Annotated in this window: 205 protein-coding genes and 1 pseudogene (2 of these 206 only partly in view); 123 read left to right on the top strand and 83 right to left on the bottom strand. The window is 65.7% G+C overall.

What is annotated here, in order from left to right:
* A protein-coding gene (locus V6V88_RS05745) for an arylsulfatase (protein WP_223574514.1) crosses the window boundary here: on the bottom strand, positions 1–806 show its 5' portion. Its footprint begins 526 nt before the window's first position; only the first 806 of its 1,332 coding nucleotides appear in the window; the start codon lies at positions 804–806; its stop codon lies beyond the left edge, outside the window.
* Positions 807–907: 101 nt separating this feature from the next.
* Between V6V88_RS05745 and V6V88_RS05750 the strand changes: the two genes are divergently transcribed.
* The gene (locus V6V88_RS05750) at positions 908–1,810 is read left to right on the top strand and encodes a LysR family transcriptional regulator (RefSeq protein ID WP_338618315.1); all 903 of its coding nucleotides are present in this window, start codon (positions 908–910) and stop codon (positions 1,808–1,810) included.
* 77 nt (positions 1,811–1,887) lie between these two features.
* Complete coding sequence (locus V6V88_RS05755; protein ID WP_062840484.1) at positions 1,888–2,241, top strand: hypothetical protein; 354 nt, start codon at positions 1,888–1,890, stop codon at positions 2,239–2,241.
* A 35-nt stretch (positions 2,242–2,276) separates the two neighbouring features.
* Here V6V88_RS05755 and V6V88_RS05760 read toward each other — a convergent pair whose 3' ends face one another.
* Entirely contained in the window at positions 2,277–2,711 is a 435-nt protein-coding gene (locus V6V88_RS05760; protein WP_062840485.1) for a hypothetical protein, read from the bottom strand.
* A 358-nt stretch (positions 2,712–3,069) separates the two neighbouring features.
* Here V6V88_RS05760 and V6V88_RS05765 point away from each other — a divergent pair, with 358 nt between their 5' ends.
* Together V6V88_RS05765 and V6V88_RS05770 are read left to right on the top strand one after the other, a co-directional pair.
* Positions 3,070–3,273: a cold-shock protein gene (locus tag V6V88_RS05765; RefSeq protein WP_108005367.1), complete on the top strand. Its 204-nt coding sequence runs from the start codon at positions 3,070–3,072 to the stop codon at positions 3,271–3,273.
* 41 nt (positions 3,274–3,314) lie between these two features.
* Positions 3,315–3,572, top strand: a complete 258-nt coding sequence (locus V6V88_RS05770; RefSeq protein WP_062840487.1) for a hypothetical protein — start codon at positions 3,315–3,317, stop codon at positions 3,570–3,572.
* A gap of 25 nt (positions 3,573–3,597) precedes the next feature.
* Here the strand turns inward: V6V88_RS05770 and norR are convergent, their stop codons facing one another.
* Positions 3,598–5,127: a nitric oxide reductase transcriptional regulator NorR gene (gene norR, locus V6V88_RS05775; protein WP_338618322.1), complete on the bottom strand. Its 1,530-nt coding sequence runs from the start codon at positions 5,125–5,127 to the stop codon at positions 3,598–3,600.
* Between the two features lie 151 nt (positions 5,128–5,278).
* On the opposite strand from norR, the gene ytfE reads away from it, so the two are divergent.
* From ytfE to V6V88_RS05790, 3 genes are all read left to right on the top strand, one after another.
* Positions 5,279–5,950 carry an iron-sulfur cluster repair protein YtfE gene (gene ytfE, locus V6V88_RS05780; protein WP_056321654.1) on the top strand — a complete coding sequence of 224 codons (672 nt, stop codon included), beginning with the start codon at positions 5,279–5,281 and terminating at the stop codon, positions 5,948–5,950.
* Positions 5,951–6,013: 63 nt separating this feature from the next.
* A complete protein-coding gene (locus V6V88_RS05785; protein ID WP_223574518.1) occupies positions 6,014–6,424 on the top strand; it encodes a hemerythrin domain-containing protein in 411 nt (136 codons plus the stop codon).
* A gap of 159 nt (positions 6,425–6,583) precedes the next feature.
* Positions 6,584–7,501 carry a DUF808 domain-containing protein gene (locus tag V6V88_RS05790; RefSeq protein ID WP_280001869.1) on the top strand — a complete coding sequence of 306 codons (918 nt, stop codon included), beginning with the start codon at positions 6,584–6,586 and terminating at the stop codon, positions 7,499–7,501.
* A 47-nt stretch (positions 7,502–7,548) separates the two neighbouring features.
* On the opposite strand, the gene V6V88_RS05795 is transcribed toward V6V88_RS05790, so the two are convergent.
* The 3 genes from V6V88_RS05795 to V6V88_RS05805 are packed head-to-tail and all read right to left on the bottom strand — an operon-like array spanning position 7,549 to position 13,279.
* The gene (locus tag V6V88_RS05795; RefSeq protein WP_223574522.1) at positions 7,549–9,009 is read right to left on the bottom strand and encodes an efflux transporter outer membrane subunit; all 1,461 of its coding nucleotides are present in this window, start codon (positions 9,007–9,009) and stop codon (positions 7,549–7,551) included.
* A 2-nt stretch (positions 9,010–9,011) separates the two neighbouring features.
* Positions 9,012–12,197: an efflux RND transporter permease subunit gene (locus tag V6V88_RS05800; protein ID WP_223574524.1), complete on the bottom strand. Its 3,186-nt coding sequence runs from the start codon at positions 12,195–12,197 to the stop codon at positions 9,012–9,014.
* Positions 12,194–13,279: an efflux RND transporter periplasmic adaptor subunit gene (locus tag V6V88_RS05805; RefSeq protein WP_223574526.1), complete on the bottom strand. Its 1,086-nt coding sequence runs from the start codon at positions 13,277–13,279 to the stop codon at positions 12,194–12,196. Before V6V88_RS05805 ends, V6V88_RS05800 begins: the two co-directional genes overlap by 4 nt.
* A gap of 239 nt (positions 13,280–13,518) precedes the next feature.
* Here V6V88_RS05805 and V6V88_RS05810 point away from each other — a divergent pair, with 239 nt between their 5' ends.
* The 12 genes from V6V88_RS05810 (at position 13,519) to V6V88_RS05865 (ending at position 30,243) form a co-directional block, all read left to right on the top strand.
* Positions 13,519–14,142, top strand: coding sequence for a TetR/AcrR family transcriptional regulator (locus V6V88_RS05810; RefSeq protein WP_062840493.1), 624 nt, complete (start codon positions 13,519–13,521; stop codon positions 14,140–14,142).
* A 162-nt stretch (positions 14,143–14,304) separates the two neighbouring features.
* Entirely contained in the window at positions 14,305–16,275 is a 1,971-nt protein-coding gene (betT, locus tag V6V88_RS05815) for a choline BCCT transporter BetT (protein WP_062840494.1), read from the top strand.
* A gap of 172 nt (positions 16,276–16,447) precedes the next feature.
* Positions 16,448–17,575: an efflux RND transporter periplasmic adaptor subunit gene (locus V6V88_RS05820; protein WP_223574528.1), complete on the top strand. Its 1,128-nt coding sequence runs from the start codon at positions 16,448–16,450 to the stop codon at positions 17,573–17,575.
* 15 nt (positions 17,576–17,590) lie between these two features.
* Entirely contained in the window at positions 17,591–20,692 is a 3,102-nt protein-coding gene (locus tag V6V88_RS05825) for a MexW/MexI family multidrug efflux RND transporter permease subunit (RefSeq protein WP_338618337.1), read from the top strand.
* Between the two features lie 10 nt (positions 20,693–20,702).
* On the top strand, positions 20,703–22,154 hold the full coding sequence (locus V6V88_RS05830; RefSeq protein ID WP_338618340.1) for a TolC family protein: 1,452 nt from the start codon (positions 20,703–20,705) through the stop codon (positions 22,152–22,154).
* Between the two features lie 30 nt (positions 22,155–22,184).
* Positions 22,185–22,844 carry a metalloregulator ArsR/SmtB family transcription factor gene (locus V6V88_RS05835; RefSeq protein ID WP_062840498.1) on the top strand — a complete coding sequence of 220 codons (660 nt, stop codon included), beginning with the start codon at positions 22,185–22,187 and terminating at the stop codon, positions 22,842–22,844.
* Positions 22,841–23,740 (top strand): LysR family transcriptional regulator, encoded by a 900-nt coding sequence (locus V6V88_RS05840; protein WP_062840499.1) that lies wholly within the window; start codon positions 22,841–22,843, stop codon positions 23,738–23,740. Before V6V88_RS05835 ends, V6V88_RS05840 begins: the two co-directional genes overlap by 4 nt.
* 219 nt (positions 23,741–23,959) lie before the next feature.
* Positions 23,960–25,456, top strand: coding sequence for an ABC transporter substrate-binding protein (locus tag V6V88_RS05845; protein WP_223574537.1), 1,497 nt, complete (start codon positions 23,960–23,962; stop codon positions 25,454–25,456).
* Positions 25,457–25,774: 318 nt separating this feature from the next.
* Positions 25,775–27,574, top strand: coding sequence for a gamma-glutamyltransferase family protein (locus tag V6V88_RS05850; protein ID WP_062840501.1), 1,800 nt, complete (start codon positions 25,775–25,777; stop codon positions 27,572–27,574).
* Positions 27,575–27,664: 90 nt separating this feature from the next.
* The gene (locus tag V6V88_RS05855; protein WP_062840502.1) at positions 27,665–28,639 is read left to right on the top strand and encodes a diacylglycerol kinase family protein; all 975 of its coding nucleotides are present in this window, start codon (positions 27,665–27,667) and stop codon (positions 28,637–28,639) included.
* Positions 28,636–29,427: a metallophosphoesterase gene (locus tag V6V88_RS05860; RefSeq protein WP_062840503.1), complete on the top strand. Its 792-nt coding sequence runs from the start codon at positions 28,636–28,638 to the stop codon at positions 29,425–29,427. The genes V6V88_RS05855 and V6V88_RS05860 overlap by 4 nt, the downstream gene beginning before the upstream one ends.
* 48 nt (positions 29,428–29,475) lie before the next feature.
* Positions 29,476–30,243 (top strand): phosphatase PAP2 family protein, encoded by a 768-nt coding sequence (locus tag V6V88_RS05865; RefSeq protein WP_062840504.1) that lies wholly within the window; start codon positions 29,476–29,478, stop codon positions 30,241–30,243.
* Here V6V88_RS05865 and V6V88_RS05870 read toward each other — a convergent pair.
* The 3 genes from V6V88_RS05870 to V6V88_RS05880 are packed head-to-tail and all read right to left on the bottom strand — an operon-like array spanning position 30,214 to position 31,699.
* Complete coding sequence (locus V6V88_RS05870; protein ID WP_338618350.1) at positions 30,214–30,648, bottom strand: NAD(P)-binding domain-containing protein; 435 nt, start codon at positions 30,646–30,648, stop codon at positions 30,214–30,216. The two genes, V6V88_RS05865 and V6V88_RS05870, sit on opposite strands and share 30 nt — an antisense overlap.
* On the bottom strand, positions 30,645–31,088 hold the full coding sequence (locus tag V6V88_RS05875) for a PaaI family thioesterase (RefSeq protein ID WP_056321704.1): 444 nt from the start codon (positions 31,086–31,088) through the stop codon (positions 30,645–30,647). The genes V6V88_RS05870 and V6V88_RS05875 overlap by 4 nt, the downstream gene beginning before the upstream one ends.
* The gene (locus V6V88_RS05880; RefSeq protein WP_062840507.1) at positions 31,085–31,699 is read right to left on the bottom strand and encodes a TetR/AcrR family transcriptional regulator; all 615 of its coding nucleotides are present in this window, start codon (positions 31,697–31,699) and stop codon (positions 31,085–31,087) included. The genes V6V88_RS05875 and V6V88_RS05880 overlap by 4 nt, the downstream gene beginning before the upstream one ends.
* A gap of 457 nt (positions 31,700–32,156) precedes the next feature.
* Between V6V88_RS05880 and V6V88_RS05885 the strand changes: the two genes are divergently transcribed.
* The 17 genes from V6V88_RS05885 to V6V88_RS05965 all read left to right on the top strand — a co-directional run bounded on the left by V6V88_RS05885 (position 32,157) and on the right by V6V88_RS05965 (position 51,162).
* A complete protein-coding gene (locus V6V88_RS05885; protein ID WP_062840508.1) occupies positions 32,157–33,284 on the top strand; it encodes a porin in 1,128 nt (375 codons plus the stop codon).
* Between the two features lie 294 nt (positions 33,285–33,578).
* Positions 33,579–33,938, top strand: coding sequence for an NADH-quinone oxidoreductase subunit A (locus V6V88_RS05890; RefSeq protein ID WP_006217959.1), 360 nt, complete (start codon positions 33,579–33,581; stop codon positions 33,936–33,938).
* Between the two features lie 39 nt (positions 33,939–33,977).
* Entirely contained in the window at positions 33,978–34,454 is a 477-nt protein-coding gene (locus tag V6V88_RS05895) for an NADH-quinone oxidoreductase subunit B (protein WP_006217960.1), read from the top strand.
* 79 nt (positions 34,455–34,533) lie between these two features.
* On the top strand, positions 34,534–35,160 hold the full coding sequence (locus tag V6V88_RS05900) for an NADH-quinone oxidoreductase subunit C (RefSeq protein ID WP_062840509.1): 627 nt from the start codon (positions 34,534–34,536) through the stop codon (positions 35,158–35,160).
* Between the two features lie 3 nt (positions 35,161–35,163).
* Positions 35,164–36,420: an NADH-quinone oxidoreductase subunit D gene (locus V6V88_RS05905; protein ID WP_062840510.1), complete on the top strand. Its 1,257-nt coding sequence runs from the start codon at positions 35,164–35,166 to the stop codon at positions 36,418–36,420.
* A gap of 51 nt (positions 36,421–36,471) precedes the next feature.
* Positions 36,472–36,966, top strand: a complete 495-nt coding sequence (gene nuoE / locus V6V88_RS05910) for an NADH-quinone oxidoreductase subunit NuoE (protein ID WP_056321718.1) — start codon at positions 36,472–36,474, stop codon at positions 36,964–36,966.
* Positions 36,963–38,330: an NADH-quinone oxidoreductase subunit NuoF gene (gene nuoF / locus V6V88_RS05915; RefSeq protein ID WP_056321720.1), complete on the top strand. Its 1,368-nt coding sequence runs from the start codon at positions 36,963–36,965 to the stop codon at positions 38,328–38,330. The genes nuoE and nuoF overlap by 4 nt, the downstream gene beginning before the upstream one ends.
* Before the next feature lie 15 nt (positions 38,331–38,345).
* Positions 38,346–40,673 (top strand): NADH-quinone oxidoreductase subunit NuoG, encoded by a 2,328-nt coding sequence (gene nuoG, locus V6V88_RS05920; protein WP_338618364.1) that lies wholly within the window; start codon positions 38,346–38,348, stop codon positions 40,671–40,673.
* On the top strand, positions 40,673–41,746 hold the full coding sequence (nuoH, locus tag V6V88_RS05925; RefSeq protein WP_056321725.1) for an NADH-quinone oxidoreductase subunit NuoH: 1,074 nt from the start codon (positions 40,673–40,675) through the stop codon (positions 41,744–41,746). Before nuoG ends, nuoH begins: the two co-directional genes overlap by 1 nt.
* Before the next feature lie 20 nt (positions 41,747–41,766).
* Positions 41,767–42,255 carry an NADH-quinone oxidoreductase subunit NuoI gene (nuoI, locus tag V6V88_RS05930; protein ID WP_008161196.1) on the top strand — a complete coding sequence of 163 codons (489 nt, stop codon included), beginning with the start codon at positions 41,767–41,769 and terminating at the stop codon, positions 42,253–42,255.
* 17 nt (positions 42,256–42,272) lie between these two features.
* Positions 42,273–42,923: an NADH-quinone oxidoreductase subunit J gene (locus tag V6V88_RS05935; RefSeq protein WP_062840512.1), complete on the top strand. Its 651-nt coding sequence runs from the start codon at positions 42,273–42,275 to the stop codon at positions 42,921–42,923.
* Positions 42,920–43,228 carry an NADH-quinone oxidoreductase subunit NuoK gene (gene nuoK, locus V6V88_RS05940; protein ID WP_006217969.1) on the top strand — a complete coding sequence of 103 codons (309 nt, stop codon included), beginning with the start codon at positions 42,920–42,922 and terminating at the stop codon, positions 43,226–43,228. Before V6V88_RS05935 ends, nuoK begins: the two co-directional genes overlap by 4 nt.
* Before the next feature lie 17 nt (positions 43,229–43,245).
* Positions 43,246–45,285, top strand: coding sequence for an NADH-quinone oxidoreductase subunit L (gene nuoL, locus V6V88_RS05945; RefSeq protein ID WP_338618372.1), 2,040 nt, complete (start codon positions 43,246–43,248; stop codon positions 45,283–45,285).
* A complete protein-coding gene (locus V6V88_RS05950; protein WP_280001848.1) occupies positions 45,282–46,784 on the top strand; it encodes an NADH-quinone oxidoreductase subunit M in 1,503 nt (500 codons plus the stop codon). The genes nuoL and V6V88_RS05950 overlap by 4 nt, the downstream gene beginning before the upstream one ends.
* Before the next feature lie 9 nt (positions 46,785–46,793).
* Positions 46,794–48,278, top strand: coding sequence for an NADH-quinone oxidoreductase subunit NuoN (nuoN, locus tag V6V88_RS05955; RefSeq protein WP_056321736.1), 1,485 nt, complete (start codon positions 46,794–46,796; stop codon positions 48,276–48,278).
* Positions 48,279–48,295: 17 nt separating this feature from the next.
* Positions 48,296–48,625 (top strand): DUF2818 family protein, encoded by a 330-nt coding sequence (locus V6V88_RS05960; protein ID WP_062840515.1) that lies wholly within the window; start codon positions 48,296–48,298, stop codon positions 48,623–48,625.
* Positions 48,626–48,900: 275 nt separating this feature from the next.
* A complete protein-coding gene (locus V6V88_RS05965; RefSeq protein ID WP_223574547.1) occupies positions 48,901–51,162 on the top strand; it encodes a TonB-dependent siderophore receptor in 2,262 nt (753 codons plus the stop codon).
* A gap of 291 nt (positions 51,163–51,453) precedes the next feature.
* Here the strand turns inward: V6V88_RS05965 and serB are convergent, their stop codons facing one another.
* Both serB and mfd read right to left on the bottom strand, forming a co-directional pair.
* Positions 51,454–52,311, bottom strand: coding sequence for a phosphoserine phosphatase SerB (gene serB / locus V6V88_RS05970; protein ID WP_062840517.1), 858 nt, complete (start codon positions 52,309–52,311; stop codon positions 51,454–51,456).
* Positions 52,312–52,335: 24 nt separating this feature from the next.
* Positions 52,336–55,818 carry a transcription-repair coupling factor gene (gene mfd / locus V6V88_RS05975; protein ID WP_338618379.1) on the bottom strand — a complete coding sequence of 1,161 codons (3,483 nt, stop codon included), beginning with the start codon at positions 55,816–55,818 and terminating at the stop codon, positions 52,336–52,338.
* A 29-nt stretch (positions 55,819–55,847) separates the two neighbouring features.
* Between mfd and ispD the strand changes: the two genes are divergently transcribed.
* The 3 genes from ispD (at position 55,848) to V6V88_RS05990 (ending at position 59,285) form a co-directional block, all read left to right on the top strand.
* Positions 55,848–56,531 carry a 2-C-methyl-D-erythritol 4-phosphate cytidylyltransferase gene (gene ispD / locus V6V88_RS05980; protein ID WP_223574551.1) on the top strand — a complete coding sequence of 228 codons (684 nt, stop codon included), beginning with the start codon at positions 55,848–55,850 and terminating at the stop codon, positions 56,529–56,531.
* Positions 56,528–57,019 (top strand): 2-C-methyl-D-erythritol 2,4-cyclodiphosphate synthase, encoded by a 492-nt coding sequence (ispF, locus tag V6V88_RS05985; RefSeq protein ID WP_056321752.1) that lies wholly within the window; start codon positions 56,528–56,530, stop codon positions 57,017–57,019. The genes ispD and ispF overlap by 4 nt, the downstream gene beginning before the upstream one ends.
* A gap of 205 nt (positions 57,020–57,224) precedes the next feature.
* The gene (locus tag V6V88_RS05990) at positions 57,225–59,285 is read left to right on the top strand and encodes a DUF4344 domain-containing metallopeptidase (protein ID WP_338618384.1); all 2,061 of its coding nucleotides are present in this window, start codon (positions 57,225–57,227) and stop codon (positions 59,283–59,285) included.
* Between the two features lie 76 nt (positions 59,286–59,361).
* Here the strand turns inward: V6V88_RS05990 and V6V88_RS05995 are convergent, their stop codons facing one another.
* The 4 genes from V6V88_RS05995 to ompR all read right to left on the bottom strand — a co-directional run bounded on the left by V6V88_RS05995 (position 59,362) and on the right by ompR (position 62,729).
* Complete coding sequence (locus tag V6V88_RS05995; RefSeq protein WP_042796792.1) at positions 59,362–59,880, bottom strand: carboxymuconolactone decarboxylase family protein; 519 nt, start codon at positions 59,878–59,880, stop codon at positions 59,362–59,364.
* Positions 59,881–59,954: 74 nt separating this feature from the next.
* The gene (locus V6V88_RS06000) at positions 59,955–60,503 is read right to left on the bottom strand and encodes a peroxiredoxin (protein WP_006217982.1); all 549 of its coding nucleotides are present in this window, start codon (positions 60,501–60,503) and stop codon (positions 59,955–59,957) included.
* Between the two features lie 59 nt (positions 60,504–60,562).
* A complete protein-coding gene (locus V6V88_RS06005; RefSeq protein ID WP_108005088.1) occupies positions 60,563–61,990 on the bottom strand; it encodes an ATP-binding protein in 1,428 nt (475 codons plus the stop codon).
* A gap of 4 nt (positions 61,991–61,994) precedes the next feature.
* Positions 61,995–62,729 (bottom strand): two-component system response regulator OmpR, encoded by a 735-nt coding sequence (gene ompR, locus V6V88_RS06010; protein ID WP_003813882.1) that lies wholly within the window; start codon positions 62,727–62,729, stop codon positions 61,995–61,997.
* A 131-nt stretch (positions 62,730–62,860) separates the two neighbouring features.
* Here ompR and tsaB point away from each other — a divergent pair, with 131 nt between their 5' ends.
* Complete coding sequence (tsaB, locus tag V6V88_RS06015; RefSeq protein WP_338618395.1) at positions 62,861–64,117, top strand: tRNA (adenosine(37)-N6)-threonylcarbamoyltransferase complex dimerization subunit type 1 TsaB; 1,257 nt, start codon at positions 62,861–62,863, stop codon at positions 64,115–64,117.
* Positions 64,114–65,139, top strand: coding sequence for a uracil-DNA glycosylase family protein (locus V6V88_RS06020; RefSeq protein ID WP_338618398.1), 1,026 nt, complete (start codon positions 64,114–64,116; stop codon positions 65,137–65,139). The genes tsaB and V6V88_RS06020 overlap by 4 nt, the downstream gene beginning before the upstream one ends.
* A gap of 77 nt (positions 65,140–65,216) precedes the next feature.
* Here the strand turns inward: V6V88_RS06020 and lplT are convergent, their stop codons facing one another.
* The gene (gene lplT / locus V6V88_RS06025; RefSeq protein ID WP_062840523.1) at positions 65,217–66,530 is read right to left on the bottom strand and encodes a lysophospholipid transporter LplT; all 1,314 of its coding nucleotides are present in this window, start codon (positions 66,528–66,530) and stop codon (positions 65,217–65,219) included.
* Between the two features lie 264 nt (positions 66,531–66,794).
* Here lplT and smc point away from each other — a divergent pair, with 264 nt between their 5' ends.
* From smc to ligA, 3 genes are read left to right on the top strand one after another with little or no spacing between them, the layout of a single operon-like run.
* The gene (gene smc, locus V6V88_RS06030; RefSeq protein WP_223574562.1) at positions 66,795–70,328 is read left to right on the top strand and encodes a chromosome segregation protein SMC; all 3,534 of its coding nucleotides are present in this window, start codon (positions 66,795–66,797) and stop codon (positions 70,326–70,328) included.
* A gap of 46 nt (positions 70,329–70,374) precedes the next feature.
* Positions 70,375–71,442 carry a cell division protein ZipA C-terminal FtsZ-binding domain-containing protein gene (locus V6V88_RS06035; protein WP_062840525.1) on the top strand — a complete coding sequence of 356 codons (1,068 nt, stop codon included), beginning with the start codon at positions 70,375–70,377 and terminating at the stop codon, positions 71,440–71,442.
* On the top strand, positions 71,442–73,541 hold the full coding sequence (gene ligA, locus V6V88_RS06040) for an NAD-dependent DNA ligase LigA (RefSeq protein ID WP_338618405.1): 2,100 nt from the start codon (positions 71,442–71,444) through the stop codon (positions 73,539–73,541). Before V6V88_RS06035 ends, ligA begins: the two co-directional genes overlap by 1 nt.
* Before the next feature lie 326 nt (positions 73,542–73,867).
* Here ligA and V6V88_RS06045 read toward each other — a convergent pair whose 3' ends face one another.
* The 4 genes from V6V88_RS06045 to msrB are packed head-to-tail and all read right to left on the bottom strand — an operon-like array spanning position 73,868 to position 75,921.
* Positions 73,868–74,644, bottom strand: a complete 777-nt coding sequence (locus V6V88_RS06045) for a peptidylprolyl isomerase (RefSeq protein ID WP_056321777.1) — start codon at positions 74,642–74,644, stop codon at positions 73,868–73,870.
* Between the two features lie 17 nt (positions 74,645–74,661).
* A complete protein-coding gene (locus V6V88_RS06050) occupies positions 74,662–74,931 on the bottom strand; it encodes a BolA family protein (RefSeq protein WP_338618406.1) in 270 nt (89 codons plus the stop codon).
* Positions 74,932–74,938: 7 nt separating this feature from the next.
* Positions 74,939–75,523: a septation protein A gene (locus V6V88_RS06055; protein WP_338618408.1), complete on the bottom strand. Its 585-nt coding sequence runs from the start codon at positions 75,521–75,523 to the stop codon at positions 74,939–74,941.
* Positions 75,523–75,921: a peptide-methionine (R)-S-oxide reductase MsrB gene (msrB, locus tag V6V88_RS06060; RefSeq protein ID WP_056321785.1), complete on the bottom strand. Its 399-nt coding sequence runs from the start codon at positions 75,919–75,921 to the stop codon at positions 75,523–75,525. The genes V6V88_RS06055 and msrB overlap by 1 nt, the downstream gene beginning before the upstream one ends.
* Positions 75,922–75,973: 52 nt before the next feature.
* Between msrB and V6V88_RS06065 the strand changes: the two genes are divergently transcribed.
* The 7 genes from V6V88_RS06065 (at position 75,974) to V6V88_RS06095 (ending at position 83,067) form a co-directional block, all read left to right on the top strand.
* Positions 75,974–76,651: an ABC transporter ATP-binding protein gene (locus tag V6V88_RS06065; protein ID WP_253855870.1), complete on the top strand. Its 678-nt coding sequence runs from the start codon at positions 75,974–75,976 to the stop codon at positions 76,649–76,651.
* On the top strand, positions 76,648–77,244 hold the full coding sequence (locus V6V88_RS06070) for an energy-coupling factor transporter transmembrane protein EcfT (RefSeq protein ID WP_223574566.1): 597 nt from the start codon (positions 76,648–76,650) through the stop codon (positions 77,242–77,244). The genes V6V88_RS06065 and V6V88_RS06070 overlap by 4 nt, the downstream gene beginning before the upstream one ends.
* 37 nt (positions 77,245–77,281) lie before the next feature.
* Positions 77,282–77,839: a biotin transporter BioY gene (locus V6V88_RS06075; protein ID WP_062840531.1), complete on the top strand. Its 558-nt coding sequence runs from the start codon at positions 77,282–77,284 to the stop codon at positions 77,837–77,839.
* Between the two features lie 251 nt (positions 77,840–78,090).
* Positions 78,091–79,254 (top strand): ABC transporter substrate-binding protein, encoded by a 1,164-nt coding sequence (locus V6V88_RS06080; protein WP_056321798.1) that lies wholly within the window; start codon positions 78,091–78,093, stop codon positions 79,252–79,254.
* Positions 79,255–79,429: 175 nt separating this feature from the next.
* Complete coding sequence (locus tag V6V88_RS06085) at positions 79,430–80,467, top strand: branched-chain amino acid ABC transporter permease (protein ID WP_056321800.1); 1,038 nt, start codon at positions 79,430–79,432, stop codon at positions 80,465–80,467.
* A gap of 3 nt (positions 80,468–80,470) precedes the next feature.
* Positions 80,471–82,306, top strand: a complete 1,836-nt coding sequence (locus V6V88_RS06090) for a branched-chain amino acid ABC transporter ATP-binding protein/permease (RefSeq protein WP_175209983.1) — start codon at positions 80,471–80,473, stop codon at positions 82,304–82,306.
* Positions 82,306–83,067: an ABC transporter ATP-binding protein gene (locus V6V88_RS06095; RefSeq protein WP_056321805.1), complete on the top strand. Its 762-nt coding sequence runs from the start codon at positions 82,306–82,308 to the stop codon at positions 83,065–83,067. Before V6V88_RS06090 ends, V6V88_RS06095 begins: the two co-directional genes overlap by 1 nt.
* Positions 83,068–83,176: 109 nt before the next feature.
* On the opposite strand, the gene V6V88_RS06100 is transcribed toward V6V88_RS06095, so the two are convergent.
* The 13 genes from V6V88_RS06100 to fdxA form a co-directional block, all read right to left on the bottom strand.
* Entirely contained in the window at positions 83,177–85,318 is a 2,142-nt protein-coding gene (locus tag V6V88_RS06100; RefSeq protein ID WP_338618416.1) for a phospholipase C, phosphocholine-specific, read from the bottom strand.
* A 97-nt stretch (positions 85,319–85,415) separates the two neighbouring features.
* A complete protein-coding gene (locus V6V88_RS06105) occupies positions 85,416–86,258 on the bottom strand; it encodes a branched-chain amino acid aminotransferase (protein ID WP_062840534.1) in 843 nt (280 codons plus the stop codon).
* 88 nt (positions 86,259–86,346) lie between these two features.
* Positions 86,347–87,369, bottom strand: coding sequence for an ABC transporter substrate-binding protein (locus V6V88_RS06110; protein WP_338618418.1), 1,023 nt, complete (start codon positions 87,367–87,369; stop codon positions 86,347–86,349).
* 112 nt (positions 87,370–87,481) lie between these two features.
* Positions 87,482–88,465 carry a branched-chain amino acid ABC transporter permease gene (locus V6V88_RS06115; protein ID WP_056321818.1) on the bottom strand — a complete coding sequence of 328 codons (984 nt, stop codon included), beginning with the start codon at positions 88,463–88,465 and terminating at the stop codon, positions 87,482–87,484.
* Positions 88,462–89,349, bottom strand: coding sequence for a branched-chain amino acid ABC transporter permease (locus tag V6V88_RS06120; protein ID WP_056321820.1), 888 nt, complete (start codon positions 89,347–89,349; stop codon positions 88,462–88,464). Before V6V88_RS06120 ends, V6V88_RS06115 begins: the two co-directional genes overlap by 4 nt.
* Before the next feature lie 99 nt (positions 89,350–89,448).
* The gene (locus V6V88_RS06125; protein WP_062840537.1) at positions 89,449–90,663 is read right to left on the bottom strand and encodes an ABC transporter substrate-binding protein; all 1,215 of its coding nucleotides are present in this window, start codon (positions 90,661–90,663) and stop codon (positions 89,449–89,451) included.
* A 64-nt stretch (positions 90,664–90,727) separates the two neighbouring features.
* On the bottom strand, positions 90,728–91,438 hold the full coding sequence (locus V6V88_RS06130) for an ABC transporter ATP-binding protein (protein WP_062840538.1): 711 nt from the start codon (positions 91,436–91,438) through the stop codon (positions 90,728–90,730).
* On the bottom strand, positions 91,435–92,208 hold the full coding sequence (locus V6V88_RS06135) for an ABC transporter ATP-binding protein (protein WP_062840539.1): 774 nt from the start codon (positions 92,206–92,208) through the stop codon (positions 91,435–91,437). The genes V6V88_RS06130 and V6V88_RS06135 overlap by 4 nt, the downstream gene beginning before the upstream one ends.
* A 350-nt stretch (positions 92,209–92,558) precedes the next feature.
* Positions 92,559–93,194: an endonuclease III gene (gene nth / locus V6V88_RS06140; RefSeq protein WP_062840540.1), complete on the bottom strand. Its 636-nt coding sequence runs from the start codon at positions 93,192–93,194 to the stop codon at positions 92,559–92,561.
* Positions 93,191–93,835 (bottom strand): electron transport complex subunit RsxB, encoded by a 645-nt coding sequence (gene rsxB / locus V6V88_RS06145; RefSeq protein ID WP_280001826.1) that lies wholly within the window; start codon positions 93,833–93,835, stop codon positions 93,191–93,193. The genes nth and rsxB overlap by 4 nt, the downstream gene beginning before the upstream one ends.
* 111 nt (positions 93,836–93,946) lie before the next feature.
* Complete coding sequence (gene phaZ / locus V6V88_RS06150) at positions 93,947–95,173, bottom strand: polyhydroxyalkanoate depolymerase (protein WP_062840542.1); 1,227 nt, start codon at positions 95,171–95,173, stop codon at positions 93,947–93,949.
* A 212-nt stretch (positions 95,174–95,385) separates the two neighbouring features.
* Positions 95,386–96,186: a ferredoxin--NADP reductase gene (locus tag V6V88_RS06155; RefSeq protein ID WP_062840543.1), complete on the bottom strand. Its 801-nt coding sequence runs from the start codon at positions 96,184–96,186 to the stop codon at positions 95,386–95,388.
* 51 nt (positions 96,187–96,237) lie between these two features.
* The gene (gene fdxA, locus V6V88_RS06160; RefSeq protein WP_006389264.1) at positions 96,238–96,561 is read right to left on the bottom strand and encodes a ferredoxin FdxA; all 324 of its coding nucleotides are present in this window, start codon (positions 96,559–96,561) and stop codon (positions 96,238–96,240) included.
* Positions 96,562–96,718: 157 nt separating this feature from the next.
* Between fdxA and pncB the strand changes: the two genes are divergently transcribed.
* Together pncB and V6V88_RS06170 are read left to right on the top strand one after the other, a co-directional pair.
* Positions 96,719–97,894: a nicotinate phosphoribosyltransferase gene (gene pncB / locus V6V88_RS06165; RefSeq protein ID WP_056321839.1), complete on the top strand. Its 1,176-nt coding sequence runs from the start codon at positions 96,719–96,721 to the stop codon at positions 97,892–97,894.
* Between the two features lie 72 nt (positions 97,895–97,966).
* Positions 97,967–98,317 carry a RidA family protein gene (locus V6V88_RS06170; protein ID WP_056321843.1) on the top strand — a complete coding sequence of 117 codons (351 nt, stop codon included), beginning with the start codon at positions 97,967–97,969 and terminating at the stop codon, positions 98,315–98,317.
* Between the two features lie 235 nt (positions 98,318–98,552).
* On the opposite strand, the gene V6V88_RS06175 is transcribed toward V6V88_RS06170, so the two are convergent.
* Both V6V88_RS06175 and V6V88_RS06180 read right to left on the bottom strand, forming a co-directional pair.
* Positions 98,553–99,062, bottom strand: a complete 510-nt coding sequence (locus V6V88_RS06175; protein WP_338618428.1) for an NAD(P)H-dependent oxidoreductase — start codon at positions 99,060–99,062, stop codon at positions 98,553–98,555.
* Positions 99,059–99,892: a M90 family metallopeptidase gene (locus tag V6V88_RS06180; protein ID WP_175235152.1), complete on the bottom strand. Its 834-nt coding sequence runs from the start codon at positions 99,890–99,892 to the stop codon at positions 99,059–99,061. The genes V6V88_RS06175 and V6V88_RS06180 overlap by 4 nt, the downstream gene beginning before the upstream one ends.
* A gap of 107 nt (positions 99,893–99,999) precedes the next feature.
* Here V6V88_RS06180 and V6V88_RS06185 point away from each other — a divergent pair, with 107 nt between their 5' ends.
* Positions 100,000–102,279, top strand: a complete 2,280-nt coding sequence (locus V6V88_RS06185) for a bifunctional (p)ppGpp synthetase/guanosine-3',5'-bis(diphosphate) 3'-pyrophosphohydrolase (RefSeq protein WP_338618430.1) — start codon at positions 100,000–100,002, stop codon at positions 102,277–102,279.
* Positions 102,280–102,355: 76 nt separating this feature from the next.
* Here V6V88_RS06185 and V6V88_RS06190 read toward each other — a convergent pair whose 3' ends face one another.
* Positions 102,356–103,669 (bottom strand): MFS transporter, encoded by a 1,314-nt coding sequence (locus V6V88_RS06190; protein WP_056321854.1) that lies wholly within the window; start codon positions 103,667–103,669, stop codon positions 102,356–102,358.
* Between the two features lie 143 nt (positions 103,670–103,812).
* On the opposite strand from V6V88_RS06190, the gene argE reads away from it, so the two are divergent.
* The 7 genes from argE to V6V88_RS06225 all read left to right on the top strand — a co-directional run bounded on the left by argE (position 103,813) and on the right by V6V88_RS06225 (position 111,844).
* On the top strand, positions 103,813–104,964 hold the full coding sequence (gene argE, locus V6V88_RS06195; RefSeq protein WP_062840548.1) for an acetylornithine deacetylase: 1,152 nt from the start codon (positions 103,813–103,815) through the stop codon (positions 104,962–104,964).
* A 120-nt stretch (positions 104,965–105,084) separates the two neighbouring features.
* Positions 105,085–106,284: a tryptophan synthase subunit beta gene (gene trpB / locus V6V88_RS06200; RefSeq protein WP_056322725.1), complete on the top strand. Its 1,200-nt coding sequence runs from the start codon at positions 105,085–105,087 to the stop codon at positions 106,282–106,284.
* Between the two features lie 2 nt (positions 106,285–106,286).
* Positions 106,287–107,150 (top strand): tryptophan synthase subunit alpha, encoded by an 864-nt coding sequence (gene trpA, locus V6V88_RS06205; RefSeq protein WP_056321859.1) that lies wholly within the window; start codon positions 106,287–106,289, stop codon positions 107,148–107,150.
* 37 nt (positions 107,151–107,187) lie between these two features.
* On the top strand, positions 107,188–108,063 hold the full coding sequence (accD, locus tag V6V88_RS06210; protein ID WP_056321862.1) for an acetyl-CoA carboxylase, carboxyltransferase subunit beta: 876 nt from the start codon (positions 107,188–107,190) through the stop codon (positions 108,061–108,063).
* A 285-nt stretch (positions 108,064–108,348) separates the two neighbouring features.
* Entirely contained in the window at positions 108,349–108,897 is a 549-nt protein-coding gene (locus V6V88_RS06215) for an acyloxyacyl hydrolase (protein WP_056321866.1), read from the top strand.
* A gap of 304 nt (positions 108,898–109,201) precedes the next feature.
* On the top strand, positions 109,202–110,209 hold the full coding sequence (locus V6V88_RS06220) for a tripartite tricarboxylate transporter substrate binding protein (RefSeq protein ID WP_338618439.1): 1,008 nt from the start codon (positions 109,202–109,204) through the stop codon (positions 110,207–110,209).
* 87 nt (positions 110,210–110,296) lie between these two features.
* Positions 110,297–111,844 carry an altronate dehydratase family protein gene (locus tag V6V88_RS06225; protein ID WP_223574578.1) on the top strand — a complete coding sequence of 516 codons (1,548 nt, stop codon included), beginning with the start codon at positions 110,297–110,299 and terminating at the stop codon, positions 111,842–111,844.
* Between the two features lie 83 nt (positions 111,845–111,927).
* Here the strand turns inward: V6V88_RS06225 and V6V88_RS06230 are convergent, their stop codons facing one another.
* Positions 111,928–112,863: a dihydrodipicolinate synthase family protein gene (locus tag V6V88_RS06230; RefSeq protein ID WP_280001815.1), complete on the bottom strand. Its 936-nt coding sequence runs from the start codon at positions 112,861–112,863 to the stop codon at positions 111,928–111,930.
* Between the two features lie 159 nt (positions 112,864–113,022).
* Here V6V88_RS06230 and V6V88_RS06235 point away from each other — a divergent pair, with 159 nt between their 5' ends.
* Positions 113,023–113,919, top strand: coding sequence for a LysR family transcriptional regulator (locus tag V6V88_RS06235; protein ID WP_056322728.1), 897 nt, complete (start codon positions 113,023–113,025; stop codon positions 113,917–113,919).
* A 99-nt stretch (positions 113,920–114,018) separates the two neighbouring features.
* Here V6V88_RS06235 and V6V88_RS06240 read toward each other — a convergent pair whose 3' ends face one another.
* A complete protein-coding gene (locus V6V88_RS06240) occupies positions 114,019–117,114 on the bottom strand; it encodes an Rne/Rng family ribonuclease (protein ID WP_223574579.1) in 3,096 nt (1,031 codons plus the stop codon).
* A 509-nt stretch (positions 117,115–117,623) separates the two neighbouring features.
* Here V6V88_RS06240 and V6V88_RS06245 point away from each other — a divergent pair.
* From V6V88_RS06245 to msrQ, 4 genes are all read left to right on the top strand, one after another.
* Complete coding sequence (locus V6V88_RS06245) at positions 117,624–118,601, top strand: RluA family pseudouridine synthase (RefSeq protein WP_108005066.1); 978 nt, start codon at positions 117,624–117,626, stop codon at positions 118,599–118,601.
* A gap of 1 nt (position 118,602) precedes the next feature.
* Positions 118,603–119,265 (top strand): HAD family hydrolase, encoded by a 663-nt coding sequence (locus V6V88_RS06250; RefSeq protein WP_062840554.1) that lies wholly within the window; start codon positions 118,603–118,605, stop codon positions 119,263–119,265.
* Between the two features lie 184 nt (positions 119,266–119,449).
* Positions 119,450–120,412, top strand: coding sequence for a protein-methionine-sulfoxide reductase catalytic subunit MsrP (msrP, locus tag V6V88_RS06255; RefSeq protein WP_062840555.1), 963 nt, complete (start codon positions 119,450–119,452; stop codon positions 120,410–120,412).
* A 10-nt stretch (positions 120,413–120,422) separates the two neighbouring features.
* Positions 120,423–121,070 (top strand): protein-methionine-sulfoxide reductase heme-binding subunit MsrQ, encoded by a 648-nt coding sequence (gene msrQ, locus V6V88_RS06260; protein WP_338618446.1) that lies wholly within the window; start codon positions 120,423–120,425, stop codon positions 121,068–121,070.
* A 13-nt stretch (positions 121,071–121,083) separates the two neighbouring features.
* On the opposite strand, the gene V6V88_RS06265 is transcribed toward msrQ, so the two are convergent.
* Genes V6V88_RS06265 through V6V88_RS06275 form a run of 3 tightly spaced genes read right to left on the bottom strand, consistent with a single transcriptional unit; the run spans position 121,084 to position 123,181 of the window.
* Complete coding sequence (locus V6V88_RS06265; protein ID WP_152383696.1) at positions 121,084–121,869, bottom strand: N-acetylmuramoyl-L-alanine amidase; 786 nt, start codon at positions 121,867–121,869, stop codon at positions 121,084–121,086.
* 2 nt (positions 121,870–121,871) lie between these two features.
* Positions 121,872–122,582, bottom strand: coding sequence for an SAM-dependent methyltransferase (locus V6V88_RS06270; RefSeq protein WP_280001809.1), 711 nt, complete (start codon positions 122,580–122,582; stop codon positions 121,872–121,874).
* Entirely contained in the window at positions 122,579–123,181 is a 603-nt protein-coding gene (locus tag V6V88_RS06275; RefSeq protein ID WP_338618452.1) for a Maf-like protein, read from the bottom strand. Before V6V88_RS06275 ends, V6V88_RS06270 begins: the two co-directional genes overlap by 4 nt.
* Positions 123,182–123,253: 72 nt before the next feature.
* Between V6V88_RS06275 and V6V88_RS06280 the strand changes: the two genes are divergently transcribed.
* The 19 genes from V6V88_RS06280 to V6V88_RS06370 all read left to right on the top strand — a co-directional run bounded on the left by V6V88_RS06280 (position 123,254) and on the right by V6V88_RS06370 (position 140,345).
* Positions 123,254–123,991, top strand: a complete 738-nt coding sequence (locus tag V6V88_RS06280) for a DUF177 domain-containing protein (RefSeq protein ID WP_081101007.1) — start codon at positions 123,254–123,256, stop codon at positions 123,989–123,991.
* 52 nt (positions 123,992–124,043) lie between these two features.
* Positions 124,044–124,226: a 50S ribosomal protein L32 gene (rpmF, locus tag V6V88_RS06285; protein WP_006218037.1), complete on the top strand. Its 183-nt coding sequence runs from the start codon at positions 124,044–124,046 to the stop codon at positions 124,224–124,226.
* A 59-nt stretch (positions 124,227–124,285) separates the two neighbouring features.
* Positions 124,286–125,353 carry a phosphate acyltransferase PlsX gene (gene plsX, locus V6V88_RS06290; RefSeq protein WP_056321895.1) on the top strand — a complete coding sequence of 356 codons (1,068 nt, stop codon included), beginning with the start codon at positions 124,286–124,288 and terminating at the stop codon, positions 125,351–125,353.
* A complete protein-coding gene (locus V6V88_RS06295) occupies positions 125,353–126,339 on the top strand; it encodes a beta-ketoacyl-ACP synthase III (protein WP_056321898.1) in 987 nt (328 codons plus the stop codon). Before plsX ends, V6V88_RS06295 begins: the two co-directional genes overlap by 1 nt.
* A gap of 96 nt (positions 126,340–126,435) precedes the next feature.
* On the top strand, positions 126,436–127,371 hold the full coding sequence (gene fabD / locus V6V88_RS06300; RefSeq protein ID WP_280001804.1) for an ACP S-malonyltransferase: 936 nt from the start codon (positions 126,436–126,438) through the stop codon (positions 127,369–127,371).
* 3 nt (positions 127,372–127,374) lie between these two features.
* Positions 127,375–128,127, top strand: coding sequence for a 3-oxoacyl-ACP reductase FabG (fabG, locus tag V6V88_RS06305; protein WP_056321905.1), 753 nt, complete (start codon positions 127,375–127,377; stop codon positions 128,125–128,127).
* A 191-nt stretch (positions 128,128–128,318) separates the two neighbouring features.
* Complete coding sequence (acpP, locus tag V6V88_RS06310) at positions 128,319–128,558, top strand: acyl carrier protein (RefSeq protein WP_003813816.1); 240 nt, start codon at positions 128,319–128,321, stop codon at positions 128,556–128,558.
* A gap of 183 nt (positions 128,559–128,741) precedes the next feature.
* Positions 128,742–129,971, top strand: a complete 1,230-nt coding sequence (gene fabF, locus V6V88_RS06315) for a beta-ketoacyl-ACP synthase II (protein ID WP_056321908.1) — start codon at positions 128,742–128,744, stop codon at positions 129,969–129,971.
* 1 nt (position 129,972) lies between these two features.
* Positions 129,973–130,467, top strand: coding sequence for a protein YgfX (locus V6V88_RS06320; protein ID WP_152383699.1), 495 nt, complete (start codon positions 129,973–129,975; stop codon positions 130,465–130,467).
* A complete protein-coding gene (rpoE, locus tag V6V88_RS06325; protein WP_008161984.1) occupies positions 130,464–131,063 on the top strand; it encodes an RNA polymerase sigma factor RpoE in 600 nt (199 codons plus the stop codon). The genes V6V88_RS06320 and rpoE overlap by 4 nt, the downstream gene beginning before the upstream one ends.
* A gap of 12 nt (positions 131,064–131,075) precedes the next feature.
* Entirely contained in the window at positions 131,076–131,588 is a 513-nt protein-coding gene (locus V6V88_RS06330; RefSeq protein ID WP_056321916.1) for a sigma-E factor negative regulatory protein, read from the top strand.
* Entirely contained in the window at positions 131,588–132,676 is a 1,089-nt protein-coding gene (locus V6V88_RS06335) for a MucB/RseB C-terminal domain-containing protein (protein WP_338618462.1), read from the top strand. The genes V6V88_RS06330 and V6V88_RS06335 overlap by 1 nt, the downstream gene beginning before the upstream one ends.
* A gap of 38 nt (positions 132,677–132,714) precedes the next feature.
* On the top strand, positions 132,715–134,196 hold the full coding sequence (locus V6V88_RS06340; protein WP_056321921.1) for a DegQ family serine endoprotease: 1,482 nt from the start codon (positions 132,715–132,717) through the stop codon (positions 134,194–134,196).
* 290 nt (positions 134,197–134,486) lie between these two features.
* On the top strand, positions 134,487–136,280 hold the full coding sequence (gene lepA, locus V6V88_RS06345) for a translation elongation factor 4 (protein WP_062840561.1): 1,794 nt from the start codon (positions 134,487–134,489) through the stop codon (positions 136,278–136,280).
* A gap of 22 nt (positions 136,281–136,302) precedes the next feature.
* Positions 136,303–137,190: a signal peptidase I gene (gene lepB / locus V6V88_RS06350; RefSeq protein WP_056321926.1), complete on the top strand. Its 888-nt coding sequence runs from the start codon at positions 136,303–136,305 to the stop codon at positions 137,188–137,190.
* A gap of 2 nt (positions 137,191–137,192) precedes the next feature.
* Positions 137,193–137,954 (top strand): ribonuclease III, encoded by a 762-nt coding sequence (gene rnc, locus V6V88_RS06355; RefSeq protein WP_056321930.1) that lies wholly within the window; start codon positions 137,193–137,195, stop codon positions 137,952–137,954.
* Complete coding sequence (gene era, locus V6V88_RS06360; RefSeq protein ID WP_056321933.1) at positions 137,951–138,841, top strand: GTPase Era; 891 nt, start codon at positions 137,951–137,953, stop codon at positions 138,839–138,841. Before rnc ends, era begins: the two co-directional genes overlap by 4 nt.
* A complete protein-coding gene (gene recO / locus V6V88_RS06365; RefSeq protein WP_056321935.1) occupies positions 138,834–139,421 on the top strand; it encodes a DNA repair protein RecO in 588 nt (195 codons plus the stop codon). Before era ends, recO begins: the two co-directional genes overlap by 8 nt.
* Before the next feature lie 15 nt (positions 139,422–139,436).
* Positions 139,437–140,345 carry a LysR family transcriptional regulator gene (locus tag V6V88_RS06370; protein WP_223574594.1) on the top strand — a complete coding sequence of 303 codons (909 nt, stop codon included), beginning with the start codon at positions 139,437–139,439 and terminating at the stop codon, positions 140,343–140,345.
* A gap of 9 nt (positions 140,346–140,354) precedes the next feature.
* On the opposite strand, the gene V6V88_RS06375 is transcribed toward V6V88_RS06370, so the two are convergent.
* The 9 genes from V6V88_RS06375 to V6V88_RS06415 form a co-directional block, all read right to left on the bottom strand.
* Positions 140,355–141,455, bottom strand: a complete 1,101-nt coding sequence (locus V6V88_RS06375) for a pyridoxal-phosphate dependent enzyme (protein WP_338618470.1) — start codon at positions 141,453–141,455, stop codon at positions 140,355–140,357.
* Positions 141,456–141,458: 3 nt separating this feature from the next.
* The gene (locus tag V6V88_RS06380) at positions 141,459–142,439 is read right to left on the bottom strand and encodes a succinylglutamate desuccinylase/aspartoacylase family protein (RefSeq protein ID WP_338618473.1); all 981 of its coding nucleotides are present in this window, start codon (positions 142,437–142,439) and stop codon (positions 141,459–141,461) included.
* Positions 142,440–142,482: 43 nt separating this feature from the next.
* Positions 142,483–143,439, bottom strand: a complete 957-nt coding sequence (locus tag V6V88_RS06385) for a tripartite tricarboxylate transporter substrate binding protein (protein ID WP_056321948.1) — start codon at positions 143,437–143,439, stop codon at positions 142,483–142,485.
* A 90-nt stretch (positions 143,440–143,529) separates the two neighbouring features.
* A complete protein-coding gene (locus V6V88_RS06390) occupies positions 143,530–144,819 on the bottom strand; it encodes an MFS transporter (protein ID WP_338618477.1) in 1,290 nt (429 codons plus the stop codon).
* Between the two features lie 4 nt (positions 144,820–144,823).
* A complete protein-coding gene (locus tag V6V88_RS06395) occupies positions 144,824–145,741 on the bottom strand; it encodes an aldo/keto reductase (RefSeq protein ID WP_338618479.1) in 918 nt (305 codons plus the stop codon).
* 99 nt (positions 145,742–145,840) lie between these two features.
* A complete protein-coding gene (locus V6V88_RS06400) occupies positions 145,841–146,551 on the bottom strand; it encodes a Bax inhibitor-1/YccA family protein (RefSeq protein ID WP_056321955.1) in 711 nt (236 codons plus the stop codon).
* 85 nt (positions 146,552–146,636) lie between these two features.
* Positions 146,637–147,050, bottom strand: coding sequence for a hypothetical protein (locus tag V6V88_RS06405; RefSeq protein ID WP_338618482.1), 414 nt, complete (start codon positions 147,048–147,050; stop codon positions 146,637–146,639).
* Between the two features lie 55 nt (positions 147,051–147,105).
* Complete coding sequence (locus V6V88_RS06410) at positions 147,106–147,567, bottom strand: DNA polymerase III subunit chi (RefSeq protein ID WP_056321960.1); 462 nt, start codon at positions 147,565–147,567, stop codon at positions 147,106–147,108.
* A gap of 22 nt (positions 147,568–147,589) precedes the next feature.
* The gene (locus V6V88_RS06415) at positions 147,590–149,098 is read right to left on the bottom strand and encodes a leucyl aminopeptidase (protein WP_128827676.1); all 1,509 of its coding nucleotides are present in this window, start codon (positions 149,096–149,098) and stop codon (positions 147,590–147,592) included.
* Between the two features lie 57 nt (positions 149,099–149,155).
* Here V6V88_RS06415 and lptF point away from each other — a divergent pair, with 57 nt between their 5' ends.
* Positions 149,156–150,259 carry an LPS export ABC transporter permease LptF gene (gene lptF, locus V6V88_RS06420; RefSeq protein WP_056321967.1) on the top strand — a complete coding sequence of 368 codons (1,104 nt, stop codon included), beginning with the start codon at positions 149,156–149,158 and terminating at the stop codon, positions 150,257–150,259.
* 27 nt (positions 150,260–150,286) lie between these two features.
* Here lptF and V6V88_RS06425 read toward each other — a convergent pair whose 3' ends face one another.
* Positions 150,287–151,207 (bottom strand): LysR family transcriptional regulator, encoded by a 921-nt coding sequence (locus V6V88_RS06425; RefSeq protein ID WP_280001795.1) that lies wholly within the window; start codon positions 151,205–151,207, stop codon positions 150,287–150,289.
* Between the two features lie 214 nt (positions 151,208–151,421).
* On the opposite strand from V6V88_RS06425, the gene V6V88_RS06430 reads away from it, so the two are divergent.
* The 4 genes from V6V88_RS06430 to V6V88_RS06445 all read left to right on the top strand — a co-directional run bounded on the left by V6V88_RS06430 (position 151,422) and on the right by V6V88_RS06445 (position 155,799).
* Entirely contained in the window at positions 151,422–152,639 is a 1,218-nt protein-coding gene (locus tag V6V88_RS06430; RefSeq protein WP_056321973.1) for an ABC transporter substrate-binding protein, read from the top strand.
* A 93-nt stretch (positions 152,640–152,732) separates the two neighbouring features.
* Positions 152,733–154,226, top strand: coding sequence for a CoA-acylating methylmalonate-semialdehyde dehydrogenase (locus tag V6V88_RS06435; protein ID WP_056321975.1), 1,494 nt, complete (start codon positions 152,733–152,735; stop codon positions 154,224–154,226).
* Positions 154,227–154,320: 94 nt separating this feature from the next.
* Entirely contained in the window at positions 154,321–155,265 is a 945-nt protein-coding gene (locus V6V88_RS06440; RefSeq protein WP_056321979.1) for a CysB family HTH-type transcriptional regulator, read from the top strand.
* 210 nt (positions 155,266–155,475) lie between these two features.
* Positions 155,476–155,799, top strand: a complete 324-nt coding sequence (locus V6V88_RS06445) for a DUF2325 domain-containing protein (RefSeq protein WP_035212827.1) — start codon at positions 155,476–155,478, stop codon at positions 155,797–155,799.
* Positions 155,800–155,993: 194 nt separating this feature from the next.
* Here the strand turns inward: V6V88_RS06445 and V6V88_RS06450 are convergent, their stop codons facing one another.
* On the bottom strand, positions 155,994–156,653 hold the full coding sequence (locus V6V88_RS06450) for a C40 family peptidase (protein WP_223574608.1): 660 nt from the start codon (positions 156,651–156,653) through the stop codon (positions 155,994–155,996).
* 250 nt (positions 156,654–156,903) lie between these two features.
* Here V6V88_RS06450 and V6V88_RS06455 point away from each other — a divergent pair, with 250 nt between their 5' ends.
* The 6 genes from V6V88_RS06455 to ltaE all read left to right on the top strand — a co-directional run bounded on the left by V6V88_RS06455 (position 156,904) and on the right by ltaE (position 164,946).
* Positions 156,904–158,832: a propionate--CoA ligase gene (locus V6V88_RS06455; RefSeq protein ID WP_263293077.1), complete on the top strand. Its 1,929-nt coding sequence runs from the start codon at positions 156,904–156,906 to the stop codon at positions 158,830–158,832.
* Positions 158,829–159,236 carry a heme-binding protein gene (locus V6V88_RS06460; protein WP_056321988.1) on the top strand — a complete coding sequence of 136 codons (408 nt, stop codon included), beginning with the start codon at positions 158,829–158,831 and terminating at the stop codon, positions 159,234–159,236. Before V6V88_RS06455 ends, V6V88_RS06460 begins: the two co-directional genes overlap by 4 nt.
* The gene (locus V6V88_RS06465) at positions 159,233–160,573 is read left to right on the top strand and encodes an MFS transporter (protein WP_062840571.1); all 1,341 of its coding nucleotides are present in this window, start codon (positions 159,233–159,235) and stop codon (positions 160,571–160,573) included. The genes V6V88_RS06460 and V6V88_RS06465 overlap by 4 nt, the downstream gene beginning before the upstream one ends.
* A gap of 327 nt (positions 160,574–160,900) precedes the next feature.
* Positions 160,901–162,880, top strand: a complete 1,980-nt coding sequence (gene acs / locus V6V88_RS06470) for an acetate--CoA ligase (RefSeq protein ID WP_056321994.1) — start codon at positions 160,901–160,903, stop codon at positions 162,878–162,880.
* Positions 162,881–163,046: 166 nt separating this feature from the next.
* Positions 163,047–163,895 carry a DMT family transporter gene (locus tag V6V88_RS06475; protein ID WP_062840604.1) on the top strand — a complete coding sequence of 283 codons (849 nt, stop codon included), beginning with the start codon at positions 163,047–163,049 and terminating at the stop codon, positions 163,893–163,895.
* Between the two features lie 40 nt (positions 163,896–163,935).
* The gene (gene ltaE, locus V6V88_RS06480) at positions 163,936–164,946 is read left to right on the top strand and encodes a low-specificity L-threonine aldolase (protein ID WP_062840572.1); all 1,011 of its coding nucleotides are present in this window, start codon (positions 163,936–163,938) and stop codon (positions 164,944–164,946) included.
* A gap of 81 nt (positions 164,947–165,027) precedes the next feature.
* Here ltaE and V6V88_RS06485 read toward each other — a convergent pair whose 3' ends face one another.
* The 4 genes from V6V88_RS06485 to V6V88_RS06500 form a co-directional block, all read right to left on the bottom strand.
* Positions 165,028–165,372, bottom strand: coding sequence for an antibiotic biosynthesis monooxygenase (locus V6V88_RS06485; RefSeq protein ID WP_056322000.1), 345 nt, complete (start codon positions 165,370–165,372; stop codon positions 165,028–165,030).
* Complete coding sequence (locus V6V88_RS06490; RefSeq protein ID WP_338618495.1) at positions 165,369–166,529, bottom strand: cytochrome; 1,161 nt, start codon at positions 166,527–166,529, stop codon at positions 165,369–165,371. The genes V6V88_RS06485 and V6V88_RS06490 overlap by 4 nt, the downstream gene beginning before the upstream one ends.
* A gap of 72 nt (positions 166,530–166,601) precedes the next feature.
* Complete coding sequence (locus tag V6V88_RS06495; RefSeq protein ID WP_223574614.1) at positions 166,602–167,453, bottom strand: NAD-dependent epimerase/dehydratase family protein; 852 nt, start codon at positions 167,451–167,453, stop codon at positions 166,602–166,604.
* A gap of 74 nt (positions 167,454–167,527) precedes the next feature.
* Positions 167,528–169,174, bottom strand: coding sequence for an electron transfer flavoprotein-ubiquinone oxidoreductase (locus V6V88_RS06500; protein WP_056322006.1), 1,647 nt, complete (start codon positions 169,172–169,174; stop codon positions 167,528–167,530).
* A 113-nt stretch (positions 169,175–169,287) separates the two neighbouring features.
* Between V6V88_RS06500 and V6V88_RS06505 the strand changes: the two genes are divergently transcribed.
* From V6V88_RS06505 to V6V88_RS06525, 5 genes are all read left to right on the top strand, one after another.
* Positions 169,288–169,737, top strand: a complete 450-nt coding sequence (locus tag V6V88_RS06505) for an acyl-CoA thioesterase (protein ID WP_175122923.1) — start codon at positions 169,288–169,290, stop codon at positions 169,735–169,737.
* Positions 169,738–170,022: 285 nt separating this feature from the next.
* Positions 170,023–170,721, top strand: a complete 699-nt coding sequence (locus V6V88_RS06510) for a CoA transferase subunit A (protein WP_056322011.1) — start codon at positions 170,023–170,025, stop codon at positions 170,719–170,721.
* 12 nt (positions 170,722–170,733) lie between these two features.
* A complete protein-coding gene (locus V6V88_RS06515; RefSeq protein WP_056322014.1) occupies positions 170,734–171,387 on the top strand; it encodes a CoA transferase subunit B in 654 nt (217 codons plus the stop codon).
* Positions 171,388–171,600: 213 nt separating this feature from the next.
* Positions 171,601–171,933 (top strand): polymorphic toxin type 44 domain-containing protein, encoded by a 333-nt coding sequence (locus tag V6V88_RS06520; RefSeq protein WP_155721873.1) that lies wholly within the window; start codon positions 171,601–171,603, stop codon positions 171,931–171,933.
* The gene (locus tag V6V88_RS06525; RefSeq protein ID WP_223574616.1) at positions 171,909–172,316 is read left to right on the top strand and encodes a hypothetical protein; all 408 of its coding nucleotides are present in this window, start codon (positions 171,909–171,911) and stop codon (positions 172,314–172,316) included. The genes V6V88_RS06520 and V6V88_RS06525 overlap by 25 nt, the downstream gene beginning before the upstream one ends.
* Positions 172,317–172,344: 28 nt before the next feature.
* On the opposite strand, the gene V6V88_RS06530 is transcribed toward V6V88_RS06525, so the two are convergent.
* Positions 172,345–172,806 (bottom strand): GNAT family N-acetyltransferase, encoded by a 462-nt coding sequence (locus tag V6V88_RS06530; RefSeq protein ID WP_338618502.1) that lies wholly within the window; start codon positions 172,804–172,806, stop codon positions 172,345–172,347.
* 191 nt (positions 172,807–172,997) lie between these two features.
* Between V6V88_RS06530 and V6V88_RS06535 the strand changes: the two genes are divergently transcribed.
* The 9 genes from V6V88_RS06535 to V6V88_RS06575 all read left to right on the top strand — a co-directional run bounded on the left by V6V88_RS06535 (position 172,998) and on the right by V6V88_RS06575 (position 184,190).
* Positions 172,998–173,873 (top strand): MurR/RpiR family transcriptional regulator, encoded by an 876-nt coding sequence (locus V6V88_RS06535; RefSeq protein ID WP_062840578.1) that lies wholly within the window; start codon positions 172,998–173,000, stop codon positions 173,871–173,873.
* Positions 173,870–174,850 carry an isoaspartyl peptidase/L-asparaginase gene (locus tag V6V88_RS06540; RefSeq protein ID WP_056322021.1) on the top strand — a complete coding sequence of 327 codons (981 nt, stop codon included), beginning with the start codon at positions 173,870–173,872 and terminating at the stop codon, positions 174,848–174,850. The genes V6V88_RS06535 and V6V88_RS06540 overlap by 4 nt, the downstream gene beginning before the upstream one ends.
* A 46-nt stretch (positions 174,851–174,896) precedes the next feature.
* Positions 174,897–176,783 carry a dipeptide ABC transporter ATP-binding protein gene (locus tag V6V88_RS06545; RefSeq protein ID WP_223574620.1) on the top strand — a complete coding sequence of 629 codons (1,887 nt, stop codon included), beginning with the start codon at positions 174,897–174,899 and terminating at the stop codon, positions 176,781–176,783.
* 37 nt (positions 176,784–176,820) lie between these two features.
* Positions 176,821–178,374 carry a glutathione ABC transporter substrate-binding protein GsiB gene (gene gsiB, locus V6V88_RS06550; protein WP_062840581.1) on the top strand — a complete coding sequence of 518 codons (1,554 nt, stop codon included), beginning with the start codon at positions 176,821–176,823 and terminating at the stop codon, positions 178,372–178,374.
* An 89-nt stretch (positions 178,375–178,463) separates the two neighbouring features.
* Positions 178,464–179,384, top strand: coding sequence for a glutathione ABC transporter permease GsiC (gsiC, locus tag V6V88_RS06555; protein WP_056322028.1), 921 nt, complete (start codon positions 178,464–178,466; stop codon positions 179,382–179,384).
* Positions 179,385–179,391: 7 nt separating this feature from the next.
* A complete protein-coding gene (gsiD, locus tag V6V88_RS06560) occupies positions 179,392–180,291 on the top strand; it encodes a glutathione ABC transporter permease GsiD (protein WP_056322031.1) in 900 nt (299 codons plus the stop codon).
* A 145-nt stretch (positions 180,292–180,436) separates the two neighbouring features.
* Positions 180,437–181,531: a P1 family peptidase gene (locus tag V6V88_RS06565; RefSeq protein WP_223574622.1), complete on the top strand. Its 1,095-nt coding sequence runs from the start codon at positions 180,437–180,439 to the stop codon at positions 181,529–181,531.
* A 20-nt stretch (positions 181,532–181,551) separates the two neighbouring features.
* Complete coding sequence (locus V6V88_RS06570) at positions 181,552–182,385, top strand: M55 family metallopeptidase (protein ID WP_179691170.1); 834 nt, start codon at positions 181,552–181,554, stop codon at positions 182,383–182,385.
* A gap of 14 nt (positions 182,386–182,399) precedes the next feature.
* The gene (locus V6V88_RS06575; RefSeq protein WP_223574624.1) at positions 182,400–184,190 is read left to right on the top strand and encodes an aminopeptidase P family protein; all 1,791 of its coding nucleotides are present in this window, start codon (positions 182,400–182,402) and stop codon (positions 184,188–184,190) included.
* Positions 184,191–184,267: 77 nt separating this feature from the next.
* Here the strand turns inward: V6V88_RS06575 and V6V88_RS06580 are convergent.
* Positions 184,268–185,496 (bottom strand): IS3 family transposase gene (locus V6V88_RS06580; protein WP_338618505.1). Its coding sequence is split into 2 segments (ribosomal slippage): positions 184,268–185,146 and positions 185,149–185,496, totalling 1,227 coding nucleotides; the frame shifts between segments, so codons are not numbered across the junction.
* A 118-nt stretch (positions 185,497–185,614) separates the two neighbouring features.
* A complete protein-coding gene (locus V6V88_RS06585) occupies positions 185,615–186,613 on the bottom strand; it encodes a hypothetical protein (protein ID WP_223574626.1) in 999 nt (332 codons plus the stop codon).
* 222 nt (positions 186,614–186,835) lie between these two features.
* Between V6V88_RS06585 and V6V88_RS06590 the strand changes: the two genes are divergently transcribed.
* The 4 genes from V6V88_RS06590 (at position 186,836) to ftsB (ending at position 190,801) form a co-directional block, all read left to right on the top strand.
* A complete protein-coding gene (locus V6V88_RS06590; RefSeq protein ID WP_056322044.1) occupies positions 186,836–188,488 on the top strand; it encodes a CTP synthase in 1,653 nt (550 codons plus the stop codon).
* A gap of 203 nt (positions 188,489–188,691) precedes the next feature.
* Positions 188,692–188,976, top strand: a complete 285-nt coding sequence (locus tag V6V88_RS06595) for a DUF1330 domain-containing protein (protein WP_056322046.1) — start codon at positions 188,692–188,694, stop codon at positions 188,974–188,976.
* A 4-nt stretch (positions 188,977–188,980) separates the two neighbouring features.
* Positions 188,981–190,267, top strand: coding sequence for a phosphopyruvate hydratase (eno, locus tag V6V88_RS06600; RefSeq protein ID WP_056322049.1), 1,287 nt, complete (start codon positions 188,981–188,983; stop codon positions 190,265–190,267).
* 66 nt (positions 190,268–190,333) lie between these two features.
* Positions 190,334–190,801: a cell division protein FtsB gene (gene ftsB, locus V6V88_RS06605; RefSeq protein WP_062838542.1), complete on the top strand. Its 468-nt coding sequence runs from the start codon at positions 190,334–190,336 to the stop codon at positions 190,799–190,801.
* A 40-nt stretch (positions 190,802–190,841) separates the two neighbouring features.
* On the opposite strand, the gene V6V88_RS06610 is transcribed toward ftsB, so the two are convergent.
* The 14 genes from V6V88_RS06610 to V6V88_RS06675 all read right to left on the bottom strand — a co-directional run bounded on the left by V6V88_RS06610 (position 190,842) and on the right by V6V88_RS06675 (position 205,619).
* Positions 190,842–191,594, bottom strand: coding sequence for a pilus assembly protein (locus V6V88_RS06610; protein ID WP_223574628.1), 753 nt, complete (start codon positions 191,592–191,594; stop codon positions 190,842–190,844).
* A gap of 91 nt (positions 191,595–191,685) precedes the next feature.
* Positions 191,686–192,618 carry an Hsp33 family molecular chaperone HslO gene (hslO, locus tag V6V88_RS06615; RefSeq protein WP_056322057.1) on the bottom strand — a complete coding sequence of 311 codons (933 nt, stop codon included), beginning with the start codon at positions 192,616–192,618 and terminating at the stop codon, positions 191,686–191,688.
* Positions 192,619–192,714: 96 nt separating this feature from the next.
* Positions 192,715–193,236, bottom strand: a complete 522-nt coding sequence (locus V6V88_RS06620) for a gamma carbonic anhydrase family protein (RefSeq protein WP_062838544.1) — start codon at positions 193,234–193,236, stop codon at positions 192,715–192,717.
* A 1-nt stretch (position 193,237) separates the two neighbouring features.
* Positions 193,238–194,953, bottom strand: coding sequence for an AMP-binding protein (locus tag V6V88_RS06625; RefSeq protein ID WP_226848437.1), 1,716 nt, complete (start codon positions 194,951–194,953; stop codon positions 193,238–193,240).
* 125 nt (positions 194,954–195,078) lie between these two features.
* Positions 195,079–195,951 (bottom strand): UDP-2,3-diacylglucosamine diphosphatase, encoded by an 873-nt coding sequence (locus tag V6V88_RS06630; RefSeq protein ID WP_128827694.1) that lies wholly within the window; start codon positions 195,949–195,951, stop codon positions 195,079–195,081.
* Positions 195,952–196,054: 103 nt separating this feature from the next.
* Complete coding sequence (locus tag V6V88_RS06635; RefSeq protein ID WP_223574632.1) at positions 196,055–196,960, bottom strand: DUF2167 domain-containing protein; 906 nt, start codon at positions 196,958–196,960, stop codon at positions 196,055–196,057.
* A 148-nt stretch (positions 196,961–197,108) separates the two neighbouring features.
* Positions 197,109–197,630, bottom strand: a complete 522-nt coding sequence (locus V6V88_RS06640; protein WP_056322067.1) for an RDD family protein — start codon at positions 197,628–197,630, stop codon at positions 197,109–197,111.
* Positions 197,631–197,964: 334 nt separating this feature from the next.
* Entirely contained in the window at positions 197,965–198,153 is a 189-nt protein-coding gene (locus V6V88_RS06645; protein ID WP_008161862.1) for a hypothetical protein, read from the bottom strand.
* 200 nt (positions 198,154–198,353) lie between these two features.
* A complete protein-coding gene (locus tag V6V88_RS06650) occupies positions 198,354–199,721 on the bottom strand; it encodes a class I SAM-dependent RNA methyltransferase (protein WP_338619552.1) in 1,368 nt (455 codons plus the stop codon).
* 441 nt (positions 199,722–200,162) lie between these two features.
* On the bottom strand, positions 200,163–200,591 hold the full coding sequence (locus V6V88_RS06655) for a CopD family protein (protein ID WP_172802131.1): 429 nt from the start codon (positions 200,589–200,591) through the stop codon (positions 200,163–200,165).
* A gap of 127 nt (positions 200,592–200,718) precedes the next feature.
* A complete protein-coding gene (locus V6V88_RS06660) occupies positions 200,719–202,170 on the bottom strand; it encodes a bifunctional 2-methylcitrate dehydratase/aconitate hydratase (protein WP_338618516.1) in 1,452 nt (483 codons plus the stop codon).
* A gap of 73 nt (positions 202,171–202,243) precedes the next feature.
* Positions 202,244–203,437 (bottom strand): 2-methylcitrate synthase, encoded by a 1,194-nt coding sequence (gene prpC / locus V6V88_RS06665; RefSeq protein WP_056322074.1) that lies wholly within the window; start codon positions 203,435–203,437, stop codon positions 202,244–202,246.
* A 90-nt stretch (positions 203,438–203,527) separates the two neighbouring features.
* Entirely contained in the window at positions 203,528–204,418 is an 891-nt protein-coding gene (gene prpB, locus V6V88_RS06670; RefSeq protein WP_056322077.1) for a methylisocitrate lyase, read from the bottom strand.
* Between the two features lie 211 nt (positions 204,419–204,629).
* Positions 204,630–205,619 carry a malate dehydrogenase gene (locus tag V6V88_RS06675; protein WP_056322080.1) on the bottom strand — a complete coding sequence of 330 codons (990 nt, stop codon included), beginning with the start codon at positions 205,617–205,619 and terminating at the stop codon, positions 204,630–204,632.
* Positions 205,620–205,976: 357 nt separating this feature from the next.
* Here V6V88_RS06675 and V6V88_RS06680 point away from each other — a divergent pair, with 357 nt between their 5' ends.
* The 7 genes from V6V88_RS06680 (at position 205,977) to V6V88_RS06710 (ending at position 211,806) form a co-directional block, all read left to right on the top strand.
* Complete coding sequence (locus V6V88_RS06680) at positions 205,977–206,756, top strand: GntR family transcriptional regulator (RefSeq protein ID WP_056322083.1); 780 nt, start codon at positions 205,977–205,979, stop codon at positions 206,754–206,756.
* 120 nt (positions 206,757–206,876) lie between these two features.
* The gene (sdhC, locus tag V6V88_RS06685) at positions 206,877–207,290 is read left to right on the top strand and encodes a succinate dehydrogenase, cytochrome b556 subunit (RefSeq protein ID WP_056322086.1); all 414 of its coding nucleotides are present in this window, start codon (positions 206,877–206,879) and stop codon (positions 207,288–207,290) included.
* Entirely contained in the window at positions 207,291–207,674 is a 384-nt protein-coding gene (gene sdhD / locus V6V88_RS06690; protein WP_056567857.1) for a succinate dehydrogenase, hydrophobic membrane anchor protein, read from the top strand.
* A 3-nt stretch (positions 207,675–207,677) separates the two neighbouring features.
* The gene (sdhA, locus tag V6V88_RS06695) at positions 207,678–209,456 is read left to right on the top strand and encodes a succinate dehydrogenase flavoprotein subunit (protein ID WP_056322092.1); all 1,779 of its coding nucleotides are present in this window, start codon (positions 207,678–207,680) and stop codon (positions 209,454–209,456) included.
* 18 nt (positions 209,457–209,474) lie between these two features.
* Entirely contained in the window at positions 209,475–210,191 is a 717-nt protein-coding gene (locus V6V88_RS06700) for a succinate dehydrogenase iron-sulfur subunit (RefSeq protein WP_056322095.1), read from the top strand.
* A 24-nt stretch (positions 210,192–210,215) separates the two neighbouring features.
* On the top strand, positions 210,216–210,476 hold the full coding sequence (locus V6V88_RS06705) for a succinate dehydrogenase assembly factor 2 (RefSeq protein ID WP_056322097.1): 261 nt from the start codon (positions 210,216–210,218) through the stop codon (positions 210,474–210,476).
* 19 nt (positions 210,477–210,495) lie between these two features.
* Positions 210,496–211,806 carry a citrate synthase gene (locus tag V6V88_RS06710; RefSeq protein ID WP_056322100.1) on the top strand — a complete coding sequence of 437 codons (1,311 nt, stop codon included), beginning with the start codon at positions 210,496–210,498 and terminating at the stop codon, positions 211,804–211,806.
* Positions 211,807–211,901: 95 nt separating this feature from the next.
* Here the strand turns inward: V6V88_RS06710 and V6V88_RS06715 are convergent, their stop codons facing one another.
* The 4 genes from V6V88_RS06715 to V6V88_RS06730 form a co-directional block, all read right to left on the bottom strand.
* On the bottom strand, positions 211,902–212,927 hold the full coding sequence (locus tag V6V88_RS06715) for a fimbrial protein (protein ID WP_338618526.1): 1,026 nt from the start codon (positions 212,925–212,927) through the stop codon (positions 211,902–211,904).
* 14 nt (positions 212,928–212,941) lie between these two features.
* The gene (locus V6V88_RS06720) at positions 212,942–215,512 is read right to left on the bottom strand and encodes a fimbria/pilus outer membrane usher protein (protein WP_338618529.1); all 2,571 of its coding nucleotides are present in this window, start codon (positions 215,510–215,512) and stop codon (positions 212,942–212,944) included.
* A 138-nt stretch (positions 215,513–215,650) separates the two neighbouring features.
* The gene (locus V6V88_RS06725; protein WP_056322109.1) at positions 215,651–216,388 is read right to left on the bottom strand and encodes a fimbria/pilus periplasmic chaperone; all 738 of its coding nucleotides are present in this window, start codon (positions 216,386–216,388) and stop codon (positions 215,651–215,653) included.
* 79 nt (positions 216,389–216,467) lie between these two features.
* The gene (locus V6V88_RS06730) at positions 216,468–217,007 is read right to left on the bottom strand and encodes a fimbrial protein (RefSeq protein WP_056322111.1); all 540 of its coding nucleotides are present in this window, start codon (positions 217,005–217,007) and stop codon (positions 216,468–216,470) included.
* 170 nt (positions 217,008–217,177) lie between these two features.
* Between V6V88_RS06730 and V6V88_RS06735 the strand changes: the two genes are divergently transcribed.
* On the top strand, positions 217,178–218,290 hold the full coding sequence (locus V6V88_RS06735) for a hypothetical protein (protein WP_338618533.1): 1,113 nt from the start codon (positions 217,178–217,180) through the stop codon (positions 218,288–218,290).
* Positions 218,291–218,299: 9 nt separating this feature from the next.
* On the opposite strand, the gene V6V88_RS06740 is transcribed toward V6V88_RS06735, so the two are convergent.
* The 3 genes from V6V88_RS06740 to mdeB all read right to left on the bottom strand — a co-directional run bounded on the left by V6V88_RS06740 (position 218,300) and on the right by mdeB (position 224,055).
* Positions 218,300–218,752 (bottom strand): DUF2214 family protein, encoded by a 453-nt coding sequence (locus V6V88_RS06740; protein WP_128827706.1) that lies wholly within the window; start codon positions 218,750–218,752, stop codon positions 218,300–218,302.
* 100 nt (positions 218,753–218,852) lie between these two features.
* On the bottom strand, positions 218,853–221,153 hold the full coding sequence (locus V6V88_RS06745; RefSeq protein WP_338618535.1) for an NADP-dependent malic enzyme: 2,301 nt from the start codon (positions 221,151–221,153) through the stop codon (positions 218,853–218,855).
* Between the two features lie 214 nt (positions 221,154–221,367).
* Positions 221,368–224,055 (bottom strand): alpha-ketoglutarate dehydrogenase, encoded by a 2,688-nt coding sequence (mdeB, locus tag V6V88_RS06750; RefSeq protein ID WP_223574649.1) that lies wholly within the window; start codon positions 224,053–224,055, stop codon positions 221,368–221,370.
* Positions 224,056–224,267: 212 nt separating this feature from the next.
* On the opposite strand from mdeB, the gene V6V88_RS06755 reads away from it, so the two are divergent.
* The gene (locus V6V88_RS06755; RefSeq protein WP_338618539.1) at positions 224,268–226,319 is read left to right on the top strand and encodes an oligopeptide transporter, OPT family; all 2,052 of its coding nucleotides are present in this window, start codon (positions 224,268–224,270) and stop codon (positions 226,317–226,319) included.
* A gap of 222 nt (positions 226,320–226,541) precedes the next feature.
* Here V6V88_RS06755 and V6V88_RS06760 read toward each other — a convergent pair whose 3' ends face one another.
* The 3 genes and pseudogenes from V6V88_RS06760 to puuE form a co-directional block, all read right to left on the bottom strand.
* Positions 226,542–227,783 carry a M20/M25/M40 family metallo-hydrolase gene (locus V6V88_RS06760; RefSeq protein WP_338618541.1) on the bottom strand — a complete coding sequence of 414 codons (1,242 nt, stop codon included), beginning with the start codon at positions 227,781–227,783 and terminating at the stop codon, positions 226,542–226,544.
* Between the two features lie 4 nt (positions 227,784–227,787).
* Positions 227,788–229,032: pseudogene (locus V6V88_RS06765) on the bottom strand (hydantoinase/carbamoylase family amidase); the annotation flags it as partial.
* 77 nt (positions 229,033–229,109) lie between these two features.
* Positions 229,110–229,796, bottom strand: partial view of an allantoinase PuuE gene (gene puuE / locus V6V88_RS06770; protein WP_338618544.1) — the 3' portion only. It continues 258 nt past the right edge of the window; the window shows 687 of its 945 coding nt (coding positions 259–945); the start codon falls outside the window, past its right edge; its stop codon occupies positions 229,110–229,112.

The raw sequence follows: 229,796 nt of genomic DNA on the forward strand, positions 1-229,796 counted from the left end.
TTGCGGTATTCAGGGCCGTTGTCGCTGCAGAAGATGAACACGGTGTTCTCGCGCAGGTTCAGCGCGTCCACGGCCTGCACGATCTGGCCGACGCGGTGGTCCATTTCGACCATCGAGTCCGCAAAGTCGCCCGCGCCCGTGCGTCCGGCAAAGTCGGGGTGCGGCAGAGTTGGAAAGTGCAGATGCACCAGCGGCAGATACAGGAAGAACGGGCGCGCCGCCTCGGCGTGCTTGCGCATGAAACCGATGGACCGGTCCACCAGTTCGGCGTCGATGCCGCGCCGCGTATCCAGATCGTAGACCTTGACGTTCTCCGACGGCCCGCCGGCTTCGCCTTGCATGATGTGCGGAATGTCCGCCACCGAGGGATCGAAGCCGATCGACGACGTGAACTGGCTTTCGTCGGTGGTGCGAGGGATGCCGTACCACTCGTCAAAGCCGCGGTCGCTGGGATAGCGGCCGGGGATGTCGCCCAGATGCCATTTGCCGAAATGCGCGGTGGCGTAGCCCTGGCCCGACAGTTGTTGCGCCAGCGTGATCTCGTCGCGCGTAAGCCCTTGCGGCAGGCCGGGCGGCACGGATTGCAGGCAGCCCGTGCGGATGGGGTGACGGCCGCTCATCAGCGCCGAGCGCGTGGGCACGCAGTCGCTTTCCACGTTGAAGTTCTGCAGCAGCAGGCCCTCGGCGGCCAGCCGGTCGATGTTCGGGGTGGGTGCGCCGCGCAGGGCGCCGCCGCCGTAGCAGCCAAGTTCGCCCCATCCCAGATTGTCGGCCACGATCAAGACGATGTTCGGCTTGTGTTCCATTGTGCTCTCGCCTCGGTAAATGCTCGGGTTGATCCCAGGATTCTAGGAGGGCAGGGTGGCCGTTATATTCCCGAAAGTACGCAAATGAATGAACTTTGGTTATGAATCTGTCGCTGCGGGATATCGAGTACTTCCTGGCCGCCGTCGAGTACGGCAACCTGGAACGCGCCGCGGCGTCGTTTGGCGTCAGCCAGCCGGCGCTGTCGAAGTCGCTGCAGCGGCTGGAGGCCGATACGGGTCTTGCGTTGCTGGACCGCAGTGGCCGGGGGCTGCGCCTGACGTCGGCCGGACTGGTGTTCCTGGAACATGCCAGGCGGCTCTGGGCCGAATACCTGGACGCCATGCGTCACGCGGCGGAACTGCGCGTGGGGCAGGCGGGATTGCTGCGCGTGGGGGTAACGGGCGCCACCGTCGACAGCGTGGCGATGCCCGCGATGCGGCACCTGCTGCCGCGCCGGCCGGCGCTGCGGGTGCAGTTGACGCAGGGGTTATCCGATGACCTGAACGAGCAGGTCGCCAGCGGAAAGCTGGACCTGGCGGTGACGCCCATTTATGCGGACGTGCCGTCGACCCTGCACCATGAACCGATCATGGAAGACCGCCTTTGCGTGGCGGCCAGCCGCCATCATCCGCTGGCCACGCGCCGCAAGTTGGCGTTGCGCGATCTGGCGGACCTGCGGTGGATTCTTCCCAAGCCTTCCTCGATTGCCCGCAAGGCCCTGGATTCGCGGTACGCGGAAAGCAACCTGCCGTTGCCCGCCGCGGCGCTGGAAGTCGAGCACTTTTCCAAGGGCACGCTGGCGTTGCTGGCGCAGACGGACCTGCTGGCGCTGCTGCCGCAAAGCGCGCTGGAGGCTGAGGCGGACGTCGTCGCGCTGCCTGTGGCGCTGGGCCGGCCGCTGCCGCGCGCCATTGCGCTGATTTCGCGGCAGGGGACCGCCTGGTCGCCGTTGATGCACGAGTTCCGGCGCGCCATCCTGGATTGCGCAGCGGGCTTGGGCTGAGCACGGCGGCTGGGGCGCAATGGCGGGTTTCGGCTATGCCACAATGGTCCGCTTTCAATTCATCAGGAGCGGGGCACATGGCTGGAACGTCATTGCGGGTTGCGGCGGGCGTGGGATTGCTGTCGCTGGCGGCGCTTGCCGCGTGCGGCAAGAAAGAGGCCTATCCGCCCGAGGTCCAGCGCGAGACCTATAGCTCGTGCGTCGCGGGCTTCAAGTCCCGGGTCCAGGCCTCGCCGGAAGTCGACGCGAAGGCCGCCAGTTATTGCAATTGCATGGTCGACGGTTTGCAGAAATCCGTGCCGTATGAAGAATTCAAGCAGCTGGACCAGCTGCTGGCGACCAAAAGCGCAACGCCGGACAGCGAAAGGCTGAGCAAGAACGTGACCGAGGTGGTCAATGCCTGCTTGAAGCGCGAGATGCCCAAGGGCTGATGGCTGCTGCCGCGTGCGGGCGCGCGGCAAATGCGCTAGCGCGCGAATTTCATCGACACATCCGTGTGCGTGCCCCGGTCCAGATCTGCGCCCAGCGGCCTGTCCCATGCGGGCAGGACCTGCAGTTCCTGGCTGACTTCCCCGGCCTCGATGCGCCGCGCAATGTCGTCAAGCAACTGCGTGCGCGTGGCGAACCCCCTGCCTTGCAGGTCCCGGGCAAAGAGCCGGTACCGGAGATTGGGTTCGGCGCCTTTCATCACGCCCAGATCCAGGATTTGGCCTTGTTCGTTGCGCAATAGCAGATGACCAGGGCGGGCGTAGATGCGGTAGATCCGCCAGGGCGATGAAATCGCGGCGTGGCGCGGATCGCGTTCCGATACGGCAGGGCCACGGGACGGGGGCGGCGCTGGGGGAAGGCGCTTCACGCACGCTTTGGCGAATCGGGCGATGGACCTGCCGATCAGGCTCACGTGGCGTCAGCGGTCAACGCGGTGACTTGGCCTGGGCGCGGGATGGGCGGGACGTTCTGGCGATGGTTGATCACGGCTTGCTCCTCATGGCGATACGGCGAGGCAACGCGCGTTTCAAGCACCACGCGGCCAGCATACGCGCTTTTCGCGGCCGTCCCCTGGATTGAGTTGATTGGTTACGCAATAAGCACAAAGCGCGTTGACTTCCCCCGGCCGGGCACCCATAGTGGTCCAGAAGCTTTTCGAGCATCGTGATTTTCGTCCGGTCTTGCACCCTTTGCGGGGCGCCTCATTGTTCGCGATCCTTTCCTTGACAGGCCTCGCTACGCGGCCTGTCCGCATTTAAAGGAAAGCGTCAATGGAAACCGGAATTGTGAAGTGGTTCAACGATGCCAAGGGATTTGGCTTCATCATGCCCGAGAACGGCGGCAAGGATTTGTTTGCCCACTTCTCGCAGATCGTCAGCGACGGACACAAAGTGCTCCTGGAAAACCAGCGGGTCAGCTATGTGACCGCGCAAGGCGCCAAGGGCCCTCACGCGACGCAGATCCGCGCGCTGTGAGTGGCGGGCCGCAAGGCCTGCCGCCAAACATTGGAGGTCCCATGTATCAGAACAATATGGTCTACAAGGGCTATCGGCTTACCGCCAGCGTCTCCCGGGTTTCCGTCGGGAGCGCGCATCGGCCGGCCTTCACCGCCACCGTGGCAGTGGAACTGGCGGGTGATCAGGACCGGCTTGGCGAGCCCCATGCCGTGCCGCTTTTCGTTGCCGGCGGGTTTGTTGCCACGCCCGGAATGGCGGTCGACGCCGCGATCACCCACGGTCGTCTGGTGGTCGATTCGCACGCCCGGATTGCTTGATTTGCGCCGAACGCGGCGCCACGCTTCAGCCCTTTAACCCCAGCCGCCGCGCCAGCTTGTGCAGGTTGCTCGGGTCCACATCCAGCGCGCGCGCGGCGACGGCCCAATTGCCGTCGTGGGCGTCCAGCGCCCGGCGGATGACCTGCCGCTGACAGGCGTCCACTGCGTCGCGTAGCGACTGCGCCGGCGCATCCGGAACAGGTGTGTCATCCGCGTCGTCTTCCAGCGCGCCGGGCATATCGCCGTCGGACAGGTCCAGCAGCTTGGCGCCCAGCGTGACGATTTCGTTGCGGCTGGCGCCGTGGCTGACCGCCTTGATGGCCGCCCGGCTGATGACGTGTTCAAGTTCGCGCACGTTGCCGGGCCAGCGGTAGCGGCGCATCATTTCCTCGGCCTCCGGCGACAGCCGCAGGCTGCGCAGCCCGAGGCGCGCGCGGTTCAGTTCCAGGTAGCGGCCGGCCAGCAGCAGGATGTCGTTGCCGCGATCGCGCAGGGGCGGGATGGGAATCGGATAGACCGACAGCCGGTGGTAGAGGTCGGCGCGGAAATCACCCGCGCGCACCAGGTCGCGCAGGCTGCGGTTGGTGGCCGCCACGATGCGCACGTCCACCGTCCGCGGACGGTCGTCGCCCAGGCGCTGGATCTCGCCGTTCTGCAGGGTGCGCAGCAGCTTGGCCTGCACCAGCAGCGGCAGTTCGCCAACTTCATCCAGAAACAGCGTGCCGCCGTTGGCAGCTTCAAAGCGGCCGGGCCGGTCGGCCACCGCGCCGGAAAACGCGCCCTTTGCGTGGCCGAACAATTCGCTTTCGGCCAGGGACTCGGGCAGCGCGGCGCAGTTCACGTGCACCAGCGGCCGGTCGCGGCGGCGCGACAGCCCGTGCACCCGGCGCGCAAACAATTCCTTGCCCACGCCCGTCTCGCCCAGCAGCAGAATCGGCAATTCCGAATCGGCGACGACTTCGATCTCGTGCAGCAGGCGGGCAATGGACTCGCTCTGGCCCAGGATCTCGCTGGCGGCGGGTGCGGCGCTGTCCGCCGGCGCCTGCCCGCGCGCCACGCGCAGGGCGCGGATCTCGGCCTCCAGGCGGGTGGTGCGCAGCGCGGCTTCGAGCAGCACGATGTAGTCGCGCAGATCGGCCTGCGCCTCCATGTCGAACGTGCCGACCTCCAGCGCGTCCAGCGTCAGCACACCCCAGGTCTTGCCTTCGATGTGCAGGCTGGTGCCCATGCAGTCGTGCACGGGCAGCGGTTCGCCGGCCATGCCGTTGATGAGTCCGTCGTAGGGATCGGGCAGGGTGCTGTCGTGGTGAAAGCAGGTGACGCCGCGCCGCGCCAGGATGGCCGCCAGCCGCGGATGCTGCTGCACGGCGAAGCGGCGGCCCAGGGCGTCCTGCGTCAGGCCGTCCACCGCGATGGGACGCAGGTGATCTTCTTCGAGCTGCAGCAGCGCGACGGCGCCGCAGCGGAAATGCGTTCGAAGGCTGGAGACCAGACGCTGTAGACGAATGGCGGGTGGCAGGTCCGCGACGAGGTCGGCAAGCAGGAGACTTTGCATGGGTGAATTCTACCGTTGCAAGGTGAATAGAACCCTACCGCTATAGGGTGATATCTACCCTTTAAAACGCAGGTGATTGATAAATCGCAAGTTTTTCCTGGCACGGTTTTCGCAAGTAGAGAGGCACCGTCATGATCTATGGAGAGACGCGATGAGCATGGTTGAGCAATCCCTGGGCCAATTGGCCCGCAGCATTCCCGGCGCCACCCAGGTGTTTCACGAATTCGAACTGGACTTCTGCTGTGGCGGCAAGAAAAGCCTGGCCGAGGCGGCAGCCCAGCGTTCGCTGGATCCCGCGCAGATCGAGGCGCGCCTGGTCGCCCTGGCGCAGAACCCCTCGCAGGAAACGGACTGGGGGCTCGCTTCACCGGCCGAGCTGGTCGATCACATCCTGGCGCGGTACCACGAGGTCCACCGCCAGCAACTGCCGGAACTCATCCGCCTGGCCCTGAAGGTGGAACAGGTCCACGCCGACAGCCCGGACTGCCCGGCGGGCCTGGCCGATCACCTGCGCGCCATGCAGCAGGAACTGGAAAGCCACATGCAGAAAGAGGAACAGGTGCTGTTCCCGATGCTGGCGCGCGGCCACGGCGCCATGGCCACCATGCCGATCATGGTCATGCGCACGGAACACGACGACCACGGCGTGGCGCTCGAACGCCTGATGGCGCTGACCAACAACGTGACCCTGCCGCGTGCGGCCTGCAATACCTGGCGCGCGCTTTACCTGGGCATTCGCCAGTTCAAGGAAGACCTGATGGCGCACATCCACCTGGAAAACAACATCCTCTTCGAGAACGCAGGAGCGCGCGCGCCGGCCTGACGGCGCGTGCGGCAAGGAAGGGCGGGGCCTGCCGGCCCCGCGGCATCAGCAGGGAAGGTCCGTATGAACATCGACAAATTCAAGCAGCAGCACGTGGATATCCTTGAAGGCATCGCGTCGCTGCGCAAGCTGGCCCTTGCCGGCGTGGCGCGCAACGCGGCCGAGATCGCCCAGGGCATCGTCACCATGAGCGCCACCATCAAACTGCATCTGGCAGTCGAGGACCGCGCGCTGTATCCCGCAGTGGCGCGCAGCGCGGACGCCGACCTGGCGCGAAAGGGACGCGAATTCCAGGAAGAGATGGACGCCATCGCCGCCGCCTACGAAGGCTTTGCCAAGCGTTGGAACAATGCCCGCAGCCTTGAACTGGACGAGCGGGGTTTTCGCGACGACGCCAACACCGTGCTGCGCCGGGTGTACGAGCGCATGCAGCGCGAAAACCGCGATCTCTATCCCCGCATCGAGGCGATGTAGCGCCAGACCCGCCAGACGCTTCAGACGCGGCGGTGCGCACGGCGCACAACCCGCCCCGATCCGGACACAAACGGAATGAAAACCGACAGCTCGGTTGCATGAATCCGCCGGCCGCCGCCTGTACACTCGGAGCACCTTATTGGGCGCCTGGGGATCTTGATGGCCGGAAGCAGCTTTTTCGCGTTGTTCGACGATATCGCCACCATCCTGGATGACGTTTCCGTCATGACGAAGGTGGCCGCCAAGAAGACGGCGGGTGTGCTGGGCGACGACCTGGCGCTCAACGCCCAGCAGGTCAGCGGCGTGCCCGTCAACCGCGAGCTTCCCGTCGTCTGGGCGGTGGCCAAGGGCTCCTTCATCAACAAGCTGATCCTGGTGCCCGCGGCGCTGCTCATCAGCGCCTTCGCGCCCTGGGCGATCACGCCGCTCCTGATGCTGGGCGGCGCCTTTCTTTGCTACGAAGGCGTCGAGAAGCTGGCGCACAAGTTCCTGGCGCATGGCGAATCCCCGGAAGGGCATCACGCCGCGCTCTCCGAGGCGCTGCAGAACCGGTCGGTCGACATGGTCGCGTTCGAGAAGACCAAGATCAAAGGCGCGGTGCGCACCGACTTCATCCTGTCGGCGGAAATCATCGTCATCAGCCTGGGCGCGGTGGCGGGCGCCGACTTCACACGGCAGGTCGCGGTGCTGTCCATCATTGCCATTGCGATGACGGTGGGCGTCTACGGCCTGGTCGCGGGCATCGTCAAGCTCGATGACCTGGGCTTGCACCTGAGCCAGAATTCGTCGCGCGCGGTGGCCTGGCTGGGCGAGCGGATCGTGGGCGCGGCGCCTTACCTGATGAAGACCCTGTCCGTGGTCGGCACGGCCGCCATGTTCATGGTCGGCGGCGCCATCCTGACCCACGGCATTCCCCCCGTGCACGCGGCCATCGAACATGCCGCCGCCGCGGTGGGCGGGGGCGGCGTCGTGCACGCGCTGGTGTCCACGTTGCTCAATGCCCTGTTCGGCATCGTCGCCGGCGCGGTCGTGCTGGGCGCGGTGAGTCTGGTCAAGCGCCTGTTCAAGAAAGGCTGATGCGCCAGCTGGTCCCGGCGCGCCACAAAGACCGGCGCGCGGGATCGCTACCTTTGCGGTGCGGCGGCGACCGGCGACCCCATTGCCTGGAACAGCGCCGCCGTTTCCGTCATGCGGCTGTTGGCGTATTCCAGTTCGCGCAGGCGCGCAGCGACGTAATGCTGCTCGGCGGCGTATTGGGTGTAAGGCGCCAGCGCGCCCAACTTCACCCGGCTGGCCGTGTTCCGATAGGACTGTTCGGCCGCGCGCCGCGAGGCTTCCGCCGACGCCAGCGCCTGTCCGCCCGCATCCAGGCGCGAGAGCGTGTCGGCCACATCACGAAACGCGGTCAGCACGGTCTGCTTGTATTGCAGGACGGCGGCCTCGTACCGTTCTTTCGCGGCGCTGCGTTCGGCCAGCAATTGCCCGCCATGGAAGATCGGCTGCGTCAGCGACGCGCCAATGGCCCAGATCGAACCGCCCCCTGACAAGGCGTCGGCCCAAGAGAACCCGCCCTTGCCCATGGACGCCGACAGCGACAGGCTGGGAAACATCTGCGCGGTGGCCAGGCCCACGTCGGCCGCGGCGGCCTCAAGCGCCGCTTCGGCGACCCGGATGTCCGGCCGCGAGGCCAGCAGTTCCGACGGCACCACCACGGGCACCGCCTCGGGCACGGCCAGCGTGTCGAAGGCCAGGTCGGCGGGCGCCTGGTCCGGACTGCGGCCCAGCAGCACGGCCAGCGCGTGACGCGTGGCATGCCACTGCGCGCGCAGCCCGGGCAAGGACGCCTCCAGCGTGGCGGCGTCCTGGTCGGCGGCCAGCGCATCGTTCTGCGAGGCAGAGCCGTATTCATAGCGGCGTTGCGTGTCATGCGCCACCTGCCGCAGCAGCACCGCCTGCTTTTCCGTCAGCGCCACGCGTTCGGCCAGCGCGGCCGAGGTGATCGCACCGGTGACGATGTTGGCCGCGAGCGAGCGCCGGGCAGCTTCAAGCTGATAGGCCTGCTGCGCGACCTGCGCCGCCAGCGAGGTGTTGGCAAAGCGCGCCGCGCCAAAGAGGTCCAGGTTGTAGCTGGCCTGCACCTGTCCCGTGAAGACGTTAAAGAGCGCCGTGGGTTCGGGCAGTTCGGGCATCGTCAGCGCGCGGTTGCGCGTGGCGCTGGCGCCCGCGTCCACCGAAGGCAGCAACGAGGAATTGACCTGCCCGCGCAATTGCTCGCGCGCGCCGGCCAGGTTGCGTTCGGCGGCGGCCAGGTCGGGGCTGTTGGCCAGGCCTTCCTCGACGAGTGCGTTCAGCGCCTCGGAGCCGTAGCGCTTCCACCACTGCGGCACGGGGTGCGCGCCGCGCTCGAAGCGTTGCGCCACGCCCTGGGCGGTGGCGCCCGCGGGGGGCGCGGCCTCGACGCCATATTGCGCGGGTTGCGCCATGGCGGGCGGCTTGCTGTCCGGCGCGAAGGCGCAGCCGCCCAGTGCCAGCATCAGCGGCAGCGCCGCAAACCGGACGCGTTGGAAAGTGAAGGGGATGCGCATGGTCAGGCTCCTCGTTCCACCGTGTCGCCCGCGTTGGCGCCGGGCGGCACGCCTTCCGGCTCGTCGCGTTCATCGTGCTTCACGCGGAACCACGCCGCGTACAGGGCGGGCAGGAAGAACAGCGTCAACACCGTGGCGATGGTGATGCCGCCCATCAGGGCTGTCGCCATCGGGCCGAAGAAGTTGCTGCGCAGCAGCGGGATCAGCGCCAGCACGGCGGCGGCAGCGGTCAGCGTAATCGGCCGGAAACGCCGCACCGTGGCGCCGACAATGGCGTCCACGCGCTTGTGGCCCGCGCGGATGTCCTGCTCGATCTGGTCCACCAGGATGACCGAGTTGCGCATGATGATGCCGAACATGGCGATCACGCCCAGCATTGCGACAAAGCCGAAAGGCTTGCCAAACAGCAGCAGCGCGGCCACGACGCCGATCAGTCCCAGCGGCGCAGTCAGCACCACCATCAGCACCCGGGAAAAGCTCTGCAGCTGCACCATCAGCAGCGTCAGCACGGCCACCGCCATCAAGGGCATCTGCGCGTTGATGGACGTCTGGCCCTTGGCGCTTTCCTCCACGGGGCCGCCGACTTCGATGCGAAAGCCCACGGGCAGCTCGGCGCGCAGGGCGTCCAGCTTCTTGTCGATGGCGTGCGTGACGTCGATGCCTTGCGCATCGCCCGTCACGTCGGCCTGGACAGTGATCGTGGGCTGGCGGTCGCGCTCCCAGATGACGCCGTACTCGAGGTCGTAGCGGACCTGGCCGATACTGCCCAGCGGCACGGGACCGTTCGCCGTGGGCATGGACAGCGTGGCAAGGCGGGCCGGGTCGACCCGTTCTTCGCGCGGGGCGCGCAGGGTGACGTTGATGAGCTTGTCGCGCTCGCGGTACTGCGTCACGGTGTAGCCCGAGAGCGTCATCGCCAGGAAGCTGGAGATGTCGCTGGAAGTGATGCCCAGTTCACGCGCCTTCTGCTGGTTGACCTCGAACCGCACCGATCTTTCCGAAGGCTCGTCCCAGTCGAACTGCACGTTGGCCGAGCGCTTGTCGGCGCGCACCTCGGCCGCCACCTTTTCGGCCACCGCCCGCACCTCGGGGATCTTGTCGCCACTGACGCGGAACTGCACCTGATAGCCGACCGGCGGCCCGTTTTCAAGGCGCGACAGGCGGCTGCGGATCGCGGGGAAGTCGCTGCGCAGCATCGGCGCCATCCACTGCGCGAGCTTTTCGCGGTCTTCCACCGAATGCGTGGTGATGACGAGCTGGGCGAAGTTGGGCGTGGCAAGCTGCTGGTCCAGCGGCAGGTAGAAGCGCGGCGCGCCGGTACCCACGAAGCTGACCGAGTGCGCGATCTCCGGCCGGCCCTCCAGCGCCTTTTCCAGACGCTCGACCTGGCGCAGCGTCGCGGCAAAGGACGCGCCTTCCTGCAGGCGCACGTCCACCAGCAGTTCGCTGCGGTCGGAGCTGGGAAAGAACTGCTGCGGCACGAATCTGAAGCCCGCCATCGCCACGGCAAACACCAGCACGGTGCCCGCCAGCACCAGATAGCGCCGGTCCACGCACCACGCCACCCAGCCGCGCAGGCGCTGGTAGAAGCGGGTGTTGTAGATGTCGTGCTCGTGGTCGTGCGGCAGATGCGCCTCGCGCTTGCGCTCGGGCAGGAGGCGGTAGCCCAGCAGCGGAATCAGCACCACGGCCGCGAACCACGAGGTGATGAGCGCAATGGCCGACACCTGGAAGATCGAGCGCGTGTATTCGCCGGTGCTGGACTTGGCCAGCGCGATGGGCAGAAATCCCGCCACGGTGACCAGGGTGCCGGTCAGCATGGGAAAGGCCGTGCTGGTGTAGGCGAACGCGGCGGCGTGTGTCCGGTTCCAGCCCTGTTCCAGCTTCACCGCCATCATCTCGACCGCGATGATGGCGTCGTCCACCAAGAGGCCCAGCGCCAGCACCAGCGTGCCCAGCGACACCTTGTGCAGGCCGATGCCGAACATCTCCATGAACAGCGCCGTGATGGCCAGCACCACAGGGATGGAGATCACCACCACCATGCCCGTGCGCAACCCCAGGGACACCAGGCTCACCGCCAGCACGATCGCCACGGCTTCGGCCACGGAACGCAGGAATTCGTCGACGGACTCCGACACCGCCGTCGGCATGCTGGACACTTCCGTCAGCGCGAGGCCCGCGGGCAGCTCGGCCTGCAGTTCCTTGAATTTGGCGTCCAGCGATTTGCCCAGGCGCACCACGTCGTGGCCCGGCTGCATGGTGATCCCGATGCCCAGCACGGTTTCGCCCTGGAACCGCACCTGCTGCGCCGGGGGATCGTCGTAGCCGCGGTGCAGGGTGGCGATGTCGCCCAGCCGGACGGACTTGCCGTTCACGCGGATCAGCGTGTCCGCCAGGGCGCGGCTGTTCGGGAACTGGCCCGTGGGCCGCACGAAGATGCGGTCGTCCGCCGTGGTCAGCGTGCCCGCGCCCTGCACGGCGTTCTGGCTGTTGATCGCCTCGGCGATTTCCTGCGGCGACACGCCCAGCCGGGTGAGCTGCGTGTTCGGGATCTCGAGGTAGATGTGTTCGGGCTGATCCCCGAAATAGTCCACCTTGGCCACGCCCGGCACGCGCAAAAGCACGGTGCGCAGCTTGTCGGCATAGTCGCGCAGCTGCGCGGGCGAAAAGCCGTCGCCTTGCAGCGTGTAGATGTTGGTGTAGACATCGCCGAACTCGTCATTGAAGAACGGGCCCTGCACGCCTTGCGGCAGCGTGGCCCGCATGTCGCCCACCTTCTTGCGCACCTGATACCACTGCTCGGCCACGGTGCTGGCCGGCGCCGAATCCTTCATCGTGTAGAAGATCAGGGATTCGCCGGGCCGCGAGTAGCTGCGCAGGAAGTCGGTGTTGGCGGTCTCCTGGAGTTTCTTGGCGATGCGGTCGGTGACCTGCTCCTGGACCTGCTGCGCCGTGGCGCCCGGCCACAGGGTCTGGATGACCATGACGCGGAAGGTGAAGGGCGGGTCTTCGGACTGCGCCAGCCGCGAGTACGACAGCACGCCGAACAGCGTGACGAGCGTGATGATGAAGATCACCAGCGGCTGATGCCGCAGCGCCCAGGCCGACAGGTTGAACCGGCCTTCCTCGTGGCGATGGGCGTCTTGGTCAGCCTGCTGGCCGGGATCCTGGCCGGGGGCGCTCATGACGCGAAATCCTCGGGATGCAGCGGCGGCACCGGGCGTACCTTTTCGCCGGCCGACACGGTGTGCACGCCTTGCCACACCACGCGCTCGCCCGCCGCCAACCCGTGCGACAGCGTGACGGTGCGCGCGTCGTAGCGCAGCACCTGCACGCGGCGAAGTTCCAGCGTGTCGGCCTCGGGCTTGACGATCCACACCGCCGGCTCGCGGCCGTCATGGAACAGGGCCGTCGCCGGCACGGTATAGGTGGTCCGTCCGTTGGCCTGGCGGTTATCGAAACTGATGTTGGCCGTCATGCCCAGCCGGACCTCGGGCGAGGGCGATTCCAATGTGAGCTTGGCGCGGTAGGTGCGGCTTTGCGGATCGGCGGCCGGCGCGATCTCGCGCAGCACGGCCGTGAACGTCTGGCCGGGCAAGGGCCCCAGCGTGACGGTGGCGCGCTGGCCGATTTCCAGGCCCGCCAGCACGCTTTCGGGCACGTCGCACAGCGCGTCGATGTCGCCCGCCCAGGCCAACTGATAGACGGGGGTGCCGGCGGCGACGTTCTGTCCCGTGTCCGCCTGTTCGGCAGTGATGACGCCCGCGTGATCGGCGTGCAGCGTCGTGTAGTTGAGCTGGTCGGCCGCCAGCGCCGCCTCCTGCGCGGCCTGATCCCGCTGCGCAAGGGCCGAGGCATAGGCATTACGGGTCTGCTCGAGCTGGGTGGCGGCGATCAGATTCTCGCGCGCCTGGGCGCGATCGCGATCCAGTTGCTTGCGGGCGTAGTCCAGCTGGTGCTGGGCCGCCGACAGCGCCGCGCGCGCGGCGGCAGCGTTCTTGGTGGCGTCGGCCGGGTCCAGCTTGGCCAGGACCTGGCCGGGGGACACGGAGTCGCCCAGCCGCACCTTGCGTTCCACGATCTTGCCGCCCACGCGGAACGACAGCGGCGTGCTGTAGCGCGCCTGCACTTCACCAGGAAGCGTCCAGGCCGGCAGGGCTTCGTCTGCCTGCGCGGGCATGGCGACGACGGGGCGCGGCGCCGGGGCAGGGGCTTGGTCACGGCCGCAGCCGGCCATGGCGGCGGCCATTGCGATGACAGCGGACATAGCCAACAGGCGCGTGCGGCGGCGGGGCGAAACGGCGGGAACGATCCGTGCTGCAGCAGCAACGGCATGGCGCGCGATGGGATGCGCGCCCGGGCCAAAACAATTCACGAAACACCTCGCTGCGCGGAAATGGGGCAGGAAAGGGACGAGTCAGACTCGATACGGACTGAATTCTAATACAGTCTTGTATTTGAATACAAAGATGAATCTGAAATGCGCGCCGGTGCTAAACTCGCGCCATGTCCAAAGTCCGCCTGACCCGAGAGCAAAGCCGAGATCAGACGCGCCAGCGCCTGCTTGACGCCGCGCAGTCGATTTTTCTGTCGAAGGGTTTCGTGGCCGCCAGCGTCGAAGACATTGCCGAGCAGGCGGGCTACACGCGCGGCGCGTTCTATTCCAATTTCAGCAGCAAGTCCGAGCTGTTCCTGCAACTGCTCAAGCGCGACCACGAAAACGTCATGGCCGACATGCGCGCCATTTTCGAAGGCGGCGAGAGCCGGTCGCAGATGGAAGCGCGCGTGCTCGACTACTACAGCGCGCACTTTCGCGAAAACGACTGCTTCCTGCTGTGGATGGAAGGCAAGCTGCAGGCGGCGCGCGATCCGGACTTCCGTGTGGGCTTTGTCGCCTGTCTGCGCGAATTGCGCGCAGCCACCACCGAATACATCCGCCAGTTCTCGGCCCAGGTCGGCACGCCGCTGCCGCTGCCGGCCGAGCAGCTGGCGGTGGGCCTTCTGGCCCTGTCCGACGGCATGCAGTTCAGCGTTGCCTTCGACCCCCAGGCCGTCACGCCCGAGATGACCGAGGCCGTGCTTGCCGGGTTCTTTCGCCGCGTGGTGTTCGGCGACGCGAAGCCGGACTGACGCCGCCAGGCCTTATCCGACCGATTCCGAGATCACGAAATCTCAGTAAGGATCGCGAGTTGTCAGGCATGTTTATGTCGTGATAGTAATAGCGACGGCGCGCGGTTTGACTGAGGGGGCTCGCGCTGCACGTGTTCAACCTCGGGCGTAAGGAGCTGCCGCATGACTTCGGAAACCCGAACTTCAACGATCAATCGCCCCGTGTTTTTTCCGGCGGCGGTTTTTACTTTGCTGCTCGTGGGCTTTGCCATATTGGCGCCCCAGACCGCGCAGAATTTGTTCGACGCCGTTCAGCGCTGGATTCTCGGCAACGTCAGCTGGTTCTATATCCTGGTGGTCGCCATCATCCTGCTGGCCGTGGTGTTCCTGGCGCTGAGCCGATACGGCGATATCAAGCTGGGGCCCGACCACAGCGAACCCGACTACCGCAACTTCACCTGGTTCGCCATGCTCTTTTCCGCGGGCATGGGCATCGGACTGATGTTCTTCGGCGTGGCCGAACCCGTGATGCACTTCATGTCGCCGCCGGTCGGCGAGGGCGCCACGGTCATTGCCGCGCGCGAAGCGATGAAGATCACGTTCTTTCATTGGGGCCTGCATGCGTGGTCGATCTACGCGATCGTGGCGTTGATACTGGCCTTTTTCAGTTATCGGCACGGGTTGCCCCTGACATTGCGGTCCGCCCTTTATCCCCTGATCGGCAACCGAATCCACGGACCGATTGGGCACGCCGTGGATGTGTTCGCCATTCTTGGCACCGTGCTGGGTGTCGCGACTTCCCTTGGACTGGGTGTTGCCCAGATCAACAGCGGGCTGAACCACCTGTTCGGCATTCCCGTCGGCGTAACTTCGCAGATCATCCTGATTGTTGTGACCTGCGGGCTTGCAACCCTGTCCGTGGCAAGTGGCCTGGACAAGGGAATCCGGATCCTGTCGGAAACCAACCTGATCCTGGCCGTGGTGCTTCTGCTATTCGTCCTGGTCGTGGGGCCCACCGTATTTCTGCTTCAGGCATTCGTGCAGAACACCGGCGCCTATCTGTCCGATATCGTCAACAAGACATTCAATCTGTACGCCTACGAGCCCACCGACTGGATTGGCGGCTGGACCTTGTTCTACTGGGGGTGGTGGATCGCCTGGTCGCCCTTCGTTGGCCTGTTCATCGCCCGCATTTCGCGCGGCCGCACCATTCGCGAATTCGTGGCGGGCGTGCTGCTGGTGCCTGCCGGCTTCACCCTCTTCTGGATGACGGTGTTTGGCGACACGGCGATTCACATGATTCTCGTCGACAAGGTGCAGGAACTTGCGCAGGTGGTAGAGGCAGACTCCTCGCTCGCCCTGTTTGCCTTTCTCGAGCAATTACCGGGAAGCGGCCTGCTGTCGATCGTGGCGATCGTGATGGTCGCGGTGTTTTTCGTGACATCCGCGGACTCGGGCGCGCTGGTGGTGGATCTGTTGGCGTCCGGCGGGCAGGACCGTTCGCCCGTCTGGCAGCGGATCTTCTGGTCGTTGCTGATGGGCGCGGTCGCCATCGCGTTGCTGCTGGCCGATGGCCTGACCGCGTTGCAGACGGCCACCATCGCCAGCGCGCTGCCGTTCTCGATCATCCTGCTGCTGTCGCTCTGGGGTTTGTTCAAGGCGCTCAAGCTGGACGCCACCAAGCGCGGCATCCGTTACCAGTCCCTGACGCTGTCGCGGCCGGCGCGCGGCGGCCAATCCTGGGAGCGGCGTCTTCGCAACATGGTCATGATGCCGCGCCGCGCCCATGTGCTGCGCTTCATCGCGGACGTGGTGCGGCCTGCGCTGGAAGACGTGGCCGACGAATTGCGCAAGCAAGGCTATGCCGTGCAGGTGCGCGAAGATGAGAACGAGGGCGGCGTAATCCTCGAGGTCTCGCATGGCGAACACCTGGATTTTTCCTACGCCGTGCAGCCCCAGGCCTTCGTGCGTCCCAGCCTGACCCCCGACGAGGCCGCCGACGAAGACGAGCGCAAATACTTCCGCGCCGAAGTGCACTTGCGCGAGGGCGGGCAGGACTACGACATCATGGGCTGGAGCCGCGACGCCGTCATCGGCGACATCCTCGACCAATACGAGCGGCACCGCCATTACCTGCACATGGTTCGCGGTTAGTCGGCGCGCCGCCAGGCCCATGTTCATTCCCCTTTAGCCACGCTGTCCGCGTGGCTTTTTTTTGGCCAATAGGCCGGCGCTATCCCCTTCATTGCTTTCGCTGCTTTGACGAAATCCCGCGATTCGTGGATTATCCAAGCAAATTCTTGTTTAAATCAAAAGCGAGCGAATCATGAAGGCGAGAAGCAGGGCAGGGGCGGTCGTCGCCCTGGCAATGGCGGCGGCGTTGGCCGGCGGGGCGGTGTACTGGAAATCGAAGGCGGCCGCGCAAGGCGGCGGGTGGGCGATGCCGCCGGCCAAGGTTGCGGTGGCGCCCGCCGTGCAGGCGGATTTTCCGGTGGTGCTTGCCGGCATCGGGTCGTTGGAAGCCACCCGCCAGGTGCTGGTGGCGGCGGAAGTCGATGGGCGCGTGGCGCAGATCCTGTTCACCCCGGGCGAGGCGGTCAAGGCCGGGCAGTTGCTGGTGCAGTTGAACGACGCGCCCGAGCAGGGCGAACTGGCGCGGCTGCAAGCCCAGGCGCGTAATGCGCGTGCCCTGCTGGATCGCACGCGCCGGCTGGTGCCGCTGCAGGCCGCCACGCGTGAACAGCTCGACCAGGCCGTGGCCGACCATGAACAGGCGGCCGCCGACGTGCGGCGCGTGCAGGCGCTGATCGACCAGAAGCGCATCAGGGCGCCGTTCGACGGGGTGCTTGGCGTGCGCCGCGTGAACCTGGGCCAGTTTGCACGCGCGGGCGATCCGCTGGTGTCGCTGACGGATGCGTCCTCGTTGTACGCCAACCTGACGCTGCCCGAGCAGGCGCTGGGTGTGCTGCGGGTGGGCCAGCCGGTGTCGGTGACGGTGGACGCGCACGCGGGCCGCGAGTTCCCGGGCAAGGTCACCACCGTGGAGCCGCAGGTCGACCCGGGCACCCGCACGGTCCGCGTGCAGGCCCTGTTGGCCAATCCCGACGGCGCGTTGTCGGCGGGGATGTACGCGCAGGGCCGGATCGGACTGCCCGACCGCCCGGATGTCATCACCGTGCCGGAGACGGCCGTCAGCTACAGCGCCTACGGCGATTCGGTCTACGTCGTGACGCCGCCAGACGCTGCTGCCGCGGCGCCGACCGTCAGGCAGGCCTATGTGAAAACCGGCGAGCGCCTGCGCGGCCGGGTCGTGGTGACCGAGGGGCTGAAGGCGGGCGACCGGGTCGTGACGTCGGGCCAGCTGCGCCTGCATAACGGCGCCGCCGTCGAGATCCTGCCGGACGACACCGTGGCGCTGGCCGCGCCGGGATACGCCGTGGCGCAGGCCCGGTAAGGTGCGGAGGCCAACATGAAGTTCACCGATCTGTTCGTGCGCCGTCCCGTGCTGGCGCTGGTGGTCAGCACCCTCATCCTGCTGCTGGGCATCAAGGCCCTGAGCGGATTGCCCGTCAGGCAATATCCGCTGACCGAAAGCACCACCATCACCATCACGACGCAATATCCGGGCGCCTCGCCCGATCTGATGCAGGGTTTCGTCACGCAGCCCATCGCGCAGTCCGTGGCCACCGTCGAGGGCATCGACTACCTGTCGTCGTCGTCGACCCAGGGCCGCAGCGTGATCACGGTGCGGATGAAGCTGAACGCCGACTCCAACAAGGCCATGACAGAGGTGATGGCCAAGGTCAACGAGGTCAAGTACCGCCTGCCGCAGGACGTCTATGACCCGGTCCTGGTCAAGTCCGCGGGCGAGGCGACGGCCGTTGCCTACGTGGGCTTTTCCAGCACGAACCTGTCGCTGGCCGCGCTGACGGACTACCTGTCGCGGGTGGTGCAGCCGCAGCTCTCGTCCATCGATGGGGTGGCAAGCGTCGAGCTATACGGCGGGCAGAAGCTGGCGATGCGGGTATGGCTGGACCCGGACCGCATGGCGGCGCGCGGCATCTCGGCTGGCGAGCTGGCCGACGCGCTGCGCCAGAACAACGTGCAGGCGGCGCCCGGTCAGGCCAAGGGGCTGTACGTGGTATCCAACATCCAGGTCAACACCGACCTCGTCAATGTGGCCGAGTTCCGGGACCTGGTGGTCAAGCACGAAGGCGGCGCCGTCGTCCGGCTGGGCGACGTGGCGACCGTGGAACTGGGCGCGGCGTCCACCGATTCGAGCGGCCTGATGGACGGCGAGCCGGCCGTGTACTTCGGCCTGAACGCCACGCCGGTCGGCAATCCGCTGGTCATCGTCAAGCGCCTGAACGAGTTGCTGCCCAACATCAAGCAGAACCTGCCGCCGGGCACCAGCGTGCAGGTGCCGTTCGAACTGGCCCGCTTCATCAGCGCCTCGATCGACGGCGTGACGCAGACGCTGCTCGAAGCCATCGTCATCGTGGTGGCAGTGATCTTCCTGTGCCTGGGCTCGCTGCGGGCGGTGCTGATTCCGGTCGTCACCATTCCGCTGTCCATGCTGGGCGGCGCGGCCATCATGGCCCTCTTTGGCTTCAGCGTGAACCTGCTGACCTTGCTGGCGATGGTGCTGGCCATCGGCCTGGTGGTGGACGACGCCATCGTCGTGGTCGAGAACGTGCACCGCCACATCGAGGAGGGCAAGTCGCCCGTGCGGGCGGCGCTGATCGGCGCGCGGGAGGTCGCCGGTCCGGTGATCGCCATGACCATCACGCTCGCGGCCGTCTATGCGCCGATCGGGCTGATGGGCGGCCTGACCGGTTCGCTCTTCAAGGAATTCGCCTTCACGCTGGCCGGGTCGGTGGTGGTCTCCGGCGTGATCGCGCTGACGCTGTCGCCGGTGATGAGCTCGTTTCTCTTGAATGGCCGGGTCGCCGATGGCTGGATGGCGCGCAAGGCCGAGCACTTCTTCGGCCGCCTGGGCGAGGCCTACGGCCGCGTGCTCGACGTGTCGCTGCATCACCGCTGGGTCACCGGCGTGCTGGCGGTGGCCGTGCTGGCCAGCCTGCCGTTCCTGTACAACGCCGCGCAGCAGGAGCTGGCCCCCGTCGAGGACCAGTCCACGGTGCTCACCGCCATCAAGTCGCCGCAGCAGGCCAACATCGATTACGTCGAAAAGTTCGGCAAGAAGTGGGACGACGTCATGAAGACGCTGCCCGAGCAGAAGGGGCGCTGGCTGATCAACGGGTCCGACGGCGTCTCCAACAGCATCGGGGGCGTGGACTTCGTGGACTGGCAGGACCGCACGCGCTCGGCCGACGAGATCCAGGCCGACATGCAGTCGATGGCGAACCAGGTCGAAGGCAGCAACATCTTTGCGTTCCAGCTGCCGTCGCTGCCCGGCTCCACGGGCGGGCTGCCGGTGCAGATGGTGCTGATGAGCGCGTCGGACTATGCCGTGGTCTTTGACGCCATGGAAAGCCTGAAGAAGGCGGCCAGGGAAAGCGGCCTGTTCATGGTGGTGGACAGCGACCTGGACTACAACAACCCCGTCGTGCAGTTGAAGGTGGATCGCAGCAAGGCCAACAGCCTGGGCGTCACCATGAAGGCCATCGGCGACACGCTGGCGGTGCTGGTGGGCGAGAACTACGTAAACCGCTTCGGCATGGACGGGCGTTCCTATGACGTCATTCCGCAAAGCCTGCGCGAGCAGCGCATCTCGCCGCAGGCGCTGGCGCAGTACCACGTCAAGAGCGCCTCGGGGGCGCAGGTGCCGCTGTCCAACCTGGTATCGGTGTCGATGGGCGTGGAGCCCAACAAGCTCACGCAATTCAACCAGCTGAACGCCGCCACGTTCCAGGCGATTCCCATGCCGGGCGTCACGATGGGCGATGCCGTGCAGTTCCTCACGCGCGAGGCGCAGTCGCTGCCGGCGGGCTTCAGCTACGACTGGCAGTCCGATGCGCGGCAGTTCACGCAGGAAGGGTCGGCGCTGATGATCACCTTCATCTTCGCCATCATCGTCATCTACCTGGTGCTGGCCGCCCAGTACGAGAGCCTGCGCGATCCCTTCATCATCCTGGTGAGCGTGCCCATGTCGATCTGCGGCGCCCTGATTCCGCTGGCGCTGGGCATGGCCACGGTCAACATCTATACGCAGATCGGCCTGGTGACGCTGATCGGGCTCATCAGCAAGCACGGGATCCTCATGGTGGAGTTCGCCAACGAGATGCAGGTCAGCCATGGGCTGGACCGGCGCGCGGCGATGGAAGCGGCCGCGCGCATCCGCCTGCGTCCCATCCTGATGACCACGGCGGCGATGGTGATGGGGCTGATTCCGCTGCTGTTCGCCACCGGCGCCGGCGCGCACAGCCGTTACAGCCTGGGACTGGTCATCGTGGTCGGGCTGCTGGTCGGCACGCTCTTCACGCTGTTCGTGCTGCCCACCGTCTACACCGTGTTTGCCCGGGACCACCGCGCCGCCAACGATACGCCGCGCGCCCGCGAACTGGCGCAGGCCGACGCCGAGGACGCGCGCGCCGCCGTCCAGCACTGAGGAATCGATCATGGATAAACCGCATTTCTTTCCCCGCCTTTTCCGTGGCGCCGCCGTGCTGCTGGCCGCTTTGGCCGCCGCGGGCTGCGCCGTCGGACCCGACTACCGCCGGCCCAGCCCGGCGCCCGTGGTGCTGACCAGCCCCGAGCAGGCGCTGTTTTCCACCGATCAGGTCCAGCGCGACTGGTGGAAGCAACTGCAGGACCCGCAACTGGATCGCCTGATCGACATGGCGCTCGCCCGCAACCTGGACATCCGCATCGCCCAGGCCCGCCTTGCCGAATCGCGCGCGGTGCTCGACGAAAAGGAACTGGACAAGCTGCCGGCCGTAACGCTGGGCGGCGGCTACGAGCGCAGCCTGTCGCAGGCCAATCCCGGCGTCGCAGGCCAGCGCAATCTGGCCGAAAGCTACCGGGCGGGCTTTGACGCTGCCTGGGAATTGGATCTTTTTGGCAGGCTGCGCCGCGCGGCCGAGGGCGCGGCGGCCCGTAGCGAAGCGCAGGCTGCCGACCTCGCGCAGGCGCGCATCGTGGTCGCGGCCGAAGTGGCGCGCAATTATTTCGAACTGCGCGGCGCCGAGCAGCGGCTGGCCGTGGCGCGCGCCAACCTGGCCAGCCAGGAGGACAGCCTGCGCGTGACCCAGGCGCTGGTCTTGGCCGGCCGTGGCGACGAAGGAGACCTTGCCAGCGCGCGGGCCGAACTCGACACCGTGCGGGCCAGCGTTCCGGTCCAGGAGACCGCGCGCCGGCTGGCGCGCTACCGGATCGCGGTGCTGGCGGCGCTGCGTCCGGCGGAGCTGGGTGCGCTGGACGCCGCCCAGCCGCTTGCGCCGCTGACCGCGCGCCTGCCCATCGGCGACGTTGGCGCGTTGCTGTCGCGGCGCCCGGACGTGCTGGCCGCCGAACGCAACCTGGCTGCCGCCAGCGCAGACGTGGGCGTGGCCACGGCCGAGCTGTACCCGCGCATCGATCTGGGCGGCTTCCTGGGATTCGTCGCGCTGCGCGGCGCGGACTTCGGCTCGGCCGCCAGCCGCGGGTTCGGCGTCGCGGCCAGCGCCAACTGGCCCGCGTTCCATCTGCCGTCGGCCCTTGCCCGCAAGCGCGGGGCCGAGGCGCGCCTGGAGGGCGAGGAGGCGCGCTACGAGCAGGCGGTCCTGCGCGCGGTCGAGGAAGTGGAGTCGGCGCTGGCCGAATACGGGCAGACGCAGCAGCGCCTGGGCAGCCTGGCGCAGGCCGCGGCCCACAGCGGGCGGGCCGCCGAACTGGCCCGGCTGCGCTACCGCGAGGGCAGCACGCCTTATTTGACCGTGCTGGATGCGCAGCGTACGCTTTTGCGCGCCCAGGACGCCGTGGCCGTGGCGGAAGCCGAGTCCTATACGCGCCTCGTGGCGCTCTATAAGGCGCTGGGCGGCGGCTGGCAGGCTGACGAGGCCGGCCAGACGCGGCTGGCCGTGGCACCATAGGAACCTTCACCCGGAGCATCGATACCCCTCATGTCTGACAGCCTGTCCCAACCGGCCGCCGCGCTGCCGCACCAGCCTGCGGACCGCGTCCTCATGACCCTGAAGACCCGCGGGCCGCAATCCATCGCGGTCATTGCGCGGGCCATGGACGTGACGGCCGAGGCGGTGCGCCAGCAGATGACGCGCCTGCACGCCGACGGGCTGGTCGACGCCGAGAGCCGCAGCACGGGCCGCGGCCGGCCCACCCAGATCTGGTTCTTGACCGCCGCCGGCCACGGGCGTTTCCCGGACACGCACGCCGAGATGACGGTGCAGATGATCGCGGCGGTGCGCCAGGTGTTTGGCGACGAGGGCATCGACAAGCTGGTGCAGGTGCGCGAGAACGCCATGCTCAACGTCTACCAGCAGGCCATGCAGGACGCGCCGGACCTGAAGGCGCGGCTCGAACGGCTGGTCGACGTGCGCAGCGCAGAGGGCTACATGGCGGAACTGCGCGAGGACGAAGCCGGATTCGTCTTTATCGAGAACCATTGCCCCATCTGTTCGGCCGCCAAGGCCTGTATGGGCTTTTGCCGCAGCGAGCTGGAACTGTTTCGCAAGGTGCTGGGCGAGGGCGTGCAGGTCGACCGCGAAGAACATATCCTGGCCGGCGCGCGGCGCTGCGCCTATCGCGTCAGCAAGCGGCCATGACGCTCAAGCAGCTCGAAGCCTTCTATTGGGCCGCCACCTGCGCCAGTTTCGCCGTGGCGGCCGAGCGGCTTCACCTGTCGGTGTCCTCGCTTTCCAAACGCATCACGGAACTGGAGGAAGCGCTGGGCCAGCCGCTCTTTGACCGCAGCGGCCACAAGGCCGTGCTGACCGACGCTGGCCAGCGCTTGGTGCCGCAGGCGCGCGGCTTGCTCGCCGCCGCGGACCAGATCCGCGCTTCCATGACCGAGACGCCCGGCCTGCGCGGCCGCTGCCGTTTCGGCGTGGGCGAACTCACCGCGCTGACCTGGCTGCCGCAGCTGATACGCGCCGTGCGCGCCGCCTATCCTGAGCTGGTGCTGGAGCCCTACGTCGACATCGGCCAGGTGCTGGAGCAACGCGTCGCGGACGGGGAACTGGATTTCGCCGTGATCGCCGGGCGGTCGTCCCGCGCCGGCATTGCGTCCTTGCCCATCGGCGAGGCGCGCTTTTCCTGGGTCGCCGCGCCCGCGGCGCTGCAGCCCGGCGAAACCGGCATGTCCATGGCCCTCTTGGCCCGGCTGCCGCTCGTGACCCTGCCCGAGGGCGCGGGCACCACGCGCATCATCGACGACTGGCTGGGCGGGCGCCAAGCCGCGGGCGAGCGCCTGTGCTGCAACAACTGGGGCGCCATCGTGGGATTGCTGATCGAAGGCACCGGGGTGGGGCTGCTGCCCAGGCATTGGGCCGAAAAGCTCCAGGCCGAAGGCAGCCTGCGCGTCCTGCACGGCGATCCCGAACTGGCCGCGTTGCCTTACGCGTTCCAGTACCGGCGCGACGACGCCCGGCCGCTGGTCGCCCTGCTGCGCGACACGGTTGCCGCTTCGGCCGATTTCTCGGCGCCGTGCCGTCTGCCCTGAGGCATTCGTCCGCAAGGCGGCCGCCACGGGCGTATAGTGGGCGGCGCGCCCCGCGCCGGTCTATACAATCGCCGCGCGCCTGGCGCAGAATCCAGCAACAACGTGCGCACGAGGGGGATGGGCCCGGCGATGCGGCACGACCCGGGGTCTGTTCCTCCCTGCCAGGCGGTGCGCCCGCGCACGAGGCACGGTCCCCCGCGGAATCGACGGAGATCTTTCATGCGTAAACTTTGCCTCGCCATGGCCATGGCGGGAATGCTGGCCACCGGATTGGCGCACGCCCAGTCCACCTTGCGTATCGGGCTGCAGGACGACCCGGACGTGCTGGATCCGGCGCGCGCCCGCACCTTTGTCGGCCGCATCGTGTTCGCCTCGTTGTGCGACCGGCTGGTCGACATCACGCCCGACCTGAAGTTCGTGCCCCAGCTTGCGCAATCGTGGTCCGTCGGCCCCGACAACAAGACGCTGACCTTCAAGCTGCGCACGGATGCCGTCTTCCATGACGGCACTCCCATCAATGCCGCCGCGGTCAAGGCCAACCTCGACCGCGCCCGCACGCTGCCCGACAGCAACCGCAAGAGCGAACTGGCCACGGTGGCCAGCGTGGACGCCCCGGACGACCAGACCGTGGTGCTGAACCTGTCGGAACCGGACGCCTCGCTGCTGTCGCAGCTGTCCGACCGCGCCGGCATGATGATTTCGCCCGCCAGTTTCGACAAGGATCCCGGCGGCAAGCCCGTGTGCTCGGGCCCCTACCAGTTCAAGGAGCGCGTGCAGAACGACCGCATCGTGCTCGAGAAATTCCCCAAGTACTGGGACGCGGCCAACTACCATTTCGACCGCCTCGTCTTCACGCCGATTCCGGACAACACCGTGCGCCTGAACAACCTGCGCGCCGGCGACCTGGACATCATCGAGCGCGTGGCGCCGAGCGACGCCAAGGCCGTCAAGGACGACCCCAGCCTGCGTCTGGCCCCGGTTACCGGCCTGGGTTTCCAGTCCATCTCCGTCAACCTTGCCAACGGCGCGCGCGCCGATCATCCGCTGGCCAAGGACAAGCGCGTGCGCCAGGCGCTGGATCTGGCCATCGACCGCGACGTGCTGAACCAGGTGATCGGCGAAGGCATGTTCCAGCCTGCCCACCAGCCGTTCCCGCCCGCCAGCTTTGCCTACAACAAGTCCTTCGACCGCCCGGGCCGCGATCCCAAGAAGGCGCAGGCCCTGCTCAAGGAAGCCGGCTACGACCGCGTGAAGGTCGAGATCACCTTCGGCAACAACACCACCATGCAGCAGGTCTTCGAACTGGTGCAGGCCATGGGGGCCGAAGCGGGCTTTGACATCACCCTGCGCCCTGTCGAATTCGCCTCGCTGCAGTCCTCGCTCGCGCGCGGCGACTTCCAGGTAGGCCAGAGCGGCTGGTCGGGCCGGGTCGATCCCAGCGGCAACATCCACCAATACCTGAGCTGCAAGGGCAACCTGAACGACGGCAAGTTCTGCGACGCCGCCGTCGACAAACTGCTCAACGACGCCCGCGCCGAGGCCGACACCGCCAAGCGCCGCGCCCTGTACGACCAGGTGCTGGCCGCGATGCAGGACCAGCGTCCCATCATCTACCTGTTCTACCTGCCGTGGACGTTCGGCGTGCAGGCCAAGGTGCAAGGCTTCGTTCCCTATCCGGACGGCTTGATCCGCTTGAAAGGTGTAGAGAAAAAGTAGGCCCCCCCTAGGGGTAGGACCACCCCCTAACCGCTGACGCGGGCCCCCTCAAGGGGGCGACACCAGCGGACCGGAAGGTAAGGCCCACCCCCAGCCCGCTGACGCGGGCCCCCCCTCAAGGGGGCGACAACAGCGGACCGGCGGAGCCGGATCCGCGGTGTCCCGGATGGCGTCAGTTGCTGGCGGCGGGTCTCTCCTTCCCAGGTGTCTGACACCCGAACGCAATGACCGCTGTACATCTCGATGCCCCACGGGTGTCTGACACCGGCCAATAGCCGTGCACGGGCGTCAGACACCCCTCCCACTTCAGGACCCACCATGTTTACGACTCGCCCGGAAATCCTCGGCACCTTCGGTGTCGTGACGTCCACCCATTGGCTGGCCAGCGCGGCTGGCATGTCGCTGCTGGAGCGCGGCGGCAATGCGTTCGATGCCTGCGTCGCCTCGGCGTTCGTGCTGCAGGTGGTCGAGCCTCATCTGGTCGGCCCTGCCGGCGAAGTGCCCGCGGTGTTCTATTCCGCCCGCACCGGCAAGGTCGAGGTGCTGTGCGGGCAGGGCACCACGCCCGCCGCCGCCACGCTCGAACGCTACCGCGCCGAAGGGCTGAAGCTCATCCCCGGCAACGGCCTGCTCGCGACCGTGATTCCGGGCGCGTTCGACGCCTGGATGCTGCTGCTGCGCGACCACGGCACGATGCGGGTGCGCGACGTGCTTGAGCCCGCCATCTATTACGCCGAGCACGGCCATGCGCTGATGCCGCGCATCTCAAACACCATCGCTGGCCTGAAAGACTTCTTCGAGACGCACTGGCCGACGACCGCCCAAGTCTACGTGCCGGGCGGGCAGGTGCCGCAGGCCCGCAAGCTGTTTCGCAATCCGGCGCTGGCCCGCACCTGGACCCGCGTCCTCAAAGCCGCCGAAGGCGCCGGCGCCGACCGCGACCGCCAGATCGAGGCCGCGCGCGATGCGTTCTACCGCGGCTTCATCGCCGAGGAGATCGACCGCTTCGCCCGCAACACCGACGTCATGGACGAAAGCGGCACGACCCACCGCGGCGTCATCACCGCCGACGACTTGGCCGGCTGGTCCGCCAGCTATGACAAGCCGGTGACTTACGACTATCACGGCCACACGGTCGCCAAGGCGGGCGCCTGGAGCCAGGGGCCGGTCTTTCTGCAGACCCTCGCCATCCTGAAGGACATGGACCTGGCGGGCGTCGGTCCCACCAGCGCCGAGTTCATCCATCGCGTCACCGAGGCCATGAAGCTCGCCTTTGCCGACCGCGAAGCGTATTACGGCGACCCCGCGTTCATCGACGTGCCGCTGGCCCATCTGCTGTCCGACGCGTACAACGCCGAACGCCGCCAGCTGATCGGGGAGGGCGCGTCTCGCGACCTGCTGCCCGGCCAGGTGCCCGGCTTCGAGGCGCAGGTGGCGCGGGTCATGGACACCCTGGAACGGCTGTCGCCGGTCACCGCGCCCGGCAGCGCCACGAACGAACCGACGCTTGCCGACATGCGCGCCTCGGCCAAGCGCGGCGACACCACGCACGTGGACGTGATCGACCGCTGGGGCAACATGATCTCGGCCACGCCGTCGGGCGGCTGGTTCCAGTCCTCGCCGGTCATCCCCGAACTGGGCTTCGGCCTGAACACCCGCGCCCAGATGTTCTGGCTGGAAGAAGGTTTGCCCGGCACGCTGGCGCCGGGCAAGCGCCCGCGCACCACGCTGACCCCGTCGCTGGCGCTGCGCGACGGCAAACCCTACCTGGCGTTCGGCACGCCGGGCGGCGATCAGCAGGAGCAATGGCAGCTCCTGTTCTTCCTGCGTCACGTGCATCACGGCCTGAACCTGCAGGAAGCCATCGACCTGCCCATGTCGCACACCATGCACTTTCCCACCTCGTTCTATCCCCGTGACCGCAAGCCGGGCCATCTCGCGCTGGAGGCCAGCTTCGGTGCCGAGGTCATCGAGGCCCTGCGCCAGCGCGGGCACCAGATCGAGGAAGTGCCCGAATGGTCGGTCGGCCGGCTGACCGCGGCCTCGCGCGATCCGGATGGACTGCTGCATGCGGCCGCGACGCCGCGCCTGATGCAGGCGTACGCCATCGGGCGTTGATCGGTTGCACGCACGCTTGCTTACAAAGCGTGCGTGCCCTCGCTTCGCCGCGTCTTGCGGCGCTTTGCCCGCTTAGGGTATGTTTGTCGCATGACGCCATCCGAGCAGAGCCCGGCAACAGCGGCTCGACCCCTCACGGGAACAGAACCCTTATTCATCGTCCTCAATAAAGGATCGGGGCGCGGCGACGCGCAGGTCCTGCAGGACACCATCCGGCACATCCTCGACGAGGCCGGGCGGCGCTACGAACTCATGCCGGTCGACGATCCGTCGCGGCTGTCGGACGTGGCGCGCCAGGCGGTCAAGCGCGCGCAGGACGAACAGGGCGTCGTCATCGCTGCGGGCGGCGACGGTACGCTCAATGCCGTGGCGGGCGCGGTGCTGGGACAAGGCGTGCCCTTCGGCATCCTGCCGCAAGGCACCTTCAACTACTTCGGCCGCACCTACGGCATTTCGCAAGAGACAGACGTTGCGCTGCGCGGCTTCCTGCAAGGCTCCATCCGGCCGGTGCAGGTCGGCCTGCTGAACGGCCGCCTGTTCCTCGTGAACGCCAGCCTTGGTTTGTATCCGCAACTGCTGGAAGACCGCGAAGCCTACAAACAGCGCTACGGCCGCCGGCGCTGGGTCGCGCTGTGGTCGGGCCTGGTCACGCTGTGGCGCCAACCGCGCCAGCTTGGCCTGCAGCTGGAATTCGAAGGCAAGTCGCGCAGCTTGACGTCGCCGACGCTGGTGGTGGGCAACAACAAACTGCAGCTTGAACATATCGGCATCGAAAACGACGGGCTCGATCGGAACCAACTGGTCGCCATGGCGGCGCGGCCCGTCGGCACGCTGGCGCTCTATGGCCTGCTGGTGCGGGGCCTGCTAAGCCGGCTGGGCGACGCTGAGAACGTGATCAATTTCGCGTTCGATAAGCTCACGGTGGGGGTGCGAGGGCGCCGCCGGGTCAAGGTGGCGATGGACGGCGAAATCTCCTGGATGGACACGCCGCTCGAATTCAAGGTGGCGAGCGATCGCCTGCCCCTCGTGGTACCGGCGGATCCCGAGTTGCTGGACCGCTCATGACGCGGATCCTGCATCTGTCCGACACCCATTTCGGCACCGAGCGCAAGGCGGTCATCGAAGCCGTGCTGGACCTGGCGCGGCAACTGTCGCCCGATCTCGTGGTCCTCAGCGGCGACATCACCCAGCGCGCGCGCCGCAGCCAGTTCGCCGCCGCACGCCGTTTCATCGAGCGCCTGGCGCTGCCCGTGCTGGCGGTGCCCGGCAACCACGATATCCCGCTGTTCAACGTGTTTCTGCGGGTGCTCAATCCGTACGGCAACTACAAGCGCGCGCTCGGACCAATCCTCGAACCCGTGTTCGAAAACGACGGCGTCCTGGCAATCGGTGTGAACACCACGCGGCCAAGGCGCCACAAGGACGGCGAGATCTCCGATGCCCAGATCACCCGCGTCGCCCAGCGGCTGCGCCAGGCACGGCCGGGGCAGTTGCGGATCGTCGTTGCGCACCATCCGGTGCGCGCCAAGGTCGAATCCGACCTGTCCAACCTGCTGATCGGCCGCGAGCGCGCGCTCGCGGCGTGGGCGCAGGCGGGCGTCGACCTGGTGCTGGGCGGTCACATACACTTGCCCTACGTGCTGCCGCTGACCGCGCCGACCGGGCCGGCCGGCTGGATCGTCCAGGCCGGAACCACCTGTTCGCACCGCGTCCGGGGCACCGTGCCCAATTCGCTGGGCGTGATCACCCGCACCGAAGAGGACGGCCAGCAGGTCTGCCACGTCGAGCGCTGGGACTACGCGGCCGGCGCAAACGCGTTCGCACCCGTCGACAAGACGCTGGTCTCGCTGTAGTAGTGCGCGCGCTCGTTCGCGCGATTTTCTCTTTTTGTTGGTTCAAACATGACCGATGTCTACGCGGCATGGGCCGCGGCCCATGCCTTCTTGTTGTTTATCGCGCTGCCGCTGCTGGCCGGCGGCGCGGCGCTGCTGTTCATGCGGTGCCATGGCCGGTTGTCCCGCAATGGCCGCGCCGCGCTGTTTTGCGGTCTGGCAGGCGTGTCGTTCGTTCTGTTTCTCACGTTGGCCCTGGCTGTCGAGAGCCGTGGCGCCGTGGTGCAGTTCGACGGCGCGCTGGCCGATGCGCTCAGCATGTCCATGTCCACGTCGATGCTGTGGCTGCTGTCCTGGATCACGTATCTGGGCGACCGCAACCTGCTCACGGTCGTCGCCGTGCTGATGACGATCGCGCTGTTATGGCGCGGACTGTGGCAGCTTGCGCTCTTTTGCGCTATCGCGACCGGCCTGAACGGCGCGCTCAACTGGCTGTTCAAGCACACCTTCGAACGCGTGCGCCCCGATCACGACCACGGCTATGCCATGGCGACCGGCTGGAGTTTTCCCAGCGGCCACGCGTCCGCCGCCATGGCCGTGTACGGCACGGCGTGCTACCTGATGTGGCGGTTTTCCCCGCCCGCGTGGCGCCTGCCCTGCGTGGCGTTCATGGCCGCGCTCATCATGGCCATCGGCCTTAGCCGAATCCTCTTGCAGGTGCATTTCGCGAGCGACGTCGTGGCCGGGTTTGCCGTCAGCCTCGGTTGGCTGGTTCTCTGCGTGGCGGCCGTCGAGCGGTTGCACGTGTCAGGCCGGTGGGTTCAGCGCGTCCAGTAAGCGAGCCTCCACGCCAGCCGAATCGCACGTTTGCAGCGGCGCGCAGGCATAACGTCCGCCCGCGCTGGCAATGGCGCGGTCCAGCTGCCGCATCCGGTCGGCCGGCGGCGGATCCAGGTCGATGATCAGCTTGCCGGCAATGGGCGCCGTGACCTGCCCGTCGCTGAAGCGTTCGAGCGTGCGGTCGATCTCGCGCTCGCGGGGCAGGGCCAGCACGATGGTGTCGGATTCCGCCAGGGCTTCGCGCGCCGACGTCGCCAGCGTCGCGTTGCCGCGGAAAGCCTCGCAGCGGTCCGCCTCGATGTCATAAAGCGTCAGCGCAATGTCGGGATCGGCGGCCAGCAGCCGCCGCGCAGCCAGCGTGCCGATCCTGCCCATGCCGACGATGCTGACGCGCGAACTCATGGCTTGGGCACCGACCACGTGCTCACGATATGGGCGACCGGCTCGTCCGAGCCTTCTCCCGTCAGCACGACCTCTCCCGCGCTTAGCCGGCCCACCTTCAGCAGGCGCGCATGGGCATGGATGGCGCCCGCCGGGCTCTTGCGCAGGAAATTGATGGTAAGGCTGGCCGTGACTGCATGCGCCTGGCCAGTGGCGCCGACCACCGCCGCATACATGGCCAGGTCGGCAAGCCCCATCAGCATCGGTCCGGCCACGATGCCGCCTAGCCGCTGGTGCGTGTCCCGGGCGGGCAGCACGGCGTGCGCCGTGCCGTGGCCGATGTGCAGCACATCGATGCCCAGCAGCATCGAGAACGGGTGCTGGTCGGCCAGCAGCACGTGAAAGTCGGCAAGGCTGATCAGCGGCGCATGGCCGTTGGCGGCTAGGGCGGTTGCGGTCATCGTTGTTCCAGGGCGAGGCAATAGTTGTCCAGCAGCGCGTCGGCCTGCTGGCCCAGGGATTTGAGACGGCGCGTGTGCAGCAGCAGCAACAGCCCCATCAGGTAGGTGAACACATTCATCTGCTCGGCCTGCACGGCCTCGCCGCGCCAGCCTTTCGTGCGCGACAACGCCTGGCCGATGAGATCGATGGATTGCCGCAACCGGGAGTTGAGCTTCTCGTCCATGTCGCGGCCCAATCCGCGCGGTCCCAGTCCCTGGAACAGGTACAGCCCCAGGGAAAAATCCGTGCGCCGCTCGGCGTAATAACCGAAGAACGCGCGGATCACGCCGCGCGCGGCCGATTCCGGCGCTTCAGCCTTTTCGGCCTGCTCCAGATGCGCGTGCAGCCGCTGCAGCGATTCGTCCAGCAGTTCGCCATAAAGCGCTTCCTTGCCCGCAAACCACGGGTAGATGGCGCCTGTCGTGCAGCCGGCTTCCTTAGCAATCGCCCGGATCGTCGTTTTTTCAAGACCGTCGCGCTCGAAGACGCGCTGCGCGGCATCCAGGATGATCTGCCGGCGCAGCGCGCTGAGTCGTTCGTTTCTGTCGGCGCGAGGGGAGGGTATGGACATGGGGCTGGGGCGTCTGTTCGATGCCACCGATCATATCGACGATTTTTATTAATAACAATGTTATCCGGCCGGGACTTGGCTACGATGATCAGCAGGGCCGGCGTCATCGCGGCCGCCTCCGTTTTTCGCCGGATGGCCGCCGGATCCGTGAAGAAAGTTGCGCGACAAATGGGTTTTGCAATTGCCCGGAAAATTGGGGGCAGGGCCGAAAGTCGCATGGTTGCGCGCTCGGGCTTTTCGGTAAGGGAAAGCCCTAGCGTTGCCGGGCAGGCATCAGCGGGATGTTGCAACTTCCCAACAAGCCTGTCGCAAACCTGCACTTTTCTGATGCCGACCATAGCCAGCCCCCCCGATTTTTGATGCAATAGCGTCAACTTCCCTTCGCGGAGTTAGGGGGGCGGCAGGCTGGTTTGCTGGATTGCTGCTCTTGTCACTCAAATCAACGGAGATTTCTTAAATGAAAAAGACTCTGCTCGCTGCCGCCCTGCTCGCCGGTTTCGCCGGTGTCGCCCAGGCAGAAACGTCTGTCACCCTGTACGGCATCATCGACACGGGCCTCGGCTACAACAAGATCAGCGGCGGTACTGATGCCCAAAACGGCAGCCGTTTTGGCATGATCAACGGCGTCCAGAACGGTTCGCGCTGGGGTCTGCGTGGTTCGGAAGATCTGGGTGACGGCCTGCGCGCTGTTTTCCAACTGGAATCGGGCTTCAACTCGGGTAACGGCAGCTCCGCCCAAGGTGGTCGTCTGTTCGGCCGTCAAGCCACCGTCGGTCTGGCCAGCGACAGCTGGGGTCAACTGGACTTCGGTCGTCAAACCAACATCGCGTCGAAGTACTTCGGCTCGATCGATCCGTTCGGCGCTGGCTTCGGTCAAGCCAACATCGGCGTTAGCATGAGCGCTGCTAACACGCAACGCTACGACAACATGGTCATGTATCAGACCCCGTCGTTCAGCGGCTTCCAGTTCGGCGTTGGCTACTCGTTCAGCGCTGACGACACCAAGGGTTCGGAAACCGGCTTCAAGACCGCCGACAACACCCGCGCCATCACGACCGGTCTGCGCTACGTCAACGGCCCGCTGAACGTCGCTCTGTCGTACGACCAGCTGAACGCCTCGAACCGTCTGCCGACCGAATCGACCGACGCCACCCCGCGTATGTACGCCATCGGCGGTTCGTACGACTTTGAAGTCGTGAAGCTGGCTCTGGCCTACGCTCGCACGACCGACGGTTGGTTCGCCGGCCAAGGCACCGCCACCAGCACCATCGGTGGTGGCTCGAGCTCCGTGAACTTCGGCAACAACCTGTTTGCTGACGGCTTCAAGGCTAACTCGTACCTGGTTGGTCTGTCGGCCCCGATCGGCGGCGCTTCGAAGGTCTTCGGTTCGTGGCAGCGTGTTGATCCGTCGAACGACAAGCTGACGGGTGATGATTCCAACATGAACATCTACTCGCTGGGCTACACCTACGACCTGTCCAAGCGCACCAACCTGTACGCTTACGGTTCGTACGCCACGAACTACGCGTTCCTGAACGACCTGAAGTCGACCGCTGTCGGCGTCGGTGTCCGTCACCGCTTCTAATCCAACGCAGGGCGCAAGCCCTGCCTGGATTTAAAGCAAAGTCGAACGGGCCTCGGCCCGTTCGCATAAACCACCCTTTTGGGGGTGGTTTTTTTTCGTCTGCTGACTGAATTCGTGCATACTACGGCTTCGTGCTCATCAAGCCGTGTATCCTGCGAAGTGCGCCGACGAAAGCTGCGATTGTTCCATTTGAGGAATGCAGTCTTTCGCCTGCTATTCAAGCTACAGAGTTCAGCCGGAAGTAACCGCGCGAATGCTACAATCCTAAGGTTTGCGCATTTGACGGACGCCTGAATGAACCTGCAACAGTATTTTCCCGTCCTGCTGTTTATCGTAGTGGCCACCCTTATCGGGTTCGCGCTTCTAACGGCCGGCTCCCTCCTTGGTCCGCGGCGTCCTTACGCTGAGAAGCTCTCGCCTTACGAGTGCGGCTTCGAAGCGTTTGAAGATGCTCGCATGAAGTTTGACGTGCGCTACTACCTGGTGGCGATCCTGTTCATTCTTTTCGACCTGGAAATCGCGTTCCTGTTTCCGTGGGCCATCGCCCAGGGCACCGTCGGACTCGTCGGTTTCTGGACGGTCATGGTTTTCCTCGCCGTGTTGACCGTCGGCTTCATCTACGAATGGAAAAAGGGCGCGCTGGATTGGGAGTGACCTCCGGGTTCATTTCACAGCACGCTATCAGAGACGAATATGGCTATAGACGGCATTCTCAAGCAAGGGTTCATCACCACCAGCGCCGACAAGTTCCTGAACTGGGCGAAGACCGGTTCGATGTGGCCCATGACCTTTGGTCTGGCCTGTTGCGCGGTTGAGATGATGCATGCGGGCGCGGCCCGCTACGACCTGGACCAGTTCGGCATCATCTTCCGGCCCAGTCCTCGCCAGTCCGATCTCATGATCGTGGCCGGCACCTTGTGCAACAAGATGGCGCCGGCGCTGCGCAAGGTCTACGACCAGATGCCCGAGCCGCGCTGGGTGGTTTCCATGGGCTCCTGTGCCAATGGCGGCGGCTACTACCACTACTCGTATTCGGTGGTCCGTGGCTGCGATCGCATCGTACCGGTAGACGTCTACGTGCCGGGCTGCCCGCCCACGGCCGAGGCGCTGGTCTACGGCTTGCTGCAAATGCAGAACAAGATCCGTCTGACCAACACGATTGCGCGCTGATGCTTCGTCCGGTTCGTCGGCAGGCCTTGCCGCCGCGAACCTTGCGAAACCAGCGTATCGGTTCACCTAAGCGTACAAGATGATGACCAGGCTCGAATCCCTGAAAAACAATTTGCAGACCACCCTCGGCGCGGACATCGCGCTGACCGAGGCGCTGGGCGAGCTGACGCTCGAAGTGCCCGCGGAGCAGTGGTTCTCCGTCTGCAACAAGCTGCGCACCGAAGCCGGCCTGCGCTTTGAAACCTGTATCGACCTCTGCGGCGTCGACTACCTGACCTGGGGCAACGGCACGCGTCAGCTGCCCGAGGAAACGAACGCCCGCATCCACCGCTCGCGCTACGCTGTCGTGGCGCACCTGCTCTCGATCGAGAACAACTGGCGGCTGCGCGTGCGCACCTGGGCGCCCGACGACGAGTTTCCCATGGTTGCCTCGCTGATCGAGTGCTGGCCCGCGGTCGGCTGGTTCGAGCGCGAAGCCTTCGACCTGTACGGCATTGTCTTCGAAGGCCACCCGGACCTGCGCCGCATCCTGACCGACTACGGCTTCATCGGCCATCCCTTCCGCAAGGACTTCCCGCTGTCGGGCACCGTCGAAATGCGCTACGACCCCGAACAACGGCGCGTCATTTACCAGCCGGTCACGATCGATCCGCGCGAGATCACCCCGCGCGTGGTGCGCGAAGACACCTACGGCATGGGGCGTTGAATCATGGCAGACATCAAGAACTACACCCTGAACTTCGGTCCTCAACACCCGGCCGCGCACGGCGTGCTGCGCCTGGTGCTCGAGCTTGACGGCGAAGTCATCCAGCGCGCCGACCCGCATATCGGCCTGCTGCATCGCGCCACCGAAAAGCTGGCCGAACACAAGACCTACATCCAGGCGCTGCCCTACATGGACCGCCTGGATTACGTGTCCATGATGTGCAACGAGCACGCCTACGTCATGGCCATCGAAAAGCTGCTGGGCGTCGAAGCCCCGCTGCGCGCGCAGTACATCCGCGTGATGTTCGATGAAATCACCCGCCTCTTGAACCACCTGATGTCGCTGGGTTCGCACGCGCTCGACGTGGGCGCCATGGCGGTGTTCCTGTATGCCTTCCGTGAACGCGAAGACCTGATGGACTGCTACGAAGCGGTGTCGGGCGCGCGCATGCACGCGGCCTACTACCGTCCGGGCGGCGTCTACCGCGACCTGCCGGATTCCATGCCGCAGTACGGCGACTCCAGCAAGTACCGTGGCGACAAGGAAATCCGCGCCATGAACGACGCGCGTTCGGGCTCGCTGCTGGATTTCATCGAAGACTTCACCAACCGTTTCCCGGCCTGCGTCGACGAGTACGAAACGCTGCTCACCGACAACCGTATCTGGAAGCAGCGTCTGGTCGGCATCGGCGTGGTCGATCCCGATCGCGCCAAGGCGCTGGGCTTCACTGGCCCGATGCTGCGTGGTTCGGGCGTCGCATGGGACCTGCGCAAGACGCAGCCCTACGAAGTCTACGACCTGCTTGATTTCGACATCCCCGTGGGTGTCAACGGCGATTGCTACGACCGCTATCTGGTCCGCGTCGCCGAGATGCGCCAGAGCAACCGCATCATCCGCCAGTGCGTGGAATGGCTGCGCAACAATCCCGGCCCGGTCATGATCGAGAATCACAAGATCGCCCCGCCGTCGCGCACCGCCATGAAGACCAACATGGAAGAGCTGATCCATCACTTCAAGCTCTTCACCGAAGGTTTCCATGTGCCCCCGGGGGAGGCATACGCCTCGGTCGAGCATCCGAAGGGCGAATTCGGCATCTATCTGGTGTCCGACGGCGCCAACAAGCCCTACCGCCTGAAGATTCGGGCGCCCGGCTTTGTCCACCTGCAATCGCTGGATGAAATGTCGCGCGGCCACATGATCGCCGACGCCGTCACCATCATTGGCACGCAGGACATCGTTTTCGGCGAGATCGATCGCTGATCATCCGCCCCAGACAGTCACGAGCACGCCCGCATAACCCGGATTCAAACTATGCTGCTTTCCGAACAGGCCTACCAGAAAATCGACCGTGAACTGGCCAAGTTCCCGGCCGACCAGCGGCAGTCCGCCATCATGGCCTCGCTTGCCATCGCGCAAGAAGAGAAGGGCTGGTTGGCTACCGAAGTCATCGAAGACGTGGCCAACTACATTGGCGTTCCGCCCATCGCGGTCCAGGAAGTCGCCACGTTCTACAACATGTTCGACGTCAAGCCCGTCGGCAAGAACAAGATCGCCGTCTGCACGAACCTGCCCTGTGCCTTGCGCGATGGCGACCGTGCCGGCGAATACCTCAAGCGCAAGCTGGGCGTCGACTACCGCCAGACCACCGAAGACGGCCAGTTCACCCTGGTCGAAGGCGAGTGCATGGGCGCCTGCGGCGACTCTCCCGTGCTGATCGTGAACAACAAGCATATGTGCGTGCGCATGACCGACGAGAAGCTGGACGCGCTGGTCGCGGCCCTCAAGCAGCAAGGAGAGTCGGCATGAATGCGCCTGACCTGTACAAGCAGTTCGCGCAGGGGCTGGACCCCAACCCCCTGAACGACCTGTCCAACTCGATGTGCCTGCACGGCCGGCACATGCAGCCCCAGATCATGGCCGACGTCGACGGCGCCAACTGGCGCCTGGCCGACTACGTCAAGCGCGGCGGCTACGAAGCCCTGAAAAAGATCCTCACCACCGGCATGAAGCCGGAAGACGTGATCGCCGAGGTCAAGGCGTCGGGTCTGCGCGGCCGTGGCGGCGCGGGCTTCCCGACCGGTCTGAAGTGGAGCTTCATGCCGCGCGCCTTCCCCGGCCAGAAGTACCTCGTCTGCAACTCCGACGAAGGCGAACCGGGCACGTTCAAGGATCGCGACATCCTGCGCTTCAATCCGCACATCGTGATTGAAGGCATGGCGATCGCGGCCTACGCCATGGGCATCAGCGTCGGCTACAACTACATCCACGGCGAAATCTTCGAAGTCTACGAGCGCTTCGAAGAAGCCCTGGAAGAAGCGCGCGCCGCCGGTTTCCTGGGCGATCGCCTGTTCGGTTCCGACTTCAGCTTCCAGCTGCACGCGTTCCACGGTTACGGCGCCTACATCTGCGGCGAAGAAACCGCGCTGCTGGAGTCGCTGGAAGGCAAGAAGGGCCAGCCGCGCTTCAAGCCGCCGTTCCCGGCCAGCTTCGGCCTGTACGGCAAGCCCACCACGATCAACAACACGGAAACGTTTGCGGCGGTACCGTGGATCATCCGCAACGGCGGCCAGGCCTACCTGGAAGTCGGCAAGCCGAACAACGGCGGCACCAAGCTGTTCTCGATCACCGGCGACGTCGAACGTCCCGGCAACTACGAGATCCCGCTGGGCACCCCGTTCTCGACCCTGCTGGAACTGGCAGGCGGCATGCGCGGCGGCAAGAAGCTGAAGGCGGTCATTCCCGGCGGCTCGAGCGCCCCGGTCCTGCCCGCCGACATCATGATGGAATGCACGATGGACTATGACTCCATCGCCAAGGCCGGCTCGATGCTCGGCTCCGGCGCGGTGATCGTCATGGACGAGACGCGTTGCATGGTCAAGTCGCTGCTGCGTCTGTCGTACTTCTATTTCGAAGAAAGCTGCGGCCAGTGCACGCCGTGCCGCGAAGGCACCGGCTGGCTGTACCGCATGGTGCACCGCATCGAGAACGGTCAAGGCCGTCCGGAAGATCTGGAGCTGCTGGACAACGTGGCCGCCAACATCATGGGCCGCACCATCTGCGCCCTCGGTGACGCCGCCGCCATGCCCGTACGTGGCTTCCTCAAGCATTTTCGCGACGAATTCGCGCACCACATCGAGCACAAGTCTTGTGTGGTCCCGCAATATCTGTAGGTCTCAGGAACAGCAATGGTTGAACTAACCGTCGACGGCAACAAGGTCGAAGTGCCCGAAGGCAGCATGGTCATGCATGCCGCCCAGAAAGTCGGGCTTTACGTGCCGCATTTCTGCTACCACAAGAAACTGTCCATCGCGGCCAACTGCCGGATGTGCCTGGTTGAAGTGGAAAAAGCGCCCAAGGCGCTGCCCGCCTGCGCCACGCCCGTGACCAACGGCATGGTCGTCCACACCTGCTCGGAGAAGGCTCGCGCCGCTCAGAAGTCGGTGATGGAATTCTTGCTCATCAATCACCCCCTCGACTGCCCGATCTGCGATCAGGGCGGCGAATGCCAGCTGCAGGATCTGGCCGTGGGCTACGGCGGTTCTTCCTCGCGTTACCAGGAAGAAAAGCGCGTCGTCTTCCACAAGGACCTCGGCCCGCTGGTGTCGGCCGAGGAAATGTCCCGCTGCATCCACTGCACCCGCTGCGTGCGCTTCGGCCAGGAAATCGCCGGCGTCATGGAACTGGGCATGCTGGGCCGTGGCGAACACTCCGAGATCACGACCTTCGTCGGCCGTTCGATCGAGTCCGAATTGTCGGGCAACATGATCGACATCTGTCCGGTGGGCGCGCTGACCTCCAAGCCCTTCCGCTACAGCGCCCGCACCTGGGAACTGGCTCGCCGCCGTTCGGTCAGCCCGCACGACAGCCTGGGCGCCAACCTGGTCGTTCAGGTCAAGGGCGACCGCGTGATGCGCGTGGTGCCGTTCGAGGACGAAGCCGTCAACGAATGCTGGATCAGCGATCGCGACCGCTTCTCGTACGAAGGCCTGAACAGCGAAGACCGCCTGTCCGCCCCGATGATCAAGGGCACCGACGGCAAGTGGCAGGAAGCCTCCTGGGCCGATGCCCTGCAGGCCGTGGCCCAAGGCCTGTCGCGCGTGCGTGACAGCTTCGGCGCCGGCCAGATCGGCGCCCTGGCGTCCGAATACGCCACGACCGAGGAATACGCGCTGCTGGGCCGCCTGGTCCGCGCGCTGGGTTCCGAGAACATCGACTTCCGCCTGCGTCAGACCGACCCGGCCTTCGACGCCGCGCTGACCGGCGCGCCGTGGCTGGGCATGCCCATCGCCGAACTCGACAACCTGGACCGCGTCCTGGTCGTCGGCTCGTTCCTGCGCAAGGACCACCCTCTGATGGCCCAGCGTCTGCGCCAGGCGGCCAAGCGCGGCACGCAGATCCTGATGGTCGACAGCGCCGCCGACGATCCCCTGATGCCCGTGACCGCGCGCATCACCGTGGCCCCGTCGGAACTGGCGCGCGCGCTGGCCGAAGTGGCCGTCGCGCTGGCCCAGGCCAAGGAACAGACCGTGCCGGCCGAGTTCGCCTCGGTCACGCCGGGCGAAAACGCCAAGCTGATCGCCGCCAGCCTTGCCTCGGGCGCCAACACGGCCGTCCTGATGGGCAACCTGGCCGTCGCCAGCGCTCAGGCCACCACCCTGGCCGCCAACGGCCGCGCCGTGGCTGACCTGTCGGGCGGCAAGTTCGGCTTCCTGACCTCGGGCGGCAACACCGTCGGCGGCTATCTCGCCGGCGCCATCCCGGGCAAGGGCGGCAAGACCGCCGCAGCCATGCTCGCCGAACCGCTCAAGGCCTACATCGTCCTGCACGCCGAGCCGCTGCTCGACGCCGACAACGGCCAGCAAGCCATCGCCGCGCTGCGCGGCGCGCAGTTCGCCGTCGCGCTCACGCCTTACCGTTCGGCCGCTGCCGAATGGGCGGACGTGATGCTGCCGGTGTCGCCGTTCACGGAAACCTCGGGCACGTTCGTCAATGCCCAAGGTCTGGCCCAGAGCTTCAAGGGCACGGTCACGCCGTTCGGCCAGACCCGTCCGGGCTGGAAGGTGCTGCGCGTGCTGGGCAACGTCCTGCATCTGGCCGGCTTCGACGACGAGACCTCCGAGTCCGTGCGCGATGCCGTGCTGGCCAGCGGCGTCGAAGGCCGCCTGTCCAACGACGTCAAGGCCCCGCTGGGTCTGGGCCAGGCCCTCACCGGCCTGGAACGCGTCGCCGATGTGCCGATCTACCGCACCGACGCCATGGTGCGCCGCTCGGAACCGCTGCAGGCCTCGCCGGCTTCGAAGAAGCCCGCCGCCGCCATGAACGGCCGTACCCTCACCAGCCTCGGCCTGACGGCCGGCGTCAAGGTGCGCGTCTCGGCCGGGCAGGGCGCCGTCGAACTGGAAACCGTGCAGGATGATGCCGTGGCCGATCGTGCCGTGCGCATTTCCGCCGCCTTCGAAATTACCGCTGCCCTGGGTGGCGCATTTGGTCAAATCAGCGTGGAGCGTGCCTGATGGAATGGCTCAATGTTCTTGAAAGCCACGGTCAGGCATTGCTGGGCCCGACGGTCTGGATGGTCCTCTGGACCCTCATCAAGATCGTGGTCATCGCCGTGCCCATCATCCTGTGCGTGGCGTACCTGACGTACTGGGAGCGCAAGATGATCGGCGCCATGCACGTGCGCATGGGTCCGAACCGCGTCGGCTTCAAGGGGCTGCTGCAGCCTTTCGCAGACGTCTTCAAGCTGCTCACCAAGGAAGTCGTCGTTCCCAGCCAGGCCAACAAGGTGCTGTTCGTCGTGGCCCCCGTGGTCACGCTGATGCCCGCGCTGGCTGCCTGGGCGGTCGTGCCCTTCGGTCCCGACGTCGTGCTGGCCAACGTCAATGCCGGCCTGCTGTACATCATGGCCATCACGTCCATCGGTGTGTACGGCGTGATCGTCGCTGGCTGGGCGTCCAACTCCAAGTACGCGTTCCTGGGCGCGTTGCGCGCCTCGGCCCAGATGCTGTCGTATGAACTGGCCATCGGCTTCGTGCTTGTGACGGTGCTGCTGGTGTCGGGCAGCCTGAACATGTCCGAGATCGTCAACGTGCAGAACCGCGGCTGGTTTGCCGACAAGGGCCTGACGTTCATGTCCTGGAACTGGCTGCCGCTGTTGCCGCTGTTCGTGATCTACGTGATCTCGGCCGTCGCAGAAACCAACCGTCACCCGTTCGACGTGGTGGAAGGCGAATCCGAAATCGTGGCCGGCCACATGGTCGAGTACTCGGGCATGGCCTTCGCGCTGTTCTTCCTGGGCGAATACGCCAACATGATCCTGCTGTCCTGCATGGCGTCGATCATGTTCCTGGGCGGCTGGGCTTCCCCGATCGATATCGCGCCGCTGACCTGGATTCCGGGTTGGATCTGGCTGGGTCTCAAGACGTTCGTCGTGGTCTCGTTGTTCGTGTGGTTCCGGGCCTCGTTCCCGCGCTACCGCTACGACCAGATCATGCGTTTGGGTTGGAAAATCTTCATCCCGCTGACCGGCGTCTGGCTGGTCGTGGTGGCGATCTGGATGCAGACGCCCTGGAACATTTGGCGCTAAGCGCCAAGCAGAGGCAGGATATGGAAGCGATCAAGGATTTCTTCGGCAGCCTGATGCTGACCGAGTTGCTCAAGGGCATGCGCCTGACAGGCAAGTATTTCTTCAAGCGCAAGGTCACCTTGCGCTACCCCCAGGAAAAGACCCCTGCGTCGCCGCGTTTCCGCGGCCTGCACGCGCTGCGCCGCTACCCCAACGGGGAAGAGCGCTGCATCGCGTGCAAGCTGTGCGAAGCCGTGTGCCCGGCGCTGGCGATCACGATCGAGTCGGATCAGCGCGACGACGGCACCCGCCGCACGACGCGCTACGACATCGACCTGACCAAGTGCATCTTCTGCGGCTTCTGTGAGGAAAGCTGCCCCGTGGACTCCATCGTGGAAACGCACATCCACGAATACCACGGCGAAAAGCGCGGCGACCTGTATTTCACCAAAGACATGCTGCTCGCCGTGGGCGACCGCTACGAAGCCGACATCGCCCGCCGCCGGGCCGAAGACGCGCCTTACCGCTGAAGCCCAGGGTCTGATCCATGACTTTTACCACTGTCCTTTTCTACATACTGGCCGCCGTGCTGGTGATCGCGGCCTTCCGCGTGATCACCGCGCGCAGCGCGGTCACCGCCGTTCTGCACCTGATCCTGGCGTTTGCCAACGCGGCCATGCTCTGGATGCTGCTGGGCGCCGAGTTCCTCGCGCTGCTGCTGGTGCTGGTGTACGTGGGCGCCGTGATGGTGCTCTTCCTCTTTGTCGTGATGATGCTCGACATCCGCATGGACACCCTGCGCCAGGGCATGAAGACCTACCTGCCGCTCGGCCTGGTCATCGGTCTGGTGCTGGTGCTGGAAGTGTCCTTTGTGCTGGGCACCATCTGGTACGGCTCCGGTCCGCAGGCGCAGCTGCCCAGCGACTACAACAACGCCCGCGCGCTGGGCGAGGCGATGTACACGCAGTACGTCTACGCCGTTGAAGTGGGCGCCGCGCTGCTGCTGGTCGGCATGGTTGCCGCAATCGCGCTGACCCTGCGCCGCCGCCGCGACGTGAAGTACAACGACCCGGTCGCCGCTGTCCGCGTGCGTGCGAAGGACCGCTTCCGCATGGTGAGCATGCCCGCCCAGAGCGAGCGCGCCCAGGCCAAGCGTGACGCGTCGAACGGTGCCGCGCCCCAAGGAGAAAAACAATGACGCTGACGCTGGCCCACTATCTGATCCTTGGCGCAATCCTGTTCGCCATCGGGATCTTCGGCATCTTCCTGAACCGCCGCAACCTGATCATTCTCCTGATGTCCATCGAGCTCGTGCTCCTGGCCGTCAACATGAACTTCGTGGCGTTCTCCAGCTGGTTCGGCGACACCGCCGGCCAGGTGTTCGTGTTCTTCATCCTGACCGTGGCCGCCGCCGAAGCGGCGATCGGCCTGGCCATCCTGGTGCTGCTGTTCCGCAACCTGAACACGATCAACGTTGACGAACTCGATCGCCTGAAGGGCTGACGGGGTATTGGAAGAAAATGTCTAGCTCACCCAATCTCTACCTGCTCATCGCGCTGGCGCCGCTGGCTGGAGCAATTCTCGCGGGCCTTTTCGGCACCGGGTTCCTTGGCCGCCCCATCGGCCGCCGCGCCTCTCACATCATCACCATCCTGGGCGTGCTCATCTCCGCCATCGGTTCGGTGGTGGTGCTGGGGGACGTGCTGAACGGCCTGCGCTTTGACGGCGCGGTCTACACCTGGAGCCTGATCGGCCAGACCAAGCTGGAAATCGGCTTCCTGATCGATCCGCTGTCGGCCATGATGATGGTCGTGGTGACCTCCGTGTCCCTGATGGTGCACATCTACACCATCGGCTACATGGCTGACGATCCCGGCTACCAGCGCTTCTTCTCGTACATCTCGCTGTTCACGTTCTCCATGCTGATGCTGGTGATGTCGAACAACATGGTGCAGCTGTTCTTCGGCTGGGAAGCGGTGGGCCTGGTGTCCTACCTGCTGATCGGTTTCTGGTACACGCGCCCCACGGCGATCTTCGCCAACATGAAGGCGTTCCTGATCAACCGCGTCGGCGACTTCGGTTTCGTGCTGGGCATTGGCCTTCTGTTCGCCTACGCCGGCACCATGAACTACGGTGAAGTCTTCGCGCAGGCCGACAAGCTGGCCGGCATGACGCTGCCCGGTTCTGACTGGATGCTGCTGACGGTGGCGTGTATTTGCCTGTTCATCGGCGCCATGGGTAAATCGGCCCAGGTTCCGCTGCACGCCTGGCTGCCTGACTCGATGGAAGGCCCGACCCCGATCTCCGCGCTGATCCACGCCGCCACCATGGTGACGGCCGGCATCTTCATGGTCGCGCGTTTCTCGCCGCTGTTCGAACTGTCGGACACCGCGCTGTCGTTCATCATCGTGATCGGCGCCATCGGCGCGCTGTTCCTGGGCATCCTGGGCATCATCCAGAACGACATCAAGCGCGTCGTCGCGTACTCCACGCTGTCGCAGCTGGGCTACATGACCGTTGCCCTGGGCGCGTCGGCCTACTCGGTCGCGATCTTCCACCTGATGACGCACGCGTTCTTCAAGGCGCTGCTGTTCCTGGGCGCGGGTTCGGTCATCATCGGCATGCACCACGACCAGGACATCCGCAACATGGGCGGCCTGCGCAAGTACATGCCCATCACCTGGATCACCTTCCTGCTGGGCACGCTGGCGCTCGTCGGCACGCCGTTCTTCTCGGGTTTCTACTCGAAGGAAAACATCATCGAAGCCGCCGGCCAGGCCAACGTCTGGGGCGCGAGCTTTGCCTACTATGCCGTGCTGATCGGCGTGTTCGTCACGTCGCTGTACTCGTTCCGCGTGTACTTCCTGGTCTTCCATGGCAAGGAACGCTTCGACACCAGCGATCACGGCCACGGCCATGACGCGCACGGTCACGACGATCACGGCCACGACGACCACGGCCACGGCCACCACGGCGGCAAGCCGCACGAGTCGCCCTGGGTCGTCACGCTGCCGCTGATCCTGCTGGCCATCCCGTCGGTGTTCGTCGGCGCCTGGGCGGTCGACCCGATGGTGTTCGGCAAGTTCTTCGACGGCGTCATCAAGGTGCTGCCGCAGCAGCATCCCGCCATGCACGTGCTGAGCGAGGAATGGCACGGCTGGGTCGCCTACGGCCTGCATGCCTTCCAGACCCTGCCGTTCTGGCTGGTCGTCGCGGGCTTCGTCATCTCGTGGTACTGCTACCTGATCAACCCCAAGGTGCCGGCCGCCATCAAGGCCAACCTGTCGGGTGTGAACAAGATCCTCGAGAACAAGTACTACGTCGACTGGTTCAACGAGCAGGTCATCGCGCGCGGTCTGCGCTGCCTGGGCCGCGGCCTGTGGCAGACCGGTGATCGCGGCATCATCGATGGCATCCTGATCAACGGCAGCGCCCGTGTCGTGGGCTGGGTGGCAGCCATCAGCCGCCACCTGCAGTCCGGCTTCATCTATCACTACGCGTTCGCAATGATCATCGGCGTCATGGCGCTGGTGACTTTCTTTGTGCTGATTCCCCAATGATGGCAAGCGAGATGGCATCCAACACTTTTCCCTGGCTCACGCTTGCGATCTTTGTCCCGATCGTATTCGGCCTGCTGGTGCTGGCGGTGGGCCGTGACGACCGTCCCGGCCTGACGCGCGGCCTGTCGCTCGTCGGCTCGATCGCCGGCTTCCTGGTCACGATTCCGCTCTACACCGGGTTCGATTCCTCCACGGCCGCCATGCAGTTCGTGGAGAAGGCCTCCTGGATCGAGGCCTTCAACGTCAATTACCACCTGGGCATCGACGGCATTTCGATGTGGTTCGTGCTCCTGACCGCGTTCATCACCATCATCGTGGTGCTGGCCGGCTGGGAAGTCATCACGAGCCGCGTCGCGCAATACATGGCCGCCTTCCTGATCCTGTCGGGTCTGATGGTGGGCGTGTTCTGCGCGCTGGACGGCATGCTGTTCTACGTGTTCTTCGAAGCCACGCTGATCCCGATGTACATCATCATCGGCGTCTGGGGCGGCGGGAACCGCGTTTATGCGGCGTTCAAGTTCTTCCTGTACACCCTGATGGGTTCTCTGCTGACGCTGATCGCGTTCGTCTATCTCTGGAATGTCTCGGGCGGTTCGTTCGACATCCTGACCTGGCAGCAGACCAAGCTGGGCTACACCCCGCAGATCCTGATCTTCGTGGCGCTGCTCGCGGCTTTCGCAGTCAAGGTGCCGATGTGGCCGGTTCACACGTGGTTGCCAGACGCCCACGTGGAAGCGCCCACGGGCGGCTCCATCGTGCTGGCCGCGATCATGCTGAAGCTGGGCGCCTACGGTTTCCTGCGCTTCTCGCTGCCGATCGCGCCTGATGCCTCGCACAGCCTGGCCGGCCTGATGATCACGCTTTCGCTGATTGCCGTGATCTACATCGGCCTGGTCGCGATCGTGCAGGACGACATGAAGAAGCTGGTGGCCTATTCGTCGGTCGCTCACATGGGCTTTGTCACGCTGGGCTTTTTCATCTTCAACACGGCCGGCGTCGAAGGCGCCATTGTGCAGATGATCTCGCACGGCTTCGTGTCGGGCGCCATGTTCATGTGTATTGGCGTGCTCTATGACCGCATGCACTCGCGCCGCATCGCCGACTACGGCGGCGTGGTCAACGTGATGCCGCGCTTTGCCACGTTCTTCATCCTGTTCTCGATGGCCAACAGCGGCCTGCCGGCCACCAGCGGCTTCGTCGGCGAATTCATGGTGATCATGGGCGCGGTCGAGCACAACTTCTGGATCGGCCTGCTGGCAGCCACTGCCCTGATCCTGGGCGCGGCGTATTCGCTGTGGATGGTCAAGCGCGTCGTCCTGGGCGATGTCGCCAACGACCACGTGCGCGAGCTGACCGATATCAACCGCCGCGAATTCGTGATTCTTGGCGTGATGGCGATCGCCGTGTTGTACATGGGGATCTATCCCAAGCCCTTTACCGACGTCATGCACGTGTCGGTCGAGGCCCTGCTGCAACACGTTGCCGTCTCGAAACTGTAAGACAAGACAATGATGCAATCCCAAATCGATTTCGCCTTGGCGACACCGGAAATCCTTCTGCTGATTTTCGGCCTGGCTATCCTGCTCATCGACGCGGTCAGCAATCACCCCGAGCGCAAGCCGACGTTTCTGCTGACCATGCTTGCCCTGGGCGTGCTGACCGTCGTGTCGGCTGTGCAGTGGAAGAACGGCGTGGCTGGCTCGACGTTCAACGGCCTGTACGTCACGGACGAGCTGTCGCACCTGCTGAAGATCGCTTCGTACCTTGCCGTCGGCGTCACGCTGATCTACGGCCGCGTGTATGCGCAGGTTCGCGACATGGTGCGCGGCGGCGAACTCTACGTGCTGACGCTGTTTGCCCTGCTGGGCCAGATGGTCATGATCTCCTCCGGGAACCTGATCTCCATCTACCTGGGCCTGGAGCTGATGTCGCTGGCGCTGTACGCGCTGATCGCCCTGCGCCGCGACAACGTCGTGGCCACTGAAGCCGCCATGAAGTACTTCGTGCTGGGCGCGCTGGCCTCGGGCTTCCTGCTGTACGGCATGTCCATGATCTACGGCGCGACGGGTCACCTTGACCTGACCGAAGTGTCCAACGTCATCGCCGCCGGCAAGGCCGAGAAGATGGCGCTGGTGTTCGGCATCGTGTTCCTGGTGTCGGGCCTTGCGTTCAAGCTGGGCGCCGTTCCGTTCCACATGTGGGTGCCGGACGTCTACCAGGGTTCGCCCACCGCCGTCACGCTGATCCTGGGCGGCGCGCCCAAGCTGGCCGCTTTTGCGATCACGCTGCGCCTGCTGGTCGACGGCCTGCACGGCCTGGCCACGGACTGGCAGCCGATGCTGATGATCCTGGCGGTGCTCTCGCTGGCCATCGGCAACCTGACCGCCATTGCCCAGACCAACTTCAAGCGCATGCTGGCTTACTCGACCATCTCGCACATGGGCTTCGTGCTCCTGGGCCTGATGTCGGGGTCGGTGGCCGGCAAGCCGGAACTGTCGTCGGCCGCCTACGGCGCCTCGCTGTTCTACATGCTGACCTATGTGCTGACCACGCTCGCCAGCTTCGGCATCGTGCTGCTGCTGTCGCGCCAGGGCTTTGAGTGCGAGCACATCGACGACCTGAAGGGCCTGAACCGCCGCAGCCCGTGGCATGCCGCCATCGTGCTGCTCCTGATGTTCTCGCTGGCCGGCATCCCGCCGCTGGTGGGCTTCTACGCCAAGCTGGCCGTGCTGCAGGCGCTGGTTTCCGCCGGCCACGTGACGCTGGCTGTGGTCGCGGTGCTGTTCTCGCTGATCGGCGCGTTCTACTACCTGCGCGTGGTCAAGGTCGTCTACTTCGACGAACCGGCGGCCGACGCCGCCCCGATGGTGGCCACGGCCGGCCAGCGCGGCGTGCTGTCGATCAACGGCGCCTTGATCCTGGTGCTGGGTCTGTTGCCGGGTGGCCTGATGGCCCTGTGCGTGCAGGCCATCCGCTCGTCGCTGAGCCTCTGAGGAACGGATAACAGCCCATGAACCAGACGCTGGCGGTGTGGCTGTTGATCGCGCTGGCGCTTGTCAGCGCGAATCTTCCCTTCCTGACCGAGCGCGTCTTCGCCGTGCTGCCCTGGAAGCAGGGTGGGGCGGTGGCGGTCAAGCCGTTCTGGTTGCGGTTGGTCGAGGTGCTGGTGTTCTACGCCATCGTCGGCGCGCTGGGCTTTACGTTCGAGTCCACGCTGGGCAACCGCTTCGCCCAGACCTGGGAGTTCTACGCCATCACGCTCAGCCTGTATCTGGTGCTGGCCTACCCCGGGTTCGTGTACCGGTACCTCTTCAAGCGGCATCCTCGCCTTCGGGTCTGAGTCCTGCCCAGCACAAAATAGCGCCCCGATGTCGGGGCGTTTTTTTTGTCCTGCGCATGCCGGCATGGGCTTGTGACGCTTCCGGATTCCACGGTGGATCTGCCCCCGATTCGAATCTCCGCCCGCTTCGCATTTGCGGCAGATCAACTCTGTTGTTTTTTCATCTTTTAGATCATCAGCAGCCTGTCATTCAGGTTTCATTCAGCGCCTCAGTTCAGAATCGCAAACGACAAAAAAACAAGAATCGTTGCTATTTACATTCTGGAGAAGCTGGATTGAAGCCCCAAGATTCGTATTCGCTGAATACGCTCGCCACGTCGCTGGCTGCTGCGATTGCCGCCCCCGCGTTGTTCGTCAGTCCCTATGCCGCAGCGCAGTCCGCTGACAGCGGTGTGACGCAGTTGTCGCCCGTCCGCGTGGAGGGCGAAAGCTCGTCGTACCAGACGTCGACCGCGCAGTCTCCCAAGATGACGGCGCCGTTGCTGGACACGCCGCGCACGGTGCAGGTTGTGCCGCAGCAGGTGATCCAGGATCAGGCAGCATCCACGCTGCAGGACGTGCTGCGCAACTCGCCGGGGATCACCTTCGGCGCGGGTGAGGGCGGCCGTCCGGGCGGTGACCTGCCCATCATTCGCGGCCAGAATTCGGCCGGCAGCATCTTCCTGGACGGCATCCGCGACAGCAGCACGCAGGTGCGCGATACCTTCAATCTGGAGCAGGTCGAGATCATCAAGGGACCGGATTCGGTGTACTCCGGCCGCGGCGGCGCGGGCGGCAGCATCAACATGGTCAGCAAGACGCCAAAGGCCACGGACTTCACCGAAGCCACGGCGCAGATCGGCACGGACAACAACTACCGCGCCACGATCGACAGCAATTGGCGGTTGGGCGAGAAGGCGGCTTTCCGTCTGAACGTGATGGGCAACAAGGGCGACACGCCGGGCCGCGATGACGCAGTGGACTTCGAGCGCTGGGGCGTGGCGCCGTCGCTGATGCTGGGCGTGGGCACGCCGACGCGCATCACGCTGAGCTACTACCACTATCAGGACGACAGCATGCCCGATTACTCCATTCCGTATGACCCGAAGTCGGGTCAGCCGGTGACGGAGACCATGGGCGTGAGCCGCAAGTCGTTCTATGGCCTGACCGGCCGCGATTTCATGAAGACCCGGGATGATGTTGCCACCGTGGACTTCCAGCACGACTTCTCGGACAAGCTGCAACTGCGCAACGTAACGCGCTATGGCCGCGGCACGACGGATTTCGCGGCGACCAATCCCGACGACAGCAAGGGCAACATCCCGAACGGGCTGGTGTATCGCGCGCTCAAGTCGGGCTACTACGTCACCAAGACGTTCGCCAACCAGACGGACCTGACGGGCGAATTCGAGACCGGCAGCCTGAAGCACTCGTTCGACCTGGGCTTCGAGTACAGCAACATCAAGCAGGACAAGGACAGCTACACCCAGACGATCGCCCGGAGCCCGATGAACTGCAAGGTCAGCGCCACAGACCTGTCGAACCCGGCGCTGTGCACCTCGCTGTGGGATCCGAATCCCCACGACGACTACACCGGCAAGCTGACCCGCAACAACAATCCTGCCGTCTACAACACGGACACGCTGGCCCTCTACGGCTTCGACACCATCAAGTTCAACGAACAGTGGCAAGCCAGCCTGGGCGCACGCTGGGACAACTACCGCACCAGCGGCAGCAACATCGCGCGCGGCCGGAACGATCCGTCCAGCACCCCCGCGTTCTACAGCACGAGCCGTGAGGACAATCTCTTTAACTACCAGGTCGGCCTGGCGTACAAACCCGTGCCCAACGGCACGATCTACGCGACCTACGGCACCTCGTCGACGCCGTCCGCCATTGCTGGCGGAGCGATCAGCGATGCGACCTCGCTGTCGACGTCTTCGCTGGAACCGGAAAAGAGCCGCACGGTGGAGCTGGGCACGAAGTGGCAGGTGTTCGATGACAAGCTGACGCTGTCGGCCGCGGCGTTCCAGGACATCCGCAAGAACACCAGCGTGGCGGTGTCGGCGACCGAAGTGGCGCAAGTGGGCGAAGCCAAGGTGCGCGGCATCGAGCTGGGATTCTCGGGCGCCATCACGCCGAAGTGGAATGTGTTCGGCGGCTACACCTTCATGGACAGCGAAATGACCAAGGGCGCCTACAACAGCGGCGCCGTCGGCCAGGACCTGCCCAACACGCCGCGCAACGCCTTCAGCCTGTGGACGACCTACAAGGTCCTGCCCAAGCTGACGGTCGGCGGCGGCGCGTACTACGTCGACAAGGTGTACGGCAACTCGGACGCCACGAAGAATGCCGACGGCACGCCCAAGGCGCGCTGGGTGCCGTCGTACTGGCGCTTCGACGCGATGGCCGGCTATGAATTCAACGAGCACTTCTCGGCGCAGTTGAACGTGCTGAACATCTTCGACGAAACGTACTACACCAAAGCCTACGCTGCGCACTACGCGGCGCTGGGCACGGGCCGGGCGGCGCTGCTGTCCCTGCGCGTGCGGTACTGATGGCGGGGCGCCGCGTCAGCGGCGCCTGCCTGCATGAAAAAAAGCCACCTCGTTGCTGAGGTGGCTTTTGCGTTTGGGAGGTGGCTGGCTTCCGTTGCAGCGCGGTGTGAGCACGGTGTCTGACACCCGTTGGGACGCTGCCGCAGGCTGACGGCCATCTCCCCAGGGTGTCAGACACCTTTGAGGCAATGCGTTGCGGCACGGTGTCTGACACCCGTTGGGACGCTGCCGCAGGCTGACGGCTATCTCCCCAGGGTGTCAGACACCTTTGAGGAGACCTTTGAGGCAGGATCAGCTCTCGAACCAGTTCAGCACGCCGTCCAATCCGGAGACGTTCAGCGCGTAGCGCGTCTGCTGACGCACCAGCGGCTTGGCGTGGTATGCCACCGGAAAGCCGGCGTTGGCCAGCATCTTCAGGTCGTTGGCGCCGTCGCCCATTGCGATAATCTGATCCGTCGAGGCGCCGTGCGTGCGCGCAAAATCGCGCAGGTGGGCGGCCTTGGCGTCGGCGTCCAGGATGTCGCCAAGCACGCGTCCGGTTAGCACGCCGTCTTCGATTTCCAGCGTGTTGGCGTGGGCGCTGTCCAGGTTCAGGCGCGCGCGCAGGCGCTCCGTGAAGAAGGTGAAACCGCCCGACACCAGCAGCACCTTGATGCCGGCGGCCTGGGCTGTGGAGATCAGGCGTTCGGCGCCCGGGTTCAAGCGCAGCTTTTCCTCGTAGACCTGGTCCAGCGCGCCAGCCGGCGCGCCTTTCAGCAGCGCGACCCGTCGGCGCAGGCTTTCGGCAAAATCCTTGATCTCGCCGCGCATGGCGGCCTCGGTGATCTCCGACACCTTGTCTTTCACGCCGACCACGCCCGCGATCTCGTCGATGCATTCGATGTTGATCAGGGTCGAGTCCATGTCCATGGCCAGGACCTTGCAGTGGGCAAGCTTCAGTCCGGCAGGCACGAAGGCGGCGTCCACGCCGCGCGCCTCGGCGAAGGCGCAAACCACCGCGCGCGTCTCGTCGTCGTGCTGCACGTCGAGCAGGCGCGCCGCGGTGTTGCTGATGCGCGCCACGCCCTGGGCCTGGGCCAGCGCGGCAAGCTGCTCCGCATGTTCGATGGCGAGGCCGGGGGATTGAACGACGAGATTGTGGGTAGTCATGGCGGATGGGAAGGAGAGTCGGGGTTACTTGAGCGCACGCAGGACGGCGCGCACGGCGTCGGCCCTGGCGGGAATGAGGGGGGCCTTGATCTCGGCGCGCAATTTGTCCTGTCCGGCCAGCTTGATGTGACGCTGCCGCTGGACGAGGTCGATGATGCGGGCCGGATCGACCGAGGTCTTGGGGCCGAACTGAATCAGGGCCTGCGCTTCGCTGGCGTCGATCTTGACGATGCCCAGCGGCTGGGCCGCAAGCCGCAGGCGGTGCGTGGCCAGCAGGGTCTGGGCCGCTTCCGGCAGCTTGCCGAATCGGTCGATCAGTTCTTCCTGGATGTGGATCAGGTCGTCTTCGTCGGCGGCGTGCGCCAGCCGCTTGTAGATGGCCAGGCGCGCATGCACGTCGGCGCAATAATCGGACGGCAGCAGCGCCGGGGCGTGCAGGTTGACCTCGCACGCCAGGTTGAAGGGCGCGTCCAGATCGGGTTCTTCGCCGGCGCGCAGCGCGCGCACGGCCTCGTTGAGCATCTCGTTGTACATCGAGAAGCCCACTTCCTGGATGTTGCCCGATTGCGAGTCGCCCAGCACTTCACCGGTGCCCCGGATTTCGAGGTCGTGCATCGCCAGGTAAAAGCCCGAGCCGAGCTCTTCCATGGCCTGGATGGCTTCCAGCCGCTTCTTGGCGTTGCTGGTGATGGCGTCTTCGCCGGGCGTCAGCAGGTAGGCGTAGGCCTGATGGTGCGAGCGCCCGACGCGTCCGCGCAACTGGTGAAGCTGCGCCAGGCCGAAGCGGTCGGCGCGATGGATCACGATGGTGTTGGCGCTGGGCACGTCGATGCCGGTTTCGATGATGGTGGTGCACAGCAGCACGTTGTAGCGCTGCTGGTAGAAGCCCTTCATGACCTGTTCGAGTTCGCGCTCGGGCATCTGGCCGTGCGCGACGGCGATCCGGGCCTCGGGCACCAGCTCTTCCAGGCGCGCCCGGCGGTTGTGGATGGTCTCGACCTCGTTGTGCAGGAAGTAGCACTGGCCGCCGCGCTTGAGTTCGCGCAGCAGGGCCTCGCGCAGCGTGCTGCCGTCTTCGCGCCGCACGAAGGTCTTGATGGCCAGGCGCTTCTGCGGCGCCGTGGCAATGACGGAGAAGTCGCGGATGCCTTCCAGCGACATGCCGAGCGTGCGGGGAATGGGCGTGGCGGTGAGCGTCAGGACGTCGACCTCGGCCCGCAGCGACTTGAGCGCTTCCTTCTGGCGCACGCCGAAACGGTGTTCCTCGTCGATGATGACCAGACCCAGCCGCTTGAACTTCACATCTTTCGACAGAATCTTGTGCGTGCCGATGACGATGTCGACCCGGCCGTCGTTGATGCCTTCGATAGCGGCCGAGACTTCCTTGGCCGAGCGGAAGCGCGACAGTTCCACGACGCGTACGGGCCAGTCGGCGAACCGGTCCGTGAAGGTCTGGGCGTGTTGCTCGGCGAGCAGGGTGGTGGGGCACAAGAGCGCCACCTGCTTGCCATTGGCGACGGCCAGGAAGGCGGCGCGCAGCGCGACTTCCGTCTTGCCGAAGCCGACGTCGCCGCAGACCAGGCGGTCCATCGGGCGGCCCGAGGTCATGTCGCTGATGACAGCCTGGATCGCCGCGGACTGGTCGGCCGTCTCTTCAAAGCCGAAGCCCTCGGCGAAGGCCTCGTAGTCGTTCAGCGGCAGGTTGAACGCAAAGCCTTCGCGCGCGGCGCGCTGCGCATACAGCGCCAGCAGTTCCGCAGCGGTGTCGCGCACCTGCTTGGCCGCCTTGCGGCGGGCCTTGTCCCATTGCCCCGAGCCCAGCTGGTGCAGCGGCGCGGCTTCCGGATCCGCGCCGCTGTAGCGGGCGATTACGTGCAGCTGCGACACCGGCACGTACAGCGTGCTGCCGTTGGCGTACTCAAGATGAAGAAACTCCATCTCGCCTTCGCCCATGTCCATGTTGACCAGGCCGTGGTAGCGCCCGATGCCGTGCTGGGCGTGGACGACGGGATCGCCCTCGCGCAGCTCGGACAGGTCGCGCACCATGGCTTCGACGTTGCTGGCGCGCTCCTGGTCGCGCTTGCCGCGGCGTCCCGGCGTTGCCAATCCGGGGTAGAGGTCGTTTTCGGTCAGGAAGGCGAGGTTCGCGTCCGGCAGCTGGAAGCCCACGCCCAGCGGTGAGGCGACGATGCCGAAATGCGCGTCCGACGCCAGGAAGGCCTCGATGGTCTCGGGCTGCGCGTCAGGCGTGACGCCGAACTCGTGCAGCATCTGCACCAAGGTTTCGCGGCGCCCCGCGGAATCGGCGCACAGCAGCACGCGGGTCTGGCCCGCCTGCACCAGCGTGCGCAGCTTGGCGATGGGATCTTCCGCGCGGCGCGCCACGCTGACATCGGGCGCGGCCCGGAAGTCGGGGTGCGGCTGGCCGGCAGTCAGCGACAGGCGGCGAAAGGCCTTCAGCCGGCCATACAGCGATTCGTTGTCCAGGAACAGGGCCGAGGGCGGCAACACGGGACGCTCGCGATCGCTCTTCAAGAAGCCGTAGCGGCTGGCCGTGTCCTGGTTGAAGCGCTGGATCGCGTCGTCGATGTCGCCGACCGTGACCATGACCGTGCCTTCGGTCACGTAGTCGAACAGCGTGGCGGTCTCTTCGAAGAACAGCGGCAGGTAGTACTCGACGCCGGCAAAGGGGATGCCGTTGCCGATGTCCTTGTAGGGCAGGGCGCGCGAGGGATCGCCTTCGAAAATTTCCCGAAAGCGCGCGCGGAACCGGTTGCGCGCGTCCTCGTCCATCGGGAATTCGCGGCCTGGCAGCAGCTGGACCTCGCGCACGGGGTACAGGCTGCGCTGGGTGTCCACGTCGAAACTGCGGATGGTCTCGATTTCGTCGTCGAACAGGTCCAGGCGGTACGGCACCACCGAGCCCATCGGGAACAGGTCGATCAGGCCGCCGCGCAGGCAGAATTCGCCGGGCGCGGTCACCTGGGTGACGTGGTTGTAATTGGCCAGCGTGAGCTGCGCGCGCAGCGCCGCTTCGTTCAGCCGGTCCTTCTGCTTGAACGAGAACGTGTAGGCGGCCAGGAACGAGGGCGGCGCCAGCCGGTACAGCGCCGTGGTGATGGGCACCGTCAGCACGTCCACCGTCTTCATCATCAGCGAATGCAGCGTGTGCAGGCGCTCCGAAATCAAGTCCTGGTGCGGCGAGAACGCGTCGTAGGGCAGGGTTTCCCAGTCGGGCAGCTGCCGCACGCGCAGACCGGGCGCGAACAGCTGGATTTCTTCGGCCAGGCGCTGCGCTTCCAGGGGCTCGGCCGTCAGGATGACCAGCGGGCCGCCGGCCTGGCGGGCCAGATCCGCCAGCAGCCAGGCGTCGCCGGAACCCGGCGGCCTGGGCTGCGCGTAGCGCGTGCCGGGCTTCAGCGCGGACAGGGTGGGAACCGTGGCGGGGACGGGGGGGGCGGCCGTGGCGGAGGAGGAAGGGGCGGGCATCAGGCTGGAAGCGGACATCAAGCGAACGATTATAAAATCTCCGCACCATGTCTGACGCAATCATCGCAATCGTGCCCGCCGCCGGTGTCGGCGCCCGCGCCAGCCGGCCCGGACACGAGGCCGTTCCGAAGCAATACCGTCCATTGGCCGGACAGCCCATGCTGCGCCATGCGGTCAGCGCGTTGCTGGCCGACGCGCGCGTGTCCGAGGTGCGGGTGGCGGTCAGCCCGGGCGACGGCTGGGTCGATGCCGCGCTTGCTGGCCTGCCGCGCACCGTCTGGCGTGCCTGCGGCGGCGCGACGCGCGCCGATACGGTCGCCGGCGCGCTTGCCGACAGCGAGGTCGCCGACGACACCTGGGTGCTGGTGCACGATGCGGCTCGCCCCGGCTTGCCTGCCGAAGCGCTGGCGCGGTTGATCGATGCCTGCCTGGCCGATCCGGTGGGCGGTTTGCTGGCCCTGCCGGTGGCCGATACGGTCAAGGGCGGGCACCAGCGGGTCGAGCGCACACTGGACCGCAATGGCCTGTGGCTGGCGCAGACCCCGCAGATGTTCCGGGCTGGCGTGCTGCGCGATGCGCTGACCGCGGCCTCCGTGAATGGCGTCATCGTCACCGACGAGGCCTCGGCCATCGAGGCCGCCGGCTACGCGCCGTTGCTGGTCACGGGGTCGATGCGAAATTTCAAGGTGACATGGCCGGACGATTTTGAACTGATGGAAAAATGGCTATGAGCATTCCTTTTCGCGTTGGTCAGGGCTTTGACGTGCACGCGCTGGTCGAAGGCCGGCCGCTGATCATCGGCGGGGTCACGATTCCCCATACGCACGGCCTTTTGGGGCATTCCGATGCGGACGTGCTGCTGCACGCCATCACCGACGCGCTGCTGGGCGCGGCGGGGCTGGGCGACATCGGCCGGCACTTTCCCGACACCGATCCGGCCTTCAAGGGGGCCGACAGCCGCGTCCTGCTGCGCGAAGCCATGGCGCGCGTGCGCCAGGCGGGCTGGGCGCCGGTCAATATCGACGCCACGCTGCATGCGCAGGCGCCCAAGATCGGCCCGCACGCGCCGGCCATGGTGAAGAATATTGCCGCCGATACCGGTCTGGCAGAGACCGAGGTCAACATCAAGGCCAAGACCAACGAAGGGTTGGGCTACCTGGGCCGCAAGGAAGGCATCGCGGCGACGGTGGTCGCGCTGCTGGCGCGCGTGGATTCCTGACGCGCTACCGGTTCCGTGGCGCTAACGCCACGCGTGCCCCCAAATCGAAAGCCGTCCGTGCCGCCAGCCCGGGCGGCTTTTACGTTGGAATACATCTTTAACAAATGAATAAGCGGACCGGTTTGATCTGACATACGCTGCGCGACTTGAAATCTGACTAATCAGGGACATTCAGATGCGATTCCGTGGCGCGGGGCTATTTTTCATGCTGGCCGCTTTTGCTACCACCGCGTACGCGGCGTATGAGAAGCAGCTCGGCCCACTGGCAGGCACCGTCAAACAGCAGCTTTTGCAGGGCTGGCACGTCGGCGAGCAGGACGGCTGGTTCACGTTGCGCAATAGCGACGTGCCTGGCGGCGAGCAGACGTTCTACATCAATCCGGGGCCCGCGCCCGAGACGGGTCGCATCACCGATGTCAACGTGATGGTCAACTCGAAGAGCCCCAAGGCGTCCATCGGCATCGCGCTGAACAACAACGCGCGCAAGAGCCTGTGCCTCCTGGAGATCCGGGCGGACCGCAACACGATGCTGTTCTGTCTGGAGGGCCAGACGCGCCGCGACATCGCTTCCGTGCCCAACGTGGCCAAGCTGGACGGCACCGACCGCATCAGAGTGGTGGAAGTGCCCGGCGCCGCGCGTTTCCTGGTCAATGGCCAGAAGATTGCCGACATCGAGAACGAGCCCGCGCTGGGCAGCGAGATCGGCATCATGGCGTACGACGAAGGCACGTTCGGCATTGCCGACTTCATGATCGTGTCGGACGTGGCTGCAAAGCCCGCCGGGTCCGGCGCGCAAGGCGGCGCGGGTGCGCCGCGCGTGCCGTCGGCGGCGCCGCCTCCCGCGCCCGCCAACAACACGCCCGCCACCCGCACGCCCGCCAACAACGCCCCCGGCTTGCCGGGCGAGGGTCCCTATCCGCGCTTTGGCGGCGATACGTTGCGCATTGTCGGGGTCTACGTCGGGATCATGCGCAGCATCTTCCTGCACGAGTTTGGCCACGCGCTGATCGGCGAGCTGGAGTTGCCGGCGACGGGCGCCGAGGAAGACGCGGTCGACATGTACTCGGCGTTGCAGATCGTCGAGCCCACCATGTATCCGACCAAGGACGAGGACCTGAACACGATGGCCCGCGAGGCTGCGACGTATGCCGCGCTGCAGTGGTACTACAGCGGCAAGCTGGCGGAAAAGCGCGGCGCCTCGGCTAATTCGGCCTGGCAGGACGAGCACACGGGCGACTTGAAGCGCTTTCGCAACATGCTGTGCATCATGTACGGCGGCAATCCCGCGGTGTTCGAACCGGTGGCCAAGCACGTTGGCTTCGAGGACCGGACCAAAGCGCGGTGCACGGACGAATTCAACAAGCAGAACCGCGCGTGGCGCCGGCTGCTGGCGCCGCACACGCGGGTCGGCACCTGGACGCCCGACGGCCTGCAGCCGGCCAACGCGCCCGGCGCGCCGGTCAACGTGGTGTTCGAGCCATCCAAGCGCAAGATCGGCAACCTGTTCGCGAACAACCTGTCCGAGGCCATCACCAACAACATCAAGCTGCTCGGCCAGACCTACGTGCTGCCGCGGCCGGTCAACGTGGTGTTCAAGGATTGCGGCCAGTTGAACGCCTGGTACAACCCGCGCGAGGGTTCTATCACGATGTGCTACGACCTGATCGAGAACATCGCGGTGATGGTTTCGGATATTGAGATGGGCACGGTGGGCGGCGAGGTCGTCGCCAAGGATGGCGGCGCACCGCAGGCGCCGCGGCAACCGCCCGCGGCGGGGCAGGGCATGCCGGCGCTGCCCGCCGGCGCCTTCGACGAGCTGAAGGACTACGGCGTGCCGCCGACGAACCTGCTGTTCTCGTCGCCGTATCGGGGGCCAACGCCCAACAAGCACACGCGCGCCGACATCATCACGACGCCGGAGCTGGTGCGGTTGATCAACAACGATAAGAACATTCTCATCATCGACACCAGCGGGCTACGGGAGACGCTGCCCATCGCCTATCCGCTGTCCGACGCCGGGTCGGACGGCAGCGTCGCGGACCACCTGCAAGGCGCGCTGGACGCCTGGCTGAAGAAGAACACCGGAGACCGGCGCGACACGCCCATCGTGTTCATGGGCGCGGGCATGAACGACCGATCCTCCTACAACGCGGCGCTGCGCGCGGGGACGCTGGGTTGGCGCGCCTACTGGTATCGGGGCGGCATGGAGGCGTGGACCGCCAACGGCCTGCCGACCGCGCCGGTCAAGCCCGCCGCCGGCAAATAGCGCGGTACACGTCAACCAAAAGGAAAAGCCCGCCTGCATCAAGCAGGCGGGCTTTTTTTTGCGAGCATCGGGTCGCTTACTTGCCTTGGGCGGCCAGCGCCAGCGCGGCGGCGTTGACGACGGCGGCAATCCGGCCGGCGTCGCGCAGCTGTTCGGTCGACAGGCCGTCGTTCTTCAGGTTCTCATAGTGCGAAGCCACGCAGAAATGGCACTTGCCGATGATGGAAGCCACCAGGGCGAAGAGTTCGAAGCGCTTCTTTTCCACGCCGCCGTGGGTGGCGTAGGCGTTCATGCGCAACTGGGCCGGCAGGCTCTTCAACTGGGCGTCGCCGGTCATCTCCACGTAGGGATACCAGGTGTTGTTCATGCCCATGAGGGCGGAGGCGGTCAGCGCGGCATTGGCGTCGCCTTCCGACAGGCCGCTCTTGAAGGCCTCGACCAGCACCGGGCTGCGCGCGGCGTACGCGGCGGACAGGGCGGCGCCCACGGCGTCTTCGGGAGCCAGCGTCGAGCGGGCAATCACGGCGTCCAGATTCAGGCGGATGTCCTTGGCCCAATCCGGCAGCTGTTCCTTAATGGTCGTAAGAAATTCCATAGTTTTTACCTATAATCTAGCGCAATTAATGCCCGGCGCAGGGCCTGCGGACAGGCCCCGGACCGGGCTGGAAATTACAGCGTGGCGCCGCCAACCGTACGGTTGCACGGGCACAGTTCGTCGGTTTGCAGACCGTCGAGCAGACGCAGCACTTCTTCCGGGTTACGGCCGACGTTCAGGTTGTTCACCGAAACGTGCTGGATCGTGTTGTCCGGGTCGACGATGAACGTGGCGCGCAGGGCAACGCCAGCACCCTTTTCACGCACGCCCAGCTGGTCGATCAGGGCGCCGGTGGTGTCGCCGAATTGGTAGTGACCCAGCTTGTTCAGGTCCGGGTGCTCACGGCGCCAGGCCAGCTTGACGAATTCGTTGTCGGTCGAACCGCCCAGCAGGACGGCGTCGCGGTCTTCGAAATCCTTGGCCAGCTTGTTGAAGCCGACGATTTCGGTCGGGCACACAAACGTGAAGTCTTTCGGGTAGAAGTAGATCACCTTCCACTTGCCGGGGAACGAGCTTTCGGTGATGTCTTCGAACGCCGACACGCCGTTTTCTTCGTGCTGGTTGAAGCCGGGCTTGACGCCGGTGACCTTGAAGGGTTCGAGTTTGTCGCCAACAGTTTTCATGTTTACTCCCGTAGTTGTTGGGTGGAGATAAGGCAGCGCCTCAAACCCCAAATTTTACGCTATGGATTATCGTTGTCTAATTGATAATTCCTAAACTTGGCTTTGGGCAGCTCTATCCGCGCGGTGAGTCCGCCGCCCTCGCGCGGCAGCATGCGCAGCGACCCGCCGACGTGCTTGAGCAGGCGTTCGACGATGGCCAGACCCAGGCCCGCGCCGCTGACGCCGGTGCGGGCGGCCTCGCCGCGCGAGAACGGGCGAAGCAGGCGGTCCACGTCTTCGGGCGCGATGCCGGGGCCGCGGTCGGACACTTCGATGACGATCATGCTGCCTTCGGCCTGCAGCGTCATGTTCAGATGCGCCATCCCATCGTCGGGCGAGCGGCCATAGCGGCGCGCATTTTCGATCAGGTTGCTGACGATGCGCTTCAAGTCCAGCGCGGTGATGCGGGCGCGCAGGCCGGGTTCGAGCGAAGCTTCCAGTTCGCCGCCGAGCGAGGCGGTATGGCTGCGCTCGCGTTCATACAGTTCGGCAAGCACGGCGGAAATGTCGGTGGCCAGTTGCGGCAGCGTGCCCGCCGGGCGCGCGTATTCCATGAGCTGGCCAATGCTGTGGTCGATCTGGCCGAGGTCTTCGTCGATGGCCTGCCGCGCGTCCTCGGACACGCCGCTCAGTTCGATTTCCAGCCGCATGCGCGCAAGCGGGGTGCGCAGATCGTGCGAGATCCCGGCCAGCATGAGTTCGCGATCGGCCTCGGCCTGCCGCAAATCCTTGGCCATGCGATTGAACGACGCGTTCAGGTCGCGGATCTCGAGCGGGCCCTGCTCGGGCAGCGGCGCGGGTGTTTCACCACGCGACAGCACCTGGGCGGCACGCGCCAGACGGGAGAGCGGCCGGTTGACGAATCCCACACTGACCGCGGCGCCGACAAGGGACAGCAAAAGCGCGGTGGCGCCCCATCCCAGCCATTCGATTCCGCCAGTCAGGCCGATCTGCTCACGCTCGAACACCAGCCAGTACAGATCCTTTTCGATCTGGAAGCTGACCCAGAAGCCGGGCACCTGGTTCACGCCCCAGGCGATCTGCGTTTCCGGTCCGAAGCGCGTGCGGATGTGCTGGGCCACGCGCTGCCAGTAGTCGTCGTCGGGGAGGGCTTCGGCGAAGTCGGTGACCTCGCGCGGATAGACCTGAATGCCTTCGTTGGTGGCCAGGTCGAGGAGGAGCTTGCTGCGTTCGCCGTTATGGGAATAGATCAGCGCGGTGCGCGTGATATTGACGGCCGTGATCACCCGCTGCGCCATTTGATTGGCGCGCGGTCCCAGCTCCATGCTGAAAAACACTTGAAGCCACGCGCCCAGGCTGACGAGCATCAGCGCGGCGAGCAAAAGGAACGTGCGGCCGAACAAGCCCAGCCGCAAACGTGATGTCAGGTTCCTGAATGTTCTGCGCAGGCGCGGCACGACGCTGCGCTCCTGCCCGGGGCGGGCCAGCCGATCAGCTACCACCGTCTGGGACGAACACGTATCCTAGACCCCAAACGGTCTGGATGAATACGGGCTTGGACGGGTTTGGCTCGATCAGTTTGCGCAGACGCGAGATCTGGACGTCCAGGCTGCGATCGAAGGCTTCGTATTCGCGGCCGCGAGCCAGTTCCATGAGCTTGTCGCGCGACAGGGGAATCTTCGGATGGCGCGCAAAGACCTTGAGCACCGAGAATTCACCCGTGGTGATGGGCACCTGCTCGCCGTTGCGCGTGAGCGTGCGGGTGGACAGATTCAGCACGTAGGGGCCGAAGGCGATGGATTCGTTTTCCTGGCTGGGGGCGCCGGGATGTTCTTCGGTGCCGCGGCGGCGCAGAATCGCATTGATGCGGGCCAGCAGTTCGCGGGGGTTGAAGGGTTTGGACAGGTAGTCGTCCGCGCCCATCTCCAGGCCGACGATGCGGTCGATTTCTTCCGCCTTGGCCGTCAGCATGATGATGGGGGTGTTGTCGTGACCACCGCGCAGCCGGCGACAGATGGACAGGCCATCCTCCCCGGGCAGCATCAGGTCCAGCACGAGCAGGTCGAAGTGCTCACGTTGCCAGAGTTTGCCCATCTCTTTGGCGTCTTCGGCGACGAAAACGTTGAAACCCTGTTCGGACAAGTACCGGCGCAGCAGATCGCGCAAGCGCGGATCGTCGTCAACGACGAGGATTTTTCGGGTGGGGGTGGTGTTTTGCGTATTCATGGCCGGAAATGTAACAGTGACAAGAACCGGGGGCTAGAGGGCGTTCACAAGATATTACACATTGCGATCCCTGGTTGAAATCCCCCTTACACCCGGGGGTAACAGCGCCTTATTTCGTACAATCTGCATCTATGGAACTAAACCTGCTGGCACTGGAAACTTCGTCGTCACGATGTGGCGTGGCCCTTTTGCGGGCGGTCGACGGCCGCCTGGAGATCAGCGTCCGCGAGCACGAAGGTTCCCAGGAACACGCCGAGCGCCTACTGCCTATGGCCGATGCGCTGCTTGCCGAGGCCGGCATTGCCGCAACGGGGCTGCACGCCGTGGCGTTCGGGCAGGGGCCTGGCGGCTTCACCGGCCTGCGCGTGGCCTGCGGCGTCGCCCAGGGAATGGCGCTGGGGCTGGGCATCCCGGTGTTGCCTATTGTTTCGCACCAGGCTGTGGCCGCGGACGTCGATGGCACCCCTGGCGAGGCCGTGGTCGTGGCGCTGGACGCCCGCATGAACGAGGTCTATCTCGCAGTCTACCGCCGCAGCGCTGCGGCGGGTGATGAATCCGTCTGGGAAACCCTGCAGGCGCCTATGCTGATCGCCGCCGCCGAGGTCGTGCCCTGGACGGCGCATCATTTGCCGATCTGGTCGGCGCGGGCCGGGCAGCCGATCGCGCCGCTGCTGGCAGGCGATGCCTGGGACGCATACGCCGCCGACATGGCGGCGCCCGCCGAATGGCGCCGTGCCGTCGATGCCCAGCGGCCGCAGGCAGCCAGCGTGGCGCGCCTTGCCCGCCAGGGCTGGCTGCGGGGCGAAACCCTGGCGCCCGAGCTGGCCGCGCCCCTGTATGTGCGGGACAAGGTCGCGTTCACCACTGCCGAGCGCCTGCGTGGCGAGGGCGGCAATCCGAAAGCTCAGCCATCGCTAGCCACGCCGGTGCCGCAGCCCATGACGCAGGCGGACCTGGAGGAAGTCGTGGCGCTGGAGGCGCAAGTTCAGGCGTTCCCCTGGACGCGCGGCAATTTCGCTGACGCCCTGGCGTCGGGCTACGGCGCCTGGACGTTGCGGCGCGAGGGCAAGCTGGCCGGATTCTGCGTGCTGATGTATGCGCCCGACGTGGCGCACCTGCTGGTGATTGCGGTGGCGCGGGACCTGCACCGCCAGGGGCTGGGCGGCGCGCTGCTCGATTGGTGCGAACAGCGGGCGCGCGAACGGGGGCTGGAAGGGCTGTTGCTGGAAGTGCGGCCGTCCAACGCCTCGGCCATCAGTTTCTATACAGGCCACGGCTACCTGCAGATCGGCATGCGCCGTGGTTATTACCCGGCGGACAAGGGCGGCCGTGAGGATGCCATCGTCATGCAAAAGCGCTTTGGCCAAGCCGACGGAGCCCCGGCATGAACTCGATCGACGCCGCGGCGCGCCCCGCGCCGCCCCGCATCAACCCGTTGCAGCGCATCTGGCTGCGCGAGCTTGGCATGGAGCGGCTGTGGCTGCGTACGCCGCCTGCCGCGCCGGCCATCAAGACGCCCGTCGGGCCCTCTTTCGGCGCATCGGCGCCGGCCCCCGTGGCAACGCCCTCGGCCCTGTCCGGCGGCGCGCCCGCTGCCGCACCCCAATCCGCCATCGTCGCGCCGGCCCCCGCCGAATCGCCCTCTGCGGTTCCAACGATTGCGCCGCCCGCGCAGGCTGCCCAGGTTTCCGCGCCCGCCGCCACGCCGGCAGAGCCGCCATCCGGGCGCGCATCATCGGCCATTCCGGCCTCGATCCTGAACCGCACCGGCCCGCCGCCGCGGCCGGCGCCGAAGGTCGAAGTCCAGGAAGAAGCGCCGCCGCCCATTCCGGTGGCCGAGGCCGTCAAGGACGCCAATCTTGAACAGTTGGCCGCGCAGGTCGTGGCGTGTTCGGCCTGCGGCCTGTGCCAGGGCCGCCGCCATGCGGTGGTCGGCCAGGGCGCTCAGCCGACCCGTTGGCTGGTAGTGGGCGAAGCCCCCGGCGAACAGGAAGACCGCCAGGGCCAGCCCTTCGTGGGCCGGTCGGGCCAGTTGCTGGACGCCATGCTGGCGGCGGTGGGCATGAGCCGCGAGCGGGACGTCTTCATCACCAATGTCATCAAGTGCCGTCCCCCGGGCAACCGCAATCCCAAGCCCGAGGAAATCGCCGCCTGCAGCCCGTATCTGATGCGGCAGATCGCGTTGCTCAAACCCGAGCGCATCCTGGTGCTGGGGCGGTTTGCCGCGCAGACGCTGCTGGGCACGGACGCCACCATCGGCAGCCTGCGGGGCCGCGTCCATCACTTGAAGACAGACGAGGACGTGCAGATTCCGGTCGTCGTGAGCTACCACCCGGCCTATCTGCTGCGCAGCCCGTCGGAAAAGGCGCGTGCCTGGCAGGACCTGAAGCTGGCCGCCCGCGAACTGTAGCGGGACCGGCGGCAAATGAAAAAACCGGGCGAGAGCCCGGTTTTTTGCTGGAAGATCAAGTGGTTGGCGCGCGCGGCCTAGTGGGTGGTATCCAGTGCGCGGCCGTGGCCTTCCTGTCCGATCTGGTCGTGCAGGTCGGGGTTGGCCTGCATGTTGCGCTTGCTCCAGCGCATGAAGACCACCATCAGCACGGCCACGACAGAGCCGAAGATCACGATGATCACGTTGATCGGCAGTTCCAGCCACAGCAGCAGCGTGTACATGGCCACCATGAGCAGGATGTTGAGCTGTTCGTTGAAGTTCTGCACGGCGATCGAATGGCCCGCCGACAGCAGCACGTGGCCGCGGTGCTGGAGCAGGGCGTTCATGGGCACCACGAAGAAACCGGCCAGGCCGCCCGTCAGCAGCAGCAGCAGATAGACGCTCCAGGGCTGGTAGACCAGCGGCATCAGCAGCACGACCAGACCCATGGCGGCGCCCACCGGCAGCACGGCGAGCGCGCGGCGCAGCGGGATGCGGCCGGCCAGGATCGACCCGACCACCGTGCCCAGCGCGGCCACGCCCATCAGCATCGAGGCCTTGTCGAGCTGGTAGCCCAGGTGGCTGCGGCCCCATTCGATGACGATGAGCTGCAACGTGGCGCCAGCGCCCCAGAACAGGGTGGTGACGGCCAGCGAGATCTGCCCCAGCTTGTCCTTCCACAGCACGCAGACGTAGCCCCAGAACGTGCGCACGAGGCGCACGGGGTTCTTCTGCTGCGGCGGATAACGCACGTGGGTGCGGGGAATCATCAGGTTGCACAGCGCCGCCAGCAGGTAGACGAAGGCGATGACGAGGATGGCGGCCTCGGCCGGCGTGTGGACCAGCTTGCCGATGAAGGAGTGGCTGAGCAGGGCGGTGGAAACGGACGAGGAGATCAGCAGGCCGCCCAGCACGGTGCCCAGGATGATGGAGAAGACCGTCAGGCCCTCGATCCAGCTGTTGCCCTTGACCAGCATGGTGGGCGGCAGCATTTCCGTCACGATGCCGTACTTGGCGGGGGAATAGGCGGCGGCGCCGATGCCCACGACGCCGTAGGCGGCGCAGACCAGCCAGGTCTGGTATTGGGGGGCGACGCCGATGCTGGCGTACGAGAACATCAGCAGACAGCCGGCCACCTTCAGGGCATTGGTGGAGAACATCACGCGGCCCTTGGGGTAGGAGTCCGCAATGGCGCCCACGAACGCGGCCAGCACGACATAGGCCAGCGCGAACGACCATTTCATCATCGGGGCCAGCCAGTCTGGACCGTGCAGCTCCTGTATCAGCGCGATCGCTGCGATGAACAGCGCGTTGTCCGCCAATGACGAGAAGGCCTGCGCCGCCATGACCAGATAGAAACCACGTTTCAAGAATGTCCCCGATCTTCGGCCAGAGGCTGGCCAGTCCGCGTGAAAATTATGTGTCGTGCCAAAAAGTGTCAGGGAGTATAGCCGGACCCTTGCCCCGAGCCATTGCGCGTTTGCCCGCGGGTTGCCCGGCGCCAAGGTCAGGGTGGAGACCGCCTGCGGTATCATACGACCCATATGAGAGCCGGCCCTTCTTGGGCCGGTTTGCAATCTGTGCGGCAGGTCCGTTAACGCCTTTCGTTCAACCCACCCCGTCGTCATCGTACTGTGCGCCTTACTCAGCTCAAACTCGCCGGCTTCAAGTCCTTCGTCGACCCCACCGTCATCCCCGTGCCCAGCCAGCTGGTCGGCGTGGTCGGACCCAATGGCTGCGGCAAGTCGAACATCATCGACGCCGTGCGCTGGGTGCTGGGCGAAGCCAAGGCATCGGAACTGCGTGGCGAGTCCATGCAGGACGTCATCTTCAATGGCTCGGGCAACCGCAAGCCCGCCGCCCGGGCTTCGGTCGAAATGGTGTTCGACAACAGCGAGGGGCGCGCTGCCGGCCAATGGAGCAGCTACGCCGAAATCGCGGTGCGCCGTGTGCTGACCCGGGACGGCACCAGCAGCTATTTCGTCAACAACCAGCAGGTCCGCCGCCGCGACATCCACGACATCTTCCTGGGCACGGGCCTGGGCGCCCGTGGCTACGCGATCATCGGCCAGGGCATGATCAACCGCCTGATCGAAGCCCGCCCCGAGGAACTGCGGGTCTTCCTGGAAGAAGCGGCCGGCGTGTCGCGCTACAAGGAGCGCCGCCGCGAGACCGAAAACCGCCTGTCCGACACGCGCGAGAACCTGACCCGCGTCGAAGACATCCTGCGTGAATTGAACAGCCAGCTCGAAAAGCTGGAAGCCCAGGCCGAAGTGGCCACCCGCTACCGCGAGCTCCAGGCCGACGGCGAAAAGAAGCAGCATTCGCTGTGGCTGCTGAAGGAAACCGGGGCCCGCGAGGAACGCGCCAAGAAGGCGCAGGAAATGGCGCAGGCCCAGAACGAACTGGAAGCCGCCATTGCCGGGCTGCGTGCGGGCGAGGCCGCGCTGGAATCCCGTCGCCAGGCCCACTACGCCGCCAGCGATGCCGTCCATACCGCGCAGGGCGCCCTGTACGAGGCCAATGCCCAGGTCAGCCGCCTGGAAGCCGAGATCCGCCACGTCGTCGATTCCCGCAACCGCCTGCAGGCCCGCCGCGATCAGCTTCAGCAGCAGATCGCCGAATGGACCAGCCAGCGCGAGCACTGCACCGAACAGATCGCCCAGGCCGAAGACGACCTGGCCGCGGCCGCTGCCCGCACCGAAGAGGCGCGCGCCACCGCGGAAGACGCGCAGGCGGGCCTGCCCTCGGTTGAGCAGCGCGTGCGCGAAGCCGCCGCCGGCCGCGACGAGATGCGGGCGGCCCTGGCCCGTGTGGAGCAGAACCTTGCGCTGGTCGCGCAGACCCAGCGCGACGCCGACCGCCAGATGCAGACCCTGGACCAGCGGCGCGAGCGCCTGCAACAGGAACTGCGCGAACTGCACAGCCCCGACCCCGAGCGCCTGGAACAACTGGCCGGCGACCGCGCCGCGGGCGAAGACCAGCTCGAAGCCGCCCAGGAAGAACTGGCCGTCCTGGAAGGCCGCGTGCCTGAGGCCGACGCCGAGCGCAGCCGCGCCCAGGCCGCCGCCCAGACCGAAGCCCAGAACCTGGCCCGCCTGGAAGCCCGCCTGTCCGCGCTGGTCAAGCTGCAGGACGACGTGCAGAAGCAGGGCGCGCTCGAACCCTGGCTGGCCAAGCACGAACTCGCCGGACTGTCGCGCCTGTGGCAGAAGCTGCACGTCGAACCGGGCTGGGAAACCGCCCTGGAATCGGCGCTGCGCGAACGCATGGCTTCCATGGAAGTGCGCAATCTGGATTGGGCGCGCGCCTTTGCCGACGATGCGCCGCCCGCCCGGCTGGCGTTCTATCAACTGCCCGCCGCCGCGCCCACGCCGCCGGCGCCGGCCGGCTTCACGCCGCTGGCCAGCCTGCTGCGCATCACCGATCCCGACCTGCGCACGCTGCTGAACGAATGGCTGGCCGGGGTCTATACGGCCAATGACCTGACCCAGGCCCTGGCCCTGCGCGCCACCTTGCCCGCTGGCGCTGCCTGCGTGGTGAAGGCCGGTCACCTGATCGACGCGCACAGCGTGCGCTTCTACGCGCCCGATTCCGAACAGGCTGGCCTCCTGGCACGCCAGCAGGAAATCGATAACCTGCAGCGCGAGATCAAGGCCCAGCAACTGATCGCCGACCAGGCCCGCGCCGCGGTTGCCCGGGCCGAAGCCGCCTGGCAGCAGGTGTCCCAGGCCATCTCGCCGGCGCGCACGCGTGTGGCCGAAGTCACGCGCCGCGTGCACGACATTCAGCTGGAACATTCGCGGCTGCAGCAGCAGGCCGAACAGTCCGGCGAACGCGCCTCGCGCCTGCGTCAGGACCTGGAAGAAATCAAGGCGCACGAAGAAGACCTGCGCGCCACGCGCGAAGAGGCCGAGGCCCGCTTCGAAGCGTTGGACGAAGAACTCGCCGAGCACCAGTCCAAGTTCGCCGATGCCGAGATGGACGGCGAGACGCTGGCGGCGCAAGCCGAGGCGGCCCGCACCCGTCTGCGCGAATTGGAACGCGCTGCCCAGGAAGCCGAATTCGCCGAACGCGGCATCCAGGTCCGCATCACCGACCTGCAGCGCAACCAGCAACTGGCCGCAGACCAGAGCCAGCGCGGCGCGGTCGAGCTGGAACAGTTGATGGGCGATCTGGCGGAGCTTGACGCGTCCGCGTCGCAGGCCGGCTTGCAGGATGCCCTGGAAATGCGCGCCGAGCGCGAGGAAGCGCTGTCGCGCGCCCGCCAGGAACTCGAAAACCTGGCAGCGCTGCTGCGCGGCGCCGACGAGGACCGCCAGCAACAGGAGCAGACGCTGGAACCGCGCCGCGCGCGCATCATGGAACTGCAACTGCAGGAGCAGGCCGCGCGTCTGGCTGAAGAACAGTTCACGGAACAGCTCAACGCGCGCGAAGTCGACCGCGAGGAGCTGGCCCAGTTCCTGGCCAACCAACCCGACGAATGGCGCCGCGCCAGCTGGCTGCAACAGGAAGTCGGCCGCATCTCGCGCCAGATCGAAGCGCTGGGCTCGGTCAACCTGGCCGCGCTCGACGAGCTGAACACCTCGCGCGAACGCAAGGGCTTCCTGGATTCCCAGCACCAGGACCTGATGACCGCCATCGAGACCCTCGAAGACGCCATCCGCAAGATCGACCGCGAGACGCGCGAACTGCTGCAAGAGACGTTCAACATCGTCAACGGCCACTTCGGCGATCTCTTCCCCAAGCTCTTCGGCGGGGGCGAGGCCAAGCTCAGCATGACCGGCGAAGAAATTCTCGACGCGGGCGTGCAGGTGATGGCGCAGCCGCCGGGCAAGCGCAACAGCACGATCCATCTGCTGTCGGGCGGCGAAAAGGCGCTGACCGCGACGGCGCTGGTGTTCGCATTGTTCAAGCTGAACCCCGCGCCGTTCTGCCTGCTCGACGAGGTGGACGCGCCGCTGGACGACGCCAACACCGAACGCTATGCGAATCTGGTCGCCAACATGAGCGAGCAGACGCAGTTCCTCTTCATCTCGCACAACAAGATCGCGATGCAAATGGCAAAGCAATTGATCGGTGTAACCATGCAAGAGCAGGGGGTTTCGCGTATCGTTGCGGTAGACATAGATTCGGCCGTCCAGATGATGGCCTCCGAAGCGGCATAAACCCCATATTTAGAAAGGCGCCGCCTAGCAGGCGCGGGATTTACACATGAGTGATTTGCAGATCGGGCTTATAGCCCTGGGCGTCTTGCTGATACTGCTGGTGTTGGGATTCAACTGGTGGCAGGACCGGCGCGTGCGCCGCAAGATGCAGAGCCATTTCCCTACCTCCGAACAGGATCCGTTGCTGGGCGCGGGGGCGGCGGGCGCCGCCACGGCCAATGTGGCCCGGCGCGAGCCCGGCATGGGCGGTGAGCCCGCGCGCGCGCAGCCCGGCCAACCGGCCCCCGTCGATCCCGGCAGCGATGCCGACGACGCGGAAGAACCCGATCCCGCGTGCGAAGTGGTCATTGAGATCAACTTTGCCGACGCGGTGCGCGGTGCGGATCTGCTGCCTTACATGCAAAGCCTGCGCAGCGTTGGCCGCAAGCCCATGCGCGTGTTCGCCGAAACCGACCAACGCCGCCACCGCGCGCGCGTCCATCCCGGCGAATCCTATGCCTCCATGCAGCTGGCCGTGCTGCTGGCCAATCGCAGCGGTCCCCTGACCGCCATCGAATGGTCGCAAGCCTGGGCGCGTGCCCAGGACATGGCCGAGCGCTTCGACGCCACGATCGAAGGCCCCGACCAGCAGGCCGTACTGGAGCAGGGCGCCCGACTGGACGACACCTGCGCCGCACTGGATACCCAGGTTGGCCTGACGCTGCTGTTGGGCTCGGCCCAACCGGCAGCCGAAGTCCTGGCCGTGGCGCGCGACGTCGGTTTCGTCGCCGACGGCAACCGCCTTGCGTGGCCCAACGAAAACGGCGTGGCCCGCTTCACGCTGGCCCGCGCAGACGGCGCGGCTTTCGACGCGGGCATGGGCGGGATCGAACGCCTGTACCTGCTGCTGGACGTGCCGTGCAGCCCGGCCGACCCCCGCGCCTTTGGCCGCATGGTCGATGTGGGCCGCGACCTGGCGTCGCGCCTGCGCGCCGAGCTGGTCGACGATCAGGGCAAGCCCCTGGCCGATGGCTCTGAAGCCGTCATCGACGAGCGCCTGCAGGTTCTCTTCGGCCAACTCGAACAAGCGGGTCTGCCCGCCGGCAGCGAGCGCGCCCAGCGGGTGTTTGCCTGATGGCAAGCAGGTCCGGCGAGAACCCGGCGCAAGCCGCGGCGCGCCTGCGCGCCGAAATCGAACAGCACAACGTCCGCTACTACGTCTACGACGAGCCTTCCGTCTCGGATGCCGAGTACGACGGGCTGATGCGCGAATTGCAGGCCCTGGAGGCCGAGCATCCCGAACTGGTGACGCCGGAATCGCCCACGCAGCGCGTGGGCGCGGCACCGGTCTCCGCGTTTGGCAGCGTGCGCCACATGGTGCCGATGCTGTCGCTGAACAATGCGTTTTCCGAGGAAGAGGTCGCCGCTTTCGACCGCCGCGTCACCGAGACGCTGCGCGGCGCCGGCATGCTGGGACCGGCGCAGCAGCCAGACTACTTCTGTGAACTGAAGCTCGACGGCCTGGCGATCAGCCTGCGCTACGAGGACGGCCGCCTGGTGCAGGCCGCCACCCGCGGCGACGGCCAGACTGGCGAGGACGTCACGTCCAACATCCGCACGATCAAGGCGATTCCCCTGCAGTTGAAGGGCGCGGCCCCGAAGGTGCTGGAGGTGCGTGGCGAGGTGCTGATGAACCGCGCCGACTTCGAAAAGCTGAACGCCGCGCAGGCCAAGCGCGACGAAAAGGTCTTCGTCAACCCGCGCAATGCGGCGGCAGGCAGCCTGCGCCAGCTCGATCCGCGCATCACGGCCAAGCGGCCGCTGCGTTTCTTTGCCTACGGCTGGGGCGAGGTCCAGGGCTTGCCCGGCTCGCAGAGCGGCTTGTTTGACGAAGCCTCCGCGGGCGCGGCGCAGGCGTCCCAACTGCCCGAGAAATCCCACGGCGCCATGCTGGAGTGGTTGTCCTCGCTGGGGCTGCCGGTCAATGTGGTGCACAACCACCGCGCAAGCGGCGCGCAAGGCCTGATGGACTTCTACGCCAAGGTGGGCGCCTTGCGCGCCACCCTGCCGTACGACATCGACGGCGTGGTCTACAAGGTCGATTCGCTGCCCGCGCAGAAGGTGCTGGGCTTCGTGGCGCGCGCGCCGCGCTTTGCGCTGGCGCACAAGTTCGCGGCCGAAGAAGCCACCACGACGCTGGTGGACATCGAAGTGCAGGTGGGCCGCACCGGCGCCATCACCCCGGTCGCGCGGCTCAAGCCCGTGTTCGTGGGCGGCGTCACCGTCACCAACGCCACGCTGCACAACGAAGACGAGATCCGCCGCAAGGACGTGCGCATTGGCGACACCGTCATCGTGCGGCGCGCGGGCGACGTGATTCCCGAAGTGCTGGGCCCGGTGCTGGAAAAGCGGCCCGCCGACGCACGGGAATTCGTCATGCCCACGCAATGCCCGGTTTGCGAATCGGCCATCGAGCGCCTGGAAGGCGAGACCATCGCGCGCTGCACCGGGGGCCTTTTCTGTGGCGCCCAGCGCAAGCAGACACTGTGGCACGCGGCCAGCCGCAAGGCGTTGGACATCGAAGGCCTGGGCGAAAAGCTGGTGGACCAACTGGTGGACAGCGGCCGCGTCAAGACACTGGCAGACCTGTACAGCCTGCGTCCGCTGGAACTCGTGGGCCTGGACCGCATGGGCCAGAAGTCCGCGGACAACCTGGTGGCCGCCATCGAGAAGGCGCGCTCGCCCAACCTGTCCCGGCTGCTCTTCGCGCTGGGCATCCGCCACGTGGGCGAAACCACGGCGCGGGACGTCGCGCGGCATTTCGGCAGCATCGACGCCATCATGGACGCGGACGAAGACGCCTTGTCGTCGGTGCCGGACGTGGGGCCCGTGGTGGCCGCGTCGATCCGGCATTTCTTTGCCGAGCAGCACAACCGCGACGTCATCGAGCAACTGAAGTCGCAGGGCGTGAACCCGGTGGCCGAAGCCGCGCCGCAAGACACCACGCTGGCCGGCAAGACCTTCGTGCTGACCGGCACGCTGCCCAACTGGACGCGCGAAGAGGCCTCGATGCACATCCAGGCTGCGGGCGGCAAGGTCAGCGGCTCGGTGTCCAAGAAGACGGCCTATCTGGTCGCGGGCGAAGATTCCGGCAGCAAGCTGACCAAGGCCCAGGAACTGGGCGTGCCGGTGCTGGATGAGGACGGACTGAAGGCGCTGCTGGGCGTTTCCTAGCCTGGACGCTGCCGCGCGCTAACGAAGAAGGGCTGCACGCCACCGGCGTGCAGCCCTTTTTGTTGCTTGCTGGGGGGGCGGTGTCAGACACCCCGCAGAGATGGTCTTCAGCTTGAGGCAGCGTCTCAGGGGGGTGTCTGACACCTGGGTCGCAGGGGGGGGCTGACACCTGGGTCGAGATGGTCTTGGGACGGTGTCAGACACCCTGCGGAGATGATCGGCAACTTGCGGCGGCGTCTCATAGGGTGTCTGACACCTGAGCACATTGCCGAGCGCAAAAAAAACTGCCCGCGATCGGCGGGCAGCTTTTTTGAGCAGCGCAGACCTTACTGGATCTTGGCCTTTTCGCGCAGTTGCTTCTGGTAGTCGGCCAGGGTTTGCTGGCGCAGCATTTCTTCCAGCTGCGGGCGGACCTGATCCATCGGCGGGAATTCGACCGGACGGGTGTCGTCAACCATGATGATGTGCCAGCCGAACTGGGTCTGGACCGGCTTGTCGACCAGTTGGCCCTTCTTCAGCTGCGTCACGGCTTGCGCGAACGGCTGCACGTAGTTGGTCGGGGGCGCCCAACCCAGATCGCCACCCTTTTCGGCGCTGCCCGGGTCCTTCGAGTTCTTCTTGGCCAGGTCGTCGAACTTGCCCTTGTTTTTCTGCAACTGGGCCAGCAGGTCGTTCGCCTTCTTCTCGTCTTCGACGAGGATGTGGCGGACCTTGTATTCCATTTTGCCGGCCTGTTCCTTCTTGATCTTCTCGTATTCGGCGGTGACCTGGGCGTCGGTGACCGGGTGCTTGGCCAGGTAGTCGGCCATCAGCGCGCGGACCAGGATGCCTTGGCGGGCCAGTTCGATTTCGGTCTGGACGTCGGCCTGCTTGGCGATGCCGCTGGATTCGGCGGCTTGCACGAAGATCTGGCGGTTGATCATTTCCTGCTTGACCTGTTCGCGCAGTTGGGGCGAATCGGTGGCGCCTTGGCCGACCAGGAGCTTGACGAATTGATCCAGGCTCTTTTGCGGGATGGCCTTGCCGTTGACGGTTGCCACGTTTTGCGCAAAAGCCGGCACGGCGATGACGCAGGCCGCAGCCAGCATGACGATGCGTTTCATGAATATCCTTTTACTTTCTATTTGGGAGCCTGGGCGTCAAGCGCAAGCGCATGAATCGGATAGGGGATCAAATCTTGCAAATGATGATACACCAGCCGGTGCCGCGCAACGGCGGAGAGCCCCGTAAAGCAAGGCGCTACGATGATGACGCGGTAATGGCCGGCGCCGTTTTTACTGCCTTCGTGGCCGGCATGCAAATGGGAGTCGTCCAGGATGTCCAGGCTGACGGGTTCCAGCGCGGCAAGGCGCTCCCGGATCAGGGCGATACTGTCGGTAGTTTCTGGCATGGGAAGCTCAGGGCTTGCCGGGCGGCGTGGCGCCCGGGTTGGCCGGCGTGTTTTCCTCGGTCTGGATATGCTTGCCCAGCCACAGGGACTGGCCAATCACGAAGACGATCATCAGTCCCATGAGGCCGAAGGCCTTGAAACTGACCCATTGGGATTCGGTGAAGTGACCCGAGAACGCGACATACAGATTGAGCGCGCCGGCAATCAGGAAGAAGGCGGCCCAGATCATGTTCAGCTTGTCCCACGCCACATCCGGCAGCTGGATCTGCTTTTCCATCAGGCGGCGGATCAGGTTGCGCTTGAACAACAGGCGGGCAAAGACCAGCGCGCCGCCGAACATCCAGTACAGCACCGTGGGCTTCCATTTGATGAAGACGTCGCTGTGTAGCCAGATGGTGGCGCCGCCGAACACCAGGATGACCGTCAGGTTGATCCAGTGCATGGCTTCGGTGGGGCGCCCGGTGGCCTTGAGCCAGACGATCTGCGCCACCGCGGCCGCCATGGCGACGCCGGTGGCGGTGAAGATGTCCGTATACCTGTAGGCGATGAAGAACAGGAGCAGCGGAAAGAGGTCGAACAGGAACTTCTTCATCAGTCTTCTAGGGGCTCAAACGTCATCGACAGGGAATTGATGCAGTAGCGCAGGCCTGTGGGTTCGGGACCGTCGGGAAAGACGTGGCCGAGGTGGGCGTCGCAGACGTTGCACAGCACTTCGGTGCGAACCATGCCGTGGCTGATGTCGCGCTCTTCGCGCACCAATTCGGGGTCCAGCGCCTGAAAGTAGCTGGGCCAGCCGCAGCCGGCGTCGAATTTGGTGTCGGATGCGAACAGCGCGGTGCCACAGCCGACGCAGCGGTAGATGCCAGGGGTGAAAGTATCCCAGTAGCGCCCGGTGAATGCGCGTTCGGTACCCTTTTGGCGGGTGACCACGTATTCTTCGGGGGAAAGCTGGGCGCGCCATTCGGCGTCGGTTTTGCGTACTTTTTCCATATGAGCTCTTGGAGTCGCGATGCCCGAAATGGTTCGGGCATAATCCCGCCCCATGTTAATCGAGTTTGACCAGGCGGTAGTGTCGACGCCCCAGGCGGAAGTGTTGCGCGGGGTGAGTCTCACCCTGGCCGAACGCCGCGTCGGCATCGTCGGTCCCAACGGCGCCGGCAAGAGCACGCTGGCGCGCCTGGTCAATGGCCTGGTGGCGCCCACGTCGGGCAGCGTGCGCGTTGACGGGCTGGATACGCGGCGGGAGCTGAAGGCCGTGCGCGCCCGCGTTGGCTTTGTCTTCCAGAACCCGGAAAACCAGATCGTCTTTCCCATCGTGCGCGAAGACCTGGCGTTCGGCCTGAAGCGTCTGGCGCCTGACCGCCACGAGCGCGAGGCTCGCATCGACAGCCAATTGAACCGGCTGGGCGTGGGCCATCTGGCCGACCGCAGCAGCCACACGCTGTCCGGCGGCGAACGCCAACTGGTGGCGCTGGCCGCCGTCTTGGTCATGGAGCCTGCGCTCATCGTCTTTGACGAACCCACCACGCAGCTCGACCTGCGCAACCGCAACCGGGTGCGCGCCGCCATCGACGGGCTGCCCCACGACGCCATCGTCGTGACCCATGACCTGGAGCTGCTTGAGGATTTCGACCGCGTGCTGGTCGTGCGTGACGGCGCGATCGCCGCCGACGACACGCCTGCCGCCGCGCTGCGCTGGTACCGGGAGCACTGCGCATGATGGAGCCGCTGTACGTCACGGGCGACACGCCGCTGCACCGGCTGCCGGCATGGGTGAAGCTGCTGGCGTTGATGGCGGCGGGCGCGGGCCTGTTCCTGCTGCGCGATCCGCTCTGGCTGGCGTTTGCCTTCGGCGTCTCGGTGGCGATGGTCTGGTCCACGGGCGTCGCGGCTGCAACCGTGTGGCGCCAGGTGCGCGGGCTGCTCTGGGTACTGCTGGCCGTGGCGCTGTTCACCGGCTGGTTCCAGGGGCCGATCGAGGCCCTGGCCGTCGTGCTGCGTGTGGCGGCAATGGTCGGCCTGGCCCTTGCCGTGACCCTGTCCACCCGCACGTCCGACCTGATCGCCGTCTGTGAGCGCGCCTTGCGGCCGCTGGAGCGCACAGGGCTTGTCGATGCCGAGAAGGTGGCGCTGGCCCTTGCGCTGGCGCTGCGCTTCGTGCCGGAAATCTGGCGCAATTTCCAGGAGATCCGCGAGGCGCAGGCCGCGCGCGGTCTGGGCGCAAACCCGGTCGCGCTGATCGTGCCGCTGATCGTGTTGACCTTGAAGCGGGCGCAGGAAGTGTCCGAAGCGATCGACGCGCGCAGCTTCTGACCGCACGCGCCCAACATTCATACCCGAGGGGAACCCCATGAAATCGAACAATACGGTGCTGGTCGCGTTGTTTGCGGCGCTGATCGTCGTCCTGAGCCTGATGCCGCCCATTCCCATGCCCGGCATTCCCGTGCCCATCACCTTGCAGACGCTTGGCGCGATGCTGGCCGGCGCCATGCTCGGCCCCGTGCGCGGCGCGCTGGCGTGCCTGCTGTATCTGGCGCTGGCGGCGGTCGGCCTGCCCGTGCTGCCGGGCGGCCGCGGCGGACTGGGCGCGTTCTTCGGACCGACGGGCGGATTCCTGGTCGGGATGGTGGCCGGCGCATTCGTCACGGGCTGGCTGGCGCGCCGCCTGGCCGCGCGCGCATCGGGCACGTGGATGGGGTTGGCGGGCTACGTGGCCGCCTGCGTCGTCGGCGGCATTGCGGTGGTGTACGCGTTTGGCGTGCCGTGGCTGGCGGCGGTGGCGAAGATGGACATGGCCAAGGCCGCCGGTGCGGTCGCGGTGTTCCTGCCGGGCGATCTGGTCAAGGCCGTGGTGGCTGCCTGGGTTGCGTCGCGCGTCGAGCGGGTGTGGCCGATGCTGGGCCGTTGAGCCCCTTGAAAACCCCAGTCGCCCCAAGGGAATCCCCCAACATGACGCCTGCGACCCTTTCAAGTACAAGTTCGCCATTAACAAATGCATTTGCCAAATCACGATTTCCGTAGCACATCAGGGAATTACCGTAGTTGCGCTACGTCATCTGATACTGTTTTAACCATATAATATTTTTTTCTGTATAACTTTAAACAGGCTCGCTTCGCCTCGTTCGAGGCACATAAGAGCCAACCACAGGAGACAAAAACATGCGCAAGCACTTCGGCTTGTCCGCGGCCGCCGCCGCTGTAGCCCTGACTCTGCCGCTTCTGGCGAGCGCACAGGTCAAGGTTGGCGTCACGGTTGCCAGCACCGGCCCCGCCGCCTCGCTGGGCATCCCCGAGCGCAACACCGTGGCCCTGCTGCCCAAGGAAGTCGCCGGCCAGAAGATCGAATGGATCGTGCTGGACGATGCCACCGACACCACGCAGGCCGTCAAGAACTCGCGCAAGCTGGCTTCCGACGACAAGGTCGACGTGCTGATCGGCACGTCCATCACCCCGGGCTCGCTCGCGATGGTCGATGTGGCCGCCGAAGCCAAGGTGCCGATGATCAGCGTGGCCGCCAGCGCCAAGATCGTCGAGCCCGTGGACGACAAGCGCCGCTGGGTCTTCAAAACCCCGCAGAACGACGCGCTGATGGCCGGCGCCCTGGCTGACGCCATGGCCAAGTCCAAGGTCAAGACGCTGGGCTTCATCGGCTTTGCCGACGCTTACGGCGACGGCTGGCTGGACGTGATGCAGAAGGCCGCCAAGGCCAAGGGCATCGAGATCGTCGCCATCGAAAAATACGGCCGCACCGACACCAGCGTGACGGGCCAGGTGCTCAAGCTGGTCGGCGCCAAGCCCGATGCCATCCTGATCGCCGGCGCCGGCACCCCGTCGGCGCTGCCGCAAAAGGAATTGAAGGCCCGCAACTACGGCGGCACCATCTACCAGACCCACGGCGCCGCCAACAACGACGTGCTGCGCGTCTGCGGCAAGGACTGCGACGGCATGTACCTGCCGGCCGGCCCGCTGCTGGTCGCCGCGCAACTGCCTGACAGCAACCCGGTCAAGAAGTCGGCCCTGGCCTACGTGGAAACCTACGAAAAGGCCAACGGCGCCGGTTCGACCAACACGTTCGGCGGCCACATGTGGGATGCCGGCCAACTGGTCGTCGCCGCGCTGCCCGTGGCGCTCAAGACGGGCGCCAAGCCCGGCACGCCCGAATTCCGTGCCGCGATGCGCGATGCGCTGGAAGGCGTGAAGGACCTGGCCGTGTCGCAAGGCGTGTTCAACATGTCGCCCACGGACCACGCCGGCTTTGACGAGCGCTCGCGCGTCATGGTCAAGGTGGAAAACGGCAAGTGGGTCTACCAGCCCGGCCTGTAATGCCCCAGGATCGCCCGAGCGCGGGCTGCCCATAGCGGGCGCCCGAGGCGCGGGGGCGGCACACCGCCCGCCGCGCCGCGCCCGGCAGGACTTCGCACCGGCCTTTCCGGCCGGTGTGTCGTATCAGTGTTCCGGGTGGGGCCGGAACACCAAGAAACCACAAGGTAGTTGTTAGATGGATTCATCAATTGCGCTGATCCTGCTGCAAGACGGTGTCGTCAACGGCGCCATCTATGCCCTCCTGGGCATGGCTCTGGTACTGGTTTTCGCCGTCACGCGCGTCATTTTCATTCCCCAGGGCGAGTTCGTGGCGTTTGGCGCCCTGACCCTGGCCATGCTGGTCGACGGCAAGGTGCCGGGCACTGCCTACCTGCTGCCGTTGCTGGGCCTGGTGTGCCTGGCGCTCGAGCTGATGCGCGCCGTGCGCACGCGTAGCGCCGCCGGCCTGCCCAAGACCATTGCGACCTGCGTCGTGCTGCCGCTGGCGCTGTTCTGGCTGACCCGTAGCTATACCGGTCCGGAGAACTCGCTGTGGCTGAACATGCTGCTGACGCTGTTGCTGGTGATTCCGATGGGCCCGATGGTCTACCGCATCGTCTATCAGCCGCTCGCCGAAGCCACCGTGCTGGTGCTGCTGATCGTTTCCGTTGCCGTGCACTTCGCGCTGATGGGCCTGGCGCTCGTGTTCTTTGGCGCCGAAGGCTGGCGCACGCCCGCATTCGTGAGTGGGCAGGTCGACCTGGGCTTCATGACGTGGTCCGCGCAGAGCCTGTTCGTCGTCGCCACGTGCGCGCTGCTCATCCTGGCCTTGTGGATCTTCTTTGGCAAGACGTTGTACGGCCGCGCGCTGCGCGCCACCGCCGTCAACCGCCGCGGCGCGCGCCTGGTCGGCATCAGCACCAACATGTCGGGTTCGCTGACGTTCACGCTGGCCGTGGGCATCGGCGCCATGTCCGGCATGCTGATCGCGCCCATCACCACGGTGTATTACGACACGGGCTTCTTGATCGGCCTGAAGGGCTTCGTCGGCGCCATCATTGGCGGTCTGGCCAGCTATCCCATTGCGGCGGCCGGCTCGCTGCTCGTCGGCGTGCTTGAATCCTTCTCGTCGTTCTGGGCCAGCGCATACAAGGAAGTGATCGTCTTCACCCTGATCATCCCGGTTCTGGTCTGGCGTTCGTTCAGCACCCATCACGCGGACGAAGAGGAATAAGCCATGAACCGCATTCTGCTTGCCGTTTTTCTCGTCGTCCTGGCGGGCCTGCCGATGGTGTCGGCCACGCCCGAATTCTGGGTGACGCAACTGAACTACATCGGTCTGGCCAGCCTGGTCGTGCTGGGCCTGGTGCTGCTGACCGGCGTCGGCGGCCTGACGTCCTTCGGCCAGGCCGCGTTCGTGGGGCTGGGCGCCTACACGACGGCCTACCTGACGACGCAATACGACGTGTCGCCCTGGCTGGCGCTGCCCGCGGGCCTCATCCTGACCGCCGTCGTGGCTTACTTGCTGGGCGCGATCACGCTGCGCCTGTCGGGTCACTACCTGCCACTGGGCACCATCGCCTGGGGCCTGTCGCTGTATTACCTGTTCGGCAACATCGACTGGCTGGGCAAGCATGACGGCATTGCCGGCATCGAGCCCATCAGCATCTTCGGCATGTCGCTGGCCAGCGGCCGTCACATCTACTACCTGATCTGGGTCTGCGTCCTCTTGGCGCTGTGGGCCACGCGCAACCTGCTCAACTCGCGTCCGGGCCGCGCCATCCGCGCGTTGAAGAGCGGGGCGGGCATGGCCGAGTCCATGGGCGTGAACACCGCCGCATACAAGATCGTGATCTTCGTCTGGGCGGCGCTTTTGGCTTGCCTGTCGGGCTGGCTCTATGCGCACATGCAGCGCGCGGTCAGCCCCAGCCCCTTCGGCCTGAACTACGGCATCGAATACCTGTTCATGGCGGTGGTCGGCGGCGCGGGCTACGTCTGGGGCGCCCTCTTGGGTTCCAGCGTCATCCTGGTGCTGAAGGACCAGTTGCAGAACCTCCTGCCCAAGCTGCTGGACACCAACGCCAACTTCGAGATGATCGTCTTCGGCGTGCTGCTGATCCTGATGCTGCAGTACGCGCGCAACGGCCTGTGGCCGATCCTGTCGGGCTGGTGGGGCAGCATCACCGGCGCCGATGGTTCGCGCCGCAACCTGGCGCCGCCCGCGGCGGCCCCGGCCCTGCCGACGCGCGAGCGCCCGCAGCCCGGCCAGGTCGTGCTGGAAGTCGACGCCATCCGCAAGGAATTTGGCGGTCTGGTGGCCGTGAACGACATCACCTTCAAGGTGCGTTCTGGCGAGATCATGGGGCTCATCGGTCCGAACGGCGCCGGCAAAAGCACCACCTTCAACCTCATCAGCGGCGTGTTGCCGGTGACGCGCGGCCAGGTCACGTTCATGGGCCAGCGCATCGACAGCCGTTCGGCGCGCGAGATCGCCAAGATGGGCGTGGGCCGCACGTTCCAGCACGTGCAACTGCTGCCCGGCATGACCGTGCTGGAAAACGTGGCGCTGGGCGCGCACCTGCGCTCGGACGTGGGCGTGCTGTCGGGCGCGCTGCATTCGGACCGTGCGCGTGAAGCGCAGCTGCTGCACGAGGCGGCCGAGCAGCTCAAGCGCGTGGGCCTGGGTGAATATCTGTACGAACAGGCCGGAAACCTGGCCCTGGGCCAGCAGCGCATCCTGGAAATTGCCCGTGCGCTGGCCTGCGACCCCTTGCTGCTGCTGCTCGATGAGCCGGCCGCCGGCCTGCGCTACAAGGAAAAGCAGGACCTGGCGCGCGTGCTGGAACAGCTGCGCGCGGAAGGCATGAGCATTCTGCTCGTCGAACATGACATGGATTTTGTGATGCGCCTGACCAACCACCTCGTGGTGATGGATTTCGGCACGAAGCTGGCCGAAGGCGTGCCGGCCGACGTGCAAAAGAACCCGGCGGTGCTGGAGGCCTACCTGGGCGGCATCGACGACGACCTGCCCGAAGCCGACCAGGCCAAGGCCGTGCCCGCGGGAGGCGTGTGATGAGCGCAACCAATTCCCCCGTCCTGGAAGTCAGCAACCTGTCGGCCCGCTACGGCAAGGTCGGCGCGCTGGCAGGCGCCTCGCTCAGCGTGCCGGCCGGCAGCATCGTCACGGTGATCGGCGCCAACGGCGCCGGCAAGTCCACGATGCTCAACGCCATCATGGGCTCGCTGCCGCAGACCGGCCACGCCGCCGGCGCCGTGCATTACGCCGGCGCGGACGTGTCGGGCTGGATGGTCGAGCGTCGCGTGGCGGCCGGCATGTCGCTGGTGCCCGAGCGCCGTGAACTCTTCGGCACCATGTCCGTGGAAGACAACCTGCTGCTCGGCGGCTTTCGCCGTTATCGCGCCCGCGAAAGCGGCTGGCGCGACACGCTGAACGAAGTCTTCGACCTGTTTCCGCGGTTGCGCGAGCGCCGCGCCCAGCAGGCCGGCACCTTGTCGGGCGGCGAACGCCAGATGCTGGCCGTGGGCCGCGCGCTAATGGCCAAGCCGACACTCCTGATGCTGGACGAACCCAGCCTGGGCCTTGCGCCGCGCATCGTGCGCGAGATCTTCCACATCATTGCGCGCCTGCGCGAGACCGGCGTGGCGATCCTGCTGGTCGAGCAGAACGCCCGCGCGGCGCTGCAGGTGGCCGACTACGGCTACGTGCTGGAAACGGGCGAGGTCATCCTGCACGGCCCGGCGCGCGAGCTGGCAGGTGACCCCAAGGTCATCGAAAGCTACCTGGGGCTGGGCAAGGGCGCCGAAGCGGCCTGACGCCACGCGCCAGACCAGAACGCCGGCTGCCGCGAGGGGCCGGCGTTTTGCGTTGTGCCGCAGTGCGCCGACGCATGGCAGGGCCACGCCGTTCCTTCAGCGCGCGGCGTCAAGGCACGGGCGTCCATCGCACGATCAATTCCTCTCCCATCGCGGGATCCGATGTCGAGTCGGCGCCGGTTTCGATGCGCCCCGCAAAGCGGCGCAGAAAGGACGGATCCTGCCTGTCGCGCACGCTGATGTCGTACCAGCCGCCGCTGCGTGACATTTCCCAGGCAAGCTCGCGGGATTCGCCGGCAGCCAGCTCGGCTTCGGTGTCGCCGGGGTATCCATAGGCATTGGCGTCGATGCGGTAGACGCGCGGCCGGGTGTCCGGATTATGCAACGACACGCGCAGCCGCGCGCCCGCGCCGTCGCAAGCCGCCACGACCGCCAGCGACGGCTGCCCGATACGCCCGGCGCAGTGCCGGTGAAAGCCATTGGGGCCCAGCACCCACAGGTCATAGCGCCCGTCTGTTGCGGCGGGCCATGTGCCGTCGAGCGTCTTGCCGGCCTCCACGGTGTACCGGCGCGGCCCGCGCTCCAGGTCCAGCCGGTCGTAGACGTGAAACACCGCGCCCGCCGTGCCCACGTTTTCGAACCGCAGGGTGACGCCATCGTCCTGGACGCGGGCGTGAGCCTGCAGCGCATAGGGAAGCGTGCGTGACGGGCGTGTGCCGGCGTGTTGGCGGGCGGGCGCGGGGTCGAGCGGGGCGGGCGGCTTGACCGTGCCGTCCAGCGCGGCCGCGCGGGCCGCGCGTTCGGCCGTGGCGGGCAGGCCCCGCAGTTGGTTGCCGTCGTCGGGCGCCGCGAAATCGAACACGCTGGTCAGATCGCCGCAGACCGCCAGCCGCCATGGCGAGATGTTCGGCTCGGCCACGCCGAAGCGCCGCTCGATGAAACGCAGCACCGACGTGTGATCGAACACCTGCGAATTGACCCAGCCGCCCTTGGTCCACGGCGACAACACATACATGGGTACGCGCGGCCCCAGCCCATAGGCGCCATGCAGATGCGCCGGCGTGTCGTCCTTTTCAACGCCGGATAGATGTTCGTGATATTCGCCCGCGGTGTCGGCCGTGGAGGCGCCGGCCAGCTCGCCGGAGGGAAGACGCGATGGCGGCGCCGGGGGCGGCATGTGGTCGAAAAAGCCGTCGTTCTCGTCGAACATCAGCAGCAGCACCGTCTTGCTCCACACGGCGGGATTCGCGGTCAGCGCGTCGAGCACGCGCGCCGTGTAGTCGGCGCCCTGCGCGGGGCTGGACGGGCTGGGATGTTCGGAGCCTGCCTTGGTCGCGCAAATCCAGGACACCTGGGGCAGCGTGCCGTCCAGCACATCCTGGCGCAGCAGGTCCAGGTCGCGCGTGACCAGCGCCTTGTGCTTGAGCGCCGCCAGCGCACCCGGCAGTTCCTGGTACGCATCGCGATAGGCCTTGAAGCCCGCCGTGGGATTGAGCGAATAGTTGTCCGCCATGTTCTGGTAAATGCGCCAGCTCACGCCCGCCCGTTCCAGCCGTTCGGGATAGGTCGTCCAGGTGTAGGCCCCGGCCGGGTCGCCGCCGGTGAGCTTGTTGTAGACATTGCCCATCGCCGGGCCATTGCCGCGCGCCAGGCCGTCATTGGTGCCGGTCCACAGGAACAGGCGGTTGGTGTTGGTGCCGCCGGTGAACGAGCAATGGTAGGCGTCGCAGACGGTGAAGGCGCGGGCCATGGCGTACTGGAAGGGCAGGTCGCTTTCCGTGTAGTAGGCCATCGAATGGTTCTTCTTGGCGGCGGGCCAGTTGCCCATGCGGCCGGCGTCCCAGGCGTCCTGCGCGTTGGACCAGGTGTGCGGCGTGCTCGCCACGCGCATGGCCTCGTAGGCTTCGCGCGTATCCAGCCGGTACGGCAGGACGGTGCGCGGCGCGCCTTCATCCGGCTTGTCGTTGTACTGGGCCCAGACAGTGCGATGCCGGGCATCGGGGCTGTCCGGCACCGGGATGGGAAAACGGTCGCCAAAGCCGCGCACGCCCGCCAGACCGCCGAAATAGTGATCGAACGAACGGTTTTCCTGCATGAAGATCACGATGTGCTCGACATCGCGGATCGTGCCGGTGCGGCGGTTGGCCGGAATGGCCAGCGCGCGACGGATCGCGGGGGGAAACAGCGACAGGGCGGCGGCGGCGCCGGTCAGGGTGGCGCCGTGGCGCAGGAATGTGCGTCTGCTTTGCATGATCGGGCCTCACGGTCGGAAGCCCACAGCGTACGCCGCCTTGCTGTTATTTGCCTGACGGCCCGCGCGGGGTGCGCGCGGGCCTCCGGCTGCGTGGTCAGCGGCGCGTGCTTTCCGCGTACTCCATGTACAGCTGATGCGCACGGCGCGCGATCGGGCCGTATTCCAGCGCACGGTCCTCGACGCGGTTTACGTGCACCACCTTGCCGTAGTTGCCCGACGAAAACACTTCGTCGGCAGCTTCGACGTCGGCGCGCGTCAGGCTGCGTTCCTGGACCTCGATGCCATCGGCCTTCAGCAGCGCCAGCACGCGGCGGCGCGTGATGCCGTTCAGGAACGTGCCGTTGTCCACCGGGGTGGATACGACGCCGTCCTTGGCCAGCCACAGGTTGCTGGTGGCGAACTCGGCCAGATTGCCCGCGCCGTCCAGCATGATGGCGTTGTCGAAGCCCTTTTCGGCGGCTTCGCGGATGGCGCGCTGGCCGTTGGGGTACAGGCACGAGGCCTTGGCGTCGGTGGGCGCCATGTTGGGCCACGAGCGCGCGAAGCTGGAGAAGCAGGCGGAAAAGCCCTGGTCGCCCGGCATCGGCACCTTGAACACATGCAGCACGAACTGGGTCTTGTCGGCGTCCGGCAGCAGGAAGCCGTCGGCGCAGAAGAACATGGGCTTGATGTAGAGCTCCGAGCCTTCGGGGAAGCGCGCCACGGCCTGCAGGCACAGGTCCTGGATTTCTTCCCAGGTCATCTGCGGCTTCATCAGCATCTTTTCGGCCGAGCGCACGACGCGCTGGCAGTGCAGGTCCAGGTCGGGCGTCAGGCCGCGGAATGCGCGCGCGCCGTCAAAGACCATGCTGGCCATCCAGAAGGCGTGGTCGGCCGGGCCGAGCAGTTTGGGGTTTTCAGTGGTCCAGTGACCGTTGTGCCAGAACAAGGCATCCATGATTGTCATCCTTTGCTTGAATCGGGTTGGCGATCGGGCGCGAAGCGGGTCCAGAACGCCGAATCGCCAGAATACATGAGCCGGACTGCTATTCCTTGGCCAGCGCCGCCTGCACGCGATCAGCAACGTCCGCGGGCATCCATTGCCGCCAGACGGACGCGTACTGCTTGAGGAAATAGCGCGCGGCGTCCTCCGGCTCCTTGCCCTCGTTTTCCAGCCATCCCAGCGTCGCGTCGATGGCTTCGTCGGGCACCGTCAGCTTGGACAGGAACTCGGTCACGCGCGGCGCCTGCTTGGCAAAATCGGCGTTCACGCCGGTGACGACCGGATTGGGCTTGAACTGCGTGGGCACGGGATCCGCGCACTTGGGATCGGTCATGCAGGTGTAGGCCGCCTGGTCGAACGCGGGCAGTTCCAGCTTGACCAGGTCCAGCGCGCCAACCAGCGACGTGGGCGTCCAGTAGTAGAAGACGATGTCGCGTTTGCGCTTGTAGGCCGACACGATGGCGGCCTTCTGCGCGGCGCCGGAGCCGGGCGCGAACAGCGAATAGTCCTTGTCCAGTTTCAGCGCGCGCAGCAGGTTGTCGTTCAGCGTGCCGCAGGCCCAGCCGGCCGGGCATCCGTAGATGCGGCCGCGGCCCGGGTCTTCGGGGTCGGCGAACACCTCCTTGAAGCGCGCCAGGTCGGCGGCGGATTTGAGCTCCGGGTGCCGCTCGACGGTGTAGCGCGGCACGTACCAGCCTTCACCGGCGTCATAGACGTGGCCCACGCCCAGCACCTTGCCGCTGGCAAGCGCCTTCTTCCAGGCGCCTTCGATCTGGCCGGGCCAGACCTCGGGCGTGACATCGACGTCGCCGCGTTGCAGCGCGGCCAGCATGGGCAGGGTTTCGCCGATTTCAACAGACGTCTTGCAGCCGTAGCCGTGTTCCAGCACGAAGCGCTCGATGCCGGCCAGGACAAGATTGGACTCCCAGTTCAGTCCGCTGAAACGGACGGGCCGGTCGACTTCGCAAACGGGGGCGGCGGGCGCGGCCTGGGCCGCGGCGGGGGACAGCAGGGCGGCGGCCAGCGCGAGCGCGCCGAGGCCGGGAACGAGATGCGTGATGCGCATGGTCGGCACCTGTGTAGTAGGGTGCCTGCCATTGTACGGGGCGCTGCCGCGCGCCCCAATGCAACGGGGCCGCTGTGCGCGGCCCCGGGGGTCAATCAACCGATCAGTCGGATCACGCGCGGGCGGCGCGCCGGCGGTTGAAGAGCGCGCCCAGTTCGCCCACGATGCCGCGCCGGAACGCCAGCACGCAGACCACGAAGATCAGGCCGCTCACGATGGTGACGGACTCGCCCAGGCGCAGGAACCATTCGACGCCGGTCAGGTTGGCCATCATCTGGCCGAAGTCGCCCACCTTGTTCTCCAGCAGCACCACGATGAACGCGCCCAGCACCGGACCGGTCAGCGTGCCCAGGCCGCCGATCAGCGTCATCAGGATCACCAGCCCGGACATCTGCCAGGTGGCGTCCGACAGCGTGGCCGACACGAACACCAGCGTCTTGGTGGCGCCCGCGAGGCCCGCCAGGGCGGCCGACAGCACGAAGGCCACCAGCTTGAAGCGGTCGACGTCGTAACCCAGCGAGATGGCTCGCGGCTCGTTTTCACGCAGCGCCTGCAGCACCTGCCCGAAGGGCGAGTTCACCGTGCGCCAGATGATGAAGTAGCCGATGATGAAGATGGCCATCACCAGGTAGTACAGGTTGATGTCCTTGGACAGGTCGACCAGCCCGAACAGCGTGCCGCGCGGCACGCTTTGCAGGCCGTCCTCGCCACCCGTGAACTTGGCCTGCAGGAAGAAGAAGAACACCATCTGCGACAGCGCCAGCGTGATCATGGCGAAGTAGATGCCGCTGCGGCGGATGGCCAGCGCGCCCATGGCCAGGCCCAGCAGCGCCGCCACGGCCACGCCGAACAGCAGGCCCAGCTCGGTGGGCAGGCCCCAGACCTTCATGCTGTGCCCGGCCGCATAGGCCGCGCTGCCCAAAAAGGCGGCGTGGCCGAAGGACAAGAGCCCCGTGAAGCCAAGCAGCAGGTTGAAGGCGCACGCGAAGAGGGCGTAGCACATGACCTTCATGGCGAAGATCGGATACACGCCTGCGAAGGGAAGCAAGGCCACCACGATGGCCAAGACCGCATAGCCCAGGAATTGACGATTCATTTTTCTTTTCCGAACAGCCCGGCCGGGCGGATCAACAGAACAATGGCCATGATGATGAAGACGACCGTGCTGGACGCTTCGGGCCAGAACACCTTGGTCAGGCCTTCGATCACGCCCAGGCCCAACCCGGTGACGATGGCGCCAAGAATGGAGCCCATGCCGCCGATCACGACCACCGCGAACACGACGATGATGAGGTTCGATCCCATCAGCGGCGAGATCTGCAGCACCGGCGCGGCCAGCACCCCGGCAAAGCCCGCCAGCGCCACGCCGAACCCATAAGTCAGCGTGATCATGCGGGGCACATTCACGCCGAAGGATTCCACAAGGCGCGGATTCTCGGTGCCGGCGCGCAGCAGGGCGCCCAGGCGGGTGCGTTCAATGACGTACCACGTGGCAAAGCAGACGATGATCGATGCCGCCACGACCCAGCCACGGTAGTTCGGCAGGATCATGAAACCCAGGTTGGTTGCGCCGCGCAGGGCTTCGGGCGTGGGATAGGGCTGGCCCGACACGCCGTAGAAGCTGCGGAACAGCCCTTCGATCAGCAGCGTCAGCCCGAAGGTGAGCAGCAGCCCGTACAGGTGGTCGAGCTTGTAAAGGTGTTTGAGCAGCAGCTTTTCGATGATGATGCCGAACAGGCCCACGATCAGCGGCGCCAGGATCAGCATGATCCAGTAATTCAGGCCAAAGTACGACAGCCCCATCCATGCGACGAAGGCGCCCAGCATGTACAGAGCGCCGTGGGCGAAGTTGATGACGTTGAGCAGCCCGAAGATGACGGCGAGTCCGAGCGACAGCATTGCATAGAAGGAACCGTTGACCAGGCCCAGTAACAGCTGGCCGAACAAGGCCTGTATGGGGATGCCGAAAATGTCAGTCATCGTGTGAAAGTCCTGCGCGGTACGGAAGGAAGCGAGCTAGTCAGGAAGGATGCGGCCGGGCTGTCGGCCCGGGCCGCATCCGGGATCACATGCGCCGGTTTATTTCTTGACCAGCTTGCAGGTGGACTCGGACAACTTGGTGTAGACCTCGTCGCCAGGCAGCGTCGCCACCACCTTGTAGTAGTCCCACGGGCCCTTGGATTCGGCCGGGGTCTTCACTTGCATCAGGTACATGTCGTGGACCATGCGGCCGTCCTCGCGCACGACGCCGCCCTGGGCGAAGAAGTCGTTCACCTTGTTCGACTTCATCCACTTCATCACGTCGTCGCCGTTATCCGAGCCGGTGGCCTTGACGGCGTTCAGGTAGAACATCGCCGACGAGTAATCGCCCGCCTGCAGCATGGACGGCTTGCGGCCGACCTTGGACTCGAACTTCTTGGACCAGGCGCGCGAGGCGTCGGATTGATCCCAGTACCAGCCATCGGTCAGGTACATGCCCTTGGTGGCGTCCAGGCCGAGCGAGTGCACGTCGTTGATGAACACCAGCAGGCCGGCCAGCTTCATGCTCTTGGTGACGCCGAATTCGTTGGCGGCCTTGACCGTGTTGATGGTGTCGCCGCCGGCGTTGGCCATGCCCAGGATCTGCGCCTTGGAGGCTTGCGCCTGCAGCAGGAACGACGAGAAGTCCGAAGCGCCCAGCGGTGCGCGCACCTGGCCCTTCACTTCGCCGCCCGCGGCCTTGACGACCGCCATCGTGTCACGTTCCAGCGCGTGGCCGAACGCGTAGTCCGCAGTCAGGAAGAACCAGCTCTTGCCGCCGTCCTTCACCACCGCCGAGCCGGTGCCGCGCGCCAGCGCCACGGTGTCGTAGGCGTAGTGCACGGTGTACGGCGAACATTGGGCGTTGGTCAGGTCGGACGAACCGGCGCCCACCGCGATGAAGGGCTTCTTCTTTTCAGCGGCCACCGCCGCCATGGCCAGGCTGGTGGCCGAGTTGGTGCCGGCGATGATGACGTCGACCTTCTGCTGGTCGAACCATTCGCGGGCGCGGGCCGAAGCGACGTCGGCCTTGTTCTGGTGGTCGGCGGAGACGATTTCGATCTTCTTGCCGTTGACCGTGCCGCCGAAGTCCTCGACCGCCATGCGCACGGCTTCCAGGCCGGCCTTGCCGTCGATGTCGGAGTAAACGCCCGACATGTCGGTGATGAATCCGATGCGGATGACATCGTCGGAGATACCTTGAGCGTGGGCGGTTGCCCCCGCGAATCCCAGGCCCGCCATGGCCAGTGCAGCAGTGATGGTGTGCAGCTTCATGGGATGACTCCTCTTCCCTACGGTGTGGTGTTTGCCGGGGTTCCGGCGGATGACACAGGTTGCTTTAGACGCCCAACAGTTCGTTGAGCGTGTCCTGTTTTTCTGAAAGTTCGGCAGCTTCGAAGTGCTCGACGATCTGGCCGTGCTCCATGACGTAGAAGCGGTCGGCCAGCGGCGCGGCGAAGCGGAAATTCTGTTCCACCATGACGATGGTGTAACCCCGCTGCTTGAGCGCCGTGATCATGCGGGCCAACGCCTGCACGATGACGGGCGCGAGGCCTTCGGAGATTTCGTCGAGCAGCAGCAGGTTTGCGCCGGTGCGCAGGATGCGCGCCACGGCCAGCATCTGCTGTTCGCCGCCCGACAGGCGCGTGCCCGGGGAATTGCGGCGTTCCTGCAGATTGGGGAACATGTCGTAGATCTCGGCCAGCGACATGCCGCCGCCAAGCGAGCCCACGACCGGCGGAAGCAGCAGGTTCTCTTCGCAAGACAGGCTGGCGAAGATGCCGCGTTCCTCGGGGCAATAGCCCACGCCCAAATGGGCAATCTTGTAAGTGGGCAGGTCGATGGCCTCGGTGCCATGGATGCGGACCGAGCCCTTGCGCGAACCGGTCAGGCCCAGGATGGCGCGCAGCGTCGTGGTGCGGCCGGCGCCATTGCGGCCCAGCAGCGTGACGACCTCGCCTTGTCCAACGCGCATGTCCACGCCGTGCAGGATATGCGATTCCCCGTACCAGGCGTTCAAGCCCGAGATTTCGAGTGCGGGGGTGCTCATGCGTGCGCTCCTTGAAGTTCGCCGTCGGTCGTGCCCATGTAAGCCTGCATCACGGCCGGATGGCGGGAGACTTCGGCGTAGGAACCTTCGGCCAGCACCGATCCGCGCGCCAGCACGGTGATGGTGTTGGCGATGGAGGACACGACGTTCATGTTGTGTTCCACCATGAGGATGGTGCGCCCGGCGCTTACGCGCTTGATCAATTGCGTGACGCGGTCCACGTCTTCGTGGCCCATGCCCTGGGTGGGTTCGTCCAGCAGCATCAGCTCGGGCTCCATCGCCAGCGTGGTGGCAATCTCGAGCGCGCGCTTGCGGCCGTACGGCAGGTTGACTGTGGTTTCATCGGCAAAGTCGCCCAGGTCCACCTGTTCAAGCAGCGCGCGCGCCGGCTCGTTCAAGGAGGCGAGCCGCTTGTCGCTTTGCCAGAAGTGATAGGACAGGCCGGTCTTGCGCTGCAGGCCGATCCGCACGTTCTCGAGCACGGTCAGGTGCGGGAACACCGCCGATATCTGGAACGACCGGATGATCCCGCGCCGCGCGATCTGCGCGGGCCGCTCGCCGGTGATGTCGATGCCATTGAACCTGATGCTGCCCGACGTGGGAGCGAGGAATTTCGTCAGCAGGTTGAAGCATGTGGTCTTGCCCGCGCCGTTAGGCCCGATCAAGGCATGAATCTCGCCCCGCTTGATACGCAAATCGACCCCGTTGACCGCGACAAAGCCGCGGAACTCTTTGGTGAGGCCTTTTGTCTCCAGGATTGTGTCATCCATGTTCGCTGCACCAGCGTTGTATTTATATGGTCTCCGCCCGGCGTCATTGCGTCGGGCCCCCGCAGGGTTGGAAAACTGTTTGCGTGCTCAGTTTTCTTATGAGTTGCCGGCGAGTATGCGGACGTCGCAATCAAAATTCCATGAGGGTTTGTCATAGGTTTTGCACTGCGGAAAGGCCAATTGTCGGCATGCCGACAATGCAGTGTGATTATGGGGAGAATGGGCTCCCGATATGCAAATGCATTGCAGCAATTACGCGTTGATCGTCATCAAGATGTCACGCGGCAAAAGGCGAGGGAAAACCCGGTTTTCCGCTCGCATAATCGCAGGTGAATACCAGCGCGCAGGTTTCAGGCAGGCGTTTTCTGCTTGAATTCGCAGAGGTCGGAAATGCCGCATTGCGGGCACTTCGGCTTGCGCGCCACGCAAACGTAGCGGCCGTGCAGGATAAGCCAGTGATGCGCGTCCAGCAGATATTCACTGGGCACGAACTTCATGAGTTTTTGCTCGACTTCCAGCACGTTTTTTCCGGGCGCGATGCCGGTGCGATTCGAGACGCGGAATATATGCGTGTCCACCGCCATGGCTGCCTGTCCGAACGCGGTGTTGAGCACCACGTTGGCCGTCTTGCGGCCGACGCCGGGCAGGGCCTCCAGGGCCTCGCGCGTTTGCGGCACCTGGCCGCCGTGCTGCTCGATCAGGATCTTGCAGGTGGCGATCGCGTTCTTGGCCTTGGTGCGAAACAGGCCGATGGTCTTGATGTAGTCGGCAAGCCCTTCCTCGCCCAGCGCCAAGAGGGCCTCGGGCGTGCCGTACTGCGGGAAGAACTTGCGCGTGGCGATGTTGACCGACTTGTCCGTCGCCTGTGCCGACAACAGCACGGCAATCAGCAGCTGGAACGGCGTGGCGTATTCCAGTTCGGTGGTGGGGGTGGGGTTGGCCGCCTTCAGGCGGGCGAAGATCTCTCGACGTTTGGCGGCGTTCATGACTGCGTGGGATTGCGGCGGGCCCGGGCGCGGGCCAGCGCGGATTCGATGGCGGAGCGCTTGCGGTCTTCCTTTTGCGCATCCTCGGCGGCGGGCGCCACGGGCGCGGGCGCTTCGGGCACGTCCGGTGCCATCAGGCGCGCGTTGTCGGCAGCCAGGCGCTCGGCGCGCGCCTGATGACGGCGATGACGCTCGCGGCTGACGGCGGCGTCCTCGCTGGTCCATGCACGCCCGGCCGGCACCATCTCGATGCAGTCGACGGGACAGGGCGCCACGCACAGGTCGCAGCCGGTGCACCAATCTTCCAGCACGGTGTGCATGTGCTTGTTGGCGCCGACGATGGCGTCGACCGGACAGGCCTGGATGCACAGCGTACAGCCGATGCAATGCGATTCGTCGATGCGCGCGACGAGCAGCGGGCCGGGTTCCCCGCGTGACAGATCGAGCGGCAGCAGGGGCGTGCCGAGCAGCGCGGACAAGGCGGCGACGCCGTCCTCGCCGCCGGGCGGACAGCGGTTGATCGGCGCGGCGCCCTCGGCGATGGCCTCGGCATAGGGCCGGCAGCCGTCGTAACCGCATTTGGTGCATTGCGTCTGAGGCAGCAAGGCATCAACGCGGTCGGCTAATGAGCGACAGGACATGTAAAGCCAGTAATGAAAAGGGGCCGCTTGGGCCCCGGGGATACGGATCAGGCTGCAGGCGGCGCCGGGCTTACGCCCGTGCCCCGCCGGATGGACGGCGCGGCGCCGTCCTCAGGCCGATTGCCGGATGAACTCGGCAATTTTAGGACAGATCATTTCGCGCCACCGGCGGCCCGAGAAGATGCCGTAGTGGCCGCAGTTCGGCGCGGTGTAGTGCGCCTTGCGATCGGCCGGAATGTTCTTGCACAGCGTGATGGCCGCGCGCGTCTGGCCCTGGCCGGAAATGTCGTCCAGTTCGCCTTCGATGGTGAACAGGGCCACGTCCTTGATGTCGGCCGGGCGCACCAGCTTGCCGTCCACTTCCCAGGTGCCGCCGGGCAGCGCGAACTCCTGGAACACCATACGGATCGTGTCCAGGTAGAACTCGGCCGGCATGTCCAGCACGGCGTTGTATTCGTCGTAGAAACGGCGGTGCGCTTCGGCATCGCTGTCGTCGCCACGCAGCAGATCCAGGTAGAAGTCGTAATGCGACTTCATGTGGCGGTCCGGATTCATGGCCATGAATCCCGCATGTTGCAGGAAGCCCGGATAGACCCGGCGGCCGGCCCCCGGATAGCGGGGCGGAACGGGGTGGATCACCTGGTTCTCGAACCAGGCGTAGGGCTTGGTCGTGGCCAGCCGGTTGACCTGCGTGGGCGACTGGCGCGGGTCGATGGGACCGCCCATCATCACCATGCTGCGCGGCTGGCAGGGATCGTTGGCAGAGGCCATCAGGGACACGGCGGCCAGCACCGGCACCGTGGGCTGGCACACGGAAATCACGTGCACGTCCGGGCCCAGGTGGCGGATGAAGTCCTGCACGTAGCGCACGTAGTCGTTCAGATGGAACGGCCCGGCCGACAGCGGCACCATGCGCGCGTCGACCCAGTCGGTCACATAGAGATCGTGGTTGGGCAGCAGGGCGCGCACGGTATCGCGCAGCAGGGTGGCGTGGTGCCCGGAAAGCGGGGCCACCAGCAGCACCTTGGGATCGTTCTTGCCAGCCAGGCGCACGTCGCGCTGGAAGTGCACCAGTCGGCAGAACGGCTTGTCCATGGCCACGGCTTCGATCACGCGCACGGACTTGCCGCCGATCTGGGTGGTGGGAAGATTCCAGGCGGGCTTCTGGTATTCCTTGCCGATACGGGTCATCAGCTCATACCCGGCGGCCATCTGGCGCGAAATCGGGGTATAGGCGAGCGGGCTGTAGGGGCTGGAGAACAGCTGAGAACCGGCGTCCGTGAATGCAGCGAACGGAGTCAGGAAGGCGCGCTGCATTTCGTGCAATTGGTACAGCATTTCGGGGAAGTCCTTCTGGGTCGAGCGTGTGCCCCGATTATTGCTCCGAGGCGTAACGATATTTCCAATCAGACTGAAGAATGTCAGGCAAAGTGCCTGATTTTGTTGCTAAAAAGCGACCCGTCATGTGTTTCGCACCAGTTTAGGGCCGCGTTCGTGCCTTGCGGTGATGCCAAAAGGTGGATTTATGCACTACGCCATGCAGTGCGGGATCACCAGTAGTTTTCTACTGCCAGGTTGCCAGGAATGCCGCGGCGTCCCGGCTTGAATCCCCGATCACCCAGCAATTTTCGTGCCTCCGCCAGCATGGCGGGGTTGCCGCAGAGCATGACCTTGGCGGTCTCGGGATCCAGCGGCTGGCCGGCCAGCTGCTCCAGGCGGCCATCGGCGATCAGCGTGGTGATGCGCGCTTGCGGCATGCCGGGCATGGCTTCGCGCGTGGCGATGGGCAGGTAGACGAGCTTGCCGGGGTCGGCGGCAAACATCTCGGCCAGGGCCGGATCGCGGCGCCAGGAGTCGATTTCGTCGCGATAGGCCAGTTCGGCCGCGGTGCGCACGCCGTGCACCAGGACGATGCGGCGGTAAGCGCGCCAGACGGCCGGGTCGCGCAGGATGGACAGGTAGGCCGACAAACCGGTGCCCGAGGCCAGCAGCCACAGGTCGCCGCCGGGCGCAAAGCGCTCCAACGTCAGAAAGCCGTAGGGGGCCTTTTCGACGTAAAGCGCATCGCCGGGCTGCAGACGCGCCATGCGCGGACTGAAGAGACCGTCCGGGACAACGATGGAATAGAACTCCAGCCAGGGCTCATGCGGGGCCGAGACCATGGAATAGGCGCGCCAGATCGTGGGCGCGCCGTCAGGGTCTTCAGTGCCGGGCAGACCCACCCGGGCGAACTGGCCTGGCACGAACGTGAAGGCCTCGTCCCGCGTCACGCGCACGGAGAACAGTTTGTCCGGCACCCAGGTGTGGACGCTGGTGATGGTCTGGCGCGTGTATTTCGAGTCGTCGGTCATCGGGACATCGCACGGAAAGCGCCGGTCCGGCGTGCGGCCGGCGCCCGTGGATTACTTTTCCAGGTATTGCAGCTTGTCCTGCTTGCCGTTCCATTCGTCGGCGTCGGGCAGGGGCTTCTTGGCGCGGCTGATGCTGGCGAATTCCGGGGAGAGTTCGGCGTTCAGCGCGATGAAATTGAGTTGGTCCTGCGGCACGTCTTCTTCGGCGTAGATCGCGTTGGCCGGGCATTCGGGGATGCAGACTGCGCAATCGATGCATTCGTCGGGGTCGATCACGAGGAAGTTCGGACCCTCACGAAAACAGTCCACCGGGCACACGTCGACGCAATCGGTGTACTTGCACTTGATACAGTTTTCGGTGACTACGTGGGTCATTCAGGAACTCCGGGGATCGGCGGCAGATGTGTCTTAATGGGCGGATTTTACCCAATGCCGCGCCGATGTGCCGGCAATACCCGTATTGACAGCGTGGCCCATCGTGTCGAAGGCCCGCTGCTTCATGCTATGGTGTCGCGAAACGAAACGCGCAATCATGATTATTACTTCGCTGCTCGACACCGACCTGTATAAATTCAGCATGATGCAAGTGGTGCTGCATCACTTCCCGGCTGCCCAGGTCGAGTACCGGTACAAATGCCGGACGCAAGGCGTGGATTTGCGCCCCTATCTGGACGAAATCCGCGACGAAGTGCATCAGCTATGTCAGTTGCGCTTCACGGAAGACGAGCTTAAATATCTCGGCAGCTTGCGCTTTATCAAAAGCGACTTCGTTGATTTCCTGGGTTTGTTCCACATGCCGGAGCGCTGCATTCACATCAGCGAAGGCGAAGGCCCCGGCGAAATCAGCATCGAGGTCAAGGGGCCGTGGCTGCACACGATCCTGTTCGAGATTCCCGTGCTGGCCATCGTCAACGAGGTCTATTTCCGAAACACCCGCAAGCATCCGGACTGGGAAGAGGGCCGCAAACGCCTGCAGTCCAAGATGCATCTGGTGCTGGACGATCCCGCGCTGGCGGATTTCCGCGTGGCCGAATACGGCACGCGGCGCCGCTTCTCCAAGGCCTGGCACGAAGAAATCGTCTCCACCATGAAAGCCGAGATGGGCCCGCATTTCGCGGGCACCAGCAACGTGCTGCTTGCCAAGGAGCACGACGTGCTGCCGCTGGGCACCATGGGCCACGAATATCTGCAGGCCTGCCAGGCCCTCGGTCCGCGGCTGCGCGATTCGCAGGTGTTCGCGCTGGAGGTCTGGGCCAAGGAGTACCGCGGCGACCTCGGCATCGCGCTGTCGGACGTCTACGGCATGGATGCGTTCCTGCGCGACTTCGACATGTATTTCTGCAAGCTCTTTGACGGCGCGCGCCACGATTCCGGTGATCCCTTCATCTGGGGCGAGCGCCTGCTCGAGCACTACCGCAAGAACCGCGTCGATCCGCGCGCCAAGACGCTGGTGTTCTCGGATGCGCTGACCTTCCCGCGCGCCATCGAGCTGGCGCGCCAGTTCTCGGGCCGCTGCAAGGTGTCGTTCGGCATCGGCACCAATCTCACCAACGACCTGGGCCACGAGCCGCTGCAGATCGTCATGAAGATGGTCCGCTGCAATGGCCAGCCGGTGGCCAAGGTGTCGGATGCGCCCGAAAAGACGATGTGCGACGATCCCGCCTACCTGGCCTATCTGCGCCAGGTTTTCCAGTTGCCGCCTGCCTGACGACGCCCGGGCGTCGCGCGCGGGCAGCCTTACCCAGTTCCAACCAAACCACTCGACTCTAGGGGAATTCTCATGAGCAGCATCAAGCGCTTTCACGTGACCAAGCGCCTGTCGGACATGGCCGTATACAACGGCGTTGCCTACCTGGCGGGCCAGGTGCCGGACGATGCCACACTGGACATCACGGGCCAGACCGAGCAAGTGCTCGCCACGATCGACCGTCTGCTGGCCGAAGCCGGCACCGACAAGACCAAGATCCTGATGGCCCAGATCTACGTGGCCAACATGAAGGAATTCGACGGCATGAACAAGGCCTGGGACGCATGGGTTGCCGACGGCAACTCGCCCCCCCGCGCCACCGTCGAGGCCCGCCTTGCCAACCCCGACTACAAGGTCGAGATCGTGGTGACGGCCGCCCTGTGAGGCACGCAGTCTGAATGCCGGCCTCGTCCGGCACCCGGAAAAGCCCTCTGGCCAACGCCGAGGGCTTTTTCATTGCGTGGATGTCAGCTACCCACGCCGCGTTACGCGCCCATCAACATGATTCCCGCCATCAAACCGCCCAGTTCCTCGCTACACGGTGTCTGACACCCTCAGAGACGCCGCTACAAGCTGAAGTTCATCGCCCCAGGGTGTCAGACACCACCACCCCGCCGCGTTACGCACCCATCAGCATGATTCCCGCCATCAAACCGCCCAGTTCCGCGCAACGCGCCAGATCCGCCGGCGGCACGGTCTTGGGCGCCAGGATCTGCGCGGCGGTCTGGGCGCCCAGGTTCACGATGACGGCGGGCGCGACCGGGGTCAGCCGCCAGCCGGTGCAGATGCGTTCGACCTGCCGGGCGGCGCCCGCGCCGTCGCTGCCCGCGCTGATCATGGCCGCGTAGGGCAGTCCCTGCAGGCGGTCCAGCACCGCGTAGTAGTTGCGATCAAAGAACTCCTTCATCTCGCCGCTCAAGCTGGCGAGGTTTTCGGGGGCGCAGAAAAGGAACCCGTGGCTGGCCAGCAAAGCGTCGTCGCCGGCATCCTGCGCGCGCATCAACATAACGCGCAGATCGTCCGGCTGCTCCAGCGCGGCCGCGGCTTCGGCGGCCCCGCGCGCGGCGGCGCGCGCCATCTGCTGTGCCGCGCCCGTGCGCGAATGCCATACGATCAGCAATTCCTTCATGCGTACCGCTCCGCCGGATCCTGCCGGTAATACGCCCGCAGCATCGCATACCACTCGGGCAGGGCCTGCTGCATGGGGTGGGGATCCACGAAGAAGTGCTCCGAACTGACGGCAAAGAACTCGCCTTCGTCCGTGGCCGCGTAGGGATCCATCGGCAGCTGCCCGTACCAGGCGTCCGCTTCCTCGCTCTCGGGGTCCACGTCGCGCGGGATCGCCGCCTCCACGGCGTCGACCGCCGCAATGAAGCGGTCCAGGCTGTCGTCCAGCACCTGGCGCCACGCGCGCGGCTGGATCTCGGGGTGCGCCGACAACGACGGCATGCCGTCCGCAAAGCCCGAGCGCAGATCCAGCTTGTGGGCAAATTCGTGGATGACCACGTTAAAGCCGCCTTCGGACAACTGCGTGTCCTCCCAGGACAGGACCAGCGGCCCGCCTTCCCAGGCTTCGCCCGCGGCGTCCTCGATGTACTCGTGGACCACGCCATCCTCGTCCTGACGCGAGCGCGGAATGCGGAAGCTGGCGGGATACACGATGATCTCGTCCCAGCCTTCGTACAGCTCGGGCGTGAGGTTCAGGATGGGCAGGCAGGCCTGCGCGGCGATGGACAGCCGCATGAAGTCCGAGACCTCCAGTCCCTGCGCGCCGTTGATGGTCTTGCTGGCGAGCAGCCACGCGGCGCGCGACTGCAGCTGGGCGGCTTCGTCCTGCGTCAGCACGGCCAGAAACGGATAGGTGTCCAGCACCTGCCGCCACAGTTCGGGCGGGATGCGGGCCTGCATTTCGGCGACCTCGGACGGGCGGGCGCCGCGCCCCTTCAGCCAGCGCAACATAAGCTTTGGTTCCTTCCATATGCCGGGATGCGGCAGGGTGTTCAGGGTGATTGAACCCTAGTGTAGAGTGTCGGGATATTCAACCAGATACCTGTGCTACGCCCGTCATGTCCGCCCCGCCTGTTCCCGATGCGCCTTCGCCATTCGACGCTTCCTGGCGGCAGGAAGCCGGGGCGGGCCTGGATGCCGATGGCCTGACGTTGCTGGACCGGGCCGTCGCCTGGGCCGAGCCGCGTTTCCACGGCCAGAACGCCCTCACGGGCGAGCCCCTGGCCGGCCACGGCGCCGGCGTGGTCCGTATCCTGGCCGCCATGCACACCGACGCGGCCACGCGCACCGCCGCGCTCCTGGCCGCGCTGCCCACCGACCTGATGGCCCCCGCGCCGTCCCTGCGAAACGACCCCATCGCCGCTGCCTTTGGCACGGAGGTCGCGCGGCTGGTGCAGGGCGCCTACGCCCTGCTGCGCCTGGGCGTGGTCGCCCGCCAGGCCAGCGACGCCGCCGCGGTAAGCGGCTCGCAAAAGGAAATGCAGCGCAAGATGCTGCTGGCCATGGCCGCCGACCTGCGCATCGTGCTGATGCGGCTGGCATCGCGGCTGCGCACGTTGCGCTGGCACGCCGAAACCAAGGCCCCGTGCTCGCCCGACTTTGCCCGCGAGACCCTGGACCTGTACGCGCCGCTGGCCAACCGGCTGGGCATCTGGCAGATCAAATGGGAAATGGAAGACCTGTCCTTCCGGTTTCTTGAGCCCGAAAAGTACAAGCACATCGCCCGCCTGCTGGAAGAAAAACGGGTCGAGCGCGAGGCCTTCATCGCCGGCGCCATCGCCCGCCTGCAACAAGCCCTGGCCAAAAGCGGCATCCAGGCCGAGGTCAGCGGCCGGCCCAAGCACATCTACAGCATCTGGAACAAGATGCGCGTCAAGCGCCTGGACTTCTCGCAGATGTACGACCTGCGGGCGCTGCGCGTCATCGTCGACGACGTGCGCGCGTGCTACACGGCGCTGGGCATGGTGCACGAGATGTGGACGCCGCTGTCCGAGGAATTCGACGACTACATCTCGCGGCCCAAGCCCAACGGCTACCGGTCCCTGCACACGGTGGTCACCGATGACGATGGCCGCCCCTTCGAAGTGCAGATCCGCACGCGCGAGATGCATCAGTTCGCCGAATACGGGATGGCCGCGCACTGGCGCTACAAGGAAGCGGGCGCCAAGGGCGGCCAGGTGGCCGCCTCCAGCGAATACGACCGGCAGCTTGCCTGGATGCGCCAGTTACTGGCCTGGAACAGCGAAGTCGAGGGCGGCGCGGACACGCCGCCTGAGCCGGCCAAGCCCGGCTCGGGCAGGGCCGCCGCGGGCAAGAGCCGCGGCGCGGTGGCGGCGCCCGCGCACACCGACGAGCGCATCTATGTGCTGACGCCCCAGGCGCGCGTGATCGAGCTGCCCGCCGGCGCCACGCCGGTGGATTTTGCCTACCACCTGCATACCGACCTGGGTCACCGTTGCCGGGGCGCGCGCGTCGATGGACAGATGGTGCCGCTGCAGACGCATCTGTCCACCGGGCAGACCGTGGAGATCATCTCCGCCAAGTCCGGCGGCCCGTCGCGCGACTGGCTCAATCCGCAGCTGGGCTTTCTGGCCAGCCCCCGCGCACGCGCCAAGGTGCGCATGTGGTTCAACGCCATTGAACTGCAGCAGCGCATCACGCAGGGCCAGGCGCTCGTCGAAAAGGAACTGCAGCGTCTGGGCAAGACGGCCATCAACCTGGAGCAGCTGGCCCAGAACCTGGGCTTTGCCCGCGCCGACGACCTGTACGTTGCCGCGGCCAAGGAAGAATTCAGCCTGCGCCAGATCGATGCGGTGTTCCAGCAGCCGGCGCCGGCGGCCGAGCCCACGCCGGCCGCGCTGCGGCACGCCAGCGCGGGCAGCGCCGAGAAAAGCGGCAAGAGCGGCGTGCTGGTGGTCGGGGTGGGGTCGCTGTTGACGCAGCTTGCCCGCTGCTGCCGCCCCGCGCCGCCGGACGCGATCTCCGGATTCGTGACGCGCGGGCGTGGCGTGTCTATTCACCGCCGCGACTGCCACAGCTACCTGGCGCTGGCCGCGCGTGAGCCCGAACGCGTCATCGAGGTGGCGTGGGGCGAAACCGCCGATACCTTCTATCCGGTCGACATCAGCGTGCGCGCGCACGACCGGTCGGGCCTCTTGCGCGACCTGTCCGAAGTGTTTGCGCGCCTGCGCCTGAACGTGGTGGGCGTGAACACGCAGAGCAAGCAGTCGCTGGCTCACATGGTGTTCACGGTGGAAGTGCGCGGCGGCGAATCGCTGTCGCGCGCGCTCGATGCGCTGGCCGAAGTGCCAGGCGTGTCGTCGGCAACGCGCCGCTAGAGGGGTGTCCGGCAGCGGCGCCGCTGCCGGAGATTGCCCCACGCGCTGAACAACGCGGGGCGGGGCGGTTCAGGCCTCAGTGCTCCAGGTCTTCATGCGCGCGATCACGCATGTAGAACGCGGCAACCAGGCCCAGGGCCACACCAAACATCACGTAGTAGGCGGGCGCCATGGGCGAGCCGGTGGTCTTGATGAGCCAGGTCACGATGAACTGCGCGAACCCGCCAAAGATCATCACGGCCACGTTATAGGCCAGCGACAGGCCCACCGAACGCACGCGCGCCGGGAACAGCTCGGCCATCACCGTGCTGAACACGCCAAAGAACGCCGACACGAAAATGCAGACCACGACCTGCACGGTCAGCAGGCGGCCGATCGACGGCGCATCCGACAGCCAGAAGTACAGCGGGTACAGCACGATCAGGTAGCCGATCAGCGAGCCGATCACGAGCGGACGGCGGCCGATGCGGTCGGACCAGGCGCCCATGAACGGGGTCAGCACCACCATCAGCGCCGCGCCCGCCATCTGCACCAGGAAGGTCTGGTTCAGCGGCAGCATCAGCACCTTGGTCGAATAGGTGACCAGATACGTGAAGGTGATGTAGATGGACACCGTGGCCGTCACCACCAGGCCCACGCCGATCAGCGTCTCGCGCGTGTGGGTGCGCAGCATCTGACCCAGCGACAGGCGCTTTACCTCGCCGCGCTCGGCGGCCTGGCGGTCGGCTTCCTTCATTTGCTTGAAGGCGTCCGTTTCGTCGACGTTGCGGCGGATATAGATGGCGATCGGCACGATCACCAGGCCAAAGGCGAACGGCAGGCGCCATGCCCAGTCGGCGATCTGCTGCTCGGTGAAGAACTCGGTGATCAGCGTGCCGCAGGCCGCGCCAATCAGCAGCGCCAGCATCTGGCCCGCCATCTGCCACGAGCCGTAGAACCCGCGCTTGCCGTTGGGCGCCATTTCGATCAGCAGCGCCGTCGACGTGCCGAACTCACCGCCGGCCGAGAAGCCTTGCAGCAAGCGAGCGATGAGGATGAAGATCGGCGCCAGGATGCCGGCCGCGTGGTAGGTGGGCGCCACCGTGATCAGCGCGATGGACACGGCCATCAGCGAGGTCACCAGCACCATGGCGGCCTTGCGGCCCTTGCGGTCGCCGTACAGGCCCAGGATGATGCCGCCCACCGGGCGCATGAAGAACCCGACGCCGAAGATGGCGGTGGTCATGAGGATGGCGTTCAGTTCGCTGCCGGGGACGCTGGGGTCTGTGGGAAAGAACAATTTGGCGATGATCGGCGTCATGAACGCGAACACCAGGAAGTCATACCATTCGAGGGCGTTGCCGATTACCGCTGCCACGATGTTGCGTGTGGGGACTGCTTTGTGCTGCACGGGATCTCCTTGGGGGCTTTGTAAAATCCGGCCGACATTCTAGGCCGTGCCGCCCCGGCCGTCCTGGCAATCGTCCGCAAGGGGCCCGAGACGCGGCCGCTGCCTGGCTTTACACTGCGTCTTTTCCCCACGAGAGTAGTGACATGAACGCGCGCACCTGGCTGGAAACGCTGGTTGGCTTTGACACCACCAGCCGCAATTCCAATCTTGCCCTGATCGAAACCGTCCGTGACTGGCTCAAGGGCCAGGGCGTCGAGGCATGGCTGGCGCACAACCCCGAGCGCACCAAGGCCAACCTCTTTGCCACGCTGCCGGCGCAAGACGGCAACCAGCAGGGCGGCATCGTCCTGTCGGGCCACACCGACGTGGTGCCCGTGGACGGCCAGGACTGGAGCACGGACCCGTTCAAACTTGTCGAAAAAGACGGTCTGCTCTATGGCCGCGGCAGCTGCGACATGAAGGGCTTCATTGCCGGATCCCTCGCCCTGGTGCCCGAATTCATGGCCATGCCGCGCAAGAAACCCATCCACCTGGCATTCTCCTACGACGAGGAAGTCGGCTGCGCGGGCGCGCCGTACATGCTGGCCGACCTGCACGAACGCGGCATCCGCCCCGAGGGCTGCGTCGTGGGCGAACCCACCGGCATGCAGGTCGTGGTGGCCCACAAGGGGATCAATCTCTTCCGTTGCAAGGTCCACGGCAAGGCGGCGCATTCCTCGCTCACGCCGCGCGGCTGCAACGCCATCGAATACGCCGCCCGCCTGATCTGCCGCATCCGCGACCTCGCGGACAGCTTCAAGGCCAACGGCCCCTACGATCAGTTCTACGACGTGCCGTTCTCCACGATGACCACCAACCAGATCCGGGGCGGCATCGCGGTCAACACCATTCCCGAACTGTGCGAATTCACCTACGAATTCCGCAATCTGCCGGGCATGCGCCCCGACGACATCCAGGCCGAAGTCGAAAAATACGTGCGCGAAGAGTTGCTGCCGAAGATGAAGGCCGAATTCGACGGCGCCAGCATCGAAATCGAGACCGGCGCCGCCGCGCCCGCCCTGGAAGCCTCGGAAGAAGCCGCCATCACCCAGCTCGTGCGCGCCCTGACCGAAGACCGCGCCACGCGCAAGGTGGCCTACGGCACCGAGGCGGGGCTTTTCCAGGGGATCGGCATTCCCACGGTGGTCTGCGGCCCCGGCCACATCGAACAGGCCCACAAGCCCAACGAATACGTGGCGCTGGACCAGCTTGCCGCCTGTGAAACCTTCCTGCGCCGCATGGGGCAGTCGCTCTGACGAGCGGACCTCCTGGGGGCGGGCGGCACGCCGGTGCCGTCCGCGTCAGGTAAAATGACGGGTTGCAAACCGGATTTGCGGCCGGCAGTGGCCTGCCGCGATGCCGGGGGAGATGCTTTGGTGAAACCTTACGACTTTCCGGATGCCAAGGGCCATTTCGGGCCTTATGGCGGTGTTTTCGTGGCGGAAACGCTGATGCACGCGCTCGATGAACTGCGCGCGTCCTATGACCGTTATCGGGTCGATCCCGCCTTCCTGGAAGAGTTCAACTACGAACTCAAGCATTTCGTGGGCCGGCCCAGCCCCGTCTACCACGCCCGGCGCTGGTCCGAGCTGGTCGGCGGCGCCCAGATCTGGTTCAAGCGCGAAGACCTGAACCACACCGGCGCGCACAAGATCAACAACTGCATCGGCCAGGCCCTGCTGGCCAAGCGCATGGGCAAGCCGCGCGTCATCGCCGAAACCGGCGCGGGCCAGCACGGCGTGGCCACGGCCACCGTCGCGGCCCGCTACGGCATGGAATGCGTGGTGTACATGGGCAGCGAAGACGTGCGCCGCCAGGCCTCCAACGTCTACCGCATGAAGCTCTTGGGCGCGACCGTGGTGCCCGTGACTTCCGGTTCGCGCACCCTGAAGGACGCGCTGAACGAAGCCATGCGCGACTGGGTCACCAACATCGAAAACACGTTCTACATCATCGGCACGGTGGCGGGTCCCGACCCCTATCCCCGCATGGTGCGCGATTTCCAGACCGTCATCGGCAACGAATGCCTGACGCAGATGCCCGAGGCCATCGGCCGCCAGCCCGACTACGTCGTGGCGTCGGTGGGCGGCGGCTCCAACGCCATGGGCATCTTTCATCCCTACATCCCCCACGAAGAAGTGCGCCTGATCGGCGTCGAAGCGGCGGGCGAGGGCATGGACAGCGGCAAGCACGCTGCATCGCTGGCCGCGGGCCAGGTGGGCGTGCTGCACGGCAACCGCACCTACGTCATGCAGAACGCGGACGGCCAGGTCCAGGAAACGCATTCCGTCTCCGCCGGCCTGGACTATCCGGGCGTCGGCCCGGAACACGCCTGGCTGAAGGATTCGGGCCGCGCCGAATACGTCGGCATCACCGACGAGGAAGCCCTGAAGGCTTTTCACGATTGCTGCCGCATCGAAGGCATCATGCCCGCGCTGGAGTCCTCGCACGCCATCGCGCAAGCCGTCAAGATGGCCGCCACGCTGCCGCGCGACGCCGTGATCCTGGTCAATCTGTCGGGCCGCGGCGACAAGGACATGCACACCGTCGCCGAACGCGCCGGCATCGAGCTCTGAACATGACAACCCGCACCGATCGCATTGCCGCGGCTTTCGCGCGCACCGCAGAGTCCGGCCGCGCCGCAGCCCTGATTCCCTACATCGCCGCCGGCGATCCTTCCCCCGGCGCCACCGTGCCGCTGATGCACGCGCTGGTGGATGCCGGCGCCGACGTCATCGAACTGGGCGTGCCGTTCTCGGATCCCATGGCCGATGGCCCCGTCATCCAACGCGCCGCCGACCGCGCCATCGCGCAGGGCGTGGGCCTGGCCCGCGTGCTCGAACTGGTGGCAGATTTCCGCCAGCGCGACACCGCGACGCCGGTGGTGCTGATGGGCTACGCCAATCCCATCGAACGCATGGGGCAGGCAGAATTCGCCAGCCGCGCCGCGCAGGCCGGCGTGGACGGCGTGCTGGTCGTGGACTATCCGCCCGAGGAAGTCATCGAGTTCGCCGCCACCCTGGGTGAGCACGGCATTGCGCCCATCTTCCTTTTGGCGCCCACGTCCACAGAAGAACGCATCAAGGCCGTCGCCACGGTGGCGCGCGGCTACGTGTATTACGTGTCGCTCAAGGGTGTGACGGGCGCGGGTTCGCTGAACACCGACGACGTCGCCGACCGCGTGGCCCTGATTCGCCGCCACGTGCGCGACATTCCGGTCGGCGTGGGATTCGGCATCCGCGATGCCGAAAGCGCCCAGCGCGTGGCCCGATCGGCCGACGCCGTGGTCATTGGCAGCAAACTGATTGAAACCATGGAGCAGGCGGTCGCCAACGCACCGGCTGCCCAGCAAACCGACGCCGCAGTCGCCGCCGCCAGCGGCTGGCTGCGCACCATCCGGCAGGCGCTGGATCAAGTAAAACGAGAGAACGCGTCGGCCTGAGCGGCCGGGTCGCGATCTCAAACGGGATGAATACTCAATGAGCTGGATCGATAAACTCCTGCCGCCTCGCATCAACAAAACCAGCGACAGCGGCGCCCGCCGCGTTCCCGAAGGCCTTTGGGTGAAATGCCCGTCGTGCGAATCGGTGCTGTATAGCGAAGACCTGGCAGCCAACCTTCACGTCTGCCCCAAGTGCGACCACCACATGCGGATCGGGGCTCGCGCCCGGATCGATTCGCTGCTCGACATGGAAGGCCGCGTTGAAATCGGCCAGACCACGCGTTCGGTCGACACCCTGAAGTTCAAGGACACGCGCAAGTATCCCGAGCGCCTGCAAGAGGCCGTCAAGGCCACGGGCGAATCCGACGCGCTGGTGGTCATGAGCGGCTCGATCCGCGGCGTGCCCGCCACGCTGGCCTGCTTTGAATTCGAATTCATGGGCGGCTCGATGGGCTCGGTAGTGGGCGAGCGCTTTGCGCGCGGCGCGCAGGCAGCCCTGGACAACAAGACGCCGTTCATCTGCGTGGCCGCTTCGGGCGGCGCGCGCATGCAGGAAAGCCTGCTGTCGCTCATGCAGATGGCCAAGACGAACGCCATGCTGACCCGTCTGTCGGCCGCCGGCCTGCCGTTCATCAGCGTCCTGACCGATCCCACGATGGGCGGTGTGTCGGCCAGCTTTGCGTTCATGGGTGACGTCGTCATTGCCGAACCCAAGGCCCTGATCGGCTTTGCCGGCCCGCGCGTGATCGAACAGACCGTGCGGGAAAAGCTGCCGGAAGGCTTCCAGCGCGCGGAATTCCTGCTGCAAAAGGGCGCCATCGACATGGTCGTGGATCGCCGCCAGCTTCGCGAAGAAATCGCCCGCCTGCTGGCGCTGCTGACCAATCAGCCGGCGGACGTGGTTACTGCCTGACAATGCTGCCGGCGCCGGGCTGCCGCATGACGGCAGTGCCGGCTTCGGAAAATGCCGCCAGCAGCTTCGTGCTTCGGGCGGCATTTTTGTTTTTGCGCGCAGCTTCAAAGCCCGGGCACGCCACTTGCTAAGGCGCCTAGCGCAAAATCTCAAGCTTGAATTACGCGTGGTCCGGAACAGTCTTTTTCATGTCCGTTTGTTGCCATATTGCGACATGCGTAAGGCGGGTTGGTCCGGATTTTGCTAATGTTCCCCGTTAGTCCAGAAATAGATGGAGTTAATCCCATGCAGTCGACGAAGAAGAAAATGCTGACGCGCCTTGCCGGCCTGGCCCTGGCAGGCGTTGCCACCTTTGCCAGCGCCCAGTCGTCCGAGGGCACGCAGGGCGGCGTCAGCCTGCACTACGGCATTGGCGATCACTACAAGCGCCTGACCCTGAACTACGAAACTGCCTCGCTCTGGACCTATCAATTCGGCGGCAACTGGGGCCGGCTGGACCTGACGCCGGAATTCGGCGCCTCCTATTGGCAGGCTGACGGTTCGCGTTCGCCCGGCCATGTGTGGCAGTTCAGCGCCATCCCGATGTTCCGCTGGTGGACCGGCGAACGCTTCTACATCGAAGCGGGTATCGGCGCCACGCTGTTCTCCAGCACGCGCTTCGCCGACGAAAACATCAGCACGGCCTTCCAATTCGGCGACCACGTCGGCGTTGGCTTCCTGCTCACGCCGAACAACCGCATCGGCGTGCGCTATTCGCACTTCTCGAATGCCAGCATCAAGCGCCCGAACCCGGGCCTGGACGTGGTGCAACTCACCTACACGTACCAGTTCTGATCGCATCGTGACGTCCTGAGCGTTCCCGCCTGCCGGAACGTCCCGGGCGCAGATCTTGAAAACCACCCGTTCTCGGGTGGTTTTTTTTGTGCGTCGCCTGGGCCGCCGGTCATCCTGGGGCCACCGCTAAAACCACAAAAAAATTATCGTTTGACTGCGTGTTCACGTACTTGTTGGTGTTGAGTGCAATGGCCAGAATGCCCTGGCAACACCCAAAACCACAACGAGCCGTCGTGGGAGGCTTCGATCCGCCGCTGCATGCGTGATGGGGGGCAGGCCCGGCAGGCGGCACACGGAGACGCAGATGAAATACCCCTGTATGAAGGCGCGCCGCTTGGCGCGCATTGCCGGCGCCGCCGGTCTTGTCCTGTCGCTGGCGGCCGCCCCGGTCGCCGTGCTGGCCGACGAATTTCCCACCAAGCCCCTGCGCATGGTCGTCGGCTTCGCGCCGGGTGGCGGCGCCGATATCGTGGCGCGGCTGGTAGGCGCCAAGATGGCCGACAGCCTGGGTCAGCAGGTGGTGGTGGAAAACCGCGCCGGCGCCACGGGCACGATCGCGGCCGACAACGTGGCCCGCTCGCCCGCCGATGGCTACTCGCTGTTCCTGGGATCGCAATCCACCATGGTCGTGGCGCCGTCCCTGTTCCCCACGCTGCCGTTCAAACCCGAGACCGACTTCGAACCGGTATCGCAGATCGTGACGATGCCCCTCATCCTCGTGGTCAACCCCGCGATGATCGATGTGAAAAGCGTCGGCGAGCTGACCGAGCACATCCGCAAGGCAGGCAACGGCGCGCTCAGTTATGCGTCCTCCGGCCAGGGCGGCCCGCAACACATCGCGGGTGAGTTGTACGCGCACCGGGTCGGCACCAAGGTCACGCACGTGCCCTACAAGGGCGAATCGGCGGCGATCGCCGACGTGTTGGGCGGACACGTGCCCTACATGTTTGCGAACCTGCCGGTGGCGCTGCCGCACATCGCCTCGGGCAAGGTGCGTCCGCTGGCGATCACCAGCCTGAAGCGCGATCCCAAGGCGCCGCAGATTCCCACGCTGGCCGAATCGGGCTTCAAGGACTTCGAGGTGTCGACCTGGTATGGCGTGTTCGCGCCGGCCAAGACGCCCAAGCCGGTGATCGAGAAGCTGTCCAATTCCATCCGCACCGCGCTGGCGCAACAGGACATGCAGGCCAAGCTGAGCGAGCAAGGGTTCACGGTGGTGGGCAGCGATTCGGCGGCCTTCAGCCAATTCGTGGGCGCCGAACTGCCGCGCTGGTCGGTACTGATCCGCGACATCGGCATCAAGCCGGAATAACGCGGTCACCACGTGCTGGCGCCCCTGGGCGGGCGTCAGCGGGAGCCGTTCAGCGGCGGCTCCCATTCATTCACCCGAGACAATGACATGATCGACTTCACCGAAAAACGCGCCGCCGGCCCCGTCATCCGGCTGCATTCCGCAGACAACGTCGTGGTGGCGCGCGTGCCCATCGGCATCGGCACTGCCGTACCCTCCGAAAACCTTGTCAGCCGCAGCCAAGTGCCCGCCGGCCACAAGATCGCGGCGCGCGACCTGCGCGCGGGCGAACCCATCCTGAAATACAACGTCTGCATCGGCTTTGCCGCCACCGACATCCCGGCGGGCACGTACGTGCATTCGCACAACATGGATTTCCAGGAATTCGACCGCGATTATGCGCACGCGCGGGACTACGTCCCGACGCAAATCCTGCCCGAATCGGAGCAGGCGCAATTCCAGGGCATCGTGCGCGCCAACGGGCAGGTGGGCACGCGCAACTACATCGGGATTCTTGCCACGGTGAACTGTTCGGCCACGGTGGTGCACCGGATTGCGGCCGCGTTCACGCAGGATGTCATGAACGCCTATCCGAATGTGGACGGCGTGGTGGCGCTGAGTCACGGCATGGGCTGCGGCATGGAGATGTCCGGCGAGCCGATGGATCTCTTGCGGCGCACGATGGGCGGATACGCCTGTCACGCAAATTTTGCGGGCGTGCTGATCGTCGGCCTCGGGTGCGAACGCAATCAGCTCGATGCGTTGCTCAAGGACCAGGGCCTGGAGGCGGGCGCGCGGCTGCAGACCTTCATCATGCAGGAGACGGGCGGCACCCGCAAAACGATCGAGGCCGGCGTTGCCGCGGTGAAGGCGATGCTGCCGGCCGCGAACGACGCGCGGCGCGAGCCGGTGCCGGCGCGGCACCTGAAGATCGGCCTGCAATGCGGCGGTTCGGATGGCTTTTCGTCGATCACCGCCAATCCGGCGCTGGGCGCGGCCATGGATATCCTGGTGCGGCATGGCGGCACTGCCATCCTGTCGGAGACGCCGGAGATCTATGGCGTCGAGCATACGCTGACGTCACGGGCGCGCAATCGCGAAGTCGGCGAGAAGCTGGTGCAGCGCATCCGCTGGTGGAAGGAAGAGTACTCACCGGGGCGCGACGTACAGATCAACGGCAAGGTCAGTCCGGGCAACCAGATGGGCGGCCTTGCCAACATCTTTGAAAAATCCTTGGGCTCGTCGATGAAGGGCGGCACCACGGCGCTGATGGAGGTCTACCGCTACGCGGAACCTGTCCGGCAGCCGGGCATGGTGTTCATGGACACGCCGGGGTTCGATCCCGTGTCGGCAACGGGGCAGATCGCGGGCGGCGCCAACATCATCTGCTTTACGACCGGCCGCGGCTCGATGTTCGGCGCCAAGCCGGTGCCCTCGATCAAGCTGGCCACCAATACGCCGATGTTCGACCGGCTGACCGAAGACATGGACGTCAACTGCGGCGACATCCTGGACGGCACGGCAACCCTGCAGGAGGTGGCGCAGCGGATCTTCGAGGAAATCCTGCGGGTAGCCTCTGGCGACCGCAGCAAGAGCGAGTTGCTGGGACTGGGGGACCACGAATTCGTGCCGTGGAATATCGGCGTGGTGAGCTGACCGCCCCGCAAGACGGCGGCGCCGCGGACGGTCAGCGTATTGACCGTCCGCGTGTTGACCCTTCGCGTGTGGTGCAGAAGCGCTCAGGCGTCGGACAGCGCGGCGGCGCCTGGCATCTCAAACCCGTTCGCCTGCAACGCGGCCTTCAGCCCCTCTGTCTGCGAGGCATTCAGTTCCACCAGCGGCGGCCTTACCGTGGCCCACGCCGCATCGCCGGACTTCCAGGCGATGGCCGCCTTCATGGCGGGAATCATCGGAAACTGCTGGAACACGTTGCGCGTGGCGTTCAGGCCCGCCTGACGCTCGTCGGCGTCCGCCTCCTGCCAGCGCTGCTGGAGCGCCACGATCGGACCCGGATTGACGTTGCCCGTGGCCGTGATGCAGCCCACGCCGCCCGCGCGCAGGGTCTGCAACAGGAATGCCTCGCTGCCCGCATAGACCTGGAATCCGCGGGGCGAAAAGCGCTCGATCATCGCGGCCGTGTTGGCCCAATCGCCGCCGCTGTCCTTCACGCCGGCGACGATGCCGGGATAACGATCGAGCAGACGCTCGATGAGGGCCAGGCTCAGGGGCACCTGGCTCACGGGCGGGATGTGATAGAGATACATGCGCAGCTTGTCGTCGCCCACGCCCTCGATCAGCTCGGCGTAGTAGCGGAAAAGGCCTTCGTCGCTGACCCCTTTGTAATAAAAGGGCGGCAGGACCAGCACGCCCATGCTGCCGCTGCGCACGGCATGCTGCGTCAGCGAAATGGCATCGGGCAGCGCGCAGGCGCCCGTGCCCGGCATCAGCGCCGACGGTTCCACCCCCGCTTCGAGCAGCGCGTCCAGCAGCGTGTGCTTTTCTTCCAGCGACAGCGAGTTGGCCTCGGAGTTGGTGCCGAAGATGGCCAGTCCGACGGACTGATCGCGCAGCCAGCGGCAGTGCTTCACGTAGCGCCCCAGTGCCGGGCGGTAGCGCTCGTCGAACGGCGTCAGGACAGGAGAAAAAACGCCGGGAATGCGGGCAGGGGTCGTCATGTCTCTACTCGTTATTGGAAGGATGGAAAAAGCGCGCCGCGGTCGCGCGGCTGCGATTTCCGATTCTGGCATTGATCTGTCCTGCGAACATCTGCTGTTTAATGGCTTCAATCCATAAAATTGTTGTGGTTTGCCACACGTCAAGAAAAGGGGGAGACCGTGGATACGCGCTATGTGCAGAGCTTTGTGTCGGTCATCGAGAGCGGCTCGCTCGCCGAGGCCGCGCGGCGGCTGGACCTGACCCCCGCCGCCATCGCGGCGCGCGTGCGCACGCTGGAAGAAGAGCTGGGCGCCACGCTGATCAAGCGTGTCGGCCGCAGCGTCAAGGCGACCGAAGCCGGCCTGAAAGTGCTCGAGCGCGCCCGCAGCGTGCTGCGCGAGGTGCGCGACCTGCGGGCCAGCGCCGCGGACGACGCGCCGCTCGGCGAGCTGCGCCTGGGCGTCTCGGCGTCGGCCTTGACCGGCATCATGCCCATCGTGCTGGCCCGGCTGTACCGGCGCATGCCCAAGCTGGCGGTCTTCATGGAGCCCGGCACTTCCAACCATCTGTACCACCGCGTCATCAACGCTGACCTGGATGCGGCGTTCATCGTCAAGCCGCAATTCAACCTGTCCAAGGGCTACGCCTGGAAGCAGGTGACCGAGGAGCCGTTGGTCGTGCTCGCCCCGCCCGACACGCCGGGCAACGACGCGCACGAGCTGATGCGCACGCAACCCTTCATCCGCTACGACCGCAATGTCTGGGGCGGGCGGCTGGCAGACCAATACCTGCGCCAGCATGGCATTGCGCCCCGCGAGCGGCTGGAGGTCGACGGCCTGATGGGCATTGCCTGCATGGTCTCGGAGGGGCTGGGCGTGTCGCTGGTGCCGGATTGGGCGCCGGATTGGCTCGACAGCCGCCGCGTCAAGCGTGTGCTGCTGCCCGGCCGAGCGCCGCTGCGCCGGATGGGCATTCTGTGGGCGCGTCACATGCCGCATTCGGCCCTGGCGGAAGCCTTTGTGGAGGAAGCGGGCCGCGCCCTCGATCCGCAGGCGCGCCATTCGGCAAGCGACTGACGCCGCTCGAGGCAAAAAAAACACCCCGCAGACCGTTTCCGGTGTGCGGGGTGTTGTGCTTCTCAGGGCCAGGCCCCGGGGGCCTGGCGGTCCAGCGGCTTAGTGGCGCGTTTCGACCTGAACCAGCGGCTCGTTCGAGACGGGCGTCACGGGCTTGCGCTCGCGGCCCAGGCGAACCGGCGCATACGAGGCAGCAATGCGTTGCTGCGTCTGTGCGTGGCGTTCCGGATCGGTTTCCACCCACTTCAGGCCAGCGGCGTTGACCACGTCGTGCAAGGCCTGCGCCTTGGCGGCGGGGGCAGCGGCGGGCACCACGATGGGCTGCTGCGCGCTGGCCGGAGCCACCGGCGCGGGGGCCGGCGCGACGGGCGCGGGGGCGGGCGCAGCTGCCGGGGCCGGGACGACCGGTTCGACGGCAGGCGCTTCCACCGGCGCCTGCACCGGCGCGGCGGGGACCGAAGCCTCGCTTGCGGGTTGCACGGTGACGGGCGGGGTCGCTTCGGGAGCCGTCTGGACCGGTTGGGCGACGGGTTCAGCCGCGGCTTGGGTCAGGGGCTCGATCGCGGGCTCAGCCGCGCGCTCAACGGCGGGCTCTGAGGCGGCCTGGACAGGTTCAGCCTTGGGCGCTTGAACCGGTTCGGACGGTGCTTGCTCGGGCTGCGCGGCGGTCTGCACGGGCTGGGCCGGCGCTTGAACCGGCTGGGCCGGGGCGGGCGCTGCCTCGGCGGCTGCGGTTTGAACCGGCTCGGCGGCTTGGGCGTCGACGCCTTCGGCCTGCTGCTCGCCAGCGTCTTCGGCGCCGTCTTCCTGCTGCTCGTCGCTGCCGGCCAGGCCAGCTTCGTCCTGGCTGCGGCGGCCACGGCGGCTGCGGCGGCGGCGGCGCTTGCGCTCCGGATCGGCCGCGCCTTCGGCGCCTTCAACGCCCGGGATCGCTTCGGCGGACAGATCGTCGGCGTCAGCGGTGTCCATGGCAGCTTCGGCGGCAGGCTTGGCATCCGACTTGGAGTCGGGCAGCGCGGTGGCGACCGTCTGGGCCAGCGCGGCGACCATGCTTTCCTGTTCGCTCATCGGCGCGTCGGCCTGGCCTTCCTCGCGGCGGTTGCGGCCACGGCCACGACGGCGGTTGCGGCCTGCGCCGGTGTCGTCGCCGTTGAGCTCAGGGGCTTGTTCAGGACGGGCGGACGCCAGGGCTGCCTGGGTGGCGGCCGGCGCGTCGCGCTCGCCGCGGCCTTCGCCACGGTTGTTGCGTTCGCCGCGCTCGGCGTCCGAGCGGCGATTGCCACGCACGTGGTGACGGCCGCCTTCGGTGGCCTCGGCGCCTTCGCCACGGCCTTCGCCGCGGCGATTGCGGTTGCGGTCGGAACCGTGGCGTTCACCGCGGCGGTCCTGGCCGTCATGGCCGTTACGGCCCTTGCCACGGGCCGGGGCGGCGCGCTTGGCGGTTTCCTCGGTGGCGGCAGGCGCGGGCTTGGCGGGCTCGGAGCCGCCGGTCAGCCAGCCGACCAGCCGCTTGAACAGACCGCCCAGACCGGCGCCTGCTGCGGGCGCGGCAGGTGCCGCGGCCGGCGCTGCGGGCGTGGAGACGGGAGCGGGCTGCGAGGGCGTGATGCCCTTGACCAGGGCTTCCGGGCGCGACTTGATTTCGTTCTCGCGGGGCTGCCAGGGCGCGTCCGTGGCAGGCGCTTCCACCAGTTCGAAGCTGGTCTTCACTTCTTCCAGGCGGGGGTCGTCGTGGCGCAGGCGCTCGATGTGGTGGTGCGGCGTTTCCAGATGCTTGTTGGGGATCAGCATCAGGTTGACCTTCAGGCGGGCTTCCATCTTGGTGATGTCGGCGCGCTTTTCGTTCAGCAGGTAGGTGGCCACGTCGACGGGCACCTGGGCGTGGACCGCCGCGGTGTTCTCCTTCATGGCTTCTTCCTGCAGCAGGCGCAGCACGTGCAGGGCGCTGGATTCGGCGTCGCGGATCACGCCGGTGCCGTTGCAGCGCGGGCAGGTGATGTGCGAGCCTTCGTTCAGGGCGGGGCGCAGGCGCTGGCGCGACAGTTCCATCAGGCCAAAGCGCGAGATCTTGCCCATCTGGACGCGGGCACGGTCGAAATGGAGGGCATCACGCAGGCGCTGTTCGACGGCGCGCTGGTTCTTGCTGTCTTCCATGTCGATGAAGTCGATGACGATCAGGCCGCCCAGGTCGCGCAGGCGCAACTGGCGGGCCACTTCGTCAGCCGCTTCCGAGTTGGTGCGCAGCGCGGTTTCCTCGATGTCGGCGCCGCGGGTCGAGCGGGCCGAGTTCACGTCGACGGACACCAGCGCTTCGGTGTGGTCAATGACGATGGCGCCGCCCGAGGGCAGTTGCACGGTGCGCGAGTAGGCCGTCTCGATCTGGTGTTCGATCTGGAAGCGCGAGAAGAGGGGGATGTCGTCACGGTAGCGTTTGACGCGCTGGACGTTGTCCGGCATCACCACGCTCATGAAGGCGGTGGCCTGGTCGGCGATCTCGTCGGTATCGATCAGGATCTCGCCGATTTCCGGCGAGAAGTAATCGCGGATCGCGCGGATGACCAGACTGGATTCGAGGTAGATCAGGATGGGCGCGGAGTTGTCGCGCGCGGCGCCGTCGATGGCGGTCCAGAGCTGCAGCAGATAGGACAGGTCCCATTGCAGCTCTTCGACGTTGCGGCCGATGCCTGCGGTGCGGGCGATGATGCTCATGCCCTGGGGCAGATCGAGCTGCTCCATCGTGTCGCGCAGTTCCTGGCGATCCTCGCCCTCGACGCGGCGCGAAACACCACCGCCGCGGGGGTTGTTGGGCATCAGGACCAGGTAGCGGCCGGCCAGCGAGATGAACGTGGTCAGGGCAGCGCCCTTGTTGCCGCGTTCTTCCTTTTCGACCTGGACGATCAGTTCCTGGCCTTCGCGCAGGGCGTCCTGGATACGGGCGGTGCGGACATCCACGCCTTCCTTGAAGAAGCTGCGGGCAACTTCCTTGAAGGGCAGAAAGCCGTGGCGGTCCTCGCCGTAGTTGACGAAGCAAGCTTCGAGGCCGGGTTCGATCCGGGTAATGACACCTTTGTAGATGTTGCCTTTGCGCTGTTCGCGGCCGGCAGTCTCGATGTCAAGGTCGATGAGTTTTTGCCCATCGACGATAGCGACGCGTAATTCTTCCTGATGCGTCGCATTAAACAGCATGCGCTTCATGAGAGGGTTTCTCCGTTGTCATGACGCGCCGATATCGGCGCGTGACCTCGGGCCACTCGGGCTGCGGCTGAAGCGGGCAAGAAGATGCGGACCGTACCTGGGCGGCGCCCAGGCGTATCCGCCGCGGGTCAGGCGGGCACGTCGTGCCGTGGGGCACGGGGTTCTTTCAGCAGGAGGGTCAGCTTCACTGAATGTGGTTTGACGGAGTTGTGCTGGGGAACGGCAGCTGCGGTCGGATTGGTTGCCTACACGCAGCTGGTGCTTTAAATATGCGACGATTCTTGCAGTGCTTCAGAGCCGCTTGCGGCATGCAACGGACCTGCCGGAAAAGCGGGCAAGATGAATGCCACACCACTATTCCACAGGGCTCGGTTGCGCCGGCGACCAAGAGACCCAGGGGTTGAATGAGCAGGCAGTACAATGGCGGCCCGCGCGCTCGACGGAGTTGCGTGTTGGTTGCATCTCTACGCCAGGCGGCTTGTTCAGCCCCTTTAGGCTGTCCCGATTATATGTCGCTTTCCGCAATGCGCAAAGAAACTTCCTCCCCTGTATCCGCCTCTAAAGCAGCCCCCGCCGTCCGCATGGTCGAAGTGGGCGCCGAGCACGCCGGCCAGCGCCTGGACAACTTCCTCATGCGGCTGTGCAAGGGGGTGCCCAAGACGCATATCTACAAGGCCATCCGGGGCGGCGAAGTGCGCGTCAACAAGGGACGCATCCAGGTCGATTACCGGGTGCAAGAGGGCGATGTGGTCCGCATTCCGCCCTTGCGCCTGCCCGACCCGGGCAAGCCCCGGCCCGTGCCCGCGGCCGAATTCCCCATCGTGTTTGAAGACGATGCGATGCTGGTGGTGGACAAGCCCGCCGGCGTGGCGGTCCACGGGGGCAGTGGCGTGTCGTTCGGGGTGATCGAGCAATTGCGCGCGGCCCGTCCCCAGGCAAAGTTCCTGGAATTGGTGCACCGGCTGGACCGCGAGACCTCCGGGCTGCTGATGGTTGCCAAGAAGCGCAGCGCGCTGCTGGCCCTGCACGCCATGCTGCGCGAGGGCCGGAGCGATAAGCACTACTTCGCGCTGGTCGAGGGCGACTGGGTGAACGATCGCCAGCACATCAAGCTGTCCTTGTCCAAATGGACCACGCAATCCGGCGAGCGCCGCGTCAAGGTGGACCCGGACGGGCAGACGGCGCACACCATCGTCACGCTCAAGCAACGTTTTGGCGGTTACAGTCTGGTCGACGCCGAGCTGCGCACCGGGCGCACGCACCAGATCCGCGTGCATCTGGCCGCAAGCGGCTTTCCCATCGTCGGCGACGACAAATACGGCAGTGACGACGTGCGGGCGCAATTTGCGCGCCAAGGCTTCAACCGCATGTTCCTGCATGCCCACAGCCTCACCCTTCCTCACCCCCTGACGGGCGAGGTCATGACACTGACCGCCGAGCTGCCGCCTGCTTGCCGGAACATTCTGAAATCACTGGAGTCTGCCTGATATGTCGTATTCGCTGGTCGTCTTTGACTGGGATGGCACCCTGATGGATTCCACGCACAGCATCGTGGCCGCCATCCAGGGCGCGTGCCGCGACCTTGAGCTCGCGGTGCCGACCGCCTCCGAGGCCAGCTGGGTCATCGGCCTCTCCCTCGAAAGCGCATTGCGACGTGCCGTCCCCGAATTGACGCAGGCCATGTTGCCGCGCTTCCTTGAACGCTATCGCACCCACTACCTGCTGCGCGATCCCGAATTGCGCCTGTTTGAGGGCATCAACGAGTTGCTGACCGACCTGGCCAACCAGAACGTGCGGCTGGCGGTCGCGACGGGCAAAAGCCGCGTCGGTCTCACGCGCGCGCTGGCCGCCACCGGCCTGGGCCCCCTTTTTGACGCCACCCGCACCGCCGACGAGACCTTCAGCAAGCCGCATCCGGCCATGTTGCACGAATTGATGCAGGAGCTGGACGTGGATCCGTCGGGGGTCATCATGGTGGGCGATACCTCGCACGATCTGCAGATGGCCTGCAACGCTGGCGTGCACGGTCTGGGCGTTACCTATGGCGCGCATACCTTGAAAGAGCTTCAGGGGTGTGCCCCCCAAGCCGTGCTCGACTCGGTGCCGCTGATGCGTGAATGGCTGATGCCGCGCGTTGCCGCACGCGGCTAGCCGGTTGCAAGCAAGGGGCGGCAGGAACGTCCGCCCGGCAGGCAGGTCTATCCGGAAGGTGCGCCGCCTGTATTGCGTGGGTGTTTCATGTTCCAGGCCGGCGCCGTGGAATAACTTGGTCCCGTCCTTCGTCCATGATTGATGCGGGGCGCGCGCAAGGCGCGCTGCCATACCGGAGATTACGATGCTGATACGCAAACCCGACGACGTTCTCCCTTCCGAGATCACCTCCGAGGCGGTGTGGCGATCCCGCCGCGACCTGATGCTGCGGGCCGGCGCCGCGGCGGCGGCTGTCGGGTTATCCGGCTGGGCGACGCGCGCCGCGCATGCCCAGGAGGCCGGTGCGCTGCCCGGCAAGCCCAGCCCCGCGTTCAGCGTCATGGACAAGCAGACGTCGCTGTCGGATGTCACGTCCTACAACAATTACTACGAGTTCGGCGTAGATAAGGGTGATCCGGCAAAAAATGCCGGCAAGTTGCAGACACAGCCGTGGACCGTCAGCGTCGAGGGCGAGGTCAGCAAGCCCCGCACCTTCACCATCGAAGATCTGCTCAAGCTCGCGCCAATGGAAGACCGTGTCTATCGCCTGCGCTGCGTCGAAGGCTGGTCGATGGTCATTCCGTGGGTGGGTTATTCCCTGTCCGAAGTGCTCAAGCAGGTGGAGCCGACCGGCAACGCCAAGTATGTCGAGTTCGTCACTGCCGTGCAGCGGGAAAACATGCCCGGCGTGCGTACGGCCATCCTGGACTGGCCCTACGTGGAGGGGCTGCGTCTGGACGAGGCCATGCACCCGCTGGCGATGCTGGTCTTCGGGGTCTACGGGCGCGTGCTGCCCAACCAGAATGGTGCACCGCTGCGGTTGGCCGTGCCCTGGAAATACGGTTTCAAGTCCGGCAAGTCGCTCGTGAAGATCCGGCTGGTGGAAAAGCCGCCGGTGACCTCGTGGGTAAAGTCCGCGCCCCAAGAATACGGCTTCTACGCCAATGTGAACCCCAACGTCGCGCATCCTCGCTGGAGCCAGGCCACCGAGCGGCGCATCGGTGAGGACGGCCTGTTTAGTCCCAAGCGCAAGACCTTGATGTTCAACGGCTATGGCGACCAGGTGGCATCGCTCTATCAGGGCATGGACCTGAAGGCCAATTACTGAGGGCGTCTCTATGTCTGTGACGCCGCGCGTGGCCCCGGCTGCGGCTTACCCGAAGGCACAGCTTTCGGCCCGCACTGTCGGGCGCTTCAAGCCGCTGCTGTTTCTGCTGGGCATCGCGCCCTTCGCGCGCTGGATATGGCTGGGCGTGAACAATGGGCTCACTGCCAATCCGGTGGAATTTCTGACCCGATCCTCGGGGACCTGGGCGCTGGTCTGCCTGCTGGTCACGCTGGCGATCACGCCGCTGCGGCGATTGACGGGCCAGCCCGCGCTGGTGCGCGTGCGGCGCATGTGCGGACTGTTCGCGTTCTTCTACGCCGCGCTCCATTTCATGGCCTGGGTATGGTGGGATCGTGGCTTCGATCCGGCCGCAATGGTGCGTGACATCGCCGAACGTCCCTTCATCATGGTGGGATTTTCGGCCTTCGTGTTGATGACGGCCCTGGCTGCAACGTCGACGCAGTGGGCGATGCGCCGGCTGGGAAAACGCTGGCAGACGCTGCATCGGGCCATCTACGCGATTGGCCTGCTGGCCATCTTGCACTACTGGTGGCACAAGGCCGGCAAGAATGACCTGACAGAGCCGGCGATCTACGCCGCCGTGTTGGCGGTGCTGCTGGGGTGGCGCCTCGCCGCCTGGTGGTGGCGGCGGGCGTAGGGCAGCGGCCAGGCTACAGGATGGCCAGCATGATGGCCGCGGTTTCGGCGTCGGGCTGGCCGTCGTGCAGGGCAGGCCGGTAGTGCATCTGGAATGCGGCCAGCGTGTTGATCGTTGCGCGGTCCAGTACGCCGTCCTGGGGGCACGCGTAGCCTAGCCGCTGAAGCTGCTTCTGAAACCACGCGATATCCGGAACGCCCTGAGTCTGCAGGCGCGCAAGGTGCTCGGCCGCGCCGGCCTCGTTGTACCAGCGTCCTATCCCCGCATCCGCCAGCGACTTCCAGGGAAAGAGGGGGCCGGGGTCCACCTTGCGTTGCGGCGCGATGTCGCTGTGGCCCACCACGTTTTCCGGGGCGATGTTGTGCCGTTGGACGATGTCGCGCAACAGGATGGTCAGCGCCCGGACCTGGCGGCTGTCATATGGATGCCAGACGCGCTCGCCGTTGCTGCCCTCGGTCCAGCCGGGATTGACGATCTCGATGCCAATGGACGTGCTGTTCATCGCGATGTTGCCGTACCAGGAGCTGGCCCCGGCGTGCCACGCGGCGCGGTTTTCGTCGACCAGCCGGTACGCGCGACCGTCCAGGTCGATCAGGTAGTGGGCGCTGACTTTGCCTTTGGACAGCAGGCGCAGCGACTCGGCGTCGTCGACCGTGGTGTAGTGCACGACCACGGACCGCACCCGGCTGCTCTGGCTGGCGGCGGTGATGGAAGTGTCCAGATCGAGGCCGGCGGGGCCGCGCGCGGCGCAGCCCGCCAGGAGCGCCGCGGCAAGCAGCGTGCAGGAAAGGCGGATCATGGTCAGCGGGCCAGGTACAGGAACAGCGTGGGCAGCTTGTCCAGCTGGGGCGCGGGCAGCTTTTTCCAGTCGGCCACCGTGTGCGTGACCACCCATTCGTCCGCCGTCGTCATCGAGCGCGCCACGCAGAGCTTGGTGTCGCCCTTCAGGGTGGCGATCAGCGTGGCGAACATCGCGGCGTTGCGGTAGGGCGTCTCGATCAGGAGCTGCGTCTGGTTGTTGCGGGCAGAGTGCTGCTCCCAAGCGCGCAATTGTTTGGCGCGTTCGCCGGGGTCCACGGGCGCGTAGCCATGAAAGGCGAAGCGCTGCCCGTCCAGGCCGCTTGCCATGAGGCCCAGCAGGATGGAAGAGGGCCCCACCCAAGGCTTGACGGGGATCCCCAGGCGATGGGCCGCGTCCACGACCTTGGCGCCGGGGTCGGCGACGGCTGGGCAGCCCGCCTCGGAAACCAGCCCGATTTCCGCGCCGCGCCTGGCCGGCTCGAGCCATGCCTTGATCTGCGCGGCATCGGCCTTGTCGGTCAGGGTGTGGATGGTGATTTCCTGCAGCGGCCGGGTGGTTCCGACAAGCTTCAGAAAGGCCCGCGCCGTCTTGGCGTTCTCGGCGATATACGTGTCCAGCCGGCCGGCCAGCGCGCGCACGTCGGCGGGCAGCCAGCGCTCGGGCGGGGCTTCGCCCAGGCTGACGGGAATCAGGTGCAGGGCGCCGGTCATGCGGGCGCTCCCGGGGCGTCGAGCGGATCCAGTCCGAAAGTGGCCAGCATGCGCGTCAGTTCGATCAGCGGCAGGCCTATGATGGCAGTGGGATCGTCGCTCTGGATGCTTTCCATCAGGGCAATGCCCAGGCTTTCCGCCTTGGCGCTGCCTGCGGTATCGTAAGGTTCCTCGGCCCGCAGATAGGCGTCGATGGCATGGTCAGGCAGCTGGCGGAACCGGCAGCGGGTAATGACGTCGGCCTTTTCCACCCGGTCGCCATCGGTCACGGCAAGCGCACTGTGAAATTCCACCATCCGGCCCGACAGGGCGCGCAGTTGCGCCTGTGCCCGCGTGAAGTCGCCCGGTTTGCCGATGGGGGTTCCATCCACGGTCGCCACCTGATCAGAGCCGATCACGATGCTGCCCGGGTTCGTGGCGGCCACCGCCATTGCCTTGGCAACGGACAGTCGCAGCGCCAGCGCCTCGGGGGTTTCGCCGGATTGTGGCGTTTCGTCTACATCGGGGGAAATCGCGGTGAACGGCAGGCGCAGGCGCGACAACAGTTCTTTGCGGTATCGAGAGCTGGACGCGAGGATCAGGCTAGGCATTGAGGGCATGCGGCATTTGACGGTAATACGTAAGTCACAGTATTATCTAACGTTTTGCGGCATTTTTGCAGGAACATCATCATGACCCCGAAGGGAAAGCCTGGCGACTTGGGTCGCCGCGCGGACGGATCGGCCGGTGCTGGTGTGAATGCAGCGCCGGCGGACAAAGCTCTGGCCGACAAAGCCTTAGCCGGCAAAGCACTGGAAGCCGCGCCCGTGGAAACCGGTATAAAGCGCATCGACGCCTTTGCCTTTGCCCGACTGGGCAAAAGCGCGCAGGGCGCCATCGCCTTGGTGCGGCTTGGCCGCGTGGTTGACGGCTTGCCCGAGCAACCGCTGGGCGAAGCCGGGCTTGTGACCTGGTCCGTGCAAGGCGAAGAAGGCAAGACCGGCTTGCTGTTGGGTCAGCCGCTTTTGCGCCTGCATGTGCGGGCCAATCCGGTGGTGATGTGCCAGCGGTGCAATGTGCCGTTTGCCTATCCGGTGAACAGCGAAGTCGTGCTGCAACTGGTCAAATCCGAAGACGACCTCGACGACGATCATTCCTTTGCCGATCACGGCGACGATGACGACGACGAGGGCGACGAAGGCGTAGGAAGGGATTCTGTGGCCCACCTGCCTGAAAAGGTGGTGGGTTCGCATCATTTTGATCTGTTGGCCCAGATCGAAGATGAGCTCATTCTGAGCATTCCGTATGTGCCCAAGCATGATGTATGCCCGGGCGCGCAGGCCAAGGCCAGCGAAGCTCCTGAAGAGGAGCCCGCTGTCAAGCGTCCGTCGCCGTTTGCGGTGCTGGAACAACTGAAGCACAAAGATTGAGATCAACATCGGGCCGCATCGCGTACAATGCGCCCCGTTTCTAGGAGTCATCATGGCCGTTCAACAAAACAAGAAGTCCCCCTCCAAGCGCGGTATGCACCGTTCGCACGATTTTCTGGTGGCCCCGTCGACCGCCATCGAACCCAACACCGGTGAAACGCACCTGCGTCACCACATCAGCCCCAACGGCTTCTATCGTGGCCGCAAGGTCCTGAAGACCAAGGCCGACGAATAAGGCCCCCGGGCCGAACTCGTACTCGGACCATTTCGGCTGAGCGCTGATACCTGGCACCCGTGATACGCATCGCCATAGACTGTATGGGCGGAGACTTCGGTCTGCCCGTCACGATTCCGGCTGCGATCGAGTTCGCCCGGCAATTTCCGGATACCCGGCTATTGTTGGTCGGGCTTCCCGACGCCATCGAAGCGGCGCTCGCCGAGCACCGCAACGTGGCGCGCGATCGCATTGAGATCGTGGCGGCTTCCGAAGTCGTCACCATGGACGACCCGGTCGAGGTCGCCCTGCGCCGCAAAAAAGACTCCTCCATGCGCCTCGCTGCCCAATCCGTCAAGGATGGGCGGGCGGACGCCTGCGTTTCCGCGGGCAACACCGGCGCCTGGATGGCCATTTCCCGTTATGTGCTCAAGACGCTGGACGGCATCGACCGCCCGGCGATCGCCACGTCCATTCCGAACCAGACGGGCCGCGCCACCACGGTGCTGGACCTTGGCGCGAACGTGGACTGCACGGCCGAGCACCTGCTGCAATTCGCCATCATGGGCGCCGCGCTGTCGCAGGCGGTGGACCATCGCGACAACCCCACCGTGGGTTTGCTGAACATTGGCGAAGAAGTCATCAAGGGCAACGAAGTCGTCAAGGAAGCCGCCGAGCTTCTGCGCGGCAGCCCGCTGAACTTCTACGGCAACGTCGAAGGCAATGACATCTTCAAGGGCACGGTCGACGTCGTCGTCTGCGACGGCTTTGTCGGCAACGTCGTGCTCAAGTCCGTCGAAGGACTGGCGAAGATGCTGTCCAGCATCATTCGCGAAGAGTTCAAGCGCAATCTGATCACGCTGATCGCCGGCGCGGTGGCCAAGCCTGTGCTGAACCGCCTGCGCAACCGCGTGGACAACCGCCGCTACAACGGCGCAGCCTTGCTGGGCTTGCGCGGCGTGGTCATCAAGAGCCACGGTTCCGCGGACGTTTACGCCTTCGGTTTTGCCTTGCAACGCGCCCGCGAAGCCGTAGTGAGTAAACTGCTGGAGCGCACCGCGCAGACGGTCGCTCAAATTACCAAGCGCGTTCAATCCGGCGATCGCCCCTCGGCGGCGTCGCCCAACGTGGCTGGGGATACCGCTTGATGGATACCGCAATGAAATACTCCGTGATCGCGGGCACCGGCAGCTTCCTGCCGGAACGCGTGGTTTCGAATGACGAACTGGCTGCGGAACTGGCGACGCGCGACATCGCCACCTCGGACGAATGGATTGTCGAGCGCACGGGCATCCGTCAGCGCCATCTGGCCGAGCGTGGGGTGACCACCAGCCAGCTGGCCACCGAGGCCTCGCGCCGCGCGCTGGCCGATGCGGGCGTCGACGCTTCCGAGATCGACCTCGTCATCGTGGCCACGTCCACCCCCGATTTCGTGTTCCCCAGCACGGCTTGCCTGGTGCAGGCCAACCTCGGCGCCAAGGGCTCGGCCGCGTTCGACGTGCAGGCCGTGTGCAGCGGCTTCGTCTACGCGCTCACCACCGCCGACAGCTTCATCCGCGCGGGCCGCGCGCGCTGCGCGCTGGTGATCGGCGCCGAAGTGTTCTCGCGCATCCTCGACTGGAACGATCGCAGCACCTGCGTGCTGTTTGGCGACGGCGCGGGCGCCGTGGTGCTCAAGGCGTCCGACAAGCCCGGCATCATGGCCGCGCAACTGCACGCCGACGGCAGCCAGATGAAGATCCTGAGCGCGGCCGGCAACGTGGCCTATGGCGACGTCACGGGCGATCCCTTCCTGCGCATGGACGGCCAGGCCGTCTTCAAGCAGGCCGTCACCGTGCTGGACCGTTCCGCGCGCGACACCTGCGCCGAAGCCGGCGTCACCGTTGCCGACGTCGATTGGCTGATCCCGCATCAGGCCAACGTGCGCATCCTGAATTTCCTTGCCCGCAAGCTGGACGTACCGGTCGAGAAGGTCGTCATCACCGTCGACAGTCATGCCAACACGTCCGCGGCCAGCGTGCCGCTCGCGCTCGATGCCGCGCGCCGCGACGGCCGCGTCAAGCCGGGCCAGCTCATCCTGATGCAAGGCGTCGGCGGCGGATTCACCTGGGGCTCGGTACTGGCCCGCATGTAAGGGCGTGCCCGGGCTGCGGCGGCACGTGTGCCGCCGGCGGCCTGAGAGCGCGCCTGGCATCCCACACAGACACTGAATCAATCCACACGCTCAATCATGAAAATCGCTTTTGTCTTTCCTGGCCAGGGTTCGCAAGCTGTCGGCATGCTGGACGCCTGGTCCGGCGTGGCGGCGGTCACCGACACCGTGGCGCGTGCCTCCGAGGCCCTGGGGCAGGACCTGGGCGCGCTGATCGCGCAGGGTCCCGCGGAACAACTGAACCTGACCACCAACACCCAGCCGGCCATGCTGACCGCTGGCGTGGCGTTCTACAACGCATGGGTGGCCGCGGGCGGCCGCAAGCCTGATGTCGTGGCCGGCCACAGCCTGGGCGAGTACGCCGCGCTGACTGCCGCGGGCTCGCTGACGCTGGAAGACGCGGTGCGTCTGGTGCGCGTGCGCGCCGATGCCATGCAGGCCGCCGTGCCGGTCGGCACCGGCGCCATGGCCGCCATCCTCGGCCTGGACGACGATGCCGTGCGCGCCACGTGTGCGCAAGCCGCGCAAGGCGAAGTCGTCGAAGCCGTCAACTTCAATGCGCCGGCGCAAGTCGTGATCGCCGGCCACAAGGCCGCCGTCGAACGTGCCTGCGAACTGGCCAAGGCCGCCGGCGCCAAGCGCGCCTTGCTGCTGCCCGTTTCCGCGCCGTTCCATTCCAGCCTGCTCAAGCCGGCCGCCGACGTGCTGGCTGGCGCGCTTGCCGGCGCCGCCGTGTCCGCGCCGCAGGTGCAGGTCATCAACAACGTCGATGTGGCCTCGCCCACGGAACCCGCGGCAATCCGTGATGCGCTGGTGCGCCAGGCGTGGCATCCTGTGCGCTGGGTCGAAACCCTGCGCGCCATGAAGGCGCAAGGCGTCACGCACGTCATCGAGTGCGGTCCCGGCAAGGTGCTCGCCGGCCTGACCAAACGCATCGACCCCGAACTCACCGGCCTGGCCATCACCGATCCCGCTTCGCTGGAAGCGGCTTTGGCTGCCGTCAACGGAAACTGATCAATGGACAACACCTCGACCGAACTGCAGGGCAAGATCGCGCTCGTCACGGGCGCCACGCGCGGCATTGGCCGGGCGATCGCCCTGGAACTGGCCGCACGCGGCGCAACCGTCGTCGGCACTGCCACGTCCGAATCGGGCGCGGCCGGCATCACCGAAGCGCTGGCGCCGTTTGGCGGCCGCGGCGTGGTGCTCGACGTGACCGACGCTGCCGCTTGCGACGCGCTGATCGACGCGCTGGGTAAGGAAGGCGGCGGTCCGCACATCCTCGTCAATAACGCCGGCATCACCCGTGATACGCTGGCGATGCGCATGAAGGACGACGACTGGTCGGCGGTCATCGACACCAACCTCGCGTCGGTCTTCCGCCTGTCGCGCGCCGTGCTGCGCAGCATGATGAAGGCTCGTTGGGGACGCATCATCAACGTGACTTCCGTGGTGGGTTCCAGCGGCAACGCGGGCCAAGCCAACTACGCGGCCGCGAAGGCCGGCGTGGCAGGCATGTCCCGTGCGCTGGCGCGTGAGCTGGGCAGCCGCAACATCACCGTGAACTGCGTGGCTCCTGGCTTCATCGATACCGACATGACGCGTGCGCTGGGCGAAAACCAGACCGCGGCGCTGCTGCAGCAGATTCCGCTGGGCCGTCTGGGCTCTCCGACTGACATTGCGCATGCCGTGGCCTTTTTGTCCGGGCCTCAGGCGGGTTACATTACCGGCACCACCCTGCACGTCAACGGCGGGATGTACATGCAATAAATCACGAATCGCGCGTCGCCGCCGGGCAACCGGCAAGGCGGGGCGCGATTCTCCGGAAACGCCGCACATGGTCTTCCTGCGCCGCTCTCGGCGACAGAACAAATGCGCGGTGTTATTTTTGTCACGGTCAGGCGTTGCATCACTCCGCGCTTGGCTATAATTCGCGGGATTTTTCCCAATTGGAGATCTGCATGGAAAGCATCGAACAGCGCGTCAAGAAGATCGTCGCTGAACAACTTGGCGTCAACGAAGCCGAGATCAAGAACGAGTCCTCCTTCCTTGACGACCTCGGTGCCGATTCGCTCGACATGGTCGAACTGGTCATGGCCCTCGAAGACGAATTCGAGACCGAGATCCCCGACGAAGAGGCCGAAAAGATCACGACCGTGCAACAAGCGATTGACTACATCAATTCGCACGGTAAGCAGTAAGCTCAGCCTATATCGTCCTGGTTGCCCGATATCGTCGGCCAACCTGGAATCAGGGCGGTTTCAGGAGTGCCGTGTGGTCCACCGGCAGGCAAGGCGTTATAACGCCTCGCCTGCCTTCATGTGGTCCACACGCGCAGCGCTTCCCGAAAACCGCCTTTCTTTTGTCTGTTTGAGGAGTCATCCGTGAAGCGACGTGTCGTCATCACCGGCCTGGGTATCGTTTCCCCCGTAGGAAATGATCTGACCACCGCTTGGGACAATATCGTCAACGGACGTTCTGGCATCAGCCGCATCACCCGTTTCGATCCCTCGGCCATCACCACCCACATTGCTGGCGAAGTCAAAGACTTCGACATCAGTACCTATATTTCGGCCAAGGAAGCCCGCCAGATGGATACGTTCATCCATTACGGCCTGGCTGCCGGAATGCAGGCCTGGCGCGATTGCGGCCTGGAAGTCACCGAAGAAAACGCCGAGCGTATCGGCGTGATCGTGGGCTCCGGCATCGGCGGTCTGCCGCGCATCGAAGAAACCCAGGTCGAGTACCTTGCCAAGGGCCCGCGGCGCATTTCGCCGTTCTTCGTGCCGGGTTCGCTGATCAACCTGATTTCCGGGCATCTGTCGATCGCCTATGGCATGAAGGGCCCCAGCTATGCTGTGGTGTCGGCCTGCACGACCGGCCTGCACTGCATCGGCGATGCAGCCCGCCTGATCGAATACGGCGATGCCGACGTCATGGTGGCCGGCGGCGCCGAGTCGACCGTGTCGCCGCTGGGCATCGGCGGCTTTGCCGCCATGCGCGCGCTGTCGACCCGCAACGATGACCCTCAGACCGCTTCGCGTCCCTGGGACCGCGACCGCGACGGCTTTGTGCTGGGCGAGGGCGCAGGCGTCCTGGTTCTGGAAGAGTACGAGCACGCCAAGAAGCGCGGCGCGCGCATCTACGGTGAACTGGCTGGCTACGGCATGAGCTCCGACGCTCACCACATCACCGCGCCGGACAAGGACGGCCCGCGCCGCGGCGTGATCAACGCGCTGCGCAACGGTGGCCTGAATCCCGAAGACGTCCAGTACGTCAACGCGCACGGCACGTCCACGCCGCTGGGCGACAAGAACGAAACCGATGCGCTGAAGCTGGCGTTCGGCGACCACGCCAAGAAGCTGGTGGTCAACTCGACCAAGTCCATGACGGGCCACCTGCTGGGCGCGGCCGGCGGCATCGAAGCCGTGTTCACGACCTTGGCCGTCTACAACCAGGTCTCGCCTCCGACGATCAACATCTTCAATCAGGATCCGGAATGCGATCTGGATTACTGCGCCAACGAGGCGCGGCCGATGAAGATCGACGTGGGCCTGTCCAATTCGTTCGGTTTTGGCGGCACCAACGGCTCGATGGCCGTTCGCCGGGTCTGATTTGGAAGGCTCGGTCGGGGGGCGCTGGTCATTCCGCGTGCCAGTCTCGCCGCCCAGGAGCGCCGTCGCGCTCTTCGGGCTGGCCCTGGCCGCGGCCGTGGCCTGCGTGCTGACGGCGGCATCCTGGCACGGTCATGCCTGGATGGCCGCCGCGTTGCTCGCGTTTCTGTTTCTGTTGGCCGGGCTGTTACACTCGGCACGGAGCACCCCGTCCCCGGTAACGGCGCTACGCACCGCGACCGGGGCTGACCATTGGCAGCTACGCTGGCCGCAAGGCTGGCAGGATGCGCTGCTGCTGGATCAGCAACGGGGGCCAGCGTGGCTGACGCTTGTCTTGCAGCCCTTGCCCACCGGGAGTACGGCCTTTACCACCAGCAAAATCACCCTCACCGTCTGGAAGCACACGTTGCGACCCGAATCCTGGCGCCGTCTGCGCCTCGTCGCGGGCACGGCGCGGCAGGCACAACCTGCGCGTCGTTTGCGGGAGGCCTCATGAGCGAACGCGAAGTCGACGCAGAGCTCGTAGCGCGCGTGCAGCGGGGCGACAAGAAGGCCTTCGATCTCCTGGTGCTGAAATACCAGCGCAAGATCCTCCGCCTGCTCGCCCGCATGATCCGCGATCCGGCCGAAATCGAGGATGTGGCGCAGGAAGCCTTCATCAAGGCCTACCGCGCCTTGCCCCAATTCCGTGGCGAAAGCGCCTTCTACACCTGGCTTTACCGCATCGCCATCAACACCGCGCGCAACTGGCTTGCCTCGCAGGGACGCCGCCCCAGCGCACCCAATGCGATTGAAACGGAAGACGGTGAAACTTTTAACGAAACCGACAACCTAACGGATATAAGCACGCCGGAATCCATGGTTGCCAGCCGCGAAATCGCCGAGACGGTGAACGCGGCCATTGAGGAATTGCCTGAAGAATTGCGCACCGCAATTGTCCTGCGTGAAATCGAAGGTATGAGTTACGAAGACATCGCCCAGAGCATGGATTGCCCGATCGGTACGGTGCGCTCCCGCATTTTTCGTGCGCGTGAAGCCATTGCCACCAAGTTGCGTCCACTGCTCGACACCGATGTCGAGCGTCGCTGGTAAGGAGTGGCAGTCATGCAAATAGCAGCCAAATCCGTTGAAATCACCGAGTCTTCCTGGGAAGAATCGGTTTCCGCCTGGATGGACGGAGAGGATTCCGACGATATTCTTCCCAGTCTGTTGTCCAAAGAGGGACGTCAGACTTGGGACACCTATCATCTGATTGGTGATTCCCTGCGCAACGCCGATCTGGCGCTGACGCCCAGCGCGGCCTTTTCGGCCCGGCTGGCGCGCGCGCTGGACGCGGAATTGCCCATCGTAGCGGCGCCTCGGCGCCGCTCTCCTTTGCGCATGGGCCTGTCGGGCCTGGCCGTCGCCGCCGCCGTGGCCACGGTCGCATGGGTGGCGCAGCCGTACGTCACCGGCTCGCCTTCGACGGACGTCCGTGTGCTGGCCGACGCCAGTTCCTCGGGCTCGGCCTCGGCGTCCGACGACTCGGGCCTGCGTGATTACCTGGAGGCCCATCGCCAGATGGCCGGCCCCAGCGCGGTCCGCCAGGTGTCGTTCGATGGCGGAGCGGGACGCTGATGGCGCTTGTGCTTGCATCACGCTGGCCGGTATTGGGACGCGCTGCCTCGTGGCACGCTCACCGCGCCGGCTGGTTCGCCGCCACGCTCCTGACTGCTTTCCTTGCCGCGCACGGTCCCGCGGCCGCCGCCGGCGCCACGCCAGCCGGCCAGACCGAAGACGTGGTGCAACTGCTCACGCGCATCCAGCAGGCGGCCCGCAAGCAGGATTACGCCGGCGTCTTCATGTATCAGCAGGGCGATGTGATCCAATCCTCGCGCCTGGTGCATGTCCTTGACGGCACCGGCGAGCGCGAACGCCTCGAGATTCTTGACGGCCAGCCGCGCGAATACCTGCGTCACAACGACGATGTGCAGTGCCTGATCCCCGAGCGCAAGACGGTGCTGATCGAGCGCCGCCGCGGCGATCGCTTTCCCGGCCTGCTGCTGGGCGACGCCGCCAATCTGTCCGAACACTACAAGATCCGCACCGAGCCCGCGCCGCATCGCGTGGCGGGCCGCGAATGCCGGCTCATCACGATCGAACCCCTGGACAAGCTGCGCTATGGCTATCGCCTGTGCGCGGACGTCGAAACCAATCTGCTGCTGAAGGCCCAGACGCTGAACGCCGCGCGCGGCGTGGTCGAGCAGGTGTCGTTCACTTCGCTGCGATTGGGTTCCGAAGTGGATCCGCAGTCGCTGTCCTCGCGCTGGAACACGCGTGACTGGAAGGTGCTCGAGGCCAACATGAAGCCCGTGGACCTTGCGGCCCAGGGATGGCGCATTCCGGCGCCCGATGGCTTCAAGACGATCATGCAGGTGTCGCGCGCCATGAAGCGGGGATCGCCCGTCAGCCAGATGGTGCTGTCCGACGGCCTGGCGGCGATTTCGGTCTTCATCGAGCCCTACGACAGCCAGCGCAACCACCAGCCGTTGCATGGCGCGTCTCAGCGCGGCGCGATCAACGTCTATGGCGCGCGCATCGCGGACTTCTGGTTGACGGCGGTTGGCGAAGTACCCGCCGCCACGCTGGAACAACTTGCGCAAGCCACTGAGTACGTGCCGCCCGCACCCGCGGCAGCCGCACCCGCGGAGGGCGGGGCCAAATGATTCCCGCCGTTCCGCAAGCAGCAATTTCGGAGTGACATATGAAAGCAATGACGGTCTCGAACGCTTTTTTCCGGCGCTTTCTGGCGGCTGTCGCGGCGGGGACGATGCTGTCCACCGCCTATGTGCCCGTGACGGTGGCGCAGACGACGGCGCCCGCCGCGGTCGGTTTGCCCGATTTCACGGCCATCGTTGAAAAGGCCGATCCGGCCGTCGTCAACATCCGCACCACGGCCACCGTGCCCGTGCGCGGGGGTAACGGCCCCGGCGGCAGCGATCCCTACGAACTGTTCCGCTGGTTCTTCGGTCCCGAATTCCAGCCGCCCGGCCAATCGCCCAATCCGCGCCAGCGTCCGCAGCCGACGCCGCCTGAAGAGCGCACGGTGCCGCGCGGCGTGGGGTCGGGCTTCTTCATCTCAGCCGACGGCTATATCCTGACCAACAACCACGTCGTGGTCGACGCGACGGACATCTATGTCACGCTGACCGACGGACGCGAGTTCAAGGCCAAGGTGATCGGTACGGACGAGCGCACGGACGTGGCGCTCATCAAGATCGAAGCCAAGGACATGACGCCGCTGGTCATCGGCAACCCGAAGACGCTGAAGAAGGGTCAATGGGTGCTGGCCATCGGCTCGCCGTTCGGACTGGACTCCACCGTGACCTCCGGCATCGTCAGCGCCATCGGCCGCGATACCGGCGAATACCTGCCGTTCATCCAGACCGACGTTGCGGTCAATCCGGGCAATTCGGGCGGTCCGCTCATCAACCTGGACGGCGAGGTCGTGGGCATCAACTCCCAGATCATCTCGCGCAGCGGTGGCTTCATGGGCATCTCGCTGGCCATTCCGATCGACGAAGCCATGCGCGTCGTGGAGCAACTTCGCACGACGGGCAAGGTCACGCGCGGCCGTGTTGGCGTGCAGATCGGCGAAGTCGGCAAGGATGTGGCCGAGGCCATCGGCCTGCCCAAGGCCGAAGGCGCGCTGGTCAGCAGCGTCGAAGCCGAGGGTCCTGCCGAGCAGGCGGGCGTGCAGCCAGGCGACGTGATCCTGAAGTTCAACAAGGAACCCATCAAGCGCTGGTCCGATCTGCCGCGCATCGTCGGTGAGACCAAGCCGGGCACGCGCGCCGACATGGAAATCTGGCGCAAGGGCAAGAGCATGACGCTGTCGGTCAAGGTCGGTGAGATCCCGGCCGAGAAGGCGGCAGGCGCCGGCAAGAAGCCCGCGCCCGAACCCGAAGTCACGAACGCGCTGGGCCTGAGCGTCATCGACGTGCCGGCCGATGTCCAGAAGAAGCTGCGCATCAAGGGCGGCGTCCAGGTGAAAGTTGCCGATGGCGCGGCCGGGAAGGCGGGCCTGCAGGAAGGCGACATCGTGTTGGCCCTGAACGACACCGACGTGACCGGCGCCAAGCAGTTCGGCGAACTGGTCGCCAAGCTGGACAAGAGCCGTGCGACGGGTCTGCTGGTGCGCCGCGGCGACCAGACACAGTGGGTGGCGGTGCCTGCCGGCAAGTGATGTGACGGCCCTGCCGGCCGGTGCCCGCGGGCGTCAGGGCCGGCCGGCGGCTCGGCCGAAACCGCTGGGCGCTGGCATCTCAGGGCGCTTTTTGTCCCGGGGCGCAGCCGTGACAAATAAAATGGCTCAAGACCGGCTAAAATGGCTGGTTGCCGCAAGAGGGGGCGCCAGGCGCCCCCTCAGTTTTGTCCGGGCCCAGCCCGTCAGCGCCTTACACGTCAGCCGTGCACACTCCGGCGGCGGTGTCTCCCGGCAATATGCCGTCTGTTCCGTCCCTTATAAATTCAAGCATGCAGCATATCCGCAACTTTTCCATCATTGCCCACATCGATCATGGCAAGTCGACCCTGGCCGATCGCCTGATCCAGCGCTGCGGCGGACTGGCGGATCGCGAGATGTCGGCGCAGGTTCTCGATTCCATGGAAATCGAGCGCGAGCGCGGCATCACCATCAAGGCCCAGACGGCTGCCCTGCATTACAAGGCGCAGGACGGCAAGATCTACAACCTGAACCTGATCGACACCCCGGGGCACGTGGACTTCTCGTACGAAGTCAGCCGTTCCCTGTCCGCCTGCGAAGGCGCGCTGCTGGTGGTGGACGCGTCGCAGGGCGTGGAAGCGCAGACCGTGGCCAACTGCTACACCGCGATCGAGCTTGGCGTGGAAGTCGTGCCGGTCCTGAACAAGATGGACCTGCCGCAGGCCGATCCCGAAGGCGCGCGCCAGGAAGTCGAGGACGTGATCGGCATTGATGCCTCGGACGCGGTGCTGGCCAGCGCCAAGACCGGCATGGGCATCGACGAGATCCTGGAAACCATCGTTGCTCGCGTTCCCGCGCCCAAAGGCGATCCCGACGCGCCGCTGCAGGCGTTGATCATCGATTCGTGGTTCGACAACTATGTCGGCGTGGTCATGCTGGTGCGCATCATCAACGGCGTGCTCAAGCCCAAGGACAAGATCCTGCTGATGGCGTCCGGCGCCACCCACCTGTGCGAGCAGACGGGCGTGTTCACGCCCAAGTCGCAGCAGCGTCCGCATCTGTCGGCGGGCGAGGTGGGCTTCATCATTGCCGGCATCAAGCAACTGGAAGACGCCAAGGTCGGCGATACGGTGACGCTGGCCAACAAGCCGGCCGCCAACCCGCTGCCGGGCTTCAAGGAAGTCAAGCCGCAGGTGTTCGCCGGCCTGTATCCGGTGGAGAGTTCCGAATACGACCAGCTGCGCGATTCGCTCGAAAAGCTCAAGCTCAACGACGCCGCGCTGATGTTCGAGCCCGAGGTGTCGCAAGCGCTGGGCTTCGGGTTCCGCTGCGGCTTCCTGGGCCTCTTGCACATGGAAATCGTGCAGGAGCGCCTGGAGCGCGAATTCGACATGGACATCATCACCACCGCGCCGTCGGTGGTGTACGAGGTCGAGCAGCGCGACGGGTCCGTGATTACCGTGGAAAGCCCCTCGCGCATGCCCGAGATCGGCAAGATCCAGGACATTCGCGAACCCATCGTGAAGGTCACGCTGTTCATGCCGCAGGACTATGTGGGTCCCGTCATGACGCTGTGCAACAACAAGCGCGGCGTGCAGGTCAACATGAGCTACCACGGCCGCCAGGTCCATCTGGTCTATGAGATCCCGCTGGCCGAAATCGTGCTCGACTTCTTCGACAAGCTGAAGTCGGTGTCGCGCGGCTATGCGTCGATGGACTACGAATTCCTGGAGTACCGCTCCGCGGACGTGGTGCGCGTCGACCTGCTGATCAACAACGACCGCGTCGATGCGCTGGCCGTCATCGTCCACCGCAGCAATGCGCGTCACCGCGCGCGCGATGTGGTGACGCGCATGCGCGGCCTGATCCCGCGCCAGATGTTCGACGTGGTCATCCAGGCCGCCATCGGCGCGGAAATCATTGCGCGCGAGAACGTGAAGGCGCTGCGCAAGAACGTGCTGGCCAAGTGCTACGGCGGCGATATCTCGCGCAAGAAGAAGCTGCTTGAAAAGCAGAAGGCGGGCAAGAAGCGCATGAAGCAGGTGGGCAGCGTGGAAATTCCGCAGGAGGCGTTCCTTGCCATCCTGCAAGTGGAAGACAAATAGAACCCCAGAAGGCGATTAGCTGATGAGTTGGAACTTTGCCCTGATCCTTTTTATTCTGCTGGTGGTTACCGGTGTCATCTGGGCGCTCGATCTGGCCGTGCTGCGCAAGGGGCGAGAGCGCCGGGCGCAGGCCGCGATGGCGCAGTACGACACGGCTTTGGTGGGCGACGCGCAAGAGGCCGAGCGCCTTCGGCGCGAAGCTGGCGACGCTGCCCGGCGCGTGCCCTGGTGGGTCGAGTACGCGGTCAGCTTTTTCCCCGTCATTCTGTTCGTATTCATGCTGCGCTCGTTTGTCGTCGAGCCGTTTCGCATTCCGTCCGGATCGATGCTGCCCACGCTGCAATCGGGCGATCTGATTCTGGTGAACAAATTCAGCTATGGCCTTCGCCTGCCGGTGATCGACAAGAAGGTCATTCCCATCGGCTCGCCGCAGCGCGGCGACGTGTTCGTGTTCCGGTATCCGGTGGATCCGGACGTCGATTACATCAAGCGCGTGGTGGGCTTGCCCGGCGACGAGGTCGCATACATCGACAAGAAGCTGTATGTCAATGGCGAACTGGTGCCGCATGTGCGCGATGGCGACTATTTCGAGCCGGATCGTGTGTCTTATATCGCGCAATATAAAGAGAAGTTGGGCGACGTTGAGCACAAGATTCTGCTAGATGAGAACGTTCCGCAGCGCTATACCCCGCAGGAGTGGCGTTTTCCCTACCGCGAAAACTGCCAATACAGCCACAATGGGGTACGCTGCAAAGTACCCGAAGGGAATTATTTCGCCATGGGCGATAATCGGGACAACAGCGCGGACAGCCGGTATTGGGGGTTTGTCCCGGAAGCCAACATCGTCGGCCGCGCCTTCTTCATCTGGATGAACTTCAGCGATCTGAGCCGCATCGGCCGATTCAACTGATTATGTCGCTAGCCACGCTAGAAAACCGCCTGGATCACCACTTCGGTGATCCAGCCTTGCTTGAACAGGCGCTGACGCACCGCAGCCACGGGGCGCGCCATAACGAGCGATTGGAATTCCTTGGGGATTCCGTGCTGAACTTCGTCGTGGCGGCGATGCTGTTCGAACGCTACTCGAAGATCGACGAGGGCGATCTGTCGCGCCTGCGCGCCAACCTGGTCAAACAGGCATCGCTGGCCGACATTGCCCAGCGGCTGGAGTTGTCCCAGTACCTGCGCCTGGGCGAGGGCGAGCTCAAGAGCGGCGGATTCCGCCGGCCTTCCATCCTGGCCGACACGGTCGAGGCCATCTTCGGCGCCGTCTTCCTGGACGCGGGCTTTGACGCGGCGCGCCGCGTGATCGTGCGCCAATACCAGCCGGTGCTGGCGTCGGTGGACCCCAAGACGCTTGGCAAGGATGCCAAGACCTTGCTCCAGGAATTTCTGCAGGGCCGCAAGATGGCCCTGCCGCTGTATACGGTGGTGGCCACGCACGGCGCGGCCCACAGCCAGCAGTTCGAAGTCGAATGCGCCATTCCGGCGCTCGATATCAAGGTGATGGCGCCTGGCGCCAGCCGTCGCGCCGCCGAGCAATCCGCGGCCAAGCTGGCGCTCGAGGCCGCGCTGGCCGTCAGCCCGGCCGCCAAGGCTGCCCGCAAATCGGGCAAGGCGCGCAAAACCGCGCAATTGTCGCTGCCCGTGGCAGTGGCTCAAGAGACTAAATGAGCGATACCCCTTTTCGTACCGGCTTCGTTGCCATCGTTGGCCGCCCCAATGTGGGCAAATCCACGCTGACGAACGCCCTGATCGGTTCCAAGATCTCCATCGTGTCGCGCAAGGCGCAGACCACCCGCCACCGCATCCACGGTGTGCTCACGCGCGAGCACGAACAGTTCGTGTTCGTCGATACCCCGGGTTTCCAGACCCGCCACGGCGGGGCCATGAACCGCATGATGAACCGCGTCGTGACGCAGGCGCTGGCCGACGTCGACGTGGTGGTGCATGTGGTGGAAGCCGGCAAGTGGTCGGAGGGCGACGCCAAGCTGCTGCCGCTCTTGCCCAATCCCGAGCGCACGATTCTGGTGGTGTCCAAGATCGACGCCCTGAAGAACCGCGACGACCTGTTCGCGTTCGTCTCCAAGATCATGGCGCAGCATCCGTTCGGCGCGGTGGTGCCTGTCAGCGCCACCAAGAACCAGCAACTGGATCAACTGCTCGACGAAATCGCGTCGCGCCTGCCGGAAGGCGAGCCGATGTTCGAGGAAGATACGCTCACCGATCGTCCCATGCGCTTCATCGCGGCCGAACTCGTGCGCGAGAAGATCTTCCGCCTGGTGGGCGACGAACTGCCGTATGGCTGCACGGTCGTCATCGAGCAATGGGAAGAGACCGCCAAGGGCGCCACCATCAATGCCTGTGTCGTCGTTGAACGCGACAGCCACAAGCCGATCCTGCTGGGCACCGGCGGCATGCACATGAAGCGGATCGCCACGGAGGCGCGGCAGGACATCGCCAAGCTGCTGGACAAGCCCGTGCATCTGGAGGTCTACATCAAGGTGCGCAAGGGCTGGTCCGACCGCGAGGGTGCGCTGCGCGATCTGGGTTATGAGTAGACGGGCGCCACGCGTCCAGGATCGCCCGGGGTTCATGCTCCACGCCACGGCGTGGCGTGAAACCTCTCTGATTGTTCAGACCTTCTCTCGCGATCACGGCTGCGTGGCCATGGTCGCCAAGGGCGCCAAGCGCCCTTATTCCGTTTTGCGTCCCGTCCTGTCAGCCTTTCAGCCGCTGCTGCTGTCATGGACCGGCAACGGCGAGGTCAAGACGCTGACCCGCGCCGAGATCGCCGGCATCCGGCCGCTGGCTGGCGCCGCGCTGATGTCGGCGTGGTACATGAACGAACTGCTGCTGCGCCTTCTGCCCCGCGAGGACGCCCACCCGCTGCTGTTCGATGCGTATGACATGGCGCTGCAGCAATTGTCCGCCGGCACCCGCGCGGCCGGTGCGCTGCGCCGATTTGAGTGGACTCTGCTGCGCGAGACGGGCTACGGCGTGGACGAAGCGCCGCCCGATTTCGATGATCCGGTGATCGAGCCCGCGCTGCGCAGCGATCTGCGCGCGCGCCTGGCCGAAATTCTGGCGGGCCGTCCGCTTTCCACGCGGCGCGTGCTGCTGGACCTGCAGCGCATCTGATTGCGGCCCGGCCTCATGACGTTCACGCTCAAGCAGGTCGAAACCTTCCGCACGGTCTACGAAACCGAAAGCGTGACCGCTGCCGCGCGGCGTCTGGACGTGTCGCCCGCAACGGTCAGCGCGACGCTGGCCGCGCTGGAAGCCAGCATCGAGCTGCGCCTTTTCGAGCGCGTGCGCCAGCGGATGCAACGCACGCCCGAGGCTACCCTCCTGTACGAAGAGATCCGCCGCCTGAATGTCGGACTGGAAAGCCTGGGACGCAAGATCCGGGCGATCCGCGGCGCCGCGCAGCCGCGGCTGCGGATCGGCTGCATCCACGCCTACAGCGGCGCCATCGTCACCGATGCCATCTCGCGCTTTCGCGTGCGCTACCCCGATACGCCGCTTTACTTGCAGATACGCGATTCCAACACCTTGCGCGACATGGTGGTGTCCGGTGAGCTGGATCTGGCGGCAGTGGCCGACGAGTCCGAACTGGAAGGGCTGCGCGGGCATCGTCTGGCAAGCTTGCGGGCGGTGGCGGTGTTTCCGGCAGGACACGCGCTGGCACGTCTGGAATCAGTGAATTTTTCGCGGTTGGCCGAAGTCGATGTGATTGCGCTGAACGCCGAGGACGGGTCGCGCAAGCGGCTGGATGCGCTGTTGCGCCAGGCCGGCCAAAGCTTGCGCGTCGCGATCGAGACGCCGTATTCCAGCACGGTCTGTCAGCTTGCGCTGGCGGGGCATGGCGTGGGCATCGCCAATCCGGCAACGGCGCTAGGCATGGAGGCAGCGGGACTCAGCTTCCGGCCGCTTCAAGCCGCCGTGCATTTCGAATGCCACATGATCGTGCATGGCAGCCGCCCTTTGTCCGAAGCCGGCAAGTTCTGGGCGACGTGCCTGCGCGCCGCCCTGGCCCCGCTGATCGATCGATTCGGCGTGTAGCGGTGGCGGTCAGCCCCGGCGTCCGTCCGAGGTCAGCATCAACACCACCGTCGATTCCGCATCGAGCTTGCCGGCGCGCCTGAGCCGCGCCACGGCCGCCAAGGCGGCGGCGGACGATAGTTCCGCACCCAGGCCCACGCGTTCAAGGCGCAGGCGCGCGTCGCCGGCTTGCGCATCGGACGTCTCCACCGGAATGCCGCCCGAGCGCGACAACGCCTCCAGGGCCTGCAGCGTGCACGTGCCGCCCGCAATGGAGTATTGCTGTGTCGCGCTTTCCCACTGGCCTCGGGCATCGCCGGTCGTGAGTGCGCGCGACAGACGGGCGTAGGGTTCCACGGCGTGCAGCCGGGGCAGGCGCGTAATGCGGCCGGCCGCCAAGAGGTGCTGCCAGCCCAGATAGATGCCCCACAGCAGGTCGCCGCGCGCCGTCGGCACGATGATGTCCGTGGGCACGCCGCAGTCGGCCAGGATCTCCTGCGCGATGGGCTTGTAGCCTTCCACGCCGTAGGGATGCGTGCCCACCGGCGGATTCAGGTAGTTCGTGCCCGCGAACGCGCCGTGGTTGCGGCACAGGTCGGCCACGTAGGGCCACCGGGCCAGGCTGTCTTCGAACGCCCGCAGGCGGGCGCCGAAGCGCTCCATGGCTTCGCGTTGCAGTGGCGGGCAGTTGCGGGTGATGGCGATGTCGGCCTCCAGGCCTGCCGCGGCGCAGTAGGCGGCCAGCGACACGCCCGCGTTGCCGCTGGAAGCCGCCGCCACGCGGGTGGCGCCAGCCAGCCGCGCGCGCGAGACCAGTTGCGCCGACATGCGGTCCTTGTGGCTGCCTGTGGGATTGGCGCTTTCGCACTTGAGCCACAACGCGCCCACGCCTTCTTCACGCGCCAGGTCGGGCGCGGCAAGGCAAGGCGTGCCGCCTTCGCCCAACGTCACGGGCGACAGCACGGGCAGGGGCATGACCTCGTCCACCGCGTGCGCGTCATACTGGCACTCCAGCGTGGCGGGGTGGCCAGCCGCCAGGCAAGCGGGACAGCCTTCGGGGTAGTCGCCTGCGGGCCAAAGGGTCGCGCAGCGGATGCAGCGCAGGCCGGTCAATCTGGGGTTCATCTGCATGAGTCAGTATCTTGTTGCAAGAGCGTCCAAGGGGAGGGCGGGGGCGACCTGCAGCAGGCAATCGCCGTCGTCGCTGCGCGCGATGGGTCGAAGGCACACCACCGTGCCGGCCTGCGGGCTGAGCAGGGCGCGCGGCGGGGAGTCGGGCCGTGCCGGCTCGATCAGGCGGCCGATGCGCTGGTGCGCGTCCACGGATTGTCCCAGTTCCACGGCGGGGACGAAGACGCCGGATTCACGTGACCGCAGCGTCGCGGCGGGTGTGTCGAGGTCGTAGAGGCGGACTTGCGCGGCAGAGGCGGGTGTCTGGCCATGCAACAGCCCCAGTTCGGCCAGGCAGCCCAGCAATCCGTCCCGGCAACGGTCCGCCAGCAACTGGCTGGTCTCTCGGCCGCCGCCGATCTCGGCAGACAGGCGCAGCACGCCGTGCCGGCTGGCTGCGGCGGGCATGGAACCGGCTTCGCCGCCGCGAAAGAACACGCAGTCGGGCAGCCCGAACGCGCGCGCGAGCGCGGGCAGGCGTTCGTCGTAGGAATCGTTGCCGTAGCGGGTGATGACCGACGACGGCAGGTAGCGCAGCGACGCGCCGCCGCTGTGCACGTCCACCAGGGCCTGTACGCGGGGCAGCAGGCGCGCTTCCAGGGCGGCTGCCACGCTTTCGGTATAGCCGCGCGCTGGTTCGCCGAGGAAGGCGCGGTTCAGGTTGCCGCCGTCGGAGGGGGACAGCCGGGTGCCGGCAAGCGATGCTTCCGCGTTGGCCGCGGGCAGCAGATAGACGGTGCCGCGCTGCAGGATGCCGGGCAACTGATGCCACAAATCCAGGATCGCGGCCTGGCCTTCCCATTCGTCGCCGTGCACGCCGGCGATCAGCGCGACGGCGGGTCCCGGGCCTGCCTCGATCCGCAGGACGGGAATCGTGATGCGCCGGTAAGCCGACGCGTTGGTGGCGGCGGCCACGGAAAAATCTTCGCGGGTTACGCTGGCCATGCGGGGGCTCCGGGGAAAGGAGTCGGGCGCGCGGGGGCGCGGGTCAATCCAGCGTGGCGGCCTTGATGATGCTTTCCCACTTGGGCAGCTCCTTTTTGATCTGGGCCTGAACATCCTGCGGCGTGCCGCCCAGGGGCTCCTGGGAGCGGCTGCGCAACTCCCGGCTCACGGCGTCGGAACGCAGCGCCTGATTCAGCGCGGCGTTCAGCCGCGAGATCGCGGCGGCCGGGGTGCCTGCCGGCGCCACCAGCGCGCTCCACGCCGATTGCTCGTAATCTGGATAGCCTTGTTCGGCCACCGTCGGCACGTCAGGGTTGGAGGCGGCGCGCTTGCGGGTTGTGACGGCCAGCGCGCGCAGGCGTCCGTCCTTCAGATTGCCGATCAAGGGCGGCAGGTTTTCCATCATGGAATCCACATGGCCGCCAAGCAGGTCCGAGAGCTGCGCGGCGGTGGCCTTGTACGGAATCTGGCGCACGGCGGCGCCGGTCTGGGCGATGAAGAGCTTGACGCCCACTTCGCTGGTCGTGCCCGGGTCCGCCGAGGTCATGGTCAGGCGGTCCGGCTGGGCGCGGCTGGCTTGGATGAAGCCTTTCAGGTCCCGATACGGCGAGGCGGCGTTCACGACGATCACGTTGGGCGTCTCGGCGACCAGGCCAATCGGCTTGAGGTCACGGTCCAGGTCGTACATCTGCTGCTTGAAGAGATAACGGTGCAGCACCAGCGTGCCTACGTGGGCATAGCCGATGGTGTAACCGTCCGCAGGGGCCCGGACCACGGCTTGCGTGCCGATGCGGCCGCCGGCGCCCACGCGGTTTTCAACGACGACCGGCTGTCCAAGCAGGCGGCTCATTTCCTGGCCGATGAGGCGGGCCGTGATGTCGGCATTGCCGCCCGCGGCGGCCGGCACGATCAGCGTGATGGCGCGTTCGGGGTAATCGGCGTGCGCAAGAGGGGCGGCGAGGCAAAGCAACAGGGCGGCAAGGCAGGCAGAGCGTTTCATGACGATTCCCGAGGCGTTGAGGGCTGCGCCATTGTGCGACCGCACGCCGCGGCTGCCGTTTGGTTGAATCACATAGTTATTTAATTGAATCTAATGAAGATCGCCGTTTCGCCGGTCGGCCTGCTTGCCCAACCCATGTCCCACTGCAGCCGCGCACAGCGCTACCACCGCGCCCAACAGGGCGATCAGTGCCGCGCCGTAACCCAGCGTGTCGATGCCGGCCTTCACCCAGCCGCTGGCGGCGTCGCCGCCGCGATATACCACGGTGTCGATGACGTTCTTCGTCTTGTACTTGTCCTCGGGCGTGACCGCAGTGAACAGCATCTCGCGCCCTGGCCGGATCAGCGCATACTCGCCGGCGCGGCGCAGGATCATGGCGGCTGCCAGCACGGCGAACACGGGGAAGGCCGCCAGCGCCAGAAAGGCGACCGCCACCGCCAGCGGGACGGCAGTCAGCAGGAACCGCAATCCCAGGCGGGCGGCCACGCGGCCGGTGATGAAGATCTGCGACAGCAGTGCGAGCGTCTGCACGGTGAAATCCAGCGCGCTGAAGACACGGATGCGCTGGGCAGTGTCGGGGAACGCGTCGGCGACCAGCCGCGCCTGTTCCATGTAGAGAAAGGTGTTCAGGGTGGCCAGCAGCACGACCAGCAGGGAAATGCCCAAGAGGTAACGGGACTGGAAGATGCGCGACAGTCCGGCCAGGATGCCGCCTTCGATGGGACGCTGCATGTCTGCAAGGCCGACGCCGGGCCGGGATGCGGCGCGCCAGGCCAGCAGCCATTGCTTGAGCGGCAGCGTGGCGGTCAGCAGCAGCGCCGACAGCACCAGCAAGCCCGCCGGGCCCAGCACGCCCGCCAGCAGGGCGCCAAGCAGCGGGCCGCAAAGGCCGCCCGCGCTGGCGCCCGCGGCGATCAGCGCGAACAGCCGCTTGGCCGATTCCATGCGGAACACGTCGGCCATGAGGCTCCAGGCGATGGAGACGACGAACAGGTTGAACACCGATAGCCAGACGTAGAACGCGCGCGCGGCCCAGACGCTGCCGGGTTGCAGGTGGAGCAGGGCGGCAAAGCCCACCATCGTCAGCGCGAAGATGGCGTAGACCCAGGTCACCAGCGTGGCACGGGGCACGCGGTTGGATATCCAGCCAAACAGCGGCACGACGGCCAGCGTGGCAAGGAAAGTGGCGGTGAACAGCCATTGCAACTGGTTCACGCCCGCCTGGATCCCCATCGTTTCCCGGATGGGGCGCAGCATGAAATAACCGCAGAAAAGGAAAAAGAAGAACGCGAAGCCGCACGCGGCAGGCGCGAGCTCGGTTTCCTGGATGCCCAGCGCCCGTGCGGCACGGGCACGCCAGGACAGAGGGGCGGCCGCCATCGCGTCAGGCGAGCAGTGCGGCGATGCGGTCGCGCAGGGCGGCGTCGGGCTGGCGGCCAAAGCCGGCGCGCGCATTGTCCGCCATGTTGGCGGGCTTGGACGTGGCGGGGATGACGGCCGTGACGGCGGGATGGCCAATGATGAACTTCAGGAAGATCTGCGCCCAGGAGGTGCAATCGATTTCGGCGGCCAGCTTGGGCAGCGCCACGCCCTTGACCTGGCGGAACAGCGCGCCATCTTCGAACGGCCGGTTGATCAACACCGCGACGCCGTTGGCCTGGCACGCGGGCAGCAGGCGTTTTTCGGCGCTGCGCGAGGCGATCGACAGGTTCACCTGCAGGAAATCGGGCTTTTCCTTTTCGACCAGCTCGGTCAGGTCGTCGTGCGCATGGTCCGTGTAATGCGTGATGCCGATATAGCGCGTCACGCCCTGCTGTTTCAGATCGCGCAGCAAGGCGAGCTGGTTGCGGGTGTCGATCAGGTTATGAACCTGGATCAGGTCCAGCTTGTCGCTGCGCAGCGCCTGTTGCGACTCCCGGATCTGGCGCATCGCGGATTCGTGGCCGCGCGTGCTGATCTTGGTCGCCAGGAACACGCGCTCGCGCAGGCCGCCTTCGCGGGCCAGGAGGGCGCCGGTGACGGCTTCAGCCTCGCCATAGCTGGGCGCCGTGTCGATCAGGCTGCCGCCCGCCTTCATGAGCGTTTCAAGCACCTGGGCCAGCGGCGCCATGGCCGCGGCGTCGCCGGGCGACACGTTGAACGTGTCCGCGGTGCCCAGTCCCACCACGGGCAGGGTCTCGCCCGACGACGGAATCGGGCGCTTTAGCATGGCCTGTCCCGGCGTGGCTGCCCATGCCGGCCACGCGGCCCCCATCAGGGCTGCGCTGGCGGTGGTCTGCAGGAAGCGGCGGCGGTCAGGCATGGCAAGGCTCCGGCTATTCAAGAGGAAAGGGGGCGGCCCAATGAAAAAGGGCCTACATGTGCATGCAGGCCCTTGCGGTGCTGGTCTGACGACGGCGCGTTACTCGCGGTTGCCGCCGAAGATGCCCAGCAGCATCAGCAGGTTCGAGAAGACGTTATAGACGTCCAGGTAGATGGCCAGGGTGGCCGAGACGTAGTTGGTCTCACCGCCGTTGACCACGCGCTGCAGGTCAACCAGCATGAACGCCGAGAAGATCACGATGGCGAGCACCGAGATGGTCAGCATCAGGGCCGGCAGTTGCAGGAAGATGTTGGCCAGTGCCGCCACCAGGATCACGACCGCGCCGATGAACAGGAATTTCTGCAGTCCCGACAGATCGCGCTTGATGGTCGTGGCCAGGGTGGCCATGGTGCCGAACACGATCGCGGTGCCGCCGAACGCCGTCATGACGAGCTGCGAACCGTTGCTCATGCCCATCACGAAGCCAAGCAGGCGCGAAAGCATGACGCCCATGAAGAACGTGAAGGCCAGAAGCAGGACCACGCCCAGCGAGCTGTTCTTGTTCTTCTCGATGGCGAACATCAGGCCGAAGGCGCCGACCAGGAAGACGATGGCCGACAGGCCGGGGCTGGCGCCCATGACGCGGTTGATGCCGGTGTAGAGGCCGACGGCCGCGCCCAGGACCGTCGGGATCAGCGACAGGGCAAGGAGCCAGTACGTATTGCGCAGGACCTGGTTGCGAGCGACCTCGCCCGGCGCGCCGGCGACAGCGCCGGAACGGTTAAAAGGGGACGGACGATATTCGTTCATGGAGAACTCCTGTATACGGCAAGTATGGTGATTGCCTAGAAGGCTTAGATGCGAAGGATACCTTACAGTTCCCTGAAGAATCCAGTCAGCCTTGCCTGACCTCATTGAGCACACGGGAAACGATAGCAGGCAATTCAGCATCCATGCGTGCCTGTAATTGCGTCACGGCGTCGGCAAGCGCCTGTCGCATGACCTGTTCCACCTCGGCCTGCAAGCGGGCGGCGAGCACGGTGGCGTCCGGCAGGGCGCGCAATGCGGGGGCGGCGGCCGGCGGCTGGTACGCGGTCGGCGCCGGGCTGCCGGCTGGCGCAGAAGGCCCGTCATCGTCGGCCACATCCGTCAGCACGGGGAACGGGTCGTGCTCGTAAACCGGGCCGGCCTCGTCGGCCAGTTCGGTCAAGAGCGGCGCATCGGCGTCATCGTCCGCCGGGTCGTGGAACGAGGGCTCGGCGCGGTGAGTCAGGGTGGGGATGCCGGGGTCGGGTGTGCGAGCGGGCATGGAAACTCCCGAGATTCTGGTGAACGCGGCGCGCGGGCGCGCGTGGGGGGACGGTTCAGCCGCCTTGGGCCTTGCGGCTCAGGTCGTGGCTTTGCGGCACATGACCGGCCGTCTGGTAGGTGCGCCAGCGCTGCCTGGCCGCCTGCTTGTCGTCCGGATCGTCCGAGACGATTTCCAGGAGGCGTTCGAAAGCGTCGAAGCCGGGCGGGCAATCGTCGTCCAGATTCAGCAGCCAGGGCTGCGGCTGATCGGGCTGCCCTGCCGCCTGCAAGGCCTGCAGCGGCTCTCCGGCGGTAAGCACCACCGGCGTTTCAGGGGCCAGGGGATCGTTTGCCAATACGTGCGGCACGAACGCCGTGTCGTCGAACGCCCACAGCATCCGGTCGAACGCCGCCAGGCGCGAACCGTCTTTACAGTACACCACCAGCCGCTGGCCTGCCAGGACGCGCTTGCGCACGACCTGGCAGGCCATGCGCAGGCGGTCGGGCGCGCCGAATGCGAAATCGATGCGCGTCATGGGGCTTTTGGCGTCAGTCGCTTCAAACCTGGTCCAGCAGGTATTGCATCAGGAGCGGCACGGGACGGCCGGTCGCGCCCTTGTCCTTGCCGCCCCGCCAGGCCGTGCCGGCGATGTCCAGGTGCGCCCAGGGGTAAGCCTTGGCAAAGCGGGACAGGAAGCAGGCCGCGGTGACGGCGCCGGCCGGAGGACCGCCGATGTTGGCGAGGTCGGCGAAATTGGACTTGAGCTGTTCCTGGTAGGCGTCGTCCATGGGCATGCGCCAGGCGGTGTCCAGCGCACGGCGGCCCGCCGACGCCAGGGCGTCAGCCAGCGCGTCGTCCTTGGAGAACAGGCCGGTGTTGACGTTGCCCAGCGCGACGACGCAGGCGCCGGTCAGCGTGGCGATGTCGATCACGGCAGACGGCTTGAAGCGTTCGGCGTAGGTGAGGGCGTCGCACAGGACCAGGCGGCCCTCGGCGTCGGTGTTCAGGATCTCGATGGTGAGGCCGGCCATGCTGGTGACGACGTCGCCCGGCTTGTTGGCCTTGCCGCTGGGCAGGTTCTCGCAAGCGGGAATCAGGCCGACGACGTCCAGCGGCAGTTCCAGTTCGGCCAGGGCGCGGAACGAGCCCAGCACGCTGGCGGCGCCGCACATGTCGTACTTCATTTCGTCCATGGTGGCCGCGGGCTTGAGCGAGATGCCGCCGGCGTCGAACGTGATGCCCTTGCCGACCAGCACGATCGGGCCTTGCGCGGACTTGGCGCCCTTCTTGGCGGTCTTGGCGCCTGCGTGGCGCAGGACGATGAAGCGCAGCGCTTCCTCGGAGCCGCGGGCGACGGACAGGAACGAGCCCATGCCCAGCGCTTCGACCTGCTTGCGGTCCATGACCTCGACCTTCAGCGACTTGAATTCTCGCGCCAGGCGTTTGGCGGTGTCGCCAAGGTAGGTGGGGGTGCAGATGTTGCCCGGCAGGTTGCCCAGCGTGCGGGTCAGTTCCATGCCGTTGGCGATGGCGCTGCCTTCGCGCAGGCCTTTCTGGGCTTGCGTGGCATCGGCGCGCTCGACGACCTGCACGATCTTCTTGAGCTTGGGGCGCGCGTCGCGGTCGGGCTTGCCGAAGCTTGCGTCGTAGTAGTAGGCCGCGCCGCCGGCCGCGATCGCGGCGCTGCGGGCGCGCGTAATGACGTCGATGCCGGCGATGGGATTGGCGACCAGCGTGGACACGCCTTCGGTGAGTTGGGCCGAGACGCAGGCCGAGGCAAATGCCTGTTCGGCCGACGCGTGAGTGCGGGCCGAATATTCATCCTGCTTGCCCAAGCCAACCAGGACGACACGCTGCGCGGAGACGCCCGGCAGCGTGCGCAGCGTCAGGGTCGAGCCGGCGCGGCCGCGGAATTCACTTTTGACCACCGCACGGACGGCGCCATTGGAAGCGCGGTCGATGATGTCGGCGGCGGGGCTCAACACGCCGTCCGCGTACACGCCGACGGCGAGGGCGGCGGTTTTGACCTGGTGCAGGGAAGCAGTGGTCTGTGTGCTAAATTCCATGAGGGTTTCCCGTGTGCGTCTGTGTATGATGCGGTCGATTATCCCGCATATTCTCCCATGTCTCTATTCAAACGCTCTGTCGTCAGCGAGATCACCAGTCACGCTGGCGTTGTCTTTTCCACGTTGCTCGTCGTGTGGCTCAGCGTGCTTCTCGTGCGCCTGCTCGGCGAGGCCGCGGGAGGCAACATCGGAGCGGACGTGGTGGTGGTGCTTGCCGCGCTCTCTACCATCACCGCGCTGCCGACCATTCTGGCGGTCTCAATCTTCATTGCCGTGCTGACCACGGTCACGCGCAACTACCGCGAATCCGAAATGGTGGTGTGGTTTGCCAGCGGCCTGTCGCTGGCCGACTGGCTCAAGCCGGTGCTGCGCGTGGCGGTGCCCGTCGCGATCGCCGTGGCGGGGCTGACGCTGGTGGCCTCGCCCTGGGCCTACCGCCAGATCGGCGAATACCACGAACGCTTCGAGCAGCGCTCGGACCTGTCCAAGGTCACGGCTGGCCAATTCGCCGAGTCCTCGGGCGGCAACCGGGTGTTCTTTGCCGAAGACCCGGTCAATCCGACCGACGAACTTGGCAATGTGTTTGCGCGCGAGATCGGTCCCGAATGGCTGAGCGTGCTGACCGCGAGCAGCGCGCATATCGAAACCCTGCCCAACGGCGACCGTTTCCTGGTGCTGGGCGAAGGGCATCGCTACGACCTGAAGCCAGGCACGCCGGAGCTGCGCCTTGTGCACTTCGAAAAATACGGTCTGCGCCTGGAAAGCAAGGGGGGCGGCGACCCGGTGGCCGAGGCCCGCGCGGCGGCAGAGCGTTCCTCGAAGGCGCGCAGCACGCCGCAACTGATCGAGGACAACACCAACAGCAGCTGGTCCCAGGTGATGTGGCGGATTTCGCTGCCGCTCGCGGCGCTGAATCTTGCGCTGCTGGCCATTCCGCTTGGCGCGGTCAATCCGCGGCTGGGACGTTCGGGCGACCTGCTCATCGCCGGTCTGGTCGGTCTGCTCTATATGAACCTGATCAACCTGTCGCGCGCCTGGATCTCCAACGGCAAGCTCAGTTTCGGTCTGGGGGTCTGGGCCATCCACGGCGCCGTCGCGCTGTTGACCGTCTTCCTGCTGATGCGCCGCCTGCGCGTCAAGGCGCCCAAGAACAACACCTAGCAAGACAGGCGCCGACATGCGCGCCTGTTAGGGCAGATACTTCATCGTCCCGCGCCGGCCTGCCAGCAGGTCGGCGTTTCTCAAGACCGATTTGCGGATGAACTCCCACAGCGCGGTCACGCGCTTGAGCTTGCGCAGGTCTTCATGGCAATACATCCAGAACGAGCGCGTGATGGCGATCTCGTCTTCCAGCACCGGCTTTAGCCGCGGATCCTGTGCCGCGATGAAGCACGGCAGGATGGCGAGCGACTGGCCTTGCAGCGCCGCGTGGTATTGGGCCACGACGCTCGTGCTGCGCAACACCACCTTGCTTGCCGGGAGCAGGTCTTCCAGATAGCGCAGGCGCTCGCTGAACAACAGCTCGTCCACGTAACCGATGAACGTGTGATCCGCCAGGTCGTCGCGGCGAGTGATGGGCGCATGGTTGGCCAGATAACCCGGCGTGCCGTACAGCCGCAACGTGTAGTCGCACAGCTTGCTGCACACGTACGGGCCGCGCTGCGGCCGTTCGATGGTGATGGCCAGGTCGGCTTCGCGCTTGGACAGGCTGACAAAGCGCGGCACGGGCAGGATGTCCAGCGTGATGTGCGGATAGCGCCGCTGGAAGTCGGCCGCAAGCGGGGTCAACACGTAGCTGCCGAAGCCTTCGGTGGCGCCGATGCGCAGGTGACCCGACAACGCCTGTCCGATGCCGGACAGGTTTTCGCGCGCCGTGTGCACCACGCTTTCCATTTGCTCGGCGTGGACGAAGAGGCGCTGGCCGTCGTCCGTCAGCACGAACCCCGCGCTGCGCGACTTCTCGAATAGCAGCGTATCCAGTTCGGTTTCCAGGGCCCGGATCCGGCGCGACACGGTGGTGTGCTCCACGCCCAGCTTGCGCGCCGCGGCGCTGACGCGCTGGGTGCGGGCGACTTCCAGGAAATACCGCAGGCTGTCCCAATCAAGCAAGATCCGTCGCTCCAGGCCCCCGGCAGCACGTTGCGCCGGCGACATTTCTGTATGTGCATGAATGCACAAGGAATGTGCATTTCTAGTGTTGCTTGTTGATTTTCACACATCTACACTGGTTCGGCTGGCCTTGGGCTATGCCCTGGGACCGCAAGCCGCGAAGACGGCGCCACAACGCTACTACTCAGCGCATAAAAACTCAGGAGACAAATCCATGAAATTGCACGCACGCGGGCTCGCCGCAGGCTTGTGTCTGGGCGCCGGTTTGATTGGGCAGGCCCATGCGGCGGACAAGCCGCCAGTGAAGATCGGCATTCTGACGGATATGTCCGGCACCTACGCCGGCATGGGGGGCGCAGGCTCGGTCGCCGCGGCGCAATTGGCCATCGACGACTGCCTTGCCGCGGAGTGCAAGGGCATGAAGATCGATCTGGTGTCCGCGGACAACCAGAACAAGGCCGACGTGGGCGCCGCCCGGGCGCGCGAATGGTTCGACCGCGACGGCGTCACCGCCATTGCCGACCTCACCAATTCGGCGGTCGCGCTCGCCGTGCAGGGGATTGCCCGCGAAAAGAACAAGGTCGTGATGTTCTCCGGCCCGGCCACCACGGCGTTGACCAACAAGGACTGCTCGCCGGTCGGCTTTCACTGGATGTTCGACACCTACTCGCAGTCCGCGGGCGGCGCCAAGGCCACCGTGCGCGAGGGCGGCAAGTCCTGGTTCTTCATCACCGTTGACTACGCGTTCGGCCACTCGCTGGAAGCCGACACGGCCAAGGCGGTGAAGGCGCTGGGCGGCACGGTGGCCGGCAATGTCCGCCACCCGCTGAACGCGCCCGACTTCGCGTCCTATCTGCTGCAGGCGCAGAGCTCCAAGGCGCAGGTGGTGGCGCTGGCCAATGGCGGCCAGGACACCGTCAATGCGGTCAAGCAGGCGCGCGAGTTCGGCATCGTGGCAGGCGGGCAGCGGCTGGTTTCCCTGCTGATCTTCCTGTCGGACCTGCGTGCGCTCGGCCTGGAGAACGCGCAGGGGCTGTCTTACGTGGATGGTTTTTATTGGGATTACGACGACGCCACGCGTGAGTGGTCGGGGCGCTTCGAGAAGGCGTTCCGCGGCCTGAAGCCCACGATGACGCAGGCGGGCGTGTATTCCAGCGTGCTGCATTACCTGCGCGCGGTGGCCGCCGCCAACAGCACCGACGGCAAGGTCGTCGCCGACAAAATGCGCGAGATTCCCATCAAGGATCCCATCATGCGCAACGCGTCGATCCGCCCGGACGGCCGCGTGATCCACGATATGTACCTGTACGAAGTCAAGAAGCCCGCGGACTCCAAGGGCGGCTGGGACTATTCCAAGCTGGTGGCCACCATTCCGGCGGCCGAAGCCTTCCAGCCCCTGGCCGATTCGACCTGCCCGCTGGTGAAGAAATAGCGCCAAGCCCGCGGGCGCTGTCCCGCGGGCGCGGCTCGATCCAAGAACGCGGATTTTCATCCGCATCGACTACGCAGTGTGAGGAGCAACAAAATGAGTGAAGTCCCGCGCGTTCCGCTACTGATCGGCGGCAAGCTTGTGCAGTCCAAAACCACCGAATGGCGAGACGTGATCAACCCCGCCACCCAGGAGGTCGTTGCCAAGGTGCCCTTCGCCACGCGCGAAGAACTGGACCTGGCCGTTTCCAACGCCAAGGAGGCCTTCAAGACCTGGCGCAACGCCGGGCAGGGCACGCGCATGCGTGTCATGCTCAAGTTCCAGGAACTGCTGCGTGCCAATACCGGCAAGCTGGCCGAGATGATCACCCGCGAGCACGGCAAGACGCTGCCGGACGCCGAGGGTGAAGTCGGCCGCGGCCTGGAAGTGGTCGAGCACGCCTGCTCGATCGCCAACCTGCAACTGGGCGAGTACGCGGAGAACGCGGCGTCCGGCATCGATGTCTACACCCTGATCCAGCCGCTGGGCGTGTGCGCGGGCATCACCGCGTTCAACTTCCCGGTCATGCTGCCGTGCTTCATGTTCCCCATCGCCGTGGCGTGCGGCAACACGTTTGTGTTGAAGCCTTCTGAGCAGGATCCGACATCGTCGCTGTTCCTGGCGGAATTGGCGCTGGAAGCTGGCCTGCCGCCGGGCGTGCTGAACGTGGTGCACGGCGGTCCCGAAACGGCCAACGGCCTGTGCGAGCACCCCGACATCAAGGCGGTGTCGTTCATCGGCTCGACCCGCGTGGGCACCGAGATCTACAACCGCGCGTCGGCCGCCGGCAAGCGCTGCCAGTCCATGATGGGCGCGAAGAACCACTGCGTGGTCCTGCCGGATGCCGATCCCGAAGTGGCGCTGAACCAGCTGCTGGGTGCCGCCTTTGGCGCGGCAGGCCAGCGCTGCATGGCCTCGTCTGTGGCGGTGCTGGTGGGCGAGGCCCGCAACTGGCTGCCCGACTTCGTCGAGCGCGCCAAGAAGCTCAAGGTCAACGCCGGCACGGATCGCGAAGCCGACCTGGGTCCGCTGGTGTCGCCCAACGCCAAGAAGCGCGTCGAAAGCCTGATCCAGAAGGGCGTGGACGAAGGCGCCAAGCTGTTGCTGGACGGCCGCAACCTGAAGGTGGCTGGCTTCGAGGAAGGCAACTTCGTCGGCCCGACCGTGTTCGACGGCGTCGCCGAGAACATGACCATCTACACGGAAGAGATCTTCGGGCCGGTCCTGTGCTGCGTCGGTGTCGAGACGCTGGAAGACGCGGTGGCGTTCATCAACCGCAACCCCAACGGCAATGGCGTCGCGCTGTTCACGCAAGACGGGGGCGCGGCGCGCTACTTCCAGAACAACATCGACGTGGGGCAGGTGGGCATCAACGTGCCTATCCCTGTGCCGGTGGCGTGGTTCAGCTTCACGGGTTCGCGCGGCTCCAAGCTGGGCGACCTGGGCCCCAATGGCAAGCAGGCGGTGCAGTTCTGGACGCAGACCAAGACTGTGACCGCGCGCTGGTCGGCACACGCCAAGACCGTGAACACCACGATCTCGATGCGCTGAAAGAGGGACGCCTTGCTCCTAAGCTTATATCGATAATTCATATAGCAAGGCGTTCTTATTACTTATAATTGGCCCGTCTATCAGGGGCCAATTAATGAACCTCCAGCAATTTCGTTTCGTGCGTGAAACCATCCGGCGCGACTTCAACCTGACTGAAGCCGCCCGGATGCTCTACACGTCGCAGCCCGGCGTTTCGAAGGCCATCATCGAGTTCGAGGACGAGCTGGGCATCAAGATCTTCGAACGTCATGGCAAGCGCATCAAGGGGCTGACCAAGCCCGGCCTGGCCGTGTCGCAGGTGATCGACCGCATCATGCGCGAGGTCGACAACCTGAAAAAAGTCAGCGACGAATTCGCACGCCGCGACGAGGGCGGCCTGGTCATTGCCTGCACTCACACGCAGGCGCGCTATCTGCTGCCCCGCGTGATCCCCGCGTTCCGCAAGCAGTTCCCCAAGGTTCACCTGTCGCTGGCCGAGGGCAGCCCCGCCCAGCTGGCCGAAATGGTGCTGCATGAACAGGCGGATCTGGCGCTGGCGACCGAGTCGCTGGCGCTGACGCCGGGCCTGGCCACGCTGCCGGTCTACGCGTGGGAGCACACGGTGGTGGTGCGGCCCGATCATCCGCTGGCCGAGCTGACCTCCAGCGCCGCCAAGCGCCTGTCGCTGGCGCAACTGGCCGAATACCCCATCGTGACCTACGACCGGGCCTTTACCGGCCGCAGCACGATCGACGAGATCTTCGCCAACCAGGGCATTCATCCGGACATCGTGCTCGAAGCGATCGACGCCGATGTGATCAAGACTTACGTGGACGTGGGCCTGGGCATCGGCATCATCGCGGGGGTTGCCTATGATCCGCGCCGCGACTCGAATCTGGTCGGCCTGCCCGTGGGGCACCTGTTCGGCACGCATACCACGCGCGTGGGCGTGAAAGCGGGCGTGTTCCTGCGCGACTACGTCTACACCTTCCTGGAGATGCTGGCGCCGTCGCTGACCCGGGCCGTCGTCACCGACGCGGTGCAGGGCACGCCGAAGTAGCCCGCATCCCCGCCGCATGCGCGAATAAAGCGCGACGTCCTTACGACGTCGCGTTTTTTTTGCCTGCAATTCAGACGGGAAGGGTGAGACGGCTATCCCTTTCGGCAAGCTCATAAAAATAATTAAATAAGAACGGATCTCATTTAAGTTGACGAAAAAATAGGAATCATTATCATTACATCCAGGCTCAACGACCCAGTGAGGTAAATCATGACGGCAGGACTTAGTGCAGTGGTAGTGGGCGCCGACCGCCTCGGCAATATTCCCGATCTGCTAAAAGGTCACAACATCTCGATCACGCACCACATCAGCGGGCGCGATCCCTCGCATCAAAAGAAGACGTTGCAACTGCCTTCCGGCACGCAACTGGTCATACTGCTGACCGATTTTCTTGGCCACAATGTCATGAAGACCTTCCGCAACGCGGCGCAGCGCGGCGGCATCCGGGTCGTGGCTTGTCGCCGTTCCGTGTGCAGCATGCAGCAAGCCCTGCAGCAATGCGGCTTGTGCCCGCGCGCCGGCACCGTTCATTGACGGGACGCGTCTTGCCGCGCATCCAAGACAAACTGGGGAGGCCGATACGGCCTGCGGCCTGATCGCCGCGAAGAGAAAAAACAAAAACGCCGCCGGACGGAAAGTCGGGCGGCGTTTTGCATTTGGACGATGGCGGCGGGTTGGCCTGCGTGCGAAGATGTTGCCCAGAAGACGGGCAGGGTCTGGCAGGGCGGTCAGTTGGCCGCGCGGGCCGACGCCATCAGGGTGTTGTCCAGGCGGCGGGCGCCGTTGTAGCGCTTGGACCAGTAGGCCATGGTCATGCTTTCGACGCGCACCACGCCACCGGCGCTAGGCGAATGCACGAAGCGGTCGTCGCCCAGGTAGATGCCGACGTGGGAATAGCGGCGGCCCATGGTGTTGAAGAAGACCAGGTCGCCGACCTGCAGTTCGTTCTTGGCGACTGCTACGCCTTGCCGGGCGATTTCGGCGGCGTTGCGGGGCAGCTTGAGGCCCAGGCCGCGTTCAGCCGAGTAAGCGACCAGACCGCTGCAGTCAAAGCCGGTTTCGGGGGTGCTGCCGCCAAAGCGGTAGCGGATGCCCAGGTGGTTCAGGGCTTCGCTGACCATGGCGTTGTCGCTGCCGACACCCGAATGGGTGCGCTGGCGTTCACGCTTGAATTTTTGGACCACCAGCATGCCGATCGGGTCATCGGCGGTGGCAACCCATTCCATCTCGTAGGGATCGATCTCGGACGTATGGGCGGTTGACTTTTGACTAGTGCTTGCACAACCGGCCAGACCCGCAAAGCAAGCAACCAACGCGAGCACGCGCAGACCGCGCTTTGCATGGCCAGTGGTTGAATTGAATCGCGCGGGGTTGGAGTGTCGATGCATTCGCCTGGGGATGAATCACTGAATGACAGCAAAAACCCGCGCTTTAGCCGCGGATGGGGCCGAAATGTCAGCAAATTCAACAATTATGTGCAACTTCGCGGGGATTCTACCAAACTTTTAAGGCCGATTCGTGACGTAACGGCCCTAAATATCCATGCAGCGTGGACATCTGGAAGAATTTTTTGACTTGCGGCAAGCCTCGTGCAAGGTTTGCCTACCAGAATGACTGAAAAGATTGGACAAAAAATCAATCAGCCTTAAGGCCTATGAACAATACCAGGAGACAAACATGCAAAGAACCCGGGATTTCCACTATCGCTCGGTTCATGACCGCGACGCGTTCTGGCGCGAAGAGGCCACGCGCATTCACTGGGAAACGCCATTTGACACTGTGCTGGACTTCTCGCGTCCGCCCTTTGCCAAGTGGTTCGTTGGCGGGCGCACCAACCTGTGCCACAACGCGGTAGACCGCTGGCTGCCCACGCAGGCGGACAAGCCGGCCCTCATCTGGGTGTCCACGGAAGTGGATCGCGAACAGGTCTATACGCGGCAGGACGTCTTTGAAGAAGTGAACGCCGCCGCCGCCATGCTGCGCGAACTGGGGGTGGGGCGCGGCGACCGGGTCCTGCTTTACATGCCCATGGTGCCCGAAGCGGTGTTCACGATGCTGGCGTGCGCCCGGATCGGCGCGGTCCACTCGGTGGTGTTCGGCGGGTTTGCATCCGTGAACCTCGCGCAGCGCATCGACGACGCCGCGCCCAAGGTGGTGGTGTGCACGGACGGCGGCTCGCGCGCCGGGAAGGTCGTGCCATACAAGCCGCTGCTGGACCGTGCGTTGGGCCTGGCCAAGTCGCCGCCCGCGTCGGTGGTGGTGTTCGACCGCGGTCTGGCGCCGTTCGAGCCGGTGGCCGGGCGCGACCTGGACTACGCGACGCTGCGCGAACGCCACCGCGGCGCCCGGGTGCCCGTCGAATGGCTGGAATCGTCCGAGCCCAGCTACATCCTTTACACCTCCGGCACCACCGGCCGTCCCAAGGGCGTGCAGCGCGACACGGGCGGCTACGCCGTGGCGCTGGCCTCGTCCATGGAATACCTGTTCGACGGCCGTCCCGGCGACACCTATTTCTGCACCAGCGACATCGGCTGGGTGGTGGGGCATTCCTATATCGTCTACGGACCGCTCATCGGCGGGCAATCGACCATCCTGTACGAAGGGACGCCCGTGCGCCCGGATGGCGCGATCCTCTGGAAGCTGGTCGAGCAGTACGGCGTGAATACGCTCTTCTCGGCACCCACGGCCGTGCGCGTGCTCAAGCGCCAGGATCCCGCGCTGCTCAAGCGGCATGACCTGTCCACCCTGCGCGCGGTCTACCTGGCCGGGGAGCCGCTGGACGAGCCGACCGCGCAATGGATCTCCGAAGGGCTGGGCAAGCCCATCATCGACAACTACTGGCAGACGGAATCGGGCTGGCCGATCCTGTCGGCGCAGCCCGGCATCGAAAAAGTCCCCACCCGGTTCGGCAGTCCCTCGTTCCCGGTCTACGGCTTTGACGCGCGCATCGTCAGCGAGTCCACCGGCGAAGACCTGGGTCCCGAGCAGAAGGGCGTGGTGGCCATCGTGCCGCCGCTGCCGCCCGGCGCCATGTCCACCATCTGGGGCGACGACGCGCGCTTCGTCGAGACCTATTTCACGTCGATTCCGGGCCGCCAGGTGTATTCGACCTTCGACTGGGGGCGGGTGGACGCTGACGGCTACTGGTTCATCCTGGGCCGCACGGACGACGTGATCAACGTGGCGGGACACCGGTTGGGCACGCGCGAAATCGAGGAATCCGTCAACAGCCACAGCGGCATTGCCGAATGCGCGGTGGTGGGGGTGGCCGACCCGCTGAAGGGGCAGGTCGCCATGGCGTTTGCCGTGCTGAAGAATCCCGCCGGCGCCGACACGCCGGAAGCGGCAAAGCAGCTGGAAGGCGATATCATGCGCCTGGTGGAAGAACAGCTTGGGGCGGTGGCAAAGCCGGCCAGGATCCGGTTCGTGGGCGCGCTGCCCAAGACCCGTTCCGGCAAGGTGCTGCGCCGCGCGATCGTCGCGGTATGCGAGTCGCGCGATCCCGGCGACCTGACCACCATGGAAGACCCTAACGCCCTCGAACAGATCAAGGAGTCACTGCAATGAAAACCAAACCCGTGCTGAGCGCCGACGACGTCAAAAAGATCCTGGCCGCGGCCGAAGCACACGCCTTGCAGAACAAGTGGGCCGTCACCATCGCCGTGACCGACGATGGCGGCCATCTGCTGGGCATGCTGCGACTGGACGATGCGGCTCCCATCTCGTCGCACATCGCGCCGGCCAAGGCCAAGACGGCCGCGCTGGGCCGCCGCGAATCGCGCATCTACGAAGAACTCATCAACAACGGCCGCTACTCGTTCCTGTCGGCGCCCCTGATCGAAGGTATGCTCGAGGGCGGCGTTCCGGTCATCGCCGACGGCCAGGTCATCGGCGCGGTGGGCGTCTCGGGCGTGAAGTCGACCGAAGACGTGCAGATTGCACAAGCAGGCATCGCCGCGCTGGGCCTATGAGCCAGGCGCAGCCGCCGGAAACGCCGGCCGGCGTTTCCGCGCAGGAACCCCGGGGGGCGGGCGACGGTCCGCTTAACCCGGGCGTCACCCGGCGCGAAGTCCTGGCCTGGGCCATGTACGACTTCGCGAACTCCGGCTACACCACCGTGATCCTCACGGCGGTCTTCAGCACCTATTTCGTCGGCGTGGTGGGCGGGCGCGCCTCGTGGGCCACGCTGGCCTGGACGGCGGCGCTGTCGCTGTCGTACCTGCTCATCATGCTGACCATGCCCACGCTGGGCGCGCGCGCCGATGCGCGGGCCAGCAAGCGGCGGCTGCTCTACACCAGCACGATCGGCTGCGTGGCCGCCACGCTGGTGCTCACGCAGGCTGGGCCGGGCGACGTGTGGCTCGCGCTGGCCGCCATCGTCGTGTCCAACTACTGCTATTGCGTCGGCGAGTCCGTGGTCGCCGCCTTTTTGCCCGAACTCGCCCGGCCGCAGGCGCTGGGCCGCGTGTCGGGCTGGGGCTGGAGCTTCGGTTATTGCGGCGGCATGCTGACGCTGGGCCTGTCGCTTGTGGTGGTGACGCTGGCTGAGGCCCGCGGCGCCACCGCCGAAGAATTCGTGCCGTGGGTCATCGTGGTCACCGCGTCTGTCTTTGCGCTGGCTGCGTTGCCGTCGTTCTTCCTGCTGCGCGAGCGCGCGCGGCCGCAGCCGGGCAATCCGGCCGCGCTGCACATGCTAAAGCGGCTGGCGTACGCCTGGCGTGAAACAGGCCTGCACTTTCCGGAATTCCGCCGCCTCTTGATGTGCATTGCCTGCTACCAGGCCGGGATCTCCGTCGTGATCACGCTGGCGGCCGTGTATGCGTCCGAAGTCATGGGCTTCACCACGCCGCAGATCATGCTGCTGGTGTTCACGGTGAACATCGGCGCGGCGGCGGGGGCGTTTTCGTTCGGCTACGTGCAGGACCGCATCGGCCACAAACCCGCGCTGGCCATCACGCTGGCCGGGTGGATCGTGATGGTGCTGGTGGCCTACTCGGCCGTGACCGCGCCCGTGTTCTGGGTGGCGGCCGCGCTGGCCGGGCTGTGCATGGGCACCACGCAAAGCGCGGGCCGCGCCATGACCGGCGCCTTGGCGCCCGCGGGCCGGCTGGCCGAGTTCTATTCGCTGTGGACCTTTGCGGTGCAGCTTGCCGCCGTGATCGGTCCGTTGACGTACGGGCTGGTGACGTGGGGCACGGACGGCAATCACCGCCTGGCCATCCTCGTCACAGGGTTGTTCTTTGTCGGAGGACTGGCCCTGTTGTCGCGGGTGGACATGAAACGCGGCCTCGCCCGGCAGACCGGCTGAACGCCGTATTCGTCAAGCCTGATGCGGCTGCTATCCTTATGGACTGCCTTGCGCCGGCGCGTTTCGATGCGGCGGCGCATGCTGATTGCTTGGCATTGTTGGCGCGCCGCGTGACGGCGCGCCGTTGGCTTGTGCATGCTGCCCGGTTGGCGCCTTGGGGCGTCTTCCTGCCCGGATCCGGCGCAGACGCATCGCCTTGGGCCTCGTCAATCTGCGGGCTCCGGCCCGCATTTTGCGTAAGGTGCCCGTAAGAGCGCGGCGATACGGTTGCAGGTGGGTAATAAAAAAGCAGCATAAACAACAGAATCACCGTTTGGAGACAAGATCATGTCGAACGCTATTCAGTCCGTCCTGGTGGAAAACCGCGTGTTTCCGCCGCCCGAGCGCGCCGCGCAGGGCGCCGCGATTCCCAGCATGGACGCCTACAACGCGCTGTGCGCGCAGGTCGAGAACGACTTCGACGGATTCTGGGCCGGCCAGGCCCGCGACAATCTGCAATGGACCAAGCCGTTCACGCAGGTCCTGGACGAATCCGACGCGCCGTTCTACCGCTGGTTCGGCGACGGCGAACTGAACGTTTCGGCTAACTGCCTGGACGTCCACCTGACCAACGGCAACGCCGACAAGACCGCCATCATCTTCGAATCCGATGACGGCAAGGTCAACAAGGTGACCTACCGCGAACTGCTGGCGCGTGTGTGCCGCTTCGCCAACGGGCTGGCGGCGCTGGGCTACAAGAAGGGCGACCGCGCCATCATCTACATGCCGATGTCCATCGAAGCCGTGGTGGCCATGCAGGCCTGCGCGCGCCTGGGTGTGACGCACTCGGTGGTGTTCGGCGGTTTCTCGGCCAAGAGCCTGCAGGAGCGCATCGTCGACGTGGGCGCCTCGCTCATCATCACCGCCGACGAGCAGGTGCGCGGCGGCAAGACCATCCCGCTCAAGCCCGCCGTCGAAGAGGCCATCGCCATGGGCGGCTGCGAGGCCGTCAAGAAGGTCGTCGTGTACCGCCGCACGGGCGGCAAGGTGCAATGGAACGACAGCCGCGACCTCTGGATGCACGAGGTCGAGGACGGCCAGCCCGACACCTGCGAGCCGGTTCCGGTCAATGCCGAGCACCCGCTCTTCATCCTGTACACCTCCGGTTCGACCGGCAAGCCCAAGGGCGTGCAGCATTCGTCCGCCGGCTACCTGCTGTGGGCGCTGCTGACGGTCAAATGGACCTTCGACGCGCGCAAGGACGACGTCTACTGGTGCACCGCGGACGTGGGTTGGGTCACCGGCCACACGTACATCACGTACGGTCCGCTGGCCGCCGGCCTGACGCAGATCGTCTTTGAAGGCGTGCCCACCTATCCGAACGCCGGTCGCTTCTGGGACATGATCGCGCGCCACAAGGTCACCACGTTCTACACCGCGCCCACCGCGATCCGTTCGCTGATCAAGGCTGCCGAGGCCACGCCGGAAGCGCACCCCAAGAACTTCGACCTGGACTCGTTGCGCATCATCGGCACGGTGGGTGAGCCCATCAATCCCGAGGCGTGGATCTGGTATCACAAGAACGTGGGCCGCGAACGCTGCCCCATCGTGGACACCTGGTGGCAGACCGAGACCGGCGGCCACATGATCACGCCGCTGCCGGGCGCCACGCCCACCAAGCCGGGCTCGTGCACGCTGCCCCTGCCGGGCATTGCCGCGGCCATCGTCGATGAAACCGGCGGCGACGTCGAAAAGGGCAATGGCGGCTTCCTGGTCATCAAGCGTCCGTGGCCGGCCATGATCCGCAACATCTGGGGCGACCCGGAGCGCTTCAAGAAAAGCTACTTCCCGGCCGAGCTGCGCGGCTATTACCTGGCGGGCGATGGCGCGCAGCGCGATGCGGACGGCTACTTCTGGATCATGGGCCGCATCGACGACGTCCTGAACGTGTCGGGCCACCGCCTGGGCACGATGGAAGTCGAATCGGCGCTGGTGGCGCACGAAATGGTGGCCGAGGCCGCCGTCGTGGGCCGTCCCGATGACACGACCGGCGAGGCCGTGGTGGCCTTCGTGGTGCTCAAGCGGTCGCGTCCGGAAGGCGAGGAGGCCCAGGCCATCGCCAAGCAATTGCGCGACTGGGTGGCCCGCGAGATCGGCCCCATCGCCAAGCCCAAGGACATCCGCTTTGGCGACAACCTGCCCAAGACGCGTTCGGGCAAGATCATGCGCCGCCTCTTGCGCGTGGTCGCCAAGGGCGAAGAAGTGACGCAGGACGTCTCGACGCTGGAAAACCCCGCCATCCTGGAGCAGCTCTCCAAGCCGCTCTAAACGCATCGGGCCGGATCCCACCGGCCATTTGCATCGCGACAGGCGCATAATGAAGACGCCCGTGCCGGCATGTTGCGGCACGGGCGTCTTCATTCCTGATCGCCAGATCCCCACGCATGGAGCCACACCCGTGAGCAGCAGTTTCGATCGCGCAGGGCTTGCCCTGATGTTCAGCACCATCCTGGTCTGGGCCGGTAGCTGGATCGCGATGAAGCTGATCGTCCCCTACATCGGCCCCTTCGACTTCGTGGCGCTGCGCTACGTGGTGGGCAGCCTGGTGCTCTTCGCGCTGGCGATTGCAACGCGCCGGCCGCTGTCGATGCCGCCCTGGAAACTGACGCTCTTGATCGGCCTGACGCAGACTGCGGGATTCCAGGGCTTCGTGCAGACCGCGCTGGTGGACGGCGGGGTGGGCAAGGTGTCGCTCATGGCGTACACCATGCCGTTCTGGGTCGTGCTGTTTGCCTGGTGGCTGCTGGGCGAGCGGCCCACCGCCCGCCACGCGGCCGGCATCGCGCTGGCTGCTGTCGGGCTGGTCTGTTTCGTCGAGCCCTGGAACGGCCTGGGCGACATCCGCCCCGTGCTGCTGGGCCTGGGCAGCGGCCTGTGCTGGGGCGTGGGCACGGTGTTGTCCAAGCGCATGTTCGATCGCCACGCGCCGGATGTGATGACGTTTACCGCCTGGCAGATGCTGTTCGGCGGCCTGGTCATGACGCCCGTGGCCTGGCTGGTGCCGCAGATGCCCGCCCAATGGGGTTGGCAGCTCTGGGCCGGCATGACATACATTGTGCTGATCGCCACCGCGGCGGGCTGGCTGCTGTGGCTGCAGGTCGTGCGCCGCGTGCCCGCGTCGATCGCCGGCCTGTCCAGCCTCGGTGTGCCGGTCGTGGCCATGTTGCTGGCCTGGGCGTTCCTGTCCGAGCGGCCCACGCCGGTCGAGTTGGGCGGCATGGTGCTGATCCTGGCGGGCATTTTTGTCGTCAGCCGCGCGGCGCCGGCAGCAAAATCCGATTGACCCTTCCGACTTCCCGTTTCCCCGTTTTCCTGGAACCTTCATGATTGATCTGCGTAGCGATACCGTCACCCGGCCCGGCGCCGCCATGTTGCAGGCAATGGCCACTGCCCCCGTGGGCGACGACGTGATGGGCGACGATCCCACCGTGATCCGCCTGCAAAAAACCCTGGCCGAGCGCACCGGCAAGGCTGCCGGCCTGTTCTTTCCGTCGGGCACGCAAAGCAACCTGGCCGCGCTCATGGCGCATTGCGACCGCGGCGACGAATACCTGGTCGGCCAGCTTGCCCATACCTACAAGTACGAAGGCGGCGGCGCGGCGGTGCTGGGCAGCATCCAGCCGCAACCCATCGAGCAGGCGCCCGACGGAACCCTGCCGCTGGAAAAACTGGCCGCGGCCGTCAAGCCCAAAGGCGATCCGCACTTTGCGCGCACGCGTTTGCTGGCGCTGGAGAACACCTTTCACGGCAAGCTGATCCCGGCCGCCTACATCCAGGCCGCCACGTCGTGGGCGCGCGAGCAAGGGCTTTCCACGCACCTGGACGGCGCGCGCGTGTTCAATGCGGCGGTCGCAAGCGGCAAGCCCGTGGCCGAGCTTTGCGCGCCCTTCGATACGGTGTCCATCTGCTTTTCCAAGGGATTGGGCGCGCCGGTCGGGTCGGTGCTGGTCGGCAGCAAGGAACTGATCGAACGCGCGCATCGCTGGCGCAAGATGCTGGGCGGCGGGCTGCGCCAGGCGGGCGTGCTGGCGGCCGCGTGCCTGTACGCGCTGGAGCACAACGTCGAACGGCTGGCCCAGGATCACGACAATGCGTGCCTGTTGGCCGAAGGCCTGCGCGCCATCCCCGGCGTGGACGTGCTGAGCCAGGACACCAACATGGTGTTCGCGCGGTTCGAGCCGTCGCGCTGCGACGCGCTGACCGAAGCGCTGGGTAAGGAAGGCATCCTGATGCGCGCCGTCTACGGTGGTCCGACCCGCCTGGTGACGCACCTGGACGTGTCGGCCGAGGACGTGCGGCGCGTGGTCGAAACGGTGGGCCGTCTTCTGCGGTAGGCGGTCCGGGGGCAAAGGGATGGCGTCCCGGACGAGCGCGTCCCGGACGATCGCGTCCCGGACGATCGCGTCCCTGCAGTTTCACCCGTGGCGCTGGCGGCTGTCGGCGGGCGCCTCGTCCCGCTCCTGCATGCCGTAGTCGCGCAGCACCTGCGCAACGCGCAGGCGGTAGTTCTGAAACACCCCGCCGCGCCCGGCCTGCTGGGCGCGGCGGTGCGATTCCAGCGAGCGCCAGCGCTTGACTGCCGCTTCGTCGCGCCAGAATGACAGCGACAGCAGCTTGCCTGGCGTGGACAGGCTTTGAAAGCGTTCGACGGAAATGAAACCGTCCACGGTGCGCAGTTCATCGATCAGGCCGGCGGCGATGTCCAGGTATGGGGCTGGGTCGCCATGGGCGGGCTCGACTTCGAATATCACGGCAATCATCGGTTGTGGTCCTCGGGAAAATCAAACTGGGGCACGCGGGCGTTGGGCAGCGGACGATAGCGAAAGCGCGCCGCCAGCGGGGCAGGGTCCATGCCCTGCCGCAACACGTGCAGCAGCGCATCGGCTGAATGGCTTCGCGCCAGCGGCGCGCCGGGGCAGGCATGGCGGTGCGCGCCAAAGATCCATCCCGCCTCGGGTTCGATCATGGCGGCGGCGGCGAGCACCAGCAGGACGGTCTGGCCGGCTTCGATGCGCTGTCCGCCGGCATCGAGCGGCGTAGCCATGAACCGCCGCGTGTTGTGCAACGGCGGATCGTGGCGCACGGTGTCGTCGATCAGGCGCAGGGCGTCCTCGCGCGTCTGCACGCACGCCGCGCCGCGCCGGCCGGCCATGATGAGCGCATTGCCCAGCAGTCCCGCGCCCGCTTCGCAAGATTGGAACAGCAGGCCCGCCAGGTTGGCGGCCAGCTGTTCAGGCGTAATGCCCGCTTGCAGCGCGTCTGCATGCAATGCGCGCAGTGCCGGGGTGGCCTCGGGCCCCGCCAGATGCGCCTGCATGCGTGTTTGCAGGCGCGCGGCGGCGGCGTGGCCCGCCGAGGTCCGGTCTGCGCCCGCATCGGCGGGCAGGGCGCAAAGGAAAGCGGCGATATCAGCCGCGCAATCCGCATGAACGGCTTTGGATAGTCCCAGGAATGCCGCCTGCGCGCGCACGGGCGCCGTGTACAGATAGCGGTCGACGGCTGCGGGGTCGTGCGGCGCGCCGGCAAGCCAATCCTGCGATGCCGGGATCGCTGGTTGTTGCGGCAGCCGCGGCAATGGGCCTTCGTGATGCGCTTGCAACGGTTCCGACGCCCGGTGCGCGATGAACGCCTTCAGCAACGGCTTCAAGCGCGCATGCGCCGCGCCGTCGTTCATGCGCACGAACCGGCCGAACAGGTCCCCCGCAGGGCCGGGGCACAAGCCGCGCGGCACGGGCTCATCCGTGGGACGCACCTGAGCGCCGGGATGCCGCATGATGGCCGCGATGGTGTCGGGATGCGAGGCGATCCACATGCCCAGTGCCGTATCCCGGTACAGCGGACGCTCGCGCGCCAGGTCGGCATAGTAGGGATACGGATCGGGGTGTGTGACGGCGGCCAGGGGATGGGCGGGCGGCATGGTGACGGCGGGCAATGGAGACGGCCACCAGTATCCGCCCGCGCCGGCGGCAACGATTCGGCGAGGGCCGAACTATGCCTGCGACGCGTTGTCCTCAGCCAGCAGGGCGGCGTAGCCTTGGCGCGAGTCCGGCCATTGCAGCGACAGGCCGCTGGCGCGCAACCGGGCATTGCTGAGTTTCTTGCTGCCCACGTTGGCCGGCGCGGGCGCCTCGCGCGGCGCGGGGGCGCCGATCAGCGCGGCCAGTTCGGCATACAGCGTGTGCAACGGCAGGGGCGTGTCGTCGCAGCCCACATACACCGGCGCAACCTGCGGCAGCAGCGCCAGATGCGCCACCGCGGCAGCCGCGTCGTCGATGTGGATGCGATTGGCCCAGTGTTCGGGCTGCAGCGGCGCGCCAGCCGCGCCACTGCGCAACCGCTCGATGAGCTGCATGCGGCCGGGCCCATACAGGCCCGCCAGCCGCAATGCCGTCGACGAGACCGGCTGCGCCGCCAGCGCAGCTTCGGCTTCGAGCAGCACGCGGCCATTGAAGCCTTGCGGAGCGGGCGGCGTGTCCTCGTCCACCCAGGCGCCATGATGCTCGCCATACACCGCGCTGGACGAGACGAACACGATGCGCTTGAGCTGCGATCGATCCAGCGCGTTCAGCACGTTTGCCAGCCCCTCCACGAACACGCCGCGGTAGGCCTGCGGATCGCGCGCGCCGGGCGAGGGCAGGTGGATGAGCCGGGTCACGCCTTGCGGCAGCGCGTTCAGCGTGTCGGGGCGGGTGATGTCGCCCTGCAGCCACTGGATGCCGCTCGTGTCGCCGGCGGGGGGATGGCGCCGCAGGGCATGGACCTCGTCGCCGCCCGCCAGAAAGCGTTGCGCCGCGCGCTGGCCCAGGTCGCCGCAGCCGATGAGAAGTACGCGTTCGCGCATGGTGTCGCTCCAGGCAGTCGGAAAAAAGGCGCCCCGCGGGGCGCCTCTCGGGCGGGCGCAATGCGCCCGGGGTATCACATGCCGCTGTAGACCGGCCCTTCGCCGCCTTGCGGCGCCACCCAGACGATGTTCTGCGTAGGGTCCTTGATGTCGCAGGTCTTGCAATGCACACAGTTCTGCGCGTTGATCTGCAGACGGTCGTCGCCGTGGTCGTCCTTGACGAACTCGTACACGCCGGCCGGGCAATAGCGCGACTCGGGGCCGCCGTACTTGGCCAGGTTCACCTTGACCGGCACGGACGGATCCTTGAGGGTCAGGTGGACGGGTTCGTTCTCGTCGTGGTTGGTGTTGGAGATGAACACCGAACTCAGCTTGTCGAACGTGAGCTTGCCGTCGGGCTTGGGATAGTCGATGCGCGCGCATTGCGACGCGGGCTGCAGACAGGCGTGGTCGGGCTTGTTGTGGCGCAGCGTCCAGGGCATCTTGCCCTTGAGCAGCAGTTGCTCGATGCCGGTCATCAGCGTGGCGACCGTGCGGCCCTTCTTGAACCACTGCTTGAAATTGCGGGCCTTGTTCAGCTCCGCGTGCAGCCACGAGGCCTCGAAAGCCTTGGGGTACGCGGTCAGTTCGTCCTGGCGGCGGTCCGCAACCAGGGCGTCGAACGCGGCCTCGGCGGCCAGCTTGCCCGACTTGATGGCGGCGTGGCTGCCCTTGATGCGCGAGGCGTTCAGGAAACCGGCTTCGCAGCCGACCAGCACGCCGCCCGGGAACGTGAGCTTGGGCAGCGCCAGCAGGCCGCCCGCCGTGATGGCGCGGGCGCCGTAGGCGATGCGCTTGCCGCCTTCGAACGTGCCGCGGATGGCGGGGTGCGTCTTGTAGCGCTGGAACTCATCGAAGGGCGACAGCCACGGATTGGCGTAATCCAGGCCGACGATCATGCCCACGGCGACGAGGTTGTTGTCCAGGTGATAAAGGAACGAGCCGCCGTACGTGTCCGAATCCAGCGGCCAGCCGGCGGTGTGGATCACCAGGCCGGGCTTGGACTGGGCCGGATCGACTTCCCACATTTCCTTGATGCCGATGCCGTACGACTGCGGATTGCGGCCGTCGTCCAGCTTGAAGCGCTCGATGAGCTGGCGGCCGAGCTGGCCGCGCGAGCCTTCGCTGAACACGGTGTAGCGGGCGTGCAATTCCATGCCCGGCTGATAGTGGTCGGTGTGGCTGCCGTCGCGGGCCACGCCCATGTCGCCCGTGGCCACGCCGCGGACGGCGCCGTTCTCGTCGTACAGCACTTCGACGGCCGCAAAGCCGGGGAAGATGTCCACGCCCAGCGCTTCGGCCTGCTCGCCCATCCACTTGACGACGTCGCCCAGACGGACGATGTAGTTGCCTTCGTTGTGAAAGCAGGGGGGCAGCAGCCAGTTGGGCGTGGCGCGCGCGCCGGTCTCGGACAGGAACAGGAACTTGTCCTGCGTGACGGCTACGTTCAGCGGCGCGCCCTTTTCCTTCCAGTCGGGGATGAGCTCGGTCAGCGCCAGCGGGTCCATCACGGCGCCGGACAGGATGTGCGCGCCCAGTTCCGCACCCTTCTCAAGTACGCAGACGCCAATCTCCTGATTCTTCTCAGCGGCCAGCTGCTTCAGACGGATTGCTGTGGCCAGGCCGGCGGGACCACCGCCAACCACGACCACGTCATATTCCATCGACTCGCGTTCAGACATTTGCAAAGCTCCCCGTATGTATTCCATATATGGCTGGAAGTATTATCGGCGATTGTATTGCAGGCGAGGGTCCTGTATGCCTTCGCATTTCTTTTAGCCTTCAGGAGTTATTGGTGAACCCGGACAATCTGTCTGCGCGGCTGCTATCGGTGGGCGACACCCATCAGCTCGAATTGCCTTTGCGCTGGGGCGATTCAGACGCCTTGAACCATCTGAACAACACGCTGTATTTCCGCCTCATGGAAGAGGCCCGCATGCAGATTCTGTATAACGCGGGCTTCAAGCTGCCGGCCGACGATGGCGCGATCCTGGCGCATGCGTCTTGCGATTTCCTGCGTCCGCTGACCTATCCTGCCACCGTGCGCGTGACGCACAAGGTCACGCGCATCGGCCGCTCCAGCGCCGAATTCGAGCTGCTGCTCGAGAAGGTCGGCGACGACGCAGGCCCCTATGCGCGCGGCCGCAATGTGCTGGTCTGGATGGATTACGTGGCCAATACGTCCGCACCGTGGCCGCCCGAAGTCCTGGCGCAGATGGCCACGCAGTTCACGCCGGCTCAGTAAGCGTGCGCGGCCGCGGGCCGCACACCGGCCAAAATAGCGCGTGCTTTGGCCGGTCATGCCGGTAAAATCTAGCGCAAAATCAGAAAAGCAATGAGGGCGCGCCACCCTCGGCGCCGCCGCTTCACGGAAATCGGGCTTTGCCGCGATGCCCGGGTAGCGGGCGCCAACAGCCGCGCCCCAAGGAACGACTGGGCTTGTCCCGATTCCCCGATTTTTCCGGGACCCGTGCGCGGGTAGCGGCGGGGCGGGCTCACTTTGGTTAGACCTTAACTAGGAGTTGGAGCGATGGACAAGGTTTATGCAAGCGCCCAGGAGGCGCTGGCAGGCATCGTCAAGGACGGTCAGATGATCGCCGTGGGCGGTTTCGGCCTGTGCGGTATCCCCGAGGCGCTGATCGCCGCGCTGCGCGATTCGGGCGTCAAGGATCTCACCTGCATCAGCAACAACGCGGGCGTCGATGGGTTTGGCCTGGGCCAGCTGCTCAACACGCGCCAGGTGCGCAAGATGATCGCGTCCTACGTGGGCGAGAACAAGGAATTCGAACGCCAATACCTGTCGGGCGAACTCGAGCTTGAATTCACGCCGCAGGGCACGCTGGCTGAAAAGCTGCGTGCCGGCGGCGCCGGCATTCCGGCGTTCTTCACCCGGACCGGCGTGGGCACCATCGTGGCCGAGGGCAAGGAAATCCGTGAGTTCGACGGCCAGCAGTACGTGATGGAACGCTCGCTGGTGCCGGACGTGTCGCTGGTCAAGGCGCACATCGCCGACCGCAGCGGCAACCTGGTGTTTCGCAAGACGGCCCGCAACTTCAATCCGAACGTCGCCATGGCCGGCAAGTTCACGGTGGTCGAAGTCGAGGAAATCGTCGACACCGGCAGCCTGGACCCGGATCAGATCCACCTGCCCGGCATCTATGTGCAACGGATCGTGCTGAACGCCACGCCCGAAAAGCGCATCGAACAACGCACCACTCGCCCGGCCTAAGGAGAAGACGACATGGCATGGTCCCGCGATGAAATGGCGGCGCGCGCCGCGCGCGAGCTGCAAGACGGCTTTTATGTGAACCTGGGCATCGGCCTGCCCACGCTGGTTGCCAACCACGTCCCCGCGGGCGTGGAAGTGTGGCTCCAATCCGAAAACGGCCTGCTGGGCATCGGCCCGTTCCCCACCGACGATCAGGTCGACGCCGACCTCATCAACGCCGGCAAGCAGACCGTCACGACGCTGCCCGGCTCCTCGATCTTCTCGTCGGCCGACTCGTTCGCGATGATCCGCGGCGGCAAGATCAACCTGGCGATCCTGGGCGCGATGCAGGTCTCCGAGAAGGGCGATCTGGCCAACTGGATGATCCCGGGCAAGATGGTCAAGGGCATGGGCGGCGCGATGGACCTGGTGGCCGGCGTCGGCCGCGTGGTCGTGCTGATGGAACACGTCGCCAAGAAAAAGGACGGCACCGAGGACATCAAGCTGCTGCCCGAGTGCAACCTGCCGCTGACTGGCGTGGGTGTGGTCGATCTCATCATCACCGACCTGGGCGTGATGGAAGTCACCGAAAACGGCCTGAAGCTGCTGGAAACGGCGCCCGGCGTGACGGTGGACGAGATCAAGTCCAAGACGGCGGCGAAACTGGACGTGTCTGCGGTGCAGTAGGCCGCTACCGGCCTTACCCCGGCTGAACTGACCCCCGAAGGTTGGACGAGATCCACCCTTCGGGGGTTTTTACGTGTAGAAGCACCTTTCAGCCAACTTCCGTGCGCCGTCAAAAGCTGGCCGATTCCCGAATGCGGTTTCCGACTTTTCTTATTGAGTGACGGTCTGCGATACGTAGACTCAAGCCCAACGGTAATTGTCAGGAGCCGCCACATGGCAGGTCGCCCCGGATACGTCGGTATTGCACTTGGGTTCACTGCTGCCGAGCTGATCAATGGGGCAGGTTTGGCACAGGCGGCGCTTGACCTCTGGAAGCGGAACCCGCAACAGAATCACCCGCGGAACGGCCCATGGCCTGCGAGCGCGGACGACGTGACGGATCACATTTCCATCAAGCTGGGAATCGATCTATATGCGGCAATCAAGCCTCATGAACTGACTGCCGAGATCCTTCTCCAACATGTCAGCGCCGTGCCAATTCCCTGGGGCCACGGAAAGGACGTCGCGAAAGAACCGCACACATGCCGACGAGAACCACGAAAGTGACAACGCGCCGTGCCCTCCGATGTGCGGGAATCGTGCTGTGCGCTGCGCCGTTGCTCTGGATGCTGTTCATGTACTTCTGCAGGCCAGTTGTCGCGTTGCACTACTCGCAAGATGCAAGCGCCGAACTCCTTGTTTTCTTCAATGACAATCACGATACGACCCGGTTTCTTTTGACTCCTGGGCAGTCCGTCTCGTCACCTACAGCGATGTTCCCGGCGTCGGATATGTGGTTGATGATCTCATTCCCGCGCGAAGAAGGCGACCGCATGGAGATCACTCAGCCGTTTAGCCGTATCGACGTGTACATCGCGGAGGGCGGAAAAATTGAGCGTGCAGAGATTAGCCAGGGCTTCTTTGCACGCTTTTCCCCCGCCGGCCGCTAGTGCGGCGCCCGCTGAACGTTTCAGGGGCTCAGGCCGATTCACTCAACAGCATCCCCACATGCGGGATGCCGTCTTCCATGTATTCCTCGGTGACCGGCACGAAGCCGTGGCCGCCGTAATAACCCTTCAATCGTGCCTGCGCGCCCAGGTATACGGGCTGATCCGGCCACAGACGCTGTACCTCTTCCTTGGCGCGGCGCATGAGTTCGTGGCCCAGGCCCGTGCCGCGGGCGGCGGGGACGGTGATCACGCGGCCGATGACGGCGCGGCCGTCGTTCAGGGCCGGCTCCAGCAGGCGGCAATAGGCCACCAGTTCGCCGTCGTGCCAGGCCATCAGGTGCTCGGTCTGCCCTTGCAGGTCCTTGCCGTCCATGTCGAGAAACACGCAGTTCTGTTCCGCCACGAACACCTCCGAGCGCAGCCTCAGGATGGCGTAGAGCTCGGCGGGGGTCAGGTCGGCGTGGGGCTTGCAGATCCAGGCGGGTGTCATGCGGGTCATTCCAGATAGCGGGACAAAAAACAGGGCAACTAGCGTAACGCAAACCGGCCCCGATTTTTCAGGCCCGATTGTTACATCTATTCACGGGTATACCCTTAGTATGAAAATCTATTTTCTTAACTAAAATTTGTGTGTAAACAGATTTACATAAACCCGCCGCCTGATTTCCACCTCGCTGTTCGATGACCAAGTCCGCCATTACGATCGCTGATCGGATCGCCCGGGCCCAGCCCGCGCTGAGCCGGACCCAGCACAAGATGGCCGAGTACGTGCTGGCGCACCAGTTCCGCGTCGCCACCATGACCATCGATGAGTTCGCGGCGGCAGTGGGCGTGTCGGTCGCCACGGCCAACCGGTTTGCGCGCGCCCTGGACCTGCCGGGCTATCCGCAGTTCCGCGCCGAACTGGCCCGCGGCTTCGAAGCCGCGCTGGAACCGGTCGAGAAGCTGCGCACCGAGCTGGCCCACTCGGCCAGCGCCGTCCAGATCTTTGCCGCGACGCTCGAAGAAGACATCCGCAACGCGCAGCGCAACCTGCAGGCGTTGGATTCCGCGGCCTGTGAACAGGCGGTCGACGCCATCCTGGCCGCCGAGCGCGTCTTCATCATCGGTTTCGGCGCCAGCGGGTTTCTCGCAGGCCTCTTGCAGCGCGGCCTGTGCATGCACCTGCATTCGGTGGAATCGCTGGCTGGTCCCGGCGGCGTGTCGCACGCGGCGCGTCAGATGTCGCGCATGACCAGCAACGACCTGGTGATCGCCATCGGTTTTCCGCGTTACCTGGCCGACACCGTGACGCTGGCCGGCGCGGCCAAGCAGGCCGGGGTGCCGGTGCTGGTGCTGACGGACAAGCCCACCTCGCCGCTGGCGCCCACGGCGTCCGTCGTGCTGTACGCCTTCTCGGCGCGCCAGCTCATTCCCAATTCCGAAACCGCCGCGTTGGGGCTCATCGAAGCCCTGTCCGCGGCGGTGGCCTATCGGGCCAAGAATTCCGTTGCGGCCGCCGCTGGGGTGACCCAGTCCGTGATGCCGTGGCTCATCCATGGAGTAGGTAAACGATGATTCAACCCGTGATTGCCATTCACGGTGGCGCCGGCGCGATGTCCCGCGCGGCCATGTCTGCCGAGAAAGAACAGGAATACCTCGCGGCGCTGGAGTCGATCCTGACCGCCGGCCAGGCCGTGCTGGCCAAGGGCGGCAGCGCCCTGGACGCCGTCACCGAGGCCGTGCGCCTGCTCGAAGACTGCCCCTTGTTCAACGCCGGCCACGGCGCCGTGTTCACCAGTGCCGGTACCCATGAACTGGACGCCGCCATCATGGACGGCGCCACGCTGCGTTCCGGCGCCATCGCCAATGTGAACCGCGTGCGCAATCCGATCTTTGCCGCGCGCAAGGTCATGGAAAACAGCAAGCACGTGTTCTTCGTGGGCGAGGGCGCTGAAGCGTTCGCCGCCCAGGAAGGCGTGGAACTCGTCGACCCGTCGTACTTCTCGACCGAAGCCCGCCGCGAGCAGCTGCTGCGCGTGCAGCGCGAAACGCCGGACGCCGCCGTGCTGGACCACGACGGCCAGGCCATGGTCGCGCGCGGCCAGCCCGCGCCCGCCGATCCGCTGGACGCCGACAAGAAGTTCGGCACCGTGGGTGCCGTGGCTGTCGATGCCCAGGGCAACCTGGCCGCCGCCACCTCCACCGGCGGCATCACCAACAAGCAGGTCGGCCGCGTGGGCGATGCGCCCCTGATCGGCGCCGGCACGTATGCCAGCAACAAGACCTGCGCCGTGTCCACCACGGGCACGGGCGAAATGTTCATCCGCATGGTTGCCGCGTACGACGTGGCCGCCCAGATGGAATACTGCGGCGCCTCGCTGGAAGCGGCGGCGGACCGCGTCGTAATGGAAAAACTGCCCACCATCGGCGGCAAGGGCGGCCTGGTGGCCGTCGACGCCCAGGGCAATGTGGCCTTGCCGTTCAACACGGAAGGCATGTACCGGGGTTACGCCCGCGTTGGCGAGAAGCCGGTAACCGCCATCTACCGATGAGCGGCGGCGGTTTGGATCAGTAGGTTTATTTTGGGAATGAGAAGAGATGGTTGATCGCGCAAACAGCCTGGCGCTGCCGGATAACCGCGTGGTCCAGGTCGACGACCTGACGGTGCGCTTCGTGGGTTCCGAGCGCACGGTCGAAGCCGTGCGCAATCTGTCGTTTCATGTGGACCGGGGCGAGACCCTGGCCATCGTGGGCGAATCGGGTTCGGGCAAGTCGGTGACGTCGCTGGCGCTGATGCGTCTGGTGGAACATGGCGGTGGCCGCATCGCCCAGGGCCGCATGGCCTTGCGCCGGCGCAACGGCTCCGTGATCGACCTGGCCAATGCCAGCCAGCGCGTGATGCGCGATGTGCGCGGCGCCGACATGGCGATGATTTTCCAGGAGCCGATGACCTCCTTGAATCCGGTGTTCACGGCCGGCGACCAGATCGCCGAATCGATCCGCGAGCACCAGGGCATGGATGGCGCCTCGGCGCGCGCCGAAGCGCTGCGCATGCTGGAACAGGTCCGCATTCCCGAAGCCAAGTCGGTGCTGGACCGCTACCCCCATCAACTGTCGGGCGGCATGCGCCAGCGCGTCATGATCGCCATGGCGCTGGCTTGCAAGCCGGCGCTGCTGATCGCCGACGAACCGACCACCGCGCTGGACGTGACGATCCAGGCCCAGATCCTGCAGCTCATCCGCCAGCTTCAAGATGAAATGCACATGGGCGTGGTGTTCATCACCCACGACATGGGCGTGGTGGCCGAAGTGGCCGACCGCGTGCTGGTCATGTTCCGCGGCGACAAGGTCGAGGAAGGCCCGTCGGACCGCGTATTTGCAGCGCCTCAGCACAGCTACACCAAGGCGCTGCTGTCGGCGGTGCCCAAGCTGGGCGCCATGCAGGGCACGGACCTGCCCGCGCGCTTCCCGCTGCTGCAGGTCGATGGCAAGGCCCAGCCCGTGGCCGAGGCCGCCGCCGTCAGCACGCAGGAAGTGCCCGCCGGCAAGCGCGAGCCCATCCTGAGCGTGCGCAACCTGGTGACGCGCTTTGACTTGCGCGGCGGCATCATGAGCCGCGTCCAGCGCCGCGTGCACGCCGTGGAAAAGGTCAGCTTCGATCTGTACCCCGGCGAGACCCTGTCGCTGGTCGGCGAGTCCGGCTGCGGCAAGTCCACGACCGGCCGCTCGCTGCTGCGCCTGGTGGAAAGCCAGGGCGGCGAGATCCGCTTCGGCGGCCGCGACATCGTGCGCCTGAAGAACAGCGAACTGCAGTCCCTGCGCCGCGACATCCAGTTCGTGTTCCAGGACCCGTTCGCGTCGCTGGATCCGCGCGTGACCGTGGGCTTCTCGATCATGGAGCCGCTGCTGGTGCACGGCGTGGCCAAGGGCAAGGATGCCGAGCGCCGCGTCGCCGAACTGCTCGAGCGCGTGGGCATGCCGCCGGAAATGGCGCAGCGCTATCCGCACGAGTTCTCGGGCGGCCAGCGCCAGCGCATCTGCATTGCGCGCGCCCTGGCCCTGAATCCGAAGGTCGTGATCGCGGACGAATCCGTGTCGGCGCTGGACGTGTCGATCCAGGCGCAGATCGTGAACCTGCTGATCGACCTGCAGCGCGACATGGGCATCTCGTTCCTGTTCATCTCGCATGACATGGCCGTGGTCGAACGCGTCAGCCACCGCGTGGCGGTGATGTACCTGGGCCAGATCGTCGAGATCGGTCCGCGCCGCGCGATCTTCGAGAATCCCCAGCATCCCTACACCAAGAAGCTGATGTCGGCCGTGCCGATCGCCGATCCGGCGCGCCGCCACATGAAGCGCACCTTGCTGTCCGATGAAATCCCCAGCCCGATCCGCAAACTGAACGACGAACCGGTGGTGCAGCCGCTGGTGCAGGTCGGTCCGGATCATTTTGTAGCCCGCCATCCCGTCGGCGGCGCGTATTGACTCAGTAGTTGACCTTTTTTTGGAACCAGGAGTTGCAATGATGAAAGTTCTGCGCCCCACCAAGCTGATGGCCGCTGCCGCGCTGGCCTTCGGCGTGCTCGCCGCGCCGATGGCCCATGCCGCCAAGGACGTGACGTTCGCCGTTTCCATCGCGCTGGAAACGCTTGATCCCTACAACACGAACAGCACGCTGAACCAGGCTGCTGGCAAGGCCTACTACGAAGGCCTGTTCGAGTTCGACAAGGACCTGAAGGTGCAGAAGGTCCTGGCGACCGACTACACGGTCAGCGAAGACGGCCTGGTCTACACGTTCAAGCTGCGTCCCGGCGTGAAGTTCCACGACGGCACCGACTTCAACGCCGAAGCGGTCAAGATCAACTTCGATCGTCCGGCCAACCCGGACAACCGCCTGTCGCGCTACATCCAGTTCAGCGTCATCGAGAAGACCGAAGTGGTCGATCCGATGACCGTCAAGATCACGCTGAAGAAGCCGTTCTCGGCCTTCATCAACGCGCTGGCCCACCCGGCCGCCATGATGATCTCGCCCGCTGCCCTGGCCAAGTACGGCAAGGAAATCGGCTTTCACCCGGTCGGCACGGGCCCGTTCGAATTCGTCGAATGGAAGCCGGCTGAATACCTGAAGGTCAAGAAGTTCGACGGTTACTGGAAGAAGGGCTACCCGAAGGTCGACACGCTGACCTTCCGCACCGTGACCGACAACAACACCCGCGCCGCCGTGGTGCAGACGGGTGAAGCGCACTTCGCCTTCCCGGTGCCGTTCGAGCAGGCCGCCGTGCTGAAGAAGAACGAAAAGCTGGACGTGGTCGATCACAAGAACTCGATCATGGCCCGCTACCTGTCGATGAACACGCAGCAAAAGCCGTTCGACAACGTCAAGGTGCGTGAAGCCATCAACTACGCCATCAACAAGGACGCCCTGGCCAAGGTCGCGTTCTCGGGCTACGCCACCGTCATCGACGGCGTCGTGCCGCAAGGCGTGGACTACGCGCACAAGATCGGCGCATGGCCCTACGACATCAAGAAGGCCAAGGCCCTGCTGGCCGAAGCCGGCTACCCCAACGGCTTCGAAAGCACGCTGTGGTCCGCCTATAACGACGGCACCTCGGTGAAGGTCGTTCAGTTCCTGCAGCAGCAGCTCGCCCAGGTCGGCATCAAGGTTTCCGTGGAAGTCCTGGAATCCGGCCAGCGCGTGCAACGCGTCCAACAGGTGCAAAAGCCTGAAGACGCCAAGGTCCGCATGTACTACGCCGGCTGGTCGTCCTCGACCGGTGAAGCCGACTGGGGCCTGCGTCCGCTCCTGACCACCGCCGCGTTCCCGCCGGTGCTGAACAACGTGTCGTACTACTCGAACAAGTCGGTTGACGACGGCGTCCAGCAAGCGCTGGCCACGACCGATCGCGCCAAGAAGACCGAGATCTACAAGAACGTTCAGGAAACCATCTGGAAGGACGCCCCGTGGGCCTTCCTGGTGACCCAGAACAACCTGTACGTCAAGTCGAAGAACCTGTCGGGCGTGTACGTGGAACCGGACACCTCGTTCTGGTTCGGCGACATCGACCTGAAGCAGTAAACCAAGCAGTAACTCTCGGGGCCTTCGGGCCCTTGTAAGGCCACATACGGCGGGGACGCGGTGTCCCCGCCGATGTTGCAGGAATTTCAATGCTGACCTACATCGTCAAACGTCTTTTGGGCATGATCCCCACGCTGCTGCTGGTAGCGGTGGTCGTGTTCCTGTTTGTGCACATGCTTCCGGGCGACCCGGCGCGACTGGCCGCCGGGCCTGAAGCCGACCAGCAGACCGTCGAGCTCGTGCGCAAGGAACTTGGGCTGGATCTGCCCCTGCCGCAGCAGTTCGTGCGCTACTTCAGCCACATGCTGCAGGGCGACCTCGGGACCTCGCTGCGCACCAAGCGCCCCGTCTCGACCGAAATCGCCGACCGTTTCATGCCCACCTTGTGGCTCACCCTTGCGAGCATGGTGTGGTCCGTTGGCTTTGGCATGATCATCGGCATCGTGTCGGCGGTATGGCGCAATCGCTGGCCCGACCGTCTTGGCATGACGCTGGCGGTGTCCGGCATCTCGTTCCCCGCGTTCGCGCTGGGCATGATGCTGATGCAGATTTTCTCGGTGAACCTCGGCTGGCTCCCCACGGTGGGCGCCTCGACCTGGCAACACTACATTCTTCCTTCCATCACGCTGGGCGCCGCCGTGGCCGCCGTGATGGCGCGCTTCACGCGGGCGTCGTTCGTGGAAGTCGTGCAGGAAGACTTCGTGCGCACGGCCCGCGCCAAGGGCCTGTCCGAGCGCCGCGTCATCATCAAGCACGCGCTGCGCAACGCGCTGATTCCCGTCGTCACCATGATGGGCCTGCAGTTCGGCTTCCTCCTGGGCGGCTCGATCGTGGTCGAGACCGTGTTCAACTGGCCCGGCCTTGGCCGCCTGCTGGTGGACGCCGTGACCCAGCGCGACTATCCGGTGATCCAGGGCCTCGTGCTGCTGTTCTCGCTGGAATTCATCCTGATCAACCTGATTGTCGACGTGCTGTATGGCGTCATCAATCCCAGCATCCGTTACAAGTGAGGCGGCCATGAGCAATACGACACCCGCCGCAACCATCGCCGCCGTTCCCAAAAACGACGTGCGCACGCCCGCCACCGAGTTCTGGCGCAAATTCAAGAAGCAGAAGCTTGCCGTCGGCGCGGGCCTCTTCGTCCTGCTGCTGGTCATCGTCGCGGTCTTCGCGCCGTGGATCGTGCCGTACGACCCGGAGAACTTCTTCGACTACGACGCGCTGAACGCCGGTCCGTCCCTCGCGCACTGGCTGGGCGTGGATTCGCTGGGCCGCGACATCTTCAGCCGCATCATCATGGGCGCACGCATCTCGCTGGCCGCCGGCTTCCTGTCGGTCGCCATGGGCGCCATCGTCGGCACGTTCATGGGCCTGATGGCCGGCTACTACGAAGGCTGGTGGGAACGCATCACGATGCGTATCTCCGACGTGCTGCTGGCATTTCCCGGCATGCTGCTGGCCATTGGCGTGGTTGCCATCCTGGGTTCCAGCATGGTCAACGTGATCGTGGCCGTGGCCGTGTTCAGCGTGCCCGCGTTTGCCCGCCTGGTGCGCGGCAACACGCTGTCGATCAAGCAGATGACGTACGTCGAAGCCGTCAAGAGCGTGGGCGCGTCCGACTGGACGATCATCATGCGCCACATCCTGCCCGGCACGATCTCGCCGATCGTGGTGTACGGCACGATGCGGATCGGCACCTCGATCATCACCGCGGCCAGCCTGTCGTTCCTGGGCATGGGCGCTTCGCCTCCCACGCCGGAGTGGGGCGCGATGCTGAACGAAGCGCGCGCCGACATGGTCATCGCACCGCACGTCGCCATCTTCCCGGCGCTTGCCATCTTCCTGACGGTGCTGGCGTTCAACCTGCTGGGCGACGGCCTGCGCGACGCGCTCGATCCCAAGATCGACCGCAAGTAAACCTGCCGCTGGCCTGTTTACCCAGGCCGGCGTGGAGGGCGATTCTTCCGCCGCCGCCTCCGTCCGCCACGCGCTGCCCCGCGCGTGCCCCGGACCCGGGGTGGCGGCGTTTTGCATTCTGGAGCGTGGCGACACGTAGACAAACATGGACAAACAAGCGCAGGACATGCCGCGTATCGGCGTATTGCCTTCAGGCACGCTGGACTCGATCTGCGACGTGGGCGAGATCACCGTCGGCCACTGCACGCTGGCCGATGGCCCGCTGCAGACGGGCGTGACCGTCGTGCGCCCGCATGGCGGCGATCCCTTCCTGGACAAGACGCCGGCCGCGGCCACCGTGCTGAACGGCTTCGGCAAGAGCACGGGTCTGGTTCAGGTGCAGGAACTGGGCGTGCTGGAAACGCCGATCGCGCTGACCAATACGTTCGGCGTGGGCACGGTGGCCAATGCGCAGATCCGCGCGGCGGTCGCGGCCAACCCCGGCATTGGCCGTGGCATGGCGACCGTGAATCCGCTGGTCTTCGAGTGCAACGACGGCTTTCTGAACGACATCCAGGCGATGGCGGTCCAGGAATCGCATTACGCCGACGCCCTGGCCGCCGCCGGCAAGCGATTCGCGCAGGGCGCCGTCGGCGCCGGCCGGGGCATGTCCAGCTTTTCGTTCAAGGGCGGCATCGGCTCGGCTTCGCGCGTTGCGCGGATCAAGGACGGACCGCAGTACACCGTCGGCGCGCTGGTGCTTTCCAACTTCGGCCGGTTGCCCAACCTGACGGTGGCGGGCAGGCCGTTTGGCCGCCGGCTGGCGGACCAGCTTGACGGCAAGCTGGCGCAGCAAGGCGAAAACGCGGTGATCGCGCCCGAGAAGGGATCGATCATCCTGCTGGTGGCCACCGACGCGCCGCTCGATGCTCGGCAGTTGCGCCGGCTGTCGCTGCGCGCGGGCGCGGGGCTGGCTCGCACCGGCTCGGTGTTCGGCCACGGCAGCGGCGACATTGCGCTGGCGTTTTCGACGGCATACACGATTCCGCAACTGGCCGAGTCGCCCATGCCCGCGATCGCCATGTTGCACGAGGCCCGCATCGATCCGCTTTTCGAGGCCGCCGCCGAAGCCTGCGAACAGGCCATCATTGCCGCGCTGTGGCACGCCGAAAGCGTGACCGGGCGCGACGGGAACCACCGCGATTGCATCCGCCACGCCGCGCCCGATTGGCGCCAGTGGCTGTCCGACACCGAACTCTGAACATTTTCAAGGCCCCTTTCATGAAGATCCTTATTTCCACCGATATCGAAGGCGTCGCCGGCGTGTTCCATGCCGAGCAGGTCCGTGCCGGCAACGGCGAGTACGAGCGGGCCCGCGCCTGGATGACCGCCGAGGCCAACGCGGCCGTGCAAGGCGCCATCGCGGGCGGCGCCGAAGAGATCCTGGTCAACGACTCGCACGGGGGCTTTCGCAATCTGCTGCCCGATGGCCTGGACGAGCGCGCCCGCCTGGTGCTGGGCAAGCCGCGCTACCTGGGCATGATGGGCGGGCTGGAAGAGGCGTGCGACGCCGTCTTCATGATCGGCTACCACTCGCGCTCGCAAGGCCGCGGCATCCTGGCCCACACCATCAACAGCTTCGCGTTCGCGCGCGTCGTCATCAACGGCATGGAACTGGGCGAAGCGGGCCTGTACGGCGCGCTGGCCGGCGAGTTGGGCGTGCCCGTCATCCTGGGCACGGGCGACGACGTGTTCATCGAGGAAACCCGCGACACCTTTCCCGGCGCCGAATGGGTGCAGACCAAGGTTGCGCACGGGCAGGGCAGCGGCATCACGTTGTCGCCCGCCGCCTCCCGCCGCGCGATTGCCGCGGCCGCCGAAACCGCGGTGCGCAATTTCATGCGCGGCGGCGACAAGAAAGCCGTTCCTTTCCGCATTCCCGCGCCTATAGAATGCCGGTTGCAGACGCAGAGCTCGGCGCTCGCCGATCTGTTCTGCATGTGGCCCACGCTCGAACGCGTGGACGGCGTCACCTTGCGATTCACCACGGATAGCATGCAGTCCGCCATCCGCACGCTGAACAGCCTGGCCGCCATGTCTTTCATGTTGCGCTAAGGATCCCATCTTCCATGTCTAGCACCGACGCCCGTATTGCCCAATTGCGGCAGGCCATGACCCGCCGCGGTCTGACTGCCTACGTCGTTCCTTCCTCGGACCCGCACCTGTCCGAATACCTGCCGGCCCGCTGGCAGGGGCGGCGCTGGCTGTCGGGCTTCACGGGGTCGGTGGGCACGCTGGTGGTCACGCCAAGCTTTGCCGGCCTGTGGGTGGACAGCCGCTACTGGGTGCAGGCCGAAGCCCAGCTTGCGGGCACGGGAGTGCAACTGATGAAGATTGCGCTGGCCACGACGCCGGGCCATGTCGATTGGCTGGCTGCCAACACCGGCGCGGGCGACGTCATCGGGGTGGACGGCCAGGTGCTGGGACTGGGCGCTTTCCGCGCCTTGTCCGCTGCCGCGGCCGCCTCTGGCGCCGTGCTGGAGATCCGCGAAGACCTGCTGGACGAGGTCTGGGCCGATCGCGCCGGGCTGCCGGACGCCAAGATCTACGAACACGTCGCGCCCGACGCCTGCGTGACCCGCGCCGACAAGCTGGCTCAGGTTCGCGACGCCATGCGCAAGCATGGCGCCGACGTGCATTTCATCTCCACGCTCGACGACATCGCCTGGCTGTTCAACCTGCGCGGCGCCGACGTGGACTACAACCCGGTCTTTGTCGGCCACGCGCTGGTCGGCCTGGACCACGCCACGCTCTTTGTGGCAGACGGCAAGATCGACGACAGCCTGCGCGCCATCCTGGCCGCCGATGGCGTCGAGGTCGCGGACTACGCCCAGGCCGCGGATGCGCTGGCCTCCTTGGAAGTAGATCAGAAGCTGCTGATCGATCCGGCCCGCGTCACCTGCGGCGTTTTCCATGCCATGGACCCTGCCGTGCCGCGCGTGGAAGCCGTCAATCCGTCCACGCTGCTCAAGTCGCGCAAGACCGACGCCGAACTGGCGAACGTGCGTCAGGCGATGGCGCAGGACGGCGCCGCGCTGTGCGAATTCTTCGCCTGGTTCGAAGGCGCGCTGGGCAAGCAAACCATCACCGAACTGACCATCGACGAGCAGATCACGGCCGCCCGCGCGCGCCGTCCTGCGTACGTCTGCCCCAGCTTTGCCACCATCGCGGGCTTCAACGCCAACGGCGCCATGCCGCATTACCGGGCCACCCCGGAATCGCACGCCACGATCGAAGGCGGCGGCCTGCTGCTCATCGACTCGGGCGGCCAGTACCTGGGCGGCACGACGGACATCACGCGCGTGGTCGCGGTGGGCACGCCCAGCGCGGACCAGAAGGTCGATTTCACGCTGGTCCTCAAGGGCATGATCGCGCTGTCGCGCGCGTCGTTCCCGCGCGGCACGCCTTCGCCCATGCTCGATGCCATCGCGCGCGCGCCCATCTGGGAAGGCGGCGCGGAATACGGCCATGGCACGGGCCACGGCGTGGGCTATTTCCTGAACGTGCACGAAGGCCCGCAGGTCATTTCGTACCGCGCGATGCCGGGTCCCCACACGGCCATGGAGCCGGGCATGATCACCTCGAACGAACCGGGCATCTACCGCCCGGGCCGCTGGGGCGTGCGCATCGAGAACCTGGTCGCCAACCGCAGCTGGCTGACCTCGGATCTGGGTGAATTCCTGTGCTTCGAGACGCTGACGATGTGCCCCATCGACACCCGCTGCATCGAGCCCTCGCTGATGCGCGAGGACGAGATCGACTGGCTGAACGACTATCACAAGACGGTGTTCGAGCGCCTGTCGCCGCTGGTCGAGGGCGAGGCGCTGGCGTGGCTGACGCTGCGCTGCGCGGCGATCTGACCTGACGGTGTCGCCGGCAGGGCCGGCTGACCCGTCCTGCCATAGGTTGACACCTACGGCACGGTATCCGTAGCAGGCTACGGACTGAACACCCGGTGAACTTCATCGGGTGTTTTGCATTGTAGGGACAGGTGCGGACGCTCGGTGTTGTAGATTTCGACGGACTGCTTGACCATGAGCCGGGCTTGGGCCAGATCGGCGGGCTTGTGGAGCAATAGCTCTCCCTTCAGGATGCCGTTGACCCGCTCAGCCAAGGCATTCTGGTAGCAGTCGTAGCCGTCAGTCATCGAGCAACGGATGCCGTGCCGCGCGTGCAGGCGCTGGTAGTACGTTGAGCAATACTGGATGCCTCGATCCGAGTGATGCACCAGCGGTTGGCTCGAGCGCCGCGAGCGCAACGCCATCTCCAGTGCGCGGCGCACCCCTTCGGTCTGCAGATTCTCTGCCACGTGGTAGCCCACGATCTTGCGCGAGTAGGCGTCGGTCACCAGGCTCAAGTAGGTGCACCGCTGGGCGGTCGGCAGGTAGGTGATGTCGGCTACCCAGACCTGCTCCGGGCCCGTCGGCACCACTTGGCCTTCGCCTGCCTTGAGCAGGTTCGGGTGGCGTCGGAAGCGGTGATGGCTATCTGTGGTCTTGTGATACGCCCGGCGCGGCCGCACCAGCATCCGGGCGCTGCGCAGAATGTCGAACAGCGCATCGCGCCCGGCCTTGATCCCCGCCTCGCGCAGCGGCTGGCCCAGCACGTGATGCAGCTTGCGCGTACCCAACTTCGGTTGGCGTACCCGCAGCGCGGTGACCATGGATACCACTTGGTATGCCTGCTGCTGGCGCTCGTTCTCTTTATGCCTGCTCTTGTAATACGCCTGGCGGCTATGGCCCATGTAACGGCAAGCCCTTGCCACGCTCAACCCTTGGACGAGCTTTTGCGTGAGGACTTGCCCAAAGGCTTTTTTACGACACGCACCCCGTAATCCTTCTCCAACACGTTGACCACCGCCTCGAACAACTGCGCCTTCTCGCGGGCCTCCTTGAGCTGCACCTCCAGCTCCTTGATCCGCTGCTCGGGTGTGACCTCCTTGCCCTGACGATCCATATCCACTCCTCTGACCGTCGGCAGGCTCCAGCCGCTCCAGCCCGGGCGGCCATGTTTGCGCAGCCACACCAGCACTGTCGACCGGCCTTGGATTCCATAGCGGCGCTGAGCCTCTTTGTACGTCAGCTCGCCTTTTTCCACCTGCTCGACCACCGACAGTTTAAAAGCCAGACTGTAGTCCCGCTGGGTTCGCTTGATCCTTGATTCCAATTGACTCTCCTTTTTTCTCTCAAAAAGGTGTCAACCAATTCCAGGACGGGTCAGGCGCAAAAAAAAGGCCGCGGCGCATGACGCCACGGCCTTTTTTCATGGCGCGGCGCGCCGCCGGTTACCGCGCCGGCGCGTCTTGCTTGCGGTGAAGCAGGCGTGTGGCCGTCAGGCAACCCAGCGCCAGCAGCGCGCCGTAAGCGAGCAGCGCCAGCGCGGCGGACGCGTGCGATTGGACGGCCCAGGCCAGTTGGTCCCAGGTCATGGACTTGAGCACGGCAATACCCAGGCCAATGCCCAGCACCTGGGCGATCCAGAACGCCACGCTGCCCAGCGCCACGGCGCGGCCGATGCCGGAACGTTCCAGCGGGCGCGGCAGCACCTTCAGGCAAACGAGCGTGGTCAGCGCCAGCAGGGCGATGGGCAGCACCCAATATCCCAGCGCATATTGGGCCCAGCCCGCTTCCAGCGTCTGCATCTGCAGATAGCCGCCCAGCATGATCGACACGCTGGACTGCCAGATCAGCATGGTCAGTCCGCTGATCCATGCCGCATGCCGGCGGGTCAGCGCTGAGCCGGCGCCCGGGACGGCCGGGGTGGTGGTCCAGGCGGCGATGCGCAGCGCCAGGCAGATGCCGGCGATCTCCAGCGCCACCGTTACGACGCGGATACCCAGGTTCATGACGATGAAACGTCCGGCGACATCCAGGCCGAGGGCCGTCTGGAGCCAGGAACCTTCCTTGATCAGGCCGCTCATCAACAGGTGCTGCGCGTAGGCCATGCCGCTGGACAGGCACAGCGTGTAGAGCGCCTGCAAAGCCAGGAACGTGGCCAGCAGCCTGCCCGGCTGGTCCACGGTTGCCGCATCGCGGCGCGCAAGCCACTGGCGCGTTGCGCCCCAGGCCGCGAGCCCGACGATGAGCAGGGTCGAGACGATGTTGGCCAGCAGCGGGGCCAGCACCGGCGGCTGCGTGTAGCTTTCACGCAGTTGCTCCACGTAGGGCGTCGGGCTCAGCAAGGTGTAGGCCTGCACCAGCGCGATATACGTCAGCCGCAACAGGACGGCGGCGACGGCGATGCGCCAGGCAAGGGAAGGAACGGGGCGGGAGAGGGCGGTCATCGGCGCGGGGGCGGGGATGGGAGGGCGCCGCCCGCACGGGCAGCGGTTCAAAATTAGGGAGCGACCATACCATGCGGGCGCCGCGGGGCTTGTGGCAATGCACTTGCCGAGTGCAGCCAATTGTTACCCGCACAGAGCTAGGGGAAAACCCAAACAAGTCGCGTCGCCCGGCTATAATCCAAATTTCCCGCACGCGCCCGCTCGTCCCGGGTGCTCATTACGATGACCAAATACGTATTTGTCACCGGCGGTGTGGTGTCTTCCCTGGGCAAGGGCATCGCCGCCGCGTCGCTTGCCGCCATCCTTGAGTCGCGTGGTTTGCAAGTAACCATGCTGAAGCTCGACCCCTACATCAACGTCGATCCGGGCACGATGAGCCCCTTCCAGCATGGTGAGGTGTTCGTCACGGAAGACGGCGCCGAGACCGACCTGGACCTGGGCCACTACGAGCGTTTCATTTCCGCTCGCATGCACAAGGTGAACAACTTCACCACCGGCCAGATCTACGAATCCGTGCTGCGCAAGGAACGCCGTGGCGACTACCTGGGCAAGACCGTCCAGGTGATTCCGCACATCACGAACGAAATCCAGGACTTCATCGCCCGTGGCGCCGAAGCCGGCTGGAATGGCAACACCGACGTCGCCATCGTGGAAATCGGCGGCACGGTGGGCGACATCGAATCGCTGCCGTTCCTCGAAGCCGCCCGCCAGATGAGCCTGCGCATGGGCCGCAACAACGCGGCCTTCGTCCATCTGACGCTCGTGCCCTTCATCGCCTCCGCCGGCGAACTGAAGACCAAGCCCACGCAACACTCGGTGCAGAAGCTGCGCGAAATCGGCATCTACCCGAACGCGCTGCTGTGCCGCGCCGACCGCCGCATTCCGGACGACGAGCGCGCCAAGATCTCGTTGTTCTCCAATGTGCCCCTGGACGCGGTCATTTCCGTCTGGGACGCGGACTCCATCTACAAGATCCCGGCCATGCTGCACAAGCAGGGCGTGGACAACATCGTCTGCGAGGCCCTGGGCCTGACCCCGCCGCCGGCCGATCTGTCCATGTGGGACAACCTGGTCGAGGCGCTGGAACACCCCGAGCACCAGCTCACCATCGGCATGGTCGGCAAGTACGTCGACCTGACCGAGTCGTACAAGTCGCTGACCGAAGCCCTGGTTCACGCCGGCATCCACACGCGCTCGAAGATCAACATCGAGTACATCGACTCGGAAGACATCGAAACCCGCGGCACCGATCAGTTGAAGCACCTGGACGCCATTCTGGTTCCGGGCGGCTTCGGCAAGCGCGGCACCGAAGGCAAGATCGCCGCGATCCGCTATGCCCGCGAAAATGGCGTGCCGTACCTGGGCATCTGCCTGGGCATGCAGCTGGCGGTCATCGAATTCGCGCGTCACGTCGCCGGTCTGGGCGGCGCCAACAGCACGGAATTCGATCCCTCCGCGCCGCACCCGGTGGTCGCCCTCATCACCGAGTGGATGGACCGCGAAGGCAAGGTCGAGAAGCGCGACACGTCGTCCGACATGGGCGGCACCATGCGCAAGGGCGCGCAACGCGTGCCGATCAAGCCCGGCACCCGCGCGCAGGCCATCTATGGCGACGAGGTGAATGAACGTCACCGCCATCGCTACGAGGTCAACAACGTCTACGTGCCGCGCCTCGAAGAAGCCGGCATGGTGATCAGCGCCCGCACGCCGACCGAGAACCTGCCCGAAATGATGGAACTGCCCAACCACCCGTGGTTCGTCGGCGTCCAGTTCCACCCGGAGTTCACGTCCACCCCCCGCGACGGCCACCCGCTGTTCTCCAGCTACATCCGCGCCGCCATCGAGCAGAAGGCTCGCCGCGGCCAGGAGGCCTGATGCGTGTCCGCGGTCCTGAGTTCCGTAAGCGGATCCTCGGGGCCGCGGGCCGATTCCCCAGCGCCGCCCTATACGGCGGCGCTTCTTTCGGATACAACCGATTAGCATCGGATATGCGTCGCCCGTGCGCCTTGCGCGACACTGGCGGCGGCGCCGTATCCGGCGTCAGACCGAAACCAACGCAACTGCTCTGAAGGAACCCCATGAGTGCCTATCTGATCGCCGACGTCAAAGTGACCAAGCCCGCGCAGTACGAGGACTACAAGCGTCTGTCCACGCTCGCCATGCGCGCGTACGATGCCAAGATCCTGGTGCGCGGCGGCGAATCGAAGCACCTCGAGGGGCGTGAACCCGGCCGCACCGTCGTCATGGAATTTCCGTCCATGGCCGCGGCGCAGGCGTTCTACGATTCCTGGCAGTACCGCCGTGCCCGCAATGCCCGCGAAGGCGCGGCCGTCATGAATATGTTTATCGTTCAGGGAATGTAAAGTCATGAGTGCAATCGTCGACATCATCGGCCGCGAGATTCTGGATTCGCGCGGCAACCCCACCGTGGAATGCGATGTGCTGCTGGAATCCGGCGCCATGGGCCGTGCGGCCGTGCCGTCGGGCGCATCCACCGGCGCCCGCGAAGCCATCGAGCTGCGCGACGGCGACAAGGGCCGTTATCTGGGCAAGGGCGTGCTGCGCGCCGTTGAAAACCTCAACACCGAAATCTCCGAAGCCCTGATGGGCCTGGATGCTCAGGAACAGACGTTCGTCGATCGCACGCTGATCGAACTGGACGGCACCGAGTCCAAGGAGCGCCTGGGCGCCAACGCCATCCTGGCCGCCAGCATGGCCGTGGCCCGCGCCGCCGCCGACGAGTCGGGCCTGTCCCTGTACCGCTATTTCGGCGGCAGCGGCCCCATGAGCATGCCCGTCCCGATGATGAACGTCATCAACGGCGGCGCGCACGCCAACAACACGCTGGACCTGCAGGAACTGATGATTCTGCCGGTGGGCGCGGGCAGCTTCCGCGAAGCCCTGCGTTGGGGCGCCGAAGTCTTTCACATGCTCAAGAAGCTGATCCACAGCCAGGGCATGTCGACCGCCGTGGGCGACGAGGGCGGTTTCGCGCCCAACGTGCCCAGCCATGAAGCCGCCATCCAGCTCATCCTGAAGGCCATCACCGAAGCCGGCTACGAGCCGGGCTCGCAGATCGCCCTGGGCCTGGACTGCGCCAGCTCCGAGTTCTACCGCGACGGCAAGTACACGCTGGCCGGCGAAGGCGGCATCTCGCTGTCCTCGCAAGAATTCACGAACCTCCTGGCTACGTGGTGCGACAAGTACCCGATCATCTCGATCGAAGACGGCATGGCCGAAAACGACTGGGAAGGCTGGAAGCTCCTGACCGACCAGCTCGGCAAGAAGGTCCAGCTGGTGGGCGACGACCTGTTCGTCACCAACACCAAGATCCTGCGTGAAGGCATCCAGAAGGGCGTGGCCAACTCGATCCTCATCAAGATCAACCAGATCGGCACGCTGACGGAAACGTTTGCCGCCATCGAAATGGCCAAGCGCGCCGGCTACACCGCCGTCGTCTCGCACCGCTCGGGCGAAACCGAAGACTCGACCATTGCCGACATCGCCGTGGCGACCAACGCCATGCAGATCAAGACCGGCTCGCTGTCGCGCTCGGATCGCATGGCCAAGTACAACCAGCTGCTGCGCATCGAAGAAGAGCTGGCTGAAGTCGCGTCGTATCCCGGCCTGGAAGCTTTCTACAACCTGCGTTGATAAAAAGCGCGGCCCTGGCGTGTTGCCTGGGCCGCATCCACGCCACGACAGTTGAGGTTCCCGCGTATGCGCCTGTTGTTCCTGGTGCTGTTCGTGCTGCTAGGCCTGATCCAATACCCGCTGTGGCTGGGTAAGGGCGGCTGGTTCAAGGTCTGGGATCTGCAACGCCAGGTGGCTGAGCAGCGCGAGACCAACGAAGGCCTGCGCGCGCGCAATGCTGCCCTTGAGGCGGAAGTGCGCGATCTGGAAGGCGGATCGGGGGCCATCGAGGAACGGGCGCGCGGTGAACTGGGCATGATGCGCGACGGCGAAGTGTTCGTGCACATCCTGCCCCAGAACACCCAGCCTCCCGCGGGCGCCTCGCTGTCCGCCGAGGCGCCGCCCAAGCCCGCCGCCACCGGCACGCCCGCACGCGCCAACGCCCCCGCCACCCGGCCGGCCTCTGCAGCAACCCCATCGCGGCCCGCAGCGGCAACGCCAGCCAGGCCCGCCGCCACCGGCGCCAACCATTCCAATTCCACCGCCCGGCAGTGATGCCTGGCGGTTTTTTTGACCTTGCCAGCGGCGGCCCGGCTTATCCCGGGCCGCAACGCATCTGGCGGCACGGTCCATACACCACGCCTTCGGGATGGGGGCCCCTGCGCGCCCAGTCCACCGGATGCGTGTGCATTTCCTGCTCCAGCTCCACCACGATCGGCAACACGCCCTTGGCCAGCGCGTGCCCGGCGTAGCTGCCGTCCTGCCGGCCCAGGCCCGCCAGCAGCGCCCGTAACGGCGGCAGCAGCGGTTTGTGCAGATATGTCAGACGCAGCCTGAGCGTGTTGGCCAGGAAGATGTCCTGGCCGCCAGGGCGTGGCGGGCGGCGGGCGTGTTGCAGGTCCTGGTAGCCGTTGTCGATGGCGCGCAAGCCGGGCGCGGCGGCCACCTGCAAGCCCGCGTGCCCGTGCTCGCGGAACGACTGGTCGTCCGGCAACAGCACTTCGATGCGCCAGGGCGCAACGCCCGTCAACGCCTTCAGATTGGCCATCACGTTGTCCAGGCGCCGCCGCGCGCCCGACGGGCCCTCGGCGTGGGCGTGCAAGGGCAGCAACGCCCGCAGAAAGGCTGCTTGCATGCGGGCCGGGTCGCCGTGGCCCGTGGCGCCGGCGCGCGCTGCTTCTGTCAGCGCCAGATGGGCCATCTGGCGCGCGCCGTGCCACTGGACGGCTTCGATGCACAGCAGACCCAGCAGCAGCACTGCGGCGCCCGCCACGGCAAATTCAAGGGCGGCCGCGCCATGCTGTCGGCGGACGGCGCGAAACACGGCAGGAAAAATAAAGGCGGTCATGGCTGCGCAGTGTGGCGCGCCCATGACCGCCCGTCGATGAGGACAATCCGGTGTGACGAAACCGTCCCGGCGGGCTTGCCGCCGGGGGGCATCAATGCACGGTGGGAGGTTCGTCTCCGGCTGCCGGCTGGTTTGCCGAGAAAAGCGCCGCGCAGTCGACGGTGTCGAACTTGTAGGGCTTGCCGCAGAAGTCGCAGGCCACGTCGACCTGTCCACGTTCTTCGAGGATGCTGTTGACCTCGGCTTCGCCCAGCGAACGCAGCATGTTGGCCACGCGCTCGCGCGTGCACGGACAGTGCCAGCTGACGGGCTGCGGGTCGAAGGCGATGAGCGTTTCTTCCCAGAACAGGCGGTGGATCAGCGTGTCGATGTCCGTGGCCAGGATTTCGTCGCGCTTGAGCGTGCCGGCCAGGGCATTGATGCGCTCCCAGGTCTCGGCAGCCACCTGTTCGGTCAGGGCGCGGTCGGTTTCTCCGCCGCCGTGATGCGGCAGGCGTTGCAGCAGCATGCCGGCGGCGTGATCGGCATCGGCCGACAGCCACAGACGCGTGTCGAGCTGTTCGGAGGCCTTCATGTAGTGTTGCAGCGCCTCGGCGACCGTGTCGCCTTCGAGCGGCACGATGCCCTGGTAGGCCTGCTGGCCGGGCAGCTTGCGCTGCGGGTCCAGCACCACGATGAAGCGCCCGTTGCCGCCGGGGTTCAACAGACTTTGCATGTCGCCGGCGCTGGGCACCTCGTGGCCTTCGCGCATCTTGACGGTGGCGCGCAGGCTCAGGTCCGAGCGGCATTCCACCACCAGCAGGGCGATGGGGCCATCGCCCTGGATCTGGAGCACCAGCGAGCCATCGAACTTGATGTTGGCGGCGAGCAGGGTGGATGCCGCCACCAGTTCACCCAACAGGTCGGTGATTGCGGGCGGGTAGTCGTGGTTGGCCTGGACGGCCTTCCACGTGTCAGACAGGCGCACCGCTTGGACGCGGACGCTGCGGTCTTCGGTAAGGTATTTCTTGAGCTGATCGGTCATAGCGGAATGTTAGCCGATCGCGGTGAGGTATTCCCCCTGCTGGCAGCAGGGGTTGGGACGGTTGCGGGGGCGGTGAGGGGGCCCTCGGGGGAGCCGTCAGCCGATCCGTTTCAGGGCGGTCTTGTACTGTTGGCCGCGCGCCACGTAATGGGCGGTGTTCTTGTGCATGTTGGCAATTTCGTCGGCGGAAAGCTCCCGCACGATCTTGCCGATGCCGATGACCAGCGAATTGTCCGGGATGACGCGGTCTTCGGGGATGATCGCGCCGGCGCCGATCAGGCAGTTGCGGCCGATGACGGCATTGTTCAGCACGATGGCCTGCATGCCGACCAGCGCGCCTTCATGGATGGTGCAGCCGTGCAGCATGGCCTGGTGACCGACCGTGACGTTCGGGCCGATGGTCATGGGACAGCCCTCGTCGACGTGCAGGACGCTGGATTCCTGGATGTTGGTGCCTTCGCGGATCAGGATGGCATCGTTGTCGGCGCGGATGGATACATGCGACCAGATGCTGACCCCGGCTTCCAGCGTGACGTTGCCGATGAGATCCGCGCTGTCGGCCACGTAGGCTTGCGGGTCGATGCGGGGGATCAGGTCGCGCAGTTGATAGATGGCCATGCTATGTCTCCGTTTGTCGCGCGGGGGCGGCGACGGGCACGCCAGCGTCGGTTTGGGGCGCGTGGGCCAGCGCGCGTTCTTCTTCGCGCTGCCGCAGGATGCGCCGCTGAATCTTGCCCGTGGTGGTCATGGGCAGTTCGTCCACGTATTCGATTTCCTTGGGGTACTCGTACGGCGCCAGGCGCTCGCGCACGTGTTCCTGCAGGTTCTCGGTGATTTCGCCGTGGTCCCGCTGGGCAAATTCCGGCGTCAGCACCACGTAGGCCTTGACCAGCGCGCCGCGCTCGGCATCCGGCTTGGGCACGACTGCCGCGTTGGCCACGGCCGGATGGCCGATCAGGCAGCTTTCGATCTCGCCCGGGCCGATCCGGTATCCGGCCGACTTGAACACGTCGTCGGCGCGGCCGGCGTACCAGAGGTAGCCGTCCTCGTCGATGGTGGCGAGGTCGCCCGTCAGGCACCAGTCGCCCTTGAACTTGGCCTGCGTGGCGGCCTCGTTGCGCCAGTAGCCAAGGAACATCACCGGGTCGGGAAAGCCGTGGATGTCGAGCCGGTTCACGGCGATTTCGCCGGTTCCGCCCGGGGGAACCGGCACGCCGTCGCTGTCCAGCACCGCCACGTTGTGGCCCGGATACGGGCGGCCCATGGAACCGGGTTTGGCGGGCCAGCGCTTGTTGCTGTTGCCCACCACGTAGTTCATCTCGGTCTGGCCGAACATCTCGTTTGGCGTGACGCCCAGGGCCGTGCGGCACCATTCGAAGACCGTATCGCCTACGCTTTCCCCGGCGCTCATGATGGAACGCAGGGCCAACTGGTAGCGTTGGCGGGGCTCGGGCACCGCCTTCATCATCATCTTCAGGGCGGTGGGGAACAGGAACGTGTTGGTGACCTGATAGCGTTCCAGGAGTTCGAAGGCACGCTCGACCGAGAAACGCCCGCGCGTGCCGACGATGGGATGCCCGAAATACAGGGTGGGCAGCAGCGCGTCCATCATGCCGCCGGTCCAGGCCCAGTCCGCGGGCGACCAGAACACATCCGCGGGTTTGGGGAACCAGTCCTGCGAGGCGACGAAGCCTGGCAGGTTGCCGATCAGCACGCTGTGGGGCAGCAGGGCGCCCTTGGGCGCGCCGGTGGTGCCGGAGGTATAGAGCAGGATGGCCGGATCCGACGAGCGGGTCTGGACGGCCTTGAATTCGTTGGGCTGGCGGGCCAGCAGGCTGCGCCACGGCAGCACGCGTTCGTCGGCGAAACCGATGCCGATGACCTGTTGCAGGGCGGGGCAGTTTTCAGTGACGGCCAGCAGATTGGCGCTGGAGGCGTGGTCGACGATGGCAACGCGCGCTTCGGCATCGCACAGGCGGCTTTGCAGCGCCTCGGGACCGAAGAGCGCGGACAGGGGCAGGACCACCGCGCCCACGCTGTAGATGGCCATGTGGGCGACCACGGTCTCAGGGCGTTGTCCCAATACCACACCGACCCTGTCGCCCCGGCCGACGCCCATTTTCACCAGGCCGTTGGCCAGCTGATTGGCGGCTTCCGCCAGACGGGCGAAGGTCCAGACCTCGCGGTTGCCGGACTCATCTTCGTAGTAGATGGCAATGCGCCGCGCATCCGGACTACTGGATGCCCAGCGGTGGCAGCACGCTTCCGCGATGTTGAACTGGGTGGGCACCAGCCAGCGGAATGATTGGTAGAGCGCCTGATATTGGTCGTTCATGGCCCTATGTTGTGAGCATGTTGCAGCGTGAACGGGCCATGACGCCCGCTAACCAGTTGCAAGCATGACCTAGAGGGGCTTGAACTGCAATATCCGCGTTGCGTAACGGGGACGCATAAGGGTTATCACGGGTATTTGCCTTGGCGGCGCAGGGCGGACGGCAGGGCCGGCAAGGTCAGCGACCGGGGCGGACGGTTGGCCGGGTCGCGCTGGCGTTCGGCCTGCAACACGGCCCAGTCCAGGAGCTGGAGCTGCCCGTCGTGCGTTTCGGCCAGCGCCGTAAGGCTTTCCACCCAGTCGCCGTCATTGCAATACAGGATGCCGCCGACGTCGCGCAGTTCGGCCTTGTGGATATGGCCGCAGACCACGCCGTCCAGGCCGCGGCGCCGCGCCTCGCCGGCCAAGGCCTCCTCGAAGTCGGTGATGAACGACACCGCGTTCTTGACCTTGTGCTTCAGGTACTGGGACAGCGACCAGTAATGCAGGCCCAGCCGGTGGCGCAGGCGGTTGAAGTGGTGGTTGATCCAGAGAGCAAGCTGGTAGAGCCCGTCGCCCAGATGCGCCAGCCAGCGGCTGTGCTGGATGACGCCGTCGAACTGGTCCCCGTGCAGCACGAGCAGCCGCAGCCCCTTGGCCGTGACATGCACGTCCTCGTCCAGGACCTCGATATCGCCGAAGGCGAAACCCGCAAACTCCCGGGCGAACTCGTCATGGTTGCCGGGGATGAACACCACGCGGGTGCCGTTGCGGGCCTTGCGCAGGATGCGCTGGATCACGTCGTTGTGCGCGCGGGGCCAATGCCAGTGCTTGCGCAACTGCCAGCCGTCGACGATGTCGCCAACCAGGTAGAGGGTGTCCGAATCGTTGTGATCCAGGAAATCGAGCAGGAATTCCGCCTTGCACCCGGCAGTGCCCAGGTGAATATCGGAAATCCAGAGGGCGCGCCAATGCGCGGGTTGGATTTCGTTCACGGTCGCTTCCCTGTGGGCAGTGGTCATGCTTGAGCATGAGACCACCTCGCGATGACGTGTGCGTGACGGATCCGTGACACGGTTGTGACGGCGCGCGCGGGCAGGGGCCGCGCGCCGCCGCTCCGGCGGATCAGGACTGTTCGGTGCCCTTCTTGCCCTTCAGGCGCTTCCAGGCCGCGCCGCCCAGCGCGGCCGCGGCCAGGATGCCCACCTTGGCAAACTTGGCCAGGAATGCCGCGATCACCGCGAACAGCCCGAGCTTCTTGGCGGCCACGCCCGCCACGAGGGCCGCCAGACCGTACTCGGCAACCTTGTCGCTCGAGGCGTCGAAATCGGCGTAGCGCTTGCCTTGCACGTAATGCAGGTTGTCCAGCAGGGCCAGCACCGCGGCCTTGTCCGTGGGCACCTTGTGCTTTTCGGTGATCAGATCCAGCGTGATGTAGCCGTCGCGGCCCAGCGCATAGGTGTTGTAGTTGACCGTGCCGTCTTCGTCCGCGGCCGCGCCCTTGTGCTTGGCAGCAACCGACCAGACCAGGCGTTGGTTGTTGCTGTCGTACTTGGGCGTCTCCACCCAGCCGTCCACCGTCAGTTCGGGAAAGCCGCGCTTCTTGCGTTCCTCGTTGGACGCCTCGGTGCCTTCACGCAGGCTGTCCAGCAACTCGGCGACGTTCCAGTTCCGGGCGTCGTCGTCCTTGATATAGCCCGCCTTGTCGAAGTTGATGGTGACGACCCAGTCCTCATCGTCGCTCTTGGGCATCACGACGCCCAGCAGCGAGGGATCCTTGCCGTTGCCGTAGGCCTGCATCAGCCGCTCGGCTTGCGGGCGGGGCACGAAAAACATGTTGTGGGGCAGCTTCAGGGTTGCCTGGTCGCCAAGCGTTACGTCGTCAGGGCCTTGCCGGGCCGCGGCGAAGGCGGCTTTGGACGCCGCTTCGATCTCCTGCTGGGCCGAGGCGTTCTGGGCGGACGCGCCTGCGTGCAGGAACAACAGCGCGCTGGCGAGGGCCAGCGGCAGGCGGGAAAGGAATGCGCGCATGGTGATGATGAAGCCGTAAATTAATTGGGGCCTCATTGTCCCGGCGTGCGGCTGTCATCTTTCTGAATAGGGGAGCGCTAGATGGTCTGCGCCTTGGCCCGCATCAAACCGGGGCGTTGCCCGCATGCCGGCGCACCGGCAGGGCAGTTCAACTGGCCTTTTTGCCCTTGGCCTGCGGCGCATTGCGCAGGCGCGTGCCCAGGATCCGGTCGTGCAGGAACTGGCCGTCGGGATCCAGCCAGGACCAGATGAAGATGGCAAAGGGGGCGGCGACGATGAACATGTCCACCGATGGCCATCCCGTGGCCAGCGCCGCCGCCCAGACCAGCGCGGCGCCCGCTAGCACCAGCGGCCAGGCAAGGATGTAGCGCAGGATCAGCAGGCCGGTCGACGGGGTGTTGCCGTGGCGATCCACCAGCCGGATGTTCCACGTCTTCATGGGCAGCGTCTGGCCCCGGCGCCGCCAGCACAACACGAAATAGGCACCGATCGCCACGAACAGCCACGCCTGGCGCGCGGCCCGCAATTCCAGCGCGTTGCGGCTCTGGGTGAGCGTGTCCAGCAGGTAGCCCGCCAGAAACACGACGCCGAACAGCAGCACGGCTTCGTACATCATGCAGGCAAACCGGCGCAGCCGGTTCGGAGTCTGGTCGAGGGTGGCGTCATTCATGGACCGGTATTATCCATAAATTGTTGCCCCCACGCCGGGGGTGATGCCCCCACGCCGCGCACGCGATGCATGCTTGCTGCCCCCCGAGGGGGCTGCCCCGCCTTCGGGCGGCCGGGCGGCGGGGCGGCTCTGGTTGTGCCCCCACGCTGCGCACGCGATGCGTGCTTGCTGCCCCCCGCGGGGGCTGCCCCGCCTTCGGGCGGCCGGGCGGCGGGGCGCCGCCGCTGCGCTTCGGTGTGCGCGCGAAAAAAAACCCGCCGTTGAGGGCGGGTCTATAAAAGGGGCTATGCAGCCCCCAAGGGGAAAATCGTTGGGCCAGCGGCCCAGGCCATGCTCAGGCAGCGGAATGCGCGTTCTTGGCGCTCGTCTTGCCAGCCAGGGCCTTGATGCCGTGGGCCAGCTTGCGCAGGCCTGCAGCCAACGCCCGCATCGGATGCGGGCGGAATTGTTCTTCGATAGCCTGGAGCATCAGTTGACGCTCGAGTTCGTCGGTCAGGCGAATGGTGTTGTTCGGGTTGATCACTATAGCCTCCACGGGCTTGCACAGTTGTTTGCTACTAGGGATAACCCGGATTATAGGGGTTTACCCTGAAACTATGCAAGTGGCCGATGCAGGCTGGTGCAACTTGGCAACACCTTGGTGCTGATGATGCCCCAAAACCGCGCGGCGGGGCACCATAAGCAAAGATAGGCGCGCCATGTTGCGGCGCTTTTACAACGTGCTCAGGCGTCGCGGTAGCCGGCGGCAACCAGTTCAAAGCCGAACAGGCGGCAGTCCAGCGCGCCGTTGTGCAGCGGGATGCGCCGCTTGGGCTTCAGGCGCATCTGATTGGGCAGCGTTAGGTCGCTGGTGATGACATGCAGCTGCCAGCCCGCGAAATTACGCTTCAGGCAACTGGCCCAGTCGCGCCACAGGTCCGCGTCCTGTTCCGCGCCCATGCGCTCGCCGTAGGGCGGGTTGGTGACGATCCAGCCGTGGTCGGCGGGCGCCGTCACCTCGCGCGCATCACCAACCTCAAAGCGGATCGAATCGGCCGTCAGCCAGGCGCGCTCGGCGTTGTTGCGGGCGTATTCAATGGCCAGGGGGTTCAGGTCGTATCCGACCAGCGGCGCATCGAGCTGGGGCAGGATGCGGGCGCGGGCGTCGTCCTTCAGGTCGCGCCAGCGGTAGGCATCGTGGTCGCGCAGGCGCTCGAATCCGAACGGGCGGGACATGCCCGGGGGCACGCCCAGGGCAATCCAGGCCGCTTCGATCAGAATGGTGCCGGAGCCGCAGAAGGGGTCCAGCAGCGGCGCGGCCGGATCCCAGCCCGCCAGCGCCAGCATGCCCGCCGCCAGGTTTTCGCGCAGCGGGGCCTCGCCCTTGTCCAGGCGCCAGCCGCGCTTGAACAGGGATTCGCCCGACGTGTCCAGATACAGCGTTGCCGTGTGGCCCGTCAGAAAGAGGTGCACGCGCGCATCCGGGCGCACCGTGTCGATGCTGGGGCGCTCGCCTTCGAGCTCGCGCAGGCGGTCGCAGATGCCGTCCTTGGCGCGCAGATTGCAGTACTGCAGGCTTTGCACCGGACTCTTGATGGCCGACGTGTCCACGCGCAGCGTCTGTTCGGCGCCGAACCAGCGCTCCCAGGGGGTGTCGCGGGCCAGATCCAGGATGTCGTCTTCGTGCGAAATCTCGGCATGCGCCACCTGCACCAGAATGCGGGTCGCCAGCCGCGAATACAGGTTGGCGCGCTGGATGCCCGACCAATCGGACGTGAACGAACAGCCCGCCCGGCCGGCCTTGGCGTCTTCATAGCCAAGCGCCTGCATTTCGGCGGTCAGCGCTTCTTCCAGGCCTTGCGGGCAGGGCGCGAATACCGTGAAGGTTTCCGCCTGGCGCGGTTCGCGCGGGCGGCGGCTGCGGACGTCGACGCGGGGCGCGGCGGGCTCGCGCCGGGCTTGCGGCTCATGCGCGAAATCGGATTCCTCCGCAAAGCCGGTGTCGTGCGCGCTGTCGGGTTCGGGCGCGAATTCGGGGGCGGGACCGTCGTCTTCGAACGGGTCGTAGAAGCGGCCCGCAGGCGTGGCCGGCGCGATGTACAGGTCGTCCAGGCGCGGCGCGCGCTGCGGCGTGCGTCCGGCGCGCGGGCTGGGGGCGTCATCGCGGCGGGCGTCGCCCGCGCGGTCGCGGTCGGGAGCGCCACGGCGCGGCGCGGGACGGTCGGACGGATCCCGGTTGGCGGGACCGCGGTCGTACTGGCCGCGTTCAGACTGGCCGGGGCGCGAGGACGTGCCGCGGGCGGGCTTGCGGGCGCCGCGCGCCTCTTCTTCCTGACGCCGCTGGTAGCCGGCGGGGTCCTTCTGGCGTTCGGTGTTTTCGCGGGTGCGCTCGATCTGCGCCACCAGACGCGCGCGGGCGCCGGTGCGGGTGCGCTTGCCCGCGCCTTCGGCTTGGGCGTCGCGGGCCGTTTTCTTGATCGTCAGCGTCTTGCGCGGGCGGTCCTGTTCATCAGAGGACATACGAATCCTGGCGAATGTGCAAAGGTAGGGGTATCAGAAGGGTTTGACGACGACCAGCGCCACCACCACCAAGAGCAGCAAGACGGGAACTTCGTTGAACCAGCGATAGAACTTGTGCGAACGGGTGTTCTTGCCCTGTTCGAATTTGCGCAGCATGAGGCCACAGGCGTGATGGTAGCCGATGACGAGCAGCACGAAAAAGAGCTTGGCGTGCATCCAGCCATTGCCGGGGCCCACGCCGATACGGTAACCCACGTAAAGCCACATCCCGAAAATGATGGCCACGACCGCCAGAATGGTGGTGAAGCGGTACAGCCGGCGCGCCATGCCGAGCAGCGTCGTCTGCACGGCGGGATCCGACTGCTGGGCCAGGTTCACAAAGATGCGCGGCAGATAGAACAGGCCGGCAAACCAGGAGGCGATGAAGACGATGTGAAAGGTCTTGACCCAGAGCATGGCCATGGCGCGATCCAATTGAGGAAAGCCGCATTGTATGCGCGCCGGTGGCCGATACCCGTGGCCGCCGGTGTCTGACACCCGCGTGCGCGCGGCGTCAGATTGGGCGGCTGCGTCGGGGGGCTGGCGCCCCTTAGATCACATAGAGGTCCATGTACTCATGGACCGGCATCGACTCCAGGGTTGCCTGCGCCAGCGACGCGTCCAGGATGCGCTGCTGCTGACGCGGCGGGAATATGCGGGCCAGATTGGTGCGGAACTTGGCTTCCAGCAGCGGGATGCCGTCGGCGCGGCGGCGCTTGTGGCCGATGGGGTACTCGCAGACGATCTCGTCGAGCGCCGTGCCATCGTTGAACTGCACGGTCAGCGCATTGGCGATCGAGCGCTTGGCGGGGTTGTGATAGTCGCTGGTGAAGGCCGGATCCTCGACGCAGACGATCTTGGCACGCAGCGCGTCGATACGCGGATCCTGCGCGATCTCGTCTTCGTAATCGCCCGCCGTCAGGCGCCCGAACAGCAGCGGCACGGCCACCATGTACTGGATGCAGTGGTCGCGGTCGGCGGGATTGTTCAGCGGACCCTTCTTGTCGATGATGCGGATGCACGCCTCGTGCGTGCGTATCCGGATCTGCTTGATGTCGTCGGCCGTCTTGCCCAGCGGCTTGAGCAGGCCGTGGATCTGCATGGCGCATTCGACGGCGGTCTGCGCATGGAATTCGGCTGGAAACGAAATCTTGAACAGCACGTTTTCCATCACGTAGCTGCCGTAGGGCCGCTGGAACTTGAACGGCTGGCCCTTGAAGAGCACGTCGTAAAAGCCCCAGGTCTTGGCGGTCAGCACCGAGGGATACCCCATTTCGCCGGTGCGGGCGATCAGCGCCAGGCGCACCGCGCGGCTGGTGGCATCGCCGGCGGCCCAGCTTTTGCGGCTGCCGGTGTTGGGGGCGTGGCGGTAGGTGCGCAGGCTCTGGCCGTCGACCCAGGCGAGCGACACGGCGTTGATGACTTCGTCGCGGGACAGCCCAAGCATTTGCGCGACGACGGCCGTGGAGGCCACCTTGACCAGCACGACGTGGTCCAGGCCCACCTTGTTGAAGGAGTTCTCCAGGGCGATGCACCCCTGGATCTCGTGCGCCTTGATCATGCCGGTCAGCACGTCGCGCATCGTGAGCGGGGGCTTACCCGACGCGACCGCCGTGCGCGAAAGCCAGTCGGCCGTGGCGAGGATGCCGCCCAGGTTGTCCGACGGGTGGCCCCATTCGGCCGCGAGCCACGTGTCGTTGAAGTCCAGCCAGCGGATCATGGCGCCGATGTTGAACGCGGCCTGGACGGGGTCGAGCTGGAACTGCGTGCCGGGCACCGTGGCGCCCTGGGGCACCACGGTGCCCGGCACGACCGGGCCCAGCAGTTTGCGGCACGCCGGATACTCCAGCGCTTCCAGGCCGCAGCCCAGGGTGTCGATCAGGCAGTTGCGTGCCGTCTCGTAGGCCAGGTCGCTGCGGACTTCAAAATTCAGAACGTAGTCCGCGATATCGGCCAGGACCTGGTCGGGCTCGGGACGTACGTTCGAGATCGGGGCAGACATAGCAGTACCTCTTCGGAAAAGTGAATACAGGTGGCCATGCCGCGCCCTCGATCGTTTTTACTTCCGTTCGGATTTACTTGCGCTTGTCGATGGGCACGAACTTCTGGTCTTCCGGGCCCACGTAGTTGGCGGTGGGGCGGATGATCTTGTTGTCGATGCGCTGCTCGATGATGTGGGCCGACCAGCCCGCGGTGCGCGCAATGACGAACAGCGGGGTGAACATGGCCGTGGGCACGCCCATCATGTGGTAGCTGACGGCCGAGAACCAGTCCAGGTTGGGGAACATCTTCTTGACGTCCCACATGACGGTTTCCAGGCGTTCGGCGATGTCGAACATCTTGGTCGTGCCGGCCTTCTTGGACAGCTTCTTGGCGACGTCCTTGATGACCTTGTTGCGCGGATCGGAAACCGTGTAGACGGGGTGGCCGAATCCGATGATGACTTCCTTGGCTTCCACGCGGCGGCGGATGTCGGCCTCGGCTTCGTCCGGGGTTTCATAGCGCTTCTGCACTTCGAACGCCACTTCGTTGGCGCCGCCGTGCTTGGGGCCGCGCAGCGCGCCGATGGCGCCCGAGATGGCCGAGAACATGTCCGAACCCGTGCCGGCGATGACGCGGGCCGTGAACGTGGAGGCGTTGAATTCGTGCTCGGCGTACAGGTTCAGCGAAATGTGCATCGCCTTGACCCATTCGTCGCTCGGCTTTTCGCCATGCAGCAGGTGCAGGAAGTGGCCGCCGATGCTGTCGTCGTCCGTCTGCACGTCGATGACGCGGCCGTTGTGGCTGTAGTGGTACCAGTAGAGCAGGGCCGAGCCCAGGTTGGCCATCAGGCGGTCGGCGATGTCGCGTGCGCCCGGGGTGTTGTGGTCGTCCTTTTCAGGCAGCACGCAGCCCAGCACCGACACGGCCGTGCGCATCACGTCCATCGGATGGCTGGCGGCGGGCAGGGCTTCCAGGGCGACCTGCAGCTGCGCGGGCAGGCCGCGCAGGCTGCGCAGCTTTTCCTTGTAGGCCTTCAGTTCGGCCTTGTTGGGCAGCTTGCCATGGACCAGCAAGTGAGCAATTTCCTCGAACTCGCTGGTATCGGCGATGTCCAGGATGTCGTAACCGCGATAGTGCAGGTCGTTGCCGCTGCGGCCGACGGTGCACAGGGCGGTGTTGCCCGCGACCACGCCGGACAGCGCAACCGACTTCTTGGGCTTGAAACCGGCTTTTTCTTCCGGCTTGGCGTCCGATTTGGCTTCTTGCTTCTTGGGAGCCGTGCTCATGTCTCTACTCCTTTCCTTACGCGATGGAAGATGCAATGGGTGGCGGACGGCGCCGCGGGGGTGCCGCGGCGGCGCCTGGACGTTGCGGGATTACGCCTTGCCCTTCTGGAAGAGCGCATCCAGTCTGGATTCGAACTCGTGATAGCCGATGCGATCGTACAGTTCCTCGCGGGTCTGCATCAGGTCGACCACGTTCTTCTGGTGGCCGTCGCGGCGGATCGCGGTGTAGACGGCCTCGGCGGCCTTGTTCATGGCCCGGAAGGCCGACAGCGGGTACAGCACCATGCCCACGCCGACGCTCTTCAGTTCTTCGACCGAGAAGAGCGGTGTCTTGCCGAATTCGGTGATGTTGGCCAGCACGGGCACCTTGACGGCCTTCACGAAGCGGTCGTAGGTGGGCAGGTCGTAGGCGGCTTCGGCGAAGATCGCGTCGGCCCCGGCTTCCACGCAGGCCAGCGCGCGTTCGATGGCGGCGTCCACGCCGTGCGAGGCAATCGCGTCGGTGCGGGCGATCAGGTAGAAGTCGCTGTCGGTGCGCGCGTCGGCGGCGGCCTTCACGCGGTCGGCCATTTCCTCGGTCGTGACGATTTCCTTGCCGGGACGGTGACCGCAGCGCTTGGCGCCCACCTGGTCCTCGATGTGGCAGGCGGCCGCGCCGAACTTGATCAGGCTCTTGACGGTGCGGGCGATGTTGAACGCCGACGGGCCGAAGCCGGTGTCGATGTCCACCAGCAGCGGCACATCGCACACGTCGGTGATGCGGCGCACGTCGGTCAGGACGTCGTCCATGGTGTTGATGCCCAGATCCGGCAGGCCCAGCGAACCGGCCGCGACGCCGCCGCCGGACAGGTAGATGGCGCGATAGCCGGCGCGCTTGGCCAAGAGGGCGTGGTTGGCGTTGATGGCGCCGATGATCTGCAGGGGATTTTCTTCGGCGAGCGCGCGGCGAAAGAGGGCGCCGGGCGAGTCGGGTCTGGACATGGTTGTCTCCTGTTCTTGGTAGCCCACGACGTTATCGCGGGTCCGAAAAATAAATCTGTCCCCTGCGCGACAATCCCGCGGCGCGTACCTTTGCGGCTTGGCAAAGAGACAGGTGTATTTACCGGTGCTGCCTGCATGGCGGGCCGCGCGTGGCGGACCCGCCTAAGGAATGGGCCCGCATGAACGGGCCCAAACCTTTACTGCGCGCTGCTTACTTCAGCAGGTCCTTGACGCCGTCGCGCTCTTCGAGGAGCTCTTTCAGCGTGAAGTCCAGGCGCTCACGCGAGAAGGCGTCGATTTCCAGGCCTTCGACGCGCTTGTATTCGCCGTTTTCGGTCGTGACCGGCACGCCGTAGATGATGCCTTCGGGGATGCCGTAGGAGCCGTCCGACGGGATGCCCATCGTGACCCACTTGCCGTTGCTGCCCAGGACCCAGTCACGGACGTGGTCGATGGCGGCGTTGGCGGCCGAAGCGGCCGAGGACAGGCCACGGGCTTCGATGATGGCGGCGCCGCGCTTGCCCACGGTGGGGATGAACGTGTCGCGGTTCCAGGCGTCGTCGTTGATGAGCTTGGACAGCGATTCGCCGCCGACGGTGGCGAAGCGGTAGTCGGGGTACATCGTGGGCGAGTGGTTGCCCCAGACGATCAGATTTTCGATGTCGGCCACGGCCTTGCCCGACTTGGCGGCCAGTTGCGACAGCGCGCGGTTGTGGTCCAGGCGCAGCATGGCGGTGAAGTTCTTGGCGGGCAGGTCCGGCGCCGACTTCATGGCGATGTAGGCGTTGGTGTTGGCGGGGTTGCCCACGACCAGCACCTTGACGTTGCGGCTGGCGACGTCGTTCAGGGCCTTGCCCTGCGCCGTGAAGATCTGCGCGTTGACGGACAGCAGGTCCTTGCGCTCCATGCCCGGGCCGCGGGGGCGGGCGCCCACCAGCAGGGCCACGTCGGCGTCCTTGAAGGCGGTGCGCGGATCGCTGTGCGCGGTCACTTCCTGCAGCAGCGGGAAGGCGCAGTCATCCAGTTCCATGATGACGCCCTTCAGGGCCTTTTGCGCTTTCTCGTCGGGGATTTCCAGCAGTTGCAGGATGACGGGTTGATCTTTACCCAGCATTTCGCCCGAGGCGATGCGGAATAGCAGTGCGTAACCGATTTGGCCGGCGGCGCCGGTGACGGCGACACGCAAGGCAGGCTTGGACATGAACGTTCTCCGTAATGGTTTGGCGAGAAAGAAATCTCACCAATCAGTGTAATCGTTGGGCGCGGAAATCCAGGCGGCCGGCAGGGCCGCCGCGCGTCGCGCGGGCAGCTTTGAATCCTAGATCGAATTAACGTAAGCGTCAATCGCTCTTCTATCTTATATAAGACATAAGACGTTGGACAGCTCGCCTCCCGATATGCCACAATAGAGCGTTTATTCGAATGCGCCGCGGCCCCGCTCGGCCGTGCGTCTGCATCAAGCCTGAAGATCGGCGGCAGCAGCGCATGCGGATGAGTTTGCATCCCTGGCGTTGTCTTCTCATTCATCCGGATAAACATGACACTCTCAAGAAGATCCATGGCAGAGCCTCGGCCCGAAACCTCCTTACGCAATCGCGCCGCCCGTCCGACGGGCGAGGGAGCCGCTTTCAGTCCGCTCTACCGCCAGATCAAGGATCTGCTTGTTCAAAGCCTCGAACGCGGCGAATGGAAGCCCGGCGAGCTCATCCCCAGCGAAATCGATCTGGCCGCCCGTTTCCAGGTGAGCCAGGGCACGGTGCGCAAGGCGGTCGATGAGCTGGCAGCCGAGCACATGCTGCTGCGCCGCCAGGGCAAGGGCACTTTTGTCGCCACCCACCACGAAGCCCGCGTGCGCTACCGTTTCCTGCGCCTGGCCCCCGACGAAGAGGGCGAGGCCGGCCGGGCGGAAAGCCGCATCCTGGAATGCCGCCGCACGCGCGCGCCCGCCGAGATCGCCCGCGCGCTCGATCTGCGCGCCGGCGAAACCGTCGTCATGATCCGCCGCCTGCTGTCCATGGGGCAGACACCGACCGTGCTGGACGACATCTGGCTGCCCGGTTCCATCTTCCGTGGTCTCACCCTGGAGCTGCTGACCGCCAACAAGGCGCCGCTCTATGGCCTTTTTGAATCCGAGTTCGGCGTCAGCATGGTGCGCGCGGACGAGAAGCTGCGCGCGGTCGCCGCGCCGGCCGAAGTCTGTACGCTGCTTAATGTTGCCGCCGGAACACCGTTGTTGCAGGTAGACCGGGTGTCTTACACGTACGGTGACCGCCCCATGGAAATCCGCCGGGGGTTGTACTTGACCGATCGATACCACTACCGCAATAGTCTGAATTGATGAGCTTTTTACCTACGATTTGATACCAACCCGTCTCTGGGCGAAAATACCGCGTTTGCCCGCAAGGGCCGCGGCAATTTTGCCGTAACGATTCCCTAGTTCCGAAACACCGAGGCCGTCATGTCCGACACCGCTGCCAAGCCACGTCCGCAGTTTCGCAATATTGGTATTGCGCAACTTGCCAGTTACCGCCTGCCCCTGGCCGGCAAGCTGTCCATTCTGCACCGCGTCAGCGGCGCGTTGTTGTTCCTCTGTCTTCCCTTGGTCATCCTGCCGCTGTTCGCGGCCAGCGTGGCCGCGCCCCAGACGTTCGCCGCCGTGGCCGCGTACGCCGGCAATCCGATCGTCAAGCTCGTTTTCCTCGTCCTCGTGTGGGGCTACCTGCACCACTTCTGTGCGGGCATCCGCTACCTGATGCTGGATCTGCACATCGGCATCGACAAGCAATCGTCCAAGAAGAGCGCCGGCGTGGTGTTCGGCGTCAGCCTCGCGCTGACCCTGGTGTTTGCTCTCAAACTGTTCGGAGTGCTGTAAATGGCCGCCGCTAAAAACTACGGACCCAAGCGCCTGGTCGTCGGCGCGCACTATGGCGTCATGGACTTCATCATCCAGCGCATCACCGCCGTCATCATGGCCGTGTACACGCTGGTGCTGCTCATCGGCATCCTCATGATGCCTGCCTTCACGTACGAGCACTGGACCGCGCTGTTCAATTTCTACGTGGGCGTTCTTCCGGTTGGCCAGATCCTGGCCACCCTTGCATTCATTGCGCTGGCCTGGCATGCCTGGATTGGCGTGCGCGACATCTGGATGGACTACGTCAAGTCGGTGGGCGTGCGCCTGCTGCTGCAAGTGCTGACGATCCTCTGGCTGGTCGGTTCGGTCGTTTACTTCGCGCAAATCCTCTGGAGCATTTAAGCCGTGGTCTCTGTCATGAAATCCCTGCCGCGCCGCCAGTTTGATGTGGTGGTCGTTGGCGCCGGCGGAGCCGGCATGCGTTGTTCGCTGCAACTGTCCCAAGCGGGGCTGTCCGTTGCGGTGCTCTCCAAAGTGTTCCCCACGCGCTCGCACACCGTTGCCGCGCAGGGCGGCGTCAGCGCCTCCCTGGGCAACATGAGCGAAGACAACTGGTACTGGCACATGTACGACACCGTCAAGGGTTCGGACTGGCTGGGCGACCAGGACGCCATCGAATTCATGTGCCGTGAAGCCCCGAATGCCGTTTACGAGCTCGAGCACTTCGGCATGCCGTTCGACCGCAACCCCGACGGCACGATCTATCAGCGTCCGTTCGGCGGCCATACCGCGAACTTCGGCGAAAAGCCCGTCCAGCGCGCCTGTGCCGCTGCCGACCGTACCGGCCACGCCCTGCTGCACACGCTCTATCAGCGCAACGTTGCCGCGCGTACCCAGTTCTTCGTCGAATGGATGGCGCTGGACCTGCTGCGCAACGAAGCCGGCGACGTCGTGGGCGTGACCGCCCTCGAAATGGAAACGGGCGAAATCTACATCCTGGAAGCCAAGACCACGGTGCTGGCCACCGGCGGCGCGGGCCGCATCTGGGCCGCTTCCACCAATGCGTTCATCAACACCGGCGACGGCCTGGGCATGGCTGCCCGTGCCGGCATCCCGCTGCAAGACATGGAATTCTGGCAGTTCCACCCGACCGGCGTGGCCGGCGCGGGCGTGCTGATCACGGAAGGCGTGCGTGGCGAAGGCGGCATCCTCTTGAACAAGGATGGCGAGCGCTTCATGGAGCGCTATGCGCCCACCCTGAAGGATCTGGCGCCGCGTGACTTCGTGTCGCGCTCGATGGACCAGGAAATCAAGGAAGGCCGCGGTTGCGGTCCGGACGGCAGCTACGTGGTGCTCAAGCTTGACCACCTGGGCGCCGACGTCATCAACAAGCGCCTGCCCTCGATCCGCGAAATCGCCATCAAGTTCGGCAACGTGGACCCGATCAAGGAACCGATCCCCGTCGTTCCGACCATCCACTACCAGATGGGCGGCATTCCGGCCAACTACCACGGCCAGGTGCTGACGCGCGAAAACGGCGAGAACAAGATCGTCAACGGCCTGTACGCCATCGGCGAATGCGCCGCGGTGTCGGTCCACGGCGCGAACCGCCTGGGCACGAACTCGCTGCTGGACCTGATCGTGTTCGGCCGCGCGACCGGCAACCACATCGTGAATTCGCATCCTGAGCGCCAGCGCGCGCACCAGGACCTGCCGCAGCAGGCCGTCGAATTCTCGCTGGACCGCATCAACAAGCTGGAATCGCGCACGTCCGGCGAAAAGACGCAAGACATCGGCAACGCCATCCGCTTCTCGATGCAGCGCCACTGCGGCGTGTTCCGCACGCTGGAGCTGCTGAACGAAGGCGTGACCCAGATCGAAGATCTGGCCAAGCAAGCCGACAGCATCTACTTCAAGGACAAGTCCAAGGTGTTCAACACCGCCCGCGTCGAGGCGCTGGAACTGGCGAACATGACCGAAGTGGCCCGCGCCACCATCAAGTCGGCCGCCGCCCGCACCGAAAGCCGCGGCGCGCATGCGCTTGACGACCACCCGACCCGCGACGACGAGAACTGGCTGAAGCACACGCTTTGGTACTCCGAAGGCAGCCGCCTGGATTACAAGCCTGTTCAGATGAAGCCGCTGACGGTCGAGTCCTTCCCGCCCAAGGCGCGTACCTTCTAAGTCCGGATTGAGCCTACTATGAGCACCAAGAGAATCGTCAAGTTCGAAATCTACCGCTACGATCCGGACAAGGACGAGCGTCCCTACATGCAGAAGCTGGACGTCGAACTCCAGCCCACCGACAAGATGCTGCTTGATGCGCTGGTGCGCATCAAGAACGACGTCGATGACAGCCTGGCCCTGCGCCGCTCGTGCCGTGAAGGCGTGTGCGGTTCGGACGCCATGAACATCAACGGTAAGAACGGCCTGGCCTGCACCACGAACCTGCGCGAACTGAAGGAACCGATCGTCCTGCGTCCGCTGCCTGGCCTGCCGGTCATCCGCGACCTGATCGTGGACATGACGCACTTCTTCAACCAGTACCACTCGATCCGCCCGTACCTCATCAACGACACGCCGCCGCCCGAAAAAGAGCGCCTGCAGTCGCCCGAGGCGCGCGAGGAACTCGATGGCCTGTACGAGTGCATCCTGTGCGCGTGCTGTTCCACTTCCTGCCCGTCGTTCTGGTGGAATCCCGACAAGTTCGTCGGCCCGGCCGGCCTGCTGCAAGCCTACCGCTTCATCGCCGACAGCCGCGACGAAGCCACCGGCGAGCGCCTGGACAACCTGGAAGACCCGTACCGTCTGTTCCGTTGCCACACGATCATGAATTGCGTCGACGTCTGTCCCAAGGGACTGAACCCGACCAAGGCGATCGGCAAGATCAAGGAACTGATGGTCCGCCGCACGGTCTAGTTTTTGTGTATTTGAGGTGTACGAATGAGCAGGCTGACTGAACTGGAGCGGGCGCGACTGCGTTGGCGGGCGCGCCGCGGCCTGCTCGAAAACGACTTGATCATCACCCGGTATCTGGATGCCCACGAAGCTGAGCTTACCGATGATGACGTGGCCGCATTGACCCAGCTTTTCGAGATGGGAGACAACGATCTTCTCGATCTGCTGCTGGCCAGAAAGGAACTCGAAGGCGAATTGGACACCCCCAAGCTTCGGGCGATTATTGGCCAGATGCGCTCGCTCTGATTAATTGAGAGGAATAAACATGAACCTGTCTGACAAAAAAGCCACTCTATCCTTCTCGGATGGCAGCGCACCCATTGAGTTCCCTGTCTACAAGGGCACGGTCGGTCCGGATGTGATCGACATCCGCAAGCTGTACGGCCAGACGGGCATGTTCACGTTTGACCCCGGCTTCATGTCGACGGCCGCGTGCGAATCCGGCATCACGTACATCGACGGCGACAAGGGCGAACTGCTGTACCGCGGCTACCCGATCGAACAGCTGGCCGTGAACTGCGACTTCATGGACATCTGCTACCTGATCCTGAACGGCGAACTGCCGAACCAGGAACAAAAGGCCGATTTCGACTCGCAAGTGACCCATCACACGATGGTCAACGAGCAACTGCACTTCTTCCTGCGCGGCTTCCGCCGCGACGCCCACCCGATGGCCGTCCTGACGGGCCTGGTGGGTGCGCTGTCCGCGTTCTACCACGACTCCACCGACATCACGAACCCGCAGCATCGCCACATCTCGGCCATCCGCCTGATCGCCAAGATGCCGACGCTGGTTGCGATGGCGTACAAGTACTCGCAAGGCCAACCGTTCATCTACCCGCAAAATGATCTGTCCTACACGGGCAACTTCCTGCGCATGATGTTCGCCACGCCGTGCGAAGACTACAAGGTCAATGAAGTCGTCGAGCGCGCGCTGGACCGCATCTTCATCCTGCACGCCGACCACGAGCAAAACGCGTCGACCTCGACCGTCCGCCTGTGCGGCTCGTCGGGCACCAACCCGTTCGCGGCTATCTCGGCTGGCGTGGCTTGCCTGTGGGGTCCGGCTCACGGCGGCGCCAACGAAGCTTGCCTGCAGATGCTCGAAGAACTGCAAGCCAACGGCGGCATCGACAAGGTTGGCGAGTTCATGGAGAAGGTCAAGGACAAGAACTCGGGCGTGCGCCTGATGGGCTTTGGCCACCGCGTCTACAAGAACTACGACCCGCGCGCCAAGCTGATGCAGGAAACCTGCAAGGAAGTGCTGGCTGCCCTGGGTCTGGAAAACGACCCGCTGTTCAAGCTGGCCATGGAACTGGAACGCATCGCCCTGGAAGATCCGTACTTCGTGCAGCGCAAGCTGTACCCGAACGTGGACTTCTACTCGGGTATCGTCCAGCGCGCCATCGGCATCCCGACCTCGCTGTTCACGGCCATCTTCGCGCTGGCCCGCACGGTGGGCTGGATCGCCCAATGGAACGAAATGCTGTCGGATCCCGATTACAAGATCGGCCGTCCGCGCCAGCTGTTCACCGGTTCGGTCACGCGCGACGTGCCCCCGATGGACAAGCGTTAATTCGCAATGCGCATCCGGAAGGCAACGCCTTCCGGCAAAACGCCAGTCAGCCCCGCGCCGACTGGCGTTTTTATTTGGCGGCTACGGGTCGGAGGCTACAGGTAGTTCATCGTGAAGGTGACTGCCGAGTTGGCCGAGCCTGGCGTGACCGTGGCGCCGGTTTGGCGGTATCGGGCGCGCAAGGGGATTTTGAAGCTGCCGCCCGTTGCACTGTTGTAGCCGGCAAACGGCAGCTTCGTTCCCAGCACGGCCGGATTTCCGTCGGCGTCCAGCAACTGCACGCCGACGCCCGTTGCCGTTGAAGTCGCGTCCAGGCCAATGACTGCGTTTGCGGCGTCCACGAAGGGCGTGGCGGCATCGATCTGGTAGTGAATGGCGCTCATGCCTGCGGGGCAGCCGTTGAGCGAAATATCGAACCCGACAAGCTGACTGGAAGCGCCCGCGCCCGTGAATACCGAAGCCTGGGGAGTTCCGAGGGATACGGAAACGTCGGGCGTGGTGCAGGCCTGCGACATCAGCAGCACCGCCATGGTGACAAACTGGATCTCCAGGCCGGGATCCTGGCTGAGCATGCTGCCGGTTTCATTCGAGAACGATGCCGCGCTTGCAATGGTTGTCGGCGGAACGACGCCGGTGGCAACGGGGCCGGTCTTGACGAACATCGCACGTAGCTGCCCGCCGTTGGTGGCGGTGCCTTGCATGTTGCATCCGCGGGTTCTCCAAGTCCGGTTGAGGGCCTGGAATGCCGCCCATCCGCAGCCGTTGACGTAGGTGCGGCCGCCGATGATGATGCCCAGGCCGTCGACGCCGGTCGCATGGACGTCGTAGGTGATTCCGTCAACCACCTTCGTCTGACCTGCGCTGGGAATAACGGTGTGCAGTCCCGTCCCCGTGCCACTGTTTCCGGAGACGCTGCAGGTGAACCAATCGGTAGTGGCTCCGGTTGTCAGCCAGTCGGTAAGGGCCGTGCCGATGGCCGCATCCCGGGGTATCGTGATGTGCGGCGGCGTGTTCACGGAAACCGAGCTTATCGTCTGGGTGCAGTTCGCGACGGCCCACGAGGTCGTGGAGCCCAGCAAGCCAAGCAGCCCGAACGCCGCGCGCAATATGGTCTTGTTCATCAGTATTTCCATCATCAGTTTTTGGCGATCCGGGTTGGCGCCGTCTTTTCGCAGAGCAGTCCGCTCGCCTGAGGCAGCGAGGCATCCTTGAGACGCTGCTCGGGCAGGGCATAGCCAAACGAGCAAGCTTCGCCGTTGTTTGCGCCCCATTTCACGGTCAGGATGCCCTGCGTGTCCTTCAACCCGCGCGCCAGCACGCGGCCGCCCTGCGCCACGACACCCACGCTGTTTCCGTCGGCGTCCCGCACGTCGGCGCCAAAGGGAAGGGGCTCTCCGCCGCGCATGGCCACCGTCAGCAGCGCCGCGCTTCCCACGTTTTCGGTTTCGAAGGTCAGCCGAACCACCGCGCCGGCGGTGGGGGCCACCTGTTGTTCGGTCGCCTTGAGCTCGACATTCAGCGGGAGCCCCTTGGGATCGAGCTCGATGCCGTTCCTGGCATAGGGCGTCAAGGTCGATACGATCGCGCGGCCTTTGGAATCCAGGCGCACCCCGGTGCTGTTGAGCACCCGCGCGCCCGCTGCGTCTTTCGCCTCGACGATCGCAACCGTTTCGCCGGTGACCGGCGTCATGACGAGGCCGCCACCATAGGCCACGACGCCGCCGGAAATGCCGCCGCCGTATTGGGTGTAGTTCGAACTGGTGCTGGCGCTGGCCGACACGGCCGTGACGGGCGTGATGTAGGAGGCGTTCGCAGCAATGCTGGTGTTGGCCGGACCGTTGGACGACACGGCGCGCCCGGCGCTGACGCCGTAGTTGAACGCGTTATCCGCGCCGAGCGAGCCCGCCACGGATTGCTGGACGCTGCTGGATCCATCCGAACCCTTTTGCATGCTGGTCGACGCATAGACCGGATTCTGGTTGCGGCCGAGCGGAATGCCCAGGTTGAGCATGACCTGGTTGTCCCACTTCTGGGTTCCCACGTTGAGTTGGCGGGTGGCCGACACGCTGTAATTCACGCGCTTGTAGCTGTTGCTGTAGGCCGCCTGGATTTGCGTGTCCCGGCCAGGCCTGTCCCAGTAATCCTGCGTCGATCCCGTGAAGTGCACGGATCCATAGCCGGCCGGCAGGTTCTGGTTGATCGTCGCCTGCAGACGGCCTCGCTGCGTGCCATATTGGCCCGCGCCTTGCCCCTGTTCTTGCCGGGATCTGAGTTCCATGGCGTCGGCCATGCTCAGGTAGCCGCGGCTGGCGTAGCGGTAGGCGGCGAGCGTGAGGCTTGTGCGAGTGGGCTCCAGAAACTTGGAGTAGCTCAGTTTGACGCTTTGCCCAGTGCGGTTTTTCTCTTTTGGCAGGCGCGTGGCGGCCTGGGTGACGTCCAGGCCAAACGCGCCGAAATCGGTGTTCAGCGCCGCGCCGCCCAATACGGCGCCGTAGCCCTGGGCCCCGGTCAGGCCGCCATAGGCGGTCACGAGATTGTTGATGCCGTGCTGCACGGTCGCTTGCGCCATCAGGGGCCGATCGGCCGTCTGCGGCGTGCGGTACTGGCCTGCGGTGACGCTGTAGCGGGTCACGCCCGGGCGCAGTGATTTCACCGCGCCGGAGAAAGGCACCCGGGACACCAGCACGCGGCCGTCGGCTTCGTTGACCACCATTTCCAGGTCGCCGCCGTAGCCGGTGGCATACAGGTCGTCAATGATGAAGGGACCGGGCGCGACGGTGGTTTCGTAAATGATGTTGCCGTTCTGGCGCACCTGGACGCGCGCGTTCGTGTTGGCGATGCCGCGCAAGGTCGGGGCGAAGCCGCGCTGCGATTCGGGAGACATGCGATCGTCGCTGGACATCTGCACGCCGCGAAACCCGACGCTGTCGAAAGTCGATCCGTCCGTGAACGCATCGCCAATCACCAGTTGGCTCTTCATGCCCGTGATGTTGCGCCGCAGATTGGTCTGCACGCTTTGATATTGCAGACCGCTCTTGCTGCCATGGGTTGCGCTGCCGGCGTGGCGCAAGCGCCAGGGACCCACGTTAGCGCCGGCATTCAGGCCTGCAAAGCTTTGGGTCGACGCCTTGCCATCGGCGCGAGAGGTGTAGAAGTTGGCGTTGTAATTCAACAGCGCGGCCGGCACGCCTTCGTCCCAATGCTTGGGGTCCACGAATCCGCGGCCCTGCCGGACCAGCGAGGCCTGGGGCACCGTCACGTTCAGCCGCTGTTCGCCCGCATCGAACTGCGCGCGCGCTTCCTGCACCAGGTCGGTCAACGCGACGCATTGGGTGCCGTTCAGCAGTTCGGCACGCGCCGCGTCGATCTTGGCAAGGTCGATGCCCACCAATTCCACCAGCGCCGAGTCGAAACAGGCCTGAAGCGGCGCGTTTGCGGAAGAGGGTTTGCCGATGCGCACGTCGGTGCGCCCCAGCCAGCGGTCGTTCACCTGCACATCGAGGCGATAGGTGCCGGGGATGGCGCTGTTCGAGCGCGAGAACTGACTGACGTCCACGTCCGCACCGCTCAGGAAGGCGTCGTTGAACTCCACGTCCGCGTTCAGGGCGGCGAGTTCGGTGGCGCCGTCGGCCCAGGCAGTTGCGCTGAGCAGGCTTAGCGTGATCGCGGCAAGCGCGAAATGCGGCGTGGTGGCGAGACGTTCCATGATGGGCAGGTGCGTGTTCAGGCGCGGCGCTGCCGGCAGGCGGATGCCGGCCGATCGCGCCGCCCTGCAGGCGTCGGGTGATGGGTTGGTGAGCGGACAGCCGGCCGGTCGGTGCGGGCCGGTAATGCTTAGGTCGCGCTAGGCGGGGCTGAGGGCGCGGGCGCCTTTGACTGCGCCGCCGTGGTCATTCAGGAAGCGGTACGAGACTTCGGCATTTGCGCCCTGGATCACGTCTCCTACCAGAGGCAGGAGCTTTTTTTCGCCGGGGGCAAGCATGTCGCCGTCGGTGAACTTGGCGCGCTTGCCGTTGCTGGCCACGTTCACTTCGATGAAGGTGACGTGATACGGCGTGGGGTTGGTGGCTTCGATAGCGTTGCGATTGCCGGACCGGACCAGACGCCAGCTGACTTGCGCGGGCGCGTCCTCGGCCTTGCCTTTGAGTCCCGCGGGGCGATAGAACAGCTTGATCCGCGACCGGAATGCCATCTGCAGGAGGTTCTGGCTGGCTTTGTCCTTGGGCGGAATTTCCAGCACGTTGAGCCAGAACACGGACTCCTTGTCCTCACTCATCGGTTCGCCCGTGTGCATCAGGCGCAGGGTCTGGCCCTTGCCCTGGTCGATGCGGGACACGGGAGGGGTCACGATAAAGGGCACCTGGATGGATCCCGGCGCCGCCTTGGCGTCGCCCGTGTCGATCCAGGTCTGGGTGAGCGCGGGCTGGTCGCCCTCGTTCTTGAGCTTGACGTTGACTTCCGCCTGGCCGGCCTCATAGACGATTCGGGTGCTGCCAATGACGACGGATGCGGTTGCCGGCGCGGCAGCGAAGATACAGCCTGCCAATGCTCCGGCTGCAAGAGCTACGTTGAATGGGTTCATCGGTTTCCTCGGACTGTAAATGGGGGCTTGACTACTGATCCGGGCGGCTGCAAACGAGCGCAAGGCCAAGCCGGGCGGCTTATTGATAAATGATGGTGTATTTGGCAGTGGCGTTCACGTTGCCCGCGCCTGCCTGGCCGAGCGCGAAATACTGAGCCTGGTAATGAAGCGTGGCCTCGCCGTTGGCCAGGGAGACGGCCTTGGAGTTCTGGGCCTCGTCGGCGACGGTGACGCTGATGGGTGTTGCGTCGCCATTCAGGAGGCGGATCTCGACGTTGGCTGCACCCCCCGCGGAGATCGTCAGGTTGCCGGTGGCGGCATTGCCGTTGGCGCCGGGTTCGAACAGGGTGTGGACCATGCCCGTACCCGGGGTGCATGCGGTCAGGCGGATGGTGAAGGGCGTGGTGCCGGCCGTTTGGCCCGCGGCCGTCAGTGAATCGACGCCGACCGTGGGCATGAGCACGTTGAAGTTCTTGCTGCCGGTGCCGTTGCCGTCGATGGTGCACGTGTTGGCGGATATGGCGCCCGTGAAATTGATCGTGCCGTCCGAGGCAAATGCCAGCTGCGAAGTGGAAGCGAGGGCGCCGATGGCCAGCGCGATGATTACTTTGGATTTCATAAGTGGATGTCTGTCAAAGGGGCTGAAAAGCAATGCGCCGACGGTGCTTTTCAGAGGTTTATGGCGTACTTCTCGGCGACATGTGTGATTACAGTCGGTCCGAGAAGTGGTGTCTTTAATAAAATTCTGATAATTCGCCAGAGAGTAATTTTGCGGATAGCATCACCGCCATGATTCCGATAGCACTTCCCAGCGCCAGTTTTTTCATTCTGCTCACGGCCGGCTTTTTCGCCGGCCTGTTGTTGTTGGGCTGGGGCGTCGCCCTGGCGGCCAGCGGCCGCGCCCGGCGCACCGTCCGCAAGTACTGGAAGACGTCCATCGTGCTTTGCCTGGCGCTGGCCGCGCCGTTCAGCTTCTATGCGTGGTTCCAGGCGGTGATGTGGCAGGTGGGCCGGGACATCGAGCGCAAGCAGGCGGCGCTGCGCGTCACGTTGCAGGAGCCCGCAGTGGTTGGCGGCGTGGCGATGCCGGCGGGCACGCGCCTGACGCTGAAGGACGAGGGCAAGCTCGACACCTACGTCGAGGCCAGTTTTCCGCAAGCGGTGCAGATGCTGGGCGTTCAGGCAACGTCGGCCCGGCGCTACCTGGACACCGAGTACGAACCGCAAACCTATGCCACGCTTGGCCGGCACCCGCGCACGGTCATCCTGCGGGGCGCGGGCGTGCAGACCGTGCAAGGGTGGGGGTGCGACGGCGCACACGACATCGAGTTCGCCGTCGAACCGGACGGCGCCATGAAGGCGTTCGAACAATGCGTGCTGGCGCCGGGCAACGAGGCCGCGGGCCTGGCCATCGGGGCAGGCACGGCGTTGCGCGGATCAAGCGGCACGGTCTACACGGATGGTTCGCGGGACACCGACCGCTGGCGGCTCGAAGTGGAGAGCGAGGCAGCCGTGCCGCTTTACGGGCTGTTTCTCAGCCGGCCCACGCTCTATCTGGATGCGTCGCGCAACGTATTGCGGGTCACGGACGCGGAGCTGGCGTGCCGCACGCAGTTCGGCGGCCTGACGTACCCCGCCGGCACGCAGTTCAAGACCGCGCGGCGGGGCGCGGGGCAGGATCGTGAACCGTACCCGGGCGTCCTGGTCTTCAGTCCTTGGAACGGGCAGGCCGCGGTTCGGCCCGGCCACGAGGACGTGCCCGAAGGCATGTCCGTGATGCATGCGCCGCAAGGTGAGTTCATCAAAATCGTCAGCAACGACGCGGCGGGTGTGTTCCGCTTTGACACGTTCGTTGTCGACGGCAAGGAGCCGGCGCGCCCGGCACGCGCCCGCTGCCCATAGCCGCCGGCATCAGTAGCCGATGCCGCGCGCCATCAGCACCGCAAAGAGCGGCAGAAAGATGAACAGGTGCGAAGCGATCATCACCCAGCGCCGCGCGCGCTTGATCTCGGGCAGGGCCGGGACGAACTCCGGCTGCTGGCGCCGTTGCTTTGCCCAGCGCAGAAAGGTCAGCGTGGGCGGAATGGAACAGAGCGCGATGACGACAAAGAGCGAAATCTTCGCGTGGAACCAGGGATTGCCCATGTAGAACGCGGCGCCCTTGGCGCCGGCGGTCAGCCGCAGCACGCCGGTGATGAGGACGAGGACTGCGCTCACGCCATAGAGGCGGTCGTAGATGATGAGGCGCTTGACACCGGCGGGCGTCAGGTCGGGGCGCAGCAATACGGCTTCGGCGGTGAGCACCACCACCAGAACGAAGATCGCCAGGTAGTGGAACCAGGCATACATTGCATCGGCCAGCATGTCGTCTCCAGGTAAAGGTCAAGCTAGGTTTTACCATCCAAAAAAGAAAACGGGCGCCCCGTTTGAGGGGCGCCCGTGAGCTTGCAGCCAGAGGGTGCGATCAGCGGCGGCGCTTCTTGGCTTCTTCCGCGGCTTCCTGCTGCGCATCCACCACGGCCAGGGCCGTCATGTTGACGATGCGGCGCACGGTGGCGCTGGTGGTCAGGATATGCACGGGACGCGCGGCGCCCAGCAGGATCGGACCCATCGCGACGCCATTGCTGCCGGTCATCTTGAGCATGTTGTACGTGATGTTGCCGGTGTCCAGATTGGGCATGACCAGAAGGTTGGCCGGGCCCTTCAGCGTGCTGTCCGGGTAGGCCAGGACGCGGATCTTTTCGGACAGGGCGGCGTCGGCGTGCATTTCGCCGTCGACTTCCAGGTCAGGGGCGCAGTCTTGCACGATCTGGCGCGCGGCGGCCATCTTGCGCGACGATTCCGTGATGCGGCTGCCGAAGTTCGAGTGCGACAGCAGCGCGATCTTGGGCACCACGCCGAAACGCAGCATTTCGTCGGCAGCCTGGATCGTGATGCTGGCGACTTCCTCGGCCGTCGGGTTTTCGTTGACGTGGGTGTCGGTGACGAACAGCGTCTGGTCGGGCAGCATCAGCACGTTCAGGGCGGCGTAGGTCTGGCCTTCCTTCTTGCCGATGATTTCGTCGATGTACTTGAGCTGGTTGTCGTACTTGCTGGCCACACCGCACAGCAGTGCGTCGGCATCGCCACGGCGCAGCAGCATCGCGCCGATCAGCGTGTTGTGCTTGCGGATCATCGCCTTGGCGATGGCCGGCGTCACGCCTTCACGGCCCTTCAGCTGGTAGTACGCGTTCCAGGTTTCGTTGAAGCGGCTGTCGTCTTCGGGATCCACGATCTCGAAGTGCTGGCCGGCGATGAGGCGCAGGCCGGCCTTCTGGATGCGCATCTCGATGACGGCGGGGCGGCCGATCAGGATCGGGAACGCCAGCTTCTCGTCGGCAACCGTCTGCACGGCGCGCAGGACGCGCTCGTCTTCGCCGTCGGCGTAGATGACGCGCTTGGGCGCCTTCTTGGCCTGGGCGAACAGCGGGCGCATCAGTTGGCCCGAGTGGTACACGAAGCCCATCAGCTTCTGGCGGTAGGCCTCGATGTCTTCGATGGGGCGGGCGGCAACGCCGGAGTCGGCGGCGGCCTGCGCGACGGCCGGCGCGATCTGAACGATCAGGCGCGGGTCGAACGGCTTGGGGATGATGTACTCGGGACCGAACGACAGCTCCTGGCCAGCGTAGGCGCGGGCCACTTCATCGTTCTGCTCGGCCTGGGCGAGCTCGGCGATGGCCTTGACGCACGCCAGCTTCATTTCCTCGGTGATGCGCGAAGCGCCGGCATCCATGGCGCCTCGGAAGATGAAGGGGAAGCACAGGACGTTGTTGACCTGGTTCGGGTAGTCCGAACGGCCCGTCGCGATGATGCAGTCGGGGCGCGCGGCCTTGGCGACTTCGGGGCGGATTTCGGGTTCCGGGTTGGCCAGGGCCAGGATCAGCGGACGGTCGGCCATGGTCTTGACCATGTCGGCGGTCAGCACGCCAGCGGTCGAGCAGCCCAGGAACACGTCGGCGCCATTGACCACGTCGGCCAGCGTGCGCGCGTCGGTCTTTTGCGCGTAGCGCTTCTTGTTGGCTTCCATGTTCTCGTCGCGGCCGTCCCAGATGACGCCGCGCGAGTCGACCACGAAGATGTTTTCGCGCTTGATGCCCAGGTGAACCAGCAGGTCCAGGCAGGCGATGGCCGCGGCGCCGGCGCCGGAGCAGGCCAGCTTGACCGAGCCGATGTCCTTGTTCACGACCTTCAGGCCGTTCAGGATGGCGGCCGACGAGATGATGGCGGTGCCGTGCTGGTCGTCGTGGAAGACGGGGATCTTCATGCGCTCGCGCAGCTTCTTCTCGATGTAGAAGCACTCGGGCGCCTTGATGTCTTCAAGGTTGACGCCGCCCAGCGTGGGCTCGAGCGCGGCAATGATGTCCACCAGCTTGTCCGGATCGTTTTCCGCGAGTTCGATGTCGAACACGTCGATGCCGGCGAATTTCTTGAACAGGCAACCCTTGCCTTCCATCACGGGCTTGGCGGCCAGCGGACCGATGTTGCCCAGGCCCAGCACGGCGGTGCCGTTGGTGATCACGCCCACGAGGTTGCCGCGCGACGTGTACTTGGAGGCGGCGTCGTCGCCCTGGTCGAAAATGGCCATGCAAGCCGCAGCCACGCCGGGGGAGTAGGCCAGGGACAGGTCGTCCTGGTTGGCCAGGGTCTTGGTCGGGGTGACCGAGATTTTGCCGGGAGTGGGATAGGCGTGGTAGTCCAACGCCAGTTTGGTGAGAGTTTCGTCCATGGGATCGGGGCCTGAAAGGGCTAACGGAAAAAAAACAGGGATGCAAAAGGCGGGCTCGCGGCCCGCCGTATTCATCGCGAAATGCTTAGGGAACACCCGTATTTCACCAGAAAGCGCGGGTGCTTGGTTGCTGCACTGCAGCGAGCGTTCGCTTTTGATCAAGCAAACGCGTGCGCGGCGCCGCCCCGATGGACGAGGTGAAATGGATGAGACCCTAGATTTCCCACGGCGGCGCCTGGCGGCTGCCGGCGTTCAAGGCGCGGCGCAAGGTGCGCGCATCGTCCTGCCTGTCCAGGCTGTCCAGCGCATGCAGCACGATCCAGTCGGCGCCGACCTCGAAGAAATCGCGCAAGCGCGCCCGCGTGTCGCTGCGCCCGAAACCGTCCGTGCCCAACGTGCGGTAGGGCGCTTTTACGTAGGCGCGGATCTGTTCGGGCACGGCGCGCACGTAGTCGCTGGCCGCGATCACCGGGGCGTCGCTGCCGGCCAGGCAGGTGTGCACCCAGTCCTGGTCCTGCGGCGCTTCCAGGCCCAGCACGCGTGCGCGCTCGGCTTGGCGGCCGCTGCGGGCCAGCTCCGAAAAGCTGGTCACGCTCCAGACTTCCGCATCCACGCCGAATTCGTCGTGCAGGCGCGCGGCAGCCAGCTCGGCTTCGCGCAGCATGGGGCCGGCGCCGAGCAGGCGGACCTGCGCCGTGCCGCGCGCGGGCCGCAGCCGGTACAGGCCGCGCAGGATGCCTTCGCGCGTCCCGGGATCCTGGGGCATGTCCGGCTGCGCCAGGTTCTCGTTCGTGACGGTCAGGTAGAAGAATTCATCGCGTTGCTCGTCCAGCATGCGCCGCATGCCATGTTCGACGATGACGGCGACCTCAAAGGCGTAGGCCGGGTCATACGCGCGGCAATTGGGCACGGTGGCGGCCATGATGTGGCTGGAGCCGTCCTGGTGCTGCAGGCCTTCGCCGCCCAGTGTCGTGCGGCCCGACGTGGCGCCGATCAGAAAGCCCCGGGCGCGCTGGTCGGCGGCGGCCCAGATCAGGTCCCCGATGCGCTGGAATCCGAACATCGAGTAATAGATATAGAACGGCAGCATCGGCAGGCCGTTGACCGAGTAACTGGTGCCGGCCGCCGTCCAGGACGAGATGGCGCCGGCCTCGGTGATGCCTTCTTCGAGGATCTGGCCATCGCGGGCCTCGCGGTAGTACAGCACCGAGCCGATGTCCTCGGGCTCATAGAGCTGGCCTTGCGCCGAATAGATGCCGATCTGCCGGAACAGGTTGGCCATGCCGAAGGTGCGCGCCTCGTCCGCGACGATGGGCACGATGCGCGGGCCCACGGTGGCGTCCTTGAGCAGCGCGGTCAGCATGCGCACGATGGCCATCGTGGACGACATCTCCTTGCCGTCGGCCGCCAGCGCAAAGCGCGCCCATTGGTCGGCGTCCGGGGGCGCGAGCCGCGGGGCCTCGGCGTTGCGGCGCGGGATATAGCCGCCCAGCGCGGCGCGGCGCGCCTGCAGGTGGCGCATTTCGGCGCTGTCGTCGGCGGGGCGGTAGAACTTGAGCGCCAGGCAGTCGGCGTCGGAAATCGGCAGCGCGAAGCGGTCGCGGAACGCGAGCAGCGCTTCGTCGTCCAGCTTCTTTTGCTGATGGGTGGTCATCTTGCCCTGGCCGGCCGTTCCCATGCCAAACCCCTTCTTGGTCTGCGCGAGGATGACGGTGGGCTGGCCGCGATGGTTCGCGGCGCGATGGTAGGCGGCATGGATCTTCACCATGTCATGGCCGCCCCGGTGCAGGCGGTCGATGGCGTCGTCGGACCAGTCGGCCACCAGCGCCGCCAGCTCGGGATTCTGGTTGAAGAAATGGGCGCGGTTGAATGCGCCATCGTTGGCCGCGAAGGTCTGGAACTGGCCGTCCACGGTGTTGGCGAAGGCGCGGGCGAGCGCGCCGCCCGTGTCCCGGCGCAGCAGCGCGTCCCAGTCGCTGCCCCAGACGAGCTTGATGACGTTCCAGCCCGCGCCGGCGTACAGGGTTTCGAGTTCGTCGATGATGCGGCCGTTGCCGCGCACCGGGCCGTCCAGGCGCTGCAGGTTGCAGTTGACGACGAAGATCAGGTTGTCGAGCTTTTCGCGCGCGGCCAGCGTGAGCGCCGCGATGGATTCGGGCTCGTCCATTTCGCCGTCGCCAAAGATGCCCCACACCTTGCGGTCGGCGCCGGGCACCAGCGAGCGATGTTCCAGATAGCGCATGAAGCGCGCCTGGTAGATGGCGTTGATGGGGCCGATGCCCATCGAGCCGGTGGGGAACTGCCAGAAATCCGGCATCAGCCACGGATGGGGGTACGAGGACAGGCCGCGCAAGCCGCGCGTGGTGGCGGTGATTTCCTGGCGGAAATGCGCAAGATCGTCTTCGCCCAGAAAGCCTTCGAGGAAGGCGCGCGCGTAGACGCCAGGCGCCGAATGCGGCTGCATGTAGACGATGTCGCCCGGGCTGCCGTCCGTGCGGGCGCGAAAGAAATGGTTGAAGCCGACTTCGAACAAGTCGGCGGCCGACGCGTAGCTGGCGATGTGGCCGCCCAGCTCGCCGTGCGCCTGATTGGCGCGCACCACCATCGCCAGCGCGTTCCAGCGGTTGATTCGGGCGATGCGCTCTTCGACGGCCAGGTTGCCGGGAAAGGGCGGTTCCTGGTCGGCGGGAATGGTGTTCAGGTAGGCGGTGCGGGTCTGGCTGTTGGCCCGCAGCCCGAGCGAGGCGGCGTGGCCCAGGACGCTGTCCAGCACGTAGCCCGCGCGCTCGGCCCCGTCGGCCTGCAGCAGGGACTGCAACGCTTCGCGCCATTCGGCGGTTTCGGCGGGGTCGGCGTCGGCCTGGAGGACCGATCCGGAAAGGGGCTGGCGAGGGTCGAGCATGGTAAGTCGTCTCCTGTTTTTACTGCTCATGCTAGACGCATGCCCGAGGCATGAGTCATCAAATTCCGCAAGGAAATCCGGCGCTTTCAGCATAATCTTTCGCCAGGATCCTGCGGCACGGCAGGTTCCACTGCCCGAATGCGCTTACCGCTGGTGACCACGGGGTGGACGGTCTGGCGCTAGAATGCGCGGCTATCAATAGGGAGAAACCCATGACCCAGCCCATCCGCGTTCCGCCGGAGGTCACGCTGCCCGAGCTGACCGTCCGGGGCGTCCTGCTCGGCGCGCTGATCACCGTCATCTTCACCGCCTCGAACGTGTTCCTGGGGCTCAAAGTGGGCCTGACGTTCTCGTCGGCCATTCCGGCGGCGGTGATCTCGATGTCGGTCCTTCGCATGTTCAAGGACGCCAACATCCTTGAAAACAACATGGTGCAGACGCAGGCCTCGGCGGCCGGCACGCTGTCGGCCATCATCTTCATCCTGCCGGCGCTGGTCATGATGGGCCACTGGCAGGGCTTCCCGTTCTGGCAGACGCTGGGCATCTGCGCGGCCGGCGGCATGCTGGGCGTGATGTTCACGATTCCGCTGCGCCACGTGATGGTGGTGCAGAGCAACCTGCCGTATCCGGAAGGCGTGGCGGCGGCGGAGATTCTGCGGGTGGGCAGCGCCGAGCGCGCGCAGGACGCGCCGCAGACCGGCGCGCACGCGTCGGCCAAACCCGCCGCCACCGGCATGGGCGACATCGTCGCCGGGGGCGTCGCGGCGGCCGTGGTCAGCTTTGCCGCCAGCGGGCTGCGCGTGCTGGGCGACAGCGTGAGCGGCTGGTTTGCATTGGGCGGCGCCGTGTTCAGGCTGCCGATGGGCTTTTCGCTGGCGCTGCTGGGCGCGGGCTACCTGATCGGCATCGTCGCCGGGCTGGCGATGTTGACCGGGCTGGTCATTGCGTGGGGCATCGCGGTGCCCATCCTGACCGCCATGGGCGACATGCCCGCGGGCGCGACGCTGGCGTCCTATGCCACGGGCCTGTGGTCCTCGCAGGTGCGCTTCATTGGCGCGGGCGTGATCGGCGTGGGCGCGATCTGGACGCTGGCGACGCTGTTCGTGCCGATGGCGCGCGGCGTGAAGGCCTCGTTTTCGGCCTTGACCAAGGAGGGCGCGGCCCGAGCGGGCACCGCGCCGCGCACCGAACGCGACCTGTCGGCGGGCTGGATCTCGGCCGTGACGCTGGTGCTGGTGGCAATCCTGGTCTTCACGTTCCAGGTGTTCCTGTCGGGCACGCCGCTGTCGGCCGGCGCCATCTGGAAGCTGGTGGCCTACGCGGTCCTCTTCGCCTTCGTGTTCGGTTTCCTGGTGGCCGCGGCTTGCGGCTACATGGCCGGCCTGGTGGGGTCGTCGACCAGTCCGATCTCCGGCGTGGGCATCGTCGCCATCGTCCTGGTGTCCGTGCTGATGCTGGGCGTGGGCGGCGAGCTGATGGCGCTGGAAAACGGCGTGCAGATGGCGATTGCCCTGGCGATCTTCAGCACGTCGGCCGTCGTGGCGGTGGCGTCGATTTCGAACGACAACCTGCAGGACCTGAAGACCGGCTGGCTGGTGGGGGCCACCCCGTGGCGTCAGCAGGTCGCGCTGCTGATCGGCTGCGTCGTCGGCGCGGCGGTGATTTCGCCGGTGCTGGAGCTGCTGTACAACGCTTACGGGTTTGCGGACGCGATGCCGCGCGAGGGCATGGACGCCTCGCAGGCGCTGTCCGCGCCGCAGGCCACGCTGATGCTGGCGATCACGCGCGGCATTTTCACCCACCAGTTGAACTGGACGATGATCCTGATCGGCATGGCGGTGGGCGTTGGACTGATCGTGGTGGACGAGATCATGAAGCGCACCTGCAAGGTGGCGCGCATTCCGGTGCTGGCGGTCGGCATCGGCATCTACCTGCCGCCCACCGTCGCCGCGCCCATCGTGGCGGGCGCGCTGCTGGCCTGGCTGCTTGAGCGCGCCCTGCGCCGCCGCGCCGCCGCCGCCAACCAGCCCTACGACCGCTTTGCCGAGGCGGCCAACCGCCGCGGCGTGCTGATCGCCTCGGGCCTGATCGTGGGCGAGAGCCTGGTGGGCGTGCTGATGGCGGCCATCATCGGCGGCACGGGCTCCGAGGCGCCGCTGGCGATCGCGGGCGAGGCGTTCGCCGGCATGGCGTCCTACCTGGGGCTGGTCGTGTTTGTCATGGTGGCCGTGCTTTTCTGGCGGCGGGTGATGCGGCTGGCTTAGTGCAGCGGGGCGGACACCCTCATTGCACCGTCAGCGTCAGGTGTCTGACACCCGAGTGAGACGGTCTGCAATGCGCCGGGATGTGCCAGGGGTGTCAGACACCGGTTCTTCTGAGACGCCGCACGTCAGGTGTCTGACACCCGAGTGAGACGGTCTGCAATGCGTCGGGGGGTGCCAGGGGTGTCATACACCGGTTCTTCTGAGACGCCGGTCCTTTTGGCATCAGACACCCACGCTCGGTTGCAGCAAATCCGCCAGCGTACGTGCAATGACCTTCGTCGCGCGGCGCAGGTCTTCCAGATTGATGCGCTCGTCGTTGCGCTTGGCGTGCGATTCCAGCACCGTGCGCGGGCCCGCGCCGTAGATCACGCCGGGGACGCCGGCTTCGGCGTACAGGCGCACGTCGGTGTAGAGCGGTGTGCCCATCGCGGGGATGGGTTCGCCGAACACCGCCTCGCCATGTTGCTGGATGGCCTGCACCAGCGGCTGCGCGCCGGGCAGCGGGCGCATCGAATTGGCCAGCAGCAACCGCTTGATCTCGACACGGATACCGGGACATGAAGCCGCGGCTTCTTCGATGATGCGCCGGATGTCGGCCTCGACCTCTGCGGCGTTTTCTTCGGGAATCATGCGGCGGTCCAGCTTGAAGCTGACCTTGCCGGGCACCACGTTCGTGTTCGTGCCGCCTTCGATCCGCCCCACATTCAGGTACGGATGCGAAATGCCCGGAACCTGCGACGTGATCGCCTGGTAATGCGCGTTCTGCGCATACAGCGCATTCAGAATCGCGACGGCGCCTTGCAAGGCGTCGACGCCGCTGCTTGGGATGGCGGCGTGGGCCATCTTGCCGTGCACCGTCACTTCCATCTGCAGGCAGCCGTTGTGCGCGGTGACGACTTCATAGCTGAAGCCGGCCGCGATCATCAGGTCGGGGCGGGTCAATCCCTGCTCCAGGAGCCAGCCCGGACCCAGCAGACCGCCAAATTCCTCGTCGTAGGTAAAGTGCAGCTCCACCGCGCCGCGCGACGGCATGGCGACGGCTTCCAGCGCCCGCAGCGCAAACGTGAAGCTGGCGAAGTCGCTCTTGCTGACGGCTGCGGCGCGGCCGTACAGGCAGCCGTCCTCGATCTCGGCGCCGTAGGGATCGTGCTTCCAGCCGTCGCCGGGGGGCACCACATCGCCGTGCGCGTTGAGCGCGATGCGCGGGCCTGCGCCGCCGTATTCGCGGCGCACGATGAGGTTGGTGATGGACTGCATGCCGTAGTCCGCGACGGCCTGGGCCGGCACGGGGTGCGCTTCGGCGTGCAGGCCAAAATCTTGCAGCAGTTGCGCGGTGCGCTCGGCGTGCGGGGCGTTGTTGCCGGGCGGCGTGTCGGTGGGCACGCGCACCAGATCTTGCAGGAAGCGGACTTCTTCGTCGAAATGGGCGTCCACCCAGGCGTCGAGTCGGGCGTAATCGGTCATGGCGTTATGTCGAGGTTTCGTTGGCCAGCGCGTCGAGCAAGCCCAGCATGGCTTGCGCGGCAAGTTCGATATCGTCGCTGGTGGTGGATTCGCGGGGGTTGTGGCTGATGCCGTTGTTCTGGCCGCGCACGAAGAGCATCGCCTGCGGCATGATCTCGTGCAGCTTCATGGCGTCGTGGCCGGCGCCGCTGGGCATGCGGTGCACGGGGACGCCCAGCGCGTCGACCGCGCGCTCCCAGCGCTGCTGCCAGCGCGGATCGCTGGGCGCGGCGGCGGCGCGCATGGTTTCTTCAATCGAATAGCGCAGGCCGCGCCGCGCGCAGATGGCGGCCAGCTCGGCCAGCACGTCATCGACCAGCGCGTCGCGCTGCGCATCGCTGGGGGCGCGCAGGTCCAGGCTGAAGCGGCACTCGCCCGGCACGACGTTGATCGATCCGCTGGGCACTTCGAACATGCCTACCGTGCCGACCGAATCGCCATCGCGGGCGGCGCGGCTTTCAACATAGAGCGCCAGCTCGGCGGCCGCGACGGCCGCGTCGCGCCGCCGGTTCATGGGCGTGGTGCCGGCATGGCTGGCCAGGCCCAGGATCTGCACCTGATGGCGCACGCAGCCGTTGATGGACGTGACGACGCCAAGCGGCAGCCCCATTTCATACAGGACCGGACCCTGCTCGATGTGCACCTCGACAAAGCCCAGGTAATTGGCCGGATCGCGCCGCAGGCCGGCAATCCCGGCGATGTCCAGGCCCGCGTGCGTCATGGCCTCGCGCATGGTGATGCCGTCCGCATCCTTCTGCGCGAGCCAGTCGGGATTGAAGCTGCCAATCAACGCGCCCGAGCCCAGGAACGTGGCCCGGTAGCGCTGGCCTTCTTCCTCGGCGAAGGCGATCACCTCCACGTCGAACGGCAGACGCCGGTTCTCGCGATGCAGCGCGCGCACGCAGGCCATGGGCACGAAGATGCCAAGCCGGCCGTCGTACTTGCCGGCGTTGCGCACCGTGTCGAAGTGGCTGCCGGTCATGAGGACCGGCGCGCCGGCGCGGGCGGCGCGATAGCGTCCCACCACATTGCCGACGGCGTCGATGCCGACCTCGTCAAAGCCGCAGTCGCGCATCCATTGCGAGATGCGCGCGGCGCAGGCGCGGTGTGCGTCGGTCAGGTAGGTGACCGTGAGCTGGCCTTTTTCGGCGTAACCCGGATCGCTGTAGACGCTGAGCGCCTCGTGCCAGTCCCAGATGTCGCTGCCCATGCCGGTTTCGCCGTGGCGGCTGTGCGGGCGCGGCTCGACGTTCGGCTCGTTCAGATTGTTGGTCATGGTCGTCCTGTTCAACGGTCGGATATGTAGGGGTGGGTGGCTTTCCAGTGCCGCGCGATGTCCAGCCGGCGGCACACCCAGACGCGATCGTGGCGCGCGATGTGATCCAGGAAACGTTGCAGGGCAACGATGCGGCCGGGCCGGCCCAACAGGCGGCAGTGCATGCCGATGCTGAGCATCTTGGGCGCCTCGTCGCCTTCGGCATACAACGCGTCGAAGCTGTCCTTCAGGTACTGGAAAAAGGGATCGGCGTGGGAGAAGCCCTGCGGCAGCGCAAAGCGCATGTCGTTGCAGTCCAGCGTGTAGGGCACGATGAGCTGCGGCGCCGTGGCGCCATCCGATTTGCGCACCTGCATCCAGAAGGGCAGGTCGTCGCCGTAATAGTCGCTGTCGTACTCGAATCCGCCGTCGTCGGCGACCAGCGTGCGGGTGCGCGGGCTGTCGCGGCCGGTGTACCAGCCCAGCGGCCGTGTGCCGGTCAGCGTGGTGATGGCGTCGATGGCCAGGCGCATGTGCTCGCGCTCGGTGGCTTCATCCACGTTCTGGTAGTGGATCCAGCGCCAGCCGTGGCAGGCGATTTCATGACCCAGTTCCACGAACGCCGCGGTCAGGTCCGGATGGCGTTGCAGCGCCATGCCGACGCCGAACACCGTCAGCGGCAGCTGGCGGTTTTCGAATTCCCGCAGGATGCGCCACAC

This window comes from Achromobacter sp. E1 (genome assembly GCF_037039475.1).
GTDB lineage: Bacteria > Pseudomonadota > Gammaproteobacteria > Burkholderiales > Burkholderiaceae_B > Achromobacter > Achromobacter mucicolens.

Coding starts and splice junctions, on each gene's coding strand:
- V6V88_RS06155 (WP_062840543.1), bottom strand. CDS start 96,186: ATGACCGACGACTCGAAATACACGCGCCAGACCATCACCAGCGTCCAC.
- acpP (WP_003813816.1), top strand. CDS start 128,319: ATGGAAAGCATCGAACAGCGCGTCAAGAAGATCGTCGCTGAACAACTT.
- V6V88_RS06715 (WP_338618526.1), bottom strand. CDS start 212,927: ATGAACAAGACCATATTGCGCGCGGCGTTCGGGCTGCTTGGCTTGCTG.
- prpB (WP_056322077.1), bottom strand. CDS start 204,418: ATGTCCAGACCCGACTCGCCCGGCGCCCTCTTTCGCCGCGCGCTCGCC.
- V6V88_RS06485 (WP_056322000.1), bottom strand. CDS start 165,372: ATGATTGCCGTGATATTCGAAGTCGAGCCCGCCCATGGCGACCCAGCC.
- V6V88_RS06105 (WP_062840534.1), bottom strand. CDS start 86,258: ATGGATGCCTTGTTCTGGCACAACGGTCACTGGACCACTGAAAACCCC.
- V6V88_RS05900 (WP_062840509.1), top strand. CDS start 34,534: ATGATGACCAGGCTCGAATCCCTGAAAAACAATTTGCAGACCACCCTC.
- V6V88_RS06250 (WP_062840554.1), top strand. CDS start 118,603: ATGTCGTATTCGCTGGTCGTCTTTGACTGGGATGGCACCCTGATGGAT.
- V6V88_RS06330 (WP_056321916.1), top strand. CDS start 131,076: ATGCAAATAGCAGCCAAATCCGTTGAAATCACCGAGTCTTCCTGGGAA.
- V6V88_RS06585 (WP_223574626.1), bottom strand. CDS start 186,613: ATGACCGCCCTCTCCCGCCCCGTTCCTTCCCTTGCCTGGCGCATCGCC.
- era (WP_056321933.1), top strand. CDS start 137,951: ATGAGCGATACCCCTTTTCGTACCGGCTTCGTTGCCATCGTTGGCCGC.
- trpA (WP_056321859.1), top strand. CDS start 106,287: ATGACAACCCGCACCGATCGCATTGCCGCGGCTTTCGCGCGCACCGCA.
- V6V88_RS06620 (WP_062838544.1), bottom strand. CDS start 193,236: ATGGCCATCTATCAACTGCGCGACCTGATCCCCCGCATCGACCCGCAA.
- V6V88_RS06100 (WP_338618416.1), bottom strand. CDS start 85,318: ATGCAAAGCAGACGCACATTCCTGCGCCACGGCGCCACCCTGACCGGC.
- nuoL (WP_338618372.1), top strand. CDS start 43,246: ATGTCTAGCTCACCCAATCTCTACCTGCTCATCGCGCTGGCGCCGCTG.
- lepA (WP_062840561.1), top strand. CDS start 134,487: ATGCAGCATATCCGCAACTTTTCCATCATTGCCCACATCGATCATGGC.
- V6V88_RS06640 (WP_056322067.1), bottom strand. CDS start 197,630: ATGAATGACGCCACCCTCGACCAGACTCCGAACCGGCTGCGCCGGTTT.
- nuoN (WP_056321736.1), top strand. CDS start 46,794: ATGATGCAATCCCAAATCGATTTCGCCTTGGCGACACCGGAAATCCTT.
- V6V88_RS05880 (WP_062840507.1), bottom strand. CDS start 31,699: ATGTCCATACCCTCCCCTCGCGCCGACAGAAACGAACGACTCAGCGCG.
- V6V88_RS06530 (WP_338618502.1), bottom strand. CDS start 172,806: ATGACACCCGCCTGGATCTGCAAGCCCCACGCCGACCTGACCCCCGCC.
- pncB (WP_056321839.1), top strand. CDS start 96,719: ATGATTATTACTTCGCTGCTCGACACCGACCTGTATAAATTCAGCATG.
- V6V88_RS06755 (WP_338618539.1), top strand. CDS start 224,268: ATGACCCAGCCCATCCGCGTTCCGCCGGAGGTCACGCTGCCCGAGCTG.
- V6V88_RS06675 (WP_056322080.1), bottom strand. CDS start 205,619: ATGTCCAAGCCTGCCTTGCGTGTCGCCGTCACCGGCGCCGCCGGCCAA.
- nuoG (WP_338618364.1), top strand. CDS start 38,346: ATGGTTGAACTAACCGTCGACGGCAACAAGGTCGAAGTGCCCGAAGGC.
- msrP (WP_062840555.1), top strand. CDS start 119,450: ATGCTGATACGCAAACCCGACGACGTTCTCCCTTCCGAGATCACCTCC.
- serB (WP_062840517.1), bottom strand. CDS start 52,311: ATGACTACCCACAATCTCGTCGTTCAATCCCCCGGCCTCGCCATCGAA.
- V6V88_RS06020 (WP_338618398.1), top strand. CDS start 64,114: ATGAACTCGATCGACGCCGCGGCGCGCCCCGCGCCGCCCCGCATCAAC.
- V6V88_RS06525 (WP_223574616.1), top strand. CDS start 171,909: ATGCCGACGAGAACCACGAAAGTGACAACGCGCCGTGCCCTCCGATGT.
- V6V88_RS06095 (WP_056321805.1), top strand. CDS start 82,306: ATGAGCGCAACCAATTCCCCCGTCCTGGAAGTCAGCAACCTGTCGGCC.
- ytfE (WP_056321654.1), top strand. CDS start 5,279: ATGAGCATGGTTGAGCAATCCCTGGGCCAATTGGCCCGCAGCATTCCC.
- V6V88_RS06610 (WP_223574628.1), bottom strand. CDS start 191,594: ATGACCGCCTTTATTTTTCCTGCCGTGTTTCGCGCCGTCCGCCGACAG.
- msrQ (WP_338618446.1), top strand. CDS start 120,423: ATGTCTGTGACGCCGCGCGTGGCCCCGGCTGCGGCTTACCCGAAGGCA.
- V6V88_RS05860 (WP_062840503.1), top strand. CDS start 28,636: ATGACGCGGATCCTGCATCTGTCCGACACCCATTTCGGCACCGAGCGC.
- V6V88_RS06130 (WP_062840538.1), bottom strand. CDS start 91,438: ATGAGCACCCCCGCACTCGAAATCTCGGGCTTGAACGCCTGGTACGGG.
- eno (WP_056322049.1), top strand. CDS start 188,981: ATGAGTGCAATCGTCGACATCATCGGCCGCGAGATTCTGGATTCGCGC.
- V6V88_RS06340 (WP_056321921.1), top strand. CDS start 132,715: ATGAAAGCAATGACGGTCTCGAACGCTTTTTTCCGGCGCTTTCTGGCG.
- V6V88_RS05850 (WP_062840501.1), top strand. CDS start 25,775: ATGTTTACGACTCGCCCGGAAATCCTCGGCACCTTCGGTGTCGTGACG.
- V6V88_RS06740 (WP_128827706.1), bottom strand. CDS start 218,752: ATGCTGGCCGATGCAATGTATGCCTGGTTCCACTACCTGGCGATCTTC.
- V6V88_RS06450 (WP_223574608.1), bottom strand. CDS start 156,653: ATGCATCGACACTCCAACCCCGCGCGATTCAATTCAACCACTGGCCAT.
- norR (WP_338618322.1), bottom strand. CDS start 5,127: ATGCAAAGTCTCCTGCTTGCCGACCTCGTCGCGGACCTGCCACCCGCC.
- V6V88_RS06240 (WP_223574579.1), bottom strand. CDS start 117,114: ATGAAGCGCATGCTGTTTAATGCGACGCATCAGGAAGAATTACGCGTC.
- accD (WP_056321862.1), top strand. CDS start 107,188: ATGAGCTGGATCGATAAACTCCTGCCGCCTCGCATCAACAAAACCAGC.
- ispD (WP_223574551.1), top strand. CDS start 55,848: ATGTCTGACGCAATCATCGCAATCGTGCCCGCCGCCGGTGTCGGCGCC.
- V6V88_RS06700 (WP_056322095.1), top strand. CDS start 209,475: ATGAGCACCAAGAGAATCGTCAAGTTCGAAATCTACCGCTACGATCCG.
- fabD (WP_280001804.1), top strand. CDS start 126,436: ATGAAAATCGCTTTTGTCTTTCCTGGCCAGGGTTCGCAAGCTGTCGGC.
- V6V88_RS06215 (WP_056321866.1), top strand. CDS start 108,349: ATGCAGTCGACGAAGAAGAAAATGCTGACGCGCCTTGCCGGCCTGGCC.
- V6V88_RS06180 (WP_175235152.1), bottom strand. CDS start 99,892: ATGTTGCGCTGGCTGAAGGGGCGCGGCGCCCGCCCGTCCGAGGTCGCC.
- V6V88_RS06295 (WP_056321898.1), top strand. CDS start 125,353: ATGGATACCGCAATGAAATACTCCGTGATCGCGGGCACCGGCAGCTTC.
- V6V88_RS05755 (WP_062840484.1), top strand. CDS start 1,888: ATGGCTGGAACGTCATTGCGGGTTGCGGCGGGCGTGGGATTGCTGTCG.
- nuoK (WP_006217969.1), top strand. CDS start 42,920: ATGACGCTGACGCTGGCCCACTATCTGATCCTTGGCGCAATCCTGTTC.
- V6V88_RS06055 (WP_338618408.1), bottom strand. CDS start 75,523: ATGAAGAAGTTCCTGTTCGACCTCTTTCCGCTGCTCCTGTTCTTCATC.
- V6V88_RS06065 (WP_253855870.1), top strand. CDS start 75,974: ATGTTAATCGAGTTTGACCAGGCGGTAGTGTCGACGCCCCAGGCGGAA.
- V6V88_RS06705 (WP_056322097.1), top strand. CDS start 210,216: ATGAGCAGGCTGACTGAACTGGAGCGGGCGCGACTGCGTTGGCGGGCG.
- V6V88_RS06720 (WP_338618529.1), bottom strand. CDS start 215,512: ATGGAACGTCTCGCCACCACGCCGCATTTCGCGCTTGCCGCGATCACG.
- gsiB (WP_062840581.1), top strand. CDS start 176,821: ATGATGAAAGTTCTGCGCCCCACCAAGCTGATGGCCGCTGCCGCGCTG.
- V6V88_RS06655 (WP_172802131.1), bottom strand. CDS start 200,591: ATGGCCATGCTCTGGGTCAAGACCTTTCACATCGTCTTCATCGCCTCC.
- V6V88_RS06115 (WP_056321818.1), bottom strand. CDS start 88,465: ATGAATCGTCAATTCCTGGGCTATGCGGTCTTGGCCATCGTGGTGGCC.
- V6V88_RS06075 (WP_062840531.1), top strand. CDS start 77,282: ATGAAATCGAACAATACGGTGCTGGTCGCGTTGTTTGCGGCGCTGATC.
- V6V88_RS06635 (WP_223574632.1), bottom strand. CDS start 196,960: ATGCGCGCATTCCTTTCCCGCCTGCCGCTGGCCCTCGCCAGCGCGCTG.
- mdeB (WP_223574649.1), bottom strand. CDS start 224,055: ATGCTCGACCCTCGCCAGCCCCTTTCCGGATCGGTCCTCCAGGCCGAC.
- V6V88_RS05885 (WP_062840508.1), top strand. CDS start 32,157: ATGAAAAAGACTCTGCTCGCTGCCGCCCTGCTCGCCGGTTTCGCCGGT.
- V6V88_RS06735 (WP_338618533.1), top strand. CDS start 217,178: ATGATTCCGATAGCACTTCCCAGCGCCAGTTTTTTCATTCTGCTCACG.
- mfd (WP_338618379.1), bottom strand. CDS start 55,818: ATGTCCGCTTCCAGCCTGATGCCCGCCCCTTCCTCCTCCGCCACGGCC.
- rpoE (WP_008161984.1), top strand. CDS start 130,464: ATGAGCGAACGCGAAGTCGACGCAGAGCTCGTAGCGCGCGTGCAGCGG.
- V6V88_RS06760 (WP_338618541.1), bottom strand. CDS start 227,783: ATGACCGATTACGCCCGACTCGACGCCTGGGTGGACGCCCATTTCGAC.
- V6V88_RS06415 (WP_128827676.1), bottom strand. CDS start 149,098: ATGGAATTTAGCACACAGACCACTGCTTCCCTGCACCAGGTCAAAACC.
- nth (WP_062840540.1), bottom strand. CDS start 93,194: ATGAACGCCGCCAAACGTCGAGAGATCTTCGCCCGCCTGAAGGCGGCC.
- V6V88_RS05785 (WP_223574518.1), top strand. CDS start 6,014: ATGAACATCGACAAATTCAAGCAGCAGCACGTGGATATCCTTGAAGGC.
- V6V88_RS06120 (WP_056321820.1), bottom strand. CDS start 89,349: ATGACTGACATTTTCGGCATCCCCATACAGGCCTTGTTCGGCCAGCTG.
- V6V88_RS06445 (WP_035212827.1), top strand. CDS start 155,476: ATGACGGCAGGACTTAGTGCAGTGGTAGTGGGCGCCGACCGCCTCGGC.
- gsiC (WP_056322028.1), top strand. CDS start 178,464: ATGCTGACCTACATCGTCAAACGTCTTTTGGGCATGATCCCCACGCTG.
- V6V88_RS06370 (WP_223574594.1), top strand. CDS start 139,437: ATGACGTTCACGCTCAAGCAGGTCGAAACCTTCCGCACGGTCTACGAA.
- V6V88_RS05960 (WP_062840515.1), top strand. CDS start 48,296: ATGAACCAGACGCTGGCGGTGTGGCTGTTGATCGCGCTGGCGCTTGTC.
- tsaB (WP_338618395.1), top strand. CDS start 62,861: ATGGAACTAAACCTGCTGGCACTGGAAACTTCGTCGTCACGATGTGGC.
- prpC (WP_056322074.1), bottom strand. CDS start 203,437: ATGAGCACGGCTCCCAAGAAGCAAGAAGCCAAATCGGACGCCAAGCCG.
- V6V88_RS06375 (WP_338618470.1), bottom strand. CDS start 141,455: ATGCAGATGAACCCCAGATTGACCGGCCTGCGCTGCATCCGCTGCGCG.
- V6V88_RS05790 (WP_280001869.1), top strand. CDS start 6,584: ATGGCCGGAAGCAGCTTTTTCGCGTTGTTCGACGATATCGCCACCATC.
- V6V88_RS05950 (WP_280001848.1), top strand. CDS start 45,282: ATGATGGCAAGCGAGATGGCATCCAACACTTTTCCCTGGCTCACGCTT.
- V6V88_RS06275 (WP_338618452.1), bottom strand. CDS start 123,181: ATGCCCTCAATGCCTAGCCTGATCCTCGCGTCCAGCTCTCGATACCGC.
- V6V88_RS06465 (WP_062840571.1), top strand. CDS start 159,233: ATGAGCCAGGCGCAGCCGCCGGAAACGCCGGCCGGCGTTTCCGCGCAG.
- V6V88_RS06080 (WP_056321798.1), top strand. CDS start 78,091: ATGCGCAAGCACTTCGGCTTGTCCGCGGCCGCCGCCGCTGTAGCCCTG.
- V6V88_RS06510 (WP_056322011.1), top strand. CDS start 170,023: ATGGACAAGGTTTATGCAAGCGCCCAGGAGGCGCTGGCAGGCATCGTC.
- V6V88_RS06335 (WP_338618462.1), top strand. CDS start 131,588: ATGGCGCTTGTGCTTGCATCACGCTGGCCGGTATTGGGACGCGCTGCC.
- V6V88_RS05990 (WP_338618384.1), top strand. CDS start 57,225: ATGCTGGCCGCTTTTGCTACCACCGCGTACGCGGCGTATGAGAAGCAG.
- V6V88_RS05810 (WP_062840493.1), top strand. CDS start 13,519: ATGTCCAAAGTCCGCCTGACCCGAGAGCAAAGCCGAGATCAGACGCGC.
- V6V88_RS06570 (WP_179691170.1), top strand. CDS start 181,552: ATGAAGATCCTTATTTCCACCGATATCGAAGGCGTCGCCGGCGTGTTC.
- V6V88_RS06725 (WP_056322109.1), bottom strand. CDS start 216,388: ATGAACCCATTCAACGTAGCTCTTGCAGCCGGAGCATTGGCAGGCTGT.
- V6V88_RS06460 (WP_056321988.1), top strand. CDS start 158,829: ATGAAAACCAAACCCGTGCTGAGCGCCGACGACGTCAAAAAGATCCTG.
- V6V88_RS06730 (WP_056322111.1), bottom strand. CDS start 217,007: ATGAAATCCAAAGTAATCATCGCGCTGGCCATCGGCGCCCTCGCTTCC.
- V6V88_RS06170 (WP_056321843.1), top strand. CDS start 97,967: ATGAGCAGCATCAAGCGCTTTCACGTGACCAAGCGCCTGTCGGACATG.
- fabG (WP_056321905.1), top strand. CDS start 127,375: ATGGACAACACCTCGACCGAACTGCAGGGCAAGATCGCGCTCGTCACG.
- rsxB (WP_280001826.1), bottom strand. CDS start 93,835: ATGTCCTGTCGCTCATTAGCCGACCGCGTTGATGCCTTGCTGCCTCAG.
- V6V88_RS06035 (WP_062840525.1), top strand. CDS start 70,375: ATGAGTGATTTGCAGATCGGGCTTATAGCCCTGGGCGTCTTGCTGATA.
- nuoI (WP_008161196.1), top strand. CDS start 41,767: ATGGAAGCGATCAAGGATTTCTTCGGCAGCCTGATGCTGACCGAGTTG.
- V6V88_RS05995 (WP_042796792.1), bottom strand. CDS start 59,880: ATGGAATTTCTTACGACCATTAAGGAACAGCTGCCGGATTGGGCCAAG.
- V6V88_RS05905 (WP_062840510.1), top strand. CDS start 35,164: ATGGCAGACATCAAGAACTACACCCTGAACTTCGGTCCTCAACACCCG.
- V6V88_RS05855 (WP_062840502.1), top strand. CDS start 27,665: ATGACGCCATCCGAGCAGAGCCCGGCAACAGCGGCTCGACCCCTCACG.
- gsiD (WP_056322031.1), top strand. CDS start 179,392: ATGAGCAATACGACACCCGCCGCAACCATCGCCGCCGTTCCCAAAAAC.
- V6V88_RS06625 (WP_226848437.1), bottom strand. CDS start 194,953: ATGAACGACCAATATCAGGCGCTCTACCAATCATTCCGCTGGCTGGTG.
- V6V88_RS05875 (WP_056321704.1), bottom strand. CDS start 31,088: ATGACCGCAACCGCCCTAGCCGCCAACGGCCATGCGCCGCTGATCAGC.
- V6V88_RS06270 (WP_280001809.1), bottom strand. CDS start 122,582: ATGACCGGCGCCCTGCACCTGATTCCCGTCAGCCTGGGCGAAGCCCCG.
- V6V88_RS06495 (WP_223574614.1), bottom strand. CDS start 167,453: ATGCGCGAACGCGTACTTCTCATCGGCTGCGGCGACCTGGGCCAGCGC.
- fdxA (WP_006389264.1), bottom strand. CDS start 96,561: ATGACCCACGTAGTCACCGAAAACTGTATCAAGTGCAAGTACACCGAT.
- V6V88_RS06385 (WP_056321948.1), bottom strand. CDS start 143,439: ATGAAACGCTCTGCCTGCCTTGCCGCCCTGTTGCTTTGCCTCGCCGCC.
- V6V88_RS06225 (WP_223574578.1), top strand. CDS start 110,297: ATGATCGACTTCACCGAAAAACGCGCCGCCGGCCCCGTCATCCGGCTG.
- V6V88_RS05825 (WP_338618337.1), top strand. CDS start 17,591: ATGAAGTTCACCGATCTGTTCGTGCGCCGTCCCGTGCTGGCGCTGGTG.
- ispF (WP_056321752.1), top strand. CDS start 56,528: ATGAGCATTCCTTTTCGCGTTGGTCAGGGCTTTGACGTGCACGCGCTG.
- V6V88_RS06520 (WP_155721873.1), top strand. CDS start 171,601: ATGGCAGGTCGCCCCGGATACGTCGGTATTGCACTTGGGTTCACTGCT.
- V6V88_RS06680 (WP_056322083.1), top strand. CDS start 205,977: ATGGCAGAGCCTCGGCCCGAAACCTCCTTACGCAATCGCGCCGCCCGT.
- sdhC (WP_056322086.1), top strand. CDS start 206,877: ATGTCCGACACCGCTGCCAAGCCACGTCCGCAGTTTCGCAATATTGGT.
- V6V88_RS05800 (WP_223574524.1), bottom strand. CDS start 12,197: ATGAGCGCCCCCGGCCAGGATCCCGGCCAGCAGGCTGACCAAGACGCC.
- V6V88_RS06595 (WP_056322046.1), top strand. CDS start 188,692: ATGAGTGCCTATCTGATCGCCGACGTCAAAGTGACCAAGCCCGCGCAG.
- V6V88_RS06085 (WP_056321800.1), top strand. CDS start 79,430: ATGGATTCATCAATTGCGCTGATCCTGCTGCAAGACGGTGTCGTCAAC.
- V6V88_RS06540 (WP_056322021.1), top strand. CDS start 173,870: ATGATTCAACCCGTGATTGCCATTCACGGTGGCGCCGGCGCGATGTCC.
- V6V88_RS06390 (WP_338618477.1), bottom strand. CDS start 144,819: ATGGCGGCCGCCCCTCTGTCCTGGCGTGCCCGTGCCGCACGGGCGCTG.
- V6V88_RS05895 (WP_006217960.1), top strand. CDS start 33,978: ATGGCTATAGACGGCATTCTCAAGCAAGGGTTCATCACCACCAGCGCC.
- V6V88_RS05840 (WP_062840499.1), top strand. CDS start 22,841: ATGACGCTCAAGCAGCTCGAAGCCTTCTATTGGGCCGCCACCTGCGCC.
- V6V88_RS06590 (WP_056322044.1), top strand. CDS start 186,836: ATGACCAAATACGTATTTGTCACCGGCGGTGTGGTGTCTTCCCTGGGC.
- ltaE (WP_062840572.1), top strand. CDS start 163,936: ATGATTGATCTGCGTAGCGATACCGTCACCCGGCCCGGCGCCGCCATG.
- V6V88_RS06745 (WP_338618535.1), bottom strand. CDS start 221,153: ATGGACGAAACTCTCACCAAACTGGCGTTGGACTACCACGCCTATCCC.
- V6V88_RS06185 (WP_338618430.1), top strand. CDS start 100,000: ATGTCCGCCCCGCCTGTTCCCGATGCGCCTTCGCCATTCGACGCTTCC.
- V6V88_RS05765 (WP_108005367.1), top strand. CDS start 3,070: ATGGAAACCGGAATTGTGAAGTGGTTCAACGATGCCAAGGGATTTGGC.
- rpmF (WP_006218037.1), top strand. CDS start 124,044: ATGGCCGTTCAACAAAACAAGAAGTCCCCCTCCAAGCGCGGTATGCAC.
- V6V88_RS05870 (WP_338618350.1), bottom strand. CDS start 30,648: ATGAGTTCGCGCGTCAGCATCGTCGGCATGGGCAGGATCGGCACGCTG.
- V6V88_RS06045 (WP_056321777.1), bottom strand. CDS start 74,644: ATGAAACGCATCGTCATGCTGGCTGCGGCCTGCGTCATCGCCGTGCCG.
- V6V88_RS06500 (WP_056322006.1), bottom strand. CDS start 169,174: ATGTCTGAACGCGAGTCGATGGAATATGACGTGGTCGTGGTTGGCGGT.
- V6V88_RS06490 (WP_338618495.1), bottom strand. CDS start 166,529: ATGCCGCCCGCCCATCCCCTGGCCGCCGTCACACACCCCGATCCGTAT.
- lptF (WP_056321967.1), top strand. CDS start 149,156: ATGTCTCTATTCAAACGCTCTGTCGTCAGCGAGATCACCAGTCACGCT.
- V6V88_RS06245 (WP_108005066.1), top strand. CDS start 117,624: ATGTCGCTTTCCGCAATGCGCAAAGAAACTTCCTCCCCTGTATCCGCC.
- V6V88_RS06230 (WP_280001815.1), bottom strand. CDS start 112,863: ATGACGACCCCTGCCCGCATTCCCGGCGTTTTTTCTCCTGTCCTGACG.
- V6V88_RS06545 (WP_223574620.1), top strand. CDS start 174,897: ATGGTTGATCGCGCAAACAGCCTGGCGCTGCCGGATAACCGCGTGGTC.
- V6V88_RS06125 (WP_062840537.1), bottom strand. CDS start 90,663: ATGAAGCTGCACACCATCACTGCTGCACTGGCCATGGCGGGCCTGGGA.
- V6V88_RS05845 (WP_223574537.1), top strand. CDS start 23,960: ATGCGTAAACTTTGCCTCGCCATGGCCATGGCGGGAATGCTGGCCACC.
- V6V88_RS05935 (WP_062840512.1), top strand. CDS start 42,273: ATGACTTTTACCACTGTCCTTTTCTACATACTGGCCGCCGTGCTGGTG.
- V6V88_RS05805 (WP_223574526.1), bottom strand. CDS start 13,279: ATGTCCGCTGTCATCGCAATGGCCGCCGCCATGGCCGGCTGCGGCCGT.
- V6V88_RS06280 (WP_081101007.1), top strand. CDS start 123,254: ATGACCCCGAAGGGAAAGCCTGGCGACTTGGGTCGCCGCGCGGACGGA.
- V6V88_RS05795 (WP_223574522.1), bottom strand. CDS start 9,009: ATGCGCATCCCCTTCACTTTCCAACGCGTCCGGTTTGCGGCGCTGCCG.
- V6V88_RS06515 (WP_056322014.1), top strand. CDS start 170,734: ATGGCATGGTCCCGCGATGAAATGGCGGCGCGCGCCGCGCGCGAGCTG.
- ompR (WP_003813882.1), bottom strand. CDS start 62,729: ATGAATACGCAAAACACCACCCCCACCCGAAAAATCCTCGTCGTTGAC.
- V6V88_RS06475 (WP_062840604.1), top strand. CDS start 163,047: ATGTTCAGCACCATCCTGGTCTGGGCCGGTAGCTGGATCGCGATGAAG.
- V6V88_RS05750 (WP_338618315.1), top strand. CDS start 908: ATGAATCTGTCGCTGCGGGATATCGAGTACTTCCTGGCCGCCGTCGAG.
- V6V88_RS06405 (WP_338618482.1), bottom strand. CDS start 147,050: ATGCCCGCTCGCACACCCGACCCCGGCATCCCCACCCTGACTCACCGC.
- V6V88_RS05865 (WP_062840504.1), top strand. CDS start 29,476: ATGACCGATGTCTACGCGGCATGGGCCGCGGCCCATGCCTTCTTGTTG.
- V6V88_RS06440 (WP_056321979.1), top strand. CDS start 154,321: ATGAACCTCCAGCAATTTCGTTTCGTGCGTGAAACCATCCGGCGCGAC.
- V6V88_RS06430 (WP_056321973.1), top strand. CDS start 151,422: ATGAAATTGCACGCACGCGGGCTCGCCGCAGGCTTGTGTCTGGGCGCC.
- V6V88_RS05770 (WP_062840487.1), top strand. CDS start 3,315: ATGTATCAGAACAATATGGTCTACAAGGGCTATCGGCTTACCGCCAGC.
- V6V88_RS06400 (WP_056321955.1), bottom strand. CDS start 146,551: ATGAACGAATATCGTCCGTCCCCTTTTAACCGTTCCGGCGCTGTCGCC.
- V6V88_RS06535 (WP_062840578.1), top strand. CDS start 172,998: ATGACCAAGTCCGCCATTACGATCGCTGATCGGATCGCCCGGGCCCAG.
- sdhD (WP_056567857.1), top strand. CDS start 207,291: ATGGCCGCCGCTAAAAACTACGGACCCAAGCGCCTGGTCGTCGGCGCG.
- V6V88_RS06395 (WP_338618479.1), bottom strand. CDS start 145,741: ATGCCTGACCGCCGCCGCTTCCTGCAGACCACCGCCAGCGCAGCCCTG.
- phaZ (WP_062840542.1), bottom strand. CDS start 95,173: ATGCTGTACCAATTGCACGAAATGCAGCGCGCCTTCCTGACTCCGTTC.
- V6V88_RS05820 (WP_223574528.1), top strand. CDS start 16,448: ATGAAGGCGAGAAGCAGGGCAGGGGCGGTCGTCGCCCTGGCAATGGCG.
- V6V88_RS06265 (WP_152383696.1), bottom strand. CDS start 121,869: ATGATCCGCCTTTCCTGCACGCTGCTTGCCGCGGCGCTCCTGGCGGGC.
- V6V88_RS05890 (WP_006217959.1), top strand. CDS start 33,579: ATGAACCTGCAACAGTATTTTCCCGTCCTGCTGTTTATCGTAGTGGCC.
- V6V88_RS06410 (WP_056321960.1), bottom strand. CDS start 147,567: ATGACGCGCATCGATTTCGCATTCGGCGCGCCCGACCGCCTGCGCATG.
- rnc (WP_056321930.1), top strand. CDS start 137,193: ATGTCGCTAGCCACGCTAGAAAACCGCCTGGATCACCACTTCGGTGAT.
- V6V88_RS05830 (WP_338618340.1), top strand. CDS start 20,703: ATGGATAAACCGCATTTCTTTCCCCGCCTTTTCCGTGGCGCCGCCGTG.
- V6V88_RS06050 (WP_338618406.1), bottom strand. CDS start 74,931: ATGCCAGAAACTACCGACAGTATCGCCCTGATCCGGGAGCGCCTTGCC.
- hslO (WP_056322057.1), bottom strand. CDS start 192,618: ATGACCGATCAGCTCAAGAAATACCTTACCGAAGACCGCAGCGTCCGC.
- acs (WP_056321994.1), top strand. CDS start 160,901: ATGTCGAACGCTATTCAGTCCGTCCTGGTGGAAAACCGCGTGTTTCCG.
- ligA (WP_338618405.1), top strand. CDS start 71,442: ATGGCAAGCAGGTCCGGCGAGAACCCGGCGCAAGCCGCGGCGCGCCTG.
- msrB (WP_056321785.1), bottom strand. CDS start 75,921: ATGGAAAAAGTACGCAAAACCGACGCCGAATGGCGCGCCCAGCTTTCC.
- V6V88_RS06135 (WP_062840539.1), bottom strand. CDS start 92,208: ATGGATGACACAATCCTGGAGACAAAAGGCCTCACCAAAGAGTTCCGC.
- ftsB (WP_062838542.1), top strand. CDS start 190,334: ATGCGCCTGTTGTTCCTGGTGCTGTTCGTGCTGCTAGGCCTGATCCAA.
- V6V88_RS06710 (WP_056322100.1), top strand. CDS start 210,496: ATGAACCTGTCTGACAAAAAAGCCACTCTATCCTTCTCGGATGGCAGC.
- V6V88_RS06630 (WP_128827694.1), bottom strand. CDS start 195,951: ATGACCACTGCCCACAGGGAAGCGACCGTGAACGAAATCCAACCCGCG.
- V6V88_RS06220 (WP_338618439.1), top strand. CDS start 109,202: ATGAAATACCCCTGTATGAAGGCGCGCCGCTTGGCGCGCATTGCCGGC.
- nuoE (WP_056321718.1), top strand. CDS start 36,472: ATGCTGCTTTCCGAACAGGCCTACCAGAAAATCGACCGTGAACTGGCC.
- nuoH (WP_056321725.1), top strand. CDS start 40,673: ATGGAATGGCTCAATGTTCTTGAAAGCCACGGTCAGGCATTGCTGGGC.
- V6V88_RS06070 (WP_223574566.1), top strand. CDS start 76,648: ATGATGGAGCCGCTGTACGTCACGGGCGACACGCCGCTGCACCGGCTG.
- V6V88_RS06380 (WP_338618473.1), bottom strand. CDS start 142,439: ATGGCCAGCGTAACCCGCGAAGATTTTTCCGTGGCCGCCGCCACCAAC.
- V6V88_RS06090 (WP_175209983.1), top strand. CDS start 80,471: ATGAACCGCATTCTGCTTGCCGTTTTTCTCGTCGTCCTGGCGGGCCTG.
- betT (WP_062840494.1), top strand. CDS start 14,305: ATGACTTCGGAAACCCGAACTTCAACGATCAATCGCCCCGTGTTTTTT.
- V6V88_RS06575 (WP_223574624.1), top strand. CDS start 182,400: ATGTCTAGCACCGACGCCCGTATTGCCCAATTGCGGCAGGCCATGACC.
- argE (WP_062840548.1), top strand. CDS start 103,813: ATGAACGCGCGCACCTGGCTGGAAACGCTGGTTGGCTTTGACACCACC.
- V6V88_RS06000 (WP_006217982.1), bottom strand. CDS start 60,503: ATGAAAACTGTTGGCGACAAACTCGAACCCTTCAAGGTCACCGGCGTC.
- recO (WP_056321935.1), top strand. CDS start 138,834: ATGAGTAGACGGGCGCCACGCGTCCAGGATCGCCCGGGGTTCATGCTC.
- V6V88_RS06110 (WP_338618418.1), bottom strand. CDS start 87,369: ATGCGCATCACGCATCTCGTTCCCGGCCTCGGCGCGCTCGCGCTGGCC.
- V6V88_RS05835 (WP_062840498.1), top strand. CDS start 22,185: ATGTCTGACAGCCTGTCCCAACCGGCCGCCGCGCTGCCGCACCAGCCT.
- V6V88_RS06565 (WP_223574622.1), top strand. CDS start 180,437: ATGGACAAACAAGCGCAGGACATGCCGCGTATCGGCGTATTGCCTTCA.
- V6V88_RS06175 (WP_338618428.1), bottom strand. CDS start 99,062: ATGAAGGAATTGCTGATCGTATGGCATTCGCGCACGGGCGCGGCACAG.
- V6V88_RS06660 (WP_338618516.1), bottom strand. CDS start 202,170: ATGTCTGCCCCGATCTCGAACGTACGTCCCGAGCCCGACCAGGTCCTG.
- lepB (WP_056321926.1), top strand. CDS start 136,303: ATGAGTTGGAACTTTGCCCTGATCCTTTTTATTCTGCTGGTGGTTACC.
- nuoF (WP_056321720.1), top strand. CDS start 36,963: ATGAATGCGCCTGACCTGTACAAGCAGTTCGCGCAGGGGCTGGACCCC.
- V6V88_RS06435 (WP_056321975.1), top strand. CDS start 152,733: ATGAGTGAAGTCCCGCGCGTTCCGCTACTGATCGGCGGCAAGCTTGTG.